Source organism: Mucilaginibacter sp. RCC_168 (genome assembly GCF_041355315.1).
In the GTDB taxonomy this organism is placed as follows: Bacteria; Bacteroidota; Bacteroidia; order Sphingobacteriales; family Sphingobacteriaceae; genus Mucilaginibacter.
In genome coordinates, this window is record NZ_JBFUPN010000013.1 from 1 (window position 1) to 207887 (window position 207887).

General features: G+C 41.1%; 193 protein-coding genes and 2 riboswitches. Of the genes, 116 read left to right on the forward strand and 77 right to left on the reverse strand.

Annotated elements, in window-relative coordinates; all coding sequences use genetic code 11:
- Positions 1–118: 118 nt before the first annotated feature.
- Genes AB6735_RS13490 through AB6735_RS13510 form a run of 5 tightly spaced genes read right to left on the reverse strand, consistent with a single transcriptional unit; the run spans position 119 to position 2571 of the window.
- Complete coding sequence (locus tag AB6735_RS13490) at positions 119–535, reverse strand: hypothetical protein (RefSeq protein ID WP_370996371.1); 417 nt, start codon at positions 533–535, stop codon at positions 119–121.
- Between the two features lie 30 nt (positions 536–565).
- Entirely contained in the window at positions 566–988 is a 423-nt protein-coding gene (locus AB6735_RS13495; RefSeq protein WP_370996372.1) for a cytochrome c, read from the reverse strand.
- On the reverse strand, positions 985–1641 hold the full coding sequence (locus tag AB6735_RS13500; RefSeq protein ID WP_370996373.1) for an SCO family protein: 657 nt from the start codon (positions 1639–1641) through the stop codon (positions 985–987). Before AB6735_RS13500 ends, AB6735_RS13495 begins: the two co-directional genes overlap by 4 nt.
- Positions 1638–2048, reverse strand: coding sequence for a hypothetical protein (locus AB6735_RS13505; protein ID WP_370996374.1), 411 nt, complete (start codon positions 2046–2048; stop codon positions 1638–1640). Before AB6735_RS13505 ends, AB6735_RS13500 begins: the two co-directional genes overlap by 4 nt.
- A 52-nt stretch (positions 2049–2100) precedes the next feature.
- Complete coding sequence (locus AB6735_RS13510) at positions 2101–2571, reverse strand: DinB family protein (protein ID WP_370996375.1); 471 nt, start codon at positions 2569–2571, stop codon at positions 2101–2103.
- 430 nt (positions 2572–3001) lie between these two features.
- Between AB6735_RS13510 and AB6735_RS13515 the strand changes: the two genes are divergently transcribed.
- On the forward strand, positions 3002–4372 hold the full coding sequence (locus AB6735_RS13515; RefSeq protein ID WP_370996376.1) for a GH1 family beta-glucosidase: 1371 nt from the start codon (positions 3002–3004) through the stop codon (positions 4370–4372).
- An 88-nt stretch (positions 4373–4460) separates the two neighbouring features.
- Here AB6735_RS13515 and AB6735_RS13520 read toward each other — a convergent pair whose 3' ends face one another.
- Positions 4461–5642 (reverse strand): acyl-CoA dehydrogenase family protein, encoded by a 1182-nt coding sequence (locus AB6735_RS13520; protein WP_370996377.1) that lies wholly within the window; start codon positions 5640–5642, stop codon positions 4461–4463.
- Positions 5643–5881: 239 nt separating this feature from the next.
- On the opposite strand from AB6735_RS13520, the gene folB reads away from it, so the two are divergent.
- Together folB and AB6735_RS13530 are read left to right on the forward strand one after the other, a co-directional pair.
- Positions 5882–6241, forward strand: coding sequence for a dihydroneopterin aldolase (folB, locus tag AB6735_RS13525; RefSeq protein ID WP_370996378.1), 360 nt, complete (start codon positions 5882–5884; stop codon positions 6239–6241).
- The gene (locus AB6735_RS13530) at positions 6238–7635 is read left to right on the forward strand and encodes an FAD-binding oxidoreductase (protein ID WP_370996379.1); all 1398 of its coding nucleotides are present in this window, start codon (positions 6238–6240) and stop codon (positions 7633–7635) included. The genes folB and AB6735_RS13530 overlap by 4 nt, the downstream gene beginning before the upstream one ends.
- Positions 7636–7729: 94 nt before the next feature.
- Here AB6735_RS13530 and AB6735_RS13535 read toward each other — a convergent pair whose 3' ends face one another.
- A complete protein-coding gene (locus AB6735_RS13535) occupies positions 7730–8176 on the reverse strand; it encodes a thioesterase family protein (RefSeq protein WP_166086605.1) in 447 nt (148 codons plus the stop codon).
- A gap of 136 nt (positions 8177–8312) precedes the next feature.
- Between AB6735_RS13535 and AB6735_RS13540 the strand changes: the two genes are divergently transcribed.
- On the forward strand, positions 8313–8753 hold the full coding sequence (locus AB6735_RS13540; RefSeq protein ID WP_370996380.1) for an Hsp20/alpha crystallin family protein: 441 nt from the start codon (positions 8313–8315) through the stop codon (positions 8751–8753).
- Between the two features lie 723 nt (positions 8754–9476).
- On the opposite strand, the gene AB6735_RS13545 is transcribed toward AB6735_RS13540, so the two are convergent.
- Both AB6735_RS13545 and AB6735_RS13550 read right to left on the reverse strand, forming a co-directional pair.
- A complete protein-coding gene (locus AB6735_RS13545) occupies positions 9477–9965 on the reverse strand; it encodes a DUF1772 domain-containing protein (RefSeq protein ID WP_370996381.1) in 489 nt (162 codons plus the stop codon).
- An 18-nt stretch (positions 9966–9983) separates the two neighbouring features.
- Positions 9984–10316 carry a cytochrome c gene (locus AB6735_RS13550; RefSeq protein WP_370996382.1) on the reverse strand — a complete coding sequence of 111 codons (333 nt, stop codon included), beginning with the start codon at positions 10314–10316 and terminating at the stop codon, positions 9984–9986.
- 233 nt (positions 10317–10549) lie between these two features.
- Here AB6735_RS13550 and AB6735_RS13555 point away from each other — a divergent pair, with 233 nt between their 5' ends.
- From AB6735_RS13555 to AB6735_RS13575, 5 genes are all read left to right on the forward strand, one after another.
- Positions 10550–11902, forward strand: coding sequence for a PhoH family protein (locus AB6735_RS13555; protein ID WP_370996383.1), 1353 nt, complete (start codon positions 10550–10552; stop codon positions 11900–11902).
- Between the two features lie 109 nt (positions 11903–12011).
- Positions 12012–12671, forward strand: a complete 660-nt coding sequence (locus AB6735_RS13560) for an MBL fold metallo-hydrolase (RefSeq protein ID WP_370996384.1) — start codon at positions 12012–12014, stop codon at positions 12669–12671.
- Positions 12672–12952: 281 nt separating this feature from the next.
- Complete coding sequence (locus AB6735_RS13565) at positions 12953–13585, forward strand: HAD family hydrolase (protein WP_370996385.1); 633 nt, start codon at positions 12953–12955, stop codon at positions 13583–13585.
- Between the two features lie 48 nt (positions 13586–13633).
- Positions 13634–14413, forward strand: coding sequence for a DUF6438 domain-containing protein (locus AB6735_RS13570; RefSeq protein ID WP_370996386.1), 780 nt, complete (start codon positions 13634–13636; stop codon positions 14411–14413).
- Between the two features lie 155 nt (positions 14414–14568).
- Complete coding sequence (locus tag AB6735_RS13575; protein ID WP_370996387.1) at positions 14569–14955, forward strand: hypothetical protein; 387 nt, start codon at positions 14569–14571, stop codon at positions 14953–14955.
- 40 nt (positions 14956–14995) lie between these two features.
- Here AB6735_RS13575 and AB6735_RS13580 read toward each other — a convergent pair whose 3' ends face one another.
- Positions 14996–15469 carry a PA2169 family four-helix-bundle protein gene (locus AB6735_RS13580; RefSeq protein WP_370996388.1) on the reverse strand — a complete coding sequence of 158 codons (474 nt, stop codon included), beginning with the start codon at positions 15467–15469 and terminating at the stop codon, positions 14996–14998.
- Positions 15470–15761: 292 nt separating this feature from the next.
- Here AB6735_RS13580 and kaiC point away from each other — a divergent pair, with 292 nt between their 5' ends.
- From kaiC to AB6735_RS13605, 5 genes are all read left to right on the forward strand, one after another.
- Positions 15762–17504: a circadian clock protein KaiC gene (gene kaiC, locus AB6735_RS13585; protein WP_370996389.1), complete on the forward strand. Its 1743-nt coding sequence runs from the start codon at positions 15762–15764 to the stop codon at positions 17502–17504.
- Entirely contained in the window at positions 17504–17791 is a 288-nt protein-coding gene (locus AB6735_RS13590; protein ID WP_370996390.1) for a circadian clock KaiB family protein, read from the forward strand. The genes kaiC and AB6735_RS13590 overlap by 1 nt, the downstream gene beginning before the upstream one ends.
- 10 nt (positions 17792–17801) lie before the next feature.
- Complete coding sequence (locus tag AB6735_RS13595) at positions 17802–18137, forward strand: circadian clock KaiB family protein (protein ID WP_370996391.1); 336 nt, start codon at positions 17802–17804, stop codon at positions 18135–18137.
- Positions 18137–19801, forward strand: coding sequence for an ATP-binding protein (locus AB6735_RS13600; RefSeq protein WP_370996392.1), 1665 nt, complete (start codon positions 18137–18139; stop codon positions 19799–19801). The genes AB6735_RS13595 and AB6735_RS13600 overlap by 1 nt, the downstream gene beginning before the upstream one ends.
- Before the next feature lie 104 nt (positions 19802–19905).
- The gene (locus tag AB6735_RS13605) at positions 19906–20682 is read left to right on the forward strand and encodes an enoyl-CoA hydratase/isomerase family protein (RefSeq protein ID WP_370996393.1); all 777 of its coding nucleotides are present in this window, start codon (positions 19906–19908) and stop codon (positions 20680–20682) included.
- Between the two features lie 48 nt (positions 20683–20730).
- Here AB6735_RS13605 and AB6735_RS13610 read toward each other — a convergent pair whose 3' ends face one another.
- Positions 20731–21006 carry a hypothetical protein gene (locus tag AB6735_RS13610; protein ID WP_370996394.1) on the reverse strand — a complete coding sequence of 92 codons (276 nt, stop codon included), beginning with the start codon at positions 21004–21006 and terminating at the stop codon, positions 20731–20733.
- A gap of 92 nt (positions 21007–21098) precedes the next feature.
- Here AB6735_RS13610 and AB6735_RS13615 point away from each other — a divergent pair, with 92 nt between their 5' ends.
- Together AB6735_RS13615 and AB6735_RS13620 are read left to right on the forward strand one after the other, a co-directional pair.
- Positions 21099–22781: a hypothetical protein gene (locus AB6735_RS13615; RefSeq protein WP_370996395.1), complete on the forward strand. Its 1683-nt coding sequence runs from the start codon at positions 21099–21101 to the stop codon at positions 22779–22781.
- 69 nt (positions 22782–22850) lie between these two features.
- Complete coding sequence (locus tag AB6735_RS13620; RefSeq protein ID WP_370996396.1) at positions 22851–23111, forward strand: transposase; 261 nt, start codon at positions 22851–22853, stop codon at positions 23109–23111.
- Positions 23112–23125: 14 nt separating this feature from the next.
- Here the strand turns inward: AB6735_RS13620 and AB6735_RS13625 are convergent, their stop codons facing one another.
- Both AB6735_RS13625 and AB6735_RS13630 read right to left on the reverse strand, forming a co-directional pair.
- A complete protein-coding gene (locus AB6735_RS13625) occupies positions 23126–23419 on the reverse strand; it encodes a chaperone modulator CbpM (RefSeq protein ID WP_370996397.1) in 294 nt (97 codons plus the stop codon).
- A 16-nt stretch (positions 23420–23435) separates the two neighbouring features.
- Positions 23436–24329, reverse strand: coding sequence for a DnaJ C-terminal domain-containing protein (locus tag AB6735_RS13630; RefSeq protein ID WP_370996398.1), 894 nt, complete (start codon positions 24327–24329; stop codon positions 23436–23438).
- A gap of 177 nt (positions 24330–24506) precedes the next feature.
- On the opposite strand from AB6735_RS13630, the gene AB6735_RS13635 reads away from it, so the two are divergent.
- Both AB6735_RS13635 and AB6735_RS13640 read left to right on the forward strand, forming a co-directional pair.
- Positions 24507–24839 carry a cupin domain-containing protein gene (locus AB6735_RS13635; protein WP_370996399.1) on the forward strand — a complete coding sequence of 111 codons (333 nt, stop codon included), beginning with the start codon at positions 24507–24509 and terminating at the stop codon, positions 24837–24839.
- An 18-nt stretch (positions 24840–24857) separates the two neighbouring features.
- The gene (locus AB6735_RS13640) at positions 24858–25373 is read left to right on the forward strand and encodes a GNAT family N-acetyltransferase (RefSeq protein ID WP_370996400.1); all 516 of its coding nucleotides are present in this window, start codon (positions 24858–24860) and stop codon (positions 25371–25373) included.
- Here AB6735_RS13640 and AB6735_RS13645 read toward each other — a convergent pair.
- The gene (locus tag AB6735_RS13645; RefSeq protein ID WP_370996401.1) at positions 25370–25999 is read right to left on the reverse strand and encodes a CatA-like O-acetyltransferase; all 630 of its coding nucleotides are present in this window, start codon (positions 25997–25999) and stop codon (positions 25370–25372) included. The genes AB6735_RS13640 and AB6735_RS13645 overlap by 4 nt on opposite strands.
- Positions 25996–26685: an HAD family hydrolase gene (locus AB6735_RS13650; RefSeq protein ID WP_370996402.1), complete on the reverse strand. Its 690-nt coding sequence runs from the start codon at positions 26683–26685 to the stop codon at positions 25996–25998. The genes AB6735_RS13645 and AB6735_RS13650 overlap by 4 nt, the downstream gene beginning before the upstream one ends.
- Positions 26686–26841: 156 nt before the next feature.
- Between AB6735_RS13650 and AB6735_RS13655 the strand changes: the two genes are divergently transcribed.
- Positions 26842–27201 carry a DUF1493 family protein gene (locus AB6735_RS13655; RefSeq protein WP_370996403.1) on the forward strand — a complete coding sequence of 120 codons (360 nt, stop codon included), beginning with the start codon at positions 26842–26844 and terminating at the stop codon, positions 27199–27201.
- A gap of 128 nt (positions 27202–27329) precedes the next feature.
- Here the strand turns inward: AB6735_RS13655 and AB6735_RS13660 are convergent, their stop codons facing one another.
- Complete coding sequence (locus AB6735_RS13660) at positions 27330–27551, reverse strand: PspC domain-containing protein (protein WP_076373079.1); 222 nt, start codon at positions 27549–27551, stop codon at positions 27330–27332.
- Between the two features lies 1 nt (position 27552).
- Complete coding sequence (locus AB6735_RS13665) at positions 27553–28839, reverse strand: DUF2851 family protein (RefSeq protein ID WP_370996404.1); 1287 nt, start codon at positions 28837–28839, stop codon at positions 27553–27555.
- A gap of 117 nt (positions 28840–28956) precedes the next feature.
- Between AB6735_RS13665 and AB6735_RS13670 the strand changes: the two genes are divergently transcribed.
- Together AB6735_RS13670 and AB6735_RS13675 are read left to right on the forward strand one after the other, a co-directional pair.
- Positions 28957–30261 (forward strand): MFS transporter, encoded by a 1305-nt coding sequence (locus AB6735_RS13670; RefSeq protein WP_370996405.1) that lies wholly within the window; start codon positions 28957–28959, stop codon positions 30259–30261.
- Positions 30262–30409: 148 nt separating this feature from the next.
- Positions 30410–31474, forward strand: coding sequence for a M20 family metallo-hydrolase (locus AB6735_RS13675; protein ID WP_370996406.1), 1065 nt, complete (start codon positions 30410–30412; stop codon positions 31472–31474).
- Between the two features lie 157 nt (positions 31475–31631).
- On the opposite strand, the gene AB6735_RS13680 is transcribed toward AB6735_RS13675, so the two are convergent.
- Both AB6735_RS13680 and AB6735_RS13685 read right to left on the reverse strand, forming a co-directional pair.
- On the reverse strand, positions 31632–32348 hold the full coding sequence (locus AB6735_RS13680) for a ZIP family metal transporter (protein WP_370996407.1): 717 nt from the start codon (positions 32346–32348) through the stop codon (positions 31632–31634).
- Entirely contained in the window at positions 32348–32911 is a 564-nt protein-coding gene (locus tag AB6735_RS13685) for a phosphatase PAP2 family protein (protein ID WP_370996408.1), read from the reverse strand. The genes AB6735_RS13680 and AB6735_RS13685 overlap by 1 nt, the downstream gene beginning before the upstream one ends.
- A 306-nt stretch (positions 32912–33217) precedes the next feature.
- On the opposite strand from AB6735_RS13685, the gene glmM reads away from it, so the two are divergent.
- The 4 genes from glmM (at position 33218) to AB6735_RS13705 (ending at position 37096) form a co-directional block, all read left to right on the forward strand.
- The gene (gene glmM, locus AB6735_RS13690) at positions 33218–34600 is read left to right on the forward strand and encodes a phosphoglucosamine mutase (RefSeq protein WP_370996409.1); all 1383 of its coding nucleotides are present in this window, start codon (positions 33218–33220) and stop codon (positions 34598–34600) included.
- 171 nt (positions 34601–34771) lie between these two features.
- Positions 34772–35908, forward strand: coding sequence for a cysteine desulfurase family protein (locus AB6735_RS13695; RefSeq protein WP_370996410.1), 1137 nt, complete (start codon positions 34772–34774; stop codon positions 35906–35908).
- Positions 35909–36334: 426 nt separating this feature from the next.
- A complete protein-coding gene (locus tag AB6735_RS13700) occupies positions 36335–36823 on the forward strand; it encodes a hypothetical protein (protein WP_370996411.1) in 489 nt (162 codons plus the stop codon).
- A 45-nt stretch (positions 36824–36868) separates the two neighbouring features.
- Entirely contained in the window at positions 36869–37096 is a 228-nt protein-coding gene (locus AB6735_RS13705; RefSeq protein WP_370996412.1) for a hypothetical protein, read from the forward strand.
- A 75-nt stretch (positions 37097–37171) separates the two neighbouring features.
- Here the strand turns inward: AB6735_RS13705 and accD are convergent, their stop codons facing one another.
- Positions 37172–38017, reverse strand: coding sequence for an acetyl-CoA carboxylase, carboxyltransferase subunit beta (gene accD, locus AB6735_RS13710; RefSeq protein WP_370996413.1), 846 nt, complete (start codon positions 38015–38017; stop codon positions 37172–37174).
- Positions 38018–38295: 278 nt separating this feature from the next.
- On the opposite strand from accD, the gene fbaA reads away from it, so the two are divergent.
- The 4 genes from fbaA (at position 38296) to AB6735_RS13730 (ending at position 41039) form a co-directional block, all read left to right on the forward strand.
- Positions 38296–39375: a class II fructose-bisphosphate aldolase gene (gene fbaA, locus AB6735_RS13715; RefSeq protein ID WP_370996414.1), complete on the forward strand. Its 1080-nt coding sequence runs from the start codon at positions 38296–38298 to the stop codon at positions 39373–39375.
- A gap of 90 nt (positions 39376–39465) precedes the next feature.
- On the forward strand, positions 39466–39978 hold the full coding sequence (locus AB6735_RS13720; protein WP_370996415.1) for a low affinity iron permease family protein: 513 nt from the start codon (positions 39466–39468) through the stop codon (positions 39976–39978).
- Positions 39938–40369, forward strand: coding sequence for a GNAT family N-acetyltransferase (locus AB6735_RS13725; protein ID WP_370996416.1), 432 nt, complete (start codon positions 39938–39940; stop codon positions 40367–40369). The genes AB6735_RS13720 and AB6735_RS13725 overlap by 41 nt, the downstream gene beginning before the upstream one ends.
- A 73-nt stretch (positions 40370–40442) precedes the next feature.
- Entirely contained in the window at positions 40443–41039 is a 597-nt protein-coding gene (locus AB6735_RS13730; protein ID WP_370996417.1) for a hypothetical protein, read from the forward strand.
- Between the two features lie 112 nt (positions 41040–41151).
- Here AB6735_RS13730 and AB6735_RS13735 read toward each other — a convergent pair whose 3' ends face one another.
- From AB6735_RS13735 to AB6735_RS13760, 6 genes are all read right to left on the reverse strand, one after another.
- Entirely contained in the window at positions 41152–41928 is a 777-nt protein-coding gene (locus tag AB6735_RS13735; protein ID WP_370996418.1) for a DNA-formamidopyrimidine glycosylase family protein, read from the reverse strand.
- 46 nt (positions 41929–41974) lie between these two features.
- Positions 41975–42451: a helix-turn-helix domain-containing protein gene (locus AB6735_RS13740; protein ID WP_370996419.1), complete on the reverse strand. Its 477-nt coding sequence runs from the start codon at positions 42449–42451 to the stop codon at positions 41975–41977.
- A 47-nt stretch (positions 42452–42498) separates the two neighbouring features.
- Positions 42499–42858, reverse strand: a complete 360-nt coding sequence (locus AB6735_RS13745) for a hypothetical protein (protein WP_370996420.1) — start codon at positions 42856–42858, stop codon at positions 42499–42501.
- The gene (locus AB6735_RS13750) at positions 42855–43481 is read right to left on the reverse strand and encodes a pyridoxamine 5'-phosphate oxidase family protein (protein ID WP_370996421.1); all 627 of its coding nucleotides are present in this window, start codon (positions 43479–43481) and stop codon (positions 42855–42857) included. The genes AB6735_RS13745 and AB6735_RS13750 overlap by 4 nt, the downstream gene beginning before the upstream one ends.
- Positions 43482–43564: 83 nt before the next feature.
- The gene (locus tag AB6735_RS13755) at positions 43565–44119 is read right to left on the reverse strand and encodes a carboxymuconolactone decarboxylase family protein (protein ID WP_370996422.1); all 555 of its coding nucleotides are present in this window, start codon (positions 44117–44119) and stop codon (positions 43565–43567) included.
- A gap of 115 nt (positions 44120–44234) precedes the next feature.
- The gene (locus AB6735_RS13760; protein ID WP_370996423.1) at positions 44235–45362 is read right to left on the reverse strand and encodes a winged helix DNA-binding domain-containing protein; all 1128 of its coding nucleotides are present in this window, start codon (positions 45360–45362) and stop codon (positions 44235–44237) included.
- A gap of 256 nt (positions 45363–45618) precedes the next feature.
- Between AB6735_RS13760 and AB6735_RS13765 the strand changes: the two genes are divergently transcribed.
- The 29 genes from AB6735_RS13765 to AB6735_RS13905 all read left to right on the forward strand — a co-directional run bounded on the left by AB6735_RS13765 (position 45619) and on the right by AB6735_RS13905 (position 91700).
- A complete protein-coding gene (locus AB6735_RS13765; RefSeq protein WP_370996424.1) occupies positions 45619–46455 on the forward strand; it encodes a hypothetical protein in 837 nt (278 codons plus the stop codon).
- 17 nt (positions 46456–46472) lie between these two features.
- Positions 46473–48926 (forward strand): alkaline phosphatase family protein, encoded by a 2454-nt coding sequence (locus AB6735_RS13770; protein WP_370996425.1) that lies wholly within the window; start codon positions 46473–46475, stop codon positions 48924–48926.
- Between the two features lie 51 nt (positions 48927–48977).
- Positions 48978–50222: a YdcF family protein gene (locus AB6735_RS13775; RefSeq protein WP_370996426.1), complete on the forward strand. Its 1245-nt coding sequence runs from the start codon at positions 48978–48980 to the stop codon at positions 50220–50222.
- A gap of 50 nt (positions 50223–50272) precedes the next feature.
- Complete coding sequence (locus AB6735_RS13780) at positions 50273–51151, forward strand: hypothetical protein (protein ID WP_370996427.1); 879 nt, start codon at positions 50273–50275, stop codon at positions 51149–51151.
- A 422-nt stretch (positions 51152–51573) separates the two neighbouring features.
- Positions 51574–54906, forward strand: coding sequence for a SusC/RagA family TonB-linked outer membrane protein (locus AB6735_RS13785; protein ID WP_370996428.1), 3333 nt, complete (start codon positions 51574–51576; stop codon positions 54904–54906).
- A gap of 20 nt (positions 54907–54926) precedes the next feature.
- The gene (locus AB6735_RS13790; RefSeq protein ID WP_370996429.1) at positions 54927–56459 is read left to right on the forward strand and encodes a RagB/SusD family nutrient uptake outer membrane protein; all 1533 of its coding nucleotides are present in this window, start codon (positions 54927–54929) and stop codon (positions 56457–56459) included.
- A 433-nt stretch (positions 56460–56892) separates the two neighbouring features.
- A complete protein-coding gene (locus AB6735_RS13795) occupies positions 56893–57489 on the forward strand; it encodes a DUF4255 domain-containing protein (protein WP_370996430.1) in 597 nt (198 codons plus the stop codon).
- Positions 57486–58658, forward strand: a complete 1173-nt coding sequence (locus tag AB6735_RS13800; protein ID WP_370996431.1) for a hypothetical protein — start codon at positions 57486–57488, stop codon at positions 58656–58658. Before AB6735_RS13795 ends, AB6735_RS13800 begins: the two co-directional genes overlap by 4 nt.
- 15 nt (positions 58659–58673) lie before the next feature.
- Entirely contained in the window at positions 58674–60692 is a 2019-nt protein-coding gene (locus AB6735_RS13805) for a phage tail sheath C-terminal domain-containing protein (RefSeq protein WP_370996432.1), read from the forward strand.
- Positions 60693–60743: 51 nt separating this feature from the next.
- On the forward strand, positions 60744–61175 hold the full coding sequence (locus tag AB6735_RS13810) for a phage tail protein (protein WP_076373029.1): 432 nt from the start codon (positions 60744–60746) through the stop codon (positions 61173–61175).
- 2 nt (positions 61176–61177) lie between these two features.
- A complete protein-coding gene (locus tag AB6735_RS13815) occupies positions 61178–61702 on the forward strand; it encodes a phage tail protein (protein ID WP_090470883.1) in 525 nt (174 codons plus the stop codon).
- 36 nt (positions 61703–61738) lie between these two features.
- Positions 61739–61909, forward strand: coding sequence for a DUF5908 family protein (locus tag AB6735_RS13820; RefSeq protein ID WP_370996433.1), 171 nt, complete (start codon positions 61739–61741; stop codon positions 61907–61909).
- Positions 61909–62628: a hypothetical protein gene (locus AB6735_RS13825; RefSeq protein ID WP_370996434.1), complete on the forward strand. Its 720-nt coding sequence runs from the start codon at positions 61909–61911 to the stop codon at positions 62626–62628. The genes AB6735_RS13820 and AB6735_RS13825 overlap by 1 nt, the downstream gene beginning before the upstream one ends.
- 3 nt (positions 62629–62631) lie before the next feature.
- Positions 62632–64428, forward strand: a complete 1797-nt coding sequence (gene vgrG, locus AB6735_RS13830; protein ID WP_370996435.1) for a type VI secretion system tip protein VgrG — start codon at positions 62632–62634, stop codon at positions 64426–64428.
- 14 nt (positions 64429–64442) lie between these two features.
- Positions 64443–64733 (forward strand): PAAR domain-containing protein, encoded by a 291-nt coding sequence (locus AB6735_RS13835; RefSeq protein ID WP_370996436.1) that lies wholly within the window; start codon positions 64443–64445, stop codon positions 64731–64733.
- A gap of 1 nt (position 64734) precedes the next feature.
- Complete coding sequence (locus AB6735_RS13840) at positions 64735–65142, forward strand: GPW/gp25 family protein (RefSeq protein ID WP_370996437.1); 408 nt, start codon at positions 64735–64737, stop codon at positions 65140–65142.
- A complete protein-coding gene (locus AB6735_RS13845) occupies positions 65142–69008 on the forward strand; it encodes a hypothetical protein (protein WP_370996438.1) in 3867 nt (1288 codons plus the stop codon). Before AB6735_RS13840 ends, AB6735_RS13845 begins: the two co-directional genes overlap by 1 nt.
- Positions 69001–72063: a hypothetical protein gene (locus tag AB6735_RS13850; protein WP_370996439.1), complete on the forward strand. Its 3063-nt coding sequence runs from the start codon at positions 69001–69003 to the stop codon at positions 72061–72063. Before AB6735_RS13845 ends, AB6735_RS13850 begins: the two co-directional genes overlap by 8 nt.
- A 3-nt stretch (positions 72064–72066) precedes the next feature.
- Positions 72067–75465, forward strand: a complete 3399-nt coding sequence (locus AB6735_RS13855) for a hypothetical protein (RefSeq protein WP_370996440.1) — start codon at positions 72067–72069, stop codon at positions 75463–75465.
- Positions 75466–75475: 10 nt separating this feature from the next.
- Positions 75476–77398 carry a contractile injection system tape measure protein gene (locus AB6735_RS13860; RefSeq protein ID WP_370996441.1) on the forward strand — a complete coding sequence of 641 codons (1923 nt, stop codon included), beginning with the start codon at positions 75476–75478 and terminating at the stop codon, positions 77396–77398.
- Positions 77399–77407: 9 nt separating this feature from the next.
- The gene (locus tag AB6735_RS13865; RefSeq protein ID WP_370996442.1) at positions 77408–78850 is read left to right on the forward strand and encodes a DUF4157 domain-containing protein; all 1443 of its coding nucleotides are present in this window, start codon (positions 77408–77410) and stop codon (positions 78848–78850) included.
- Entirely contained in the window at positions 78825–79985 is a 1161-nt protein-coding gene (locus AB6735_RS13870; RefSeq protein ID WP_370996443.1) for a DUF4157 domain-containing protein, read from the forward strand. Before AB6735_RS13865 ends, AB6735_RS13870 begins: the two co-directional genes overlap by 26 nt.
- A 276-nt stretch (positions 79986–80261) precedes the next feature.
- Positions 80262–81869 carry a DUF4157 domain-containing protein gene (locus AB6735_RS13875; RefSeq protein ID WP_370996444.1) on the forward strand — a complete coding sequence of 536 codons (1608 nt, stop codon included), beginning with the start codon at positions 80262–80264 and terminating at the stop codon, positions 81867–81869.
- Between the two features lie 10 nt (positions 81870–81879).
- Positions 81880–86730: a DUF4157 domain-containing protein gene (locus tag AB6735_RS13880; protein WP_370996445.1), complete on the forward strand. Its 4851-nt coding sequence runs from the start codon at positions 81880–81882 to the stop codon at positions 86728–86730.
- A 30-nt stretch (positions 86731–86760) separates the two neighbouring features.
- Positions 86761–88062 (forward strand): ATP-binding protein, encoded by a 1302-nt coding sequence (locus tag AB6735_RS13885; protein ID WP_370996446.1) that lies wholly within the window; start codon positions 86761–86763, stop codon positions 88060–88062.
- 27 nt (positions 88063–88089) lie between these two features.
- Positions 88090–88902 (forward strand): SH3 domain-containing protein, encoded by an 813-nt coding sequence (locus AB6735_RS13890; protein WP_370996447.1) that lies wholly within the window; start codon positions 88090–88092, stop codon positions 88900–88902.
- 30 nt (positions 88903–88932) lie between these two features.
- Positions 88933–90078 carry a hypothetical protein gene (locus AB6735_RS13895; RefSeq protein WP_370996448.1) on the forward strand — a complete coding sequence of 382 codons (1146 nt, stop codon included), beginning with the start codon at positions 88933–88935 and terminating at the stop codon, positions 90076–90078.
- Positions 90079–90236: 158 nt separating this feature from the next.
- Positions 90237–91199, forward strand: a complete 963-nt coding sequence (locus tag AB6735_RS13900; protein WP_370996449.1) for a heme-binding domain-containing protein — start codon at positions 90237–90239, stop codon at positions 91197–91199.
- 18 nt (positions 91200–91217) lie between these two features.
- Positions 91218–91700, forward strand: coding sequence for a hypothetical protein (locus tag AB6735_RS13905; RefSeq protein ID WP_370996450.1), 483 nt, complete (start codon positions 91218–91220; stop codon positions 91698–91700).
- 14 nt (positions 91701–91714) lie between these two features.
- On the opposite strand, the gene AB6735_RS13910 is transcribed toward AB6735_RS13905, so the two are convergent.
- Together AB6735_RS13910 and AB6735_RS13915 are read right to left on the reverse strand one after the other, a co-directional pair.
- The gene (locus tag AB6735_RS13910; RefSeq protein WP_370996451.1) at positions 91715–92692 is read right to left on the reverse strand and encodes a GlxA family transcriptional regulator; all 978 of its coding nucleotides are present in this window, start codon (positions 92690–92692) and stop codon (positions 91715–91717) included.
- A gap of 257 nt (positions 92693–92949) precedes the next feature.
- A complete protein-coding gene (locus tag AB6735_RS13915; RefSeq protein ID WP_370996452.1) occupies positions 92950–94347 on the reverse strand; it encodes an aspartate aminotransferase family protein in 1398 nt (465 codons plus the stop codon).
- Between the two features lie 588 nt (positions 94348–94935).
- Between AB6735_RS13915 and AB6735_RS13920 the strand changes: the two genes are divergently transcribed.
- From AB6735_RS13920 to AB6735_RS13930, 3 genes are all read left to right on the forward strand, one after another.
- A complete protein-coding gene (locus tag AB6735_RS13920) occupies positions 94936–95469 on the forward strand; it encodes an OmpA family protein (protein WP_370996453.1) in 534 nt (177 codons plus the stop codon).
- A gap of 255 nt (positions 95470–95724) precedes the next feature.
- Complete coding sequence (locus AB6735_RS13925) at positions 95725–97449, forward strand: ATP-binding cassette domain-containing protein (protein WP_370996454.1); 1725 nt, start codon at positions 95725–95727, stop codon at positions 97447–97449.
- Positions 97446–98501, forward strand: coding sequence for a glycosyltransferase family 1 protein (locus AB6735_RS13930; protein WP_370996455.1), 1056 nt, complete (start codon positions 97446–97448; stop codon positions 98499–98501). Before AB6735_RS13925 ends, AB6735_RS13930 begins: the two co-directional genes overlap by 4 nt.
- Positions 98502–98572: 71 nt before the next feature.
- Here the strand turns inward: AB6735_RS13930 and AB6735_RS13935 are convergent, their stop codons facing one another.
- Genes AB6735_RS13935 through AB6735_RS13945 form a run of 3 tightly spaced genes read right to left on the reverse strand, consistent with a single transcriptional unit; the run spans position 98573 to position 101607 of the window.
- On the reverse strand, positions 98573–99694 hold the full coding sequence (locus tag AB6735_RS13935; RefSeq protein WP_370996456.1) for a glycosyltransferase family 4 protein: 1122 nt from the start codon (positions 99692–99694) through the stop codon (positions 98573–98575).
- Positions 99695–100867 carry an amidohydrolase family protein gene (locus tag AB6735_RS13940; RefSeq protein WP_370996457.1) on the reverse strand — a complete coding sequence of 391 codons (1173 nt, stop codon included), beginning with the start codon at positions 100865–100867 and terminating at the stop codon, positions 99695–99697.
- Entirely contained in the window at positions 100867–101607 is a 741-nt protein-coding gene (locus AB6735_RS13945; protein WP_370996458.1) for a class I SAM-dependent methyltransferase, read from the reverse strand. The genes AB6735_RS13940 and AB6735_RS13945 overlap by 1 nt, the downstream gene beginning before the upstream one ends.
- A 226-nt stretch (positions 101608–101833) precedes the next feature.
- Here AB6735_RS13945 and AB6735_RS13950 point away from each other — a divergent pair, with 226 nt between their 5' ends.
- The 7 genes from AB6735_RS13950 to AB6735_RS13980 all read left to right on the forward strand — a co-directional run bounded on the left by AB6735_RS13950 (position 101834) and on the right by AB6735_RS13980 (position 108595).
- Positions 101834–103342, forward strand: a complete 1509-nt coding sequence (locus AB6735_RS13950) for a radical SAM protein (RefSeq protein ID WP_370996459.1) — start codon at positions 101834–101836, stop codon at positions 103340–103342.
- 16 nt (positions 103343–103358) lie between these two features.
- Positions 103359–104408 (forward strand): radical SAM protein, encoded by a 1050-nt coding sequence (locus AB6735_RS13955; protein ID WP_370996460.1) that lies wholly within the window; start codon positions 103359–103361, stop codon positions 104406–104408.
- Between the two features lie 3 nt (positions 104409–104411).
- On the forward strand, positions 104412–105881 hold the full coding sequence (locus AB6735_RS13960) for a radical SAM protein (RefSeq protein ID WP_370996461.1): 1470 nt from the start codon (positions 104412–104414) through the stop codon (positions 105879–105881).
- 17 nt (positions 105882–105898) lie between these two features.
- The gene (locus AB6735_RS13965; RefSeq protein WP_370996462.1) at positions 105899–106699 is read left to right on the forward strand and encodes a class I SAM-dependent methyltransferase; all 801 of its coding nucleotides are present in this window, start codon (positions 105899–105901) and stop codon (positions 106697–106699) included.
- Positions 106700–106991: 292 nt separating this feature from the next.
- The gene (locus tag AB6735_RS13970) at positions 106992–107255 is read left to right on the forward strand and encodes a transposase (protein ID WP_370996463.1); all 264 of its coding nucleotides are present in this window, start codon (positions 106992–106994) and stop codon (positions 107253–107255) included.
- Between the two features lie 143 nt (positions 107256–107398).
- Positions 107399–107554 (forward strand): hypothetical protein, encoded by a 156-nt coding sequence (locus AB6735_RS13975; protein ID WP_370996464.1) that lies wholly within the window; start codon positions 107399–107401, stop codon positions 107552–107554.
- A gap of 99 nt (positions 107555–107653) precedes the next feature.
- The gene (locus AB6735_RS13980; protein WP_370996465.1) at positions 107654–108595 is read left to right on the forward strand and encodes a hypothetical protein; all 942 of its coding nucleotides are present in this window, start codon (positions 107654–107656) and stop codon (positions 108593–108595) included.
- A gap of 79 nt (positions 108596–108674) precedes the next feature.
- On the opposite strand, the gene AB6735_RS13985 is transcribed toward AB6735_RS13980, so the two are convergent.
- From AB6735_RS13985 to AB6735_RS14020, 8 genes are all read right to left on the reverse strand, one after another.
- On the reverse strand, positions 108675–109595 hold the full coding sequence (locus AB6735_RS13985) for a hypothetical protein (RefSeq protein WP_370996466.1): 921 nt from the start codon (positions 109593–109595) through the stop codon (positions 108675–108677).
- Positions 109596–109622: 27 nt separating this feature from the next.
- Positions 109623–110942 (reverse strand): O-antigen ligase family protein, encoded by a 1320-nt coding sequence (locus tag AB6735_RS13990; RefSeq protein ID WP_370996467.1) that lies wholly within the window; start codon positions 110940–110942, stop codon positions 109623–109625.
- Positions 110920–112047, reverse strand: coding sequence for a DUF1972 domain-containing protein (locus AB6735_RS13995; RefSeq protein WP_370996468.1), 1128 nt, complete (start codon positions 112045–112047; stop codon positions 110920–110922). The genes AB6735_RS13990 and AB6735_RS13995 overlap by 23 nt, the downstream gene beginning before the upstream one ends.
- 2 nt (positions 112048–112049) lie before the next feature.
- On the reverse strand, positions 112050–113123 hold the full coding sequence (locus AB6735_RS14000; protein ID WP_370996469.1) for a glycosyltransferase family 4 protein: 1074 nt from the start codon (positions 113121–113123) through the stop codon (positions 112050–112052).
- A complete protein-coding gene (locus tag AB6735_RS14005) occupies positions 113120–114088 on the reverse strand; it encodes a glycosyltransferase family 2 protein (protein WP_370996470.1) in 969 nt (322 codons plus the stop codon). The genes AB6735_RS14000 and AB6735_RS14005 overlap by 4 nt, the downstream gene beginning before the upstream one ends.
- Positions 114088–115752 (reverse strand): hypothetical protein, encoded by a 1665-nt coding sequence (locus AB6735_RS14010; protein WP_370996471.1) that lies wholly within the window; start codon positions 115750–115752, stop codon positions 114088–114090. Before AB6735_RS14010 ends, AB6735_RS14005 begins: the two co-directional genes overlap by 1 nt.
- Before the next feature lie 323 nt (positions 115753–116075).
- Positions 116076–117503, reverse strand: a complete 1428-nt coding sequence (locus AB6735_RS14015) for an oligosaccharide flippase family protein (RefSeq protein ID WP_370996472.1) — start codon at positions 117501–117503, stop codon at positions 116076–116078.
- A gap of 15 nt (positions 117504–117518) precedes the next feature.
- On the reverse strand, positions 117519–118343 hold the full coding sequence (locus tag AB6735_RS14020; RefSeq protein WP_370996473.1) for a glycosyltransferase family 2 protein: 825 nt from the start codon (positions 118341–118343) through the stop codon (positions 117519–117521).
- 381 nt (positions 118344–118724) lie between these two features.
- Here AB6735_RS14020 and AB6735_RS14025 point away from each other — a divergent pair, with 381 nt between their 5' ends.
- Complete coding sequence (locus AB6735_RS14025; protein ID WP_370996474.1) at positions 118725–119144, forward strand: TetR-like C-terminal domain-containing protein; 420 nt, start codon at positions 118725–118727, stop codon at positions 119142–119144.
- 1 nt (position 119145) lies between these two features.
- A complete protein-coding gene (locus AB6735_RS14030; RefSeq protein ID WP_370996475.1) occupies positions 119146–119814 on the forward strand; it encodes an NAD-dependent epimerase/dehydratase family protein in 669 nt (222 codons plus the stop codon).
- Between the two features lie 84 nt (positions 119815–119898).
- Here AB6735_RS14030 and AB6735_RS14035 read toward each other — a convergent pair whose 3' ends face one another.
- From AB6735_RS14035 to AB6735_RS14055, 5 genes are all read right to left on the reverse strand, one after another.
- The gene (locus AB6735_RS14035; RefSeq protein ID WP_370996476.1) at positions 119899–121236 is read right to left on the reverse strand and encodes a hypothetical protein; all 1338 of its coding nucleotides are present in this window, start codon (positions 121234–121236) and stop codon (positions 119899–119901) included.
- On the reverse strand, positions 121233–121865 hold the full coding sequence (locus AB6735_RS14040; RefSeq protein ID WP_370996477.1) for an RNA polymerase sigma factor: 633 nt from the start codon (positions 121863–121865) through the stop codon (positions 121233–121235). Before AB6735_RS14040 ends, AB6735_RS14035 begins: the two co-directional genes overlap by 4 nt.
- Positions 121866–122095: 230 nt before the next feature.
- The gene (locus tag AB6735_RS14045) at positions 122096–123133 is read right to left on the reverse strand and encodes a PorP/SprF family type IX secretion system membrane protein (protein ID WP_370996478.1); all 1038 of its coding nucleotides are present in this window, start codon (positions 123131–123133) and stop codon (positions 122096–122098) included.
- A 3-nt stretch (positions 123134–123136) separates the two neighbouring features.
- The gene (locus AB6735_RS14050) at positions 123137–127291 is read right to left on the reverse strand and encodes a PKD domain-containing protein (RefSeq protein WP_370996479.1); all 4155 of its coding nucleotides are present in this window, start codon (positions 127289–127291) and stop codon (positions 123137–123139) included.
- 229 nt (positions 127292–127520) lie between these two features.
- Positions 127521–128759 carry a nucleoside recognition domain-containing protein gene (locus AB6735_RS14055; RefSeq protein ID WP_370996480.1) on the reverse strand — a complete coding sequence of 413 codons (1239 nt, stop codon included), beginning with the start codon at positions 128757–128759 and terminating at the stop codon, positions 127521–127523.
- A 204-nt stretch (positions 128760–128963) separates the two neighbouring features.
- Between AB6735_RS14055 and AB6735_RS14060 the strand changes: the two genes are divergently transcribed.
- The 9 genes from AB6735_RS14060 (at position 128964) to AB6735_RS14100 (ending at position 136585) form a co-directional block, all read left to right on the forward strand.
- Complete coding sequence (locus tag AB6735_RS14060) at positions 128964–129485, forward strand: hypothetical protein (RefSeq protein WP_370996481.1); 522 nt, start codon at positions 128964–128966, stop codon at positions 129483–129485.
- 526 nt (positions 129486–130011) lie between these two features.
- Positions 130012–130533, forward strand: coding sequence for a hypothetical protein (locus tag AB6735_RS14065; RefSeq protein ID WP_370996482.1), 522 nt, complete (start codon positions 130012–130014; stop codon positions 130531–130533).
- 9 nt (positions 130534–130542) lie between these two features.
- A complete protein-coding gene (locus AB6735_RS14070) occupies positions 130543–131073 on the forward strand; it encodes a hypothetical protein (RefSeq protein ID WP_370996483.1) in 531 nt (176 codons plus the stop codon).
- 171 nt (positions 131074–131244) lie between these two features.
- Positions 131245–131982, forward strand: coding sequence for a TlpA family protein disulfide reductase (locus AB6735_RS14075; protein ID WP_370996484.1), 738 nt, complete (start codon positions 131245–131247; stop codon positions 131980–131982).
- A 126-nt stretch (positions 131983–132108) separates the two neighbouring features.
- Entirely contained in the window at positions 132109–132546 is a 438-nt protein-coding gene (locus tag AB6735_RS14080) for a DinB family protein (RefSeq protein ID WP_370996485.1), read from the forward strand.
- Positions 132547–132893: 347 nt separating this feature from the next.
- Positions 132894–133310, forward strand: a complete 417-nt coding sequence (locus AB6735_RS14085; protein ID WP_370996486.1) for a DUF3052 family protein — start codon at positions 132894–132896, stop codon at positions 133308–133310.
- Between the two features lie 90 nt (positions 133311–133400).
- On the forward strand, positions 133401–133835 hold the full coding sequence (locus AB6735_RS14090; protein WP_370996487.1) for an OsmC family protein: 435 nt from the start codon (positions 133401–133403) through the stop codon (positions 133833–133835).
- A gap of 75 nt (positions 133836–133910) precedes the next feature.
- The gene (locus AB6735_RS14095) at positions 133911–134741 is read left to right on the forward strand and encodes a maleylpyruvate isomerase N-terminal domain-containing protein (RefSeq protein WP_370996488.1); all 831 of its coding nucleotides are present in this window, start codon (positions 133911–133913) and stop codon (positions 134739–134741) included.
- Positions 134742–135208: 467 nt separating this feature from the next.
- Positions 135209–136585, forward strand: a complete 1377-nt coding sequence (locus AB6735_RS14100; protein ID WP_370996489.1) for an OmpA family protein — start codon at positions 135209–135211, stop codon at positions 136583–136585.
- Positions 136586–136666: 81 nt separating this feature from the next.
- On the opposite strand, the gene AB6735_RS14105 is transcribed toward AB6735_RS14100, so the two are convergent.
- Entirely contained in the window at positions 136667–137050 is a 384-nt protein-coding gene (locus tag AB6735_RS14105; RefSeq protein WP_370996490.1) for an SRPBCC domain-containing protein, read from the reverse strand.
- 36 nt (positions 137051–137086) lie between these two features.
- A complete protein-coding gene (locus AB6735_RS14110) occupies positions 137087–137677 on the reverse strand; it encodes an acetate uptake transporter (RefSeq protein WP_370996491.1) in 591 nt (196 codons plus the stop codon).
- Positions 137678–137779: 102 nt separating this feature from the next.
- Here AB6735_RS14110 and gpmA point away from each other — a divergent pair, with 102 nt between their 5' ends.
- Together gpmA and AB6735_RS14120 are read left to right on the forward strand one after the other, a co-directional pair.
- A complete protein-coding gene (gene gpmA / locus AB6735_RS14115) occupies positions 137780–138469 on the forward strand; it encodes a 2,3-diphosphoglycerate-dependent phosphoglycerate mutase (RefSeq protein ID WP_370996492.1) in 690 nt (229 codons plus the stop codon).
- A gap of 83 nt (positions 138470–138552) precedes the next feature.
- Positions 138553–139041 (forward strand): hypothetical protein, encoded by a 489-nt coding sequence (locus tag AB6735_RS14120; protein ID WP_370996493.1) that lies wholly within the window; start codon positions 138553–138555, stop codon positions 139039–139041.
- Positions 139042–139091: 50 nt separating this feature from the next.
- Here the strand turns inward: AB6735_RS14120 and AB6735_RS14125 are convergent, their stop codons facing one another.
- The 4 genes from AB6735_RS14125 to AB6735_RS14140 form a co-directional block, all read right to left on the reverse strand.
- A complete protein-coding gene (locus AB6735_RS14125; protein WP_370996494.1) occupies positions 139092–140327 on the reverse strand; it encodes a homoserine dehydrogenase in 1236 nt (411 codons plus the stop codon).
- On the reverse strand, positions 140327–141382 hold the full coding sequence (gene metX, locus AB6735_RS14130; protein WP_370996495.1) for a homoserine O-acetyltransferase: 1056 nt from the start codon (positions 141380–141382) through the stop codon (positions 140327–140329). The genes AB6735_RS14125 and metX overlap by 1 nt, the downstream gene beginning before the upstream one ends.
- A gap of 70 nt (positions 141383–141452) precedes the next feature.
- Positions 141453–142778, reverse strand: coding sequence for an O-acetylhomoserine aminocarboxypropyltransferase/cysteine synthase family protein (locus tag AB6735_RS14135; protein ID WP_370996496.1), 1326 nt, complete (start codon positions 142776–142778; stop codon positions 141453–141455).
- A 253-nt stretch (positions 142779–143031) separates the two neighbouring features.
- Positions 143032–143142: riboswitch (SAM riboswitch) on the reverse strand.
- Positions 143143–143331: 189 nt separating this feature from the next.
- Entirely contained in the window at positions 143332–144447 is a 1116-nt protein-coding gene (locus AB6735_RS14140) for a PLP-dependent aspartate aminotransferase family protein (protein ID WP_370996497.1), read from the reverse strand.
- Positions 144448–144527: 80 nt separating this feature from the next.
- On the opposite strand from AB6735_RS14140, the gene AB6735_RS14145 reads away from it, so the two are divergent.
- The 7 genes from AB6735_RS14145 to AB6735_RS14175 all read left to right on the forward strand — a co-directional run bounded on the left by AB6735_RS14145 (position 144528) and on the right by AB6735_RS14175 (position 151820).
- Positions 144528–145055 (forward strand): hypothetical protein, encoded by a 528-nt coding sequence (locus AB6735_RS14145; protein ID WP_370996498.1) that lies wholly within the window; start codon positions 144528–144530, stop codon positions 145053–145055.
- 87 nt (positions 145056–145142) lie between these two features.
- Positions 145143–146339, forward strand: a complete 1197-nt coding sequence (mqnE, locus tag AB6735_RS14150; protein ID WP_370996499.1) for an aminofutalosine synthase MqnE — start codon at positions 145143–145145, stop codon at positions 146337–146339.
- 98 nt (positions 146340–146437) lie between these two features.
- Positions 146438–147058 carry a histidine phosphatase family protein gene (locus tag AB6735_RS14155; protein WP_370996500.1) on the forward strand — a complete coding sequence of 207 codons (621 nt, stop codon included), beginning with the start codon at positions 146438–146440 and terminating at the stop codon, positions 147056–147058.
- 14 nt (positions 147059–147072) lie between these two features.
- Positions 147073–147816, forward strand: a complete 744-nt coding sequence (locus AB6735_RS14160) for a menaquinone biosynthetic enzyme MqnA/MqnD family protein (protein WP_370996501.1) — start codon at positions 147073–147075, stop codon at positions 147814–147816.
- Positions 147817–147950: 134 nt separating this feature from the next.
- Positions 147951–148754, forward strand: coding sequence for an SDR family oxidoreductase (locus AB6735_RS14165; RefSeq protein ID WP_370996502.1), 804 nt, complete (start codon positions 147951–147953; stop codon positions 148752–148754).
- Between the two features lie 226 nt (positions 148755–148980).
- Entirely contained in the window at positions 148981–149463 is a 483-nt protein-coding gene (locus AB6735_RS14170; protein ID WP_370996503.1) for a hypothetical protein, read from the forward strand.
- Positions 149464–149621: 158 nt separating this feature from the next.
- Positions 149622–151820: a bifunctional alpha,alpha-trehalose-phosphate synthase (UDP-forming)/trehalose-phosphatase gene (locus AB6735_RS14175; RefSeq protein WP_370996504.1), complete on the forward strand. Its 2199-nt coding sequence runs from the start codon at positions 149622–149624 to the stop codon at positions 151818–151820.
- Positions 151821–151975: 155 nt separating this feature from the next.
- Here the strand turns inward: AB6735_RS14175 and AB6735_RS14180 are convergent, their stop codons facing one another.
- From AB6735_RS14180 to AB6735_RS14190, 3 genes are all read right to left on the reverse strand, one after another.
- A complete protein-coding gene (locus AB6735_RS14180; protein WP_370996505.1) occupies positions 151976–153760 on the reverse strand; it encodes a glycoside hydrolase family 15 protein in 1785 nt (594 codons plus the stop codon).
- 488 nt (positions 153761–154248) lie between these two features.
- Positions 154249–154383 carry a hypothetical protein gene (locus tag AB6735_RS14185; protein WP_370996506.1) on the reverse strand — a complete coding sequence of 45 codons (135 nt, stop codon included), beginning with the start codon at positions 154381–154383 and terminating at the stop codon, positions 154249–154251.
- Complete coding sequence (locus AB6735_RS14190) at positions 154358–155473, reverse strand: WD40/YVTN/BNR-like repeat-containing protein (protein ID WP_370996507.1); 1116 nt, start codon at positions 155471–155473, stop codon at positions 154358–154360. Before AB6735_RS14190 ends, AB6735_RS14185 begins: the two co-directional genes overlap by 26 nt.
- Positions 155474–155659: 186 nt before the next feature.
- Here AB6735_RS14190 and AB6735_RS14195 point away from each other — a divergent pair, with 186 nt between their 5' ends.
- The 11 genes from AB6735_RS14195 (at position 155660) to AB6735_RS14245 (ending at position 167154) form a co-directional block, all read left to right on the forward strand.
- Entirely contained in the window at positions 155660–156469 is an 810-nt protein-coding gene (locus AB6735_RS14195) for a winged helix-turn-helix domain-containing protein (protein ID WP_370996508.1), read from the forward strand.
- Between the two features lie 178 nt (positions 156470–156647).
- On the forward strand, positions 156648–157283 hold the full coding sequence (locus AB6735_RS14200) for a peroxiredoxin (RefSeq protein WP_076372900.1): 636 nt from the start codon (positions 156648–156650) through the stop codon (positions 157281–157283).
- Positions 157284–157428: 145 nt separating this feature from the next.
- Positions 157429–157626, forward strand: a complete 198-nt coding sequence (locus tag AB6735_RS14205; RefSeq protein WP_076372898.1) for a cold-shock protein — start codon at positions 157429–157431, stop codon at positions 157624–157626.
- Positions 157627–157740: 114 nt separating this feature from the next.
- A complete protein-coding gene (locus tag AB6735_RS14210; RefSeq protein WP_370996509.1) occupies positions 157741–158979 on the forward strand; it encodes an MFS transporter in 1239 nt (412 codons plus the stop codon).
- Between the two features lie 345 nt (positions 158980–159324).
- Positions 159325–160239, forward strand: coding sequence for an oxygen-dependent coproporphyrinogen oxidase (hemF, locus tag AB6735_RS14215; protein WP_370996510.1), 915 nt, complete (start codon positions 159325–159327; stop codon positions 160237–160239).
- 130 nt (positions 160240–160369) lie between these two features.
- Complete coding sequence (locus AB6735_RS14220) at positions 160370–160768, forward strand: hypothetical protein (RefSeq protein ID WP_370996511.1); 399 nt, start codon at positions 160370–160372, stop codon at positions 160766–160768.
- Between the two features lie 124 nt (positions 160769–160892).
- Positions 160893–161513 (forward strand): class I SAM-dependent methyltransferase, encoded by a 621-nt coding sequence (locus AB6735_RS14225; protein WP_370996512.1) that lies wholly within the window; start codon positions 160893–160895, stop codon positions 161511–161513.
- A 187-nt stretch (positions 161514–161700) separates the two neighbouring features.
- Complete coding sequence (gene gyrA / locus AB6735_RS14230) at positions 161701–164271, forward strand: DNA gyrase subunit A (protein WP_370996513.1); 2571 nt, start codon at positions 161701–161703, stop codon at positions 164269–164271.
- Between the two features lie 5 nt (positions 164272–164276).
- Positions 164277–165392 (forward strand): tetratricopeptide repeat protein, encoded by a 1116-nt coding sequence (locus tag AB6735_RS14235; RefSeq protein WP_370996514.1) that lies wholly within the window; start codon positions 164277–164279, stop codon positions 165390–165392.
- A gap of 7 nt (positions 165393–165399) precedes the next feature.
- Positions 165400–166659 (forward strand): tetratricopeptide repeat protein, encoded by a 1260-nt coding sequence (locus tag AB6735_RS14240; RefSeq protein WP_370996515.1) that lies wholly within the window; start codon positions 165400–165402, stop codon positions 166657–166659.
- 147 nt (positions 166660–166806) lie between these two features.
- The gene (locus AB6735_RS14245) at positions 166807–167154 is read left to right on the forward strand and encodes a hypothetical protein (RefSeq protein WP_370996516.1); all 348 of its coding nucleotides are present in this window, start codon (positions 166807–166809) and stop codon (positions 167152–167154) included.
- A gap of 31 nt (positions 167155–167185) precedes the next feature.
- Here AB6735_RS14245 and AB6735_RS14250 read toward each other — a convergent pair whose 3' ends face one another.
- The 3 genes from AB6735_RS14250 to AB6735_RS14260 form a co-directional block, all read right to left on the reverse strand.
- Positions 167186–167365 carry a hypothetical protein gene (locus tag AB6735_RS14250; RefSeq protein ID WP_370996517.1) on the reverse strand — a complete coding sequence of 60 codons (180 nt, stop codon included), beginning with the start codon at positions 167363–167365 and terminating at the stop codon, positions 167186–167188.
- Positions 167366–167428: 63 nt separating this feature from the next.
- Positions 167429–168103, reverse strand: a complete 675-nt coding sequence (locus AB6735_RS14255; protein ID WP_370996518.1) for a Type 1 glutamine amidotransferase-like domain-containing protein — start codon at positions 168101–168103, stop codon at positions 167429–167431.
- A 72-nt stretch (positions 168104–168175) separates the two neighbouring features.
- Entirely contained in the window at positions 168176–168958 is a 783-nt protein-coding gene (locus AB6735_RS14260) for a phosphatase PAP2 family protein (RefSeq protein WP_370996519.1), read from the reverse strand.
- A 173-nt stretch (positions 168959–169131) separates the two neighbouring features.
- Between AB6735_RS14260 and AB6735_RS14265 the strand changes: the two genes are divergently transcribed.
- From AB6735_RS14265 to AB6735_RS14285, 5 genes are all read left to right on the forward strand, one after another.
- On the forward strand, positions 169132–169809 hold the full coding sequence (locus AB6735_RS14265) for a response regulator transcription factor (protein ID WP_370996520.1): 678 nt from the start codon (positions 169132–169134) through the stop codon (positions 169807–169809).
- The gene (locus AB6735_RS14270; RefSeq protein WP_370996521.1) at positions 169806–171053 is read left to right on the forward strand and encodes a sensor histidine kinase; all 1248 of its coding nucleotides are present in this window, start codon (positions 169806–169808) and stop codon (positions 171051–171053) included. Before AB6735_RS14265 ends, AB6735_RS14270 begins: the two co-directional genes overlap by 4 nt.
- A 93-nt stretch (positions 171054–171146) precedes the next feature.
- The gene (locus tag AB6735_RS14275; RefSeq protein WP_370996522.1) at positions 171147–172073 is read left to right on the forward strand and encodes an aldo/keto reductase; all 927 of its coding nucleotides are present in this window, start codon (positions 171147–171149) and stop codon (positions 172071–172073) included.
- Between the two features lie 12 nt (positions 172074–172085).
- Positions 172086–172469: a hypothetical protein gene (locus tag AB6735_RS14280; protein ID WP_370996523.1), complete on the forward strand. Its 384-nt coding sequence runs from the start codon at positions 172086–172088 to the stop codon at positions 172467–172469.
- Positions 172470–172644: 175 nt separating this feature from the next.
- Entirely contained in the window at positions 172645–175014 is a 2370-nt protein-coding gene (locus tag AB6735_RS14285; protein ID WP_370996524.1) for an ABC transporter permease, read from the forward strand.
- Positions 175015–175212: 198 nt separating this feature from the next.
- Here AB6735_RS14285 and AB6735_RS14290 read toward each other — a convergent pair whose 3' ends face one another.
- Positions 175213–176205, reverse strand: a complete 993-nt coding sequence (locus tag AB6735_RS14290) for a zinc-binding alcohol dehydrogenase family protein (RefSeq protein ID WP_370996525.1) — start codon at positions 176203–176205, stop codon at positions 175213–175215.
- Between the two features lie 190 nt (positions 176206–176395).
- Between AB6735_RS14290 and AB6735_RS14295 the strand changes: the two genes are divergently transcribed.
- Positions 176396–177190 carry an SDR family NAD(P)-dependent oxidoreductase gene (locus AB6735_RS14295; protein WP_370996526.1) on the forward strand — a complete coding sequence of 265 codons (795 nt, stop codon included), beginning with the start codon at positions 176396–176398 and terminating at the stop codon, positions 177188–177190.
- Between the two features lie 56 nt (positions 177191–177246).
- Here the strand turns inward: AB6735_RS14295 and AB6735_RS14300 are convergent, their stop codons facing one another.
- Positions 177247–177447, reverse strand: a complete 201-nt coding sequence (locus AB6735_RS14300; RefSeq protein ID WP_370996527.1) for a hypothetical protein — start codon at positions 177445–177447, stop codon at positions 177247–177249.
- 205 nt (positions 177448–177652) lie between these two features.
- Here AB6735_RS14300 and AB6735_RS14305 point away from each other — a divergent pair, with 205 nt between their 5' ends.
- From AB6735_RS14305 to AB6735_RS14320, 4 genes are all read left to right on the forward strand, one after another.
- Complete coding sequence (locus tag AB6735_RS14305; RefSeq protein ID WP_370996528.1) at positions 177653–178096, forward strand: PaaI family thioesterase; 444 nt, start codon at positions 177653–177655, stop codon at positions 178094–178096.
- Between the two features lie 22 nt (positions 178097–178118).
- Positions 178119–178565, forward strand: a complete 447-nt coding sequence (locus AB6735_RS14310) for a GNAT family N-acetyltransferase (protein WP_370996529.1) — start codon at positions 178119–178121, stop codon at positions 178563–178565.
- Positions 178566–178596: 31 nt separating this feature from the next.
- Positions 178597–179232, forward strand: a complete 636-nt coding sequence (locus AB6735_RS14315) for an RNA-binding domain-containing protein (protein ID WP_370996530.1) — start codon at positions 178597–178599, stop codon at positions 179230–179232.
- 90 nt (positions 179233–179322) lie between these two features.
- Positions 179323–180705 (forward strand): MATE family efflux transporter, encoded by a 1383-nt coding sequence (locus tag AB6735_RS14320; RefSeq protein ID WP_370996531.1) that lies wholly within the window; start codon positions 179323–179325, stop codon positions 180703–180705.
- Between the two features lie 231 nt (positions 180706–180936).
- Here the strand turns inward: AB6735_RS14320 and AB6735_RS14325 are convergent, their stop codons facing one another.
- From AB6735_RS14325 to AB6735_RS14350, 6 genes are all read right to left on the reverse strand, one after another.
- Positions 180937–181839 carry a histone deacetylase gene (locus AB6735_RS14325; RefSeq protein ID WP_370996532.1) on the reverse strand — a complete coding sequence of 301 codons (903 nt, stop codon included), beginning with the start codon at positions 181837–181839 and terminating at the stop codon, positions 180937–180939.
- A gap of 6 nt (positions 181840–181845) precedes the next feature.
- A complete protein-coding gene (locus tag AB6735_RS14330) occupies positions 181846–182700 on the reverse strand; it encodes a bestrophin family protein (protein ID WP_370996533.1) in 855 nt (284 codons plus the stop codon).
- A 162-nt stretch (positions 182701–182862) separates the two neighbouring features.
- A complete protein-coding gene (gene kynU / locus AB6735_RS14335; RefSeq protein WP_370996534.1) occupies positions 182863–184140 on the reverse strand; it encodes a kynureninase in 1278 nt (425 codons plus the stop codon).
- 230 nt (positions 184141–184370) lie between these two features.
- A complete protein-coding gene (locus tag AB6735_RS14340; protein WP_370996535.1) occupies positions 184371–184973 on the reverse strand; it encodes a DNA-3-methyladenine glycosylase in 603 nt (200 codons plus the stop codon).
- Positions 184970–185617, reverse strand: a complete 648-nt coding sequence (locus AB6735_RS14345) for an alpha/beta hydrolase (RefSeq protein ID WP_370996536.1) — start codon at positions 185615–185617, stop codon at positions 184970–184972. Before AB6735_RS14345 ends, AB6735_RS14340 begins: the two co-directional genes overlap by 4 nt.
- Positions 185614–186093, reverse strand: a complete 480-nt coding sequence (locus tag AB6735_RS14350) for a GAF domain-containing protein (protein ID WP_076369170.1) — start codon at positions 186091–186093, stop codon at positions 185614–185616. The genes AB6735_RS14345 and AB6735_RS14350 overlap by 4 nt, the downstream gene beginning before the upstream one ends.
- Positions 186094–186432: 339 nt before the next feature.
- On the opposite strand from AB6735_RS14350, the gene AB6735_RS14355 reads away from it, so the two are divergent.
- Together AB6735_RS14355 and AB6735_RS14360 are read left to right on the forward strand one after the other, a co-directional pair.
- On the forward strand, positions 186433–187188 hold the full coding sequence (locus AB6735_RS14355; protein ID WP_370996537.1) for a DUF3291 domain-containing protein: 756 nt from the start codon (positions 186433–186435) through the stop codon (positions 187186–187188).
- 119 nt (positions 187189–187307) lie between these two features.
- Positions 187308–187556: a hypothetical protein gene (locus tag AB6735_RS14360; RefSeq protein ID WP_370996538.1), complete on the forward strand. Its 249-nt coding sequence runs from the start codon at positions 187308–187310 to the stop codon at positions 187554–187556.
- Positions 187557–187780: 224 nt separating this feature from the next.
- Here the strand turns inward: AB6735_RS14360 and AB6735_RS14365 are convergent, their stop codons facing one another.
- The 5 genes from AB6735_RS14365 to AB6735_RS14385 form a co-directional block, all read right to left on the reverse strand.
- The gene (locus AB6735_RS14365) at positions 187781–188497 is read right to left on the reverse strand and encodes a diphthine--ammonia ligase (protein ID WP_370996539.1); all 717 of its coding nucleotides are present in this window, start codon (positions 188495–188497) and stop codon (positions 187781–187783) included.
- Between the two features lie 264 nt (positions 188498–188761).
- On the reverse strand, positions 188762–189451 hold the full coding sequence (locus tag AB6735_RS14370) for an NAD-dependent deacetylase (RefSeq protein ID WP_370996540.1): 690 nt from the start codon (positions 189449–189451) through the stop codon (positions 188762–188764).
- A gap of 77 nt (positions 189452–189528) precedes the next feature.
- Complete coding sequence (locus AB6735_RS14375; RefSeq protein ID WP_370996541.1) at positions 189529–190092, reverse strand: DUF6580 family putative transport protein; 564 nt, start codon at positions 190090–190092, stop codon at positions 189529–189531.
- 52 nt (positions 190093–190144) lie between these two features.
- Entirely contained in the window at positions 190145–191260 is a 1116-nt protein-coding gene (locus AB6735_RS14380) for a DUF5074 domain-containing protein (RefSeq protein ID WP_370996542.1), read from the reverse strand.
- A 9-nt stretch (positions 191261–191269) separates the two neighbouring features.
- On the reverse strand, positions 191270–193270 hold the full coding sequence (locus AB6735_RS14385; RefSeq protein ID WP_370996543.1) for a TonB-dependent receptor plug domain-containing protein: 2001 nt from the start codon (positions 193268–193270) through the stop codon (positions 191270–191272).
- 119 nt (positions 193271–193389) lie between these two features.
- Positions 193390–193585, reverse strand: a riboswitch (cobalamin riboswitch).
- 47 nt (positions 193586–193632) lie between these two features.
- On the opposite strand from AB6735_RS14385, the gene AB6735_RS14390 reads away from it, so the two are divergent.
- Both AB6735_RS14390 and AB6735_RS14395 read left to right on the forward strand, forming a co-directional pair.
- The gene (locus tag AB6735_RS14390) at positions 193633–194892 is read left to right on the forward strand and encodes a serine hydrolase (RefSeq protein WP_370996544.1); all 1260 of its coding nucleotides are present in this window, start codon (positions 193633–193635) and stop codon (positions 194890–194892) included.
- Positions 194893–194957: 65 nt separating this feature from the next.
- Positions 194958–195692 carry an SRPBCC family protein gene (locus AB6735_RS14395; protein WP_370996545.1) on the forward strand — a complete coding sequence of 245 codons (735 nt, stop codon included), beginning with the start codon at positions 194958–194960 and terminating at the stop codon, positions 195690–195692.
- A 75-nt stretch (positions 195693–195767) separates the two neighbouring features.
- On the opposite strand, the gene rplT is transcribed toward AB6735_RS14395, so the two are convergent.
- From rplT to AB6735_RS14420, 5 genes are all read right to left on the reverse strand, one after another.
- Positions 195768–196112, reverse strand: coding sequence for a 50S ribosomal protein L20 (gene rplT, locus AB6735_RS14400; RefSeq protein WP_076369188.1), 345 nt, complete (start codon positions 196110–196112; stop codon positions 195768–195770).
- A gap of 78 nt (positions 196113–196190) precedes the next feature.
- Complete coding sequence (rpmI, locus tag AB6735_RS14405) at positions 196191–196391, reverse strand: 50S ribosomal protein L35 (protein ID WP_022829872.1); 201 nt, start codon at positions 196389–196391, stop codon at positions 196191–196193.
- A 92-nt stretch (positions 196392–196483) separates the two neighbouring features.
- Positions 196484–197050 (reverse strand): translation initiation factor IF-3, encoded by a 567-nt coding sequence (infC, locus tag AB6735_RS14410; RefSeq protein WP_090470682.1) that lies wholly within the window; start codon positions 197048–197050, stop codon positions 196484–196486.
- A 1-nt stretch (position 197051) separates the two neighbouring features.
- The gene (gene thrS, locus AB6735_RS14415) at positions 197052–198977 is read right to left on the reverse strand and encodes a threonine--tRNA ligase (protein ID WP_370996546.1); all 1926 of its coding nucleotides are present in this window, start codon (positions 198975–198977) and stop codon (positions 197052–197054) included.
- Between the two features lie 451 nt (positions 198978–199428).
- Positions 199429–201792, reverse strand: a complete 2364-nt coding sequence (locus tag AB6735_RS14420; RefSeq protein WP_370996547.1) for a hypothetical protein — start codon at positions 201790–201792, stop codon at positions 199429–199431.
- Positions 201793–202018: 226 nt separating this feature from the next.
- Here AB6735_RS14420 and AB6735_RS14425 point away from each other — a divergent pair, with 226 nt between their 5' ends.
- Positions 202019–202312: a hypothetical protein gene (locus tag AB6735_RS14425; RefSeq protein WP_370996548.1), complete on the forward strand. Its 294-nt coding sequence runs from the start codon at positions 202019–202021 to the stop codon at positions 202310–202312.
- A gap of 264 nt (positions 202313–202576) precedes the next feature.
- Complete coding sequence (locus AB6735_RS14430; protein ID WP_370996549.1) at positions 202577–203245, forward strand: hypothetical protein; 669 nt, start codon at positions 202577–202579, stop codon at positions 203243–203245.
- A gap of 43 nt (positions 203246–203288) precedes the next feature.
- On the opposite strand, the gene AB6735_RS14435 is transcribed toward AB6735_RS14430, so the two are convergent.
- The 3 genes from AB6735_RS14435 to AB6735_RS14445 all read right to left on the reverse strand — a co-directional run bounded on the left by AB6735_RS14435 (position 203289) and on the right by AB6735_RS14445 (position 206244).
- Entirely contained in the window at positions 203289–203825 is a 537-nt protein-coding gene (locus tag AB6735_RS14435) for a DinB family protein (protein WP_370996550.1), read from the reverse strand.
- A 239-nt stretch (positions 203826–204064) separates the two neighbouring features.
- Positions 204065–204793 carry a (Fe-S)-binding protein gene (locus tag AB6735_RS14440; RefSeq protein WP_370996551.1) on the reverse strand — a complete coding sequence of 243 codons (729 nt, stop codon included), beginning with the start codon at positions 204791–204793 and terminating at the stop codon, positions 204065–204067.
- A gap of 125 nt (positions 204794–204918) precedes the next feature.
- Positions 204919–206244 carry an MFS transporter gene (locus AB6735_RS14445; protein WP_370996552.1) on the reverse strand — a complete coding sequence of 442 codons (1326 nt, stop codon included), beginning with the start codon at positions 206242–206244 and terminating at the stop codon, positions 204919–204921.
- Between the two features lie 134 nt (positions 206245–206378).
- On the opposite strand from AB6735_RS14445, the gene AB6735_RS14450 reads away from it, so the two are divergent.
- Positions 206379–207773: a hypothetical protein gene (locus tag AB6735_RS14450; protein ID WP_370996553.1), complete on the forward strand. Its 1395-nt coding sequence runs from the start codon at positions 206379–206381 to the stop codon at positions 207771–207773.
- Positions 207774–207887: the final 114 nt, after the last annotated feature.

The window sequence follows — 207887 nt, forward strand, 5'->3', positions numbered from 1 at the left end:
CAACTTCAACAAGTCGGGTACTCGCATATACCCCTAAAGTTAAGGTTATCCATTCGTCTTCCCAACACCTGTGGGCTGGAGCCGAGCGACTGCGGAATAACGATTATTATTTTATCTATTATTTTATAGCACTTAAATATGCTTCAACTTTTGAGCGTAACCTATTTTCCTGGAACCGGTAAAGGAACCAGGTCCAGATTAAAAATACAGGAAATATTACGTTTACCCACCAAGGCATAGTATCGCTTCCTGGCAATACTTTGGATGCTACAATTAACCAGAGCAATATGATAATGAATAACTCCATTCTTGGTCTGGCTTCCAACATTACTGATGTTGTTCTTTCGCCCGGTTTAAAGGTTCCAAATACTTTTATCCCTTCAACCATAGATGGTGCGCCTTTCATAATCAGGGTTCCAAATGAATAATCGGCCAGGAACTTATACTCATAGTCACTGATCTTAACAATCGAAAATCCGGCCGGTTGCGCACCCAGGTGTCTTTCAATCATTTCGAAAGAGACGGGTATATTCATATCTTTAGCTAAAAAGAAGAACATCTTTGTCTATTTACACTCTTTCAGATCAGCCTGAACCTGCTGCAGATTGATCAAACCCTGCTTATTGCCAAATGAGTTGGTAACGTAGGTTAATACTTTGGCAACCTCAATAGGCGACAGATCCGCTGCGGCAGGCATTTCACCTTCAAACTCACGACCGGCTATGGTTATTTTTCCTTTTAATCCGTTTTTAAGATAACAGGCCAGTGACAACCGGTTCTGTTTCAAAAAAACAGAATCGGTAAGCGGCGGAATCAGCGACTGAAGGCCTTCGCCTTTTTCGCCATGACAATTTTGGCAGTGGGCCAGGTATAAGACACTACCCCCAGAATAATAACGATTAAACTCCACCTGTTCATCGCTCTGGCACGAGGCCACCACAGCTACGATAAATAATAAGACTGTACCTGTAACAAATGCTAATTTCATTTAGCTGCAACCTGGTCGGGTTCGGTTTTTAAGGTTTTAATATCGGCAATGAGTTTTGTTACCTGCGCCGGATCGGTGCCATCATAGGTGCCACGGAGCCTTTTTTGCTTGTCGACTAAAATAAAGTAACCGTCATGTATGTATTCTCCCTGCGGATTTTTTTCCTGTACCGATACCAGGTAGTTTTTGGCTATCTGATAAGTTTCTTCTTTGGTACCATGTAAAAGCCACCAGGTATTGCCGCTGATGCCCAGTTTGTCGGCATATTTTTTCAATACCGGAACGGTATCATATTTAGGGTCGATGGTATGGGATATGATCTTGAAGTTATCATCAGCCTTAAATTCTTTATACACATTAAGCATATTACGGTGCATTACCGGACAGATGGAAGGGCAGGTGGTGAAAAAGAAATCGGCCACATATATTTTGCCATCTAAACTTTTACCCGTTATGGTATCGGCGTACTGGTTCACAAATTTAAATGCCGGTATGGTGGAGTAAACCGTATCGGTAACCTGTTTGCCATCAACTGTTTTGGTAACCGGTTCCCGATTGCCCAAAATAGGCAGGGTTGCTGTAGTATTATTGCCCCCTTGCTTACAGGCGCTATAAAATGCGATTATAATAAATGCACAGACGATATTTTTCATTTTTTAGGGGTTGTATTGAGATATTTATTAGAAATGGTAACTGCTTTGTTGATCTGCGAATCAATAACCGCTATTTTCTTTTTCTGATCGGTTAAATAATCGATGATCTCCTGGTGCGATTTACCTTTATTTTCCGCATCAAATTTATGCATCCAATCGCTCATAGCGTCATCGGCATTGTCAACTATTTTTAAATAGGCTTTGGCCGAATCTATGTTTACGGTAGTTGGTGCATTTTTGATGATGCTATCCAGAATCATTTTATTTTTCATCAACTGCTCGTCACTGGCCATTACCTTATCATGAACAGCAATAACACTGTCCAAAAGCAATTTTTCCTGCTTTTTACTATCTCCACAGCCCAACAGAACAATAGCTGTTAAAATGGCTAAACTAAATTTTTTCATAGGTCTCTTTCTCAATAGAAGTATGTACTGGCAAATATGGCAAATAAACAGGTTAAATGTCGCTTCTTAGTAATCTTAAATAGTAGCTATAGTCAGTAATTGGTAAACTTTCTGCACCAGCTAATTTTAATTGCTGACCGATTTGCGCCCTGGTGTGCGTACCATGATTAATTACATGGGTTAATATATCTGCCAGTGTGTCTTGTAAATGGTCACCTCTGAAATTCTGATATTTAATTATTTTATCAAAATCAGCGTCAGTTAGTTCATTTAAATAGCTCATCCATAGACCATGACCTTCGGTAACCAGCTGCACACACTCTTCAATGGTATGATCAAACCAGGGACTTGTGAACCTGTTTGGCAAGCCATGACAACGGTCGTACCAAACCTGCTCGGCTGTTAACAGATGCGCAAACAGCTGTAACGGTTTAGGGGGCACATTAGCGTTTATTATAGCTTTCAGGAGCAGATCATTGGCAAAACGGTTATAGTTGAACAGTTTGGTCAGGTGTGTTTTCATGGGGTAAATATATAGACGAAACAAGTATCCGGCTTAAATTGCAAAACTCAAAATCAGGACCTTGTCTGTTTTTTCTGTTTAGGCTATAACATAAAGCATAAAAAACTAATTCATTAAAATAAGTACTTGTATCACAATAAATTACTAACTTTAAATAAAACATACCTGTTCGTTTAAACCGTAATATATTGCGGTTTAATAATATGATAATATAACTGTTACAATTAGGTTATACCTGCATCTTACCTTTGGGTTATATATTAAAAAGCATAGTTATGAAATTCATCACGGTTTTTTCAAGATTGATCAGCAGTGTTCGTGAATGGATGATTCTTAGAAGTATGAGATCATCTTTCATACACTAAATTGTCCGTTAAGTTTTTCTTTCATAAATATAATCGCAATTTTGGGCTTTGCGTAGCTCAATTGAATGGAACTAACTGATCTGGATACAACACTCCGCCAACAACTCTTTAGCCCCGATTTTATTTGGGGCGTTTCAACTGCCGCATTTCAGATAGAAGGCTCACCTGATGCCGATGGCAAAGGTGAATCGGTATGGGATGCTTTTACAGCCAAAAAAGGCAAAATACTCAATGCTGACCATGCCCGCATTGCCTGCGATTTTTATAACCGGTACGAGGAAGATATCGACCTCATCAAACAACTCCACATTCCCAATTTCCGGTTTTCCATATCCTGGTCGCGCCTTTTACCAAACGGTATAGGCGAGGTAAACCAAGCAGGTATTGATTATTATAACCGGGTTATAAACTATTGCATTGAAAAAGGTGTGGAACCCTGGGTTACCGTTTATCACTGGGATTTGCCCCAGGTGCTGGAACAAAAAGGAGGATGGACAAACCGGGATGTAGTTAGCTGGTTCAGCGAATTTGTTACCCTGTGCGCACAAAGCTTCGGCGACCGTGTAAAACACTGGATGGTAATGAACGAACCTGTTGTTTTTACAGGTGCGGGTTATTTTTTTGGAATCCATGCCCCCGGCAGGAGCGGCATCCGGAACTTTATTCCGGCCATACACCATGTGGTGCTCAGCATAACAGCCGGTGCTAAAATATTGCGAAAATTATTACCTGAAGCACAAATAGGCACTACGTTTTCCTGCTCACAAATTACCCCTGCTACCAATAAACCTCGTGATGTTGCCGCAGCTGTAAGGGCCGACGCCCTCATAAACCGCTTGTTTATTGAACCTATTTTAGGCTTGGGCTATCCGGTAAAAGAGTTACCTGTCCTCAAGACCATGCAAAAATATATGCTGCCTGGCGACGAAGACAATATGCGTTTTGATTTTGATTTTATAGGGATCCAGAACTATACCCGCGAGATTGTTAAATATTCCTTTTTTACCCCTTACATCAACGCCAAAATGGTAAAGGCGGAGGATAGAAAGGTTGACGAGCTGACGGCAATGCGCTGGGAGGTTTATCCGCCCTCTATCTATCATATGATCAAAAAGTTTGACGCTTATCCGGGTATAAAAAGCATTATTATTACCGAAAATGGTGCTGCTTTTCCGGATGTGGTGGAGGAGGGTAAAGTAAATGATCCACAGCGACTGCGTTATCTGCAAAACTATATACGCCAGGTTTTAAAGGCAAAAAATGAAGGCTGTAAAGTAAACGGCTATTTTGTTTGGACGCTCACAGACAACTTTGAGTGGGCAGAAGGTTATCATCCCCGTTTTGGGCTCATTTATGTTGACCATACCACACAACAGCGTATTGTTAAGGAGTCCGGAAAATGGTATGCTAAATTTTTATCGGAAAAAGTTGTCTGAATCAGAATTTAAGGATTTTCAGAATTAATCAGTTGGAATTCTGGTAATTCAATAATTCTGAAAATTCTGATTCAGACAATCTGCATATTTATTTAAAAGCGTCTTCCCCGGTGATATCCATACCGGTTATCAACAGATGAATATCATGAGTACCCTCATAAGTGATCACTGATTCCAGGTTCATCATATGCCTCATAATTGAATATTCGCCGGTTATACCCATACCGCCCAGTATCTGACGAGCTTCACGGGCAATGTTTATGGCGGTTTCTACGCTGTTACGCTTGGCCATAGATATTTGAGCGGCGGTTGCCCGGTTCTCATTTTTAAGTACCCCTAAACGCCAAACTAATAATTGGGCCTTGGTGATCTCAGTGATCATTTCGGCCAGTTTCTTTTGCTGTAACTGGAAACCGGCAATAGGGCGGCCAAACTGAACACGTTCTTTAGAATAACGCAAGGCGGTATCATAACAATCCATGGCTGCACCCAGCGCTCCCCAGGCAATACCATAACGCGCCTGGTTAAGGCAACCCAATGGCCCCTTTAAGCCGGCGACATTAGGCAATAGGTTTTCCTTAGGAATTTTTACATGGTCAAAAACCAGCTCGCCGGTGGCCGATGCCCGCAACGACCATTTATTATGCGTAGTAGGGGTAGTAAAACCATCCATGCCACGTTCAACGATCAAGCCACGAATCTTGCCGCTCTCGTCTTTAGCCCAAACAACGGCTATATCGGCAAATGGAGCATTGGATATCCACATTTTGGCGCCATTTAAAACATAGTGGTCGCCGGCATCTTTCATATTAGTGGTCATGCCGCCCGGGTTTGATCCATGATCTGGCTCGGTAAGACCAAAGCAGCCGATCATTTCCCCGGATGCTAATTTGGGCAGATATTTTTTACGTTGTTCCTCAGAACCATAGGCGTAAATAGGATACATCACCAATGATCCCTGAACAGATGAGGTAGACCGGATACCCGAATCACCACGCTCAATTTCCTGCATAATAATGCCATAAGCCATATAATCCAGGCCGGCTCCACCATATTCAACAGGTATGGTTGGGCCAAAGGCGCCTATCTCGGCAAGGCCTTTTATGAGTTGACTGGGGAACTCGGCCTTTTGCGCATAATCCTCAATAATGGGGCTTAATTCTCTTTTCACCCAGTCGCGTACGGATGACCGAATGAGCTTATGTTCTTCGGTTAGCAGTTCATCTAATTGATAATAATCAGGCGATTCATACAGATCTGTTTTAGCCATAATGTTATAGTTGGTGGGCAAATATAGATGATTTAGGATGGAGTTGAGGAAGCCTAAATAGCGGTTTTTGAATACCAGGAGCCACTTTATTTCAAAAACTATGTTTAGATTGTTTAAACCTGCTTTTTGCAAATTATATTTTTTTAAAAAAAATCTCCGGTAGGTCATTTCTGTTAAATTTTAAAGATTCAGGGACATAAACGGGCCTGCTAAATCAAAAAATCAATTACTTTTGGAGTATGATAAACATAGCCTTGCAGGGTGCAGAGTTTTTTGCGTATCACGGATTTTATCCGGAGGAACAAAAAATAGGGTGCCGTTTTCTGGTAGACATAGCGGTAGGTTTCGAGCCGGCAGCAGACTTAAAAGACGGTTTGCATAACACGGTGGACTATGAAAAAATATATATCATAGCCTGCGAAGAAATGAAGATTCCCAGCAAACTGATAGAAACGGTTGGTCAGGCCATTACCAATCGTATTCAAAGCAAGTATCCGTTTGTAAAAACTATTGAAGTAACTGTAAAAAAATTAAATCCCCCATTAACAGGACGTGTAGCCCAATCAAGCGTTACTATTAATTATCCACCAACAACATGAATTATAATATTATAACACTACCTGTAATTGAAGCCATTATGGCCATTGTTGGTGCCGACGCGGTTATTGTGCAGCATGACGATCTTGAAAAGTACAGTCACGATGAAACCGAGGATCTGGTTTATTACCCCGAAGTTGTTGCCAAACCCCAAACTCCTGAAGAAGTTGCCGCCTTATTAAAGCTATGCAATAAGCACCGCATCCCGGTTACACCCCGCGGGGCCGGCACAGGGTTAAGTGGAGGGGCTTTACCCGTTAAAGGAGGTTTGCTGATAGCCATGGAGCGCTTTAATAAAGTATTAGAGATTGATGAGCAAAATCTGCAGGCAACAGTAGAGCCAGGCGTGATCACCGAGGAATTTATGAACCAGGCTGCTGCCAAAGGCTTGCTTTACCCGGTTGACCCGGCCAGCAAAGGTAGTTGCTTTATTGGGGGCAATGTGTCGCATGGTTCAGGTGGGCCACGGGTGGTTAAGTACGGCACCATACGCGAGTATGTATTGAATTTACAGGTAGTTCTGGCTTCGGGCGAGATCATCTGGACGGGCGCAAACACGCTTAAATATGCAGCGGGTTATAATTTAACCCAACTGATAATAGGCTCAGAAGGTACTTTGGGCATTATTACCAAAATTGTAGTTAAACTGATCCCGTTACCAACAATTGATGCTTTGATGCTGGCTTCATTTCCAACCAACGAAGCGGCCTGTGCTGCGGTATCAGCCATATTCAGGGCAGGAATTGTACCGTCGGCTCTGGAGTTTATGGAGCGCAGGGGAGTGGAGTGGGTAAAAGAGCATGACGATATTGCATTTGATCTGAAAGATGATGTTCAGGCCTTTTTACTGATTGAGGTTGACGGCAACAACCAGGATGTGATATTTGCCGATTGTGAAAAGATCAATGCCGTTTTAGAGAACTACAATTGCAGCGATGTGCTGTTTGCCGATTCATCAGCACAAAAAGAAGAAATTTGGCGTTTGCGCCGTACCATGGCAGTATCGGTAAAATCAAACTCAATTTATAAAGAGGAAGATACGGTGGTGCCCCGCGCTGCATTGCCACAACTCATCAAAGGCATCAAAGAAGTGGGCGCCAAATATGGCTTTGAATCAGTTTGTTATGGACACGCCGGTGATGGCAACCTGCATGTAAATATCATCAAGGCCAAAATGAGTGATAGCGACTGGAATAACAAACTCAAATTCGGCATCCGTGAAATTTTTGAACTAACCGTATCATTAGGCGGTACACTTTCCGGCGAACACGGAATAGGCCTGGTTCAAAAAGAATTTATGCCGATAAAATACTCCGATGTTCATTTTGCCCTGTGGAAAGGCATCAAAAAAGTATTTGACCCTAATGGGATCTTAAATCCGGGGAAGATATTTTGATGTGCAGATTACAGATGTGCGGATGTGCAGATGATAAAACGGATATGATCCGGCATCTGCACATCCGCACATTTGCATATCTGCACATCTGATTTTAATTCGTATTCAAAATCAACCTTGGCTCATCATACTCGATCATATTGCGGCGCTCATTGGCTGGTATAGCTACCGATTTATTGGCGCTGTAATCATAACTAATGCAAATCGTTTTGCCGGTAGTTACAATTTCTTCACCTTGTTCGGTTATCTTAACCAGCACATGCATTACATCAAAGCTGCTGTTGCCAATGCGTACGGTGCGTACGTAACAAGCTATCTGGTCATTAATAGTAATGGGTTTCAGGTAATTGATCTCTGACCGGCCCAGGATAATACCAGCATGGTTCCAATCCCAGTTGATGATCTCTTTCCAGTAATTGCTTCTGGCTATTTCAAAATAGGTTAGGTACACGGCATTGTTTACATGTCCGAAGGCATCTATATCTGAAAAACGGATGGGGATGGCCGTTTTGTACTTGTAATCTGTTAGTTTTTCGCTCATTTAGGTCATTTTGTCTGCATGAAATCAAATTAAAGTGACAAACTGTCGCTTATTTATTGATTTTATCGCTTGGTACAACACTTGATTAATAGCTTACGAAGTTAACAAAAACAAAAACTTAAAGGAGATATTAAAAATGACACTTGTAAAATTCAACAACGGATTAAAAAATAACGCGGTAAACCCATTTTTCAATGATGTATTAGATTCTTTATTGAACGACTCATATATCGGTAATAAATTAGTTGCCCGTGTACCTGCAGTAAACATTGCCGAAACTGAAAACGAATTTCAGATTGAATTGGCTGCACCTGGTTTAAAGAAAGAAGATTTTAAGATCAATTTGGATAAGAATGTATTAACCGTTTCGTCCGAAAAGAAAAGCGAAAGCGTAGAAGAAGCTAAAAAATTCAGCAAACGCGAATACAGCTACAACTCTTTCAGCCGGTCATTCACTTTACCAGAAAGCGCCGATCATTCAAAAATTGAAGCTGATTACACTGATGGCGTATTGAGGCTTACTATAACCAAAAAAGAAGAAGCTAAATTTCAATCAAGAGAAATAGCTATCAAATAATTAAAGATTGTTTTCATAGAGTAGTTAGTTTGGTTTTTTAGAGAGGTTGCTCCGTTTGGAGCGGCCTTTTTTGTGCGATTAATCGGACATTACGAGTGCTCTTTTATCAAATAAATCCAATCATTTATTCATTTTAGGCATTTTTAAAAGTTCGATAATTGCTAATTTTTTCATTTGGTGTGAATAATTACATTGTTTGTAACCATTGCTGTTTTTCAACGATAGATAAATAATTGTCTGTAAATCAGCATTTAGAAAATGTTTATAAGTTAATTTCAAATGTTAATAAAGTGTTAATAAAAAATAAATAAAACTCTTGCAGAATTACCAATATGTCCCGATATTGAAATCATCAAGAACGACGTACATTGACAGCCTTTCAGGATTACAGAAATTGAATCGGGTGAACCTTCGGGGGAACTAAAGATCAAGGAAGTGCCTGAGTCACATGAAAAAATGATAAAACGAAAGTCTTTGAAAAAAGATTGTGATTAAAAGAGGTATTGGGGAAATGCAGGAACTTCACGGAGAACCGCAACTGAACCAATGACATTGAAGGAGTCGACAGTTCGAGAGAACGACGGACGAGATCATGTCGGTGATGATACACAAAACTTGATGCTACTGGGATGCTACGGCAGAACAGTGGTTGGGAAACGGGAGCTCAATTCGAAAGAAAAGACTCCCGTTTTCGTATTTATAAGGTTTTGGGATCCATCCAGCTTACTTACTTTCGCAACAGCAGCTCACAATAACTAATATCAGGCTTATTACATTGGCCAGGGTCCTGATGTTGTGCAGAAAATTCCAGGGTCCCTCAAACATTGTCCGGTATGCCGAAAGGTCCTTAGCTGATGCGGTTTCTGCATTGAGCCGGGCTAAAGCATCATTTAAAGGGACATTTCCAAACATGGTTACGCCAAATACACCAATAACGTAAACCAGAGCTGCGCTGACCAGCAGTATAAAGCGCGTATTCATCCCCGGAGTATAATTTAAGTATGCGCTTAGTGGTAGCAACAATAGCGTCCCCATAAAACTGGCAAAAAACAGCGGGTTTAAAATCTGCACGTTGATGGAGTTCATGGCGGCAATGTATTCGCGGTCGGTCAGTTTACCCAATCCTAAATTTACAGAGCAGGTATATCCGTAAAACAAGCCAGCAATTAAGGCGGTGGCTGTTGCTGTGATTATTAAAATCAGAGTTGTCATATTCATCTTGATCATGGTTTACTTTCTTAATGTTTTAATGTATTCAATTACTGAGCTTATCTGGCTGATTGATAGTTTTTTGCCCCAATTGGGCATAATGCCACGGCCATTACTAATGGTGTTAAGCAATTCATTATTATCTAATTTACTGAGTTGTAAATTCTTGGCTCCCCAACGACCTCTCGTGCCATCGTTCCCATGGCAGGTAGCGCATTTCTTTTCGAACAGGGCCTTACCGGTCAAAGGTGGGTTTTGAGCGTAAGCCGCATGATGATAAACCAGGATTGCAATGGTTATAAGAGGAATAAGCCATCGCCGTATTTTGCTATTGTTAAAAATTGATGATGTCATGGCGTTTATTTTTTGATAAAATTGCTACGATATCAAAAAATAAAATAGAACAAAACCGACAGGGAGGTAAAATCTAAATCCTAAGTTCTAAAATCTAAATCCGAAATATTAAGCTCTAAATCTTAACATTAAATTCTAAATCAAAATAAATCCGAAATCGAACATCCGAATTTTAAAATCCAAGATCATCTTTGTGCTTGAAACTAAAAACAGATTCCTTAAATTAGTCGGATATGAATAAAGATGGTAAGAACGGGACTATTGGAAGTAATAAAATATTTGTTTTAGATACCTCAGTGATCCTTTACGATCACAACGCATTTCAGAATTTCCAGGAACATGACGTGGCCATACCCATACAGGTGCTGGAAGAACTGGACAATAAAAAAAATGGTAACGATACTCGCAATTTTGAAGCCCGCAGTTTTATCCGCCTCATGGATGATCTGTCGCGCAATAGCCTGGTAAATGAATGGATCCCATTAAACGGCAAAAGTAAAGGCAGCTTCAAAGTAGCGATGGACGTTAAAACCACCGCGGTTGATGCTGAGGAAGTATTTGGTTCTGATAAAACCGATCACCGCATCCTAAACGCGGCCTTAGGTTTACAGGAAGAGAACCCTGAAAAAAAAGTAGTGCTGGTATCTAAAGATATATGCCTGCGACTTAAGGCCAAGGCGCTTAACCTGCACGCGGAAGATTATGAAACCGGCAAGATCAAAAATCTGGATGAATTATATACCGGCCAAACGGATGTAAATAAGGTAACCGAAAAGCTGATCAACCAGCTCAACAAGCATGAAAACCTACCCGCCGAAAGTTTGCATATCACATCATATACCAATAATCACTTCTACATATTAAAAGGTAAAAACAGCGATGTGCCTGGTTTTTATAACACCCAAACCCGCCAGCTCGAAAAAGTTATTGAACAACCGGTATTTAACATATTACCCAAAAATATTGAGCAGGCTTTTGCTATTCATGCCTTATTACATCCCGATATTAAACTGGTAACTATACAGGGCAACGCTGGCACAGGTAAAACCTTGCTGGCCCTGGCCAGTGCGTTGGAGCAGAGAAAATATTATCGTCAAATTTTTGTTACACGCCCTATTGTACCTTTAAGTAATAAGGATATCGGTTTTTTACCTGGTGATATCAAATCTAAAATTGATCCATATATGGCACCGATATGGGATAACCTGAAGTTTATAAAAGACCAGTTTATGGACGATGAAAAAATGCAGGCCAAAATTGATGAACTGGTAACTAATGATAAAATATCGATAGCCCCGCTTGCCTTTATCCGAGGTCGTACGCTGAGCAAGATATTTTTTATTGTAGACGAGGCCCAGAATTTGACTCCACATGAGGTAAAAACCATTATATCGCGTGCCGGCGAAAACAGCAAATTTGTTTTTACCGGCGATATTTACCAGATAGATACACCATACTTGGATGCAGAAAGCAACGGTTTATCCTACCTGATAGACAAAGCCAAGGGACACCCATTATATGCACACATCACCCTGCAAAAGGGGGAGCGGAGCGAACTGGCCAATTTGGCAAATGAATTGTTGTGAGATTAGTATCAAGTAGTTAGTATCAAGTATCACGACAGCTACATTTGCTTCACGAGGTATTCAAAAATCTTGATACTTGATACTAACTACTTGATAATAAAACAGTTATATGAAAATATCAAAATACCTGCATTCGTGTCTCGTTTTTGAGCTTGATGGCTATAAGATTTTATTTGATCCCGGTGATATTTCTTTTATCGAGGGGCTGGTAAACCCAGAAATGTTTGCCGATGTTGATATTGTAGTGATTACCCACATCCATCCGGATCATTTTGTAATAGATATTTTACAAAAAATTATTGCGATTAGTGGCGCACAGGTGGTCACAAATAGTCAAGTTGGTGAGCAGTTAGATAACGCCGGAATAAAATATTTACTCCTGGAAGAAGGGGTGGAGCACTTCGGCCCCTTTAAATTGGAGGCTTTTCCGGTACAGCACGCACTGATCATGGATAACCCTTTACCTCAAATGACGGGCTTTGTGATCAACGATAGGGTGCTGCACCCGGTCGACTCAATGGAAGATAAATTATTGAAATTCAAAGGAATAGAGTTATTGATTATGATAACCATGGCCCCGTTTGCCAGCGAAGTAATGATATCCGCCTTTGCCGACAAGCTGCATCCCCGCCAGATATTACCCGTTCATGATGGCTATGCCAAAACGTTCTTCATTCAGAAAAGATATGGTGCTTACGTGAAACATTTTGACAAACTGGGCATAAAGTTTCATGAAGTATACCAAATAGGCGATAGTATCAGCATCTGATTTGGGGTTTAGGATGTTTGATTTCGAAATAATGAGACATTAGCTACAATTTAATTGTCTTATTATCAGATTATTACTATAAATTCAAAGTGCTAAAATTGGGGCATAAAAAAAGCCCCTACCTTTTACGGTAGAGGCCCTATGGAACCAACCTCCTGCTAAGCTGGCCCACATTAACCTTATCACACTGCTAAGGTGAAGATTAATAATGAAGAAAACATGAACTTCTGTTTTATGCTTGGTGTAAATTTTACATCTTAGCAAAAAACAATATTCCTTGTATGCAGAAACCCGATAGTCTGATATTCGACATGGACGGAACCCTTTGGGATGCCGTTGATACCTACGCCAATTCCTGGAATCTCGTATTCGAAAAAATGAGTATACAACGTGTCATCGATCGTAATGATCTGATGCAGCTGATGGGCATGGAGGGTAAAAAACTAACCAAAGTACTCATGCCCGATTTTGATGACGACAGGGCACAGGGTATTTATATGGATGTAAATGAAACACGCCGGCAGATACTCCCCACCAGCGGCGGCGTCATGTACGAGGGGGTGACTGAAGGTATCAAACAATTGGCAACTAAATACAAACTCTTTATACTCAGTAATTGTGCCATAGGTATTATCCCTTTATTTATAAGTTGGGCTAAAATTGAAGATGATATTACCGACTCCATGGCTTATGGACAAAACAATATGCCCAAACATCATAACATGCAACTGCTGATTGACAAGCACCAGCTAAAGCATCCGGTTTATATTGGTGATACCAATGGTGACGCTGAGCAGACACGTATGGCAGGGATACCGTTTATATTTGTGACCTATGGTTTTGGCAAAACAGACGATTACGCATTGAAGTTTGATGATTTCGGATCATTAACAAAATATTATATGAGTTTGTAAGTTTTTAAAACGTTAGCCAAATTTCATCTACCCCTAAAATATGCCCCAATGGTAAAACGTGAACTCTACCTGCTGTTATTTCTGCTGACTTCAGCCTCATCATTCGCCCAAAAAGTACAGATTGATGCCGAACGCTGGATAACCAAAGACCTGGGCCACCTTTACTTCGCCGACAAAAAAGTATATTATAATTTTGTGGGAAACGCTGGTATTAAAGACCATTATGTCATTGTGAATGATACGCTGATCTTATCTGATATCTTTAGGAGCAGTGCCGATAATTTTAAGCAACAACACCGCGATGATTTCAAGTTTTTAATAAGACACGCCGACTATAATCGCATGTATTTAAAAGCTGTTGAACCCAATGCCATCAAATTAGCGGGTACTATTACTTACGAGTTCCTGAACTTCAAAAACAGCTACGATAAAAACATCAAATTCTCCAAGCTCTATTTTTTATCATCCACCTGCTTTGGTGACTGCCCACAGCTGGGTATCGAAATATGGCCGAATGGTGATTATCATCTAAAAGCAGGCGAACACGCTGCACCATACAAAGGCGATTATACCGGAAAATTAAGTCAGAGTCAGCTGGATACTTTAAACTATTGGCTAAAGCATAGCGAGCTAAAAAAAATGAACGACTGGCAGCAAGGCAACCAGGTGGTTGACGCGCCAAACTACTACTTTGCTATTGATTTTGTTGACAGCAAAAAGAAACTGAGCATCAACACCAACGAGCCCCCGTTAAATATTATCGACCTGATAAATTTCATGCTTTCATCATACAAAAATGTAAAACTCACTCCTGTTGGTAATAATTGATGAGAATCAAGAGATAAGAGTCAGGAGTCAAGACAAGAAACTGCTTTTCTTATATTTAACAATAGTATGATCTTACTATGCTGTTTTTCCTGATTCTTAACTCTTGATTCCTGACTCTTAGTTTTATTTTGTAGTTTAGATAAAAATATATCTATATGAAAGGCCGCACCAAAGCAATTATTTTAGTCGTAATATTAGTATTGATCGCCGGGTTTTCCTACCAGCGTTATTTCTTTGTTTTTGGCGAAGGCGCAAAGGCTGGCACCATGAACTACTTTGTAAAAAAAGGATATCTCTTTAAAACCTACGAAGGCCGGCTAATACAAAGCGGTATAAAAACACCACAGGGAGGCGGTAATATCTCCTCAAACGAATTTATATTTTCTGTTACCGACGAGAAAGTTGCCCAAAAATTAAGCAGCAGTGCCGGTTCCTATCTGGAATTACACTATAAACAATATCTGCATGCCTTACCATGGCGCGGCGTAAGTGTATTTGTTGTAGACAGCATTATTTCGGAAAAACCGGCTATTAGTCAATAATCCATCGGATTAGTTCTCTTAATTGTATCAGTGCAAAATATTATGCACTGACCTCTGCATCGCGTAAGGCTTTAATGGTATCATGGGCAACCCTTAAACTTTCCAGCTGCTTTTTAAGAATAAATACAACCTGCTGATCTTCCCATATCAGCTCTTTATCGTCCAGTGCTGCCCTGTAGGCTTTTTTGGCAACATCCTCAGCGCGTTCACAATCAGCCAAAATGCTTTGTCGGTCTTTACTTCCGAAAGCAGCTTTAACATCTATCCAGGTATTATTCAATTTTCCGGATAAGGTAGTACCATCGGTAGGGTCACCACCCAACACGTGGATGTACTCTCTTAGTTCCGAAACATTGCTTTTACTTTGATCAATATATTCCTTAAAAAGCAAATTCAAGCCTGTTTCTTTGGTGTTTTCATTAGCTTTTGTATAACCTGCTATACGGTCGTTATTTATTTTAATCAGATCGTTAAGTGCCGATATCTGGTGTTGTATATGTTGTAAAGTTCCCATGATTATATTTTTATAACTAATAAACATAACAAATGAGTTAATGTTTTTTAATTAAAATAAATCAACCCTAAGCCTTAGTAGCATAATTCTATTTATTATTGAAGTTTTGGAATGTACTTTTCCCGTACCCTACAAAACCAATATTATCAATTTCTGTTAAAGATGCTATTATAAATTACCGGGGCTTAAAACAATTTAAGCCCGATAAGCATTTATTAACCATTTAGCATGAAAATAACCTTCAGTCCCCGGATTAACATGATTAGGGGGATTGAAAAAAACACTTGTTACAATGACTAAATCTCATAAAAAACAACAACAAACCGATATAAAATCGCTGCCTAAAACACCTACAGGCATCAACGGACTTGATGAAATAACCGGTGGGGGATTACCTCAGGGCCGGCCTACGCTTATTTGCGGGGAAGCCGGTTGCGGTAAAACCCTCATGTCACTTGAGTTTATAGTTCGTGGGGCGCTCATGTTTAATGAACCGGGTGTTTTTATGGCTTTTGAAGAAAAAACCGACGAATTAGCGCTGAACGTAGCTTCGCTTGGTTTTGATCTTTATGAATTACAGGATAAGAAAAAAGTAAAATTAGATCATGTACACATTGACCGGAGTGAGATAGAAGAGACCGGTGAATACGATCTGGAAGGATTGTTTATCAGATTAGGTCATGCCATTGATAGCATTGGAGCCAAAAGAGTAGTGCTCGATACCATCGAAAACCTGTTTTCGGGTTTAAGCAATCAAACTATTTTACGGGCAGAATTGCGCAGGCTTTTCGCATTTCTTAAAAATAAAGGCGTAACAGCCATTATAACCGGCGAAAAAGGAGATGGTGGTGCTTTAACACGACAAGGATTAGAGGAGTATGTATCAGATTGTGTGATCCTGCTTGACCACCGGGTTATCAATCAGATCTCAACCCGCCGCCTCCGTGTTGTAAAATACAGGGGTTCACAGCATGGCACCAATGAGTACCCGTTTTTAATTGACGAGGATGGTATTTCTGTATTACCTGTGACTTCATTAGTGCTCGAAAAAGCGGTTTCTTCCAAAAGAGTATCCTCTGGCATCCCTGCATTGGATTATATGCTTGGCGGGCAGGGTTTTTTTCATGGAAGCAGTATATTAGTTTCGGGAACTGCCGGAACCGGCAAAACCAGTATCGGGGCTTATTTTGCGGCCGAAACTTGCAAACAGAAAAAGAAATGTCTCTATTTTGCCTTTGAAGAATCGCCTAACCAGATTATCCGCAACATGAAATCGATTAATATCGATCTGCAGCCTTATGTTAATAGCGGGCTATTACGATTTCACGCTTCGCGCCCCACCTTGTATGGGCTGGAAATGCACCTGGTAGCTATTTATAAACTAATCAAGCAATTTAAACCAGCAACGGTAATATTAGACCCGATAACCAACCTAATTACCGTAGGCTCGGTAAGTGAAGTGAAATCGATGCTGGTACGATTGATAGACTTTTTACAGAACGAGCAGATCACGGTGATGTTCACCGCATTATCGCTCAATACCGTGGTAAATGAACAAACCGACGAGGGCGTATCATCATTGGTTGATACCTGGATGCTGGTACGCGATATTGAACACAACGGCGAGCGTAACCGTGGTTTATACATCATGAAATCGCGCGGGATGAAACATTCAAACCAGGTACGTGAATTTATTATAACCGACAAAGGGCTGGATTTAGTGGATGTTTACCTGGGTCCCGAAGGCGTTTTAACAGGATCGGCCCGGGAAGCGCAACAGCTTAAAGAAAGAACCGGAGTAGCGCTACGCGATTTTGCCGTATTACGAAAAGACAAAGAGATTAACCGTAAACGTAAAGTACTGGAAGCTAAAATCTCCAATTTACAGGCTGAGTTTGAATCTGTAGAGGAGGAGCTGAACAGAATATATTACGAAGACGAGCTAAAACAACAAATAATGGATAAAAACCGGGATGAGATAACGAAAATGAGAAGGGGGATAAAAGAGGAAAGTCCTACAAAGAAGAAGAAATAATGGAAACAGAAGAAATAAATTATGAGTTAAGATTATATGTTGCTGGCAAAACAGCAAAATCCGCCACCGCGTTATCTAATCTTAAAAAATATTGCGAAGAACATTTAAAGGGGCAGTACACTATTGAAGTAATTGACCTTTTAGTAAAACCACAATTGGCCGAAGGCGACCAGATATTTGCCATCCCTACGTTGGTGCGCAAAGTTCCGGAGCCTATCCGTAAAATAATCGGAGATCTGTCAAATGAAGAAAAAGTATTGGTAGGCTTAGATATACGCCCACGTTAAACCATAAAAAATGGCCAAAAAGGATCAGTCATCTTTATCTGAAGATAATTATTTAAATGAGCAGGAACAACAGGTGTACCATTTACGCCTGTTTATAACAGGTGCATCGCCCAATTCATCGCGGGCTATTACCAATCTCAAGGATATTTGCGAAACGCATTTAAAAGGTAATTATAACCTGGAGATAATAGATGTTTATCAGCAGCCATTAATTGTTGAGCGGGAGCAGATCATCGCTTTACCTATGCTCATCAAAAAGACACCGGGTGTGGAGCGGCGGCTTATTGGAGATATGTCAAACACGGTTAAAGTATTAAAAGGTCTTGGTTTACAAACAGAAAATTAATGGAACCGGTTAAATATACATATGAAGAGTTACTGCAGCAGAATGAAGAACTTCGGATACAGCTGGAGGAAGCTAATGATACCATTGACGCTATTCGTACCGGCCAGATTGACGCGCTTATTGTAAACGGAGCCGACGGACATCAGTTATACACTCTAAAAACAGCCGATCAAACTTACCGTGTTTTTATTGAAAAGATGAACGAAGGAGCGGTCACACTCAACCGTGAAGGCACTATCCTTTACAGTAATTCGCGGTTTGCAGCTATGATGAACTTACCTCTTCAAAAGGTGATTGGGCTAAATTTTACCTCTTTTATTCCGGAGATATCCGTCGAAAAATTTAACGATCTGATGCAAAAAGGTTGGGTAGAAGATTGTAAGGGTGAAATATTACTGGCCGATAAACAAGGAAAGTTAACACCTTGTTTGCTTTCCTGTACTACACTTGATCTGGATGAAGGCATTGCCTTAAGTTTGATCCTGACCGATCTTACCAGTCAAAAAGAAACGGAATGGGAACTAAAAATAAAAAACGAACAGCTGTTGGCGGCCCAAAATGCTGCCGAAAAACTCAATAATGAGTTGGAAGATACCGTTAAGGCGCGCACTAATGACCTGCTGATAAGCCGTGAGCATTTTAAACTGCTGGCAAACAATATCCCTCAAATGACCTGGACAAACCTGCCTGCCGGCGAGGTGGATTTTTATAACCAGCAATGGTACAACTACACCGGGACCCGTTACGGTGAAACTGTTGGCTGGGGCTGGCAGCATGTAGTTCACCCTGATGATCTGCCAAATACCCTGGATAAGTATATTGAAGCGTTAAAAACCGGTCATATATTTGAGGTGGAGAACCGTTACAAACGCTGGGATAATACCTATCGCTGGCACCTGAACCGGGCAGTTCCTTTGAGGGATGATAAGGGTGCCATCATTTTTTGGGTAGGTACGGCTACCGATATTGAAGATCAGAAAAGAGAGATGGATAGAAAGGACGAATTTATTGGCATTGCCAGCCATGAACTCCGCACGCCCTTAACCAGTTTAAAAGGTTATCTGCAACTTATTACTTCGTATAAAAAGGAAGAGATACCGCCTGTAGTAAAGCAGTACATCGAAAAAGCAAGCGTGGCCATTAACAAATTGCAGCGCCTCATTAATGATCTGCTTGATGTAAGTAAAATACAGGCCGGAAGACTTGAATATGCCCTGGATAAGATCAATTTATCTGACCTGATGGTGCAGGTTACCGAAAACTCAAAACACATTTATCCTTTGTATGAATTTGATAGTCAGCTACAGCCTGGCATCCGCGTAATGGGTAATGCCGAGCGATTGGAGCAGGTTTTGATGAATTTCATAAATAATGCCGTAAAATACTCATTGGCTGATAAGAGGATCATTCTGAAAACCATTGTTAAGGATAATTTGGTACGCGTATCGGTAACCGATTTTGGTATAGGTTTATCAGCAGAGCAGATAGGTCGTATATTTGAGCGTTTTTACAGGGTTGAGGATAAAAGACATATCACCGGCGGTTTGGGTATGGGACTTTATATCAGTGACGAGATCATTAACAACCACCATGGCAAAATAGGCGTAGAGAGTGAATTAGGTAAAGGAGCCACTTTTTACTTTGAACTACCTCTGATTGTTTGACAAACTATTTTAAACGAAAATTGCAGGTAAGCCAAATACTTCTGATATTGGGCTGACAGGCGGTGATTAAATCGTCGCATTTTCTTTAAATAAACCTTAAAATTATGCCCGCTACTGATAATGGGAACGTATCTTTTACAAAAAGCCCGAATGGTATTGCGACTATTAGTTTTTATCATCCTGCACAAAATTCATTGCCAACCGGTCTTTTAAATGACCTTACCGAATATATAATACAAGCGGGGAATGATCCGGAAGTACGGGTTATCATTTTAAAAAGCGGCGGCGACCGTACTTTTTGTGCTGGTGCCAGTTTTGATGAGCTGCTGCAAATAAAAGATAAAGAAACTGGGGCTTTGTTCTTTTCGGGCTTTGCCAAAGTTATCAATGCCTGCCGTAAATCGTCTAAGATAATTGTTGCCCGTGTTCAGGGAAAAGCGGTTGGCGGAGGAGTAGGCCTTGCTGCCGCCGCCGATTATTGCCTGGCCTCGGGCTTTGCATCTATTAAATTAAGTGAACTGGCCATTGGCATCGGGCCCTTTGTTATATCGCCAGCCGTGACCCGCAAAGTTGGCTTGCCCGCTTTTTCGCAGTTAACTATCCGGGCATCCGATTTTCAAACTGCTCAATGGGCCCAGGATCATGGCCTGTATAATGAAGTATATGAAGATATCGCTTCGCTTGATTCTGCAATAGTTGAACTTACCGAAAAATTAGCATCCTATCATCCTGACGCGCTCATCGGGCTAAAACAGATATTATGGGAGGGTACAGATGATTGGGATGAATTATTAACCCAGCGTGCAGCCATTAGTGGCCAACTGGTACTCTCTGACTTTACCCAGCAAGCATTGCAACGCTTTTTGAGCGGCAACAGATAGTATATAAAATACAAAGAGCCCGAATTAATAATTCGGGCTCTTTGTATTTTACCAGCACCTGTAATGACGATGCACCCTGTAATAAACTGGGCGGGCATAGTAGCGGCCCGGATAATAATATGGACGGTCATAGTAAACCCTGCGTGCATAACCATAATATACAGGGCGGTCATAGTAACCATATGCCGGATAATTAGCGGCAACAACCACTCGCGAACGTGGATAATGACCAAATGAAGCACCTATAGATATACTTTGAGCTTTTACAAACTGAACTGAAAATAGTAATGCAAAAACTATGACCGAAAATTTGATAACTTTCATAAATCAAAAATTAAGTTAACACTGTAGTTATTTTATATTTATAGACTATAAATATCACTTGGGGTTTATTTTATTTTATTTATTTTTAAGGCATGTATTACTTTTTATTTACACTGCTATTTTTGGCTATTGTTTTGGGGTTTTCATTGATAAGCTCTTACTATGGTAAATTACGTGCCGAAGAAAAAAAACTTGATAAAATAAAAAGCAAATGGGGTAAACCTGTAAATACCAGGCGTAATTTCGATTTGATTAAAACCTACTTAAATGCCGATAAAGGCTGGGACAGGTTACCAGATGTTACCGCTGAAGACATTGACCTGAAAAGTGTTTTTAATTATATAGACAGAACGAGTTCAAAACCCGGCAAACAATACTTGTATAAAAAGCTGCATTTTCCGGAAACAAATCGTGAAAAGCTACTGGAGCTTGATGCCAAGGTTGAAGCCATTAATAAGGATAGGCCTAACAGGGAATTGATTGAGCTGCAATTATCAAAACTCAACAATACCTACGCTTATTATATTGCCGATCTGTTTTTAAAAACGCATGAATCGATGTTTGTGCCGATCATGAACTTTTATATCAGGTTTGTACCTTTGGTAATCGTGGCACTCGTTGTATCGCTGGTTGTTTACCCAAATCCCATTAGTATTTTATTGTTATTGTTTTTTGTAGGTTATAATGTGGTTTTACATTACGCTAACAAGAAAAAAATAAGCGCCTATACCAACTCGCTACCCCAATTGCTTATTATGCACAACGTAGCAGTATGGCTGGTAAAACATTCTGGCCTGGATGATAATGAGCCTGTTAAAAATAGTTTGAAAAATCTGTTAGGACTAAAACGTTCCTTAAGCATCATCAATTTAGAAAGTAAACTGATCAATGGGGCTGGGGATTTGAGTTATGCTGTTTTTCAACTCATTAAAACATTATTTTTATTAGAGCCCCGAATTTATGCCAGCTCTATAAAACACATTGAAAAATACCGGGAAGATATTGAACTGGTTTATCAATATATAGCTGAAATTGATATGCTGGTAGCCATCCAATCAGTAAGGGAGGGTTTACCTTATTATAGTAAGCCCCAGTTTATCGCTACCGACGCCCAAATGAATATTACCGACCTTTATCATCCCCTGATTGATAAATGCGTTACCAATTCATTATATACCCGTGCAGATAAAGGTGCCTTGATAACCGGTTCAAACATGTCGGGCAAAACAACTTTTATTAAAGCCATCGCCGTTAACACGCTGCTGGCTCAAACCCTGTTTACCAGCTGCACCAGGGAATATAAAGCACCTTTTTTAAAGATACAAACCAGTATTAAAACCAGCGATAGTATTGAGGAGCAAAAAAGCTATTTCCAGGCGCAGGCACAATCCATATTAACTATTATGAGCCGAAGCAACGAGGTGGAACAGGTAAAAAGTTTGGTTATTATTGATGAGATCTTTAGAGGCACCAATACTATTGAACGCATCGCTGCTGCAAAATCGGTATTATCTTATATCACGGCCAACCAAAACTTTGTCTTTGTATCAACCCACGATCTTGAATTGGCCGAATTACTCGATGAGGATTTTGCCATCTATTCTTTTGAAGATTCCAAATCGGGGGCAGTCCTGGTGTTTGATTACAAGCTGAAAGAGGGACTGCTTAAAAGCCGCAACGGTATTGCCATATTAGAGTCCATGGGCTATCCGGATTCGGTAATAGAAGACGCAAATATTGTAAGCGAACGGATGATGCTGAAATATATGGAGTAAGCCACCATGCTTTAGTTTCGTACCTACGGCACGAATTCCCATATTAATAATCGTTGTTCTACCGACATTTTGCTCCTATCGGAGCATTTTCGTCAAGGCGATTCATCCGAATGGATAAATAAAGAAAATTTTAATCCGTCAACTTTTCGATGGCAGGAAGGTTACGGCGCCTTCTCATATTCACGCTCACACATAAAAGATGTTACAGAATATATAGAAAACCAAGAAGAGCATCATCGAAAGAAATCTTTCCTGGAAGAATACAAATTATTCCTTGAACACTTTGAGATAGATTATAATGAACAATATATCTTTACGCCTTTACAATAGAGGTTTGTTTCCGTTTATTCACCCTCATACAATCTTAATTTATTTCTCAGGCTTTGCATATCATCCTGCATTTTTTCCATACGGTGCAATAAATGACTGATGGCTTCTATACCCGCCACATTAATATCCAGTTGATAAAGATTGATCAGTTTCTCCAGCTTCCGAAGTTCTTCTCCAGGTATATAAGTGGTTTCATTAATTAAGGTAACTTTTACTAAATCAGCCTCATATAACGATTCTATAAAGGTGTACTCCACGTTGTGATACAAACAAAAATCATTTACTGATATTAAATCTCGTGTTTTCATTATCTTTAAACTTATATCATGATTTTGAAAGCTCTTTAAATAACTGCTTCTGCTGCTCGGTAAGGTTAACCGGTATCTGGATATCATAAGTAAGGTACAAATCCCCAAACTCATTTTCTTTTTTATAAACGGGCATGCCTTTACCTTTTAGTTTTACTTTGGTACCGTTTTGAGTTTCGGGCTTTACTTTTACTTTAACCTTGCCAGTCAACGTTTCTGCGGTAATTTCGCCGCCAAGTACCGCTGTGTAAAGGTCAAGTTTTACAGTGGCGTATAAATTGCGTCCGTCACGTTTAAAGCGGGCATCATCAAGTATCGAAAACTTGATATAAAGGTCTCCGGCCGGGCCATTATTTACACCAGGCCCGCCATGACCGGCTATTTTAATGGTCTGCCCATTTTCGATACCTGCAGGTATGGTAATACGTATGTTTTTACCATTAACAGTCAATGTCCGTTTATGGGTTTCTGCAATATCCTGAAGCGTTAATTGTAACTCCGCATTAAAATCTTTCCCGCGGTATTTGGTTTGCCTGCTGCCGCCACCGCCAAACATCGATTTAAAAAAGTCGGAAAAATCGCCACCACCAAAGCTTTCATCATCAGTAAAGCCACCGAAACTACCACCGCCATAACCACCTTGCCGGTTTTGCTGTTGCCTGGCTTGTTGTTCATAAGCTTCGCCATGCTGCCAGTTCTCACCATACTTATCATATTTTTTACGTTTCTCAGGATCGCTCAGCACTTCATTGGCCTCATTAAGTTCCTGGAATTTTTTGTGCGCTTCCGCGTCATTCGGATTAAGATCGGGATGGTGTTTACGGGCCAGCTTGCGATAGGCGTTTTTAATATCCTTATCGGTAGCGGTTTTAGTAAGACCCAGTGTTTTATAGTAATCAATAAAAGCCATATCAAGCGTAGAATGTGGTATATGTTATTAACCCTTAAATATACGGCTTAGTTTTAGATGCTTCATTTTTTGCCTGCTATTCTGACTGTAACCTGATCAAAACAAAACGAACACACTTACTATGTTCAGGGTAATTTTTATACTTTTACTCTCGACCTACTAAAGGTCATAACTATCATGGACACCAAAGTATTTAACCAATTTGCAGACATCGAGACCAGGGAAATGACACCTGGTTATTTCTCTAAGATCATTCATACTCCTGGCAATACCATCAACTTTTTAGAGGTAAAAGCCGGAGCAGTATCACCAATGCACCAGCATATTAATCATCAATGCGCTTTTGTTGTAGAGGGACAATTTGAGCTAACAGTTGATGGTGTATCGCAAATATTGGATACCGGCACCTATGCCATTATTCCTCCAAATGTAATACATGGCGGCAGGGCCATTACCGATTGTAAACTGATTGATATATTTGATCCCGTACGCGAAGATTTTAAATTTTAGTAAGATGTCCTTTAAATTATGCCCATTATTACCAAAGCCATACTTGCCGACGTTCCGGAATTAAACATATTAGTTAACAGCGCCTATCGCGGAGAAGAGTCAAAAAAAGGCTGGACATCGGAAGCCGATATGTTAGATGGCCTTAGGATCGATGAAACTATGCTGAAAGAATATTTCGGCAATGAGGCCATCACCATATTGAAACATACCGACAACAACGGTCAGATCACTGGCTGTGTTTACCTGGAAGTTAAAGGGCCGAAACTATACCTGGGTATGTTCAGCGTGTTACCCGTGCTACAGGGCAAAGGAGTGGGGCGGGCCCTGTTGGAAGCTGCTGAGGAATTGGCCAAACAGTTTAACTGCGATACCATCACCATGACCGTAATCAGTACCCGTGCAGAGCTCATTAGCTGGTATGAGCGCAGGGGGTATGCATTTACAGGTGAGATACAACCCTTTCATGACCATGGTCGTTTCGGGAGCCCTAAACAGTTGATAGAGCTCATTGTAATGGAAAAAGCAGTAGTTTAATTACTGCTGTTCATCAGCTCCTGGAAAAGATCATAGTATTGTCCCACATGCAGGCCATCAACCAGGGCATGATGTACGTGGAGAGAAACAGGCATGCTTTTTTTGCCGTTTTCTTCTGTCATTTTTCCGAATGATATCTTCGGGCAGCTATCCGGAAACGAAAAGCTGCGGGCATGTGATAAACTGGTAAAATTGATCCAGGGCATGGCCGAGTAATGTACAATATCATCATCGAGCTTTGGCGCGAAAAGGGTAGTGGTACTTTGCACCCGTTCAATCTCTTTTTTGGAGCCTGCTATAAATGTATCCAGGGAAGGGTGAAAATCGATGTAGCCAAAACCAAAAGTACCATTGGCACGACCGATAGTTGGCCCGGCGTTTATACGATCATAAATATACACCTCATCTCCATAAATACGGCATTTGAATGGTTCCAGCTCATTAATAGCCGTTAATGATTTGTGCAGATAATACAGGAAAAATGATATGCCGTTATCTTTAGCATAAGCGTATGCCCGCGTACAGTCGATGTTGACCACAACACCATAAAAAGGTTCTTCAAAGTTTTTGAAAAAGTTAAAATGCTCCTTGCGTACCCAGGTATCGATGTTTAATTTATGCTTCATGCCAATATATACGGCAGAATTTCCCGAAGTGTATCAGCCTGTTTAAAGTTTTCGTGAGTCAAATTAGTTTCTACATGTTCATGCGCCCAGGTGGTATGGAAAGGTACATGAATGGCATGACCACCAATATTAAGCACCGGCATCACATCAGATTTTAAGGAATTACCTACCATCATAAATTCCGCGGGCTTTATATCCAGGTGTTTGATGAGCTTGATATAATCATCATCCTGCTTATCAGACATGATCTCGATATGGTGAAAATAATGCGACAATCCCGATTTTTTGAGCTTGCGTTCCTGGTCAAGCAGGTCGCCTTTGGTGGCTACTACGAGCCGGTAATGTTTTTTTAAGGTTGCCAGCACATCTTCTACACCATCCAATAGTTCAATGGGTTCATTAAGCATTTCCTTGCCGTACTGCATGATGAGCTCAATAGCATCAAGCCCGATCTTTTTGTCGGATATTTTTAGCGCGGCCTCTATCATACTCAAAATATATCCTTTTATGCCATAACCATACAAGGCCAGATTGGCTATCTCGATCTTAAAAAGTTCGCTTGATATGGTATGCTGGGGTAAGAAGTTCTCCAGTAAACTGCAAAATTTTTCCTCGGTTTTTAAAAAATAGGGCTCGTTTACCCAAAGGGTGTCATCGGCGTCAAAAGCTATAACCTTTAGTTTCATGTGCTTTTATTAACAAGACTGCAATAATAATCATACGACTTTTATTTACTGCCGATTTATGGTAACCTTTTTTTGAAAATAATGTCTCCACAGATGCAACCTAATTTTAAAAACGACGTCCTATACAACACATGGTCAAAGCTATATTCGATTAAAATGGAAGAAGTACTGCCACCCTTAAAAGAATTTATTGTTGATTATTGCAACCGCTATAAACTGAATCATGTTGACCCGGGCAGCCTGAACCTGGATACCAGCATTGATCTGGACCTGGATATATTTGATATCGAGATAGATCTTTTCCTGGCAGATTTTGCCGATCAGTTTAAGGTTGACCCATCCAAATTTACCTGGTACAAATATGGCTATCCTAAGGGCTCAACGCGAGTACGCATGATTAAGCTGATGTTTGGCTATAACAGCACCTGGGCCAAACAACTTGCGCAATATTGTTATAAACCTAAATTCATGGTACGTAACCTGCAGGATGCCGTAAAAACAGGAAGACTATTGTAAAATTTCGGAATTCGGATTTTCGATTTCGGATTTTAAGATCATGGCATTAATAATGAGAATCCCTTAATCCTATAGATCAGGGTTCAGAAAAAAATCAACGGCATCAACGCGATCAAAAAAATCAACGGTCACAGATCCGTAACCCCGGTATGACGGCGCTTTACAAAATTGCGGATATCCAGTACGATACCGGCAAAAAAATAAAATATCAGCGGGAAACCTACAGCCAGGAATGAAGAGTAAATAAAAAACAAACGGATCTTTGAGATAGAAACGTTAAACTTTTCGCCAAGATAGGTGCATACACCAAAGGAGTATCGTTCAAAAAACGTAAGGATTCTCTGTATCATGTCAGGCAAGTTTTAATATTTTATTACCAACGCCACATTGCAGGCATTTCTTATAATTACAATAATTATTTTTTAACTCCAGCAGCGCCTGCGACTCAAAAGCATTGTTAATTTTCAGCCCTAAGTTAATAAAATCTTCGGTAATATTATTTTGTTCGGCCGGTAAATTTTCCAATAACTTTAAACTCCTGCTAATATAATACTGCTGCTGATGCTGTTTTCCGTAGCTGAACAAAAATAAAGCCAAAGTGTTTATTAATAATACATCGATAGAAGCCGCACCCAAAGTTTTTGATACCGGTTTTGATTGTACGTCAAAACGATAATGATCTTCCCAGTAATCGCTCACTTTAATATCGGTAAACAAGGCACGCAAAGCGTTGATATCTTTTATCTCCAGGATCTTAGAGAACAGGTGGTTCGATTGCACGATCAGCGCCGCAAACTGTGCCAGCCTAATCGTCGGAAAGTTTTGTGGCCGCAGACGCATGAACTTCCATAAATGGTTTTCGATAGGTTGAAGGTTATATTTCTTTCGCAGAAAATCATACTCCTTTTTTAATTTCAATGGGTACTCGTCTTTAAGCTCTGCTTCCAGGAACCCGGCCTGCCCAAATATCAGGGCCTCTATTTGCATTGGGTTGTTTTTATGCTTAGCCAGCGTGAGTTGCGGTAATGATTTGGCCAGCAATTCAAAAGGCAGGGCATTGGTTTTAAAGCCAAAGTTGGCAGCCAGGAACTGGTAAAAAGTTTCTTCCCAATCGTTGTGGTTTAAATTCAGTGAATTCGTTACCGCTATGGATCGTTTCTCCAGTCGTTCTACCAGCACACGGGTAAGCCAGTTGCTCATGATGAGTCCGTCAATACCGGCTATGCTTTTTTCGCAGGGAATGATCTGTTGCTCGCCGAAGATCATTTGATGATAGCGGTTGTACAATTCATCAGGTACGCGATTTTGGAGTTGCAGGGTGGGTACTTTACGACCGTTGGCTAAAATAAGTGGCACATCATTGCGGTAAACTACATGCAGTATAACATTGTCATAGGCATTGTCGGTAGTATGACCATGCTTTTGCCAGTCGGACGAAGAAAGATGCACCTCCACATTTCCAGCCCAAACCGTTTCACCTATCCGCACACGGGCGTTATGAAAATCGGGGCCCGAATCAGTATTGGCCATGCCGGCCGAAAGGATCTCCAGTTCTTCGCCGTCATCCGTTTTCAGATCGGTGCGATCAAATAGCCTGAATTTCCATACATAGTGCAAAAAGTCTTCGGTAAAAAGCATCAAACAAGGTAGGAATTTTTGACCGTTGATTTATTTTGATTTGTATGATTTCGCTGATTTTTACCGGAAGGATAAAATTATCTCTTACATTTATCTTTACATCACCCATACTACATTATGACCGAATTAACCAAACCCATACCCAAAACCACAACCGGGCGCATCAAATCCATCATTGGCGGCTCATTAGGTAACCTGGTAGAATGGTATGACTGGTATGTATACACTGCTTTCTCTCTTTATTTTTCCGACGCGTTTTTTCCTTCAGATAATCAAACCGTACAACTCTTAAATACGGCCGGTATTTTTGCCATCGGCTTTTTGATGCGGCCCATAGGCGGCTGGCTCATGGGTACTTTTGCAGACAGGTATGGCCGTAAAAAAGCGCTAACCACATCGGTATTATTAATGAGTGTGGGCTCGTTGATCATCACCATAACGCCAGGTTTTCGCTCTATTGGCGTAGCTGCTCCCTTGTTGCTGGTGCTCGCCCGCATTATACAGGGCATAAGTGTTGGCGGCGAATATGGTACCAGCGCCACCTACCTGAGCGAAATGGCGGGTAAAAAACACCGGGGCTTTTATTCAAGCTTTCAGTATGTAACATTGATTATGGGGCAGTTGATGGCGCTGGGAGTACTGGTACTACTGCAACGTGTTTTTTTAAGCGAACAACAACTGCACGACTGGGGCTGGCGCATTCCATTTGGTATCGGCGCATTTCTGGCCGTAATCACCATGTACCTAAGGCGTAGCTTGCAGGAATCATCCTCATTTACCAATGAAAGCAGCAAGTCAAAGTCGGCTCAGGGTACCCTAAAAGCTTTGGCTAAACATCCTAAAGCGGTATTTACGGTAATTGGTTTAACGGCAGGGGGCACACTCGCTTTTTATACGTTTACTACCTATATGCAAAAGTTCCTGGTGAATACATCGGGGTTCAGCAAAAGCAGCGCTACTATGGTATCAACCCTTACCCTGGCCGTGTTTATGTTACTGCAGCCTGTGTTTGGCCTGCTGTCTGACAAAATAGGCCGTAAACCCTTGCTCATCGGTTTTGGTGTATTAGGCACGCTCTGTACCTTACCCATCATGACGCTTTTGAGCGAAACCAAAGATGTTTGGGTGGCTTTCGCGCTAATATTAGCAGCCCTGATCATCGTTAGCGGTTATACCTCCATCAATGCGGTAGTGAAGGCTGAGCTGTTCCCGGCCAACGTACGCGCCCTGGGAGTAGGCTTTCCCTATGCCATTGCCGTGTCCATATTTGGCGGCTCGGCCGAGTATATTGCGTTGCTATTTAAAAACGAGCACCACCAGCAATGGTTTTACTGGTATGTTACCGTATGCATCGCGCTATCGCTCATTTTATATGCCACCATGAATGATACGCGTAAACACTCTAAAATGGAAGATGAATAATTTAGTATCAAGTAGTTAGTTTCAAGTATCAAGATTTTGAAAATCATATTTAACAAAAAAAGGCGTCTTGATACTTGATACTAACTACTTGATACTGGCCAAAAAGTATTAATTTTGCCCGCTTACCATCATAGGATTGCCTACATATATGGCCGATAACAATAATCTATTTCAACAGGCAGTATCTTTACTGCAACAACTGATATCCATACAATCGTTTAGTAAAGAGGAAGATCGCACTGCCGATCTGATTAACGAGTTTCTACAGCAACGCGGTGTGCAAACGCATCGCAAAATGAATAACATCTGGGCCTGGAATAAGCATTTTGATGCCCGCAAGCCGACTATTTTGCTCAACTCACATCACGATACCGTAAAACCCAACTCTGGCTATACCCGCGATCCATACGACGCTAAAATTGAGGACGGGAAGCTTTACGGCCTGGGCAGTAATGATGCCGGGGGCTGCCTGGTATCGCTGATAGCGGTATTTCTTTATTTTCATGACCAGGAAAATTTAAAGTACAACTTTTGCCTGGCCACCACAGCCGAAGAAGAGATTTCTGGTGTGAACGGTTTGGAACTCATCATTCCCGAATTAGGCAAACTGGATTTCGGCATAGTAGGCGAGCCCACTTTGATGCAGCTGGCCATTGCCGAACGTGGCTTAATGGTGCTGGATTGTGTAGCCCACGGTCGCGCAGGACATGCCGCCCGCGAAGAAGGTGATAATGCCATTTATAAAGCTTTAACGGATATTGAGTGGTTCCGCAGTTTCACATTTCCAAAAGAATCGGAAGTATTTGGGCCGATAAAAATGTCGGTTACTATCATCAACGCTGGTTCGCAGCATAATGTAGTACCTGCCAGTTGCACCTTTACCGTTGACGTAAGGGTGACTGACGCATATCGAAATGAGGAAGTATTGGAGATCATCCGTCAGCACGTTAGCTGCGATGTTAACCCGCGTTCTATTCGTTTAAAACCATCGTCTATACCAAAAGAACACGCGATTGTGCAGGCTGGTATCGCTTTAGGTCGTACCACTTATGGTTCACCAACCACGTCAGATCAGTCGCTCCTGGATATCCCATCAATCAAAGTAGGTCCCGGCGATTCAGCGCGTTCACATACAGCCGATGAGTTTGTTTATGTAGACGAGATCAGGGAAGGTATCGATCTGTATATTAAAATGCTGGAAAGTATTAATTAATTGATGTGCGGATGTTTCACCATATCCGCATAATACCAGCTCGTCATTGCGAGGTACGAAGCAATCTCTACACAGACGGGTTAACCGTGCTTGTTTGCTCTGTACAGCATAGAGATTGCTTCGTGCCTCGCAATGACGCGTGAAGAAAGAATTGGGGCTATAACTCTCCCACAAATCCCGCCAGCGCTATAGCAACACCCAGCAACACCGCGATCATTTTACGCAGGTTAAATTTATGATCGTTACTCGATTCAAACAATATAGTGGTTGAGATATGCAAAAATATACCGATAACCACACCCATAATGCGATTAAAATAATGCTGTAAATTACCGATATCCCCATTGCTAAGCGCGGTACTAAAAAAATAACCCGCAGGCGCCATCACTGCAAACAAAGCCACAAAAAGTATCGTATTCTGTTTGCTCTGTTTATTGGTTAACAAAACCGTAGCCAGCGCAAAGGCGGCTGGTATATGATGCAGCGCGATACCATAAACCAACTGATCCTGGTTGCCCTGAGCCAGCGGCATTCCTTCCAGAAAAGCATGCAAGCAAAGACTGATCATGATCCCCACCGGAAAAATAGCCAGGTCATGTTTAGGTTTATGCATATGACCATGCTCAATGCCATCAGAAAATTGCTCCAGAATGATCTGGAATAAGAAACCGGCAAGTATAAAAACACCCACCCAATTATCATTACCATGGTAAGCATCCGGTATTAAATGCAGCACCGTAATACCAAACAGATAAGCGCCGCTGAATGATAACACCAGTTTAAGGGTTTTATGGTTATCACCCTTAAAGAAAAACACAGAGGTGCCGCCAAAGAAGGCACAAAAGAATAGTAAACAAATTTTCCAGACAGCCATTAAAAAGCAGGTTGTAATTTTTTAAACAGTAAAGCGAATAAGCCACCCACCAATGCACCATAAATGGCGCCGCAAGCAACATCAACCGGAAAGTGTACGCCCACATACACCTGGGCAAAACTGATAATACCAGCCCATAGTATAGCCCAAAGCCAGATCCAGCGCCATTTTCTGAAAAATACCAGGCTCAAAAAAATAGCCATTGCAAAATGATCGGTAGCATGGGTAGAGGGGAAGCTGTAGCCCGTTCCGCAAGGCACCCGACTGATATCGGTTTGCGAAACTATAGGGTCGCGGCAGGGGCGCAGGCGTTTTACATTATACTTAATGATACTGGCGCTGGTAAAATCGGCAAAGCCGGCTGTGATAGCCAGCAATACGATGATGATAACGCCCGTTTTTTTATAACGGTAGATACAAAAGCCAACAATAAACAGGTACAACGGGATCCAGAATTTGGGATTACGCAGCAAAGGCATGATCCAGTCAAAAAACGGGTTCGACAGATCGTGATTTATAAGATAGAATAAATGCCGGTCGAGTTGTAATAGATGTTCAGGCATTGCCGTTTGTATGTAATGGATAAAAGCCGCGCTGATATGAAGCCGCGATTAGTTGGCAAAGTTATCAATTACTTTAAAACAACATTGATGCGGTATGGTTAATGCTGGTAAATAAATGGATAATTTACAATCAAAGTACATAATGTAGCTTTGTTGCATTTACAACAACAATTAAAAAGCCGTTTATCACAAACGTTTGCGTGAAAAAAGTGGCTTATAAATCAAGTTCAGCCTGTAAATTGTACCTGTTTATACACCGCTTATCAGTTAAATATTTATACTTTTGCCTCTCAAAACCAAATAATTTTGACACTCATAAAATCTATTTCAGGGATCCGCGGCACCATAGGCGGTGCTGTTGGCGACGGTTTAACACCATTGGATATTGTTAAATTCACATCGGCTTATGGTGCATGGGCCGTAAAAAAATCGGGCATCAAAAAAATTGTTGTCGGTCGCGATGCGCGCCTGTCGGGCACTATGGTCAATAATCTGGTTATCGGTACGCTGCAAGGTTTGGGTATTGATGTGATCGATCTGGGCTTGTCCACAACACCTACGGTAGAAGTTGCCGTTACCGGCGAGCAAGCAGCGGGAGGCATTATCCTTACCGCAAGCCATAACCCTAAACAATGGAACGCCCTTAAACTATTAAATGCAAAAGGCGAGTTTATAAGTGATGCCGATGGTAAAGAGGTACTGGAAATAGCCGAGAACAGCGATTTTAATTATGCCGATGTGAACGATTTGGGTAAAGTTACCCAGGATGACAGCTGGATGCAAAAACATATCGACCTGATACTGGCATTACCGCTGGTTGATGTGGCTGCTATTAAAAAAGCACAGTTTAATGTAGTGATCGACTGTGTGAACTCTACTGGTGGTATTTATGTGCCAGCTCTGCTTAAAGCTCTGGGTGTTGACACCGTTCACGAATTATATTGCGAACCGGATGGTAATTTTCCGCATAACCCTGAGCCATTGCCCGAAAACCTGGTAGCATTATCCAAAGAAGTAACCGTCAAAAGGGCTCATTTAGGTATAGCTGTTGATCCGGATGTTGATCGTCTTTGCTTTGTTTGCGAAGATGGCAATATGTTTGGCGAAGAATATACCCTGGTAGCCGTAGCCGATTATGTATTGCAAAACAATAAAGGCAATACCGTATCAAACCTGTCATCAACCCGCGCCCTGCGCGATGTTACCGAAAAAGAAGGCGGCGAATACCACGCGGCAGCGGTAGGCGAGGTGAACGTGGTTAACAAAATGAAAGAAGTAAATGCTGTTATAGGCGGCGAAGGTAATGGCGGGGTAATTTATCCCGAATTGCATTATGGTCGCGACGCTTTAGTAGGCATCGCGCTGTTTTTAACCCATTTGGCTAAGTATGGTAAATCTATTTCTCAGCTTCGTATGTCATATCCAGGTTATTTTATTTCTAAAAACAAAATAACCCTGACACCTGAAATGGATATAGATGCCCTTTTAACTAAGGTAGAGCAGAAATATAGCAAACAGCCGCACAGCACCATTGATGGCCTGAAGATAGAATTTGACAAAGAATGGGTACATTTGCGCCGGTCAAACACCGAACCTATTATCAGGATATACTCTGAAGGTAATTCAGAAACGGTAGCAAACGGCCTGGCAAACAAAATAATTGCCGATATAAAAGAAATATTAAATTAAGTAGTGAGTGGTGAATTGAGAGTGGTGAGTAGTTTTTGGAAGAAATCCTCTACTTTTTCAATCACTAATTCAATAATTACGAAATTGAAGTAAGGATTTTTGAAGAAGGATTAAAGACTTTTTCAAAAATCACTAATTCACTAATTCAATAAATCAATAATTGTAAGAGAGATGCGTGTATACTTTGATAACGCGGCCACCACACCGCTTGATCCGGAGGTTTTAAAAGAAATGTACAAAGTGATGGAGAACCATTATGGTAACCCTTCATCTATCCATGCCCACGGTCGCGAAGCACGCACACTGATCGAGCGGGCGCGCAAAACCATAGCCGGCTTACTGCACACTTCACCTGCCGAGATATTTTTTACCTCAAGCGGTACGGAGGCCGATAATACAGCCATTCGCTGCGGTATTGTTGATCATAACATTACCCACGCTATTACCAGTCATATAGAGCACCATGCGGTGCTGCATACGCTGGAAGCGATGGAAAAATCGGGCATTATTAAGCTGAGCTTTGTTGACGTAGATAGCAAGGGCAATGTTGATTATGATCACCTGGAAACATTATTGAAAAATAATGAGCGCAGCTTTGTATCGATCATGCATGCCAATAACGAAATTGGCACCCTGTCTGATATGATCCGTATCGGTGATCTTTGTGAGGCTTACAACGCCATTTATCATTGCGATACCGTACAAACCATGGGTCATTACCAGCACGACCTGAGTAAGTTAAAAGCACACTTTTTAGTTTGCGCCGGGCATAAACTGCATGGGCCAAAGGGAGTTGGTTTCTTACACGTAAATCATCGTATTAAAATAAAACCCTTTATTTATGGCGGTGCTCAAGAACGTAATATGCGCGGCGGCACCGAGAATATTTATGGTATAGTAGGCCTGGCTAAGGCGCTTGAACTGGCTTATGCCGAAATGGAGCAGCACCGCAACCACATTCAGGACCTAAAAACCTATATGATGGGTAAACTGACAGACCAGATCCCCGGCATTAGCTTTAATGGCGAAACAGATCCGGAGAAAAGTTTGTACACTGTATTGAACGTAGCTTTCCCGGAAATGGAAATGGGGGATATGCTGTTGTTTAACCTGGATATAGCAGGTGTTTCGGCATCTGGTGGCAGTGCCTGCAGCTCAGGTACCGACATTGGCTCCCATGTGCTTACCGCTATTGGAGCAAGCTCATCAAAGCCATCGGTAAGATTCTCGTTCTCCAAATACAGCACCAAGGAAGAAGTTGATTACGTTGTGTCAAAAGTTCGTGAGCTTTGCCCGGTGAACGCTTAATTTTCTGAAACTATATTAAAAGATCTCCCAGAAATTTTAGTACATTTCTATAACTCGCAGCCCGGTTATCTTTTTAAGGTAACCGGGCTGTTTAATTAAGGGCAAAACAAGGTAAAAACTAACCGCTTGGCATGTAGTTATTTGATAATCTATAATTACTTTTTAAAGTTTTGAAAATTGCGCAAAACCATGTTGAAATTTGTTAAAAAGTGTTAAAATGGATGTTTTTTAAATGATTTTGAATGGTTTTTGCCTCTTTTTTCAGCCGAAAAGTGTTAAAATTAGGGGTTTAAAAAGTTTTAGGAAGGCAGAAATTCCTGATGATAACAATTTCTTTAATAGAAATAAATTATCCTATTTATATAATATAAAAAACAATATCCCTTCCCGATTGGTTTATCAATTAACTATTAAATTGAAAAACCTATGATACTGAATAATGAAGAAGCCTGGGATTCCCAGGATAATAATCGTAATGATTTCGACAATAATACCAACTCTTTCGCCGGCCAGAATGAGGACGACTTTAACAGTAGTGAACTTGATAATGACGAATTGAAAGAGGACGAAGGCAATTACAGCGACGAGCTGGAGCCTACTTTTGATCAGGAAGACCTAAACGACGAGGACGAGGAATATGACGTTCCTGAGGAAGTGCCAGAGGAAGACGACGGCAATGAGATACCGGAAGAGGGTGAAACAAATAATGAAGGTTCGGGATATCAACGCCAGCAGGAGGTTGATCAGCCAACCCGTGGAGCCGATACCTCATATAGCGAGAATATAGATGTAAATCCGCCTAACAAAAAAGAGTTCCCATCTGAAGGGCCTGCTAAAACTGACTTCGAGAGCCGCCCGCAGGGTCGTACCACCGGCCGGATGCTGGGTCATGAACCAGGTACAGAAGGGATATAATGGTCTCTAATATTATACTGAAAACGTTAGATGGAGGATAAGAAGATGAATAATTATAAAAATCCTGGCAAAAACCAGCAAAATAACAATAAGGAAACAAGAGAAAGCACCCGGAATATAGACACCAGTACTACTCAAAGTAAAAACAATCTTGAAAAACAAGGTCCTGATAAAAAGAACCTTAATGTTTTGAATGAAGATGGTAGCCTTGCTGATCTTCCCGATCAAGAAGTTGAAGGCCGTGGCGCTTTAGACGGTACTATAGGAAAGTAACCGGCAACGGCTATCGATAACAAGAAAGGCCATCCAAAATGAATGACCTTTCTTGTTGTTTAGCTGAACAATATTTTAGTTAGCCATCATTTTAATAAATGATGCCAGTTTTTCTTTCATTTCCCGGCGATCGACAATAAAGTCAAGGAAGCCGTGTTCCTGTACAAACTCGGCGGTTTGGAATCCTTTCGGCAGATCTTTTTTAATGGTTTCTTTAATAACCCTCGGGCCGGCAAAACCTATCAATGCACCAGGTTCGGCAATGTTGATATCGCCCAGCATCGCATATGATGCGGTAACACCACCTGTAGTAGGATCAGTGAGTAAAGAAATATAAGGAATTTTAGCCTGCGACAGTAAGGCCAGCTTAGCCGATGTTTTAGCCATCTGCATTAATGAAAAGGCTGCTTCCATCATTCTGGCACCGCCCGATTTGGATATCATCAGGAACGGAACCTTGTTAGCGATACAGTAATCAATGGAGCGAGCTATTTTTTCGCCAACTACCGATCCCATGGAACCACCGATGAAGTTAAAATCCATACAAGCAATAACCAGGTCTTGCCCGTCAATTTTACCGGCTCCTGCGCGTATAGCGTCTTTTAATCCTGTTTTCTTTTGTGTTTCTGTTAGACGGTCGGTGTATTTTTTAGTATCCTCAAAATGCAGCGGGTCGCCCGAAGTTAAATCCGGGAATAACTCTGTAAATTCGTTATTATCAAACAATACTGCAAAATATTCTTTCGAACCTATACGCAGGTGGTAGCCACAATAGTGGCAAACGTATTGATTCTCAACCTGCTCAGAATAATGCAAGGGTTTCTTACAATTAGGGCATTTATTCCAGATCCCATCGGGGGCTTCTTTCTTTTCCTCAGTAGTTGTAATTATCCCTTTCAACTCTCGTTTAAACCATGCCATATCTATGTCGAGCTCTTTCAATTGACTACAAAGAAACGAAAAAATATTTTAGATATGAGATATAAGGTTGGAGATATGAGACCAATTTATTCATTTTATACTCAAGTGTCTTATTTACACTAAAATCAAAAATATAGATTTGAGACACGAGATTTGAGATATGAGATAAGTTTTTAGTCTCCATTAGATGCTAAAACCCAAAAAAGAATTAAAAATCTTAAATCTAATATCTCAAATATCACATCTAAATGATAACTTCGAGGCCCAAATAAAAGCTCATGGATTTAAAAAATTATAAAGGTGTTCTGCACGGCGATCAGGTGCAGGAACTATTTGAGGTTGCTAAAAAGCATCAGTTTGCTTTACCTGCGGTAAACGTTATTGGTACCAACACCATTAACGCGGTTATGGAAACCGCCAAACAGGTAAACTCTCCGGTAATTATTCAACTATCAAATGGCGGTGCACAATTTTACGCCGGTAAATCATTAGATAATTCAAAACTTCAGGCCTGTATTTTAGGTGCTGTATCAGCTGCAAAGCATGTGCATTTATTGGCCGAACATTATGGCGTGGCCGTAATTTTACATACAGACCACGCTGCTATGAAGTTTTTACCATGGATTGATGGCTTGTTGGATCATGGCGAAAAATTCTTTGCCGAAACCGGTAAACCACTTTTCTCATCACACATGCTTGATCTTTCTGAAGAGCCTATCGAAGAAAATATTGAGATCTCTGCAAAATACCTGGCCCGTATGGCTAAATTAGGGATGACCCTGGAAATTGAGTTGGGTGTAACCGGTGGTGAAGAAGATGGTGTTGACAACTCCGATGTTGACAGCTCACGTTTATATACCCAACCAGAAGATGTTGCTTACTCTTACGAACACCTCTTAAAAGTGAGCCCTCGTTTTACCGTAGCTGCTGCTTTTGGTAACGTGCACGGCGTTTACAAACCAGGTAATGTTAAATTACAACCGGTTATTTTACACAACTCACAAGAGTATGTGAAAAAAACTTTTGGTTTAACTGCCGAAAAGCCTATCAACTTTGTATTCCACGGTGGTTCTGGTTCAAGCCAGGAAGAGATCCGCGAGGCTATCTCTTACGGAGCTATTAAAATGAATATCGATACCGATATGCAATGGGCATACTGGGAAGGTATTAAAGATTACTACAAATCAAAAGAAGCTTACCTGCAGCACCAAATAGGTAACCCAGAAGGTGAAGACTCTCCAAACAAAAAATATTACGACCCGCGCGTATGGTTACGCAAAGGCGAAGAAACTTTTGTAAAACGTTTAGCCGCTGCTTTTGAAGACCTTAATTGCGTTGATGTAAACAGCAAACTATAATATTCATCAAAAACTAACAAAGCGCTGTTACATTTGTTGTAATGGCGTTTTGTTTTTACAAGCGTTTTCCAAACCTGATAATTTACCTGTATGGCAGAGATCGCTAAAAAAAAGAAGAATTTATTTGAACGTTTTGCCAACTGGGCAACCATTGCCACAGGTAGTTCCGGGGCCTTTTTAACTGCTGTAAGCATTATTGTTGTATGGGGTATCACGGGGCCTATATTTCATTACTCTGATACCTGGCAGCTTATTATCAATACAGGTACTACCATTGTTACTTTTTTAATGGTTTTCCTGATCCAAAAATCGCAAAACAAGGATTCAAAGGCAGTACACTTAAAATTAAATGAATTGTTGGCCTCTCATCAGGGTGCCAGCAACCGGATGGTGGATATTGAGGAGATGAACGAACAAGAGCTTGACCAACTGCATAAATTTTATGTACAGTTATCGATACTTGCCGAGCAGGAAGATGATCTCACCTGCACCCACTCTATTGATGCTGCAGAAGAGAATCATAACGCGAAACTAACTATACTTAAAACCAAACCGCATTATAATGCCCATAAACTCAAGCTTAGAAGTAAGAAAAGTAACTGAGCAAACCGACCTCGATAAAGTTTTTGCCGTAAGGCGCGAAGTTTTTGTAGTTGAACAAAATTGTCCTCCCGAATTAGAATGGGAGTTTGAAGATGAATCGACCCATTTTTTAGCTACTATTGATGGCGAACCCGCAGGTGCCTGTCGCTGGCGAAAAACAGACAAAGGTTATAAACTGGAACGTTTTGCCGTATTAAAAAAATTCCGTGGTCATGGAATAGGGCAGGCTCTGGTTCAAACTGTTCTGGATGATCTGCCTGCCGAAGCTACTTATGTTTACATGCATGCGCAAACACAGGCCGTATCCTTGTATGAGCGATTTAATTTTGAAAAAACAGGTCCAGAGTTTGAGGAGGCCGGTATCTGGCATTATAAAATGATTAGGAAATAAAAGGAGGGAAGCATGCAACCAATTTGCACATGGTTTCGTCTTGCTTTTAATTAACATCATTTTAAACTGCTTTATGATCAATCATTGCCTGCCGCTATCCAAAATATTTAAATTATTGTTTATCTGTTTTATTTGTTTTGCAGCTTTTAACAGTCTGGCGCAGGACAAAACAAAAACAATAGGCAATAAATTACGATCGGGAACCACCAATAACTCATTCAATGTTGTAAAGGGTGCACAGGTAGGTATCAGAATGAATGCAGGTCATAAACCAGTTGAATTGCTGAAGTTGAGCTTTCATGTTGATAACCTGGGCAAGGATACTATCCCGTTTAAAGTAAATGTATATGCCATGGGCGATAAATTACCGGAAGGCAATAACCTGGTTAAAGAAGAAATAAAGGGGGCAATAATAAGAGAAAAAGGCCCTAATGAGCCATTAATGAATAACCAACTGATCACTGTTGATCTGGCACCGTACAAGGTGGAGGTAAAAGGCGATATATTGGTTGCCGTAGAATTCTTAAAAACACAACCTCGTAAAGAACTCGGTTTTTCATGCGGAGTGCTCAATGGTGGCACCTATTATAAAAAAGACATGGATGCTATTTGGAAAAAGATACCCGTTGTTGGGGCTGATTTTAATGTGCTGGTAAAGAAATTGAAGTAGGACATTTCAAATCTTACAATTTTGTCATTCCGAGCGCAGCGAAGAATCTATTATCACCATACATGTACGAATAGATCCTTCGCTGCACTCAGGATGACAAACAAAGGCATAATTAACTATACAACTCCTGCTCTTCGGTATAATACGTTTTCCTTGTACCTTCCTTCACAATTATCTTTTCGCCTTTGGGGCTATGAGTCTTTTTTGAATTGTGGATATGCATAAAGTCCCTTACTTCGCCGTTGATAATATCCGGGTTGGCTTTCAGGATAGCCTTTTCGGCATCAGTAAGTACGATATGGATGGATTTAACAAGTTCCTTTATCTTATGCTCCGGAATCTTATTGCTGATGGACATCGGCGATATGCCTGCATGCCACAAGATCTCATCTGCATAAGCATTGCCTATACCGCGAATGATCTTTTGATCGAGCAATATGGTTTTGATATTGGTTTTGGTTTTTTGCAGACGGGTGGTTAAATAGTCAACACCGGCGTCTTTTGATAAAGCATCGGGCACTTCCTTTTCTTCAGGGTTTAAGGTGGGGGTAGCAATCCCTTGAAAGTCTGTCAGCACTAAACCTGTACCATCAGTAAAGTGCAATTCAATGATGGGGTATTTATTTTCGCTTTTACCTTCAAACAAAAATAGCTTACCATGTAGCATCAAATGCAAACCCAGGATATCACCCTTTGAAAATTTAAGGTGAAGCTCCTTGCCCTCCCGGTACACCTTAACCAGTTTCTGACCTTCGAGCGTTTGCTGGAGCTCCTGATGGCTCACATTTAATTTTTTAGCGTTGATAACGGCAATATGTTTAACCGTTTTTCCGGCTAATTTTTTATCCAGGTTGTGACTAAATGCTTGCAGATCGGGTAATTCAGGCATGATTAAAGTTTATGTAAAAACCAAATATACCGGGATAAGTTTTAATTTAAGCGCTCGCACGACCATAACCAACTGTATCCCGGTATAATTGCGGCGATACATCGGCATTGGTCTTAAAAAATCTACTGAAATAGTATTCGTCATCATAACCTAATTCGTAGGCAATTTCCTTTATCGGTTTATTGGTTAAATACAATTCGCGTTTCGCTTCAATAATAATGCGTTCGGCAATCAGGTTACTGATGGTTTTATTAAAATGGGTTTTAGTGATACGAGCCAGGGCCTTCGCCGAAATATTCAACATATCGGCATAGTGGCTGGCACTGTGTTTGGTTTTAAAATGCGTTTCAATGGCATCCTTCAGATCCTGCAGTATATAAGGCCCTTTGAAGTCCTTATCTGGCTGGTGTAAAATAGCCTGTTGCTCTGTTTTTAAACGGGATGCTGTTATCAGGAATATTTTAAGATAGGAGATCAGTATCTCATACTGTGCCAGAGCTTTATTGAGCATTTCGGCTTTCATTTGTTCCAATAGTAAATTTAAGAGCGATTCGTTTACAGCATCAACCATTACATAAGGGGGCGGTATATATTATCAAATAGGATACCACTGCATGATACTTCTTTATGATGTTTAAGAATACAAAAAAAATCAGGGTGAAACTGAATGGCCACGCCCTTTATCGGCTCTTTAGCCGACAACATGAACGGCTGATAAAGCGAAAAAGCCAACATTCGGCCGGCTTCAAAGCCGTATTCAGAAAAATCTGATTTCAATATTCCCGATCCTTCTTTGATCCAAATGAGCGAGAAGTAGTTATGGCGTTGTAAATGATCAAAATGGCTGTTATCATCAAACCAAAATAATTTAAAGGCGAGATTCCCCTTTGGCTCGTCTGTCAATGTAAACGTATTTTGAGTACCGGTCATTTGTTATTAGTAGTATTAGCTAATTGTGCCTTTAAATCAGCGTTTTCTTTTCTTAACTTATTTATATATTCATGTTGTGCGGCAAATTCTTCCTGAATCTCTTCCAAAGTATATCTCGGCGTTATATGTTGCGGACAGTTCCAGTCGTATGCTTTTACTTTAAACAGTATTATTCTTTCAGCTTTAAATTTATAATCTTCAAGATTAAGCTTGTCATATAGATATAAGTTATCTTCAATCGGAAGTACACTGGCTTCGGCAAATATTTTCAACCTTGTCCTGGCCGCCTGGTCAAGAAGGAATAGCGCTACTTTATTATTGGTAGCTAAATTACCTGTTGAAATATATTGTTTATTACCGCCAAAATCAATAAAGCCAAGTGTTTCCTGATCAATTACTTTCAAAAAGCCTTTTGGCCCACCACGAAACTGAACGTAAGGATAGCCATTTTCACTTATGGTCGACATATAAAAATTATCCTGCCAGGCGATAAATTCCTCTTCGCTTTCCGTTAATCCATCAGTGTAACGATGTTCTTCCATCCGGCCATAACTCGCACGGCTACCATAACGCTCCTGAAAATCTTTTACGGCATTGGTAAAAGCCATTTTTGGATAATTCATAACAATAGTTTTAATAAAGTTAAATAATACAGCAAAAGCCAAAGCATTTGCTGTTGACTTTTACTGTTAGCTAAATATGATCATTAAGCTTCAATATCCTGTAGTGGTTTTGCGACCGGGAAATCAATTACGGTATCAGCGGTATTGTTAAAATAGTTGGTCAATATATTCAACGCAACGTGGCCAACAATTTCGCCAATTTCACCTTCTGACAGACCGGCAGCTCTTACAGTTTCAACGTCACTGTCATTAACCAGGCCATTTTTAGTAATTAGTACATTAGCGAATTTGAGAACCGCATCTATTTTTGCATCAGCAGAATTTGCATGACGAGCTTTAATAATGCTGCTGGTATCAATATGAACCAGTTTTTCGCTGATATAAGAGTGTGCTGATAAACAATAATCACAAGCGTTTTTCTCGGCTATTGATAGCGCCAATAGCTCACCGGTTTTTGCACCCAGTAAGCCATGGGATAAAGTATTGTTCAGATCAAGGTAACCTTGCAGCAATGCTGGGGAACTACCCATTGTGCGCATCATGTTAGGTACTACACCTAATTTGCTTTGTATAGCATTAAATAATTCTTTTGTTTTGCCTGTTGCTTCGTCAGGATTTATTGCTTTTAAACGTGCCATTGTTATGTCTTTTTAGTTTGTCGTTATTGACAATACAAAATTGCATACAAGAGCTTCGCTGTAACATGGATGAATTTCGTTAGTACATGGACAATTTTCCCGGTAGCGCCCTTACTTAGGTGAAAAGAAACTTCCTGTAACTGGATACGGCTTTTTCCACAGCTTTTTCCTGTGCTTTATTTAATGGGCCAAACAGATTTAAATGCACATCAACAGATTTAGCTTTGAGCGTTCGTTTCCAGGTACCCACCACCTGATTGTCAACCACTATCGCCGGATCAAAAATTACGTGTCGTGTCTGTTTAAGATATTTTGGATTTACCAAAGCGTCACGATCTTTATAGGCGATGGCAAACTCATCAAATGCCGGCAATAAATAGGCTTTTGTTTTTGGCGATGGCATTTCCTTCGTATTATTCGGCATCCAATACGTGCGGCCATCAATCACTTCACTAATCAATTGCGACTTAACATGCTCAAGCCCTATACCCGCATCGGTCACTGTTAAACCACACCAGTTTGCAAAATCGTGCAGGGTAGCAGGTCCCCGGCTGTTGAAATAACCGAGGGCCAGTTTGTTTAGTGCCTCTTCCCGGGTTAAGGTTGGTGTTAGCGGTGCCCGGTCATCAAGCAAGGCATAGGTAAATTGTTTGCCAACTCTTCCGCCGTTGCATATTACCTGGTCTAACTCGGCTCTCATTAATAATATCGTAAACCTGAGTTCGTCGGTAGCAATCCCTGCTTGCTCAAACACATTCACCAACTCTGGCCGCGTAAGTTGCTTATTTCCGGCCATAGCTTTCTCTAACACTGCATTACTTTTGGCAAAAATGTGGTTGGTGAGTTCAAATTTTTTGCTCATAGCTGCATTAATAGCGTTAATACGTGGTGCAGTGAGAGCCAGTATCCACCGGATATCCTGTGGCGAAACAAAATGCCAGGTGGGCCGCAGCAAATGGGTACGCAATATTTTGCCATCTGTTATAGCTTGTTCTATTACCTCTTCGCTGGTGTTAGGCATCCGCAAAGCTACAGCCCATTTAGCTCCGGCGTAATCTTGCGCCTGCATAGCTACCATGTGTTTAACAACATCTTCGGGATTACTAAATTGAGGGTTATAAATATGTTGATTATAAACCCGTTGAGCAGCCAGATAATTACCCTTCATAATGATTCTTTGATCTATAAAGTTAAAATTAATGTTCAGGAATGACAGCTGTTTGTCAGTAGCAAAAGATATCATAATTTTGTTAAATTGGGTTTACATGACAACCATAAAACAAGTATTCATGACATTAAATAAGGGTTTATAAAGTATTCAATATTGGGCGGTAGGAGTAACAATTGGATTTTTAATTACATTTAAAAAAAGCCATGGAATAAAACATATTACTTTCTCCATGGTAGTATTTGTAACAAAGTCATAGTCAAAAGCCTGCTAAACATTATGTTTACTTTGACTTAATTATGGGTTAATATAAAGGGGGTTATTTCACATCATGAAAAGAGAACTTTATCTTATTCTGCTTTTATTGACATTAAGCCTTGCTGGCAGGGCACAAAATGATCATTCTATAAACCCTACCGGGAATTTCATAACTGCAGCTCCGCAACCATTCCTGTTTTCTGTTAATACGTTAACCGGCAACTCTCCATATTGGAGTTTAAATTATTCCGGAAGTTATGGTGAACGTACCCTAACACCATTTGGTTATGACGGCGTTGATCAACAATTAGCTGTTAAAGGCTACCTGGGTAACAGGTTTACATTATATGCCAATGCCGCTGTTGGGTTTGCACGCGATGGCGGCACAACCAGCGCGCAACAAGCAGAATTAATGCATGATTTTATTGGCGGCAAACAGCCATTTGGCCCACGCATAGGGCTTAGCTTAGGTGGTAGTCGCGACTGGACAAATGTTAAGTCAATATTCAGCCGGGTTACTGCTTCGTTTGATGCTGCATCATGGCGATTTGCGGGGAACTTCCGCTTTGAAAAAGCTTTTGATAAATCACGGGACGGAATTGATCTGGTAACCAGTTTCGGTTTCCATCACCGTATTACAGGCAACTTTTTTGGTGGTGTAGAAGCTGTAGGTGAGGATCTGGAAGGTTTTTGGGAAGCAGATGAGGCAGAAGGAGGGGCCAAGTTATTAGTCGGACCTTCCATTAACTACGTTCCTTCGGGTTCAAGATTTGGCTTCTCTGTTTGTGGTGGCCCTATTATTTATGCTACGCATAGTAATGTTATACCATCTGAAGCGGTGAGGGATTTGTCAACATTATCACAAAACGGATACACGATAAGGGCTCAAATATCATTTAACTTGCATTAATACTTACTTAAACTACTATGTTTAGTTCAATTAAAAAAATAAGCTTTGTTACAGCATTAAGCGTATTCATCGGCGCATCTGTAATTGCACAGATACCTGGGAAAGTTAAAGGCACAGGGCAGGTATTACTTCCTAATGGCTGGAAATTAAGTCCGGCCGGGCGGTCTTTAACATTGGGCGATCTGCCTTTAAATATGCAGCTAAGCACATCCGGCAAATTGCTTGCAGTAACCAATAATGGCCAGAGTACACAATCGTTGCAGCTCATAGATCCTAAAACCGAAAAATTGCTGGACGAACGGGTGTTGGCTAAATCATGGTACGGATTAGCCTTTAGCCGCGACGAAAAACATCTGTACGCGTCAGGGGGTAATGATAACTGGATATTGGATTTTCACCTAAAGGATAATAAATTAAACCAGGCGGATACCATAAAGCTGGGTACGCCATGGCCTAAAGGTAAAATATGCCCTACAGGTATCGCCGTAAATAAGAATAACACCAAATTATACACAGTAACTAAGGAAGACAGCACGCTTTATATCATTGATCCGCAGGCAAAACAGATCCTTCATAAGGTTCAGCTGCCGGCTATAGCTTACAGCTGTGCATTATCTCCTGATGAAACAAAACTATATGTTTCACTTTGGGGTGGCCGGGCTGTTACTGTGGTGAATACCACAACTCAAACCATTGAAAACAGAATAACTACCGGCGACCATCCTAATGAATTGCTTTTGAATAAAAAAGGCAACTACCTGTTTGTAGCTAACGCTAATGATAATACGGTTTCTATCATCAATACCATTAGTAATAAGGTAATTGAAACCGTTGCCACTACATTATATCCAACAAAACTTACAGGTTCAACCACCAATGGACTGGCCTTGAGTGTTAATGAAAAAACACTATACATTGCTAATGCCGATAATAATTGCCTGGCTGTTTTTGATGTATCAAAGCCAGGTTATAGTAAAAGCCAGGGTTTTATCCCCGTGGGCTGGTATCCTACCAATGTAAAAACATTGGGCAATAAAATATTGGTAACTAACGGAAAGGGGCTAAGTTCTATGGCCAATCCACAAGGCCCTCAACCCATTTCAAAAGCAGATAATAGTGGATACCAAACAGGAAGTACGGCTAACAACCGGTTACAATATATCGCGGGTTTATTTAAAGGCTCGCTATCTTTTATTGATGCGCCGAAACCAGAGCAGTTGAAACAATACACTCACCAGGTTTATGCCAACACACCATTTACAAACAAAAGAACCATAACTGCAGATGGTGAGGCCGGAAATCCCATCCCACGTAAACTGGGCGAAAAATCACCCATTAAACATATCTTTTATATCATTAAGGAAAACCGCACTTATGACCAGGTTTTAGGAGATATGCCAGGCGGCAATGGGGATACCTCTTTAACCTTATTTGGGAAACATGTAACGCCTAACCATCATGCTTTAGCCAGTGAGTTTGTATTGCTTGACAATTTTTATGTTGATGCTGAAGTAAGTGCTGATGGGCATAACTGGAGCATGGCAGCATACGCTACTGATGTAATTGAAAAAACCTGGCCAACCAGCTACGGCAGTCGTGGCGGCAGCACCAGCTTTGAAGGTGGCCGGCCGGCTACTTATCCACGCGACGGCTTTATATGGGATTATTGTAAACGGGCCGGTATTACTTATCGTAGTTACGGTGAATTTAGTGATGATGGCAAGGCAAATATTAAAACACTGCAAGGGCATATTTGTGCGCAATCACCTGGCTTTAATCTGGATATAAAAGACCAGGTTAGGGTTGATGCCTGGCAACACGATTTTGATTCACTGCTTACTATTAACGCGGTACCTCAGTTTAATACCATTCGTATTTCAAATGACCATACCAGCGGACAAAAAAAAGGTAAGATATCACCGGTTGCTGCGGTTGCGGATAATGACCTGGCTATAGGCCGTTTTATTGAACATCTGTCTAAAAGTCCAATCTGGAAAGAATCTGTTGTATTTATACTGGAAGATGACGCTCAAAACGGTCCAGATCATATCGACGCCCACAGGTCACCTGCATTCGTAGTAGGCCCTTATGTAAAACGTAACGCTGTTGTACATACCATGTATTCAACTTCGGGCTTTTTGAGAACCATGGAACTTATATTGGGCTTGCCGCCAATGAGCCAATATGATGCCGGAGCAATGCCTTTATATGAATGTTTTACCAGTAAGGCTGATGTAACCCCTTATCAATTAAAACCGGCAGAGGTTGATCTGGAAAGACGGAATATTGCCAACAACGAAAGCAGCAGACGTTCTGAATCCTTCAACTTTGCTAAAGAAGATGCGGTACCAGATCTTGATCTGAACGAGGTAGTTTGGAAATCAGTAAAAGGCGAACATTCCACAATGCCGGCACCTAAAAGAAGTGCTTTTGTATTATTAGAGCAGAAAAAGAAAGACGATGATGATTGATTTAACCAATTGACATTAGCCACTATTTATTAAGCATCAACATTTCTTTTTATGAATTTTAAGAAATACTTATTCCTATTATTAGGTTTTACCGTTTTTTACGCTTACGGGCAATCGGCAAATCAGAGCTATAAACTAATAGGCGATAATTTTATACAGACCAAAAACTACTACCTGCTTACTTTATTTCAAAATAATGTAGCAGTAAAACAACTATTGGCGAACGATCCTGAATTGGCCAAACTGACGCAATCCAGGTTAGATAATATTAAATCGTCGCTTACTACTTGCAAAGATCCATTGTGTTTAACTCAAAGCCTAAAATTTAGCTCGGATGAGATCAAAGCGGTTAGCGACAGGCTTACAATTTTGTATAAAACAGATAATGCTTTAGGCAATTTGGTAAAACAGCATTTAATACCTTCGGGCACTTATCAGCAATTTAACAGCTTGTCGCCCGTTGAAATATTGATTAGCACATGGGAACAGGATGCTAAAGCAATTAACTATGCCATTGAAGTTTATGCCGAAGGCCGCAAACCAAACTATCCTGCTATTGATTCCATCAGCTTCAACGTAAAAGCTCGAGGATATCTGAACCTGGGGTATGATGCCTCAGCGACCATATGGGATGAGAGCAAAAAGGAAAAACTATTCTTTGTCCCCTCCATGAATTACGCACTGCATTGCCTCGAAATAAACGAAAGAGACGATGCCGCCAATGACGAGCCAATGACCCTGGGGATCAATAAAAACGCTTACAACCGGATAAAAACTATCAATTGGGCCAAATATAAATACACCATGATCCTAATACCAGGAGCTGGCCCAGACGTTGCTGGAGTAGCTTTAAGCGCCGAAGGGATGCTGCGCTGCCGTGTAGCCGCATTAAGATACTTTGAAGGATTAGCCCCTTTTATCATGACATCGGGTGGTAAAGTGCATCCTTATAAAACAAAATACATTGAAGCTGATGAAATGAAAAAATACATGGTAGAAAAACTGCATGTACCAGAAAATGCCATATTTGTTGATCCGCATGCACGGCACACTACTACTAATATGCGTAATTGCGCGCGTATCATATTCCGTTACGGAATGCCATTCAATAAGCCATGTATCACTTCAACAGATAAATCACAAAGTTATTTTATAGCCAATATGGCTGCGCGCTGTGAAAAGGAGCTGGGCTATGTGCCGTATAAGCTGGGTAAACGCCTGTCAGATACCGAACAGGAATTTTATCCAACTATTGAATCACTGCGGATTGATAATGATGAACCACTTGATCCATAGCAGATCGATTTATCAGACGGGTTATTTTTCAAACACATAAAAAGATGATCATGAAGAAATTATTTTTTACTTCATCGACTATACTATGCTTAGGGCTCGTTGCATTCTTAAATAAAACAGTTGATATGGTTGTTACCCGTACCCTGACTATCGATTCATTAGGTGCCTGCCAGGGTATTTCTTATCAGCACGGCAAGATATTTTTATATGGCGACCGTGAAGTTGGGATGATACGGGAATTTAAGTTAGTAGGGGACAGCCTTACCTATATTAACAAAGAATATAAATTGACTACAAACGGGCAGGATGTGATCAATCATCCCACAGGCATTGCCTATAATGGAAGCGGGCCAACTTTTATGGGTAATTCCATTCGCTTAAATAAGGAGGGTACAAAATGGAAAGCTGTAATTTATTGTATTGATTGGAAAGGCTTGCTGAAAACCGGTACCCTTGATGGCAATCTAACCAATACAATTGATGATGATGCCTGTATTCAAGGTACAAGACCCGAATATGTAAAGTACAACAATAAGTGGTATGTAGCTACGGCTGATTATGGTAATAATGGTAACGAAGTTAGGTTGTATGATCCGAAAGCCCTCAAATTAGCTTCTAAAACAAGCGAAAAGGGTGTATTGTACAAAAAATTCACCTGCACTGCATGGGTTCAAAATTTGCATTGGATAGCCTCAAAAAATATACTTGTCCTTATTCAAAATCAAAAAGAGGGCAGGATGTGGCGCTTTACTTGTATAGATCTTAAAAAATCAATTGAAAGCGGTACACAACAAGTGATTAGGGAAATAAATATTGATGGAAAACAAGATGAATTGGAAGGTTTTTCATTCTTAGGAGATGCCGGTAAAGGCATAGCAGTATCCTCTTCACGAAAAAACAATGTAACCTTCACCAATACATCCTGGTAGTTTCTTTTATCTATCTATCTTGATTTTCGGATGGTAGTAAACTTTGTATAGTTAATATAAACTTAACCTAAGGGCATCATTGACTTAAGGTTATAGCGTTAAATTTGGCTTTCCTTTATCATATTTTCAATTTTATTATTATTTCGTTATGAAATAATAAATATTATTACTTAGTAAATCGATTTATTAATAATATTTAAAAAATTGCCTATGTAAAAATGTTCTATAAAAAATGAAACCGGCTAAGATGAACCAGAGAATACCCTCATATTCTACCGGTCTGGAATTAATTGTCAAATAACTGGAAAAGCGATTCCAATGCTTTCAGGAGTTACCATTAACAATCAATATTTAAATATATGTATAAAAAGATTACATGCGATCTTTTAAAAAGAAATCTTATAAAGATAAACGCTATTATAATGATAGTGTTTGCATTTTTACAACCCGTACATGCAAACTACAGCAAAGCAAGAATATTGCGTAACAGGATCATTGAAACACCTGTAAAAATATCAGGTACTGTAGTTGACGAAAATGGCTTACCCTTGCCTGGGGTAAGCGTTTATGAAAAAAAATCACATAAAGGAACGTCTACCGACATCAATGGTAGATTTACCATTACCGCAGAACCAGGCGAGACGCTGATCTTTACCTTTGTTGGTTACACCAACCAAGAAATGGTTATTGGTAGTAAAACCGAAATAAATGTTAAGTTACAACCATCTGCCAATATCTTGAACGAGGTTGTTGCTGTAGGTTATCAAACCGTGCGCAAAAGCGATTTTACAGGCGCGGTTGCTAACGTTAGATCTGAGGAACTGAATTTAACCGCTCCGACCATAGGACAAGCCTTGGTTGGTAAAGTAGCCGGCGTACAGGTATCGCAAATTACAGGTGCCCCTTACGGAACCACCAAAATTGCAGTACGTGGCGTGGGCTCGATCAATGCCAGTTCTGATCCGCTATATGTAATTGATGGCTATGCGGCTGGTAATGACCTGTTCATTAACCCTTATGATATTGAATCTGTAAGTATATTGAAAGATGCGGCATCTGCGGCCATTTATGGTTCGAGAGCGGCGGGTGGTGTAGTATTGATCACTACCAAGCATGGTTCAAAAACCGATAGTAAAGGTAAGTTTGAGTATGACTCTCAGGTTGGAATTAGTCAAATGGCTAAAAAAGTTAACCTGTTAAATTCCGATCAGTTTGCCCAATTAGTAATTGATGGTCGTAATAACTCTTATCATGATTTATGGATAACTACCGGCCATACATGGAATGATGCTATGTATTCAGACGACAACGCCACACGTATAGCCAATGTAGGTAACGCTGGTTCTGTAAGTGTTCCACCATATCTTTATAATTTCCAGACCCAGTCACTTATCCATCAAACGGTTAATACCGACTGGCAGGATGAATTATATCGTAATGCTGTAACACAAACCCACAACCTGTCGTTCACTGGTAGCTCCAATGGCACCCGTTACTATTTCAGCACAGGGTACCAGGATCAGCCGGGTATTATGTTGGGTACAGGGCAAAAAAAAATAAACCTGCGCGCCAATGTGGATGGGCAAATAGGTAAAAGGCTTCAGGTTGGCGCTAATATATCCTTTACCCAAAACACCAACCAGGAAACACAAGATGGCAGATGGGATCATAGTCCGGCCTTTGGTGCACTGATCTATATGCCTTTTTTCCCAGCTTACAATGCCGATGGTAGCATAGCGACAAACGTAGCTGCAGCACAATCAACAGCTTATGCTTATCAGTCCATTGAAAATCCAATTGCTACAGCTACGCTGATTAAAATAAGCCGTGTTGGAGACCGTGCAACCTATAACGCGCATGCCAACTATACCATTTTAGATGGTTTGACATTCAACGCCAACTTAGGCATGCAAACCTATGCCGAAAACTACAATTATTATCTCCCAACCAATATCAGTAACGGCGCTAATCCACCTTACTCGTCTCAATCAATTCAGGCGGCAAAAGCGGTAAGGCAAACCATTGATTACCGGGATCAATTAGGCGAGTTTACCCTAAATTATACCAAACAATTAGGTAAAAATCACTTTGATGGATTGGTAGGCTATACTGCTCAAAAGACAGTAAATAATGTACTTACAGTACAAGGTACAGGTTTCCAGAATGATAATATACCCAATATAACCGGTGCAGCACCAAACCAAATAACACTGATAACACCTAATAGTACTGCAATTGAAGGTGTACAACCAACCGGCGATGATACCTACACGCTGTTATCATATCTTGCAAGGGTAAATTACAACTATGATAGCAAGTATTTCTTGTCTGCTTCATTCCGTACAGATGGATCTTCACGCTTTGGTGTGAGTAACCGTTATGCATCTTTCCCTTCCGTATCTGCAGGCTGGAATCTATCGGATGAATCATTCTACCATGGTTGGCTCGGTGAACAGTCTACCGTTAAATTGCGGGCAAGCTGGGGTTTAAGTGGTAACAACAACGTAGGTAATTATAACCTGCAACGTGTATATAATTCACCATCAAACGTAGTATTTGGTACAGGTGCCTTATCTCCTTCACTTGTTGCCGATAATATCAAAGACCCAAATTTGGGTTGGGAAACAACTTCGCAGTATAATTTTGGCGCCGACCTTGGTTTACTTAAGGGGCGACTTTTTCTGATTGCCAATTATTATTTAAGTCATTCCTACAACTTGTTATTTAAAGCGCCAATATCTGCAATCTCGGGCAGTCCAACTATCCTTACTAATATAGACGGAGCAAGAGTAGGTAACAAAGGATTTGATTTCCAGATAGATGGAAAAGTGATAGCTCATAAAGATTTCACCTTAAACTTAAGTGGCAATATTTCCATCAATCGCAATAAGGTATCAGGCTTAAGCGCTAACAATACGATCATCAGCGCAGGCGCCGAGCGTTCTTATCTGACCAGCATTACACAATCCGGACAGCCTATAGGTATGTTTTATGGTTATAAAGTGGGTGGTATGGTTACGCAGGCAGATCTTGCTAATATTGCCGCTGATAAAGCCAACTATAATCCGGCAACGCAATCTTATCCGGCGGGTTATAAAATTAAGGGGCCACCAATCTCTACCTTTTCAACCACGCCATTACAAGCAGGCGATCTTTATTTTAAAGATGTTAATGGCGATGGTGTAGTGAATAGCAAGGATGCCGGTATTATTGGTAGTCCATATCCAAAGTTCACTTATGGTTTTGCGATCAATGCAACATACAAAGGTTTCTTTTTTAGTTCGGCATTTGCCGGCTCATACGGCAACCAGGTACTTGATGGGCAGGATTATTACCTGTACAATATGGAAGGTTCAGGTAACCAGTATGAAGACGTTGCAAATCGCTACCGTAATGCCGCAGATCCAGGCGATGGTACTGTTTACAGAGCATCTCGCGGCAGCACCCAAAGTAATAGTACCAGGTTATCAACTTTTTATTTACAGAGTGGCTCTTTTCTGAGAAACACCAATACAACAATCGGTTATACCATTAAATCCGATTACATAACACGTAATTTGGGATTAAGCGGACTTAAAATATATGGTGCTGTTAATAACGGTTTTACCATTACCAAATACAAAGGATATAATCCTGAGGTTAACTATAATTACACTTTTAGTGGTTCACAAGGTGCAAACCTTTCGCCGGGTATTGATTATGGTGTTTATCCTTTGGTGCGTTCGTATAACCTGGGTGTTAAAGCCACTTTTTAATTACAATAATTCTTAAGCAAATGAAGAATATAAATTTCAAGTTATTATGCCTTGTGGCTGTATTAGCCCTTGGCTCATGCAAGAAAGATTTTTTGCAGCAAACCAATCCTGATGCCAATACTATAGCTAACTCCTTCAAAACAGAAAATGACGTATTATTGGCTGTTAACGGATGCTATGCACTGTTAAGAAGCGGTAACACGGTAGGTGAGGGCAGTGACCTTTGGACAGATCAACGTTCTGATGACACTGGTACCAACGATAACCAATCAAATGCCGGCGAGCCTTTCGGGTTCAATAATTTCTCATTAACACCTACTAATAGTTACTTGTACACGCATTGGTTGGCCATGTATAATATTATTTCAAATTGCAACATACTCTTATCCAATATGGATAAAGTAACCTTTGCGAAGCCCGAAACCAAACAGCGGTACAAAGCCGAGGCTGAATTTATACGTGCTTATGTTTATTTTAACCTTGTGCGGAAATGGGGCGATATTCCATTGGTTACTAAACAACTAATTACCAAGGAAGAAGTTGCTGCTAATACTTTCCGTACGCCTCAGGCCGCGGTATACACGCAAATATTAACCGACTTAAAAGATGCCTTGAGCAGCCCTTTGCCAAATACACAGGCCACAGGTACTATTGGCCGGATATCATTGGCAGCAGTAAATACCTTATTGGGTCAGGTATATTTAACAATGGCTACTACTCAGGACCCTGCCAATAAAACGGCTAATTTAAATAATGCCTTAACTAACCTTACAGCAGCATATAACGCCAAAACCTTTGCTAATTTAAAGGACATTCCGTATACTGATGTATTTGATGTAACTAAAAAATCCACCTGCCCTGAATTGATCTGGCAGATTGTAAACATACAAGGTGATCCTGTTTATAGTTCAAGTATAGCTGCTAACAATCAGGCTAAAGGCGAAACTATTAACTCTCTTAAATCATCAAGCGGAGTGGGAAACAATGTAACTCATGACCTGGTAAATGATTACGAAAGCAATGATCTGAGAGGAGCTTTCTCAATTAAATACGCAAGTGACCCTACGGTTAAGGACTGGTTTGTGACTAAATTCAGGGATGTAACTCCAGCGATAGCTAAAACCGGCTATGGCGGAAATGATTGGATCCTAATGCGTTATGCAGATGTGATCCTGATGCTCGCCGAAGTGAATATGTACCTGGATAATAATGCTGTAGCAATCCAATACCTTGATATGGTACGCGCCAGGGCCGGTATGCCAACCTATGAGGTTTCTTCTCAGGATCCAACTTACAGTTCAAAATATTCAACACTTAAATTGGCTATATTACATGAAAGGCGTGTTGAGCTTGCTTTTGAACATCACCGTTTATTTGATCTATTACGTACCTTCACTACCGATGAATTAGTTGCATATTTTCACAGTAAAAAACAGGCAGACTTCGGTTCTGCTCTTTTATCAAACTTTACAACTAAAGACAGGTATTATCCTATACCATTTAATGAAACAAAATTAGATCCGGTGAAAATGTATCAAAATCCGGGATATTAGTAGTGTACATCTCTTTATAACAAAAAAGGAGGACCTTAAGGTTCTCCTTTTTTGTTATAAGCAATTTTGAATTCCATAAATGGAATATTTTTGCGTATTGTTTAAAATATCAGGTAACCTTTTCTTTTCCGAAAAAGGGGAATCTATATCTAATTCGATACCCTAATAATACGAACTGATTCATATAAATCTGGGGTTATCAACATTAGTTAACTATCTCATCTTCAGAAACAAATACTCCACAAAAACAACACAATAAAGTCGCGTAAAAATACGCGAGCATTTAAAGTATTTTTCGTAAAAGTACGCGTATTAATTAATAATTAAGCCCTTAGTTTTACATCATAATAATTCTCCCTGAAATTATTAGCCACTGTTTTATATATCCCTTTTATAAAGCAGAATTTTCAACCGGTATAAACTTTATAACACAATGATAGATCAGGTTTTAACATTCTTGAACACGCGATTGGACCAGTACCTGCGGTTAAAGTTGGATCCATCCAACAGTAACTCCTTTATACAGGTAGCCAATATTGCCTGGAATGATAGTGAGGCCTCTGGTTCTAACGGAACGAACAGTCCCGCAAATGCATTCATAACCTTAGTAAATATTGAAGAGGATAGGATTAGTAAATCACCTGAAAACTATGTTAGGCAGGGGAGTGAAACTATCTATAAAAACCCTAAAATATACCTCAACCTCTATGTGCTTTTTGCTGTTAACCTGTCATCTTATACCGAATCGTTAAAGCGGCTTTCTTTTATCATCCAGTTTTTCCAGTATCAAAATGTATTTACACCACTTAGTTCACCCGATTTACCTGCAGGGGTCGAAAAACTGATCCTTGATCTCAATACACTGTCGTTCCAGGATATGAACAATTTATGGGGTATTCTGGGTTCAAAGTACCTGCCATCTGTCATGTACAAAATGCGCATGATCAGTATAAGCGAAGAATTTACTCAGGGAAGTGCCCCGTTATTGCATGAAATTATTATTAACGATAAAACGCTGCAAACGTTATGATAGATATCAATTTTGGAAGTCTGTTCACGATTGAACTATTGCATAGTTACTATAAAGACCAACTATGTCCAGACTTTAGCATTTCCCCCTCAAACCAAACGGCAAGAACTTTAGGTGGTCATCAAATAATTGCAAGACAGTATTTTAACCAATTAATTACCGGGGTAAATAGTACTGGCAAAGTAAGCCCCCCCAAACCATTTACGGCAATTGAAACAGGTGCACAATTCACTTTTTTTATGCAGCTTAATAACCCTGTATTTTTCAACTATACCAATTTATCATCAGCCGCACCTGGTAAAATTTACTATTTCACTAATAGAAATAATAACATCAGCAACGGGAAAACTTTTCTGTCGGGCAAAATAGCGGCATATAACGCAGCCAATACTTATGCTCCGGGTGATCTGGCTTCAAATGATACAGGTACAATATACCGGGCTATTGGCAGTAGTAAACCCGGAAACAGCTTCAATCTCACAAATGCCAACCATTGGATGGCGGTGGATAAAAATCAGTACTTGTCTGAAACAGATGCTCTCCAATGGATGCCATCTATATCGGTATATCAGCTGGGTTCTCCACAACCATCGGTCAACATATCTGTATTGAGTTATAATAGTATTACAACTACTTACACCCAATCCGTATTTTCAAAAACAATAGCTTTTGCAAACCCAGCCTCTTCGTTTACACTTGACTTGGGTTTTTTACAACCAGGTAAATATTCATTGACAATTAACGGAACCCAGCAATGGATCTATATTAACGATGAACTTAATGATGGTAAAACCTTTGCAGTAATTGACATTTTCAATGACGCATCACCAGCATCCTGTAATTTGCTTGATGGGAACGGGGCTCTTCTTAATCCTGCGCCGCATTATAGTATTTACTTCTTAAGCCGTGCAACTATCTGGAAATATATTCTTGCCAGTAAGCAATCTGGAAATATTAATGACACAGCAAATTTATATCACTTCGCCAATCCGGCAAGTATCATTACTTCACTTACACCTATTCCATTAAGCAACAAGGCTTTGAATTTAAAACTAACATTAAATAACCATGACTATTCTCCAATTGCTTGTGCAGATCCTCAGAGGCTCGTCACAATTACAAAGGGTACCGATACTTATCCATGTTCAGAGATCTTTTTAAACTTTTAATAAAAACCGATAAATATGTCACAAATAAACGAAAGCACAATTAAAACTCCAGGGGTTTATGTGAATGAAATTCCATCCTTTCCGCCATCAATTGCCCAGGTGGCCACCGCGGTTCCGGTATTCATTGGATATTCGCAGGATGCAACAAGAAATGGAAAAAGTGTAGTTAACCAGGCCGTACGTATTTCCTCACTTGTTCAGTATGTGCAGTATTTTGGGGCCGATTTTCCGAATCTTACCGCTAATGTGGCACTTAAGCCAGACAATAGCGTAGATACGGTGAATATATCGCCAAGATACCAGTTGTATAACGCTGTAAGAATGTTTTACAGTAATGGCGGTGTCAATTGTTACATCATTTCTGTAGGCAAATACAAAAATGATGGTTCCGTTCTCATCTCCGACTTTATTGACGCTGGTAAGATCAGAGCGTTTGAAGTTTTACGTAAAGAGGATGAACCAACGCTGATAGTTATTCCTGATGCCATTTTATTTGGCGCCAGTGACTTTAATAACCTGGCCACAACATCATTAAAAACATGTGCCGATCTGCAGGACAGGTTTACGATACTGGATGTACTTAATGGCGACAAGGAAAGGACTTACGATAATTCGGATGTTATAACCGTTTTCAGAAATGGAATAGGTTCGGCCAACCTGAATTACGGCGCTGCTTATTATCCGTGGCTTCGTTCAAGTTTGTCATACTCTTTTTCTTACCGAAATATTCAACTGCAAAAACCTGCCGGCACCAACGTGCCTACAAAAAATATTATAACTAATAATGTTTTTGTTACACAAATTGATAGGGCCGTAACCGATCTGAACATGCATATCAACACGTTTGTTAATACACCGGCTTTTGGTGCCCCTTTCAATGTGGCTCAATACGCAGGGGCAATAACAGATGCTTATGGCGTAATACCCGCAACCAGTGACAAGCCGGAAATGATACTGCGACTATCTTACATTAAGGATATCATATTAGGTTTTGTGGCTTTAAACAGTACGTTAACTGATGCTGACCCAAGTCACATTTACGGTGGCCGGACAACCAAGGATATTCACACCACCTATACCCGGGCAGGAGCAACCGCAGCTGATATTTCACCGATGGATCAGCTGATCCGTGAACTCCTTCTTTTGGATGAAAGTTTTCCGGGTGGAGCTGTTGGTGCAGCGCTCCCTGCTAATTTCTCAACGACACCGTTATTTCCAAATGCTGCAACCGTTGTAGCAGACCCAACCATATATGGCACACCAGCACCTGTCGATGCCGCTGCTGCAGTAAAATACATCCGGTCAAGGGTTAATAACCTGTATTCAGCAGTTGTAAATTCTGTGATGGCATTCATTAATGAAGTGAACCTGCGTTTGCAAAATCTGGAAATTCAACTGAATGATTCAAGCTCGGTATACAACAACATCACAGTAGCTATTAAAAACCAGGGCATTGTAGTACCACCAAGTGGCGCTTTGGCTGGTATTTATGCATCGGTTGACGGTACAAGAGGTGTTTGGAAAGCTCCGGCCAATGTAAGTGTCAATACTATAGTAGAACCATTGGTAAATATCGATGATAATACACAAGAAAACCTGAACATTGATACCGATTCCGGCAAATCAGTTAATGCGGTGCGTGCTTTTACAGGCAAAGGTATCCTGGTTTGGGGAGCCCGTACACTTGATGGCAACAGTAACGACTTCAGATATATATCTGTACGCCGGTTTTATATCATGGTTGAAGAATCAGTTAAAAAAGCAGCCATGCAATTTGTATTTGAACCCAATGATGGAAACACCTGGGTACGTGTACGCGCTATGATCGAAAACTATCTCACCAATCTGTGGCGTCTGGGCGCATTGGCCGGGCCAAAACCCGAACAAGCGTTTTATGTAAAAGTAGGCCTGGGTCAAACCATGACTTTTGATGACATCCTTAATGGAAAAATGATCATTGAAATAGGCATGGCTCCAGTACGCCCAGCTGAGTTTATCATCTTGCGTTTCTCACAAATCCAGCAGCAAGCTTAACAGTAGAGTTTATTAAAAATTAATTATCAATCAATCTAAAACTTAAATATTATGGCTAATTACCCACTTCCGAAATTCCATTTTAGTGTTGACTGGGGCGGCACACGCATCGGCTTCACTGACGTAAGCGGACTTGATATAACAAACGATATAATTGAATACCGCGACGGCGCGAGCCCTGAGTATCACAAAATAAAGATGCCCGGACAGCGTAAGTTCAGTAACATCACCCTTAAACGTGGTGTGTTTAAATCAGACAATGAGTTTTATAACTGGCACAACTCTATCAACATGAATACAGTTGAGCGCCGCGACATCACCATCAGTCTGCTTGACGAAACATTAGCACCTGTAGTGGTATGGAAAGTTAAAAACGCCTGGCCAACCAAAGTTACATCTACCGACTTAAAGGCCGATGGTAATGAAGTTGCTATCGAAACACTTGAACTGGCACATGAAGGCTTAACCATGCAAAACGAATAGCCATGTTTGATTATCCTTTTACCGGCTTCCATTTCCTGGTAGTATTTGAAATATTTCCGCAGGTGCCAAATGATTTCCGTTTTCAGGATGTTACCGGCTTAACTGTTGATGTGGGTCTGGATACTTACAAAGAGGGTGGCGAGAACCGTTTTGTTCACCGGTTACCTGGGCGTAATACGTATTCTGATCTCGTTTTAAAACGGGGGATGACACTGGTATCAGGAGTAACAGCCTGGTGTCTTGATTCGATAGAGAATTTCAATTATCAGCCTACTAATATGTTGATATCGCTTTTAAACGCAGATCATTTACCGGTATCGTCATGGTACATAGCTAATGCTATACCGATCAAATACAGTCTTTCGTCATTTAACGCGGAAACAAATTCGATAGTTATTGAATCAATGACCCTTCGCTATGAGTACTATAAAACACTAAATCTATCAGCAGCAGTTGGTGCGGCAGTAGGGGCCGTGGCCGATCTGTTTGGTGGAGCCAGTGCAAGTGCGAGTATTTCCGTTGGATAATCAACATGTTTTAATAAACAGCTTAATAATAAACCAATGCCGGTAGAAATACGAGAATTGCAGATTACCACAACCATAACCGAGAGTGGGAGTGCGGGCGGTAATACATCGTCAACAGCACCCGTTGCTGCTACAGGTAGTGAAGATATTATTGCCAAATGTGTTGAACAGGTATTGGAAATTTTAAAAGAAAAAACTGACCGCTAATGAGCCTGGGTGAATTAAAAAAGATGAAGCTGGTTGCCTATACGGATATCAGTTTTAGCACAAAAGCCGACGGATTGGATTACGATGTACTGATCAATCCGGAATCATATGCGCTTACTTACGGAACTGAGGTGAATCAAAAAAGCGCCCAGGGCTCGAGTGAAAGTATTACTTCTTTTAGTAAAAGATCTGCGCAATCCCTCACCTTCAAGTTCTTGTTTGATGGTACCGGTGTGATAAAAAGGGGAGGTGGGGGCTTGTTATCAGGTTTAGCCGTACCGGGATTGCCGGCAGATAAACCTGATGTGGTTCAGGATTTTGAAAAGTTTAAAAGCGTGGTTTACGATTACGATGGTACAACCCATCAACCACGCTATGTTCAGTTACAATGGGGGCCATTACTTTACAATTGCCAGATGACCCGCATGACGTTGACTTTTAAACTGTTCAACCCCGACGGCACACCTTTGCGGGCAGAAGCTGATTGCACTTTCCAGGGAGTAATTGATGAAACCAAACTGGCAGCTATCGAAAACCGCCAATCGCCTGACCTAACACATATCCGAACGGTAATTAAGGGTGATACGCTCCCCTTAATGTGCTACAAGGAGTATGGGGATAGTAAATATTACTACCAGGTAGCACAATACAACGGCCTAACCGATTTTAAAAAATTAACCGCAGGAACTAAAATTATTTTTCCACCAATTGCAAAATAAACCATGTCACTAAGCCAAACATTACCAGGAACACAAAATACAGATCTGGTTACCTTCACTATAAAGGTAAACGGAACCATATTGGGTGCATCCTATCAGGTGGCTTCCATGAATTTTAGTAAAGAAATAAATCGTATCCCGATAGCTAAGCTGTTGATATATGATGGCGATGCTTCGGCACAGGATTTTGCAATAAGTAACGAACCAACATTAGTTCCTGGTGCTGAAATTGAAATAGCTGCCGGTTATCATGCAGACGAAACAACGCTTTTTAATGGCATTATTTTAAGACATAGTTTAAAAATAAGGGGGAATGGCTCACCTATGTTAATACTTGACTGTCGCGACAAGGCTGTTAAAATGACCGTGGCTCGCAAGAATAAATATTTTTATGATACCAAAGACAGTGATGCCGTTACCGAAATCATAGGTAATTACGGCTTAGATACCGACATAGAGGACACCAGTACTACGCTAAAAGCCCTTGTTCAGTATGACTGTACCGACTGGGATTTTATGATATCGCGTATGGAAGCTAACGGAAAGCTTTGTACGGTTGATAACGGCAAAATAACCATAAAGAAACCTAATTTCAGTTCGGCAACAGCACTCGACGCTTTATTTGGGGCAACCATACTGGAGTTTGATGCTGATCTGGATGCGCGTAATCAATATCAAAGCCTCACAGCTAAAACCTGGGACTATACTACTCAGGAAATAACCACAGCAAGCGCCGCTGAACCTGGATTTGAAGAAAATGGAAATATTTCAGGCAGTGATCTGGGAGCGGTGTTGGGTGTATCAGAATATGACCTGTACTCTGGCGAAGATCTGACAACTGACGAATTGCAGAGTTTGGCCGATGGGCGACTCCAAAAAGCACGTATGTCACGCTGCAGAGGTAGAGTTCGTTTTCGTGGCTATGGCGGTCAGTTAAATCCAGGCGACCTGATCAATATAGGTGGTGTAGGTGACCGCTTTAACGGAAAAGTATTTGTGTCAGGTGTGCGCCATGAAATAGTAAATGGCAGTTGGACAACCGACGTGCAATTTGGTTTATCTAACGAGTTGTTTACACGCCAACCTGATGTAAATTCTGCACCGGCTGTAGACATGTTGCCGGCCATACAAGGCTTGCAGATAGGGATAGTAACCGATCTGGAAAATGATCCTGATACACAGGACCGGATCCGCGTGAGATTACCCATTATTGATCCCGCCGAAGATGGTGTATGGACTCGTATAGCTTGCCTGGATGCAGGTAATAACCGGGGTACTTTTTTTCGTCCGGAAATTGGAGATGAGGTAGTGGTTGGTTTTTTAAATAATGATCCAAGGCACCCGGTAGTATTAGGTATGCTGAACAGTAGTACCAAACCTGCTCCATTGAAAGCCGCTAATAAAAACGATGAAAAGGGGTATACCTCTCGCAGTGGAATGAAAATGATCTTTAACGACGACGAAAAGTCGCTAAAAATTGAAACACCGGCGGGTAAAAAGGTAACCATCAGCGAAAAAGAAGGCTACATACAAATGGAGGACGAGAATAACAATAAAGTAACCATGGATTCATCGGCCATAAGCCTGGAAAGCGGGGCGGATATCAAAATAAAGGCAACCGGCGATCTATCCATTGAAGCAACCAATGTTTCTATAAAACCATCTTCCAGCTTTGAGATGAGTGCGGGTGGAGCTTCAATAAAAGCCGATAGCGGTAGTGCCGCCGTGTCAGCCCCATCTGTAAAAGTGGAAGGTTCAGGCACTGCCACCATAAAAGGCGGTGTAGTAATGATCAACTAAATAAGAAAAGAATTATGCCACTCGCAGCAAGAGTTTCAGATATGCACGTTTGCCCCATGTTTACAGGGCCGGTTCCACATGTAGGTGGGCCGATATTACCACCGGGAAGCCCTACAGTATTAATAGGTGGGCTACCAGCGGCATGTGTAGGGGATATGTGCACTTGTGCGGGTCCACCGGATGTAATAGCAATGGGTTCTGCAACAGTATTAATAGGAGGTAAACCGGCAGCCCGCATGGGCGATCCAACGGCTCATGGTGGTTCAATTATAATAGGATGTCCAACAGTAATTATAGGAGGTTAACATGGCAGATTCATTTTTAGGAACAGGGTGGAGTTTTCCGCCAACATTTGATACTACCGCAAACTCGGTGATCATGACCAGCGATGAGGCCGACATACAACTTAGTCTGCAGATATTACTGGCAACACGCAAGGGCGAAAGGGTAATGGTACCTGATTATGGCTGTAATCTGGACGAGATGCTCTTTGAGCCCATGACCACCACCTTTAAAACCTATATCCGCGAGATGATCAAAACGGCTATACTTTATTATGAGCCCCGGATTGATCTGAGCTCGATACAGGTTGATGACAGCCGCGAGACAGAAGGAGTGATCCTGATCATTCTTAATTATACTGTCCGCACCACAAATTCAAGGTTCAATTTTGTATATCCTTACTATAAAAACGAAGGAACAGAAATACACTAATGGCAAATAATTGTTTCGATACCAAACTCTTATCCTATAACGGCACCAGCCAGGCGCAGCGTGCGTTGGATGCCTTATTAACCAAATGTGCGCTTGTAGATGAACGGACAGATGCAGATCTTATCCTGCTTACCAAAAAATACAGTGCCTGGTTAAACTATTACGATAATACCAATACCATTAATGGCGACTGGCAACAACTCATGGGTAAAGATATTGCCGTAGTAATTGCAGCAATTGCCGAATGGAGAATAAATGATTATGCATCATTCATCAAATATTTAAATAACACTATTGTCAATGCACCTACTGATGCCGATGCAAAAAATAACTTTAAAATTCTTTTTGATTTTGTTTTTTCGATAACTGCTGCGCTTGATGACGCGTATAAGCATTTGGCAGACGATCTGAGCTATAAAACTTTTTTATCTGTTTCTATCGTTTCAAAAATAGCGGCGCCATTAAGCATACTGTTTCAATATTATAAGGCATTTGTAGCCGGTTCTCTTATTGATCCTGCTTCAACTTATATAGATGCTGTAACCCCTGTTGATGATATTATTTATTCGCAAAATTTCGCTTTTGATCCTCTGGAGAGTGTCTTTGTTATTTCTTCACAGAAACGATTGGAAAGTGTTTTTACGGTTGATCCACCAGTTACCGCATTCCCCATCACCTTAACAGGAACAGTACACGAAGACATTGACCATATCCTTACACATAATTTATTTACCGGGGCCTTACAATCATTTATTTCGGGCATTGTCAATATAGTAAGCCGTACACCGGCTTACCTATCCGAAGCAATGGATAATTATCCTACTCATGCACCCCACTATGCCCTTTATCTGGCTTTCATAAAACTATTTGGCTTTGCCCAGCAACATCTGAATCAGTATACTAAAAAGCATCTTGACTTTTACTATAAACAGGTTTTACAACTAAGTAATAATGTGGCCGAAGCCGATTTTGTACACCTGGTTTTTGAGCTGCAAAAAAATACAGATCAGCACTTATTACCTAAAGGTACTTCATTTAAAGCTGGGAAGGATGCTAATAATAAAGATCTGTTCTATTCTCTAACAGACGATCTTGTTGTTCAAACAGCCAGTATTCAGGCACTAAAATCTATCTATTTAAATAAAGATAATACACCCGTAATGCTGTATGCTTCATCTGTTGCTAATTCAGAAGATGGACAGGGAGGCAAATTACTAAGTGCAGATAACTCCTGGTTTCCGTTTGGTAACCCCAGGAATATTCAACAAGCCTCCATTGGCTTTACTGTAGCATCAAACGTATTGTATTTAAATGAAGGGAAACGAACTATAACATTAACCTTTATATGTGATAGTTTAGCCAGTATCGCAACTGCTGACCTTTCTGGAATATTCAATATACAGTTAACAGGCAAAAAGAGCTGGTATACAGCATCTGTCTATACAGCCTCGGTAATTAATAATACTACATTCACATTAACAGTAGTTTTGGAGGGTGATGCACCTGCTATAGTTTCCTATTCCTCAAAAATACATGGCGGAAACTTTGATGTTTCGCTTCCGATGGTTCAGGTGTCGCTTAACAGCTATACATCCTATCAAAAAATTAAAATCCCCCGGATAAATGCAGTGACTATATCGGTAGTTGTTGATGCCATAAAAAACTTAATACTGCAAAACGATGATGGCAAAGTAAACCCGGCAAAACCATTTAAGCCATTTGGCGATTTTCCTGAAAATGGAGCTTCATTTATCATTGGCAGCAAGGAGATATTTCAAAAACAATTGACCAAATTAACCATAGATTTCGACTGGCAGGAGGCGCCGTTATCTAAAACAACAGTAAATATATCCTCTTTGGCTAAGGGTAATTGGTTGTCCGTTGCAAGTGGAGCGAGTTTATATGCATCCAGTATTGTTATCACAGATCTGCAACAAAGAATACTAAGCCCGCGAACATTGAATGATTTCAATGCACGTAACACTTTAACTGCTGATATTACTTCTGTAGTAAATAAAGGTTTAGCATTTGAAGCTAATAACGCTCTTTCTATGAATATGAGCAGCTTGACACAAAATGATCAGCCTTTTAATGCTAAAAATATAATTAACAGAGGCTTGTCGCTTGACCGGAATAATACCGTCAAAAGTGACGTTCCTAACATGATCACAACTGCTCCAATTGAACGCCTGGGCGCAACAGGACCAAAAGAGATTGATATTACAGGCTTAGAACGCGTAGTACAATCGCCCGAAGATTTCACTCCTAATGAGGATTACAGCATAACCTCTGTTGATGGTTATTTAAAACTGGAAATGATTGGTGATGATTATAGTTTGAACACGTTTCAAAAAAATATACCCCATCCGTCAGTTAAAGTAGTTTATGATACTACAGACACCAATAAAATTGTTGGCTATACTGTTGATACAAGTGCGGTTCCGGTACCTAACCATCCGGTTTTAAAATCAATTAATGTAAAATATACCGCAGAAGATAGTGTTGTTTTCAGTAAGGTAGATTTTACTAACCGTAGCAATTTCTTTTATCATCTTGAGCCCTTTGGGTTCCGTGAAATGCATCCGGCTATCACAACAGACACACTTACGTTACTACCTGTTTTTAACGTTGAAGACGGGATACCTACAAACGACGGTGGTGAATTATGGATTGGTTTAAATAATGCCAAAGCCGATGAAACATTCTCTATCCTGTTCCAGGTATCTGATGGCAGTGCTAATCCATTAAAAAATATGACCCAGGTTAACTGGTATTATCTGAGTAACAACAACTGGCTGCCATTTAACAAACAATCAGTTACAGATCAAACCAATAATTTAACCAGTTCAGGTTTGGTAATATTTAATATCCCTGCGGGTGCTACTCTTGTCAATAGCCGTGCCGACAGCGGACTGATCTGGATAAAAGCAGGGGTGCAGCATGATGCAGATGCGATCTGTAACTTAATCGCTGTTAACGTAAATTCAGCAAAAGCTCAGTTTGTTCAGGATACTAACAATAACATAGTATTTACTAAGATATTACCTCCCAATATCATTAGTAAGCCTGCAATAGCCGATGCCGGGTTAAAGAAAACACAACAACCCTATACCTCATTTGGAGGCCGCGTACAGGAAACAGATGATCAGTTTTATCAAAGGGTAAGTGAACGCTTGCGTCATAAAAACAGGGCTATTACCACCTGGGATTATGAGCGTTTGATATTACAGTATTTTCCACAGATTTTTAAGGTAAAATGTATTGATCATACCGGGTTTCTTCCTGATATCAACACCAATCAGCAAAAGTACAGTGAAATGCTGGCTGGGCATGTAACCATTATAACCATCCCCGATCTTACGCACTTAAACAATGCTAATCCGCTACGGCCATATACCAGCATAGGTTTATTAACCGAAATAGAGAAATACATTAAAACATTAACATCACCATTTGTAAAATTACATCTCAGCAATCCATCATTTGAAGAGGTGCAGTTTGAATTTAGTGTTACGTTTCGAGACGGTATTGATCCCGTTTATTTCTCCAATCAATTAAACAATGAAATTGAACAATTTTTAACTCCATGGGCCTTTGGCAACCCACAGGCCATTCAATTTGGTAACAGTATTGAAAAATCGGTGGTGCTCAATTTTATTGAAGAAAGACCTTATGTAGACTTTGTTACCTGTTTTAAAATGAACCACATTATACTTCGCGAAGGTCGGGTAGTCATACAAGCGTTATATGATATAGATGAAGCGATAGCAAGCACCTCCAGATCCATTTTGGTATCATACTATAATGAAGAAACCAAAGTAAAACATTTAATTAATTCACCAACTAACTGTGATTGTAATGGATAAGCAAAAAGTAATCATCAAAGATCCTGATTTAACCACAGATCAAAATTATGCTTTTCTCAGAGAGGCCGGTTTGAGTTATATTGAAAAGCTTAGCGGTAAAATCTGGACAGATTATAATGAGCATGACCCTGGTATCACGATTTTAGAGGCCCTTTGTTATGCTATAACCGAATTAGGTTACAGAACGGGGATGCCGATGGAAGATCTGCTCACCGGGGCAGATGGTCAAATAGCGTCTTCACAAACTTTATATACCGCCAAGAACGTACTAACTCAATCGCCGCTTACGGTTAATGATTACCGCAAACTATTGATAGATATTGTAGGGGTACATAATGCCTGGTTTTTGTATGACAACTACTATGTCAATAACGATCAAAACGTTCCGGCCGGTGAAATAGCGCTTTATGCTGATTGTAAGGCCGATTCATTATCGTACCAGGAAACACCTCATCCGGTTTACTTATCAGGTTTATATAAAGTATTATTGGACCTTGACTCTGATCAGCAGTTTGGCGATATGAACAATGGGGAGTTACAGATCTTAAATCCCGCAAGTGGCAAATTTAAAGGAGGTGACGTTGGGCTTACCATCGTTTTCCCTATATGGGATGATCCAGGCGTTGCCTCATTATTAACCATTGATCCGGCAACTGTTTCTGGCACTACTGCCAGTTTTACAACCGGTAGTAGTATTATTATTCAAATTGATTTTAATTACACCATTGAAAGTTCAAACTTTTCAGCAGTAATCGCAGGTATAGTTGATATTGATCTGAAACCTTCGGGCCAGCCTGTACAAATGGGTGATATCCAGGCCTTTTTTAGTGCTGATTATACTGCGCAGGTACTTAATCTTTACCTGTTAAAAATTCAACAGGCAAAACGTATCGTTCAATCGGCCATCCGAACCTTAAATGGAAACAGAAATCTATGTGAAGATTTTGTTAGTGTCACCACAATAAGAGATGAAGAAATAGCCATTTGCTGTGACATAGAAGTTTCGCCATCTGCAGATATGGAACAGATACAGGCCCAAGTATTTTATGCTATTGAGGAATATCTTAACCCCTCGGTGAACTTTTACCTGTTAAGTGAATTGCAGGATAAGGGTTATACTACCGATGCCATATTTGAAGGCCCCGTACTACAGCATGGATTTATTGATACTACTGAACTGGAGCAAACCCAGTTGCGTGGGGAAATATATGCATCAGATATCATCAGCCTGATCATGGATATTGACGGCGTATTGGGTGCCCGAAATTTTATGATGACCAAATATGGAGCCGACGACAAACCTGTTACTGGTTTAAGGAGCCAAAACTGGTGCATGCCTATTACAACAGGTTGTAAACCGGTATTTTCTGAAACAAAATCAAAACTCCTTTTCTATAAAAACCAATTCCCTTATTTACCATCTTTGACTGAGGTGCGCGATACGCTCAAATGGCTGCGTGCAGTAAAAGCCCGGAATAAACTTTCCGGTCACACCGATGATCTGGCTGTTCCTTCCGGCAACTATTACCCTTTGAATAATTACACTTCTGTTGAATATCTTTTACCACAAACCTATGGCATTGGCTCCGCAGGACTTTCAACAAATATAAGTGATGAAAGAAAAGGACAAGCTAAACAGTTACAAGCCTATCTGTTACTATTTGATCAGTTACTGGCTGATTTCTTTTCACAACTAAACGGCGCGAAAAAATTATTTTCCACTGAGAATATCGTGCAGACTTATTACGCACAGTTCCTGGGTGATATAAAAAATATTAGGCCGGTATATAAACAAGATGGAGCAGCCCATACGATTGAACAACGGGTAATGCAAAACCAGAACTCAACCACTGTACCGGCAAACGATTGGCAGAACTTGTATGAATCAAATGAGGTTTTCACCGACCGTCGCAGCCGTTTCCTTGATCACCTGATGAGTCGTTTTGGTGAATCATTTAATGATTATGTTTTACTGAATTATTCACTTGATTATGCAACTCAAAAAGAATCTAATTTAACACCTGCGGATATCATCGATAGCAAGATCTCTTTTTTAAAGGACTATCCGGCTATAGGTTATCAAAGAGGCAGAGCGTTTAACTATTTTCCACAAAACTACTTTCCACCCCAACCAGATTTTTCTGTTGATACCACTAAATTATGGGATACGGATAATATATCAGGTTTAGAAAAAAAACTGTGCCACTTAGGCGGTATCAAAAAAAATTATCGCAGGTTTTTGTACTGTATTGGTAACGTTGCTATTATCACTACTAATGATGCACCAGCTAAATATCAGTTTTCATTCAGCAATCAAAACGGAGGAATCTTAACATCAGTAGCAATTTATGATACCCAGGAGGAATTGAATAATGCCTTACCTGCATTTATGGATCTTGTTTTAACTGATGAACACTATGATATTAAACAAACCGGTAGCAATTGGAATATTTACGTAATAGACAATGAAGATCACAACCTTGCTATAAGTAATGATTTTACATCCCTGGTAAATGCAAATGCGGCATTGGCTCAGTTTGTAACGGAGTTTAATAAGGAGTGTGATGCCGACGGGCTTCATCTGATTGAGCATTTACTTTTGAGACCACGGAGTGACCAATTTAAAAAATTCGCGCCGGTATGCCTGGATCAGAATTGTGATTTCTGCGGTGAGCAAGACCCTTATTCCTTCAAAATGTCAGTCGTACTGCCTTACTGGCCACTGCACTTCCGAAATTTAGCCTTTCGAAACTACTTTGAAAATATCATAAGGCAGGAAACACCCGCGCATACCATGGTAAAAATCTGCTGGATAAATGACCAGTCGATTTATGATTTCGAAATTGCTTATAAGGCGTGGATAACAGCTTTAGCCGATTATTCATCTGATAATACCAAAATAGATGACCTGCAACAAGCCAATGATACGTTAACACAACTGCTGTTTAATTTACATAGTGAATACCCGGTAGCCACATTGCACGATTGTGCTGAAAGTAAGGATACCAACCCGGTAATGCTGGGCAAAACCATTTTAGGATCTTTAAAAAATTGATATATGGCAAATCCAATAGAATACATCGTGTTTGAACCAGATCAGGTACTTACTAACGATCACCTCAATGAAACTTTTAACTACCTTGATCAGCAAAACCGCTGGACACGCAACAAACTGATAGGTATTGGTATTGTTTGCGGACTGGATATAGTGTTCAATCCGGGTGTTATTGAAATTAACAAGGGCTGCGGAGTTACTTCGCAAGGGTATTTAATCACCCAGGACACCAACCAGTATACCTATTATATGCCGTATACACCTGTTGAGGTTCCTGATGACCTCCCTTTTGTTTATGACAAGCAAGGAGGCTTGCCTTTTTATAAACCTTTCTGTACTGGTAAAACTGTCTGGCTATTACTTACAGATGATCAGTTTAATGCATTGGAAAGCGCACAACAACTCAATGCGAAAACCCTTTCATCAGCAGCGGCTACCTTTTTAAGTGACTATGTGGTTGCTTTGTTTTTGGAAGCTAAAGAAACAGATCTCAAAAACTGCGACACTCAGGATTGCAATAACAAAGGCGAAAAAATGGTTTTACAGATAAGGCCTTTACTTGTTGCAAAAAATGATCTGTACAGTAATAACGCTAACAAAGTAAGCAATATTGATAGGATAGGTAATATAAATAAAATATCCCCCATATCATCAAGGTTAAATATTCCGTCTAAAGCCTTTCAACTGAGCTTAAACTCCAAAGTACAGCTAAAAAGATTTAACGTACCTTTTACAGATCTTGAAACTGCGGATGACATACTGAATGCTTTTGTCAGTTTGGTTGATGATACTACATTAAGTCAGCTAACCGATGCTTATAACTCCTGCTATCAGCAATACGGGTCAGTTTTAAACATTACGTCAAACCCTTTTTCTGATATGTTGGCCGTACTGAAAAATTATCTTGACCAGTTATTAAAACAAAATCCGTTGGCTATTGAATACTTTTATGATTTCATTGATGATTTGATCAAGGCCTATGAAGAGTTTTCTGCTAAAGTATCCCATATCATCACTACCTGCTGCCCGGATGAAAATTTATTTCCATTGCATCTGGTTTTAGGTGATGCATCACTGGCAACAAATGACTATGTAAAAGATAGCTATCGTAACTACTTTATTTATTCACCTTTATTTTCAAAAATGGGTGTTGAATCGGCCGAGGTACTCTTGCTATTTAGCCGGATGGTATTGATGATTAAAGATTTTACCATTCCAGACACTACTCAGTCAGATAAATTTACGGTAAAGATCACCCCAAGTCAATATATGCATCTCCCGCTTTCCGAACGGGCTATCCCATACTATTACACGGTAAATGAAAGTGGTGCCGAGTTATATAAATCATGGAATTATGCCAAAACCAACAGTGGGAAAGCTACATTAAATCTGGGTTATAATTCGGGTTTATATAACACAAGTACCGAAGTAGCACAACCACTTTTATATGATATTGAAAAGTATAACTTTTTTAGGGTTGAGGGCCACATCGGTCAAAACTATCAGGATGTTTTATCCAATATCCTTATTCAGCGTTTAACCTATAATCTTCCATTTGATGTGGTAGCCATTGCAGATCAGCAGTTTGATTTTTCAAATGTGACTTTGCCCGATGCTGAAATTCGGGATCTGGAAACTGATTACAACCTGATAGTAACAGAAGCCACAACTAAGATATTGACCCCATTTGCTTTTGTTGCAAATTTACCCTATGTCGCTAAAGCTACTACGGGAACTAATATACCCGGTAAACTAACAGATAGTCCAATTAAAAGGTTCTCAGAGGTTAAAACAAACGCTATTCGGGGTATTGAACCGATACGATCAGCAAGTACCCCTTATATTTACCCCAAAGGCACTTTTATACGTAACAATTGCGCGGTACTACCCAGCACAATAGCAAGCGCTTACCTAAATGCATTAAGTGATACCGGAGTATTTACCAATCCAATAATCAATTATCAACCGGGTAGTGTAGACGAGCTTTATTTCTATTTTTTCTATTTTATTGATGCTATTGAAACGGTGATGGTGTATTTAATGAATGCCCCATCCGTTATTGACGTCGACGTAAGAGGTCAGTATGATACTTTTAATAATTATCTTGATTCCATAAACAAAGTTATTGCCACCCTAAAAGGCCCGGTGGCAAGAACTCAGGTATCCCGGGATGCCTCTATGATATCATTAATTGAAGGTTATGGAGTAGATCTTTTAATTGAAGATTTTGAAACGGTATTAAATGCTGCTCTTGACGAACTATTAGATTCATTAAGTAATGAAGTAAACCAGAGATACTCCCGCTACGCCGATAAACATACATTTTTAAATTACTATAAAAACCACCCCGGACTTGAACATAAAGCAGGTGTACCCAAGGGCGGCACATTGGTATTAGTTTATAAAAATTATATCGCCAATTTTAATAAAAACATTATTACCCCGCTTTCTAAGGCTGGTGATGCGGCATCAATGAAAGCCCGGTCGGCAAGTATGGAAGCTGCTCCAACCGAAGGGCAACAGGTTTTTGCATCCCCAAATCTTGATGAAAATACCTTAAATCTTGTCAAGAAAATGGTGGCCGACAGTAAAGGGGTATCTGATACTGAAAAGCTGAGGTTGATTGATATCCTGGCAGGCAGGGGAGTGACTGAGAATGAGCCAAATTATGATATTATTAATAAAATTATTGTTGCTGATTTCTACGTTCCTTATATAGGTTCGCCGATAGAACGCAGTTCGGCTGAAATTACACCTCCACCACCTCCGGCACCTGTTATTTCGATGAGTAATACTGCTTTCTGTGATAATGATACCAATCCTGCACAAATAGCAGTATCAATACCCGGTGGTACTTTTAACGCGGTACCCGGTCTTGATGGCGTCAAACAAACCTTTACGCCGGCAATCGCCAAAGCCGGAACATACCGGTTAATTTATACTGTAAATAATGTAAGTTCTGCACCGTTTAATATTACAGTTCTTTCTGTACCGGGCAGTAGTGTTTTCAGCTTTATAAACGATTGGTCTGGTAGTGGTGTTAAAACTGCTGCCGTAGCTGCCAGAACAGGTATTGTATCTGCAACATTTACTCCAGCTATCAGGGACAGCAGATTTACCTATGATTGGGAAGTCTTTGGAGATAATATATCGAAGGGAGCGATGACTACCGATGGGGTTATTCGAATATCAGGTGATAGTAGTGTAGTAAATGTCAAAGCATCAACTGTTACTGTTTCGTTAACCATATCAAACGGTACCTGTCATTCATCAACTACATCAATGCAATTAGAGATTACCCCAGCTGGCTTCAGTGCTGCTATTTCAGACGGGCCGCCGGCTTCCCTTAAAAAATCTGGGGCAATAGAAAAACTTTTCACCAAGAGGAAGAAAGATCAATAAGTAATAAATCATGGCATCGCATATTGTTCATAGGCAGCAAGTAACTTTAAATCTTCCCAAACGGGAAGAGGCTCTCGTTTTTCAAAATCGAGTAAGTGGCTTGCTGCGTAATGAACTATCCGCCAGTATGGAGGCCATATTTGATGAACTATTTCCAACTACTGATATTATACGCATCGATTCATTGCATCTTGATTTAGGTAAAATTGAAGCACACAATTTTGAACAGGAATTTAAAACACACTTTATCGAAGAGCTCAGGAAGATCTTACCCTCGAAAAAAAATGAATTGGCGGAGGAAGATAAGGAACAAGCATTAAGTCCAGAACAATCATCAATAAAGGCTTTCATTTATTTTCTGGAGAATGGCTATTTACCCTGGTATAGTCCTGTTAAAAACATGACTGACTGGGGTAACGAGATCATAACTACTTTTTCAGATTCGGAGAAAAAAGCCTCTCATTTCTTTAACTGGTTCTGCGATAATTATGTTGATAATCCGGTCATACTGCAAAGATTGATCTTGCAGTTTAGTAATGCTTTCCTTGAAAAATTATTGTCAATTATCGCTCGCGCAATTAATGAATCCTGGAGCCTTATTTACAGCGACCTAGAGATCTTTATAACTCATTGCACAAAGAAAGATTTACATGTTTATAACGAAATATGGGCCTGTGTCTTTCATGCTTTACTAAGTCCTGAAACTTTAGAAAATAATAAAGCATCATCAAATACAAAGAACAGTAAACAGATAGTAAAGACATTAAATCTTTTAATAGATCGCTTCAACATATCAAGCCAGGAGATAACAATAGTATTGGAGAATAAATTAAAAAAGTTACTCCAAACGGATGTCGTAAAGAATGCGCTTAAGGATCTAAAATTGTTTTTAAAATCAAGGGAGAACTTTAGAAATGATACAGAAGATAAGACGGTAATAGATAGGCGTAAAGAAACCGAAGTAAATAATGATTACGAAAATACCGAAGAGATAAGGAGAGGTAAGCAAACAGATGCCAATAGAACAAATCAGGCTAAAAATTCAGATGCTACAGGTAGTAATAAAGATAAAAAGACAAACGAGACTAAAACCGATGATGCTACGAATGATCTCAATAATATCGATATACAAAAAAGCCCCTACGACGTAAAACAAAAAGATATAAGGCCCGAAAAAATCAAAGAAGAACAGGAAAATAATAAAGTACACCATTCTAATGATCTGGACGAAGCACGATTAAAACAGCAAACAAAAATCGAAGAAAAGCAGGAAAATCAGAAAATCGGTCATCCTGATAATCAAGATAAAGTATCGTTAAGACGACAAGAAAAGATTGAGACTGAGGAAGAAAAATCTGAGAAAAACAAGCAGGGAGATAATACAAAACGGCTTTTACCTCAGAACAAAAGGTATACAGGTATTAAAGAATCCGAAACGTTATACATAAAGAGCAGTGGAATAGTAATCCTTCATTATTTTTTATCCCCCTACTTTAATGATCTGGGCTTGCTAACCGATGGGGAATTTAAAGACCAAATGGCTCACCAACGAGCCATATTATTGCTTTATTACCTGGCAACAGGGAAGAGCGAAGTTGCTGAATTTGATTTGACACTTTCTAAAATTTTATGCGGTTATCCCATTGCGAAAACTCTGCCCTCGGCCATTATTTTAACAAAAAAAGAAAAGGCAGAATCAAAAAGATTACTGGAAGCCATTATAGATCATTGGTCGCCATTAAAAAACGCATCAATTAAAGGTTTGCGCGATGGTTTTTTTGAGCGGGATGGAAAATTAACCAAAAAAGAAAATGGATGGTTATTAACAGTTGAACAACGAACCATTGATGTATTGTTAGGAAAATTACCCTGGGGGTATTCAACCATACGCCTACCATGGATGCAAGAAATATTAAATGTAGATTGGTATTAAAATAAAGTTATGTTAGCAACCAAGCAATCACAATCTGAAAATACTGGAGGGGCACAAAATAGTAAGCCTTTTTTTCCGGGACATGTGGTACAGCCTAAATTACAGGTGAATGAGCCTGGTGACAGGTATGAACAGGAGGCAGACTCCATGGCCGATAAGGTCATGCGTATGACCACAGGCGAGTCCACATTTTTTAAGCCTGCCCAGGCGGTTGTGCAGCGTAAGTGCCAGCATTGCGAAGAGGAAGAGAAAATACATCGTAAGGAAACCTCCGGTGGTGAAGTGCAAGGTAGTTACCAACTGGATAATTACGTAGGTTCATTAGGTTCATCAGGCCAGGCTATGCCCGACAGCAGCCGACAGTTTTTTGAACCTCGTTTTGGACGCGATTTTTCAAATGTACGCATTCATACAGATACAGTAGCTGCAAAGTCGGCTCAATCCATCAATGCGCTGGCTTACACAACGGGTAATAATATTGTTTTTGATAGTGGGCAGTTTGCGCCGGAAAGCGACAGCGGCAGGCGATTAATGGCACACGAACTTACGCACGTGATCCAGCAAAGTGACAGTAATGTTGTCAGGAGAACCGCTAATTGCTCGGCTGCAAGAAGTTGTTGCGCGACTGATCAATGCAGCAATCCTGACATCACAGTAACTGGCCCCCCGGCTGCAAGCACCTGGTGGGCTATGGATGTCAATATCGACATTGAAGAAAGCGGCTGGAAAAAAGCGCTTATTAGTCGAAATTTTGGTCACACTTTTGTGAGGTTCTATGAAAGCAATGGTACACAATACACTTACGGATTTTATCCAAGATCGACCATACCAACAGAGAAAAACCCCGCCGTACTTGGTTGTGTAAATCATCCGGATACTTCCCATGATGCCTGCACCGACCGTACCGAAACCATGGCACTAACAGCTGCAGAATATGCTGCCGGGCTTGCTTATACACAAAATATTTGTAAGACGGGTCATTTCTACGGATATATAAAAGGAACCGGTAGTTATACATGTACCACATTCGCGTCAGAGGTAGTTACGGCCGCAGGGCATCATTTACCAAGTTCAGCAAGCGCACCAATCACTGTGTTTTATACCGATATACCCGCGATAGATAATCCTAATACCCTGAATGAAAACATGGAAACAGCTAATAAAGGCGTTGGGTCTACAGAAATAGAAATATTATCAAACGCAGAAATGTTGGAGCCAAAAATGTTAGAGCGTACTTCGTGGGAAGAAAAAGTAAGATGGATGAGGGTATTGCTTAATGAAACCTGGATCACCGATCGCGACGTTGCCGCAATGGTCAGAATATGCTGTGTTGGCACCACAAGTACTGATTTATCAAACATACGAGCAAAAATCACCCCGTTGTTAAGTGTTATGAATAGCCCATCGCAACGGACAACCGTAACTAATGCTTTATCCGGCAGCTGCCCTTAAAAACAATACTGTGGATCGATATGTAACTAAAACAACAGACACACCGGGCAAAAAAAAAACCTGTTCAAATCATGTTTTTTTTCAGCCAAAGCTAACCGTAAACCAACCCCACGACGTTTACGAGCAGGAGGCGGATACGATGGCTGATCGGGTTATGCGCATGGCTATACCAGATCATAATGAAAATGCTTTTTTTAAACCGGTTGGTGATAACATCCAACGTAAGTGCCAGCATTGTGAGGAAGAAGAAAAAGTGCATCGTAAAGAGAGGTCAGGTGCCGAAGCACAAGGTAGTCACGAACTGGATAGCTACGTTGGATCATTAGGTTCCTCAGGTCAGGCGCTACCTGAAAGTAGCCGCCAGTTTTTTGAACCTCGTTTTGGTCGGGATTTTTCAAATGTTCGTATCCATACCGATTCTGTAGCGGCAAAATCTGCACAATCCATCAATGCCCTGGCCTATACTACGGGCAATAATATTGTATTTAACAATGGGCAGTTCTCGCCGGAAAGTGATAGCGGCAAAAAGTTAATGGCGCATGAATTAACGCATGTGGTGCAACAGGGAGAGGGTGTGGTTAGGAGATACGGTCACGATAATTTTTGCAAAGACGACCTGCACCTTAAGCCGTTTATTTGGTCGGGGCATCCCGCGGCAGTACAGATGCTTGCAAATGTATTAGCTGCCTTTACAGCAAATGATCCCAGGCTAACTGCATTGATCCCTAAATATTTTGGCACAGAGGGGTTGGCTCATAGAAGTGAAATTGAAGCTAACTTTAAGAAAATAAACACCAAACTCAATGAAAATTACATGTACCACTGTAACGACGGGGCCAACGCAAATTCAAGTATTGGAAAATGTAATCATGCAGTTAGGGCTGAAACCGATATAAATGGCTTTTTTCCAACTAATGACATTATGCTGTGCTTTGATATTATAAATTCAAGTTGGAGTGCAACAGATGTGGGGGCACTGATAGTTCATGAAAATTATCACCGGGCAATGGGGGGGAGTGTCCATGCGTGGGGGCTTGGTGGAAATCCACCAGACTGTGGTAGTGGTAGCCCACCAACCATGAAATTATTGTTAGATAATCCAGATTCCTATAGCTGTTTGGCAAGGCTTTTTTAAATAAATATTTGATATATAAGTGTGATGAGTAAAGAAAACGAAAGTAAAGTTCAATATCCCGCCGAAGTTAATTCCTTAAAAAAATGGGATGATAAATCGTCGTTTTTTCAGCCCAAGCTTACCGTAAATCAGCCAAACGATGTTTACGAGCAGGAAGCTGATGCAGTAGCCAACCAGGTGATGCGCATGGCCGGTCCAGTTCAAAATGAAACCTCTTTTTTTAAACCTGCCGAAAACATACAGCGCAAATGTGGGCATTGCGACGAGGAACAAAACGTGCATCGCAAAGAACGTTCGGGTTCGGAAACACTCGGCGGCAATAACCTGAATAATTATATAGGGTCATTAGGTTCATCGGGGCAGGCCCTGCCCGATAGCAGCCGGAGTTTTTTCGAACCACGTTTCGGTCAGGATTTTTCAAATGTGCGTATCCATGCTGATTCGGTTGCTGCAAAATCTGCAGAATCGATCAACGCATTAGCTTATACTACAGGCAATGATATTGTATTTAACAACGGGCAGTATTCGCCCGAAAGTGACGGCGGCAAAAAATTAATGGCACATGAATTAACCCATGTGCTGCAACAAACGCAAAACGGTCAGCAAATTCAAAGAAAGCCACTTACTAAACCTCAGCTTATTGCAAAAATAAAAACCTATGGCATCACTGCCGTACTGGATGATACCTCCACTTTTTCTGATGTAGAACTTGATCTGGTTGATCAAGCCCTCGCTGGTTTGCCAGCAGATGATAAAGCTGCCATTAAAGGAGCTAAAATTGTCAGGGTCAATACACTCGGTGGCACAACAGCTGGTGAATATAGCAAGGAGCAGGGCTATAACGATACAAGTGTAACTGATGAACAAAAAATAGAGCTAAGCGATCTTGCATTTGGTACAAACACAGCCGATGAATCTATTCGTCTTATTACCCATGAAGTTGGACATGCTGTTGCGGCAATGCCTCATCGGGTTGCGACAAACAGCCTGGATACCGAGGGCTTAAAATTCAATAAGCTGAACACTGAAGCAAATGATGCGCGTGGTGTATTCAAGACAGCAAATGACGCTACTAATGCGGCAATTAAAGAGCAAGAAAAAGCCCTAAAGGAATTTAATAAGATAAATGGCAGTCCTAATAAAGTCGCAGTTGAGGCCGCTAAAGATGATTTTACGGCGAAAAAGGCAGAAGTAGATAGATTAAAAGCGGTGAGTGATCCAAAAAATGCCGACTTTAATACTAAAAAAAGCGCTGCGGAAGCACAAAACACTATTGTAGCAACAAAACAAGCAGCTGCGGATGCCAAGCTTGCGAATGTAGATGATCTTAAAAAAGATGCAGCGGCCAAACTGCCAGTTATGGAAGCTGCATTGAAAGCTGCCAAACCAGTAATTAATTCAAAAGATGCAGCGAGCGTTGATTACAGAACATCATTAACAAATTGCGAAAACGCTATAAAAAAATTCTATAATGATAATGCTGTTGTAAGTGTTGAAACAGCAGTAGCAGATAGTGCAAAAGCTATTGCGGATGCTGCCATTAGTGATAGGAATACAAAACGTGACGATCTTAACAAAGCGAATCCTAAAAATAAGGTTGTTAGCGCAACAACAGCGCTTGAAGCGGCACAGGATAGTTTTTATAAGGCCGCATTAGTAATGGCCTTTAATAAAAGTATGAGTTTATCTGTTAAAGCATTTTATGATTTGGTGGTAAAAAACAACATATCACCGGCCCTTACAGCGTATGCTGCAGAGAACTGGCCGGCTAAACCAGAAGAATTTTATGCCGAAGCATATTCCTTTTTCGTTAAAAAACCGGCAGATTTAGAAACACACTCAAAAGTTTTATTTGACTGGTTCAAAGCAGGGAGCTATAAATAATAATTTAACAGTGAATTCGCATAAACATATCAACCCGGTCAGTAAGCCAGAAAAATCTATGGCTTCAAAATCGCTATTTTTTCAGCCAAAGCTCACGGTAAATCAACCCAATGATATTTATGAGCAGGAAGCTGATACGATGGCCGAACTGGTGATGAGCAAAAATGATCAATCCGATAATACGCTTTTTTTTAAACCGGCACCCAGGCAGGTTATTCAACCAAAATGTTCGGCGTGCGAGGCAAAAGAAGAACCTCATATGGAAGAGGAGGAGGCAAAAGAAGAAACCTCTCCTGAGCCAATGCAACCAATTGCCGATTTACCCATCCAGAGAAAATGTGCTCATTGTGATGAGGAAGAAGAAAATAAAAAGATCGACAGAAAAGAAATTTCAGATAATTCGCCGGTTGTTACCGCTAATGTTGAACAAACAATACAGTCATCGGGCCAACAGCTGGATGGACAAACCCGGGGATTTATGGAAAATCGCTTTGGTCATGATTTTGGTGATGTACAGATCCATAATGATTCACAAGCTCATCAGTCGTCAAAAGATATTAACGCCCTGGCATATACTCATCAGAATCATATTGCATTTGCGGCCGGGCAATATCAGCCGGATACCGATACAGGGAAACGCTTATTAGCACATGAACTTACCCATGTATTACAGCAGGATAAAAATATAAGCCGCAAAATTATACAGAGAGACCCGGGCCCATCAGATGGGAAAAGTAAAATTACCCTTTTAGAAACTAAAGGAAACATATCTGAGGATGTTAAAATATTGAAAGGATTGGAACCGGGACTTAGCAGAACGCTCATTATACAGGGCAACATATTAATGCTATATAAGATCGACGGCGCCACACCTATACAGTTAAAGTCTTTTCATATTAGTAATGATACTGTTCTGCCGCCATTTTATAATAAGCGGATTAACGGGTTGTTTTATGCAGGCGCACATGACAATGTAGCCAATAAGGATGGTTTTATCGGCAAAAAAGATAACCTGTCTGCCGAAGAGCAAAAAAAATTGGAAGATCTGGATAATGCGTACACTATTTCAAATTGGTTTAACTCTGATACTGATTATGATAATTTTAAAAAGTCGGTAAGTGACGGTGAGGTAATTGGCCTTATTGTAATGCCTTACGGAGGGGCGTCTCCAAGTAAAGGGGCTAAAGGCGGAGATGATCAGGAGGAAATTCCACCTAAACCAAAATGGGCGAATGCTTTTGAAAAAAGCATGGCCGATATTATTGAATCAACACGCAATGCCGAACCCACATCAGAAGATATTCCGGCTTCATTTAACTTCTATTATTCAAAAAGTAAATCAAAATGGCGAGGTTATGCCGCTCAAAAAGATGCCGCAGATAAAGCTGTTAATAAGGTTTATACTGATGTTAACGAAAGTGATAAACCCGCAGATTTATTAACCAATATCCGTGAGCTTATCCGTATCGAAAAATTAAAAAGTGTACTTGATGTAAAACCCTCAAAAGATGCAACTGCTTTATCCGCTTCAATGCAATGGTCATATGAATTAAAGTTAAAGATCGAAAAGTTAATGGCAGATGAGCGTAAGATGTATAATAATCTTTACGATCTGCCAGACAAAATATCCCTTGCAACCAATGAAGGGGATGAAGCCAATATTTATTTGCGAATTGATGTATTTGTTACTTCCTTAAACGAAAAAGGTGCCGATGAGGCGCACATGAAATCTGGAGTATTGCCTGATCCTTTACGCAAAGAAATGAAGGCCGAGGATGTGTTGAAGGTGATCAAAGTTGCCACAAAGGTATTGAGGGGTGGTGATATAAAAATGGAAGGCCGCGAAACCAAAAGCTTTGATCACGTAAAAAAAGCATATCCATCAAACATCATTGCTAAGGATGTAAGACCCGATGCAAAAACAGTTACCGGAGCACATCACTCATTTAAAATGAATGTGCAGCTTGAAAAATTGGAAGGCACCGATACGCTTAACTTGATGACATTAAATATGCGTACGGTTTATTACTACTGGGATATTTACCGGGTAGATGATCAATTGTCTGCTGAAGAAAAAGCCGATCTGTCATCAAGCTGGAAAGAAAGACGTGAAAGCCTGGTGGCACATTTCAGAGAGTCGGGCCAGCTTAAAACCAAGCCGCTTGTTAATACAGAAAAGCTGGAGTTGTATAACCGGCAAATGGATGAAATGGGCCTGCCAGATGAAAAGGTTAATGTAGATGCCGACCTTTCCAGACAGAAGATCGAGGAACTAAAATCAGCAGACATCTTTTACGGATCAAGATTAAATATTACACCAGATGCCGATTTTACTTTTCCTAAAGATGAAGGCGAATATATCATTTACTGCCGCGCACAAGTGGAGCCTACCGATGATAAGGTTATCATCCGTCCGAGTGAGGCTTTCTTTCCGATAAAAGTAGAGAATGGGAATGCCTTGGCCAAGGAATCTGTTAATAAACCTTTTAATGAAATTGAAGACGTTAAAAAACAGCTTGCCGAAGCCACTGCGGATGAAGATAAAAAACGACTGGAAACTAAGCTAAAAAGTTTAACCGACAGGCAGGCGATGTCACTGGCCGACAGATTAACGGCAGATGTGGCCAGTAAAGAAAACAGTATCCGTTTAGCTAAAAAGCTGAAGGAAATATCTATTAACAACAAGGGTACCGGTAAACCAATTTCCCTGGCAATCGCAGCAGATAAGGCTGATGCCGCAGGTATGGCTGACATATGGGTTCTACTATCAATGAATGATCCGGCAAAATCCCTGGAAGACAAAATAGAAGAACTGATAGCAAATCTCACATCGCAGGAAAAAGGCCTGGCTGATGTACAAAAGAACTTACAATCCTTCAGCGGCGATTATGATCATTCAAAACCTACATACACACCAGTTGTAAGTCTTATTTCGCAGGAAACCGGTCAGGAATATCAGTTGATAACCATGATTGGTGAAGCCAAGGACAGCACCGATGCAGAAACCAAAATAGTTCTCATTGATGTAACTACCCATAAAACGCAACGAAAATATTCGGGTAGCAGTACCAATGCTGATAAAACCGTTGCCCTTCAGGAAGCAATACAGGATGCTTTTACTGAATTTGGAAAAGAGTGTGAATACGGTAAAGGTTCTGTACAATATCGGATACCAGTTATTAATGCCGAAGGAAGTGTAACCAGCAAACCCGGTATAAAAAAGACCATATTAGGCATATTAGAGGCTGTAGCCGCAGTAGCAGGTATTGCCGCGCTGGTGGTGGGAACCGTGGCAACCGGTGGCGCACTTGCCATAGCGCTGGGTGTTGGGAGCGCCGTTGTTGGGGCCAGTGTTGCCGGTTATCATATATATGACCGTTATGAGAATCATAAACTGGAGCCCGATGTGGAGTTGGCTATGGATATCCTGAATATCCTTGGGCCACTGCTGGTAGCTGTAAATACTGCTGTTAAAGGAGCTAAACTGGCATCATTCGCCTTAAAAACAGCCGAAGGTTTTTCTGCAGCCAACACCTTCTTAAAGATCGAAAAGGGTATTGCATTAGTTCAAAAAGCAGAGTTAGCGACCAACTTTTTTGCTATAAACTATAAAACGGTAAAAGACTTAAATGAAATAGAAAACTCTAATTTATCGCCGGAGCAAAAAGATGCCCTTGAAAAACAAGTGATGGTTAACGCAGTTTTTGCAAACGTAATGATTGCAGTAGCGGTACGTAACGAAGTAAAAGCAAAAGCTTCGCCAAGTGAACAAGCGTTAAATGAGGCCATTGGTAATGCTGCCAATGAGCAAAAATACAAGCTGTTAATGGAGCGAGCCGGCCTAATTGATGCCGAGGGTAAGTGGACCGTTCCTGAATTAAATGAAGCTGCCGCTAAAAGCCCAGCGGTTGATCCTAATGATCCTGCGCAAAAAGAAAGCACGGGTACAGCAGCACCTCCTGTAACAACTGATAAATCCGCATCTTCGGGAAGTGGGTCAAGCGAAAATAAAATGTTGGAAGCTGAAATATTTAAAAATATCACGCCGGAAACTAAAGAAATGTTAACCCGAAAGCCTGCTTTGGCCAAGGCCTTGTTAGAAAACCCATTGGCAGCAAAGGCTTTAAAACTATGTAATTCGCCTTGTTTCCCTGAATTTGCAACCGGCGCTCAAATAGCAGAAATTGAAGCTATATTAAATTCTGCAGGGTTACGTACAAAAGGAGAGGTGGATCTTGGAGCTTTGAAAGAATTTCTGCATGAAGCTAAAACACCGGGTGATCTGAATGAAAAGATCGACATTCTGCGCGATGCGGGTAATACACTATCCCGTGATCTGGATATGGGTAAATCGCCATTTGAAATAGACCGGCTCAATACTACCGAGAAAATGAGGAGCACACCTGGGGAAGTATCGGGAGGAGAGAAGCTACCGGTTGTTACGGAGGAAAACGTGGGCAAATGGTATGGTGAGCCTGATCCAAAAAATCCGAACCAAGTGAGTGAGGGTAATATTATGCAGCTGCCTAAACAGGTGGTTGATAAACTAAAAGCTCAATTTAAAGGTAAATTAGTATCATTCAGAACATTGAGGGAAGCTTTCTGGACAGAAATGTTCAATGACCCCGTTATCAATAAATTCTTTAAAGACCGTGGTGCTACCCGGAGTTTGACCGAAATGCAAAACGGCCGCGCCCCATTTGCATTGAAAGATGGCCGAACCGGCGGTGGCGCTAATGCCAAACTTCAGCTTAATCATACACAAGCCTTAGAGCATTTAGGTGAGAATTCTGATGAGGTAGTAAATTTCGACAACCTGGAAATAGTATCGCCTAAATTCCATGAGGATATGAAACAATAAATTATTTACAGTTAACCGGTAAAAATACTCATGATCAATAACATACAAAATTACATTCAGTCATTTGCAGATTGCTGTCAGACTATAATCCGCAAGGAGAGTAGTGATGACTCAACTTTATTGGATTTAGGCGTTTTGATCAGCAATGAGTTTAAAAAACATGCTGTTGTGCTTCCGGCTACTGAATGTATCCTGTTCCTGATAGCCTATATTCCCCATATTCACCCCAATTTTTATGACGAGATCATTAAAGAAGCCTTACCGCAGGGTGGGGATTTTCCGGAATTTGGTGGTGTTAGGGGAAGCAATCACCGGGGGCTTTTGCCTACAGGCGAAACTGCTCAGTTTATATTAGCAGGCAATGATGTAGAAAAACGAATTGCCATTCAATATCTGCTTATTGATGGTATATTGGCCAAACAAGGGATACTATCCATAGAAGCTGTAAAAGAAGGAGAACCTTTAATGAGCGGACGCCTGGTACTCAATCAGGAATGGATAGACCTTTTGTTAACCGGGCATGAAACCACACCAAAATTCAGTCCTGATTTTCCGGCCAAAAACATCACTACAGCCATGACCTGGGATGATCTGGTACTGAATAATTATACGCAAAACCAACTTAATGAGATCCTGATATGGGTAAAGCATAATGATACCCTGATGCAGGATGAAGTATTGAAACGGAAAATAAAACCAGGTTACCGGGCTTTGTTTCATGGCCCGTCTGGTACAGGTAAAACATTAACAGCAACTTTATTAGGCAAGCATTTTAATAAGGATGTGTATCGCATCGACCTGTCGCAGGTAGTGAGTAAATATATCGGCGAAACAGAAAAAAACCTGGAAAAGGTGTTTCAGAAAGCCGAAAACAAAAACTGGATACTGTTTTTTGACGAAGCTGACGCCTTATTTGGTAAACGTACTAATGTACAAAACTCGCACGACAGATATGCCAACCAGGAAGTGAGTTATTTATTGCAACGCATAGAAGACTTTCCGGGTTTGCTCATACTGGCATCTAACTTAAAAAGTAATATGGACGATGCCTTTTTAAGACGTTTTCATACGATTATACATTTTTCTATACCCAATGCCCAGGAGCGGTTAAAATTATGGGAGAAAGCATTCCCTGCATCATGCGGGTCGGAACCATCAATACAATTACAGGATCTTGCCAATAAGTATGAACTCACTGGTGCAGCCATACTCAATATCATCCATTACGCCGCGCTGCAGTCCATTTCCAAAAATGATCAGCATATACGTAATGCCGACCTGATAGAAGCGATACGAAAAGAGTATCGCAAAGAAGAACGTACCATGAGTTAACTAAACTATATAACCGGAGGAAAAAACATGGCCTTAGCACAATTTCATATTTACACACCCCAGGATTTTCAACAATATCTGGTAAATACCATTTTTTCCAGAAGTATCAAAATAATACAGAACCACCATACCTGGGAGCCTAATTATAGCTCACTAAACCCAAGCCAGGGCGAAATGTACTGGCTGGAGTCCATGAGGAGTTATCATATCCATAATAATGGATGGAGTGACATCGCTCAAAATCTAACCACTTTTCCTTCTGGCAATATTGGCTTATGCAGACCGATAAATATTACACCGGCAGGCATTTTTGGAGCAAATTCCGCGGCGATCTGCATTGAAAACTTAGGTAATTTTGATGCAGGGCACGACCAGATGACACTGCCGCATAAGGATACTATTGTGTTTTTAAACGCTATACTTTGTATGAAGTTTAATCTGAAACCGGTAAAGGAACAGGTGGTTTACCACCATTGGTTTGACCGCACAGGTAAAAGATTTCCGGAAAGTGTGGTTAATAACAACCAGGTAGGCAATCAGCAGAAAACATGTCCGGGTACTGCTTTTTTCGGCACCAATACCATTACATCGGCCGAAGCCAATTTCTTCCCCCTGATTGATAACAAAATAAAACAGCTCAGTAGTGCTGATATACCTCAAACTACTTCTCTGATCGTAAACACAAGTGCATTAAACGTGCGCTCGGGGCCGGGCACATCATTCCCGGTGCTCCGCACTATTACACAAGGCACACAGGTATCAGTTTATACCACTACCAGTCAATGGAGTAAAATAAGTAATACGGCGGATGAGTGGGTATTCAGCAGCTACTTGTCTTAAATAGTTTTTAAACATAAATATAAAAAGATCATGTTATCATTTTTTAAAGCAAAAACCTGGAGCGGTGCCGGTTGGTTACTGACTCTTTGCATGTTACTTGTTTTTATAGCGATGATTTATACCGGGCTTCATCTTTGTTATAAAGGCACCGATCATAAAAAACTGGATAATACGCAGCTATTAAATATTGATAATGTGCTTGCTGTATATCCAGATCCTGATTCGGCTCAGTTGGCATCAAAAGACCCCGCTGTTAAAAAAACAGTATTGGCAAAGCGCGAAGAACGTGATCATGCACTGTTTAACTTTTTAAGAAACGAATATGACGGCCGCATAGATGAATATCGCCTCAAGCGTATGGATGACTTATTGATCAATCTGAATAATAAAGATACCAAAGCATATCTTAATAGCTCGGAGATCATTGTAAATGATTTTTTCTGGTTTGTTGGGACAGGCACTTATGCCGAGGTTTTGTTTTGGGCCCTTATAGGCGTTCTGGTGAGTTTAATTTATTATGTGAGCATCGCTAACCGGCAAGCACTAAAAGTAGCAGGAGACGCCGATACAGGACCATTTGACCCTGCAGAAATATCCGGACAGGTATCAAAAATGTTTTATGCCCCTGTATGTGCCCTTGTTTTAGTACTTGGATACAATTTGCTGAGTGGTAGCAATACCAAAATGACAGATATTACCATAGGCAAAGGGCTTTTATTATTTTCATTCATTTCAGGGTTCTTTTCTGGCCGGGTTATGAAGTTTATTGACGGATTAAAAGATTTGGTATTACCCTTAAGCGCAACAAACAATACAACAGCAGATAGTGATAAAACCAATACGAAAACAGCGGATATAACCATAAGCCTGCAATTAGCCCAGGCCATGTTGTCGGCACCAGAGGCCGCTGATATTATCGATGGAGGATTTAATTCGGCAATTGTTACCCTAAAACCCGAAACCGGCGATATCATTACCCTGGACAAACCAACTGACGATCAAAGTTCAGAATTTACAGCAACGCAGATGCCTTTTGGCAAATATACCCTCCATGCAACTATGGCTTTCAAAAATAATGATACCATTATTAACCTGGCGGCAGATAAGGATATTGAAATAAATGACGCCAATAAAGCATTTCAATTAGATCTAGATAAAGCAACAGAAGCTGGTTAAAAATAATCTTCCGGATGCTTTTTCAGATCTGATTTGCGGGAATCGATATAATTCGACCATTAAAATGTCTGGTTCACCTGTGCAATTGTCTACCTAAGGGTTACTTATGCATATAAATGGGTATTTATTAAGCAACTTTACTGTATAATCATTGAACCATGAATGCCCAGCCTTCCAATTTATTTAAAAGAAAACCGATCATCATAGCAGCTATTTTACTGATTGGTTTTGTGTCTATACAATTCATCCGCCCGCAGATTACGAATTCACCGGCAAAAGCGGAGATTGAAGCTCCGGCCCAGGTAAAAAGTATACTGGTGCGGGCATGTTATGACTGCCACTCCAACGAAACTAACCTTCGCTGGTATGATCAGGTTTCACCTGTTTACTGGAAAGTGGCCAACCACGTAAATATCGGCCGTAAACATTTAAATTTTTCTAACTGGAAAAACTTGGCACCGGCCGATCAAAAAGCCATGCTTTGGGAAGCCGTGAACCAGATAGCTGCCGGCGCTATGCCTATAAAGGATTATGAACTGGTACATTCATCGGCCACTGTTTCCAAAAGTGATCTGGAGGTATTGAAAAAGTATGTTTCATCCATGTCACCCAAGCAAATACCGGACGATACCGCCAAAATAAACGCGGTCAATAAACAATATACGCATTGGCAAAAGGCAACAACCCCTTCAGCTAAACTCCCCGCAACCTTAAACGGTATTACTTATATTCCCGATTATAAAAACTGGGAAACCATCAGCAGTACCGAACGTTTTGATAACGGTACCATGCGGGTCATATTCGGTAACCCGGTAGCCATTAAAGCCATTCGAGAGCATCACATTAATCCATGGCCCAACGGAACAACGTTTGCCAAAGTAGCCTGGGACCAAGTGACCGACAAAGATGGCAATGTGCGTACAGGTGCATTTAAGCAGGTGGAGTATATGATCAAGGATGATAAAAAGTATGCCTCCACAGCTGGTTGGGGCTGGGCCCGCTTTAAAACCGATAAGCTTGTGCCATACGGCAAAACAGCTATGTTTACCAACGAATGTGTTAGCTGCCATAAGCCATTAAGCAACACCGATTTTGTTTTTACCTCACCAATTGAACACTAATAGATCAGAAATCCAATCATGAAAATTACCCATATATTATTCGCGGTCTCTGTTTTGATATTATCGGCCTGTAACAATCGCAAACCAGTTGAGGAACTTTTGAATAAAAAAGCCGCTATACCTGCTTCGTTTAATTTTAGTAAAGCCGGTTTAAAAGTAATTTCTTCGTCTATCAATAAAAAGGAGCAAACCATGTCTACGCTTTATGGTAACGACCTGGCTTTAAAAACTGCTGTTTCGGGTTCAACCAACTATCCTGCGGGCGAAAACCTTACGCTGGTTACCTGGAAACAACAGAATGATGATCGCTGGTTTGGCGCCAAGATTCCGGGGGATCTTTTATCTGTTGAAGTGGTTAAAACTATCAATTCAAATACCAAAGGCATAATAACTAATTATCAAAGATTTATAGGAAAAGAATTAATTGCAGATACCGACACAACGCACCAGCAGGAGCGTATGAGTTATATGTTTTCTCAGAAACCTTCTGTAATGCCCTGATATCCGTTTAGATACTATATCGCGTATTCCCGTTGATATTTATTGCGGTAATCAATAGGCGAGAGGCCTGTAATGCGTTTAAATGTGGTACGGAAGGCCTTGGTATCGGTATAACCTACATTATACATCACTTCGTTCACATTTTCGCGCGAAGTTTCCAGGCTTACTTTTGCTGCCTCTATCTTTACGCGCTGTATATATTCAGCTACGGTATTGGCTGTTGCCTTTTTAAACCGGCGTTCCAGGTTTCTGCGGCCCAGAGCAAACATGGAGGCCAGTTGCTCTACGGTGATCTTTTCCTGGTAATTCTTTTCAATAAATTCCTGCGCTTTTTTGATCGGATCATCGGTGTGATCTTTTTGTCCCTGGAAGATAATGAATGAGGATTGGCTATTCCGCTCCATTTCAATAGCAAACACCTTGGCGCTTAAAATAGCGATATCACGACCGGCATATTTTTCGATCAGGTATAAGATCAGGTTCAAATAAGAGAAGGCACCGCCGCTGGAGTAAATACCTTGTTCATCGGTAATGATCTTTTCGGTAACCAGGTTAACATCCGGAAACATCCGTCTGAACTCATTAGCAAACATCCAATGGGTTGCGCATTTTTTGCCGGCCAATAAACCAGTTGAGGCCAGTAAAAAAGCTCCCATACACAAGCTGGCAATCTCAGCACCATTATTATATTGCTGGGTTAACCAGGGTAAAAATTCCTTATTATTCTCTACTTCCTCGCTTATATTGCCATCAATAGCCGGGATAATGATCAGGTCGGTTTTTTGCACTTCCCCAATTACCTTATGGGCATTAACGGTAAATAAGCCACCGCTAACGGGAGTTTCCATGGCAAGGCCAACCAGCTCAACTTTAAAAATCGGATCTTTTCCAGCGGCCATAAAAAATTGGTTCACTTGGGTAAGCAATTGACGCGACCCTTCCAGGCTTCCGAGTATGGCCCGTTTAGGGACAAGTATCGATATATGTTTCATACAGTAAATAGATTTATAATGTAGTTTAATACTTCTCCAAATTGACGTGTACTCAACTTATGGGTATTGCAATATAACGTTAATTTTTTTCAGATGTAATAAGCAAAAATCACCTATCTGTTTATAAATGTTAGCAGATCAATATATAGTAACCCTTTAACTAAAATACATAACAATCTAATATACTGTTTATTTTAAAAACAAACTAAACAAACGGGTCAACTTGAATATTTAAAATAAACTGCATAATTTCCCGGTCAGGAAGCCTTGATCAATTCATCAATAGCAATTAAAATATCCTCTTCTGTAGTTCGCCAATTTACAAACGCAGCCCGCAAACAGGGTGTTCCTTTATAGGATGTTGGCGAGATGAACAGCTTACCCGATGCTTTTAATTTTTCCAGTACAGAGGCCAATTTGCTCTTGTTCTCTTCACCCTCAACTGTAAAACAAACTACATTTAATCTTGTGGGTGCAGTTAATTTAAATATGGTTTTTTGTTCCAGTAATTGGGAAAACTGATTAGCCAGAGTGACATTATTTTCCACTATCCACCTAAATCCGTTGCGGCCGTAAGCTTGCAGTGCAAACCAGGCAGGCAATGCCCTTAAACGCCTCGAGTTCTCCGGTCCAAAGTTCAGGAAACTAAAGTCGGTTGTAGGATCGCCAAGGTAAGGTGCATTACTGTTTTGAAACGTTTGCAGCTGCAATGCCGTGTGTTTTTCATGAACCAGGTATATGGCGCTGTCATAAGGTACATTAAGCCATTTATGACAGTCTATCGTAATACTATCGGCAAATTGCCAGCCGTTTAACAGGTGGCTATATTTTTCGGAACAGGCCGCAAAAGCGCCAAAGGCAGCGTCGATATGCCAGTAAAAAGGATATCGTTTTTGCAAGTCGGCTATGGCTTGCATATCGTCAAAATCAACGGTATTAACCGTACCGCCACTGCTGATCACTATAACCGGGACATCTTTATTCTCCCGTAGTTTAGCTTCCAGATCGGCTGTATCCATAGCCTCCCGGTTGCCTTGCACGGTTTTTATAGTAATGATATTGTTGCTACCCAAGCCCAACATAGCCAATGATTTTATGGCTGATGAGTGCGGGGTGGCTGTCAATATTTTAATCTCTGTTTTAATACCTTCCCGGGCAATATCAATATCTTTTTGCTTGCCTGCCCATTGCCGCGCTACAGCCAAACAGGTAAAGTTTGACATGGTAGCGCCAGTTACAAAGCAGCCTTTAAAGTAAGATGGCAAACCAAATAACTGGATAAGCCAGCTAATAGTTTGCAACTCAATATTGGCAGATACATCTCCCGCACCATTGATTCCCTGCGGGTTTTGATCAAATACGGCGCTTAACCAATCACCGGCGATAGCAGCTGGAGTGGTTCCGCCGGTTACAAATCCCCAGTAACGCGGACCAGATGATGCTACTATTTTATCCTGGTGTTGCTCATAAAAAGCCTTTATAGTATCCTCCAAGCCAATTCCGTTTTCAGGGAGGTTGATGGGAATAGTTACCTGGACATTGTTAATGCTTACAGGCTTCTCATTTATTTCGGTAAGATAGGCAGCGGCTTTATCTTTAGTTAAGGATAATAAATAGTCCAAGTTATCCAGGTCGTTTTGTAATGTGTTGTGCATAGGTTTATCAATTCGATATGGCAAATAAATGCATATTTAAACGGGATAAAACGTCGGTCATAAAATTTGACACAGACTGTACAAAAACTTTTTAAACCTTAATTTTTAACACTTTTCTGATCAAAAACAAGACAAAACCAGCTCAAAATCAATCTAAAAACCTTCATTTTAACACTTTTTAACAAATTTTAACGCGATTTTGATACGTTTTAAAAACTTTAAAAAGTATTGATTTATTGATTGTCAAATAACTACAAACTAAACAGTTGTTTTTTGGGCTATATTTTCCCTTAACAAAACAGCCCGGTTTTTCCTTTTTGATGGAAAAAACCGGGCCGGTGTATTTACAAATATAAGCAATATCTAAAGGCTAACAGCATCGATCCAGTAATTTGGTAATCTACTTTTCGTCACCTAATTGAACTTTCTGAATACTTATGCCTCAAAATTCCCGTTCAATCAAAGTTCAGATATAACAACTATGCCCTCATTTAATAGGAATATTCGCTTTATTTCGCCACGGATCATACTCAGCTGAGCTTGAAATCACGAATATTTTTTATGTTTACAAAAAAACAAAATTTAGCTATGAAAGCTTTAAAAACACCCTTATTTACTTTAATCTTTGCGTTAGGCGCCATCACCGTAATTTCATGTAAATCAAAAAAACTGGTTCAAAAACCTGTACCGGTTGAAAACGAACAAACCTACGCGCCAAAACCACAACCGGCTCCGGCACCAAAACCTGCACCAAAAGAAACACCTCCGCCACCACCAGCAAAACCAAACTATAACTTTAACAATATCCAGTTTGAATTTAACTCAGCTGTGTTAAGAACTTCATCGTACCAAACGCTTGACCAGGCGGCTGCAGAGATGAAGAAAGACCCAACCGTAAAGTTTGTACTAAACGGAAACGCTTCTGCAGAAGGTACTCCTGAACATAATATGGAACTATCTATTGAAAGGGCCAATTCGGTAAAATTATATCTGGTAAACAGTGGTATTAATGGCGATAACCTAACTGTAAAAGGTTATGGCGAAACCAAACCAATTGCAGATAACAGCACAGAAGACGGCAGGATCCTGAACCGTCGTGTAGAGATCAAACTTAATAATTAATCTTCTTCAACCTGATATTAAAGCCGGTAATAACAATTACCTGGCTTTTTTGCTTTCCAAGGGGCAACCATTAGCCTTTTTAGCCCGTAATGAGAAGGGAGCAAGGACTTGTGGAGCAAGGAATAAGGAACTAAAGAGTAGGAATAAAAGGAACAAAGAGTAAGGACAAAGGAAACTTTACTGTATTTGTTTTATATCCTGGCTCCTTCAATCTTTGTTCTTTGCTCCACAAGTCCTTACTCCATAAATCCTAAAATGAAGCATATTATAAAAGGCATTTTAACGCTGCTGAACAGGCGGGAGAAAACGCAATTGGGCAAGCTCATCCTGCTCGATCTGTTGATCAGCGCGCTTGATATCGCTTTCCTGGGGATGTTGTTGCTGGTGATCGGTATTTATACTTCCACTAAAACCATATCCGGATTTGCTTTTTTACCCACAGGCTGGTTTAATAAAGACTCCATGATGCTTATCAGTGGGTTCCTGGTTCTTTTTTGCTTTAAAAACTGGGTAGGCTACCTCATTATGCGTTTTCAGCATCATTTTTTTTACGGCGTAGCTTCGCGCTTGTCAAAAAAGAATATTATCCATTACCTTAAAAGCGATTACCTGAACTTTGTTAATGTCGATTCTTCTATCCATATCCGGCAGATCAGTCAGCAGCCAATTGAATTTAGTCATTACATCCTCACCAACGTTCAGCAGGTTATTTCGCAGGGAATCCTTATTTTGTTTACGGTTTGTGCCATACTCATCTATCAACCTGTATTGTTTTTATTGCTGCTGCTATTGCTGTTACCCCCGGTAATTATATTAGCCTGGTTTATCCGGAGACGGTCGAAACAGATCAGGATAAACACCAAACAAGCCAGCGAAAAAACCATTCAGCACTTACAGGAATCATTGGCTGGCTTTGTGGAGAGCAATATTTATGATAAAACCGACTTTTTCACTAATCGTTACCACAGCTATCAGCAGCAGCTGAATGATAACCTTGCCGGACAACAGACCTTGCAGGCTTTGCCATCGCGCCTGGTAGAGATATTCGCGGTATTGGGCTTTTTTATATTGGTGCTCATCAACAAATCCCGGACAGATAAGCCGGTAATCGATCTGCTCACCATAGGTGTATTTATGGCAGCCGCCTATAAGATCATTCCCGGTATCATCAAAATACTAAACAGCACCGGGCAAATAAAAACGTATGAGTTTACGCTGAATGATTTGACCTCACGCCAGCCCTCTCCTTTGGAGAGGGAGCCTGAAGAGTTGCTTTGTGAAGTCCTCTCCTTTGGAGAAGATTTAGGTGAGGCTTCCTTTGGAGAGGATTTAGGTGAGGCTATCAACTCTATCAGATTCAACGATATCAGTTTCCAATATAAAGATCATCAGATCTTAAAAAACTTCAGTTTTAATATCAACAAGGGCGATCTGGCGGGAATATCGGCCGTATCAGGCAGGGGTAAAACAACGCTCATCAACCTGTTGTTAGGGTTTCTGGTGCCGGATACCGGCGATATCCGGATCAATGACCAAACAACAGATGTTATTGCCTTAAAACAGTACTGGAGCAGCATAGCTTATGTAAAACAACAGGGCTATTTTATTCATGATACTATCCTCAAAAATATTACGCTGAGCGATAAAGAAAGCGATCCGGAAAAGTTGGCCAAAGCCATCGCAATATGTGGACTTAGCCCATTATTGAATGGCAATACCGAAGGATTGTACCAGACGATCAGGGAAAACGGCAAAAACCTCAGCGGCGGTCAGCGCCAGCGAATACTACTGGCCCGGGCCCTTTACCATGATTTTGATGTATTGATATTAGATGAGCCATTCGGCGAAATGGATCAAGGAGCCGAGGAAGCTATTTTGGTACAACTGCAACGATTGGCTGCTTCGGGCAAGATCATTTTCTTTATAACCCATAACACCGCGAGCCTGAGCTATTGCAACAAACTGATAACGCTGGAATGACCAAACAAAAAACCATAGTGATACTGAGTCCCGGTTTCCCGGCTGATGAAAACGATACTACCTGCATACCGTCTATGCAGATCTTTGTAAAGGGGTTAAAACAAAACAAACCCGAATTGCATGTGGTGGTAGTCAGTTTTCAATATCCTTTTAAAGCTTCCCGGTATAACTGGCATGGAGTGGAGGTGATTGCACTGGCGGGTAAAGGCAAAGGGCAATTGTTCCGGCTAATTACCTGGCGACGCGTATGGCAAACGCTTAAACAGCTGCATAGCCGGTATGAACTGATGGGCCTGTTGAGCTTTTGGATGGGAGAGGCTGCCTATATGGGAAAACGCTTTGCCAAAAAGCATAACTTACCGCATTATACCTGGCTGCTTGGCCAGGATGCTAAAGCAGGTAATCACTATGTAAAACAGGTAAAACCACAGGCCAGCGAACTAATAGCCATATCTGATTTTTTGGCCAGGGAATTCAGCATCAATTATCATATACATCCCGAATATACCATCCCAACAGGTATAGATATTACACGCTTTGGAGAGCAGTCCATTAACCGGCCGATTGATATCATTGGAGTGGGTTCGCTTATCCCGTTGAAGCAGTACAATCTGTTTATCCAGGTAGTTAAAAGCCTGACAACGCAATTTCCGAAATTAAAAGCGGTGATCTGTGGTAAAGGTCCCGAAATGGAGAACCTTCAAAAACAGATCAACAAGTTAAAACTGGAAGATCATATCGAACTCAAAGGCGAATTGTCGCATCCCGAAGTTTTGGCACTGATGCAACGCTCCAAAATACTGTTGCATACCTCGGCTTACGAAGGCTACAGCACAGTTTTAAGTGAGGGTTTGTATGCAGGCTGCCATGTGGTAAGCCTGGTAAAAGGTATGGATTCGCGCCCGCCACAGCATCATGTACCTGGAAATGTTGAAAACATGCCCGGGATAATTAAAGACTTATTGCAAGATGCTAATCTACTGCATGAGCCGGTACTGGCTTATCCAGTAGAAGCCATTGCCACCCGGGTTGCCGCTTTATTTGGCTGTTGAATAAGAATCACTTATTTAAAACCGAATGTCATTTCTCCTCATTCGAAAATGGCATGGCTTATTATTGAGTATCAAACAGATACACCCATTACCCGCTTACAGATATCCACCAGGTCATCGGCAATGTTCTTAAAAGTGAGGTTTTGCTGAAAGTAACTCAACACATCTTCAGAAAGCTTTTTTTGATCCGCGTTATTTACCGTATAAAGCAACCTTGCCAACGCGTTTGCATCGCCCGGCGGATATAGAAAACCACAGCTCCCGTTTCCGGTTATTTTTTGATAGGGTGGAATATTGGTAACCAACGGAATACAACCGCAGGCCATAGCTTCTAGCAGGGCATAACCACTGCCTTCTTTATGGCTGCCCGAGACATAGAAATCAGCCGCGCTGTACCAGTAGGATAATTCGTGGTTATCAACCCGACCCACCATTACTACCGCGTTTGCCAGCAGCTTACTGGAAGCAAACAAAGCCATTACCTCATTGATCATATCCTCGCTTTGATAGATCATATATAATTTGGCCGATGGTTTTATCTTCAGATACTGCATAAAGCCCAATAAAACAGCGATAGGATCTTTATTAAGGTTTAACCTGCCGACCCATAAAATATTGGTTTCACCGGTCATTTGGGTACGTGCCTTACTTATTTCCCTGTCCTGTTGTTTGAAATGGGTAGACGCCTCCAACAATTCAAATACAGGGGCATCCTGCTCAATGATGTTTCTCTTTTTCCAGATCCCGGCATTACCTGCCGCGGTAAAAATAAAAGCATCGGCAAAACTACAGGCTATTTTTTGCAGCCATCCTTTGATCCCGGTAAAGGGCAACCCGCCATGATGCTGGATCATAATTTTAAAACCGCTGCCACAAAACAATCGCAGGAAAATGACCTGTAACGGAAAAATAAATCCCTGCACCAATACAATGTCAGGCTTTAGTTTTTTGATGTATTGATGCGTTTTTAACGTGATGGACCAAAAACGATTATGGCCTTTAAAAAAATGATAGGGCACACCATCCATAACAACATGATCTTCAAAAGCGGCGTGTTTAATAAAACAAAAATCGATCTTATTGATCAAGTACGGCGCAAAGGCCAGGGCAGGGGAATGGTTCTCCTTAACCTGGGCGGCATGGGTATAGTTGCGATGCGCGTAATAAGTAAGATCAACCAGCTTTATCACCATTTAAAATATTTGATGATCTATAAATTCAAACGGGAAAATAAATTCGGGCAGATAGGCATGAATTTGTTCTATCAGTTCCCCCAGATTACCTTCTACGTATTTATAAGTTTTTTCTACCCTGATCAAACTAAAACCGCGTTCCTTTAACGATGGCGCCAACTGCGGTAACAATTCCTGATCAAACAGGCGGATATTACCCTTATGCATCACCAGGAGTAAATCAGAATGACTAAGGTCATAAAAAGAATCAAGCCCGGTTATTTCATTTTTTTGGCGTGCTATCACCAGGTCGGCATCCTTTCCTTCGCTGATGCAGCCCGTGTTTATTTGCCATACTTTTGCCGCGTCGCTGTTTAGGGACCTGTATAGCTCCCTATCGGTGAGCACACCTGTTTTACGGGCCATGGCTATATGATCCCAAATGTTCCAGTTACCCGTAAGCGTAGAATCGGTGCCAAATATAATGGTGGTATGTTGTTTTAACTGGTGAACAGGGGCTGTTTTACTCAACAAATAATAGTTTGACTCTGGGCACCATACAATCCCTTTAAAATTAGCGGCCTGTCTGCCGGTCATGGCCACCGCATGGATCCCAATTAAGGGCCGACGCCATTTATTCCAGCGGATAAGGCTGTCGATTTCTGCCGAAGCGGTCTCATCGGTGCCTTCGCCGGTATGGATCACTACAGGCAAATGCCGTTTCAGGGGATTATTTAATTTAAGTTTCCACAGTTTTTCAAACCCAACGGAATGCAGATCATGTGTTTCTTCAAAAATGTTGATCAACTCGTCATCAAGGGTTAACCGCTCGCCATGATTAACAACGGTGGTGACCCCACAGAGCAGGTTTTTATACACACCCCAGCGAATACGCAATTGAACGGGCACCCGCAATATGTGGTTTATTTCGGGTTTATAATGTTGATGAATATACGCCCCCCATTCGGTATAATTTTTATAGATGCGGTTACCCAATTGGGGGAAAAGATTAAAATCAAGATGGTCATGCGAATTGATCAATCCCGGAAATATCAGGGCGTTATCAAAACGGAGTTGTAAACCATCAGCGTTCCCGGCAATCGGCCCAGGGCTCACCTCGTCAATTTTGCCCTTGCTGATCATGACGTTTATTGTTTGCCCGCTATCGGCCGGTCGCGCACCCTGGAGTATCATTATCCCTTTTTTAAATGAATACCGTAGATCACCGGAAAACCTTTATATTTTTCATACACATGCAGGGCATTTTGTTTAGCATAAAAAGGCTTCATGCTTTCGTCTATTTTGATCTCTTCCTGTATAAGTAATCGGAAATTATTCCGGAGCAAAGCATCTTTTATGGTATAAATGGGATGTACATAGTTCTGAACGGCCATTACCGAGTTATTATGCTTAAACGTCCGTTTACCGCCTGATGCCAGTATATGCGGATGAAAATCGGTAATAATGAGCTCGCCGCCACTTTTTAATAAACGGCTCCAGGCCTGCATGGCTTCGTCAATATCTTCAATATGGGCCACGGTAAGGGTGGATATGATCACATCGTAGGTTTCATCCGGAATTACGGAAAATAAATTATTAGTGATCATGTGGGTATGGGCCTGCGGATATTTTTCGTTGAGTTTTTTGAGCATTCCGCCGGATACATCAAAACCGGTTAATGTGCCAGGCTCTTTGCCGAATAGCAGGGCCCAGTGCCGGCCGGTACCACAACCAATATCAGCTACTTGTTTCCCGTTGATATCAACGTTACTAATGAGCTGTTTAAAAAGTTTACCGTCCAGGTGCAGCATGAGGTTATCGGGTTGGCTGTCATAGCTCCCGGCCCAGATATCATAAGCGTCCACAGCGTTTTTTTCGGTTACGGCCGATAATGACCTCTTTTTCTGCAAGTAGTTTTTTATGGTTGCCAGCATAGTAATGATCTTTTATAACAATACGGTACAAAACAGCCGGAGGTTGCCTGCATTTTTTTATTGCTTGCTCCAGGCAACCACCACCCAATGCCAAGCGTAATGTATAATGAACGGTTTATAATTTTTATGATTTAGGGTTGTGTAAACGATAGGGGTAAAACCCTATCGTTTATTATAAAAATTAAACAACCGGTTTTAAGTATTTATAAGTCAAGAATAAATCTGTATGGCAAAAATTAATAAGGTAATACTGTTTAACCCCAGAAGCGCTGTAGCCAAATACCGTATACCCAATTCAATTTTAAATATCGCGGCCTCTATAGAAGGAAAATATGAATGGGCCATTGTTGATGGCAATTGTGAGGCCAACCCCATGGAGAAAATAGAAAGCTATTTACGAACCGGCGAATATAGTTACCTCGGTTTCACGGTAATGCCTGGCCCGCAGTTAAAACAAGCCATTGAAATAGCCAGAGCCATCAAAATAAAATATCCATATACCACCATGATCTGGGGAGGATATTTCCCTTCTAACCAACCAAAAGTAGTATTGGATTCCAAATATGTTGATTTTATTATCAACGGCCCCGGTGATAATGCTTTTCCGCTGCTGATAGATGCATTAGAGAACAGTAAACCATACGAGTTTATCAAAAACCTCATCTACAAGGCCGATGGTAAGATAACCAAAACCATCAAAGAGGACCTGCTCGATCAGGACTCGCTGCCGCCATTACCTTATGATAAGCTGAACAATTTTTATCCCATTGGTAAATTCCTGGGTAAAACCTACCTGGGCGAACATACGCTGGCTTATCATTCCAGCATTGGCTGCCCTTTTACCTGTTCATTTTGCGCTGTGGTACCTATTTATGAAGCCCGCTGGAAAGCGAAATCGGCACAAACGGTTTATAAGGATGTAAAATACATTAAGGATAAATGGGGAGCCGATGCTATTGAATTTCACGACAATAATTTTTTTGTATCTGAAAAACGTGCGGTCGATTTTTCCAGGCTCATTATGCCTGAGCGCATGACCTGGTGGGGTATGGCACGTATCGACACCATGGATAAGTTTAAGGATTCGTCGCTGGAGATCATTCGCGAATCGGGCTGCAAATGTATTTTTTTTGGTGCAGAAAGTGGTAACAACGAGATCCTGGAACAGATGGATAAAGGCGGCACTCAAACAGGCGAGCAGATCATCCGTTTTGCGGAACGGTTAAAGAAATTTGACATCATCCCCGAATATTCTTTTGTATTGGGCACACCGGCAGCAACATCGGAACAGGTACAGAAACAGATAGATTTTGAGATCAATTTTATAAAGCAGGTAAAGGCGGTTAACCCTAAAACGGAGATTGTTATTTACACCTATACACCAGTGCCAACAGAGGGATCTGAACTGTACAAGCAGGTTTTGGAGCAAGGCTTCGCCTATCCTCAAATGCTGGAAGACTGGATAAGCCCGGCCTGGGAAAGTTTTGACCTGCGCAAAAATCCGCTTACACCATGGATAAAACCGGAAATGATTGATAAGATCCGAAATTTCGAAACTGTATTAAACGGCGTTTATCCCACAGTTACAGATATCAGGATGAATGATTTGAAGAGGAGATTGATCAAACTGATATCAAGCCTGCGTTATAAAGCTAACTTATATAAATACCCATACGAGATAAAGCTATTACAAAGAGTTTGGAAATACCGCCAACCGGAGATCCAGGGATTTTAATTGTTAAACTATAATTATGTCAGGCCAGTCGTTATATCATACTTTTAAGCGTTACCGCACATTGCAAACGCACAGGATATCAGCATTACCTATTGTAATATTAATGCCCCACAGTGCCTGTAATTGCCGTTGTGTAATGTGTGACATCTGGAAGGATAATAAAAACCTGAAGCAATTAACTGAGGCGGATATCAGCGGTTTGTTGGCCTCCCTTAAAGATCTGGGTACCAAACAAGTGCTCATGTCAGGCGGCGAAGCTTTATTGAATACCAATTTTTTTGCATTGTGCCGCATCCTTAAAAATGCAGGTATCAAAGTAACGTTATTGACTACAGGCTTATCTATTAAAACCAATGCCGAACAACTATTAACCTGGGTTGATGATCTCATTGTATCCTTAGATGGTGATGAGCCACTGCATGATGCTATCCGCAACATACCGAATGCCTTCCGTAAACTTAAGGAAGGAGTGGAGCATATTAAAAAACTAAACCCGGCCTATCGCATCACAGGTCGTACGGTGATACATAGGCTCAATTACCGAAACTGGCCGGCTATTATTGCCGAATCAAAAAAAATGAGGCTTAACCAGGTGAGTTTTTTGCCAGCCGATGTTAGCAGTCATGCTTTTAACCGTCAGCAGGCCTGGGAAGAGCCCCGCCAGGACGAAATACGGATAGCAGAGCGCGAACTACCCGAATTAAATGAGGTGATCAATTACCTAATGACCGAATATGCCGTTGAATTTGATAATGGCTTTATTGCTGAAAGCCGCGATAAGATCAGGGATATCTATCATTATTACGCTGCTTTTTACGGCCTGAACGCCTTTCCCTATAAAAAATGCAACGCCCCATGGGTGTCCACAGTAGTAGAAGCCGACGGCGCTGTAAGGCCCTGCTTTTTTATGGAAACTATGGGCAACATCCGGGATACCCCGCTCAAACAGATCATCAACAGCGACGAAGCCATCGCTTTTCGCAAGGCATTGGATACCTCGGGACATCCAACCTGTGTAAAATGCGTTTGCTCGCTTAACCTGTCGCCATTAACCCGTGTCGCTTAACCTATGGAACAGTTAAATCATATACTTTTTACGCATTCCTATTTTTTGCGCTTCGATCCCAAACAATGGGCGCAGGGACAGCCATATCCACCATTGGGTACTATGTATGCCGCCGCGCTGATGAGGCAGAATAATTATAGCGTATCTCTTTTTGATACCATGTTTAGTCATACGCCCCAGGAGATCACAGATCTGCTGGATAAAACCCGTCCCGGTTTTTTTGTGATTTACGATGATGGTTTTAATTATCTCACCAAAATGTGCCTCACCAACATGCGCGAGGCCGCTTTTGCCATGTGTAAACTGGCCAAAGAGCGTGGCTGCATCGTAATTGTTGCCAGTTCCGATTCAACCGATCGTTTTAAAGAATACCTGGCCGAAGGCGCCGACTTTGTGATTATTGGCGAAGCGGAACATACTTTACTGGAACTGGTTACTACCATAAAAAATGGCGGTGATTTTTGGGATATACAGGGGCTTGCTTATCTTAAAGCCGGAGTACCGGTTAAAACACATGGTCGCCCGGTGCTTAAAGACCTCGATAGTTTGCCTTTACCAGCCTGGGATTTGGTTAACATAGCTCCATACCGCGAATGCTGGTTGCAGCACAAGGGGTATTTTTCGCTTAATGTGGGTACCACCCGCGGCTGCCCCTTTAAATGTAACTGGTGCGCTAAACCTATTTATGGCAACCGCTACAACTCGCGCAGTCCCCAAAATGTGATCACGGAATTGAAACTGATGAAGGAGATGTTCAACATGGATCACATCTGGTTTTGTGATGACATCTTTGGATTGAAACCCGGGTGGGTAGTTGAATTTGCCAGACTGGTAAAACAGGAGGGCCTGCAATTTAAATACAAGCTCCAATCACGGGCCGATCTGTTACTGGAAGATGAGACCATAGCCGCTTTAGCAGCATCCGGCTGTGATAACGTTTGGATAGGCGCAGAGAGTGGTTCGCAAAAAATACTGGATGCCATGGATAAGGGCACTACCATACAACAGATATACACCGCCACGCAAATGATGAAGAAGCATGGCATAAAACCATCCTTTTTTATACAGTTTGGTTACCCAGGCGAAACCAAGGAGGATATCAAGCGAACCATCCGCATGATCAATAATCTGTTACCTCATGAAATTGGCATCTCGGTTTCGTACCCGCTGCCAGGTACCTTGTTTTATGAAAAGGTAAAGGCCGATCTGCAGCAAAAAACCAACTGGACCGACTCCGACGAGATGGCGCTGATGTTTAGCAATACCTTTAAACCGGCATACTACAAACAGTTGCATAAATATGTACATCAGAACTATCACGCACACCTGGCTAAACATAACCTGGTAGAGCTGTTGAGCAATCCCTTTAAACCAAGTGTAAAGCGCATCCGCAAAGCGGCATCAGTTTTATACCATGCACCTGCAATGCTGATTGAGCGTTTTAAATTAAATCAATTGGAAAAGGCATCATGACAAGCGGGGTCAGTATAATGAGCAATAACGAAACCGATGCCTCGACGGCTTTTAGCCGCCAGTCGGGCATTTTTGATGAGATCTATTCCCCCAATACCATTGTTAACTATAAACGGGCAAGGGTGAGGCAGCATGTTTTGCAATACCTGGCACCCAACAGCAGTATACTGGAGCTTAACAGCGGCACCGGCGAAGACGCGTTATTCTTTGCCAAAAATGGTCACCGGGTACACGCCACAGATATATCAACCGGAATGCAGCAGGTATTGCGCCAAAAAACAGAAGCCTATCGCGACAAGATCAGTCAGGAAATCTGTTCTTTTACCCAACTGGAGGAATTGCAAAACCAGGGGCCATTTGACCATATATTCTCCAACTTTGGCGGCCTTAACTGTACAGGAGAATTGGACAAAGTTCTTTTATCCTTTGATCAGCTTTTAAAACCCGGCGGCAAGGTAACACTCGTGGTTATTCCCGATTTTTGCCTGTGGGAAACCCTGCTGATTTTTAAAGGGAAATTTAAAACGGCTTTCCGCAGATTTTTTAGCAGCAAGGGGCGTACCGCACATATTGAGGGTACTTATTTCAAATGCTGGTATTACAATTCATCGTTCATTATCAATACCTTACATAAGTCATATAAAGTATTGGGTATGGAGGGACTCTGCACCATTGTACCGCCATCATACATCGAAGGTTTTGCCGAAAAACACCCCAAAGCTTATCAATTTCTGAAAGCCAAAGAGGATAAATTAAAAAGCCAATGGCCCTGGAAATACATGGGCGACTATTTTATTATTTCGTTGGAGAAGAAATAGCAAATACTCAAGAGGGCGTACACTTACACTCTTCTGCTTGCGCTCGTTTGCAACGAGTGCTTAATATGGTTAAGCGATTGCATCGCTTCTAAAAGTATTTCCTGTTGGATCCGTGAATTTCGCGTTATAAACGCTAACCCAGGTTAAGCGCTCGTTGCAAACGAGCGCAAGTTGATAGGCCTCTGCGCGCGCGATCCTTTGCTTGCGCTCGTTTGCAACGAGTGCTTAATATGGTTAAGCGATTGCATCGCTTCTAAAAAATATTCTTTATTTTAGTTGAAACCTTATCCCCATGTTGCACCAATACCGTGTAAGAAACCCAGAGGAAGTTTATTTCGTCACTTTCACCATTGTTGATTGGGTTGATATCTTCACCAGACCTGCGTACAAGCAACTTATAATTGAATCACTAAACTACTGTCAACAGCATAAAGGATTGGAGGTTTATGGTTATTGTTTGATGACAAATCATTTGCACTTGCTTATTTCTGCCAAGCATCCCGCTACATTGCCAGACATTATTCGCGATTTTAAAAAACACACCAGTAAGGAATAATTAAGCTTATACAGAACGAGCACGAAAGTCGTCAGGATCGGATACTTTATCGCTTTCAATATCATGCAAAATACAGTAACCGTGTTCAGAACTACAAAGTATGGCAAGATGGCTATCATGGAATAGCATGTGATAATACAAATATGCTTTCGCAGAAGTTGGATTATATTCATAACAATCCTGTAAAGACTGGTATTGTCACCATGCCAGAACATTATCTATATAGTTTGGCTGTAAATTATGCGGGTGAAGATGGATTAATGGAAGTGATATTGTTAGACTTTGATTTCGCGTTATAAACGCTAACCCACGTTAAGCACTCGTTGCAAACGAGCGCAAGCGAAATATTATACAGCAAAGGATAATATTGATTATCTTTAGTATATACAACTGAGACTATGAAAAGGAAATCTGCAAATCGGGGGATGATATGTTTTTTAATCATTGCCTTGATATACACAGGCTGCAAACCTGCACCGGTAATTAAACACAATGGCGAAAAGGACCTGATATCTTTTAAATCCGTTGAGGGCGTCAGTTATACCGAGATCAGCCGCCGACAAAAAAATGGCCTCTCCTTTACTGAAGATGGTTTTCAATTAGAACCTCAGTGGAAGCTGAAATTTGTTTCTGACGACTCTGTTAGTATTTACAGTTTTGATAAAAAAGCCTTTTTGAACTTTCCACTCACCCGTGGTTATGATTCTGTTTTTAATACGGCCAGAACATGGTTAAAATTAAGAAAGATGAGTAAGGATAGCCTGGTGTTTGAGGTCCTGAAATCACAGGCCGATTCAATAGATACAAGGGGAGCAGAAGTGTATATGACCTTTTACGCTAATAATTATATTCATAACGTATTACATAGTGATATTACAACAGTCCGACAATCAAGTCGTAAAGATAGTCTGTTTATCAGTTCGTTAGTAAGCCGGGCCAATAGCGATTACAAAAAGGCTTTTGCTGCGCGGCAACCCGTAGTTTTAGTAAGTAAAAGCCCGTCAGTAAAAGTAAACAAATGGAAAGCAGAGGGGGATATCTTGAATAATTTTGACACTTCCGATGATTATTTTAATCCAAGTTATAGCATTACGGTCAACAAAGCAGATGCAAATTTTTCCTACTCATTTAGTGTATACGTTGATGACAAGGGGCAAATGTATTATGGAAAACCATTGGTTGCCTTTACCGAACAAGGGTACGAGGATGACTATATACATCATTCTAAGGCTGTAATGGACAAGTATCTCATATCCAACCTACAGGCAACGCCAGGTAAAACTTTAAATATGACGCATACAAGCCTTATTAATATTCATGTAGAAGGCAAGAAAAGTTAGCCCGGTTAAAATTAAATTCACTTGCACTTGTTGCAAATTAGAAACGAGCGCAAGCAGGCCTTTTCATGTCCATTATTTATTAATTCGCTACACTATGCTGATTTTCTACCAGTAATTGCGCTATTCGTGCTTCGTAGCGACTGATAAGGTTGATCTGGAAATTCTTTGGATCGGGTTTAGCATAATGCTTGCCGGTTGCCATGGCCAGCAGCACGCCATGATCGTTTAATCTTTTTTCACGTGTTTTTTGATTCCAGCGACTGGCCGTGATCCTCATTAATTTATTATCCAGCAACTCGCCCAGGCGGTTGTTCAATAACCATTCGATACTGCTTTTAAACGGCAGCCGGCTTAAAGGTTTGGCCGTTGATACCCGCATAATGTGGTTCGGCAGATAATCGCGCGTCCAGGCGTTGGCGGTAAAGAAATCGGCAAAAGTGGTATCGCCTTGTATCGGGATCAGGGTAACCACTTCAGTGGCTGTGTAGATATTCTTTTCGGCAATTTCCAGTTGCTGCTCATCTATATAATAATTCATACAGAAGTAATGTTCCCGGTTAACCAAAAAGGTCAATTTCTTTAAAAAGTGCATCAGCGTACGGGCCACCCACATGCGGTTGGGAGCGGTAACAATAAACAGATCGATATCTGATTCGGCATCGGCATAATTTTTTGATAACGAGCCCGAAATAGCAATACCACGTACATAGGGAAAACGGATGAGAATATTACCGACCTTGCGGGCCGTTTTAATCATCTCGGCCGCCCTGCGGTTTCCGTCGTTCCTTCTTTTGATCAGGTATGGGTCGTTCTTTAGCGTATAGAATCTGTCGAAACGGTAAATGAGTCTACAGCCCACCAGGCAGGTCATGGCCAGATCAAAATCTATAGGGTCACACTTAACGGGCAGAAACAAACCTATTTCTTCGCGCGTAAGCGGGTAATTGAACACATCGAAATAGGCCAGTGTTGCTAATATGTTTTTTTTGATCTCTGCCACAGTGCTGTATATTTAGTAGTTATACTATTATGACGTAGCAGCCAATACGTTGGTTGCCAGTGGTATTAAATATTCATCAGGTTTTTGCTGCTCTTTGATAACTGTTTCATTATCAGGAGCCGAGAACAGGAAAAAAGAAAAGAAAAAGCTGTAAAACATCACACCTTTATCTACATCGAGTATGTTTTCACTTACAGATACAATGACTATGATCAGCATAAAACTGATGAACAGCACATCTTTTCTTTTGAAGGCCATTTTAAATCCATAAACCAGGGTGAGCATATAAATGGCTAATCCCCATATGCCTGATTTCAATACAAAACTGATATACTGATTATGCGAATTTAGACCTTTGAGATAGGAGCTATACATTTTGGCATTATAAAAATCGTCTTTCAACAAGCTCACCTCCGAACCCGAGCCATACCCCAATAATGGTTTATCTTTTATCCGTGCGGCAGCAACCCGCCAGCGTTCAAAACGTGAATCGGAGTTCCGGGGAATGGTTTTATCTATTGAAATGTCGTCTTTCAGAAGGGTTACGTAGCGATCCCTGAAGGTTGATATGCTCAAAATACCCCCAATCGCGGTTACGGTGACTAACAGGCCGGTGAGTATATAGCGCTGGCGTTGCCTGCCCTTTAACAAAAACCAGGGTAGCACCACATTTACAGCCACAAACAGGATAAACAGTATCGATTTGGAACTCAGCTGCACCATGCCGCATATCAGGATAAGGCAACTGATGATATACACGTTTCTTAACGACCTGGATGTTACTCCCCTGATTATAACAGATAGGAGGTAAACCAGCGCGATAACCAGCTGAAATGAAAAAAAAGTGGCATGGATCTTTAACGGGCCGGCAAAATTATGATTGGTAAAACCTTCACCAAAAATGGCCCTTAATGGCATATGATAAAACCTGATGGTGACCAAAACCACCGCGAACAGGTAAAAAACCGTCAACGCGCAAACCAGCGAAAAGCCCATTAATAAGCTTTCCCGGTACTTTTTCAAATCAAGCCCATTGAGCAGGAACACAACCGGGAATAGTAAAAGTGGTATCCTTAGCGTCCATTCATTAAAAGCAGCCTTTGGGTTGATGGAATAAATGGTGGCGATGATGGTAATAAATAAAACAGAAGGCAGTATCAGCAGCTTAAAAGTACGTAATGATTTTAGCTTGCTTTTATCCAGATGAATGAGCGTGTGCAGCGTAAAACTGATGAGGATGATATGGCTGTAAAACATATCAAAAGGCAGGCTTGCCATGAGCAAGAGCACATGGTAATAGCTTATCCTATTAGCCGGTGTATCATTAATGAGCAATAATTGCTTCATGATTGGCGTGTTTATAGCTTTCAACAATAAATTCCTCATACTGATCAATCACCCGTTCCCAATTAAACTGGTCCTGGATCTTATGCAGGTTATTCATCACCATGCTTTTTTCTGTGTCTTGGCGCTGTACGTTTTCCACCAGTTCCTGTACTTCGCCGGCATTGGAGAAATAAAAAGCATCGGTATTCAGCACCGATTTATTGAAGGGATTGTTATGCGCAGCGATAAGTGCCTCGCTGGCCATGGCTTCCAGTAGTGATGGATTGGTACCGCCTACGCTATGCCCATGAAAATACAGGTAAGAGTTATTTTGCAGCGATCTAACTTTGGGATTATCAAAAATAGATCCTTTAAATTCTATACGCTCATCGTTATTAAACTTGTTGGTGATATACTTACCAAAGCGGTTGCCGGTATCGCCCAAAACTTTGAATTTTCTGGAAGAGTTGCTTTTGTTAAACCCATCCAAAATAGTTTCAATATTGTTCTCGGGCTCCATACGTGCCATCAGCAGAAAATAATCTTCTTTTAAGGCTTCGTTAAAGTCGTACTGTTCACGTTCAAGATCTGAGTAAACATCGGCACCATAAGGAATGTATTCGCTGTTGATATTATATTTATCAGCCAGGTATGATTTGATCACCCTGGAGTCGGCTACATAATAATGACTGTATTTTACAGCCAGCTTTTCGGCATATTTTAAAAACTGCTGTACCGGTTTAGAGTACTTGGAACGTTTCCACTCCATACCATCCATATTGGTGATGATGGTACTGTTTTTTGGATAAAGTTTACCCCAAACCGAGCTGCTGGTATAGCCCATAATGAGTACCACATCAAACTTATTTTTGCGGGCATCCAACAGGCAATTCATATCATAAACAAACTGTCCGGCGGTACCTATCAGGTATTCCGGGTCGTAACAGTGTTTTATTTCTACGCCGTTCCAGCTATCCTGAGTATACGGATGGTTGTGCGAGTTATAAACGGTTACCGAATGACCGCGTTTTACCAAACCGGCCGATACATATTCAGATATATGCTCAAATCCACCGTAATAATTGGGGATGCCCCGGGTTCCTAATATGGCTATACGTAATTTCATGGCTATAATACTGATTGATATGCTTTTAATGTTTGTGAAGCCGCCTGTTTCCAGGTGTATTGTTTTAATATGCGATGTCTTAAGGTTTCGTTATAAGGTGTAGTGCTGGCTTTTTCAACAGCAGCCAGGATACTTTCAGGTGATGAGGGGTCGCAATAAAAGGCGTCGTCGGCAAAATACTCACGTACATCACCCTTATCACTGGTTACGATATTGCAGCCCATCAGTGCAGCCTCGATCGAGCTTAGGCCGGTGGTTTCAAACCAACTGGGCAGGATATGCACTTTTGCCCTGCGATAATATTTCACCAGCTCCTGTTGAGGGATGTGGTCAATAAAAACCACGTTATCGGCGGCTATCTCCCGGCATTCCTGGTAATAGGCCAACTGGTTGGGAGCATGTGTACCGATCAACAATAAACGGTAGGAGGTATTGTTGAGCGCGCGTATCAGGTTCAGCTGATTTTTGATCCCCTCTATGCGGGCGGCGCAGATCACCAGTTTCTCGTCTTTTTTAATTTCCGGATCATATTGAAACATATTCTGATCGGCACCGTTAGGTACCACCAGGTGTTTTACCTTGCGTTCGTACGATTGGATCACCCGCCGATATTCCGACTCTGAATTGGGCAGTATCATGGCCGCCCGGCTCAATATATTCTTGATGCTCTTACGCTGGCCAAGCCAGGTATAAGATAAACTGGCCAAACTATCGCGCCCCAGCAGGTAACGGGCTATGGACTTAATATACTCGATGGTATCGGTCGACAGGTAACGAAGCAGTCTGCCCATGCCTTTGCGATGGTATTTATCATACTCGCCGTAATTGCACAAAATGGTAGATACCACGTAAGGTTTACCGGCCTTTTGGCTATGATACAATATATCGGCCGGGCGGGTAAGGTTAAAAAAATGCAGCAGATCGTAATGACCATAGGATATACTTTCGTTAGCCAATCTGATATCGGCAGTGATGCCCATTTCTGTGAGGTGCCGTGCCGTTTGTACAGCCTGAATGGTATCGCCGCCGGGTACGGTGTATATGGTAGACCGGGTTATAAATGCTACTTTGATCATTGTGCCTGCCTCCCGGTGCTTATTTTATACAGCCACATCACCAGTTTTTCTGGCAGGTAGCTAACTGTGTATAATAAATAATTATCCAATCGTAAGGGTGATATGCTGATGGCCTTAGCTACATGCAAGCGAGCCTTTTGCGGATGGTAATTGTTGATCAGTAATTTTTTGGCGCATAAGGCGTAATAAGAGCCATGTTTAACCTGATGCGAGTATTGTTTTTCGCCCATTTGAGTTAGCTGGCTGCCCTCATCCGATGTAATGTTCCTGCTTTTAAGCGTGGCATATTTTATTTGGAGGAATTTTCGCGGACGCCACTTTTCGTCGATGGTGATGGATTCTGGGTTTAACCTCAGTTTTATCAGTGGTTGCGAAAAATTATAAGCCTTTTGATCTTTAAGGATGTTTACCCATAAAAAATGATCCTCATAGGTATAAGCATATTCGTTGTAGCCGCCCGCTTTTATGATCACCTCTTTTTTATAGCATACGGTGGAGTGTATAAACGGACAAACAGATGATGCCAGTTGTTGAATATCTTCATTATTGACAGCCGGCGGGGTGGAGGTAAAAAGATAAGTACCCTCCATATCCATGTAGTCGGCCGCGGAGCCTATAATACTGTAATCGGGATGATTTATCATAAAATCATATTGTAGCTGTAAGCGCCTGGGATGGCAAACATCATCAGCATCAAACCGGGCGATGTAAGGCGCACGGGCGTATTTTAACCCGGTATTCAAGGCCAGCGACACACCTTTGTTGTCCTGGTGTATCATCACTATGCGGGGGTCGGTAAATGAGTTGATCACATCAACGGTATCATCTGTTGATCCATCATTAATGATCAGCAGCTCAAAATCGGTAAACGATTGCTCCAAAACCGACCCAATAGCATCCGCGATGTATTTACCCGCATTATAGGCGGGCATTAAAACCGTTATTTTGGGTGTATCAAAATTCATTATTGAATAGATTTAACGGTTTGATTTTCTTTGATATTGAGCAATAGCAGCAGCTCAAAAAAAACCATGACCGATAGTTGCTCAAACCAGTAATCGGTAAACAGCACTGCCAGCATTAAAAACAGTATGGGTAAGCCGTAGGTGAGCTTTTTATAATGTTTGGCAAAAAAGCCTAGGTAATAGATTATAAACAGGATAAGACCAAGCAGACCATATTCTGCCAACAATTGATCATAAACCGAGAATGGGCTATTTATTAGGGAATGATAACCTGATCGTTTGCTAAAGAAATTCAGGTACAGATCGAGGTGATTGACCAGGAAATCATGATTGATATAAATATCACTGGACGGATAGCCCCCCGCAAAAGCAAACCCTGCCGCCCGGTAAGCGATCTTTGATGAAAAATTACCCATGCCGGCCCCGGTTAAAGTCTTGCTCAAATGCCCGCGAAAAAGAGCCGTGGTTTGCAAAAGTCCCATGGCCTTTCCGGGTAAAGGAGCGATATAATTATTATTCCCGGATATAGGCAGAGCGGCCTTGTGCTCCCTTATAAAATCCAGTAGTTGTAATTGTTCAACCGGTGTTTCCTTTTTGCTTTGGTAATAATCGCTATTAATATCATCCTCTTTAATCGCTATACGCCCGCCTTCGGCCAGGTAAACGTTTTTTGCATACCTGGGGCGTTTGCTCGCCCGTATCGAATCCAATATTTTGCCGACGCTGTCCAGGTATAAAGTAGCTATCTTCTGTTTACGCTCTTCGGGTGTCAGTGTGTTGTCGGGGCGGTCTGTAATGCGCAGGTTTGCCTGTATGTTTTTGTGTTTGGTGTCGGTATTTACAGGTATATGTTTCTTAAATAGATGAACCAGCGTTAGCGTGGCGTATTTATTATTCTGCGGCGATATTTTCGCCATAAAAACAATCAAAAAAACAAGACAAACAACAACAAGGCTTTTTTGGTAACGGTTGGTTTTAAAAGCAAACAGCAACAGTAATATGGGTAATAAAGCCAGGTTAATGAAGTTACTGCCGGTAAGCAGCAACGAAGCCATACAAACTAAAAGCATTACCGCGTTTTTCCTGATCAAAAAGTAAACTACACCAAAGGCGTTCAAAGTGGCATTGGTGATGGAAGTATCAAAGGTTATACCTTTAATGTAATCGCCGGTATTGATAAAGTATTTCTGATATTGCCCCTGGTAAGTATAGGGGTTGATAGCATGCGTTTTTAGGACGATAATTGCCAGCGTCAATATTGATATTAAGGTATTGATAATAAAGAAGGCGGTTATGGTTTGATGTACGATCTGGGTTGGGGCATTATCAACAGCCAGTTTAACCTTGTGTATGGCCAATATGCACAGCAGCCAGAAACTCATTCCTGTAACTAACAGGATGTTATAATGACTATCTGCATAGCCTTTATAAATGAGCCAATCAACTAAAGCAATAACGATGATCAGCGGATAAAAAAGCGGCAGGCGCGAGCCTTTAAATGTAAACCCGAACTTGAAATTGCATGGCCAAAGGCTAAACAAAATAATAACCGGAATTTTTATGGCCAGCTTTACGTTTAAAAACAGCAGCAAAAAGGCGAGCAATCTCCAATCCACCTTATCCTTTATTCTATGCTTATAAAAAGCCACTGCTCTGGTCAACATGCTCCGGTTTCTTTATAATCATTACGACCTGAAAATGGGATTGGTTGCCTGAGTTTATTTTAAAAAAGAACCAGGGGATTAGTATCAAGTAGCGAGTATCAAGTATCAAGACTTTTTGTAGGAATGCGCCAGTTCAAGCGTCCACGCTTGAACTAACTTCCGATGAGCGTCCACGCTCAATTTCGTCATCTGCATAAACGTCAACGGAATATTTACCCATACAAATGCAGGAATCGTGAGCGCGGACGCTCACCAGTTTTGCATTCAAGCGTGGACGCTTGAATGGGCGTTGCTTTTTTTTAAATCGTGATACTCGATACTAACTACTTGATACGCTCACCTAACAGTATTTTGCTGAGATCTTTATAATCGGCGGGTTTGATTTGGCGGGTAATTATTATGATCAAAAAGTAAAAAACTATTGAAGCGGGTATAGCCATACAGAAACTTTGGAAAAGTAGTTTGGCTGCTGCACCACTGACAAGCGCACAGGCAGTGCACTTTAGTAAAATAAGTAAGGTTCCGTTCAATTCGCTTATTTTATTTTTCGAATTAAATAAAACAGCCTGTACAACACATGCTGCCAAAAAAGCAATGGCGGCGCCTTCATTTTTAAAAAAAGGGATCAACAACAGATCGCCGGCAACATTTATGGCAAACGTTACCAGAAAAACCTGCAGGATCATTTTGAGCCGGTTTTGTACAAAATATATCGTCCAGAAAAAATTCATGACATATATGAAGGGAAGGCATAACGACAGGATGAAAATGGTATAGCTATTTACAACGCCATACTTCCCCCCGGTAACGTAATCAATCAAAGGGTTCCAGCACATGTTTAATAGTAAACCGGTAAACGCGGCGATAACCATCTCCGCCCTGATAATCAGTTGGAGATAGCTTCTGTTATAGCTTTCATTTTTAAACAAGCGGGTAAATCTGGGTACCAATAAGGGGGCAATGGCCAGCAGGGGCAGGGTAGATATTTCGAATACTTTATAGGCAAAGCTATATTCGGCCAGTTTTACTGCCGATACCATGAAACCGATAAACAGCCAGTCAAACCGGGCCAGCGCCGAGGTGATCAGTACAACACCTATTTGTGGTAACGATTGTATGATCAACAAACCGTATTCCGTTTTATTCCATCGCGGCGCAATGGAAATGTGGATGTATTTTTTGAACAGGTAAACAGAACATAACAATTCCAACGTATCACCTGCTATAAATACCCACATGATATGATCAATGCTGAGCAAATGCGTTACCGCCAGCACAACCAAGGCACTGCCCCGCACTATGTTTGATACTACCAGCATATAGGCCTGCAGCTTAAACCGCTCCATCCCGCCGGATACCTGTTTCAGTGGGGTAGAGAAAAAGATCATGAGCTTGCCTGCTCCTACAAATAAAATAAGCCGGTAAAGCAGGGCGTCGCCGGCGAAAACCATTTTGCCTAATATCAGGATCGCATAAAACAAGATCCCCGTAAAAACTACATGAAATATATAGATGGATAAAACGCTGCGGGCATCATCACCATGGGCTACTTTTTTAACTACTGTTTGATCAATACCAAAAGAAAGAATGTTGAATGCGGTAAATACTACCGTAAGTGCAAGATTGATAAGACCAAAGCTATCTTTACTTAAATTTACCGAGAGTACATAAAACATTAGCACACCAAACAATTGATTGATCACCAATTGCAGTGTATTGGCAGACAGATTTTGGATCAGCCTTTTTTTCATGGGCGGCGCCCTGCTTTATTCGGTATGAGCATTGGCTTTAAATTCATACGCAATAATGGGTACTTCATATAAGTTTTTCTTTTGTACAGGATTATGTCTGGCTTTATCCAGGTAATAATATTTTAACCAGGTATTTTTAAAGGCCATACGGGCTATGTTCCAACCTTCTTTGCCATCCAAAAAACCAAATAAAAATACATAAGCTTTTACAAAATGAAACAAAGGAGCAAGGTATAATTTCACCAGACTCGCTTTTTTACCGCTTTGCAGATATTTTAAAGCGCTCAATTGAGCATAATGAGTAATTTTGGCTTCATGCTCCTGCACATTTTTAACCGAATAGTGATGCAAGTGGCCACTCAATTTTTCAACACGCATATTTTGCGGCATCATCAAGGTTTCATGCACGGGTGTTTCAGACCATTTAACGCGGGTACGATTAAATAACCGGATGTGATGATCGCGGCCCCAGTTGCCAAAGTTGATGGGTTTGTTGCCGTAATAAGCTTTGAAAGGTATATCGTAAACGGTATTGCAATCATCCAGTTTGAGCTGTTTGATGGATGTAAGCAGGGCCGAATCAGGAATTTCGTCGGCATCGATACTTAATATCCAGTTGTACCGGGCAAGTTCAATGCCTTTATTTTTGTTTGCTCCGTAACCATCCCAGCTTTTCTGATAAACCCGGCACCCGTTTTCTATCGAAATGTCCATAGTATGGTCGGTACTATCGTTATCAACCACAACAATATCATCGGTTAACTGCCTCAGCATTGTGATGCTACGGCCTATCATTTCGGCTTCGTTTTTAGTAATGATCACAACTGAAACAGGTACCATGGCAGATAATTAAAATTTATCAAGCTTTTTACACCATACCCCCAGGATACACCTGCAGGCTCTAATATGGACGTCTATTAATATATCGTTGCTTTGTAGCAAAGGGTTGCCCGGCAGATAAAGAATTGTCTTTTTATTTTAATATTTTATGATTTAAATCCTGATTAACAGCTAAATAATTTTTTGATCCCGAATTTTATTTACATTTATAGAGTGATTAGTCAATTTATATATGGATAAGCCAGCATCAATTCTTTCAACAGCCTTAAAACTGTTTGTACAATATGGTTTTCACGGAACACCTACCAGCAAAATAGCCGTTGAGCCGGTGTTTCAAACGGTACGCTTTTTCATTATTTTAAAACCAAGGACGAGTTGGTAGTGGCCCTGTACAACCAAACAAAAGAGGAGCTGAACACGTACCTGTTTGAAAAGATCAACCAGGGCGAAGTCTTTAAAGACAAGTTCAGGAATATGTTTGTGTACGCATTAAAATGGGCAGTTGCACATCCGGAAGAGTTCTTTTTTCTTCAACAGTTCCATTTTTCGCCGCATCTGGCCCTGGTTCCTGCCGAGGATATGGCCAAACATTCCCGCCAACATACGCAACTTTTAGAGGGTGCTGTACAGGCCGGTATATTTAAAAATTTGCCCATCGAACTGATCACTACGCTTGCCTGGAGCCAGATTAACGGGATGTATGAGTTCCTGATGAAATGCGACCTGTGTGCCGACAAACAAGAACAGATCATTAACGAAGCATTTGACCTTACCTGGTTAATGTTAGTCAACCCTGCATAATATGAAAACAAAAATAAGAGTCATTATAACCGGCGCCACCGGCATGGTAGGCGAGGGGGTGATGCATGAATGTTTACAGCACACCGATGTTGAAGCCGTTTTGGTGGTCAACAGAAAAAGCGTGGGCATTGCACACCCAAAACTTAAAGAGGTCATCCACGATAACTTTTTTGATCTTTCGGCCATTGAAAGCGAATTATCGGGTTATAACGCCTGTTATTTCTGTTTAGGTGTATCTTCGGTAGGAATGAAAGCTGAGGAATACTTCCGGTTAACCTACACGCTAACCATGCATGTAGCCAGAACACTGAGCAAACTCAATCCCGACATGATCTTTTGTTATATCTCGGGAGCCGGAACCGACAGTAATGAAAAGGGTAAAGGCTGGGCAGCTGTAAAAGGAAAAACGGAGAACGATTTAATGCAACTACCTTTTAAACGGGCATTTGCTTTTCGTCCGGGTTTCATCAAACCAATAAAAGGTTTATCAAATACGCATAGTTTTTATAAGTATATCAACTGGCTGTTTCCTATTGGCAGGGCACTGTACCCTGGTGGCTTTGTGACCTTGCAGGAATTAGCCCATGCGATGATCAACATTACCAAAGATGATTATAACAAGCAGATTATAGAAGGAAAAGACATTATTTTACTGGCTAAAAACGAGTGAAAAATTTGACAATTTAAAAGGTCTGTAATAAAAGAGTCCCGCCATTTTAAAGATAGCGGGACTCTTTTATTTTTTTATCCTGTTTTATTTAGGTTTGAACGGATTGATATTCCAGCTTACACCAACGGCCACGCCTGTTGATCTGAGGTCAACACGCCCAACACCAATACCGGTAACTGGTAGCTTCATGTAAGGTTGTATAATGGTACTGAATTTGGAGTTGATCCGGCGCTCATAAGTAGCGTTTAAATTCAGTACACCTAACCAATGCTGGTTACGGCCAGCAACCTGGATATCATATGCTGGTTTCATGCCATCGGCAAATTCAAAATGGTAGTTTTCGCGCAGCATAATATAGGATGATAAGCCACTGCCTATAGCAAACTTGTTTCTCCCCCTGGCATAGAATTGATAGTTCAGATTCAATGGTATATCCAGAACCTTGCAATTGGCTGTTACATAATCCGGAAGATTTGCAGCTGGTACACCTTGCCAATTGGCAGAATTATACTGACTGCCACTGGCCTGGTAAGGTTTAACCGCATAAGAGGCACCGGTTGTTATACTGAATTTTTTAGACAGATGTATACCCAACTGCAAGCCAAAGTTTGTACCTACCTGGTTACGGCTGAATGAATTTACCGCGTTCAGATCTGGCGCGGCCAGTATAGCCAGGGTAAAGCGCGGCCCTGTTCTTAATATTGGTTTAAGGGAAGGCTTATCTTTTTTAGTCTGTTGCACAGGCACGGTTACCTTACCAGCAGTATCCGGTTGGTTGGCATTAGTTGGATTGACAGCCAGATCATTTTGTTTTTGATCCTTGGTTGAAGCAATTTTTGTTGGATCAATTACCTTGTTTTGATCATTTACCGGGCTAACCTTATTCTGGTCAGAACTATCTTTTGTGGTTTTATTACCTGGCACATTCGAATTTACTGTATTTACCGGGTTTTGACCTACCGGTACATTATTCTGCTGATTATGCTTACCCGGATTAACACCCAAAGCAGATCCTGTTTCGTTCTTGCCACCATTCGCATTATTTTTAACCAGATTTTCATTATCCGGGTTAACATTTTTAATCGAGTCTTTTGCAACAGGCAGATTATTTTGGCCATTATCTTTTTGGACAGGTATCTGCGTATCTGTTTTGATCTTTGGTTTAATAGCCAGCTCATCTTTCGGTTTTTCTGCTTTATCATTCCTGTTAAAGAAGAATAAACCTGCTGCCAATAGTAAAATAGCCGCTATCGCCGCTGAGTAATAAATTATCTTCCTGATGACCGCCTTCTTGCTGGGTTTATTATCCAGCAGGCGCTCCATAGAAGCCCAATCCTCCTCACGAAAAGCAATATGATCCTCAGAGCCGGATAACCCGTCTTTGAATAGCTGATCTAATTTATTTTCGTTTTTCCCTTTCATCGCATTATTAATTCAATCAATTGTGATAGTCCGACGCTAAACGCACCTATGGCAATAATTTTGTGCCGGATATCCTCAGAACCACTGTCCGGCAAACGGCCGGAGTTGAGTACCATAATTTTTAGTTTTTCTCTCGCTTTAAATAAGTTTGATTTTGATGTACCCGTGCTGATACCTAACTGGTTTGCTATTTCTTCGTGCGAGAATCCTTCAATAGCAAACAAGTTAAATACGGTACGGTAAGCATTTGGCAACTGCTGTATCATGCTCAGCAGATCATCATAATTCAATTTCTGATCGGGTAACTCATCATGACCTATATCTTCAGCAGCATCCAGATCATCATTAAGCGACAGTTTCAGGTTACTCCTGTAATAATCAACCGAAGTATTCATCATAATACGGCCAACCCAGGCAATGAACGGACGTCCCGTATCATATTTATGCAAATTAGTGAATACTTTTAAAAAACCCTGATTCATGATCTCAGCAGCTTCATAGCGGTTACCGGCATATCGCAAACATATGCTCATAGCAAAGCCATAAAATGCCTTGTAAAGCATTTTCTGATCCTTTCGGCTTTGCTGCAAACAGCCCGCAATAAGTTGTTGTAGTTCCGCTTCTCCCATATAAGGGGTTCAAATGGGGTTAAATTGTACTATTCTTTATCGTTTTTTCAGTTACCACGTAGCCGGATAATAAAAGGTTGCCTGCACAATTAATTTTTTTTAAAAAATATATGATCAGTTAAAACCACTAAACCCGGGTAGAAGAATCAGGGAGTAAAGATACTAAAACTCAGTATAACGATTTGCCCCATTGTTTTTAAATACCATACTTGATCAAAATCAACTAACCGCTAATAAAAATCATAGCAACGCCGTGAACCCTCAAATTTACGGTAAGTATCGGAGCGGGACGGGAGTGTAGTTTCATAACCGATACTTCCCTCTGATGAACCACTGGTATTACTATAATTTAAACCCCCGAAAGGAGCATCATGGCTAACCCCCAAACGCAGCTTTTCGCCGCCATCATGGTGAACGAATATGTCGAATATCAGCGAGAGCACTACAGCGCTCGGCCCTGCCGATCCCCCAGTGCGGTACCACAGGCCCGCGTTGATACTTCTCCTTTTAAATTGCATCCCGGCATTGATTGATTGTGCACTGGCCTGTTTGTATAAAATAACTGATGGGATCAGAAATGATTTCTCATCCTCGTCAAGGTTGGCATAAGGGTTCAGGTCAAGCCGGTAACTCGCGTGGGCTGTAATCCGCATGGGCAGTTTGGCCGGGATACCCGTAAACGATTCATTGGGCCGGTTAATATGTTGTAAGGCACCGCCAATATTAAAATCACTGATGACCAGGTTAATGCCAGCGCCCGCATCAAAATAATAACGGTTATCAAAAAGCGGTGGTTCCGCGGCAGTTGGGGTACCCGGCACATAACCAAATTGCGGGTCGATCTGATCGCTGAATACCAGTTTACCATAATTAACCGAACGATTGGTAATGCCCGCCTGTAAACCAAATGATAATACAAAATCTTCGGAACCTACACTGTAGGAATAAACACCCGCTATGTTATTTTTAACAAGTCCGGCGGCCCCTTCGCTGCCACGGGTAAACAATAAGCCCACACCGCCGCCAAACCGGGGAATATTATAATCAACCGAAGCGGTGATATAATTAAAGCCTCCCGGCACCGATGTATACTGGTTTCGGTAAATAAGGTTCATCCGCAGATCGCCGGGGAACTGACCGTTCAATGCAGGGTTTAAGTATACCGGCGAATTAAAGAATTGCGAATACATATGATCCTGGGCAAAAGTGGCTATGCCGGTCAGCAGGGCTGCAAAAAACAAAATACCTTTTTTTAATGAGTTGCGCATCTGCTATCGTATTAAATTGATGGTACCTGTTCGTTTGGGTAAGGAGTTGTTATAGCTCATTCCTTTCCATTCTGTTCCGTTGATAAATGTTGCAGAGGCCTGCCATATATAAACACCCTGCTGTACCGGCGATCCTCTGAAGGTGCCATCCCAGCCATCACCATTTACAGGAGTACCTTTGAAATCATCGAGTTTATCGGTTTCCCACATCAGCTGCCCGTAATTATTGTATACCTGCAAATGCCATTTTTTAATGCCGGAGCCTTTGGCTATAAATTTCTGAAGCTCTGTTGAGCCACTTGTCGGCATAAACGCGTTGGGCAGATAAAGCTGACCGGGGATACCTGTAATATGAACTTTGTGCGAGATCACGCTGTCGCAGCTACCTCGGTAAGCGGTTAAGGTTACTTTATAGGTGCCTGTATCAATATAACTATGCGCAGGGTTTTGATTGTTGGAGGTTTGCCCGTCGCCAAAGTCCCAATGCCATTGTGTAGGGCCGTTGGTGGTTTGATCAACAAAAGTAAACCGGTAATTAGGGATACTGATAACCGTATCTGGTTTTACCCCGAATGCCGTGAACGGCGGAGGGTTAACTGTGATATAACTGTTTTTAACCAGCGTTGCTGTACATCCGGTTACCGGGTTGGTGGCCACCAGCGTAACCGTAAAGGGTGTGTTACTAAACTGGTAAGTGTGCGGAGCCGGGTTTTGCTCAAACACGTGCGGACTGCCATCGCCAAAATCCCAGTCGTACTGGTACGAGCTTGCGCTGGAATTACCGTCCGGCGCTTGCGTGCTGTTAGTAAAATTTACCACCAGCGTCTTACAACCCGTAGTAACATCGGCAGAGAAAGCAGGCAATGGTAACGGGTTTACCGTAACCGTTACTTTATCCGATTCAATAGACGAACAGCCATTTGCCGCCGTTATAGAAACATTGTAAACACCTGCCTGGTTAAACGTATAATTAAGCGTGCTGCCTAAACCGCCTGCAGTTATATGAGTAACATTACCATCAGGGGCATATATGTTATAGGTAAATATATCGCCTCCGGTTGAGGCATTCACAAAGCTGGTTGGGAAAGGAGCACAGCCTGTATTATTATTATCCGTCACAAACGTTTTTGCAACAAAATCGGGTGGCGATACCGAGATAGGCCATTCTATACTTTTTGTAGTATTACCGCAAAGATCTTCGGCTACCATATACAATTTGTACAATTTGGCCAATGTAGAAACTACATGGAAAACAGCCGCACTTTTATCTGTAAGCGTTATCGATGGTAGGACATCCTGTTGTGTGGCCGGATCATATAAGTGATACGTATAGCTTTTATTATTGCCCGGCGAGGCATTTTGGACGGTCACATCAAACGGCGAACAGCCACTAAGCGGACCTGGAAGAATAAGCGCGACAGGCGCTGCCGGGTGTACAGTGATGGTAGCAGACTTGATGGGTATATTACCACAGGAGCTAACCAATTGCAAAGTCACCGTATAAGTTTTGTCCTTACCATCAGTGCCGGGTTCAAAAGTATGTGATGGATTAACTGCTGATGAAGTGGGTGTGTTATCGCCAAAATTCCATACAAAACTGCTGTTGAGTGGCGCCGAGGTATTAGTGAATTGAACGGTTAACTCTCCGCAGCCCTCGGTTACACTGGGCGTAAAATCGGCCGTAATGTTTGTAGGCAAAACATGAACCGTTAAGGTAAAAGGATCACCGTTACAGTTGCCGCCGGTAGCCTGTATAATATAGGTCACTATCGCAAGATTTGATGGATCGTTGTTGGTAAGCACATCATTGATAGCAGAACCGCTTCCGTTGGTATAACCTGTAACCGATGGCGATGTTTTAGTGGGATCCACCGTCCAGCTATAAGCGCTGCCGGGTGTTGAGGTGATGTGATAATTAAGGGCCGTGCCCGAACACTGGTTATTTACTTCCGGAGCGCTGGTAATAACCGTTTGCGGTTGAATTGTAACCGTGACCGTGCTTACCACCTTATCACAGGGCGGGGCTAACGACGTTGTACCGGTTAAGGAGAAGATTACTTTACCCGCAGCAATATCGGCAGCGGATGGGGTATAGGTAGTAACCAATGCGTTAGCGTTGCTAAAAGTTCCCGTGCCACCTTTCCATACCTGACCGGTTATTGTGCCGCTGGGTACTGTACCTGTAAGGCTGATATCCGACCCGGCGCAAACAGAAGCAGGGCCATTTGCGCTGATGGTTGGCGACACCTGGAAGGTAAGATGCTGGATAGCTGTAGCTGGTTGCCCGCAATTGTTTTTTACCGCTACACTAACCGTATAAGTTGCCGCGTCATGAAATAATATCTGCGGATATTGGGAATTGGCCGTTGTACCTCCCGTAAACTCAGCCGCTCCTCCGCTTATTATCCAGGTGTAAGAATCGGGTTTAAGTTCGCCTATGCCACCTAAAACAGTGTGGGTAATACTGGCATCAGTATTGAATTTAAGGGTTTGGTTAATACCACATACCGATGCATCCGCCGATAACTGGGCTGTTGGCGTATCATCAACCGTTATGGTTTGTTCGGTACCCAAAACCGGGCCGCAGCTTTTGGTATTGATGATGAGGTTAACATGGTAAACACCCGCCTTAGAAAAAACCATGTGGGGTTGTTGGCTATTAGCATTGGTATTATCTGCATAAGTAAGGTTTCCGGCTGGCGCATCTGTTACCCATTGATATACATTGGTATTGTTGCAATTGGCATCAATAACCGAAGTATTATCGGGTATTAAAGTTAAAGGGCTGCAGCCTGCTTTCACAGGGAAATTAAATATTGGTTTTGGCGGATTTTGGATACAGATAGGATTTTCCACATCCGCGGCACCACAAACGCCTGCTGTATTTTGCAGAACTAACCTTACGTTGTGTATACCTGTTGTGGTAAAAGTGTAAACAAAAGGTTGGGTAGCGCCGTAATTTTGCACTTTCAGTACACCGTCAACGTACCATGAGTATTTGGCATCGGTGTTAATACAACTTGCAGACGTGTTGGTGGTGCTGGTTGATTGACCCGGATAGGAGGTATTAGCAAAGGTAACAGGTGTGTTTATACACCCCACATCTACAGGCGAAATTTTATTTACCGGCGGCGTAAGTACCTGTGCATATTGGGTTGCCGGGGTACCAATATCACCGCAGTAAGTACTGGTAAGTTGCAGATCGACCCCAAAAACATTCTTGATATTATTAAAAACATTGCCGCACGATGATACAGTGTAAGTATGCACCAGTTTACCGCCTTGTGCTATGATCTCACAAAGCGTATATGTACTGGTTGATCCATCGCCCCAGGTTACCTTATAAATATGGCCGGGATAGTTATTCTGCAAACCGGTTTCGGGCGAGGTGATATCGGCATTAAAAGTCAGGTCGCCTTTACCTGCCGATAAGCATACGGAGGTAATACCTGTAGCACCCAAACCACGATTGGCTACGTTATTCATGAGTAAATAGGATTTTGTACCTACAATGCCACCATTTACCGCTTTAACAGTTACCGTGTAGTTGGCCGCCTGGGCATCAAAAACAGCATTGGGCGAAACATTAACGGTGCCGCCTTCGGCGGCTTGTGCCAGGTCATTAAAAAAAGTGGCTGTAACCGATGCTCCGGATGCGGATTGATTTAAAAAAGTATACTTTGTAGTGACATTGGGTTTGCCGTTACATGTTCCGAATACTTCGGGGTATTGCGGATTGATGATCTGGGAGCTTACCGCGGCAACAACCCCAGTCGAATTGTTAATAGTAAAAGCCGATGAGGCGCCGCTGGTAATAACAGGCGCTGTAGATGCCACCCGTAATTTATACCCGGTTCCGGATGGCGTTCCGGCAGGAATAATACCATTTACAAACGTGGCATAAAAACCGGTGATACTGCCTATTTTTTGCTGCGCGCCAAAATTGCCGTTAGCATCCGACAGATAAAGGTCAAATTCATTAGTCACGGCAAAACAACCGGAACCATTGTTAAGCTTTATTGGAATACTGATACTTGAGCCCGAACCATACGGTCCCGCATCAACATTACCAACATTGATGGTTTGCGCCCGTGCAAATAGTGCAGATAGTAGGGAAATGACTAAAAAAAATGTTTTTTTAGCGTATTTTATCTTCATTAAAAATTGGTTTCATGATGATCAAATGCTTCTTAACTCACCCGCCGATAAGGTGAATTTGGGGGTAAAACAGTTGTTAACCATTAAAGCGATCATGAGTAGGTTATCACATGAAGGCGAATTAGTACTCTTATACGGAATATTTTTCCTGCTGGTTACAAAAAAAGAGAAGAATATACGAGGAAATTAACTTGTTGGAAAGTATCGTAAATCGCTAAAGACAACTTTGTTAACCAAAAAACAAGTATGCCACCAGGATAGCGGCAATAATGCCTGCAAAATCAGCTATTAAGCCTGCCGGGATAGCATAACGTGATTTTTTAATACCCACCGAGCCAAAGTATAAAGCTACGATATAAAAAGTGGTATCTGCTGAACCATTGAATATACAACCCAGGCGACCGGCAAAGCTATCCACACCAAAGGTTTGCATGGTATTAATCATCATGGCTTTTGAGCCAGATCCACTCAGAGGTTTCATGTAGGCTACCGGCATAGCATCCACAAAACGGGTATTGAAGTTAAATTGTGTGCATACCCAGCGTAAACCGTCGTTCATATAATCCAAAGCTCCGCAACTTCTAAAAACGCTGATGCCTACCAGCATGGCCACTAAATAAGGTATTATTTTAACCGAAGTTTCAAACCCGGCTTTAGCACCATCAATAAAGGCATCAAACACATTGACCTTTTTAATCAGGCCCCCCAGAATAAATAATACGGGTACAGTGAACAACAAAAAGTTACTACCTACATTTGATACCGCGCTGATTTGCCCCTTGGTGAGGTAATGAGTAAAGCACCAGATGAGCAGGGTTATAAAGGCGGTTAAACCGCCCAGCCAGGCAATGATCACCCTGTCAAACAAGTTTATTTTCTGCTTAATGGCCACGGCCAGCAAGCCTACTACAGTAGCTACGTAGGTGGCAATAATACAGGGAATAAATACATCGGTAGGGTTAGCGGCGTTTAATATGGCCCGCTGCGCTATGATGGTAACCGGTATAAGCTGTAAACCAGAAGTATGCAGCACCAGGAACATAATCTGGGCGTTTGAGGCCGATTCTTTATCGGGATTAAGCTCCTGCAAGCTCCCCATGGCTTTTAAACCCAACGGGGTAGCAGCATTATCAAGCCCTAATAAGTTGGCCGAAAAATTCATGAGCATTTGCCCGGTAGCAGGGTGGTCGTGGGGAACTTCCGGAAAAAGCCTCTTGAAAAAAGGTCCTACAATACGCGAAAGAAAATTAATGGCGCCCGCTTTTTCGCCAATATTCAATATACCCAGCCAAAATGCCATATTGCCAATCAGTGGCAAAGCTATATCCATTACCGACGATTTGGATGAACTGAATATACCATCAACCAATAACTTAAATGCTTCTGTATCGCCCAAAAAGACGAGCTTGATAAAGGCTACTACAAAAGCGATCAAGAAAAAGGCTACCCAGATATAGTTAAGAACCATTAGTAATGTTTAAGGCTTTGAAGTTATAAATTTGATTTGAGACTTTAGATATGCTCGTCAAATTCACCGCCTGGCTTACATGATCATCAGCAATAAAAACAGATCATATTTGCTTTATATTTTAGAATACGGTGTTTTCACCTATTGCAGTCATAATAGGGGAATGATATTTTAGCAGCAATAAATTACTTCATCATCTAAACCATGTTAAAAAAATCACACTTGCTCCTGCTGGTCTTTTTCAGCTCCATAGCTCTTATCATCAACAGCTGTAAAAAAGACTCACATACGGCACAACAAAATACGATCACCAATCCGGTAGTTGCCGAGGCTAAAAGCTGGTATGAAAGTACTTACCCCTCAGGAACCGGCAAGCTGAACATCCAATCTACAGCAACCCATTTCGATTTTAGCCTGGCGACCAAGCCTGATTGGAATCATGCGGCTACTTATACCCGATTTGATGATAATGTTTTTGAAATGCCTTTTGATGCAGCTGCATCGGCCAAAATTGCTTTAGGCTTAAAAAACGAAAAGGGCGATCAGGCCTATGATCCCAATTTAAGTCGCAGTTCGTTTTTGTTAATAAAGCAATTAGGTAAGTACAATGCATACATCATGACTATTATAGCCGACGCGGCTTATTTAAAGGGCGATCTGCATAAGTTAGATGGCAACAAATACAATAAACGCGACAGCGATTTTAGCGGTGTAGTTTTATTATAGTACTCCAAAAGGTGCTTTTGTAAGTGGCTGGACTTACAAAAATGGTTTTATTACAGGAAAAATTTCTGCCGGAGGAAATCCAACCGGTATCAACCAAGGCGGCGGACAGACAACACAGGGACTCAAATCCGATAACTTCGCTCAAAAAATAACAGTCTGTACGGAATGGTATCAAACAGTTAGCTTTAATGGTGTTACCTATCCGGACACTTATTTAGGAGAAACATGTGTTACTTTTACAACAGGAGGAGGTGGCGGTGACGGCTCGGGAGGCGGTACCGGTTCTGGTGGAGGAGGTGTTGGCGGCGGTAGCAATGGAAATCAATCATCTCCGCCCACTACCCCCTGTGTCCCTGTCGGTCTAAACAATGTCGGGAGTCAGGGAAAACTGTCTGTAAATAGTCTTCAAACACAAACAGCAGTAACACCCATAGGGGGTTTCCCTCCTCCAACCGGTAACCCTTGCCCAACAACACCGGTAGTAGTAAAGGTTACCAACAATGTAAATGATCCCTGTTTAAAAAAAATGGTTGATGCAACAATCTCTGCGGGAGTAACTAATCAAATTAATACACTCGTACAAAGTATATTTGGGAACTCTGATAAATTAAATTTAACCTTTGAGGATGTTACAACACTTAGTAACCAGGTAGATGGTTCAACACAACCCAATGGATATTTTGATGCCAATGGTAATCTTAATATAACTATACAACTAAATAAAAATACGATGCCATCTTATTCGCAGCAATACATTTCAAGGGTTATCATGCACGAGGCATTACATGCTTACATGATAGCTAAAAATATGCCCGCCATAGAGCAACACGAAGAAATGGCTATAAACTATGTTACCAAAATAGCATCTTCCCTACAACAATTATTTCCAGGACTTACTGATTCTGACGCTAAAAGTCTGGCTTTAGGTGGACTATTCCAAACAAATACCTTTAAAGATACAATCGCAAGCGATATGGGGTTATTGGGCAGTTTTGATGCTACGCAAGCAGCATATTCAATTGGTTCTTTAGGTAACAGATGTAATTAAAATCTGAACATGAAAAATATTGCAAAAACCATTATTACCCTCACCTCATGCTTTTTATTGATCAGTAACTTAAAAGCCCAGGAAAAGGGGAGAGATTTGGAAAAATATAAGCCGACTGCCTTGGACAGTCTTTACACAGAAATTTCAAATACTATTTATAGTAGCTTTTATCATTCACCTTACATGTCTACAACTACCCCAACTTTTGCAATACTCAAAATTGATTTTGATAAAAATGGTAAAGTAACAGATATGAGATTTTCAGATAGCGCCGACTCTGCTTTCGTTAAAGCTTTTGAAAACAGGGAAAAGTGGCATGATGATAACGCCACTTTGGAAAGATATGCTAAAATAAAATCGTATAAAAATCTTTCTTTATTATTCCCGGTAAGTTTTGAACCTCAGTTACCTAATTCGAATAAATATTATACTAATGATTATTTAGAGTCGTATTTTAAATTTAACAAAAAAGATTTTACGGGCAAAGCGGTTATGCAATCACCAATTTTTATAAAGATTAGTGCGAAAGGAGAAATGTGACGCTGCTTTACTGTAGTTAGACCTCGCGTGTGTTAGCAATAATGAAGCATTAAATGCACGCAAAGTTAAGATGATAAATAAAGTAGCCGTTAATTAATAAAGCAAGGGTTTTATTTTCAAATAAAAATACAACATATTCCCAATCAAAAAACATAGCTTCTTATTATAGTTATGAACAGACTTCTAATGTTACTTTTATGCTTTGCGGCCTGGCATTTAAACAGCAATGCGCAAACCAATCAAAAGACAAAGGCATTTAATCACCCAAATGAAATCTCATTGGTTACAGATTCATCGGGTAAGGCATTGCCTTATGAAAACTGGAAAAAGCTACTCATGACAGGGGAGTACTTAATTAAACAAATACAGGTTGGAACAGATAGCTTATACTATGTGTTAAATAAACTATCAAAAGAAGAGATAGCCGAGTCTATAGCTAACATGCCTCAACCTGATCAGGGGCCTTATTTTACTAATGGTGAACCCATAAAACCATTCGCAATTAAGGGTATAAATAAATTTAAATTTTTACCGGAAGATTGGGCTGGGAAAATTGTAGTTATTAATTTTTGGTTTATCAATTGTTTGCCATGTCGGGTGGAAATCCCAGAATTAAACAATATAGTAACCAAATATCTTAGCGATAAGGAAGTGGTTTTTATTGCCATATGCCTGGATCCTCAAAACGATGTAGAGAAATTCATAAAAGACACGCCCTTTACTTATCAACAAGTTGTGGATGGAAAATCTTACGCGGATAGCTTTGGTATACAGCAATTTCCAGTCAACGTTATTATTGATAAACAAGGAATAGTAAGATATAATACAATTGGCTATGGACCTCATTGGGTAAAATTTATTGATAAAGTAATTACTGAATGCCAAAAGCCGGCTGCTTTAAAACAATAAATCCCCAATAAATAAAGCACATATGGCATGTTTGTGCAGACAAAGAAACCATTAACTAACTATAGTTAATGGTTTTGTTATTTAATATGAAATAACAATCTTTAAATACTATTTGATTAAAGCAAAATGAACCACATTGTACAAGAATTAACCGATATTATTAATGAATTTCAGGAAATCCGGTCGCGGGCAATTGACTGGGAAACTAAACCGGCAATCGACAAATGGTCAAAGAAAGAGATCCTCGGGCATTTGATAGATAGCGCGCATATCAACCTGCAAAGGTTTATACGCTGTACCTACGAAGAAAACTTCAGGCTCACCTATGAACAAGACGCCTGGGTAACAGCACAGCGTTATCAGGAAGCTGATATCAATGATCTCATTGACCTTTGGACCTTGCTGAACAAACAGATCATCAGCGTATTAAAAAATTATCCTTTGGATAGGGTAGATGCCCGTTGCGACAACAGCAAACTGGAACCTAACCTACAAACAGTAGCCTGGTTAGCTAACGATTACGTGGAGCATTCAAAGCACCACCTGCGGCAGATTGGGTTATGACCGGATATTTAGAAATTCTGGTAAGTTTTTCGTATCTTTATATTCATAAAGCAGCCCGATTTTTCTCATCAAAAAGGAAAACCGGGCTGTTTTGTTAAGGAGAAAAAATAAAAATTGACCGTTTTAGCATTTAGCTATTTGACTATCAATACTTTATTACTTTTTAAAGTTTTAAAAACTCATCAAAACCGCGTTAAAATTTGTTAAAAAGTGTTAAAATCGATGTTTTTCGAGTGATTTTTGATCAATTTTCAACTGTTTTTGAGCAGAAAAGTGTTAAAATTAGAGGTTTAAAAAGTTTTCCACCGTACTAAACGTTAAAAACAGTACCTAAACCATATCGTATCATGGCCGGATATTCAGGAACACCGCTCGCCAAAAAACTGGGCATCAAACCCGGGTTCAGGATCAAACTGATCAATGCACCCAACCATTATATGGACTTATTTACCGATCTGCCCCCGGAGTTGTACTTTGATGATACAGCAGACACACCAAAAGATTTTATCCACTTTTTTACCCTGAACAAGGATGAGCTGCTAATCAGGCTGCCGCTATTAAAAGGGCAAATTAAGCAGAACGGCATGATATGGGTTTCCTGGCCAAAAAAAGCCTCCAAAGTAATAACCGACGTAACGGAGGACCTGGTTAGGGATACTGCCCTTAAAAACGGGTTGGTTGATATAAAAGTTTGCGCGGTAGATGAAACATGGTCGGGCTTAAAATTAGTGATACCAGTAAAGGACAGGAAACCATCAGTTTAAGATCATTTTTATTAAAAACAATACAAAGCATTCCAGTATACTTTACGAAGCGGGTGTAAATACGTAACTTAGCCATACAATATATTCAATATGCCTAACAGAATAGAACTTAAACGTGTACACGGTGATTTCGGGTTTGAAGCGGTTGATGCCAACGGGCACACTGTAAAAATGGACAGCAGTCCCGAAAGTGGCGGCGATAATTTTGGTGTTCGCCCAATGCAGATACTTTTAATGGGTCTTGCTGGCTGCTCGGCCATCGACGTGATCAGCATCCTGAAAAAACAACGCCAGGATGTAACCGATTATAAAATGGTGGTTAATGGCGAGCGCGAAGCAGGTAAGGAACCTTCATTATGGGAAGATATTGAAATTGAATTTCATTTATACGGTGATATTGATGAAGATAAAGCCGCCCGCGCGGTTGAACTATCATTATCCAAATATTGCTCGGTGGCCGCTACATTAGGTAAGGCCGGCGCTGATATTAAATCAAAAGTTTTTGTACACCCAGCTGTATTATAGCTCATAGTCGATGGTTCATGGTTCATGGACACATTTTATCAACATGGGGCTGCTATGAACTATGAACCATCAACTATGAACCCTATCCCTATACAAACGACACACCTTTTTCCGGTTCTGGATCAATTGCTTATTGAATTGCTCAGGTCCCTGTCGCCTAATGACTGGAACAAACCTACCGTAGCTAAATTATGGACGGTTAAGGATATCGCAGCTCATCTTTTGCATGGCAACGTGCGTATTATATCCTCCAAACAATCGTTTACCGTGGATACGCCGCCGGTGATCCACAGCTATCAGGACCTGGTTAATTTCCTTAATGAGGAGAACAGGGTTTGGGTAAAAGCCATGAAACAGGTAAGCCCCGATCTGCTGATACAACTGCTTGAAACAACAGGCCAACAGTTTGCCGATGAATTAGCCTCTTTAGATCCTTATGCCAGCGCCAGGTTTTCAGTTGCCTGGGCAGGAGAGGAGCAATCAGCCAATTGGTTTCATATAGCCAGGGAGTACACCGAAAAGTGGCATCATCAGCAACAGATACGTGATGCCGTAAACAAACCAGGTATCATGCACAGGGAGCTCTTTTATCCCTGCTTAGCCACTTTTATGTATGCTTTGCCACATAGCTATCGCAATGTGCCGGCTCCGGAAACCACCTTAATTGAAATAATTATCCAAAGTGAGATTGGTGGTAACTGGTACCTTCAAAAAGGTGCTGAGGGTTGGAATTTTGTCGCTGAAAGTGATAAACCTGCAGATTGCAAAGTAAGCATCACCCCCGATATAGCCTGGAAGCTTTTCACCAGAGCCGTCACACCTGAAACAGGTATACAAAATTCCATATTGGTGGGTGATACCAAATTGGGACAAAAAATATTTAATACCCTCGCGGTAATGGCCTGATCTTATGTATTTATTATTTTATTTATAATATCATATTATATTCCCTCATAAAGGGTAGGAAATAATAAACAAGAATCCTCCCAAAATTCAAATTTCATCCAAATTTCATCTTCGAGGTTTTCGTTTTTTATTAAAAATATACTTATAGTTAATTATTGTATAGGTTAATATATACAAAAATAAGGTTTTTAATACATACTGTACTGTTTTTAACTCATTAATTATTTGATCCCAAAAATCGGTAGGTTGCCATTGTTACCCGTTAAAACACGGGTTTCTTTCTTATCCGATCAGATTGCTTAAAACAGGTTCTATCAGCTATTTATACCTGAATTTTAACGCTAAAATTTAAAAACATAGCTGGATTTTATCCTGAACATGCGTTGTAGAAAAAAACCACTGGCATCAATGTTGCCTAAGGGGGGTATGGTTTATTGAACAGTAAACCACTAATTAAACACAACGATATGAAATCAAATTTAAAAAAAACCACATTGCTGCTAACAGGACTTATGGTAGGTGGTAAACTATTTGCCCAATCCCCTGACTCAACAGCGTCAGGCTACGATTATGTAAAACCTTTCTCAGGCGGCGATAAGCTGCGCACGTGGTCTGTAGGTGTACATGGAGGTATGTTAACCCCGTTTACCATTTTCGGTACCAATGGCAGACAAGACTTTAAGAACCCGACTGAACAGTTAGGCTATGGTGCTTACATTAAAAATCAAATTCTACCATCATTAGGCATACAAGCTGATTTCCTGCGTGGTAAAGTGAAGGGTAATAATAGCGCCCAGGTAGATGCATCGGGTAATTCTATTTACAGTTCATATACTACCGATATTAACTGGTCTGCTGCATTAAGTGCCAACATTACATTGGCAAACATTAACTGGCGCCATGACAAACCGTTTATTCAGCCTTATTTAACAGTAGGTGGTGGATACATGAGTTATAAGCAAAAAATAACCGCTGCAGGTGGCCAGGAAACTAATTTCAGAGCTGACGGAAAATCAACCAAAGAAGTTTTTATCCCGGTTGGATTGGGTTTGAAATTTGACATTGCTCCGGGTGTAAACCTTGATTTGGGTTACCAGGTTAACTTTGTACAATCTGACAATTTTGATGCTAATAACTACGGATCAACTAACGATAGGTTCTCTTATGCGCACATCGGTTTGGAATTTGCTTTAGGCAGTCGCAAAAAACCACAAATGGCAACACACAATCCTGTATCATCTATGCGTAAAGAATACTTATGGGAAAATCAACAAACCAAGACCGCATTACAAAAAGAAATTGATGCAGAAAGAGCTAAAAATGACCAGTTAAGAAATGATTTGAACACTACTAATGCTAACCTTGCCAAATTAACAACTGATAGTGATGGCGATGGAGTTCTGGATATTAATGATAAATGTCCAAACACACCTTCTGGTACCAAAGTAGATGGTTCTGGCTGTCCATTAGCTAAACCGGTTATTATGGTAACTGAGGAAGACAAGAAAGTTGTTAAAGACGCGATCAAAAACCTGGAGTTTGATTTGGGTAAATCAACTATCCGCGCTCACTCATTACCAAGTTTAGATAGGGTTGCCAACTTATTGATCGACAAAAATTTTAGCTTAAAATTAGCAGGCCATACTGATAACACAGGTTCTAAAGATCTGAACATGAGGTTATCAAAAGATCGTGCAGAGTCAATCAAATCTTACTTAGTAAGCAAAGGTGCCAATGCATCACGTATTGAAGCTACAGGTTATGGTCAAACACAACCAATTGCATCTAACAAAACAGCTGCAGGCCGTCAGGCAAACCGCAGGGTTGAGTTCACATTATACTAATAGTTGGATTTCAGTTTAGATACAATCTATAAAAAACAGGAAAGCCGCTCAAATGAGCGGCTTTCCTGTTTTATTTTATCATTATTCTCCTTCAAAAAAGTCTATCAAGCCGCCAAAATAGCTATTGTTCCAGCCATCAACCATATCATCAAAATCGTTATCTGGAATATTAGTGTGCCTGAGTTCCACAGACGATCCTTTTTTATCCGGATGTAGTTTAATAGTTACAATGGAGTTATCGGATTCACCCTCAAAATACCATTGCTGTACTATTCTTTTATTTAGCTCAAACTCCAGGTTTTTGCCGGTAATGCTACCATCCCACATGGAAAACTCAGAACCTGGTTCGGTCGACATTTCAGCCGTTTCTCCAGTCCATAATTCCATAGTAATAGGATTGGTGAGGGCCATATAGATCTCCTCGGGCGCGGCTGGTATACTATAATATTTTTTAAAATCTTTCACCTGCGCAATTTAGCAGAATTAATTTTAGCTTTTAAATTAAACATTAACCGGACCTACAGGTAATACCGTCCTGCCGTAAATCTCATTTAACACATTGGCGATACCTGTATATATAGCTGATGCACCGCAAATAATACCCTCGTACCCGGCCAGATGTTTTATGCTGACGTTGCCTGTAGCATCGCCAGCTACCAGCAAAAAGAACAATATAGTTAAGGATGCAAATACAAACTGTAATGCACGATTAAGTTTCAACGTTCCAAAAAACAACAGTAAAGTAAATACACCCCATACACTTAAATAAGCACACATAGCGCCCTCTGAAGGTGCAGCGCCCCAGCCCAGCTTTGGCATCACAATTAAACCTACTAATGACAGCCAGAAGAAACCATAAGATGTAAAAGCGGTTAAGCCGAAGGTATTATTCTTTTTGGCTTCAATAACACCGGCTATTACTTGGGCCAGTCCGCCGTAAAATATACCCATGGCCAATATCATGGTGTTCATTTCAAAAAAACCGGCATTGTGAATGTTCAACAATACAGTGGTCATGCCGAAGGCACAAAGTCCAAGAGGAGCAGGATTGGCGATGCCATCTTTAACTGCTACAGGCGTTGTAGGGATCATAATAGGTTAGATTTTTTATAGGTTCGCCGCAATCTAACTGATTTATAAATATTAAGCAAATTTTTACAACTCCAGGAGTACTTTTACGTTAAGTATTTATCTATGCAGAAATTAGTATTGATACGCCACGGCGAAAGCGCCTGGAACCTGGAAAACCGCTTTACCGGCTGGGAAGACGTTGATCTGTCTGAAAATGGTTATGAGCAGGCCAAAAACGCTGGTCGCATCCTTAAAAAGAACGATTACAATTTTGATGTAGGTTTTACATCGTACCTTAAACGATCTATCAAAACCCTGCATTTTATTTTGGAGGAGTTGGATCACCTCTGGATACCGGTTGAAAAATCATGGCGCTTAAATGAACGTTTTTATGGCGCATTACAGGGCATGAATAAAGATGAAGCCATTGCACAATACGGGGCAGAACAGGTGCATAAATGGCGACGCGACCCTAATGAGCACCCGCCGGCTATCACCACAAGTGATCCGCGTTATCCCGGCCATGATCTGCGGTATAAGGGCTTGACCGACCGCGAGCTGCCGTTGACTGAAAACCTAAGCGAAACCATGGATCGTGTTTTACCTTTCTGGAATGAGCGTATCGTAAAAGCTATGCGCCGTAACCAAAAGGTGGTGATTGTTGCTCACGGAAATAGTCTTCGTGCTTTAGTAAAATATATTGATCATTTGAGCGATGAAGAAGTAAGTGAGCTCGAAATACCCACCGCTATACCCTGGGTATACGAACTTGATGAGGGATTAAACCAGATAAGGCATTATTATCTGGATTAATCAGCAAACACAACGGTTTCATTTTTATATGTGTGGTATTTGTTTATATTCGTTGCATTATAAATCTTATCTCCACTCAAAAAATGAAAAAATCTGATGTTTATGAAATTGCCATAAAAATTCTTGGTATTTATCTTTTGGTGGCGGATATCTCCAAACTACCTGGCTTACTTACTTTTTTAAGTGCGCACGGTGGTAATATGAATGCAGCGCAAGGGGCAGAGCAGATCAACGATTTATGGATAAACAGTTTGCAATTTGCCTTATTATTCATCCTGGCTATTTTTCTTATAGCTAAAACAAAGTTTATTACCCGCTTGGTTACCAATTCGGCAGATTACCAGGAAAATGCAAAATTGTTTGCAGACAGGAAGGTGATCTATGAAATGGCGCTCCTGATCATTGGTGGCTTGCTGATCGTAAATACCCTGCCCGATCTGATCTACAGAATATATAACTTGACCAACGTCGCTGATCAGCAAAGTGTAATATCTTCCTGCTCAAGATTATTCATAGGCATTATCACGGTAGCTTTTGGTAAACGCATAGCGGCTTACTTTGCCAAGGTTTAAATAAAAAGGCCCCGTTTCCAGAGCCTTTTATATCATTCTACAAATAAAGTTTATACAGCCTCAACTGCTAATTCTTTTTCTGATGCTAAACTCACTCCGGTAAGTTGATCAGCAAAAGCGATAAAGGCTTTGCTCTCAGAAATCAAATCCTGATTATCAATCAGATTTTGAAGATTGACTTTCCCAATAACAAACTTATAGCTGCCCGAGTAATAGCGCTCTTGTATGTGTTTGAAGTTTAAGGCTTCAACCAGGCTTTCATCATCATATCTCAGGTAAATATTCAGTTCAATATTATTAGTAAAGTTAAGGTCGGTTTTTTCCTTAGCTTTTTTATACTCATACTGATAGTTATAACGCAAAGCCGCGATGTCAGATAACACAGCCGATCCGGTAGGATGGCCACCTGCGCCTTTACCAAAAAAGAATTGCTGATCCGCAAATGCAGCCTGCACGGTTACGCCGTTATATTCATACTCCACATTGTATAAAAACTCCGTTTCGTTCACAAACTTAGGCAGTACAAATAAGGCTACGTTGCGTTCATCCAGTTCTTTAGCTACAGGAACCAGTTTTATTTTCAGATTTTTTTCGCGGGCGTATTGTAAGTCTTGCGCGCCCAGGTTTTGTATACCGAAGTTAAATACTTCATCAGGCTGTACAATTACACCATAGGCATGAGCAGCAGCTATCACCAGTTTATATTTGGCGTCAAAACCACCCACATCACTGGTCGGGTCGGTTTCTGCAAAGCCAAGATCCTGAGCTTGTTTCAGGGCGCTATCATAATCCAACCCTTCAATAAAGCCTTTTGAAAGGATGTAATTTGATGAACCGTTAAAAATACCGCTGATAGAATGCAGCAATTCATTATCATAATACTCTTCCAGGTTACGGATGATCGGGATACTGCCGCAAACCGCACCCTCATATAATAAAGATGTACCGTATTTATGTTGTAACTCAATTAATTCCTCCAGATGAAGGGCGATCATTTTTTTACTGGCTGACACCACATTTTTACCAGATTTTAACGCTCTTGACACAATTTCAAAAGCCGCTTCGGTATCATTGATCAGCTCAACAATGGTATTGATCTCCGGGTTATCAAGTAGTTCATCCCGGTCGGTAGTAAATAAATGTGCCGGCAGGGAACGCTCTTTATGCGGATCCTTTATGGCAAATTTTACAATTTCAATGTTTAAATTTTTGGTTTTAACGATATCATAAAGCCCTTGTCCAACAACTCCAAATCCAAATAATCCGATATTTAACTTTTTACTCATTACGCTGTACGTTGTAGTTCTATAATTTTTCCTTTTACATCTGTTTTAAAAAACGATGTGATGATATTTGTTAATGCTTCTGTCTCAATTAAAAACCCATCATGACCATAAAATGAATCGAGCTCGGCAAAGGCTGATTTTGGGATATGATTAAATAAATACTTCTGTTCTTCAAGCGGGAACAACACATCCGAATGAATGCCGATCACCAAAGTACGTGCTTTGATCAAACTCAATGCTTTTTCAACTCCATTACGGCCACGCCCCACATTATGTGAATCCATGGTTTTGGTTAAGTACCAGTAACTGTAGGCGTTAAACCGGTTCACCAGTTTCTGTCCCTGGTAGCTTTGATAGGTCGACGCACGATAATCATCTACTTTATCATCACTTTCTTCCTGCTGGGTTATGGAATAAGTTTTATATCCACGATAGGAGAGCAGGGCGATACTTCTCGCCGCTTTAAGCCCTTTTTGGCCACCATCTGGTGTATTGGCATAAAAAGTACGGTCGGTAGTAATAGCGAGGCGCTGAGACTCATTAAACGCGATACCCCAGGGTGAATGACGGGCGTTGGTAGCAATAAGGATCAGGTTTTTGATCCGTTCAGGTTCTATAATAGCCCACTCTACCGCTTGTTGGCCACCAAGTGAACCACCTATAAGGATATGAATATTTTCGATCTGTAAATGATCTGCCAATAACTGATGTGCTTTTATAATATCCCTGATGGTAAACTGCGGAAATGCCTGAAAATAAGGTTGCCCGCTTACCGGATTGATGCTCAAAGGATTACTTGTACCATAAGGTGAACCTAGAATATTCGCGCACACAATAAAATGTTCTTCAGGGTTAAAAAGGAACCCGGTACCTACCAGGCCTTTCCACCAGTCAAACACATCGGCATTGGCTGTAAGTGCATGACAGATCCAGATCACATTGTCCTTCGCTTTATTTAACCTGCCATAAGTATGAAAACCAATTTCCAGATCCTGTATCTGCTGACCCGATTCAAATTCAAATGCTTCTGTGTACTTAAATATTTCTGTATTCATTATTTTATTATTCGAGTTTTAAGCTTGAGTTTAAGTTGCCAACTCACCACTCACAGCTCACCACTCACTATTATACTAACTCTGCAGCAAGCTGCTTTACTTTGGCAAATGCCTGTTCAAAATCGGCTTTGATATCATCAATGTGTTCGATGCCTACCGATACTCTTAATGATGTTGGCGTAACCCCGGCTGATAACTGTTCTTCGTCAGACAGTTGCTGATGCGTTGTGGCCGATGGCTGAATGATCAGCGTTTTGGCATCACCCAGGTTAGCCAGATGGCTTACCAGTTGTAAACTGTCGATAAAATGACTTGCTTGTTGTTTATCACCTTTGATTTCAAATGACAACACCGCTCCAAAACCGTTTTTTAAATATTTTTTTGCCAGCGCATGATATGGTGATGACTGTAGTCCCGGATAGCTCACCTTCGCTACTTGCGGATGCTGCTCCAGCCATTTGGCCAGTTCCAATGCATTATCTACATGGCGTTGTACACGCAAAGACAAGGTTTCCAAACCCTGGATGTTCAACCATGAATTAAATGGCGATTGTGAAGGGCCAAAGTCACGTAAACCTTCAACACGGGCGCGTATAATAAACTGAATGTTACCAAACGGGCCATTGATACCAAATACATCAGCAAATACCAAACCGTGATAGCCTTCGGATGGTTCTGTAAACTGAGGGAATTTTCCGTTACCCCAGTTATAATTACCACCGTCAACAATAACACCACCAATACTGGTACCATGACCGCCTATCCATTTGGTAGTTGATTGCACCACAATGTGAGCTCCGTGCTCCAGCGGTCGAAAAAGATATCCGGCTGCGCCAAATGTATTATCAACAATAAGCGGCAGGTCATGCTTTTTGGCTAACGCGGCTACCTTTTCAAAGTCAGCTATCGCATATCCAGGATTACCAATGGTTTCCAGGTAAATAGCTTTGGTTTTATTATCAATTAAAGCCTCAAGGTTTTCGGCTGTATCATCTTTTGCAAAACGTACGTCGATGCCCAAACGCTTAAAAGCTACTTTGAATTGATTGTAAGTACCGCCGTAAAGAAAAGGTGAGGTAACAAAATTATCACCGGCCTGCAATATATTATTTAAGGCTAAAAACTGCGCAGCCTGGCCCGATGCTGTAGCCAAAGCCGCAACACCACCCTCTAAAGCCGCCACACGTTTTTCAAACACATCTGTAGTAGGATTCATTAAACGGGTGTAAATATTACCAAACTCTTTCAGCGCGAAAAGATTAGCCCCATGCTCCGCATTTTTAAATACGTATGACGTGGTTTGGTAAAGCGGCACAGCACGTGAACCAGTGGTCGGGTCGACTTCCTGACCTGCATGTAATTGTAGGGTTTCGAATTTTAAATTGTTGGCAGACATGGTTGTAAGATTGAAATGTGTTTAATTAATTTTTTGACGATTTGATGGATTTTTAACCTGCCGGTAAATAATCTTTACCAGTTGTTGCAACACGTGTGTTTTTCGGGATCAGAAAAAGAAGACGTGTTAAGTCGATCAGCAGCAGCAACACATACAAATACCGCTAATATTTAAGCAAATAGGTTGTATGTTACCGTTTGAGGTATTAAAAATGTTGTACTGATTAAATTTAATTAAACTTTTCATGGTTATAAATTTATATTCCCCGGGGTTATTTTCCGGGACAGGAATTGGCACCTTCTCCAATTTTGGAGGGTTGCCAGCGGGTCATTGAGCCTGATCTCTCGCCGCTTCTTTATAAATCAAAACCCGAACTATCGCGGGGAATTGATCAATGGTATCGCTACCAAATATTGTTGCAAATATAGGGTGATATATATTGAAATTCCAAATTAAATTTTTCTTTAAGGTAAAAGGCGAAAGGTTAAGGGCGAAAGATCTCGTTTTAATATTCGTAAAAATGACCTTTTGCCTTTCACTTTTTACCTTTATCCTAATTCAATGCTTGCTCTAAATCCGCTATCAGATCATCTATATGTTCTAAGCCTACAGATACCCTCAATAGGTTCCGTGGTGTTTTAGTATCCGGCCCCTCAACAGTTGCACGGTGTTCCATCAAGCTTTCAACACCTCCCAGACTGGTGGCACGGGTAAATAAGTTGAGTTTGTTGATGATATTATGCGTATCATTTTCATCGCCCTTAATAATAAAAGACAGCATGCCACCAAAAGCCAGCATTTGTTCTTTAGCTATGGTGTGTTGCGGATGCGATGGCAGGCCCGGATACATTACTCGCTCAACCATGGGATGCTGTTCTAAAAACTCAGCCAACAGCTGCGCGTTCTGTACGTGACCTTTAACGCGATAAGGTAATGTTTTAATACTGCGGGCCAGGTAATAGCAATCGGTTGGGGAGGGGATGGCACCACCCATTTCCTGTACCTGGCGTATTTTTTGCCACCATTCGTTTTTTTCGGCAGTAATTAAAGCGCCACCCATCAGGTCGCTGTGGCCGCCAAAATATTTGGTTGCTGAGTGCATCACCAGATCGGCACCCAAAGCAAGTGGTTGCTGGCATATCGGAGTAGCGAAAGTGTTATCGCAAACCACTTTAATCCCCCTGGCTTTAGCAATAGCCACAACCTTTTTAATATCAGTTATCTTGAGCAATGGGTTCGACGGCGTTTCCAACCATATTAAACCGGTTTCGGGTTTAATATGCTGTAGCAACAGCTCCGCATCGTTTACATCAATAAAATCAAAAGTTAAAATACCAGCAAATAGGTTTTTGAGTTGATTGCGCAAACCATGATACATATCATCAGGCGCTATAATATGCGTCCCTGCAGGCAACGATTGAAATACTGACATACCTGCCGCGTTTCCCGATGAAAATGAGGCAGCGTCAACGCCGTTCTCTAACTGAGCTAATACATTCTCCAAAGATGCCCTGTTAGGGTTTGATGAACGGCTGTAGATATGCCCGCCAGGGAAATCACCATCGATACCGCGTTCAAAAGTGGTAGACAATATAATAGGTTGTATCACGGCTTTTGATGATTCGTCCTTTTTATTCCCGGCGTGTATAGCTATAGTTTCTATTTTCATTTGGCCAAATTAAATAAGATTATTTTTATAAAATGTAGCGGAGGAAATATTTTTTGCGTAATAGTTTAAAAACCTATATCATGAAAGCGCTATACTTATCCGTTATCATTATTTTAATTTCAATAACCGGCTGCAAAAAAGATAATATCGCCAATGAAAATGAGTTTAACAAAAGCTATAATGCCTGGTTGAGCTTCAAGAAAGGCTCTAATAATTCCTACGTTTATACTACAAACTTTGGATCATGGACAGGTTATGGTTCAGAGACCAAAATTGGGGTAATTAACGGCAAAATTACTTCTCGGGATTTTACCGCTGTTCGGTTACGAAGGGATGGTACCAATAAGCAGGATACCGTTTCGCAATGGCATGAAGATGCCGATCATATCAATACTCATCCTAATGATGCTGGTGAATCACTTACTTTAGATGGTGTTTATCAAAAGGCCAAAACGGTTTGGCTTAAAGCCGATAAGAAAAATAACGATATTTATTTCGAAACCAAAAACAATGGCATGATATCCAGTTGTGGTTTTGTTAAGAAAGGATGTCAGGACGATTGTTTTAATGGTATAACTATTGACTTAATTAGCCCTGTGCAATTTTAGTGTCATTTACTTCTGTCAACTTTGCAATGAATTATCTCATAAAGCATAATTTTATGCTTTTTAGTACATTTGCGCAAAGTTTTTTCCATGGAAGCTGAAGGTAATTTACAGTTATTATTACAAAATCCGGATCTATCCGCTGATTTAAAGCACATTGCCGAAAAAGTTCTGAACAACGAACGCATCACCTTTGATGAAGGTGTGATACTATACGAGCAGGGCGACCTGGGTTATCTGGGCGTTTTGGCCAACTACATCCGCGAAAAACGGCATGGGCATAAAACTTATTTCAACCGTAATTTTCATATCGAGCCTACTAATTTGTGTGTTTACGACTGCAAATTTTGCTCCTATTCACGCCTGCTGAAACAAAAATCAGAAGGCTGGGAGTACACCATGGACGAGATGTTTAACATGGTAACCAAATATGATGGCGAACCGGTAACTGAAGTACATATAGTAGGTGGTGTTTTGCCACAATATGATGTACCTTTTTACCAGGAGCTTTTTAGCCGCATCCGTGCGCATCGTCCGGAACTACATATTAAGGCGTTAACACCGGTTGAATATCATTACATATTTAAAAAAGCCAAAATTGACTATGCTACCGGCATGCGCCTGATGCAGGAAGCTGGTTTACAGTCGATCCCTGGCGGTGGTGCCGAGATTTTCCATCCGGAAGTACGCGACCTGATATCCAAAGATAAATGTACTGGCGATCAGTGGCTGGCTATACACGAAGAATGGCATAAACTGGGTGGCCGCTCCAACGCTACCATGTTATATGGGCATATCGAAAAATTTTGGCACAGGGTTGATCATATGGAACGCTTACGCCAACTTCAAGACAAAACAGGAGGCTTCCAAACGTTTATTCCGCTAAAATTCCGTAACCAGGATAACCAGATGTCGCATGTACCGGAGTCAACGGTAGTTGAAGATTTGCGTAATTATGCAGTAGCACGTATTTATTTGGATAATTTTGATCATATTAAAGCTTACTGGGCTATGATCAGTCGTACCACAGCGCAATTGTCATTGAACTTTGGGGTTGATGATATTGATGGTACACTGGATGATACTACCAAAATATATTCTATGGCTGGTGCCGAAGAACAGCACCCGGGCATGAGTACAAAGCAACTGGTGGAACTAATAAAAAATGTAGGCCGGCAGCCAATTGAGCGCGATACTTTATATAATGTAGTAACCGACTTTACTAATTTTGAATTCCCGGAAACTGAGCCAAAACCTCAGTATTATAAGTTACCCGTAATTAACTAAAAAGCTTAAAGCGGAAGGCTCAAAGCCTAAAGCTATAAACTCAGCACAAATCAAGCAAAGAAAGCCTTAAGCTTTGGGGCTTTCTGCTTAAAAAATGAATGATACAAAAAACCTTATATATAGTTCGCCACGGCCAAACAGAATTGAACAGGTTAGGGGTTGTACAAGGGCGGGGAATGGATACCGATTTAAATGATGAAGGGCGTAAGCAGGCTTCGCAATTTTATGATGCTTATAAAAGCATCCCTTTTGATAAAATATACATATCAGCGTTAAAACGTACCCAGCAAAGCATACAGCCTTTTATTGATCTGGATATTCCATATCAAAAATTATCAGGTTTGGATGAACTGGCCTGGGGAATACATGAGGGGCAACCTGCTACTGCCCAAAACAAAGCCGCCTTTTTACAGATCATGCGCGACTGGCTCGATGGCCGTTTAGATAGTAAATTTGAAGGCGGTGAAAGCCCTAACGAGGTAGAGATCCGCGAACGTGAAGCGCTTGATGTGATCATGAGCCATCCCGAAGAAAAAACCGTACTGATATGTATGCACGGCCGGGCCATGCGCCTATTGCTTTGTATCCTGAGCGGAAAACCCCTTACCGAAATGGATACTTTTCCGCACCAGAACCTGGTTTTATATAAGGTAATATATGACGGCGAAAAATTTGAGATCGTCGATTTTAACAACTCCGAACATTTAAAACAATCCTGAAAGAGAGCATTTCTGTGAATAAAATAAGAATATCAGCTGTAAGCTACACTAACACCAAACCCTTTATATACGGCATCCAGCATAGTGGAATATTAGATAAAATTGAATTGAGCTTGGATATGCCGTCAGATTGTGCTCAAAAACTGATTGACGATGTGGTGGATATAGGTCTCATCCCTGTAGCCGCCACCCTGAATTTACCACATTGGGAAATCGTATCTGAATATTGCATTGGAGCAGTAGGCGCTGTAAATTCGGTATTTATTTTTAGCAACTGCGATGTAAAAGATATCAAATATCTTCAGCTCGACCCGCAATCGCGTTCATCGAACAACCTGGCGCGAGTTTTACTAAAAAACTACTGGAATATAAGTCCGGAATTGATCAAAGACGCTACTGATTACAGCGAATCTCAGGAAACCAATACCGCCTTTGTGCAAATTGGCGATCGCACTTTTGGCAAAAAAGAGAAGTATAAATATGCATATGACCTCGCCGAGGAATGGCAAAACTTCACCGGTTTACCATTTATGTTTGCAGGCTGGATAGCTAACAAACCCATTCCTCAGGATTTTATGGACGAATTTAACGCTGCCCTGAAATATGGCCTCGAACATAGACAGGAGCTTTTCAAAGAATTACCGATGCGGGATGATTTTGATATACAGGATTACCTGATGCACAAAATTGATTTCGATCTTACCGATGAGAAAAAGAAAGCGCTTTATATGTTTTTAAATTATATAAAGGCATTGTAAGGGCTTACTGACTTATTTTTTTATTCAAAGAGACGCGTAATTGCGTCTCTTTTTGTTTACACATTTTTAATATTGTAAAACCTTCCGGGTTAAAATACATTGATTATATTAAAACAATTAAAATCTGTGAATCAATGAACACATCATTAAAAGGACAAACGGCGCTGGTTACCGGTGCTGATAGCGGTATTGGTAAAGGTGTAGCCCTGGCATTGGCTGGAGCAGGCGCAAAGCTGGTTATCAACTATGCTCACAATCACGATGCTGCCGAGGCTACTGTTGCTGAAATAAAGGCTGCTGGCGGCGAAGCATTTGCGGTACAGGCCGATGTAAGCCATGAAGACCAGGTAAAAGCAATGTTTGCCCAGATGTACGCACAATACGGTACCGTTGATATATTGGTGAACAATGCCGGCTTACAAAAGGATTCCAGGTTTGTAGATATGACCCTGGATGACTGGAACACCGTGATCAGTATTAACCTCACCGGTCAGTTTTTATGCTCACGCGAAGCGGCAAGGGAATTTATACGCAGGGGAGTAGTTGAAGAGCGAAGCCGGGCTGCCGGCAAGATCATTTGTATGAGCAGTGTGCATGAAGTTATTCCCTGGGCGGGGCATGTTAATTATGCCGCAAGTAAAGGAGGCATCAGCATGTTTATGAAAAGCATAGCCCAGGAATTGGCGCCGCATAAAATAAGGGTTGTAGGCATTGGGCCCGGAGCTATCCAAACGCCTATTAATAAAGCTGCCTGGGACACACCCGATGCATTAGATAAACTACTCACACTCATACCTTATAACCGGATTGGCAAACCCAATGATATCGGTAAACTGGCAACCTGGCTGGCATCAGACGAGGCCGATTATATAACCGGCACTACTATTTTTATGGATGGTGGCATGACTTTGTATCCAGGTTTCGCCGATAATGGTTAAATTGAGGTTGAAAAAATGTGAAAAATCGGTTTAGCTAATCCTAAACCGATTTTTTTATGCTTTTTTAAATTTACATATTGTAAATTATACACTAAGTACATTGTCAAAATTTAAATTTTTTATCATAAAAGTCATATAATTATAAAATATTCATAAAAATTAAATTTTATTTGTGACATTGATAATATTAGCATACTTTTGTTATGGATTTAAAATTTAAATGAACATGAAAAAGATATTTATAACTACCGCAATTGCCGCTTTATTAAGTGTTAATGTATTTGCTGCCGATGGCGCTAAAAAAGTAACTGATGGTGGAACAAACGTTTCTTACGTCGCTTTACATGGTTTTACAGTTGATTTTGCTGATGCAAAAGACGTAAACTGGACAGTAACCAAAAATTGCCAAAAAGCTACCTTCACTATTGATGGTGTTAAAAAAACTGCTTTCTACAATCTTAATGGTGAGTTTTTAGGCGTAACTCAAAGAGTTGACGCTAAAGCTATCCCGGCAAAAACTTTAAAACAAATTGCTAAAGATTACAAAGGTTACGAAATAGGTGAGGTGATCGTTTACCAGGCTAATACCGACCTGAACGACAACATCGACCCAACTTCATACTTTGTTGACCTTAAAAACGATGCTCATGAAGTATTGGTAAGGATCACTCAACAAGCTAACCTTGAGTTTTTTCAACAAGTAAAATAATTTAAAAAGGTTTTCATAAAAAGCCATCCTGATGTTTCAGGATGGCTTTTTTTATGTCACAAGCTTGTTATTTTGCCATCCATTGTAACTATTAAGCAAACAAATCGGGGCTTTCTGTCTTTATTAATAAGTATAATTTATTAATATAATTCGCAGATATGCCCAAGACCATCATTGTATCTAACCGGTTACCTATCAAAATTTCAAAAGCAGATGACGACTATATTTTATCGCCCAGTGAAGGAGGTTTAGCAACCGGTTTAGGTTCAATATATAAACAAGACGATAACGTGTGGATAGGCTGGCCAGGTATCGAGATCACCGAGCAACAAGATAAAGATCACGTTTCTCATCAATTAAAAGAACTAAGCTTAATACCCGTTTTTCTTGACCAGGAGGAGATCAACCAATATTATGAAGGATTTTCCAACGAAGTATTGTGGCCTGTTTTTCATTATTACGCTTCTACCTACGCCAATTACAAACAATCAAACTGGGACTATTATCAGGCTGTAAATCAAAAATTTAGAGACATTATTTTAAGCATTGCCGAACCTGGTGATATTATATGGATACATGATTACCAGCTGTTGCTTTTACCGGCCTTGGTAAGGAGCGAATTGCCTGATGTTTCTATCGGCTTTTTCCTGCACATTCCTTTTCCATCGCACGAGATGTTCCGGTTGATCCCATGGAGATCTGAATTGCTGGAAGGCATGCTGGGTGCCGATCTGATCGGTTTCCACACCTTTGATGATGTACGACATTTTTTAGGCGCCACCTCCCGTATTTTGCCCGTAAATACTTCATCAAACATCATTACCATGGATGAACGCTCCATTGTGGTGGAATCATTTCCGATGGGAATAGATGAGCAAAAGTATGCCACTTTACCGCTACAGGATGATGTCAAAGAACAGATTGAACTGATAAAAAATAATTTTAAAAACACCAAGCTTATCCTTTCAATTGATCGTCTGGATTATAGCAAAGGCATATTACAGCGCCTGCAGGCTTTTGAACTGATGCTGGAACTTTGCCCGGAGTGTATTGAAAAAATAACGTTCTACATGATCGTTGTGCCTTCAAGGGATACCGTTCCGCAATATGCTCATCTACGTGAAGAAATAGACAAAAGGGTAGGCAATATCAATTCTATATACCGTACCATGGATTGGACGCCCATTCATTATTATTACCGGTCTTTTCCCATTGAAACACTATCTGCCTTATATCATACTGCCGACGTTTGCCTGGTAACCCCCATGCGCGATGGTATGAACCTGGTAAGTAAGGAATATGTTGCCAGCAGAACAAATAACGATGGTGTATTGATATTAAGTGAGATGGCAGGCTCATCTAAAGAATTAATTGATGCCATAATTGTCAATCCTAATAATACCGGCGAGGTATGCAGGGCTATATTAGAAGCCCTTAACATGCCGCTGCAAGAGCAGCAAAAGCGCATGATACCCATGCGGCAGTTGGTTTCTAAATTTAATATTTCCCATTGGGTCAAAATTTTCTTTGATCGCTTAAAGGAGGTTAAGCTCATGCAACGCTCAATGCAGGCCCGGCATGTAAGTTTCGCTACAGAGCAATCCATTATTAACCGCTACATTAAAACGAAAAAGAGGATCATCTTTTTGGATTATGATGGCACCCTGGTAAACTTCAAATCCAATATAGAACAGGCCAGTCCGGACGAAGAGTTATATAGCATCATTAATAAACTATCTGAAGATCCGGCCAACCAGGTGGTACTGATCAGCGGCCGCAAGCATGAAAACCTCGACGAATGGTTTAAACATACTGATATATACCTGATTGCCGAGCATGGTTCCTGGTTTAAAAGACCAGAGACCCAATGGCATAAAATATCGGGCCTGAGCGATCAGTGGAAGCATGATATTTATCCGATCCTGGAAACCTATGTAGACCGCACTCCGGGTTCCTTTATCGAAGAAAAAACATATTCGCTGGTTTGGCACTACCGCAAGGCACAAAATGGCTTAGGAGAGCTTAGAGCAAGCGAACTGATGAACAACCTGAAATACCTGGCCAGCGATAAAGGCTTACAACTGCTGGCAGGGGATAAGGTACTGGAAGTAAAGAACATGGATATTAACAAAGGTAAAGCAGCTTTAACACTCACCGAGGGTAAAGACTATGATTTTATTATTGCCTTTGGCGACGATTATACCGACGAAGATATATTTAAAGCCCTGCCAGAAACAGCTATTACCATCAAAGTAGGCAGCAATTTATCCGCAGCCAAGTTTTATCTCCGCAATCCCACAGAAGTGCGTAAACTGCTTACCAGCTTCACTCAGCATACCACGGTTGAAGTTAATTAGTGAGTGGTGAATAGTGAGTGGTGAGTTTTTGTATGAATCAGAACCGGCAGAATTTGATTGAATTGCTTATCATTTTTCCAAACTCACCACTCACCACTCACCACTCACCACTCACCACTCACCACTCACCAATTCACCACTCACCAATTCACTAATTATAGAAATATCGGTCTATCCAGCTTTATAGCTATACGATAAGCGGCATTCATTAAGCCCACATGGCTATATGCCTGCGGAAAGTTACCCCATTGGCTGCCATCCTGTTCGTCAACATCCTCGCTGAATAACAGCAGGTGATTGGAGTATTGCAGCAGATTGGCAAACTCACGTTGCGCATCATCCAGCCTGCCAACACTGGCCAATGCTTCTACATACCAAAAGGCGCATATCAGGAAAGTGGTTTTGGGCTTGCCAAAGTCGTCAGTATATAAATACCTGTAAAATAAACCATTAGGCGTCCTTAGCTCTTTTTCTAATGCAAGTAAATGATCTTTTGCTTTTTGCGATTCGGGATCAAGATAATTCATCATGATCAACTGCAGCGTACTGGCATCCAGGTTAGAGCTGCCTGCCGAATTGGTATAAACTTTTCTGACTGGGTCATAACAGCTCTCGATATGTGCGGCAGCGCGTTCTTTCAATTCAATGGCTTTATCAATGAGCTCTTTGTTGTCAATAGTACGCGCCATTTTCTCCGCAGCTGAGGCACCTGCCCATTGAAACAGGTTACTGTAACAGTGGATGTTAGCCATATTCCTGAATTCCCAGATCCCGGCGTCCTTTTCGTCAATGGTACGGTCTATTTTATCGAGTAGGGATTCAATCCAGCGTACTGAATCCTTACGTTCGGAAAAAACAAAACGATGATCGGTATACAGCGGGAGCAGGGATATCATTACCTGGCCATAAATATCATTCTGTATATGCTCATAAGCCTGGTTACCAATACGTACCGGTTGATTACCCATGTAACCTTCCAGATCGGTCAAAATCTCTTCAACCAGCTTTCTTTTACCGGTTATACCATACAGAGGCTGATAACGGTCGTCTTCAGAAAAAGAAATATCCGTAACATAGCTAAAATATTTCTCCATTTCCTCAAAGTGCCCGATGTGATTCAACGCCGTGATCACATAATAGGTATCACGCAGCCAGCAATAGCGGTAATCCCAATTACGGCCGCTTCCTGGTGATTCCGGCAAACTGGTGGTGCTTGCTGCAATAATGGCACCCGTATCCTCAAACTGGTGTATCTTTAAAGCCAGTCCAGAGCGGATCACAAAAGGCTGGTAATACGTAGCGATAGAAGAGTGCTTGATCCAGGTGCGCCAGTATTGCACAGTTTCGGCCAAAAAGCGGTCGGCTGTGGATATTAATGCGGCTTCCAATGGTTCCCCATAAGTTAGGGCCAGGTATTTGGTTTCATTGAGTACAAAAGCTTGTTCATCAAATACATAACTGATAGGAATATTGGTTGTGAGCCTGATATTTTCTTCACCGCCCAGGTATTGGATGTGGTTACTTCCACGGTTAACGGTTAATTTTACCGCGCCATATTCAGATACCGGTTCACATTTCACTATAACCCTTGGTGAGCCTTCAATAGCCTCAATTTTCCTGATCAGCATCAAGGGTTTATAATACCGTTGATGCTGGTAAAATCTCGGTGCAAAGTCGGTTATCCGGTATTTGCCGCCACTTTTGGGGCTTATCTCAGTTATAAGCACATTGGTATTTTCCAGATAGTGCTGTACCGAAGTAAACTCTCCCTCCGGGCGAATGGAAAACTCGCCGCCTTTGGCTTTATCCAATAGGCCGCCAAAAATAAAGGTGCTGTCAAATTTGGGCCAGCACAGCCAATCCACGTTGGTATTTTTATTAATGTGGGCCAAAAAGGCACAATTTCCAATTATTCCGGTTTCATAGGTATGTCTGCTCATTCAATTTTGTGCTTAGTTCATAGGTTGAACAATATTTGCCGCGGAATGTTGAGGTAAAATTTCAGAGCCCAAATTCAGTCCGATTAGTAATTGATTTTAGATCTCAGGCATTATTATAAAATTCAAACAACGAAGTAGGGGCAGGGGACTTTTTAAACCTCTATTTTAACACTTTTCTGCTCAAAAATGGAGCAAAAACAAGTCAAAAGCTTCGGAAAATTGATTCAAAACCATCTATTTTAACACTTTTTAACAAATTTTTGATGAGCTTTGAAAACTTTAAAAAGTATTAAATATTTGACGGCTAAATAACTACATACAAAACAATTGATTTTTAGCCGTTTTGTCTCTTTAACCAGACGGCCCTGCTTACGTTTTTCAAAGTAAGCAGGGCCGTTGTTTGTTATATATAAATATACAAAATATTTATGGGCTTTGCAATTATCGGGGGCATTTTTAGCTTATCTAACGATGTGAACAGCAACACATTATTTCTGACCTTCGTTACCCTTAAAATCTTTTAATGGTTTTTCCATCAAACGATACACATCATCGTCAGCGCCAAGCCAAATATTTCCTTTATCATCTTGGAGCTTTTCAACATCCTTTATTGGGTATGGCATAAATTACGTTGCCTGAAACAGATAAATTGAAGCCATAATTTTCTATAGCAGGAAGTAACAGTTTTTCCCATGTTTTGCCCATGTCTGATGACCGGAATATACCATCTGCGCGACCACATATTAAATACTTACCCATTTGTTTGATGGATAAAATATCCAATGAAGATTGAAGTATGCCTGCTTTTTTCATTAACAAACTACTCCAGGAAGGCTGAAGTTCTTCGCCTATGGCATTCCAGGTTTTTCCGCTATCCAGTGAAATGTGTATGCTGTTTGTTTGGGTTATTGTGTTATAGACTATAGCAGCAAACCCTCCATCTATACGTTCCACAGCGATGCCAGCCCCCCCTTCACTAATCACACGATCCCAGTTTTCGCCATCATCGGTCGATCTTAATATTCCATCTTTGCTGGTAGTCAGGAGTACACCATTTGACTCTGCCAATGTCATTCTACCGTCTCCAACATGCACTTGTTTCCAGGTTTTCCCACTGTTAGTGGATCTAAAAAGCATGTTGTTGGAGCCAATGAAAACTGTGCCTCCGGCAGTTTCAAAAACGGTGCGTACTTCCCGCTCTTTATAATTCTTGTACATCCAATCAACCATTCTGTCTATGCGTACGGCTTGCTCTTGAAAATTCGTATATATGGGCGACCAATTATTCGTTCCGTTTATTTTTTGTAAAAATTGACCCCTGAAATTATATGCAAGTATTCTATTCTTGCCAGGGGCAATGTTACGTTGGTTACCAGGGAAAATTTCTTTTGTCCAAAAAGGAGTTGTGGAATTTGATTCACTGTGATAAACCCCATTCCCGGCACGTAAATATAGCCCACGGTCATTTGCAAATAAACCATCTCTCCACACACCTTCTCTCTGCAAATTTTCAGGCAGTCCTTCGCTAATGTTCTGCCATGTTTGTCCGCCATCAGCAGACCTAAAAACGATGGTTGCAGGCGCTGATTTAGTCCTTTCTGTTGTTTTCTCCCCCGCTTTCTTTTCTTTTAGTACAAAAGAATTTAGTAGAAATAATACCAGGAGGATAGCCGGAACAGATACAAATAATCTTTTCATTTTTTTATTTTTCATATCCTTTTAATTTGATTCAGCGAAACTACTTTGATATTTTTTGGCTTGAAGAACTTGAATTGTAAATAAAAATGTAAACTTTGTAAATAAAATATTGACACTATGCATCTTAGCCGAAATCTCCTCTCCGGGAAACGCAAGTACCTGTATGGATTGATATTACTCTCGTTTGTCTCTGCAATCTGCGTGGCTTTCAGTATGACCGGCAATGACGACTTTGATATCGCCAGGAGAGAGGTTTTGCTCCGCAGGATCGGGCATGAACTACTCTTACAGTCGGGCGACAGTACATCAAGGGTTCTTCCTGTAAAAAAGATCGCAGAAAATGAATATCAGATCAGGTTTGAGAATGATCTTACTTTTCAACCAGAATTCCTGGTGAATACTACCCAGCGCGTGCTAACCAAAGACCCGCTCGCAGGTGATTATATTGTGAACGTTCTGAACTGTGGCAACTCCAGTGTAGCCTATGGGTATGCTATATCCCAAAATAAAAAAGATGATATTGTACCATGCAAAGGAAGAAAGCAACCCAAAGCATGTTACATAATCAACGTTAAATTCAAACCGACGGGGATAAATATCGCAAAGAATGGATATCTTCTGGGTAGCCTCCCATTTTTAGCATTTGTTGGTTTTATTTTTTTGAGAGCTGTTAAGCCGCGAAGATCTTTACCAGAGGATGACCAGAATACGAGCATGTTCACTTTGGGCTCGGTGTTGTTTGACGCGAAGAACCGGAAACTGATCATACATGGCGAGACAATAGACCTGACCGGAACTGAAACGCGTGTACTGCGCATTTTCGCGTTGTCTCCGAACCAGACTATAGAGAGGGGCAGGCTTCAAAAAGAGATATGGGAAGACGAAGGCGTTATTGTAGGGCGTAGTCTGGATATGTTCATATCAAAACTCAGAAAAAAACTGGAACTTGACCCTAATATCAATATTGTTGTTATACGCGGCAAAGGATATAAGCTTGAAGTCGGCTCTTAATAACAGTACGGGTGCCGAGGGTGAGTAGCCCATACCGGAAATATCCTATTTCCAATCTGTAAATCGACACATTTCATCATTCTGTAATTTTTAACAGGATGTTATTTTACATTTTGATTTATCAATTAATGTATAGTAACTTAGTAGTCATTTATTATATATTATAAACAACACAGTCATGAGTTTACGATTAGGCGATAAAGCCCCAAATTTTCAGGCAAAAACATCAGCAGGTGATATTGATTTTTACGAATATCTTGGCGACAGCTGGGGCGTACTTTTTTCGCACCCAGGCGATTATACCCCGGTTTGTACCACCGAGTTGGGTAAAACAGCCGCTTTAAAAGACGAGTTTGCCAAACGCAATGTAAAAGTACTGGCACTGAGTGTTGATTCGGTTGAATCGCACCATGGCTGGATAGGGGACATCAACGAAACACAAGGGGTAGAGGTAAACTTCCCGATCATTGCAGACGAGGATCGTAAAATTTCTGAAGCATATGACATGATCCATCCAAATGCTTCTGTTAATGCTACTGTAAGGTCATTATTCATCATCGGTCCGGATAAGGCGGTTAAACTTATCATCACTTACCCGGCATCAACAGGTCGTAATTTCCAGGAGATCTTAAGAGTGATCGACTCTTTACAATTAACAGCCAATTATGGCGTAGCCACACCTGCCGATTGGAAGGATGGAGAAGACGTGGTAGTTGTGCCCGCTATAAAAACAGAAGATATCCCGGCCAAATTTCCAAAGGGTTATAAAGCTATAAAACCCTATTTAAGGATAACCCCACAACCAAATAAATAATTTTATTTGGTTTATTAATAATTTTATATATTTGGGAAAGATGGGTTTATCTATTCCTTCTGATTATTAAAACCATTTTATTTTCAGTTTGGCATTAGTTATTAATCTTATATACGAATTTTTTTTTAATACGATAATTATAATTATGAAAACTGGAAAAGTAAAATGGTTTAACACACAAAAAGGTTATGGCTTCATCGTTACCGAGGATGGTAAAGATCTTTTTGTCCACTTTAAAGATGTACAAGGCGGCGTAAACGCTATTAAAGATAATGACGATGTAACTTACGAAGTGGAAGAAGGCAGAAAAGGCTTGCAAGCTGTAAACGTAAAAAAAGCATAGTTAACCAAACACTCAAGCAAAAGGCCCCTGCATACACAGGGGCTTTTTTATGTTTAAATTTTTGATTTTGTATAATTCTGCTACTTTAGCCGTTCAAATGCCTATAAAAAACTTATGACAACTACTACAGCTACCTCTGCCAAGGCTACCCGGAATATGATATTTCTGGTTCTTGTTGCTTCGCTTGGCTATTTCGTTGATATTTATGATCTGGTTATCTTTTCGATCGTGAGGATCGAAAGTTTACATGGTATTGGTATTGCTGAAGCTAATATACGGGAGCAGGGAGTGTACATCATCAATATGCAAATGTTTGGCTTGCTCCTGGGTGGCATTATCTGGGGAGTTATTGGTGATAAATTTGGGCGGATAAAAGTATTATTCGGGTCGATACTCTTATACTCTGTTGCCAATTTTGCTAATGGACTGGTACATGATATCAATACCTATGCTATTGTCCGTTTAATAGCAGGCATCGGTCTGGCCGGCGAATTGGGTGCAGGTATTACCCTGGTAACCGAAACATTAAGTAAAGAAAAACGTGGTTATGGAACCATGATAGTTGCAGTAATTGGCCTTTTTGGGGCCGTTGCAGCAGCCTTTGCCGCCAAATTTGGCTGGCGCAACGCCTATTTTGTTGGCGGTGGCTTAGGTATTGTATTGCTGTTATTACGATTAGGTACTTTTGAATCGGGCATGTACAAAAACGTAGCCGATAGCAAGGTATCCAAAGGAAATTTATTGATGCTGTTTAATGATGGTAAACGGTTCAGAAAATATTTGTATTGCATTTTGATCGGCGCGCCACTTTGGTATGTGGTGGGTATATTGATAACCCAGGCCAAAGAGTTTGGAGTAGCATTGGGTTCAAAAGAGGTATTAACCGCAGGCTCTGGCATTTTATATAGCTATGTGGGCATAGCCGTTGGCGATTTGTTTGCCGGCTTGCTGGCTCAAATTACCAAATCCAGAAAGCTAACAATGGCTGTGTTTCTTTTACTGTCATTAGTGAGCGTTACCGCATATCTGAGTTGCAAAGGAATTACATCTTCACAATTTGTTTGGCTAAGCTTTTTTATGGGATGCACCGTTGGCTATTGGGCAACATTTGTTACCATAGCGGCCGAGCAGTTTGGCACCAATATACGGTCCACAGTTACTACAACCGTTCCCAACTTTGTACGGGGTTCGCTAATCCCGATCAACTGGGCTTTTGATGCCTTTGTAAAACATAAAGGTATGATCACCAGCGGTTATATTATGATGGGCATATTAACCGCAATTGCCTTACTTGCCTTAAGCCAGCTAAAAGAAACTTTTGGCAAGGATCTGGATTATGTAGAGATAAGTTAGGGAAGGATAGCATCAAGTAGCGAGTATCATGACTTTTAAACGAGCGCTTACAAGAAATCTTGATACTTGATACTCGCTATCTGCGCTGTCCGAAGTCTCTGACTTCGGACTACTATGCCTGTAGTTTGCAACTACAGATATAATTCAACTATCCAAATATCATGTAGTCTGAAGACTACCAACATAATCGTTCGAAGTCAGAGACCTCGAACAGCGCGGGTTATTTCAATTCAATAATTCACTAAATCACTAATTCAATAATTAATCATAACCAATAGTTTATTAATTTTACCATTATTGCAATTCAATAATTCACTAAATCACTAATTCACTAATTAACCATCCGTGATCAGTAAAGAACAAATAGCCACCGATTACCAGCAAATACAGGACGAGATATGTGCGGCACTGGAACTAACCGACGGCAAAGCCAGGTTTGAGGAAGAAGTATGGGAACGTGATGGTGGGGGTGGCGGTCGTACCCGTATAATTCAAAACGGTAATATATTTGAAAAGGGCGGTGTAAATTTCTCTGCCGTTCACGGGCAGCTGCCCGAAAACATGAAAAAGGCCCTGCAGGTAGAGTCTGACGACTTTTTTGCTACCGGCGTATCCATCGTGATCCACCCTAACCATCCTTTGGTGCCTATCATCCACATGAATATCCGGTATTTTGAAATGCCATCGCCCGAGGGCAGCGATCAGCAGCCTAAAAGGTGGTTTGGCGGCGGCATCGACCTTACACCCCATTATATTATTGATGCTGATGCCCAATATTTTCACAGCCATATCAAAGCGGTGTGCGACGCTTATTATCATGATTTTTATCACCGGTTTAAGCTTTGGGCCGATGATTATTTCTATATCAAACACCGTAACGAAACCCGGGGCATAGGCGGTATATTTTATGATCGCTTAACCGCCAATGAGGAACTATCCTGGGATAGCATCTTTGAGTTTTCAAAAGCCCTGGGACGGTCGTTCATACCCATTTATACCGAACTGGTAGAACGTAACCGCCATAACGCGTTTACAGAAGAACAGCAGCTTTGGCAATACCAGCGCCGCAGCCGCTATACCGAGTTTAACCTGGTATATGACGCCGGCACTAAATTTGGCCTGGAAACCAATGGCCGTATCGAATCTATACTCATGAGTTTGCCTCCAACAGCCAAATGGCTCTATAACTATCAGCCAGTGGCGGGCAGCGAAGAGGAAAGAACCCTGTCTTTACTCAAAAAAGGTATTAACTGGGCGTAGAAATTAGTATCAAGCCGAATGGTGAGTTGTGAATAGACAGTTGTGAATTCAAATAGCAGCACTAATATTAACACACACCATTCACCGCTCACTACTCACCATTCGGCTTGATACTGTAAAAACAGTAACCATGAAAAAAACGATCTTCCCTTTGTTATTGATAGTCTTTTTATGTGCGTTTACTACTGGTAGAAGTCCCTTAAGGGGCGTGTGGGAGTATAGAGGCGGTTTGATCAACGGCAAGCATGACAGTGTATCAACCAGTTATAAACTGCAGCGTACTTATGATGATCAGCACTATCAGGCCAAAGTAATTGAAAAAGGACAGAAGACTTTTATTTATGAAAAAGGCGATTATAAACTGCAAGCAGATACCTGTTTTGAAACCCAAACCTATTGTGATCAACCATCAAAATTATTGGGCAAAACTGTAAGATACATTTATACGCTGAGTAATGATACACTTAAATTACTGGCCACATTACCCAATGGTAACAAGATAGAGGATCATTGGGTAAAGGTCCATTAATACTGATTCATTAGTTCATTGGTGAATATTTTATCAAGGACTATCAGAAAAACCCAATGAACAAATTATCCGACGCAAACCAATGAACCAATGACACTAATGAACCAGTGAACCAATAGAATTTATGATTAAAAATTGGATAAAAGGCCGTGTCCTGAAATATATTAGCGGTTTTAAGGACCTGGATGGCTGGCTTACAGAGCGGGAAGCTATGGGCTTGTTTCTTTTAGCTTTTAAAGCACCGCGTAATGCAACCATAGTTGAAATAGGCAGCTGGCAGGGCAAAAGCACCTATTGTTTATCCAAAGGGCTCCGGTCAGGAAAGGTTTATGCGATTGATCCTTTTAATGCTGATGGCGGATTGGATAAGGATAGCGAAAAAATATATGCTGAAAAAAAAGGCACGGATGACCTTTATGCTAAGTTCGTCAGTAACATGACCAAACTTAACGTACTGTCAAAAATAGTTACCAAACGTGGGTACTCATACCAATTTCCTGATGAATTTAACAAAATAGATGTGCTTTTTATTGACGGGGATCATTCAATAGCAGGTTGCAAGTTGGATTTTGAGTTATTTTCACCCAAAGTCGTTGTCGGCGGCTATATCGCTTTCCATGATTACGATAAATCACGCAATGAACTGGGGCCTACTTATGTCATACAAAATATGGTGCTGAATTCTTCGGCCTATGTATATTACCGGCAATATGATTCTTTGTGGGTGGCTAAAAAGATTGGGTAAAGGTTCATTAGTTCATTGGCTCAATAGTTCATTGGTCTTATCTATTTATCAAGTAATGAACCATTAAACTAATGAACAATTGAACCAAAAAAATGGCACAATAATCAACTATTTTCTTAACTTCGCAGGTCGCTTAAAAAACACTTTTAACGCGCAATTATAGAGAAGATTCCACAAATTAATAAAAATGGCCGAAGGAACAGAAAACGACAATTCAAGCAAGGAAGACAGAATAATTTCGATAAATATTGACGAGGAAATGCGATCGGCTTACATTGATTATTCAATGTCGGTGATCGTTTCCAGGGCACTACCCGATGTCCGCGACGGATTAAAACCTGTACACAGACGTGTTTTATACGGCATGTTTGATATGGGCTTAAATAACAACAAGCCTTATAAAAAATCAGCCCGTATTGTGGGTGACGTCATGGGTAAATACCACCCGCATGGTGATAAATCTGTTTATGATACCATGGTTCGTATGGCCCAGGAATGGAACCTGCGTTACCTGCTGGTTGACGGGCAGGGTAATTATGGCTCCATGGATGGTGACGAACCCGCGGCAATGCGTTATACAGAAGCCCGTTTGAAAAAATTGGCCGAAGAGATGGTAGCCGATATTAACAAGGATACTATCGATTTTCAGCCAAACTTTGACGAGTCGGAGCAGGAGCCAACCGTATTACCATGTAAATTCCCTAACCTGTTGGTTAACGGTGCATCTGGTATCGCGGTAGGTATGGCTACCAATATGGCGCCACATAACCTATCTGAAGTAATTGATGCAACCATAGCGTTGATCGATAACCGTCAGATAGAGATCGCCGAACTGATGAAGTTTGTAAAAGGCCCCGATTTCCCTACAGGTGGTATCATCTATGGTTTTGAAGGTCCCCGCGAAGCGCTGGAAACAGGTCGTGGCAGGGTAGTGATCAGGGCCCGTGCCGAAATTGAAACACATGGCAGCGACCGCGAGCGTATCATCGTGACCGAAGTACCTTACCAGGTTAACAAGGCCCTCATGATTGAACGTACTGCCGACCTGGTGAACGATAAAAAGCTGGAAGGCATATCCGCCATCCGCGACGAATCAAGCCGCGAAGGTATCCGTATAGTTTATGAAATTAAACGGGAAGCCAATGCAGCCATTGTATTGAACAATCTGTTCAAATATACCGCGCTGCAAACATCGTTCAGTGTAAACAACATCGCGCTGGTTAATGGCCGCCCAATGATGCTGAACCTGAGGGATCTGATCCACCATTTTGTGGAACACAGACACGAGGTTGTTGTACGCCGTACCAAGTTTGAGCTTTCCGAAGCAGAAAAACGTGCCCATATATTAGAAGGTTTATTGATCGCGCTTGATCACCTGGACGAAGTAATTCGCTTGATACGTGCATCACAAACACCTGATGAAGCCCGCGAAGGTTTGATAAGCCAGTTTGGTTTAACCGATATACAGGCTCGTGCTATACTGGATATGACGCTTCGCCGGTTAACCGGACTTGAGCGTGATAAGATCAAAGATGAATATGCGGAGTTAATGAAGCTGATCGAGTATTTAAATTCCATTTTAAATGACGAAGGCTTGCGGATGCAGATCATTAAGGACGAACTGATAGAAATAAAAGATAAATACGGCGATGAACGCAGAACAGAAATAGTTCACTCATCGGCCGAAATGCAAACTGAAGACTTTATTGAGGATGAAGATGTGGTAATTACCATATCGCGCGAAGGTTATATCAAACGTACACCTTTAACCGAATATCGTCGTCAGGGCAGGGGGGGTAAAGGTTCTATCGGCAGCAATAGCCGTGATGCCGACTTTATTGAACACCTGTTGGTGGCATCGAACCACAACTATATGTTGTTCTTTACCGAATCAGGCCAATGTTACTGGCTCAGAGTATTTGAAATTCCCGAAGGTACACGTACCTCAAAGGGACGCGCCATTCAGAACATCATCAATATCCCTAAGGAAGACAACATTAAGGCTTATATCAAACTCATCAGCCTTAAAGACCAGAACTACCTGGAGAATAACTTCATTATCATGTGTACCAAAAAAGGTACCATCAAAAAAACATCGCTGGAGGCGTATTCGCGCCCGCGTGCCAATGGTATCAACGCCATTAATATCAACGAAGGCGATTCGTTACTGGAAGCAACCTTAACCACAGGCAGCAGCGAAATCGTGATGGCATTAAAATCGGGTAGGGCTATCCGCTTTAATGAGTCGACTGTCAGACCGATGGGACGTACTGCAACCGGTGTTCGTGGTATATCATTAGATAGTGACAATGATGAAGTTGTGGGAATGATCAGTATTGACGATGCCGAAACAACCGTTCTTGTGGTATCTGAAAAAGGCTATGGTAAACGTACCGATATTGACGACTACAGGGTAACCAACCGTGGTGGTAAAGGTGTAAAAACTTTAAACATTACCGAAAAAACCGGAAACCTTGTGGCCATAAAAGGTGTTACAGATAAAGAAGACCTGATGATCATCAACAAATCGGGCATTATTATACGTATTGCGGTTAGCGAGCTGAGAACCATGGGTCGTGCCACACAGGGCGTTAGATTAATTACTTTAAAGGGTAATGACGAGATAGCTTCTGTAGCTAAAATTGAGCATGACGAGGATGAAGTAGCGGAACTGGATGAAAATGCCGTGAATGATGCCGGTGATAGTGATGAAGCAGCTAATGACAGCGACGAATCAGCAACAGAAACTACTGAATAAATAATATGGGTTACCGTAAAATTATCCTGGCGGTTATAATATCATCAATGACTACAACCTTTGCCTTTGCTCAAAGCGAAGCGCTAAAGGTTGTGGTTAATAATCTGGCTTATTACAAGCAGAAAAATGATCTGAAATACCTGGCAGCAGCCAAAAAATCGGCAGATAGCCTCATTATTACCAAATCTGATACGGCCGACCTGGAAAAGAACACCTATCGGGCTCTGGTTAATTCGAGCATTTTGTACGTCGATTCGCTCAACAAACTCGGCCAGCCTGAGAAATTATTACCCGAAACCTCGGCTTTGGTTGACAGACTATCGGCGAATAAAAAGGTATATAAATTTCAGTCGGAAATTGATTACAGCAAACGTTGCCTGGCCAATGTTTACATCCGCAAGGGCTTTGAGTTTACCAATAATTCAGATTTCACCAAAGCAAGGGAAGCCTTTGACAATGCGCGCAAATACGCCCCGAACTTTAAACAGATCAATGATTATATAGCCTACTCTAATAATAAAGCCGGTAATTTAGTAGATGCAGCCAAATACTACAGCAGGTTATTAGCCGTTGATAGCGGAAGGGCCGAATATATTGAAACCGCTTCCAGTATTTATAAATCATTAGGCGATACGGCCAAAGCTTTAGAGATACTACAGAAGGGGAGGAAGGTATTGCCCAACGACCGCTTTTTACTGCTCGACGAAGCCAACATTTACAACAACCAGAAAAATTATAAGGCCCTGGAGCCATTAATAGGCCCATTACTTGATATTAATGCAAATAACGCCGATATTGCATTTGTAGCGGCAAATTGTTATGACCATTTAAACAAATTTGATAAAGCGGAATCACTTTACCTTCGTACTATTGAATTAAACAGTTCTGCTTATGAGCCCGCTTTTAATTTGGGTTTGCTTTATTTAAAACGAAGCGCCAATACAAAGGAGGGAAGCGAGGATCAGGACGTTGGCCGTGCTGTACAATGGCTTGAAAAAGCTAACGAAATATCCCCTAATAATGTACAGGGCTTAAAAGCGCTGCAACTGGTTTATGCTAAAACCGGCAATAAAGATCAATTAGACAAAATAAACAGTAAACTAAAACAGTTAACAAACTAAATAAACTATGAAAATCAAACTTTTGATGGCGGGCCTGTTAGGCTTAGTTTCAGCAACAACGTTTGCACAAAAAGGTGAATTAAGCACTGCTAAAAGTGAATATGACAACTACGAAGGATTAAGAGGATCAAAAGCTACCTTAGCCGTTGCTACTAAAAGCCTTGGAACCGCCAAAACCTCCATTGACAAAGCGGCTGCCAATGAAAAAACAGCTGCCTTGCCGCAAACCTTTGCTTTAAAAGGAGCCATTTATGCAGCTTTGGCTGTTCAGGATACGGTTGCGGCTACCTCATTGCCTTTGTTTACAACTGCCGATGAGTCATTAAAAAAAGCTAAAGAACTGGATACCAAAGGTGAGAACAAACAAATAATTGATAACGCTTATTTAAACCTGGCTCAATACCAGCTAACCAAAGGTGTTGCCGAATATTCAGCTCAAAAATACGATCAGGCTTATCGTTCATTTGATTATTACCGTACCGTTTTGCCTGAGGATACCAACGCTATTTATTATACAGGCTTAGCTGCGGCCAATGCCAAAAACTATCCGGCGGCTATAACCAATTATAACAAGCTGGTTACCACCAAATACTCCAAAAACGCGGGCGTTTATATGGACCTGTCATCGCTTTATTTAGCTAATAAGGATACCACCAACGCGCTTAAATCAGTTAGCGAAGGCATAACCAAATATCCTACAAATAGCGATCTGCGTAAAAGAGAGATCGAAATAAGCCTGCAAACAGGAAAAGAAAAAGAAGTAATTCAAAAAATACAATCTGCCTTAGCTGCCGATCCAAAAAATAAAACCTTGTATTATTATGCAGGTTTAACTTACTCACAAGCCGCAGAATCAATCATCAAGGAACAGGCTAAAGCAAAAGACCCTGCAGCCAAAGCCACGTTACAACAGCAAAAAGTTGACAATTACACTAAGGCGGCCGATATGTACAAAAAAGCGCTGGAAATAGATCCAAACTATTTTGAGGCTAACCTTAACTTAGGCTATGTGGTCCTTAACCCGGCTATTGATGCTTACAATGCAGCAAATAAATTGCCTGCCAACAAACAAAAAGAATATGACGCTGCAATAGCCAAAGCTAACGCGCAATTTGATCTGGCAAAACCATATCTGGTAAAAGCTGTCGATCTGAATCCAAAATCTATTGATGCTTTAACAAACCTTAGAACCTATTACTTAGGTAAAAAAGACAATGTTAATGCAGAAGCAACCAAGAAGAAAATTGACGCGTTAAACGGTCAATAAGAGATAAACAAAAGAGGGGCTTTTTAATAGAGCCTCTCTTTTTAATTCTATTACTTAACATAATGTTAATTATGTGAATTTTATAAAAAGGGATTTCAGCCTGCACATAGTAAGTTTTTATTACATTTATAATCTAATCTAGATCAGATGTCTTTATTCCATGGTATTATTGTTTTTGAAATTTTAGATAACGGCAACGTGTTAATATTGAACGGTATTTATGCAACTTCGGATGATTTTAAAATCAGCAATGAGATTGCAAAAAGAGAAATTATCGAGGGAGATAAAAAGGACATTGTAGGAAATTATGAATCAAGATATATTGAAACACTTGGAGAACCTGACAAAGTAATAAATTGTCTTTTAAAAATTGACAAAACTCCAGGTAAGGAAGTATATGAATTTGAATGGACAAATAATGAAGAACTGCATCAAATTGGGATCGGAATAAAAATTAATAGTAATCGGATTGCCGTTTCTTATATTAATGCCTAGCAAGTCATGCTCCTGTAACTAAAATATTAATTTACCATATTCCACCACTAAAGGCATAAGGTTCTACAGCAACTAGGTAAATATCATGTTCTCTATTGTTGGCGTCAACACATTTTACTTTATCGCCAATAATTTGGATGACAATGTAAACTTTTGAATTGTCAATTTTTGACATAATTTTGTCTCCGGGCTGGAATGTTTGCTCTGCCATAATTTAGTGATTAGGTGTTTGAATACTTAACTAAAGTAAATATACACCAATTAAAACGCTTAATTAATTACTTAAAATATTAAACAACTTCCAATGTCCTTCGGAGATGACTTCTATAGTGCCGTCGGTCACTTTAATGGCGGTCTGATCGTCAATCGCATATGAGGGTACTGGTATCGTAGCTGCCAACTTTTCCAGGTTGGCCAGGGAATTTTCCGGAAACAACTCATAATCCAGATGCGGATGCAGCGCAAAATCAACCAGTCCCAGTGCCTTGTCGCTTTCGACTGGCAGTATATGGTTACCGTAGGTGGTTCCAAAGCGGGTCATTATCATACTCCCGGCGCTCAAGCCTACATAAACCGTCTTGCGCAATAGCGATGGCAACAGGTCTGCCAGTCCAGACTGCTGCATCCAGTAGCACAAATACTGGCAGTCGCCGCCTCCAACTAACAAGGCGTCAGTCTCCTGGAGCATGGGAACCCAAAGCTCTTGTTTGATGCTGGGCAGAGCTGTTAATTCCAGCACTCCCAGCGACTTCCATCCCAAATCACAAAAAGGGTCACCTAATGATCCGCAGATCACTTTTCGTGATATCTCCGCACCACCAGCTATGCCGTATATTGCGGTTGGGACAAAAAGGGCGCTGGCCTCAGCAATCGGTTTGCCCAGGAGTTCAACCAGCGCATTCCGGATACTTGAGTTGCTGATGCCGGCGGAAGTAAGAAGAAGCTTCATAATTTCTTTCCTTTCAAAGGTTGAAATTAAATCATAGATCTCAAATTCCTATCGGCCCTATTAAATTTAATTTTAAAGTGTTTTTACAAAAGAAAAACCAAACATCTGGTTTTGATAAGTGGGTACAATCACGGTACCAGTATTTTTATCTCCTTTACCACCCGAAAACTGCTTTTTAATATAAGGATAAACCAAATAGGCTATCTTTGTTGAAAGTATGCCTACACCCGCCCCTGCCACCACATCACTAAACCAGTGGGCATTATTGTAAACCCTCAATATTCCGGTTGACGCTGCGATGGAGTATCCTGCAATGCCATACCAGGGCGAAATATCGCCATATTCCTGGTTTAAAAATTCGGCAGCAGCAAATGCGTTACCGGTATGCCCTGATGGAAATGAATATTTATCAGCATCGCTCGGGCGGGTACGCTTACTTAAATTTTTTACTGTAAAGGTTGTACCTGCAAAAATACCTTCAGACAAAACGTAAAGCGCCGTACGGTCGGCAAAGTTATGCTTGCCATGTACGCCGGCCAGGTTTAAACCATACACAATTGCTGCCGGAGCATACTGAAGATAATTATCGGCATGGGTTTTAAAACCAGGATGATCTTTCTGCATATCATTATATACATTGTAATCAATTTGCCGGATACCTTTAACGTGAAAAGAAAGTATGCCCCAGGTAACAAATGCCGCCGGTGGAATATAAGTTACAATGGAATGGTTTGCTTCTTCAACCGTTTTGTCCTTGTGGGTGATTTTTAAAGAATCAGTAATTTCTGATTGTTGTGCAGAAGTGATAACAGGAAGAATTATTAGCAGAAAAAAAATATATTTTTTAAAAAACATGACTACATTAAGCTAAAGTAAGGCAACTATGAAGCCAATATTAAACAATAATTCTGAATTTATTCTGTATCATTTAAACCCGACATTTGACCAGATCCAATGATGGTTTAAAATAAAGTCGGTTAAATCCAAAATGTATACAAATTACTCATGTACTTTTACTAAAAAAAGAAGTGAAAATACTCATCATTGAAGACGAAAAAGGGTTACGTGAAAGTATTGAAGCATACTTTCAGGAAGCTGGTGACATCTGTGAAACAGCAGACAGTTACCAGGCTGCTATGGTGAAAATCAATCTTTACAGTTACGACTGTATTTTGCTGGATATTACCTTACCGGGCGGAAGTGGTATCGATATACTTAAAACGCTCAAAGCAAGTAATAACAAGGATGGGGTTTTGATTATATCGGCCAAAAACTCACTTGATGACAGGTTGCAAGGGCTGGATCTTGGCGCGGATGATTACCTGGTTAAGCCCTTTCATTTATCTGAACTTAAAGCCAGGGTTTCTGCCATTACCAGGCGTAAAATGTATAATGGCAATAATATACTGCAATTTAATGAGATCAGTATTGATCTGTCGGCTAAAACTGTTACCGTTTTAGACACTCCTCTAAAGTTAACCCGTAAAGAACTCGCGTTGTTAATTTACTTTATAGCTAATAAAGGCAAAGTAGTCTCCAAAAATGCAATCGCGGAGCATCTTTGGGGAGATGGTATAGATTTGGCCGACAATTTTGATTTTATTTACTCCCATATTAAAAATATTCGCAAAAAGCTGGTAGAAGCCGGGGCCAATGATTATATACAGGCTGCTTATGGCATGGGTTATAAGTTTAATGATAAATGAAACTTTTAGATAAATATAACCGTGTAAATTTAATTGCCGCTATTATTATCATGCTGATAACCGGTGGGATCTACTACCTGGCCATCAGCTCAATTCTTATTAATGAAAAAGATAAATCGCTGGAAGTTGAGGAACAGGAAATTTTTGATTATGTAAAACTGAACCATAACCTGCCCCAGGTATTTGAATCACCAGACCAGCAGATCAGCTTTAAACAAGTTCCTAAAAACTCGGTCACCCGTAAGTTTATTAATACAACTTATTACAAAAATGCTAACGAACCAGAATCAGGAAGAGGCTTGATTAGTTTTGTTGATATGGGGCATACCTACTATAAAATTTTGATAGTGGAGTCGAAAGTTGAAACCGAAGACCTTATACAGATCATATTTGGTATTACCATAGGCGTTATTCTGCTCCTGCTTTTGGCGCTCGTTATTACTAACCGGCTTATTCTTAACCGGCTATGGCAACCCTTTTATAATATACTTGACGAACTTAAGCTGTTTCATATATCCGATACCCGGAATATCCCACAACTGGATAACTCCATAGATGAGTTTAATGAATTACACCAGGAGGTTTCGGCAATGGCTACACGGGTAAAGCATGAGTATCAAAACCTTAAAAATTTTACAGAAAACGCGTCGCATGAGCTCCTCACTCCTATAGCTATTATCACCTCTAAACTGGATACGCTGATACAAAGTGAAAATCTGAGCGAGGGACAAGGTAAATTATTAACTGACCTTTATGGTGCAGTAAACCGATTAAACCGTTTAAATCAATCTATGCTGTTACTTGTAAAGGTAGAGAACAGATTATTGAAAGATGAGAACCTGATAGACCTGAAAGCTTTAACCGAAGAAATGATCTTTCAATTTGAAGAAATATTTCTGAGTAAAAATCTTCATGTTTCCTATAATCTCGACGAAAAGCAGGTATATGCTAACCGACATCTGATGGAAATTTTACTGAGCAATTTAATGAGTAACGCGATCAGGCATAATTACAATGGTGGCGAGATTAAAATAAACCTAAACGCCGAAAGCTTAATTATAGAAAATACAGGTGATGAACTACCTTTAAGAGACGATCAGATCTTTACACGTTTTCATAAATCATCTTATTCTGAAGGTAGTGGTCTTGGGCTCACGATATCCAAACAGATCTGCGAGAATTTTAATTTTTCCCTTCTTTACAGCTTTCAGAAACCTTACCATAAATTCAGCATAGGCTATTAGCAATTCACCTCGGTTTAAATGTGATGTAGGTCACGCAGATTCTTGAAGTTTTCTGCCGTCCTTTGATATGTAATTCAGTAAAACATATCAAAAATGAAGACCACAGATAACATCCTCCATATGCCTTTGCTCGGGTTTGGTACCCTGATCCCTGATAAGGCTTTGACTATAAGTGCTACCAGAGACGCGCTGGAAGCCGGATTTCGACACTTCGATGCTGCAGAACGCTATCGAAACGAAAGTGAGGTTGGCGAAGCGCTGCAAGCCGGGCTCGCTGCCGGTGGTATTGCCCGCGAAGACATCTTTGTTACCACGAAGTTGTGGAATATCAATCATCGGCCCGAGCGTGTTGAACCGGCATTCGAAGCGAGTTTAAAAAGGCTCAAACTCAACTACCTGGATCTGTATCTCATTCATACGCCGTATGCGTTTCAACCGGGTGATGACCAGGATCCGCGGGATCAAAACGGTAATGTTATTTACGATAAGGGCGTGACTTTAATTGATACATGGAGAGCCATGGAGCAACTTGTGGATGGTGGTAAATGCCGGGCTATAGGACTGTCCGACATCACTTTGAAAGACCTGGTGCCTCTATACAAAGCGGCGAGAATCAAGCCAGCCGTGGTTCAGGTCGAATCACATCCATATTTGCCGGAAACAGAACTTCTGGAATTCTGCAAGGAGAAAGGCATTGTATTTTTAGCTTTTGCACCTTTGGGTCATGGAATAAGACCGGGGCTGCTCGAAGATCCTGTTATTGTGGACATTGCCGAACGAATTGGAAAAACACCGGCGCAGGTGCTGTTGGCCTGGGCCATCCAGCGGGGCACGGCTTTGCTTACTACACCTAAAACCGCAGACCGGGCCAGGGAGAATTTTGACATCTCTCCCCTGCCGCAAGACGCGTTTGATGAGATCAACCGTATTGAGACCAGGCAGAGACTCAATCAAGTAGTGAGCACCGGTGTTCCCGGTTTCATCCCACAACGTGATTCGAACGAAAAAGCTAAACGTTAAAAAGCAACTATCATGAAAGACGAACAAATACGTGAAGCCCTGAATGCGCACTGGCACGCATCGGCAATTGGCGATGTGAACGCAGAACATGATATTTACGATGATGATGCCATCTGTGATTATCCGCAATCTGGCGAAAGAATACACGGAAGAATTAACTTACAAGCCTTGCGAAGCCATCACCCAGGCAAACCGTCTGGCTTTAAGGTGAAGCGGATTCTTGGGCAAGGCAGCCTCTGGATCACAGAATATACCATCATTTACCAGGGGCAATCGGCTTACACGGTAAGTATTATGGAGTTCCGGAACGGTAAAGTGATACATGAAACACAGTATTTCGCAGAGGCCTTTGAAGCGCCTGCCTGGCGAAGTCAATGGGTGCAGCAGGTCTCGTGAAGTTTTATAATAGTTTGTATGAAACCCTCTGTTCGGCAACGTACGCCAACTGTAACATTTCCGAACAACTGACCTTGTTTAAATATTACAAATTATTAATAATCAATATCTTACAATAAAGGCACGTAATTGGTACACTTAAAGCAGAATCGACACATTTAAAACCGGCCGCGCCATGCTCAAAACATATTTTAAACTTGCTTACAGGAATATCATTAAGGATAAAGCCTATTCCATTTTGAATATAACAGGTTTAGCCATAGGCCTGGCATCAAGTATCCTGATTTTGCTTTGGGTACAGAATGAATTAAATTATGATAAATTCCATAAAAACGCAGGCCAGATCTATCGGATAAACAGTGATTTTGCTGATTCAAAAACGGCGGCAAATTCGGCAGGTATGCCCGCCGGATTGAAAGCGGAAATGCCGGTTATTAAAAATACCGTTCGTTTACAACCCGCGTATCCTTCTGTTTTACTTGAAACAGGTAACAAAAAGTTCCAGGAAGAGCGTGTATTTTACGCCGATCCAAGTTTTATGGATGTATTTTCCTTCCCCCTGGTAAAGGGCGATCGTACGACAGCGTTAAATCAGGTAGATGGTGTTTTAATAACACAGGAAATGGCCACAAAATACTTCGGAAAGGAAGATCCTATTGGCAAGGTAATACGAAAAGACAATAAAGAAAATGTGGTAGTAACAGGTGTTTTGGCCAGTATCCCTGCTAACTCCGATCTGCAATTTGATTTCATTCTACCAATGGCCTCTATAGCCAAAACGAATAATGACCTGAAAAACAACATATGGGACAATTTTAATTTTTACGACTATATTCAGTTAGATAAAAGTTTTGATCCTTCTGATGGCAATTTATCAAGACTGGAAAAACAAATTGACCAGATCTTTCAGAAGCATAGCCCCGGAACCAAGGCCTTGTTTCAATTGCAGACCTTAACCAAAATTCACCTGGCACCTGAAAGATTGGGAGATTTGCCAGGACACGGTAATACTCAATATGTAAACATCTTTTTTATTATCGCTGTTTTGGTATTGGTAGTAGCATGTATTAATTTTATGAACCTGGCTACCTCGCGTTCGGCCCGGAGAGCTAAGGAAATTGGCTTACGCAAAGTAGCAGGCGCTGTGCGGGGGCAGTTGATCTTCCAGTTTTTAAGCGAGTCGGTATTTATTTCTTTTCTATCATTAATGCTCGCGGTCGGCATTGTTATTTTATTCCTGCCGGTATTCAATGAACTGGCCAACAGGAAACTCGCTATCGATGTATCGGATGCGAAGTTATGGTTAAGCCTTTTGGGTATTGCCATGTTAACCGGCCTCATCTCCGGCAGCTATCCTGCCCTATTCCTTTCAAGCTTTAACCCGGTTAAAGTGCTTAAAGGCAATGTAAAATCAATGGGTGGCAATTTACTGTTCCGCAATGCTTTGGTGGTAATTCAATTCATGGTCTCCATTGTATTGCTGGTAGGCACAGTGGTGATCTACAATCAGCTTAAATTTATTAGAGACAGGAACCCCGGCTTTGATAAGGCTAATCTCTTGTACATGCCGATGACAGGGGATATGTGGGGCAAACAGCAGGCTTTAAAAAATGAGTTAAAAGGAAACCCACTTACCAGCGATTTTTCCATAATTACCGACCTGCCTACCAACCTGGGGGGCTGGACTTTTAATGTTCAGTGGGATGGCAAAGATCCCCGCTCGCAAACAACAATCCCGGTAATGGCTGTCGATGAGGATTTTACGCACGCATTCAGAATGAAGTTGGTAGCGGGCCGAAGTTTTTCAAGAACATTTAAAGCGGATTCAAATAATTACATGGTTAACGAAAAAATGCTGAGCGTTATGGGTTTAAAGGCCAACACGGCAGTAGGTAAAACCATAGCGGTTTGGGGTAACAAGGGGACTATTATTGGTGTAGTGAAGGACTTTAATTTTAAACCGGTTCAGCAAGCCATAGAACCATTGGTAATGCCCTTTAATAAGATAGGTGGTTTTGTAATGGTAAGAACATTACCCGGTAAAACCAAAGCCACTATACAGGCACTATCAACCATAAGCCAGGAGCTCAACCCGGCCTACCCCTTCAAATTTGATTTTCTTGACCAGGATCTGGCTAATCTTTATAAAGGAGAACAACAGATGGGCAAAATTTTTAACCTTTTTGCCGTGCTCGGTATTTTTATCTCCTGCCTGGGTTTATATGGCTTATCTGCCTTTATGGCCGAGCAGCGTACCAAGGAAATTGGTGTGCGCAAAGTGCTGGGTGCATCGGTATCGAGCCTTGTTTATTTATTAGCCTCTGGAATTACTCGGCTCATCCTTATTGCTATTGTTATAGCCATACCGCTTTCCTGGTACGCTGTGAACACCTGGCTTGCCGGCTTTGCCTATCATATCCATGTGGGCTGGCTCATATTCGTAATAGCGTCAGTATCGGCGCTGGTCATTGCCTGGCTTACGGTTAGCTATGAATCGATAAAAGCAGCTGTCGTTAACCCTATAAAGAGTTTAAGGACGGAATGATCATAAAGGAATGAGAAAGGGCTAAGGCCTATATCAATGAATACCTGGAGGCGATGCCCGAATCGGATTCAGTCTGAAGCCGGCTCCCGAAATACGGTCTTTAGCAGAAGTTCGAATAATAAAGGGGAGCAGCTCTACATCAATAAAGCTCTCCCCTCCTCTATCAAAACACCTTGTTATTTGACTAACAAGTTCTTCTTAAAACTTCAGCAATACTTTACCAAAAGGTCTGTCTTCTATTAAATAACGCTGTGCTTCGGCCACATCGGCGACATCAAATACTTTGGCTACGATGGGTTCTATTTTCTCACCGGCCAGCAATGGCAGCAATTGATCCCATATTTGCTTCTGCTCTTCGGCGTTGAACCATCCGGAAAGACTTTGCCCCCGCATTTGTAAACCCTTCCATACAAAATCAGTTACGTTGGCTGTAAATTGTGTACCAGCTGAGTAGCCGATGGTAACCAATATGCCATTGCGGGCCAGGGAATGAAGTGCCTCCCCGGTTAAATTGCCGCCGATACTGTCAATCACCAGGTCAACCCCTTTTCCTTCTGTTATTCTTAATACTCCTTCGCCGATGGTTTCTTTGGACAGATCCATAACATTTTCAATACCTGCAGCCCTGGCAGCTTCAGCTTTTTGGGTTGAGCCTGCTGTGGTGATCACTAAAGGCGAGCCATAAGCTAATGCCAATTGAATAGCGGCATTACCAACAGCGCCACCCGCTCCTAATGCCAATACACTTTTGCTGTTGGTAAAATCGCCTTTATTTAAGCTGGCCTGCGCCGAGAAAAATGCTACAGGGAATGCGGCGGCTTCCTCGTCAGATACATTATCCGGCGTTTTAAGTACTTCCTGCGGGTATAAGGCCAGGTATTCCTGCCAGGTTCCGTCGTTGTTGATACCCCTGATAGAACCATCGGGTGAAAAGGGCGAAATTATAACTCTTGCGCCCTCCGGAAATTCGCTGTCACCTTTTACAATCACACCGGCAGCTTCATTTCCCAAAATCATGGGTAGCTTTTTAGCCTGTGGTATTAACCCTTTCCTAATGGTATTATCAACCGGGTTCACCGCGGCTACATTTATTTTAACCAGTAACTGTCCTTCTTTTAATTCCGGGATATCAAGGTTAACTATTTTCAGGGTTTCATATGCTCCGTATTCTTTAAATTGAATTGCTTTCATGTTAGTTTTATTTTTATAGATCAACAGGTGATCGTTAAGACAAAAATATACCGATTGGTATTATTTATTATAATCGCATTGTCACAGTTTAAAATTCCATTTTGTCAGCACCATTCCATCTTTTGTTTGTAATGATATATGCTGACAAAACATTGGGTATTTTTAAACATCAATTTAACTATATAAAAACATGGATCTTCAACTGAAAAATAAAGTGGCCTTGGTAACCGGCTCAACTGCAGGCATTGGTTATGCCATAGCTAAATCATTAGCCGCCGAAAGCGTAAAAGTATATGTAAATGGTCGCACCGATGAGCGTGTTAAAGCCGCTGTAGACCAGATTAAAAAAGACACCGGTAACAATGATATTTACGGACTGACCGGCGATATGGCCAACAAGGGCGATATCGATCAAATCATTAGCAAATTACCCGAAGTTGATATCCTGATCAACAACGTAGCCATTTTTGAGCCCAAAGCATTTAAAGATATTACCGACGAAGACTGGCTCAAATTTTACGAAGTGAACGTATTGAGCGGCGTTCGGTTTTCCAGGGCTTATTTTGACAAGATGCTGCAAAAAAACTGGGGACGTATTATTTTCATCTCCAGTGAATCGGCCATACAGATTCCCGAAGAAATGATCCATTATGGCATGACCAAAACGGCACAGGTAGCCATAGCGCGAGGTTTGGCCGAGCTGACCAAAGGCAGCCATGTAACCGTAAATTCTATTTTACCGGGCCCTACCCGTTCTGAAGGCGTTGGCGGTTTTATTGATAAGCTTGCGGCTGAGAAAAAACTGACGGCAGGTGAAATGGAAAAGGAATTTTTCCAAAGCATGCGCGGTACATCCATCATTCAACGCTTTACATCAACTGATGAGATAGCCAACCTGGTTACTTATATAGCAAGTCCGCTATCATCAGCAACTAACGGGGCCTTGTTAAGGGCCGACGGTGGTGTTATTAAAAGCGCCTTTTAAAAAGACACGGCCTCCGGATGAATAATTCATCCGGAGGCCGTGTCTTTCACTCTAAATTAATGAACAGGTTTTGTTGTGGTATCCTTTTTTGTGGTATCAGTTTTAGCCGTATCAGTTGTTGAGGCCGGTGTTGCCATTTTTGAGGTATCGGTACTGGTGCTATCTGATCCACTGGTTGTTTTTGAAGAACTGCAGCCCGCTGCTATTGCACCTATCAATGTGGCGACAAGCGCTATACTTAAAATCTGTTTTTTCATAGTTGTCTGTATTTGAATGAATTGTCAATTTTATTTTGATTATATTATTAACCATACAGCAACGATATTGTTTAAGTTAAAAATTTATCTGGCAACCAAAAGGTTAAGCACCTGCCTGATTTTTACATAACAAATGCTTTAATTTCTTATAAATTTCAGATATTTAAGGGCTATGGTAGTATCTGAACGAATGTTAAAGTGGGCGATGCGTTTCTACCCTCCCCTTTTATTTCAGCGTATCTGGGTGGTTAAATTTGATAAAGGCTTTAAAGGTGTTCAGGTAAAGATCATCAAGAGCATTCTGAATAAAAATTACAACAACGCCATTTTCGGTGGCACCATTTTTTCGGCCGCCGATCCGTTTTACCCGGTATTGTTTCACCAGCTGCTTATTCAAAAGGGGTATAAATTAAAGGTATGGTCAAAATCATCAACTATACATTACTTAAAACCGGGTTCATCAGATCTTTATTTTACGATCACTTTAACTGACGCGGAGATCGAACATGCAGAAATGCTGTTAAACACCGAGGGCAAATATATGGTACACCATCCCATTGATATTTATAATAAAGATGGTGAAATGTGCGTATCTGTAACGATAGAGGTGTATTTACGCAATTTAAATTTTATAAGTACTAATTCATAATTCTATCCTAATGACTACATATATGAACGATGAGGTCTTTATTAAAAAAGGCTTCCAGATATCTACCGATAAAAGCTTACTTAACGTTGATGTGATCTATAATTACCTGAACGACGACTCCTATTGGGCACAAGGCATCCGTCGCGATGTGTTAGAAAAGGGTATTGCCAATTCTATGTGCTTTGGTGTTTATCAGCAAGACGTTCAGGCTGGGTTTGCACGCGTAGTTACCGACAATGCTACCTTTGCTTACCTGTGCGATGTATTTATTTTACCCGACTTCCGTCAAAAAGGGCTATCCAAATGGCTGGTGCAAACCATTGTTAAACACCCCGATCTGCAAGGACTGAGAAGATGGTCATTAGCCACCGCCGATGCACATGGCCTATACAGCCAGTTTGGATTTACAGAAATAACCCGTCCGGAAAGATGGATGGAAATATTTACCCCCTATATTAAACCTCAGTAATCAGTTTAACAGACAGGATAACAACGCTAACATGAACCATATCAAAAAATTGATATTTGAGGGTGAAGGTGTAACACTCGACTTTAAAAAAACAATAACCAGCTGCGAAAAAATTGCCCGTACCATGGTAGCCTTTGCCAACAACAAAGGCGGCAAACTATTAATAGGCGTTGCCGATGACGGAACTATTAAAGGTGTAAAATCTGAAGACGAAGAACGTTATATGATCACCAAAGCCGCTCATATGTTTGCACGCCCGGCTTTGGAGCCCATATTTGATGAAGTTTACGTAGACGATAAACTGGTATTGGTTGTGGATACCCCCGCAAGCGATCTGAAACCACACTATGCCCTGGCCGAAGATGGTAAATGGTGGGCCTACGTAAGGGTAAAGGACAAAAGCGTATTAGCCAGTAAAATTGTGCTGGAAGTGCTTAAACGGTCATCAAGTGACGAAGGCGTGTTGATTGAATACTCTGAAAATGAAAAATCGCTTTTACAATACCTGGAGCAGCATACCCGCATCACTATTAAAGAGTGTGCCGAACTGTTAAAGATAGGCCGACGACGGGCGCAACGCATCCTGGTCGACTTAATATTATCGGGACTTATCCGTATTAATACCACCGAAAAAGAAGAGTTTTATACTGTAGTATCAAGTAGTTAGTATCAAGTATCACGACTACTATTGCATTCTGAAATAGATGCGGAAATCTTGATACTTGATACTAACTACTTGATACTAATATTCCTGTAAATGAAAAGCATTTTCCTGAAATACAAACCTTATTATGGCGAAAGCCTTAAACTGGCTATCCCTGTAGTGATATCACAGTTGGGGCATACACTGGTTCAAATGTCCGATTCTATTATTGTGGGCCATTTTGCAGGTACGGTTTCTTTGGCCGCGGTATCGCTGGTGAACAGTCTTTTCATGACTCCGCTGGTTATCGGTATGGGTATCTCTTATGGTTTAACACCACTCATCGCGCAAAATAATGGTCGCGGAAATTTCAAAGAATGTGGTCTGCTGCTTTCCAACAGTTTGTTTTTAAATATGCTGAGCGGTATCCTGTTGTTCGCCGGTATCTACTTTGGTACCATGCTGCTCATCGGTCATTTGGATCAATCGCCGCAGGTGGTAACTGAGGCTAAGCCTTATTTACTGCTGCTTAGTTTATCACTCATCCCATTGCTGATATTCAACACCTTTAAGCAATTTGCCGAGGGCCTGGGTTTTACCAAACAGGCCATGCTCATTTCTATATGGGGCAATTTGCTCAATATTTGCCTTGGGGTGATTTTTGTAAAAGGCTTATTCGGTGTTCACCCTATGGGGATCAAAGGTGTTGGTTACAGTACTTTGATAGACCGTTGTGTGATGGCTATTGTGATGGCCATATACGTTTTAAGGTCGCCTATATTTAAGCAGTACCTGAAAAGTTTTGCTATTAAAAATATAGATCGCTTGCGGGGAATCCAGATCATGAAGATAGGTGCGCCGGTGGCCTTGCAATATACCTTTGAAGTAAGCGCTTTTGGCGGTGCCGCTATTTTGGTAGGCGTTATAGGGCTCGATCAGCAGGCCGCGCACCAGGTTGCTATCAGTCTGGCGGCTATGACCTACATGATGGCCAGCGGCATATCTGCCGGGGCGGCCATTAAATCGGGTAACTATTTTGGCGCCGGGCATTATCAAAATCTCCGATTATCTGCCATATCCAACTATCACATTGTGCTGGCCTTTATGTCGGTCACCGCCCTCATATTTACCTTTGGCAGGCATCTGTTACCATGGATAATCACTTCTGATCAGGCTGTTATTGATATTGCAGCACAATTACTTATCATAGCAGCATTCTTTCAATTATTTGATGGCGCGCAGGTGGTTGGCCTCGGTATATTACGTGGCATGGGCGATGTAAACATCCCTACCATTTTTACTTTTCTGGCCTACTGGGTAGTAGGTTTACCGATGGGCTATTTATTGGGGATCAGGCTTAACCTGGGGGTTAATGGCGTGTGGTATGGTTTAACTTTGGGATTGGCAACAGCCTCGGTATTGCTGTTTATCCGTTTTAACATCATCAGTAAAAAGCATCGCCGGGACAATACCATACCGATACTGGCGAAGGATTAAATGAAGTAATAGCTACTTTGTCATCCTTAGGAACGAAGGATCTTCTTCGAGATCCTTGAAGAAGAAGATGCTTCACTTCGTTCAGCATGACAACCTTCTTTTTGGAAATCAAACGATAAAACAAAATTGTCATCTCGAACGAGGCACGAGGAGAGATCTTCTGCTTCGAACCTATCGCGCGCAAAAGATTTCTCCCTCCGGTCGAAATGACAATCTCATAATTTTTGTCTATCAGAAATACAGATCAGCTGCTATTTTAAAAGTATTGCAATGCGCTTCCACAATATCTTTGATCTGGGGCGAATAACCACCACCCATGCTTACCTGCACCGGCAGGTTATTGGCAATACATTGTTCAAACACAAATTTATCGCGGTCTTTGCAGGCTTCTTTGCTCAGGGCCAGCTTACCCAGTTTGTCGGTTGCCAGGATATCCACACCCGACAGGTAAAATATAAAATCGGGCTTTTGATGCTGGATCAAGCCGGGTAGGGTATTGTACAAAATATCCAAATATTCATCACCCTCAATCCCATCTCCCAGCGGGATATCCAAATTAGATGTTTCCTTACGATACGGGAAATTATTGGCGCCATGCATCGAGAAAGTAAATACCCGGGGTTCCTTTTCAAAAATCTGGGCGGTGCCGTTTCCCTGATGTACATCTAAATCAATAATTAAGATAGATCGAGCTAAATTATTATTCAATAACCAGTTAGCTGCAATAGCCTGATCGTTTAACAGGCAAAAACCCTCGCCCCAATTACTGCCTGCATGATGTGTGCCACCGGCCACATTAAAAGCGATGCGATCATCAAAAGCAAACCTGCATCCATCAATAGTCCCCTTAGCTATCCTGATCTCACGCTCTACTAACCGGGCGGATAATGGAAAACCAATGCGGCGCTGCTCTTTTAGCGGCAAGGTCAGGTCGCGTAGTTGGTGCCAGTAATCCTGATCATGGGTTTGCAGGATGATATCCTCCGTCAGCATATCAGGCGAAAACAGGTTTTCACGGCTGATCACGCCTTCATGCAGCAATTGCGCCGGGATCAGCTCGTACTTCAGCATCGGGAAACGGTGCCCTTCCGGAAGTGGATGGGCATATATCGGGTCGTAAGCCACCTTGAACATACCCAGTTAAGTCAATATCTCCCCCACATGCTTCTCAATATTCTCGCAGATATTGTCGAGCGGCAGGTCGTTCGCGTCATAGCCAAAGGGGTCTTCAATCTCTTCGGCCAATAGTTCAATACTGGCAAAAACAAACAATACAAAAGCAATCACGGGTATAATAAAATACTTTAGATCAAAGGCCCAGGTAAAGGGCAAAGTCATGATATAGGTAAAGATGAACTTCTTGATAAACACATTATAAGAAAAAGGAATAGGTGTTTTTTTGATCCGTTCACAACCACCACAAATATCTGTAAATGAAGTTATTTCTGCCGTAATGCTAAACAATTGCTCCGGGTTAATTACACCGCTTTTATTAAGCTTGTACACGTTTTCGATAATAGCAGAGGCTACCTGGTTAGGCACATGTTTTTGCGGATCGATGGCAATAAATTCAGATTCCTCGGGTACGTATTTATCCCTTAAATGATCCCGGAGCGAACGTGCGTAAAGCGGTATGGTATAGTTAAAAAACGCCGCGTCATGTTCGCCAACCAGGTGTTTCAGTTTAATGGCCAGGTTGCGGCTATTGTTGGTGAGGCTCCCCCAGATCTTGCGGCCTTCCCACCAGCGGTCATACGCCGAGTTGATGCGAAAAGCCAGCAATAACGAAAACACAAAGCCAATGGTTTGGTGAATAAAGTTTACCTTCCGGAGCAGACTGGTATCGGGTAAATGCCAGAAATCTATCAAAAAGTAGGTCACCACACCCGCATACGCTCCTACCGCAATCATCAGCGGAAATAATTCCCGCATGGTATCGGCCTTATTGATCTTGAAAATAAAAGAGAACCACTCTTTGGGATTATAGTAAACCATGTTTTGTTATTTTTTTAATATCGTCAACCTGTCATTTCGAACGAGGAACAAGGAGAAATCTTCTGCGATTATCCATGCGAACTTTACAGGGCGTAAAAGATTTCTCCTCACCCTCTTTCACTACCCATCACCGTTCGTTCGAAATGACATTTTTTATTTTTATTATTTTATCGCAGCGGCCATTTGCTGTACAGCCTGGTAAACATCCTGAAAACTATTGTAAAGTGGCACCGGACTCAGCCTGATCACATCGGGTTCGCGCCAGTCGCCTATTACGCCGTTATCTGCCAGGTATTGAAATACAGCCTTAGCATCCCGCTTACAAACTACTGATAGCTGGCAACCCCGTTGCTGCGGATTAGCAGGCGTAATGATCTTAAATACCTCCTCGCCCTGCGCCTTATTCAACCCATTTATCAAAAACTCCATATAGCCCGTTAAAGCCACGCTTTTCTCTCGAAGAATACCAACACCGCCCGCATCATCGAAAATAACCATAGAAGCCTTAAATAAAGCCAGGAGCAATATAGGACTCGTGCTTACCTGCCAGCCATCGGCACCTTTAGCCGCATCGAAGCCCGGCGCCATCAAAAAGCGCTTATCTTCCCGGTAACCCCACCAGCCTGCAAAGCGGTCTAATTCCTGGTTATCAAAATGCTTTTCGTGCACAAATACACCACTAATGCCACCAGGACCTGAGTTCATGTATTTATACGAACACCAGCAGGCAAAATCAGCGCCCCAGTCGTGCAATTTTAATGGAACGTTACCAGCAGCATGTGCCAGATCAAAACCGACGTAGGCGCCAGCTTTATGAGCCGCAGCAGCAATAGCTTCCATATCAAACAGCTGTCCGGTATAATAATTAATACCGGCAAACATCACCAGCGCCAGTTCATCCGCATGTTCATTAATGGTTTGGATGATATCTTCGGTGCGTAAAGTAAGCTCGCCTTCCCGTGGAAAGATCTCGATGATTGCCTCCTTTGGATCAAAGCCATGGAAACGCGCCTGGCTTTCCATCGCGTACTGATCTGAAGGGAAAGCCCCTCCTTCCATGATAATTTTAAATCGTTTATGATTTGGTTTATAGAAACTTACCATCAGTAAGTGAAGATTTACTGTAAGTGAGTTCATCACTGTTACTTCATTTTCCTGCGCGCCAACAATGCGGGCTATGGATGGCAAAAGCTGTTTGTGATAGCTAAGCCAGGGATCATCACCCTGGAACCAACCCTCTACCGCGAGATTTTGCCATGTACTCAACTGATCGGCTATATATTTCCCTGCCGAAGCCGGCTGCAGACCTAAAGAATTGCCACATAAATAAACTGCGTCGGCACCCTGATGCTGCGGAATTAGAAAACGGCTCCTGAAATTCTTTAGCGGATCAAGCCCATCCCGCTCCAAAGCAAATGTTAAACTGTTCTGATAGTTCATCGGCCAAAGATAATTAATTAGTGAGTGGTGAGTAGTGATTAGTGAGTGAAAATATGAACCAATTTAGCAAAAAACGCGCTGTTCGAAGTCTCCGACTTCGAATCATTATGCCGGTAGTTTTCAACTACCGGCCGCTTTCTGTAGTCTGAAGACTACAGGCATAGTCGTCTGAAGTCAGAGACTTCAGACAGCGCTGTTTCACTCACTACTCACTACTCACCACTCATCACTCACTTATTTGGCTTACTCACATAAATATCGCCCTTCACATAAAAACGATAAGGCAGTAATGCATCTTCGCCGGCATAAGCTACCCCTATCCGCGGACCTATGGTTATTTGTTCGTCAGTAAAATTTAGTCCACGGTCCTCCAGCCAGAGGGTATCGCTTTGCAAACTGATGGCATTGATATTTCGGGATATACCCAGGGCTTTGGCTACGGAACCTGGGCCGGCAGTGATGGCTGGTTTAAGTACCACCATATTGCGCCGTACCTGCATGGCTTCAATCCCTTCAGTTGGGTGAATGGCCCTGATCAGAATAGCCTGGGCATGCCCTTCTGTTGAGGTCACGATATTGAACATTTCGTGGATGCCATAACACAGGTACACGTAAGCGATACCACCCTGCATAAACATGGTTTTGGTACGTGGGGTTATGCGGTTACCATAAGAGTGCGCCGCCTTATCCATAGCGCCATTATAAGCTTCTGTTTCAACAATATAACCACCGGTAGTTACACCATCTATACAGGTAAACAAATACTTGCCTAATAAACTTTTGCTGATAGCTACCACATCGGTACCCAGATAAAACGTTTCGGGTAACTTCATTTTTTCAAGATGTTTTTTAATAGTTTATTGATCTCCTTCGCCTTATCAAATATCATGATGTGGGTACCGCCTTTAACTATTGTAGCATCAGGAATGCGCTTAAAAGAGAACACCAGATCCTTATCGCCGGTGATATGAAAAAGATTGGGCGGAATAATATCGTTTTTCCAGTGCAATACCGCACCCATGGCCCATTTCACAAAAGTAGGTGATGAGTTTTTCAGCATATCACTAAACAACCAGGCATCTTCGGCACTCATGTGTCCAAATAAAGGCTTGATCATGAAACCCAGGGAGGTGAACCACTTTCCGGGGATCATCTTATAAACAGGCAAGGCTCGAAAGAAGTTAAAATACCAGGGAGCTTCACTGCTGATTTTAATACTTGATATCAGGATTACTTTTTTTACGGGGATCTGTTTAGCCATTTCTACGGCGATCATGCCACCTAAGGAATTGCCCATGATGACAGAATTCGATTGTATATTATATTGATGAATAAGCTTTTGTGCATAGATACTTAAAGTATCTGCTTCATGTGGCTCTATCCAGCCGACAGGTATTACCTCGTGATCATGCAGGTCGATATTGTTATAAACCCGGGTATCAGCACCCAGGCCGGCTATCAGATAGATCCTGCTCATGCAAAGTTCAGCAGCTTTACAATTTGCTCCAGGTACTGTGCGTCGGTTTCGTCAAACTGATCCAGCAATTCGCTGTCTACATCCAAAACAGCAACCACTTCTCCATTATGAAATACCGGCACTACAATTTCCGATTGAGAAAGTGAGCTACAGGCGATATGTCCGGGAAAAGCTTCCACATCGGGCACTACCAACGTTTTGGCCTGCTGCCATGCCGCGCCGCAAACACCTTTGCCCAAACCTATGCGGGTACAGGCAACAGGCCCCTGGAACGGACCTAAAACCAGCTCATTATTTTTAACCAGGTAAAATCCTACCCAAAACCATTTAAACTGCTCCTTTAAAGCCGCGGCCACATTAGCCAGGTTAGCCACCAGGTCGGGCTCTCCATAAAGCAAGGCCTCTATCTGCGGAATAAGCGTAGTGTATTGTTCGGTTTTGTCGGTTGATGTGGTGATGTTTAAATCCTCTGCCATGATACAAAAATAGCAATGTGTGGCAGAAAGTGCATCAAGCTGGTATCATATTTAGGCAGGATTGGATAAAGGCGTGATCTGCATGGCATTGACTCACCCCGCCTAAGCTTCGCTGGGCGACCCTCTCCCGCTTTGCGGCAAAGAGGGTGGAGAATACTTTTTAAACTTTTCAAAACACACTAAAACCACGTTAGAATTTGTTAAAAAGTGTTAAAACCGGTAGTTATGAATGAATTCCGACCCATTTTTATTCTGTTTTTGATCAGAAAAGTGTTAAAATTTAAGGTTTAAAAAGTTTTTTGGCCTGGGTTTTACAATTAATGTTTTATTTCGCAAAACATGATCGTTAGCCTTACCATTGTTCGATACCGGAAACTTTTTGTCCCTTTTGCATTGTTGGCCATGGCCATACACCGCCTGCCTATGTGGCTGCAAAAAGGCTGCAGTTATTATAAACTGCTGGGCTCTGGTCATAACGGCACTTTTGATCTTCAACCCGACTGGCAACAATGGGGCCTGTTGGCCTGCTGGGATAGCCGGGAAGATTTCGACCGTTTCCAGACCGGTTCTTTTGTTGCCAACTGGTGGAAGATATTGGGCCATCAAGGCTGGACAGTGCTCTGTGAGCCTTTGCAAAGCCATGGTAAATGGGATGGCAAGGAACCTTTTGGTAACCCGGAAGTAAAAGACCATACCGGCCCAATAGCTGTGCTTACCCGAGCCACGATCAGGATAAGCAGGTTGAAAAACTTTTGGTCGCATGTGGATGAGGTAGCCAATCTGATGGCCAATGCGCCGGGTTATATTACGTCATTTGGTATAGGCGAGGCACCGGTTTACCGGCAGGCCACCTTTTCGGTTTGGCAAAGCCTGGATGATGTAAAAGCTTTTGCTTACAAAAGCCGTGAACATGCCGAAGTGATCAAACTAACCCGGAGCGAGAACTGGTACAGCGAAGAACTTTTTGCCCGGTTTAAAATACTGGAAAGTTTCGGATCACTCCATGGAAAAGATCCTTTGGGAGATTTTGGAGCAAAGAACAAGGACTTTAGGAATAAGGATCTTGAGAACAAGGAGCAAGGATTTAAAGAGTAGCAATAAAGAGCAAATATCGAAAACATTTCAATCCAAGATCTTTGTGCTCCTTGCTCAAATGATCTTTGCTCATTATAATTCATTAATTCAATAAATCACTAATTCACTAATTAAATACCATGAGGATTATCGCCGAACTACCGCACCCAGATTTTAAAATATCCATCCTGAACATGAACCAAAAGTTTATTGTGAAGATAGAGCAGGGAGCTCTGGAGCAGAGTTTCAAGATTCCCGAAATGGATCTGACCGATGGGGTGAACAGCGTTTTTGAATTGCTTGATGAAGAGTTTTTAAAAACGGTGGGTGCCCGCTTCACCGAAATGCGAAAAGATTTCAAAGAGTCTTATTACCGATATAACTACTAATCAAATAACACATAAGAACCTAAATTACAGATACTTAATTTAAAATTAGTTTAAATACAGAATTTTATTCTGCAAAATAGACCAATTCAGGGCAAAAACAACTCATTATTTCTATCTAATTGGATAATTACTTTATATTTTATAAATAAGTAACTGTTGTATAATTAGTTATATATATTAAAAAAATTATATTTTGTGAGCTATTTTGCCAAATAAATGAGAAGTTATGCCAAAATAAGGTCGCAATACCAAAATCCGGAACGCTTTTGATCTGCTGGCGAAACACAGGAATCATTGGCATTTTGAGGTGCTTTGTATTCCTTAAAAATCTTCACTCCTGTTTTGTAAGGTATAGGATCTTTAAAAATTGGACCTTTAAAAGTGAAAGTATGGAACTCGCCGTTCTCGCCGCAAACATCTACATCATCGGGTAGTGCATCTGTCAGTTCCCTACTGATCTCCTTCCCTACTATACGTTCCAGACGTTCCTGGGTACAGGCGATCACAGTGCCAAAACCAAGAGTTAAAAATTCATTGATCAATTCACTGGTATCGCGTTTCCATAAGGGGTATATTCCCTCTATCCCTACCTCGCTCAGGCGGGCGTCGCGGTAAGCTTTCAGGTCCTCCAAAAATATATCACCAAAAATGGCATGGGTGATACCTTCGTTCTTAAAGTGCGTCAAGTGGCGATGCATTACTTCGTCATACTCCTGCATACCCGACATTTCAGGCAAGCGAATCTGGTAGAGTGGAATGCCGATACTTCCGGCCTGTTTGATCAATAGCTCTGTACGCACACCGTGCATAGATATCCTGTCGGCGGCGTCATTGATGGTGGTAACCAGGTATTTGATCTGCAGATCGGGATTTTGCAGGCAATGGTATAGTGCTAAGGCGCTGTCTTTGCCCCCGCTCCAATTAAATATGCATTTTTTCATTAATTAGCGAGTTAGTGATTTATTGAATTAGTGATTTTAAAAAAGACCCGCGAGTTTAAACTATTATTTCAAAATTTTACAGTTCACACCAGCAATGTCATTAAAGGTTTACTACTCCGTAGGAGTAAAAGCTTTGTAGCAAACAAAGAATAAGTATTTCGCATGCCGTAGGTATGCAACCCGTGTGCAGTACTTACGGCACTGATATTAAAATTGATCTTCTTCTACAAAGCTTTAACCCCGATGGTTTGCAAAACTTCTTAATTACTGTTTTTTCAGAAGCTGATCAACCAAAGCAGGTACACCAACAGTAGCCTTCTCTTGTATTTTTATCAGCTGACCGCGGACATTAACATCCGGTATCTTAGGGTCAATAATATATCTTGGGATCTCTGGTCTAACATAACTGATCAGTCCGGCCGCGGGGTATACCGCCAAAGATGAACCTACAAGCATAAAAATGTCAGCATCGGCACAAATACGCGCCGCAGGACCTATCATAGGTACATCTTCACCAAACCAAACCACATGAGCTCTTAGTGGCGAGCCTAATTCACAAACCTCCTCCATCCTGATCTCCCAGCCATCAATGGGGTAAGTAAGCTCAGGATCGATACTTGACTGTGAGCGGGTAATTATACCATGCAGGTGCATTACATTACTTGAACCGGCCCGTTCGTGCAGATCATCAATATTTTGGGTGATGACGGTGACCTGATATTTTTCTTCGAGCTGTGCCAGGGCATAATGAGCAGCATTGGGTTTGGCTTCCAGTACCGATTTGCGGCGCTCGTTATAGAACTGCTGTACCCTAGCCGGGTTACGCTGCCAGGCCCCGGGCGTTGCCACGTCTTCTATATTGTAACCTTCCCACAGCCCGTCGCTGTCTCTGAAGGTCTTTAAACCGCTCTCAGCGCTGATGCCAGCCCCTGTTAGCACTACCAGTTTCTTCATAGGTATTTAAAATTAATATCCACAAAAAAAAGCGACCTGCCCGGTGGCAAATCGCTTTTCTGTATTAGTTATTAAGCTTAAAGTGCCAGTTGTTTTTTTGTGCGTAAAAAGGTGTACTTGGTTTTAGCCAGCTCAAAGCCACCAAATAAAATAAAGCCAAATACTAAATTACCAAGTACCATGTTCTTTTCAAACGGAATAGCGTTAACCAGTGATGTTCCATAACCGGCTAAAGTGTGCGGATATAATGTACCTGGTAAATCAGTCAGCAACCAATGGATCAATACCGAAGCTATCGAAGCTAAAACCACGTTCAATACATTTACTTTTTTGATCAGGCTACCAACAAGGATCATTAAAATAAAAGCTAAATAAGTCCACTGTGCACCACTATACCATAAAGTTAATTTATTAAAGTACAAGTAATTTAAGATAATATCTGTAGCAAATAAGGCAAGCATTACAGTAACGTAGCTTTTCCATTTGTCAGCAAAATATACACCTCCAAATATGGCGATAGCCCCTACCGGGTTAAAATTACTCAGTTCCTTATATTTAAAAGCCAGCAGTCTGAAGGTGGCTGTAACCACAATCATCAGTATCAATACGATATTGCGGGTTGTATTATCTTTTGAGTTCATGATTCAAATTTATGCCGTAAAAATAGTTAATATTCTGTATAAATATAAATACTTACTTGTTAACAAACGCAACTTTACCCGGACTAATACCTGTGGTTATGGAATATTCCTTTTTGCCGTTTTTATCAAAGGCGTATAAAGTACCGTTAGACGAATAATCTTTAGCATCTGTAACAAATACTTCGCCTGTAAGGGAATCCGTAGCAATTGCGAAAGGGCTGGTGATCACGGTACCATCCGTAATAAAATTAGCCTGCGCAGCTGATTGCGTTTTAGCATTATATACGGCAATTTTATTATCAGCAGTAACATAATATACAAAATCGCCAAGTACAGCCATAGGGATATTATAACCCAAACTTAAATTAGTTTGCGAAATAGCTACATCTGTTTTGTTATCAATAATTGTCATTCCCGGAGGCGCAACAATCGTTGGTGGCGTACCGCTGTAATCAGTGATACCTAATGAAAGCACATAAACGTGTCCGTAGTCATCGGCAGCAATACTTACCGGGTTTGGCAAAACTGTTATTTTTTTGGTTTCTGTTAAGGTATTCAGGTCTATCACGGATACCGTTTTATCCGGATTACCAAAGCTTAGGCCGCCACTATTCGCCACATAAAGTTTACCATTGCTCACTACCAGTTGTTCAGGGTTGTGGCCAACCGTAATGTACTTGCTGATGGTTAGTGTTGCTGTGTCCATTACAGCAACCGTACCATCATAAGAAGTGATGAAAGCATTGTTTTTATAGAAGGCTACACTCCTGGGCTGACGTCCGTTGTTTGGAGCAGGCAAACTGGCATTAACCATGCTAATTTGCTTAATAAGCTTACTGGTTTTGGCATTTACAATATCAACTACGTTAGAATAGTTAACAACGATGTACATTTTTGAACCGTATATTTCTATATCGTTACCCGTATCGCCTAATGGGCTTCCATTAACACTGCTGTAAATATCCGGCACCAATTGCTTTGTGGTGTAATCATAATAAGTTAAAGTACTGTTGTTTGCCTGAAAGATCCCCTGGTTTAAGACATATAAGCCGGCCCTGCTTGCGGTTGGCGTATCAGATTTTGGATTGATCTTATCTTTATGACATGCCGATAGGAATACAGCAAGTGCAATGGTCATTAAAAAGGGACTGAGTTTAATTTGTTTCATAATGATGAATTAAATAGTTATTTGAAGGGAAAATCGGAATGAGCGCCCCGGCATGGGGTAGCTTTGTACAACAAAATAGTTTTTATTAAAAAGATTGTTAGCCTCGAAAGAGCTTACCAGTGGCTTACCTTTTATTAAAAAACGATAAACAACAGAGGCATCACTGGTAGAGTAGCCTGGGATATAATCAGACGGAAGATTATCATTGGTATAATATCTTGATGCAGAAATTATCTGGTTATAATATACTCCAAAATGATTGTGATCGATCCCGGCATTGAGCGAAACCGTATTTTTAGGTGTATATGGTAACTGGTTAAGATATATTGATGATGTTGGATCTGTAACATTTAAAGCCTGCTGATAAGAGTAATTAACACTTAATGAACCCTTCCATTCTTTTGCGAGTTTAGCCTGTGTTTTTAAACCAACGTCAAGACCTTTTATATCAACCGTGCCCAAATTTTGTATAGAGCCATTATAAGCGTCCTTAGGTATAAACACGATCTTATTGGTTACATGATTGTAATAGGCATCTGCGGTAAGGGTTATATAGCTTAAAAAGCCATTCAAAGCTTTACCGTACGTTGCACCCGCATCAAACTGTTTGGTAAATTCAGGTTTTAAATTGGGATTCCCGACCCCACCATAGTACAGGTCATTAAAGGTTGGGTTACGAAATATAGATTTATAATAAGCCCGCAATTGAAAATTAGGGCTCTGAAAAGGTCGCAAAGTAGCCATTAGCGTAGGCGAATAAATATTTCGTTTAGGTGCCGGGCGACCGTTTTTCACTGTTTCGGAGATATTACTATTCAACAAACTTCCCTGTAAACTCAATTTTCCTAAGGTAATGTTAGAGGCTAATACATTCAGGAAAGTAAGTCTTGTAGGGTACGAAAAACCTGGAAGATCGGCATTGATATTATTAACCGCGAAATCCAAAGCATAAGAAATCTCCCAGTTAGATGTAAGATGATAAGCCAGCGCAGCAGATTGGTAAAACTCCCGTTGTCTGAAGTGCTGATCCAATTTTCCTGCTTCATTTAAAAAATCAGGATCAAGATAGTGGAGCTGGCCTTGAGATACTTTAGTATTTAACAATAAATGAAAGCCATCGCTCCAAATATGCTCATAACCAGCCTGTGTAAAAAAATCACGGTTCCAGAGCCGGCTTCTTGAAATTGATGCATTATAGAGGATCACCGCACCTGGAAGTCCGCGGTCGGAATTATAATAATTAATATGCAAATTGAATTTATTACTATCGCTTTTGGCCCAATACAAAGCTCCGTCTACTTGCTGAGCGCTAATATCTCCATTGTTACGTGTACGCACGGAATCGCCGCCGCCCCCCCCGGCATTATATTTATAACGTCCGTTAGCATTTTCAAGATAACCGTTCATAATAAACGACCAACGCTCACTGATCCGCTGCTGCCATTGTAAATACGGGTTTACCAAGCCGAAAGAACCTGTTTTTATACCAGCAGTAAACTGATACGTTTTATTTGCACTTAAAGAAGGTTGTACTGTTTTTACCGCAAGGATACTTGCGGAGGCAAATGAACGCGCCGGCATACAAATAATAGTTGGCTGACCATTGTATAATATAATTTGCTGCACATTGTTCAGGTTTAACTTACTCAGGTCAATCTGGCCATTTTCAGCATCGTTGATCTGGATCCCATCATATAAAACTGCTGTATGATTGGCGCTCAACCCTCGTACAGAAACTGTTTTTAAACCGCCGATGCCACCATAATCTTTCAAAATAACACCACTAAAGTTCCGGATGGCATCGGCGATATTAAATGCACTGTAACGCACAAAATCATTTGATGATATCTGCTGAGATGGTGTAATGGTTTGTATTTGAGGTATGATAAAACTGTTTACATTCACCTCTTTCAGTTTTTTGGAAGTATCAGCCTGGGCTAATACCCTATTAGGTAAAGCCAATAAAAAACCAGACAGTACAACTAATAAAAGTTGAAAGCTAATTTTCAAATCACATGTATTTCTTGGCATTTTTCCTTCGCAACAACTTTGCAATAGGGCGACATAAAGTTTGAACAGAAACCACGACAAAGGGATTTCACATTCAAGCTTCAATCCCCGAAAGCTATGAATAATATAAGTGCCTGGGCAGGTATTCTGACTTACTCCCCAAGTTGCCCTGCCTTCCCGTCCTTTTCATTTAAAGGACAGTGACAATAAGAATGGGCAATGGTTAAAGAGCTTACAGCTGCGGGACAGTTACGGATTCATCACCGTATTCCCTTTTAATTCTTTTATTAAGAAACCTAAAGCGCAACAAAAGTAGGATAAGTATTAACAACTACAAAGTAACAATCTGTATATTTATAATAATGAAATTGTACGCTACGCTTCTGTTATTCATAATCACTGTTACACCTTGCCTTGCCCAGCAACCTGATACCATTTTTTTAAAAGGGCTTTTACAGGGTCACCCGGAGCTATTTAGTGGAATACTGAACCATCCTACCCAAAATGAGGTGCAAATATTGTATACACAGATCGATCGGGACAAAAACAACATACCCCATTTTAAATCATATAGTTACCGCCTGAATGACAAACATTATTTTTATCCTGCAAGCACAGTTAAACTGCCAACGGCCATTTTCGCGCTCGAAAAACTGCATGAATTGCACATTAAAGGTTTAACCCTGAGATCAGTCATGATCACCGACAGCGCCTTTACCAAACAAACCAGGGTAAAAATCGATACTTCATCAGCAAATGGATTGCCCAGCATAGAGAATTATATCAAAAAAATATTACTGGTGAGTGATAATGACGCTTTCAATCGCCTATATGAATTTGTTGGCCGCGAAGAGATCAATCGTAAATTAAAAAAATACCAATTGTATCATACCCGTATTGTAGGCCGCCTTTCTGTAGGCGATGCAGGCGAAACTACCCGGCACACTAACCCTATCACTTTTTACAACGGTAACAAAGTAGTTTATCATAAAAATGCGCTATATGATAGCTTGAATTACCCTATGCACCTGGATAATATGATTATGGGTAAGGCCTATCTCGACAGTAGTGACCGCCTGGTTAATAAGCCTTTTAATTTGAGTGAAAAGAATATATACTCCATTGCCGACCAGCAACAGGTTTTAAAAAGATTGCTTTTCCCATTGACATTTCCAGCAGATCAGCGGTACAACCTTACTCCTGCCGATTATGCTTTTATATATCGTTACATGAGTACATTCCCTACCGAAAATACAAAACCAACCTACAATCGGCCAGAATATTTCCCGGCATACTGCAAGTTTTTATATTATGGTGGCGACAGTACCGCTGTAATTGAGCCTAACATCAGGATATTTAATAAGGTAGGTGATAGCTATGGGTATGATATTGATAACGCCTACATTGTTGATTTTAAAAATAATATAGAGTTTTTACTCACCGCGGTGGTACAATCAAATGAGGATGGGGTTTACAACGATAATAAATATGAATACACTACGGTTTGCCTGCCATTTTTAAAAAACCTGGGTCGTGTTATATATCAGTATGAATTGAAAAGGCCCAAAAAGTATCAACCTGATTTAACTCAATTTAAATTTAATTACGCTCCGGTAAAATAACTTCATTTAAAAAAAACTTAGCTTGGGGTATACTGTTTAAATTCTACAATCATTTAAACAATACTATGGCAACTACAATTGTAAAATATACCGATAATTTCCCTGTGCTTTATGGAGATGACCGTGTAAACCTGAAATGGCCTGAAAGATACACATCTATCATCGGCGGTGTAAAATTGGGTTTATCTGGCTTTAAAAATCTATTCTCCAGTCCGTTAAGCAGTATTGTTAAATTGGGAGCTGGTGGTTATTTGCTAAGTCGTGGCATTACCGGTCATTGCGAATTGTATAAACGCATAGGCAAGCTTTCAACCAACCCGGTTAATATTAATATCAGGTCGTCATTTACAGTTGATAAACCCAGGCACAAGGTATACGACTTTTGGCGTAAGCTGGACAACTTACCCCTGTTCATGAAACACCTGGAAAGTGTAGAAACAATAGACTCCACCTACTCCTATTGGGTTTTAAAACTCCCAGCCGGTGTGGCAACGGTAAGCTGGCATGCCGAAATTGTAAAGGATGAACCCAATGAGATGATCGGCTGGAGCTCTCTGCCTGATTCGATGATCAATAACGCGGGCAAAGTACGTTTTCAGGATACGCCGGATGGTACTGGTACTATTGTCGACATCGTGATCAGCTACCAGCCTCCTGCCGGGGGTTTGGGTACAGGTGTGGCTAAGTTACTAAATTCGGTATTTAAAAAGATGGTTGATAAAGATGTACAAAACTTTAAACAGTATATGGATATTGACAACGACAGTGAAGAGTTTACACCAACGGTGATCATTCTTTAATTGCCAGCAAAACAAAAGAGGCCGCGATTTGCGGCCTCTTTTGTTTTGTAAAATTCTAATAATCAGTATCTTATATTATTTTACTGCATCAATTACGGCTTTGAAAGCATCAGGATGATTCATCGCTAAATCAGCTAATACTTTACGGTTTAAACCGATTTCTTTTGCTGCTAATTTACCTATTAATTGAGAGTAAGAAATTCCGTGCTGACGGGCACCTGCGTTAATACGCTGTATCCATAAAGCTCTGAACTCTCTTTTTTTGGTTTTACGGTCACGATAAGCGTACTGTAAACCTTTTTCAACTGTGTTTTTTGCAACGGTATAAACCTTGCTACGTGAACCCCAATAACCTTTGGCGAGGTTCATGATCCTTTTCCTGCGTCTTCTCGACGCTACTGCGTTAACTGAACGTGGCATCTTGTTTGATTTTGGTAGTGAGTGCCTGCCTTTACAACAGAACTTAAAACTCTAATACCTGGTTAAAAAATTTGTGAATTACTTTCCGATACAAAGCATACGTTTTACGTTACCCATGTCAGCATCAGACACTAAGCTGGTGTGACCAAGGGCACGCTTACGTTTTGTCGACATCTTGGTTAAGATGTGGCTTTTGTATGCATTTTTTCTTGCGATTTTACCGGTTCCAGTAAGCTTAAAACGCTTTTTTGCACTGGAATTGGTTTTCATTTTTGGCATAACTCTATTTATTTGTTTTTAGATATTAACGTTTCTCAACGTTTTCCTTTTGTTGCTTCCGTGCATTTAACTTTACACATCAGCTGTTTTACTTATTTCTTTACTGCTTTAGGAGCCAGGGTTAAAAACATCCTTTTTCCTTCGAGCTTTGGTAATTGTTCTACTTTACCATTATCTTCCAACGCCTGTGCAAAACGTAATAACAAGATTTCACCCTGCTCTTTATACACAATGGCACGACCTTTAAAGTGTACGTAGGCTCTCACCTTTTCGCCGGCTTCCAAAAACTTCATGGCATGCTTTAATTTAAACTCAAAGTCATGATCATCGGTATTCGGTCCGAAACGGATCTCTTTAATAACCGTTTGCTTGGCATTGTTTTTTATCTCTTTCAGCTTTTTCTTTTGTTCGTAAATAAACTTGTTATAGTCCGTTACTTTACAAACTGGTGGAACAGCGTTTGGAGATATTTCAACCAGGTCAAGCTCCTGCTCCTGGGCAATTGCCAGCGCGTCTCTTAAAGAGTAAACTCCCTGCTCAACGTTGTCGCCTACAAGACGAACTTCCTGAGCCCTGATGAATTGATTAATGTTGTGTTCAGCTTCTTTTTTCTTAAAAGGAAGCCTTGGTCCTCTATTGAAGGGTTTGTTTAATGCCAAGTTATACTTTTATTTCTTTAGTTATTTGTTCTTTAAAATCTTCTATGCTCATACTTCCCAAATCACCCTGACCGTGTTTCCGTACAGAAACCAGACCTTCGGCAGCTTCTTTTTCACCCACAATCAACATATAAGGGATCTTTTTGACTTCAGCATCACGTATCTTACGCCCTATTTTCTCGTCTCTAAAATCAATCAGCCCGCAAATATCGGAATCTTTTAACACATCAGAAAGTTTTTTTGCATATTCCTCAAATTTTTCTGATATGGGCAAAATAATAAACTGCTCTGGTGATAGCCAAAGCGGGAAATTACCCGCGCAATGCTCTATCAGTACCGCTATAAAACGCTCCAATGAACCAAATGGCGCCCTGTGGATCATTACCGGGCGGTGTTTTTGATTATCGCTGCCTGTATACTCCAATTCAAAGCGTTCCGGAAGGTTATAATCAACCTGTATGGTACCCAATTGCCATTTGCGACCGAGGGCGTCTTTTACCATAAAATCAAGCTTAGGGCCATAAAAAGCCGCTTCTCCTAATTCTTGAACGGTGATCAAACCTTTTTCATCAGCAGCTTCAATGATAGCCGACTCAGCCAAAGCCCAATTTTCATCAGTACCGATGTACTTGGCCTTATTTTCCGGATCACGTAAGGACACCTGCGCAGTATAGTTCTCAAAACCAAGGGCCTTGAACACGTATAATACCAGATCGATCACTTTTTTAAACTCCTCTTTTACCTGGTCGGGGCGGCAAAACAAGTGCGCGTCATCCTGTGTAAAGCCACGTACACGGGTTAAGCCATGCAGCTCGCCGCTTTGCTCGTAGCGGTAAACAGTACCAAACTCCGCCAAACGTACCGGCAAATCCTTGTATGAGCGTGGTTTGCTTTTGTATATTTCACAGTGGTGCGGGCAGTTCATTGGCTTTAAAAAGAACTCTTCTCCTTCCTGCGGTGTTTTTATCGGCTGAAATGAATCGGCACCATATTTTTCGTAATGGCCTGACGTTACATACAGATTTTTATGCCCGATGTGTGGTGTAATTACCTGCTCATACCCCGCCCTAACCTGCGCTTTTTGCAAAAAGTTGGTCAGGCGTTCGCGTAAAGCAGTACCTTTTGGTAACCATAATGGCAAGCCCATACCCACTTTTTCTGAAAAAGTGAACAGTTCCAGTTCTTTACCCAACTTGCGGTGATCACGCTTTTTAGCTTCTTCGATCATGTGCAGGTAATCAGTTAACTCGCTGGCTTTAGGGAATGTAACCGCGTAAATGCGTGTAAGCTGTTTACGTGTTTCATCACCGCGCCAGTAGGCACCGGCAACGCTCATCAGTTTAACAGCCTTAATAAAGCCTGTATTAGGAATATGCGGGCCGCGGCACAAGTCTGTAAAGTTGCCTTGTGTATAAAAAGTGATGGAACCATCGGCCAGATCCTTGATCAGGTCAAGCTTGTATTCGTCACTCTTTTCGGTAAAATATTCAATCGCATCGGCTTTGCTAACCGGTTTTCGGATATATTCTTCTTTGGTTTTGGCCAGCTCAATGATCTTATCTTCAATCAGTTTAAACTCGTCTGATGAAAATTCACGGTCGCCAAAGTCAACGTCATAATAGAAACCGGTTTCGATAGCCGGACCGATGCCAAATTTGGTACCCGGATACAACGCTTCCAGGGCTTCGGCCATTAAGTGGGCCGACGAATGCCAGAAGGTCGATTTACCCGAAGCATCGTTCCAGGTTAATAATTTAACGTGCGCGTCCTGTTCAATGGGGCGGCTGGCATCCCAAACCTGGCCATCAACTTCGGCGGCTAATACGTTACGTGCTAATCCTTCGGAGATCGACTGGGCGATCTGCATGGAAGTAATTCCTTTGTCATACTGACGAACGGATCCGTCAGGGAGTGTAATACTAATCATCTACAACTATGATTTAAATTTTTATAAAATTACGTTTGCCGATCACCTACAAAGTGATCTTATTTTTGTGGCGCTAAATTAATATTTTATTTTGATTTAGATTTTCAAAATCCCCTCACCCGTTTTAAAAACTTTTTAAACCTTAAATTTTAACACTTTTCGAGGTAAAAACAGGGTAAAAACGCTTGAAATTTGATTCAAAACCATCGATTTTAACACTTTTTAACAAATTTCAGCACGATTTTGAGGTGTTTTGAAAAGTTTAAAAAGTATTAAATAATTAATTGTCAAATAACTACATACCAAACGATCGTTTTTTGGCCTTGATCTGGTCTTAACTAAACGGCCCGCTACTCTGATAATAGAGCAGCGGGCCGTTATTTACATAAAGATACGAAATCCGGAGCAGACCGGCAAATTTCAGCTACCCCCGATTGCCTAAAGCCGAAAACTATCTGATCAATTCAAAGGTCTCAAAATAGATCTGAACAATTGGCAACTGACTGGAATCTGTAGCTGTTAATGTGCCTGCAGATACTCCCGCCCAGTAAAACCTAAAAGTTGGCATATATGCGGGGTCAACATCCACCAGTACATCAGCGCCTACCCCACCAGCATGCCTTCCTATCTCTGTAATGCGGGTTCCGGTAGTTTTAAGATCAATAGTTTGTGTAAATGTCCCGGTAGTGTATGATACCAGTTTCAATAAAGCATTAGTATCCGTTCCAGTGTAAGCTTTAATTACATTTACAATCAACCGGCACGGGTAGCCAAACGCGCTTCTGACGTTGGCTGAGTTACCCTGAGTAATGTCCTGATCTGTAAGCAGGATCCGTTTCAGGTCATGCGCCGGTGTATTTTCCCTGTATTGAATTTGCGGAAACAGGTCTTCAGTCAAAAACAATTGATAATTATTAGCATTAGCACCTATTTTATGCTGTCTGCCTTCTATAGATATTCGTCTTACATAAATAAATTTAAATACGTCACCAACTACCGGTACTTGTGAAAAATCACCAACTATGCCCACATTATTAGCATCATAGGCATAGACCCTTTTTACGATAAATCTTTTATTTGTACTGGTATAACCTATGCTGCCAGGCAAAACCTGCCTGCCATTTGTAGCTGTAATCCAATGGGCATTAGTTACTAATACCAATGTATTATTAATCACCGTATCTACAGTTAGTATGGTGTTATTTGAATTGGCGATCAAAGCTGAGCGCCCGGGTAAACTGCAATTCCAAACATTGGTTCCTAACCTCACATGCTCTACACCTTTATTCTGCCCAAAAAAGGCTAATGCTGATGATGAACCAAATGATGTTGAAGCAAAGGTGCAATTATCAATATCCAGATAGCGTGGACTAATATTAAACTGTCCGGAGAATGTACAATTAAACATCTGCAAAAAATTCACTCCGCCACCATTTACCACATCAACGAAAGAGGTGTGCTTAAATATCAATTGGTCAATAAGTTTATCCGGTTCACATGCTTTGGAAAACTGGCAAGTATCAAAAAGCAGGTTTTTACCTTGCCCCGGGTATACCGACCCACAATTTACATTATAAAACCTTGCGTTAATATATCCATAAACAGACAGTCTTGCAGTTCTAAGCGCCGCATTCGGGCTTACCCATCCATTGAATGGAACCAAACTCAGATCCCTGATAACGAGGTCCTCTATTGTTTGAAAATTTGATCTTGTACAACTGATAATACGCGGCGCACCTCCTACACCTCCACCAGGAAGATTATCCGGCCATCCAGCATCATATTCGTAATTCAAAGCACGATCAAATGTAATTATACCTGTTGTCGCATCAGCTGTAACCACTTTTACATAATCATAATATCTTGCATCGGGTGGAAACCCCGGAATATTCTCGTGTTCAAAGCCATATATCAATGCCCAGGTACCGGGCGTATAATTAGCCGCATCAGTTGCGGTAAGCGTAGTTACAGATTGGGCAGAAGAAGCAGATGTACTTACCGTTGATGCGATCAGGTCGCCATAAACATAGGGAGTAGCACTCCCGTTATAAAAAGTATTATCGAAGGTGTCAAAAACGGATGGCATGTTAAGCGCCTGTTGATTAAATGCATAACCATTAGGATCGGCAGCACCATGGGTACACATAATATTTGCTCCATTGCCAATCACCTCGACCGATCTTATCCCGGCAAGCCAGTTATTAAAATTAGTCATATAAGTACCCGACTGAAGAATTATCTGTAATGATTTACCAACGAGCGATCTTCCGTAATTATTTATGTTTGTGAAGGCATTAGTACTATCGGTACCATAAGTTGCCGGCGTATTGCTGGCTGTGGTTGAAGCAGCTACGGATAAAGTTACTTGTGTAGCCGAGGTATAGGCAGTAATGGTCGCGGTTAATGTTAAAGGGGCAGCATTTGGTGGGGAAGTGGGAGTAACACCCGCTCCTGCTACATAAATAGTTTTACCAATATCTTTTACAGTAAAACCGGCTGACGCAGATGTCAATGCAGTCAAACCTGCGGTTATGTTTGCATCATTAATCACTTTAACATCGGCTTTCCCTCCCCAAAAGCGGATGTCAGCAAATTCAAATTGCCTTTCCCACCAGCCTGTTGCATCGGCAGTACTGTAAACAATGATACCCCCATCAAGAGCTGGCCGGGGGCCATATACCGCTATAGTTTTCCAGATAAAATTACCACCTCCCCCGTCCCCAACTACGTTAAAGCCGGAAGTTACCGAAACGGTGTCAACTGCTACGCCGGATGTTGTTGTTAAATCCTGTACGGTGTTGTTTGATTGAATCATGATGTTATATAGATTTATGGTTTATACATCAATCAACGTGTTTAACTATCAAAAGATTATGCGGTAAATTATATTTAATATAAAAGTATATTTAACATAATTTAAAATACATATTAAGGCTTAAACAGTAAATGGGTTAAGCAAACGATAATAGAATTATTTTTTAAATTTACTTTGAAATTCAAAGTACTTTACAATATATTTGTATTACTATTTAAAATCAAACATGATGATCACCAAAAACAAACGGCTTCTTGGCATTATACTCACAGTTGTGCTTATATTGATGATACCATTGATAGCTATGCAATTTACAAACGAAGTGAAATGGTCATTTCCTGACTTTATTGTGGCCGCGGTATTACTGTTCGGCACGGGATTGACGTGCGAGCTTGTGATAAGGAAGGTAAAAAAGACAGGGTACCGGATAGCTGCCTGCGCAATGGTTCTGACAACACTCGTCCTTGTTTGGCTGGAACTTGCTGTTGGCATCTTCGGTACACCATTCGCCGGAAACTGAACAAGGAGTATCCATCCACTCGTTCAGCGGCCTTTCGCTTGAACTTATAACGGTTATAAGCGTACAGGTGCTGTATCAAAAAAGCAATCGTGGGGGCCTACCTAAAACATCATTCAAGCGTAGACCTATGAATGGGCAAAGAATGAATTTCTTTTACAGCTGCGCACGCGTTGCCCGGCAACAAGTCACAAGACTCAGTGACTGTCCAATAATTTTCACTTATTTTGTGTTGGCTTATCCTATGACCAATAACCGATCAAAAAAATGGAGAATTCCCATATGTATGATGACCTTAAAAAAAGTATTAAGCTCCATTTTAGCTTTTTAAAAGAGTTTGGATTTCCTGATTTTGAAGAACATCAACTGGCTCATGAATACCACTTTGAATCTGGTAATGAATCGGTTAGAATATATATTAGCTTCGAAGCTATTTTTTCGACACCGATTTGGGCAAAAATAAACGGATATGATATTGACGAGCTGGAGCCTCAAAATGCGATTGTTAAACAATATAACCACCGGATCATAAAAACACATGATGAACTGTTAGGCCTGTTTTTAAAAACAGGAAAAGATGGATATCAGCAAAAATCAACTGAATATCCTATTAATGATCAGGAGGTTAATAACAGCTATCTATTTGAATTAAGCGAAATCATAAAAAGACATCCCTCCGTACTTTATGGCGATATGGAATTGATCAAGTCTAATATCGAAATACGAAAAAAAGAACAGGAGCAACGGGCCGCGGCCATCAGGATCGAAAAGCAAATTTACACGCTTGAGTATTGCTTTCATTGCGATGGCCTGGATGGAAAATATGATTCTGATGAAGAGTTTGCAACACTGTACGAATTAAAGCAATATCTCGCCCAAAGAGATCATATTAAAGTATACCGCATATTGGACTGGAATATGAATCTGGTAAGCTAATAAATCCGCCCCGTTAACCTTTGAATGGGCCTGTTATATTTTATTATCTGGTCTTGAGATATTGCACCTTGATAATGTTGAGATGATGCAGCTCGTGCCCGGCAATGTGATAAGCAAGCGCCCTTACCGTGGCGTCATTGGCGGTACCGGTGCCATGCCCCATCCTGTCGAAAGCATTATCGGGCAAGCCATTGAATAAGGCTATGGTTGCCCGCCTTACCGCCTCATACTCTTCAAAAATATTATCAAGCGACCGGCTATCGGCTTCCGAATAAACAGCATAGGCATCCTGGTCAAAACCGATGAGGTTGTTTTTTTCGTTACGGGCGAAGCGCAGGGCACGATAAGCAAAAATGCGTTCGTCGTCAATTATATGTACCAATGTTTCTTTTATACTCCATTTACCAGGGGCATAGCGATGATATAGAACGTCTTCGGGCAATGAATAGACCAGCTGCTTCACCATATCAAAATTATCCTGCAAGTGCTTTAATATCAGTCCATCTGTAGGCAACAATTTCATGTACATGATGGCGTAGGGCGGATATTCGCCCGGTTGGGGTGGTGGTATTATTCTCATTAGATGTTTATTTATGTTTCCTCAAGCTTTGAAGAGCACACTCTGCATCATTGCGAGGCACGAAGACAACCGACCGGAGGGAGCTCATTAATACTAATAAAAACAAACACAACATTAATAATCTCTACTCAGGCAGATCAGTTATGCAATTCTATTTGCTCTGTACAGTATAGAGATTGCTTCGTGCCTCGCAATGACGTGATTTTTATATAGCTCTCTCCCAATTCCCAAATCGAAAATCAAACATTCCCCCAGCCCAGCGTCAGTACATCGGCCAGGTGCATGGTTTTAATGGGCAAACTATTCTTGTCGATATAGCTTTGCAGGTGCAGAAGGCAGGAGGCATCGGTGGAGATAATATACTCCGCTCCTACAGCAAGGGCGTTGTCAACCTTTTGCTGAGCCATAGCGGTAGAGATACCATCAAATTTAACGGCGAAGGTGCCTCCAAAGCCGCAGCAGGTTTCGTTATCCTTCAGGTCAAGCAGTTCAAGACCTAATACTTTGGAGAGCAGTTGACGGGGCTCGTCCTTGATCTTGCATTCGCGCAGGCCGGCACAGCTGTCGTGGTAAACGGCTTTACCATCAAGCTCGGCGCCGAAATAGTCGAACTGGAGGATGTTAACCAGGAAGTCCGAAAGTTCGTAGATATTACCTTGTACGGCTCTGCATTTATTATGTACAGCGGTATTGGTAAATAGATCATTATAATAGTTTTTAACCATGCCTGTACAAGATGCCGATGGCGTAACGATCACGCTGTCATCCGAAAAATCATTCAGGAATTTGCTGCCAACTGCTTTGGCTTCATCCCAGAAACCGGCATTAAAGGCTGGCTGCCCGCAGCAGGTTTGATTGGGATTAAAACTCACGTTACATCCGGCCTTTTCCAATACCTTTACGGTATTAAAAGCGGTATCCGGGAATAACTGATCAATAAAACAGGGTACAAATAACTCAATCTTCATCTCTTACACCAAATTACACGGCGCTAAGCTCCGCATTTTGCTTAATCTTTTTTAGCCTCACCTAAACGGCGAAGCCCCTCATGTAATAATCCTCTCCAAAGGAGAGTACTTCAACTCACCTCTTTTTAAACCCTCTCCTTTGGAGAGGGCAGGGTGAGGCTCTTAATCTTTTTTTCTGCCGCTAACAAAGAAAACAATAATATTAAACCTATTATAAAAAAGATGGCCAATACCAGTACCGAATTACGCGGACTGCCCGTCAGCTCTTCAAAAAAACCAAAGCTGAACACACCGCCTACTATCGCCAGTTTTTCAGTAACGTCGTAAAAACTGAAGAAAGATGCAGTATCGGTAATGTTTTCGGGCAGATATTTTGAATAGGTGGAGCGCGACATGGACTGGATCCCTCCCATCACTAAACCCACCACTGCTGCTACCACATAAAACTCTGTTGCTGTTTTGGTTAAGTAAGCAGCGGCGCATACCCCTATCCAGATGATCACCACGGCAATAAGCACCCTTACGTTGCCGAACCTGCCCGATAATCGCGACATTAACGTTGCCCCGCCAATAGCTACCAGTTGGATAATTAAAATAGTGGTGATCAATGCCGAAGTAGGCATGTGTAGCTCTTTAGCAGCAAAACCCGTTGCTACCAGCATTATGGTTTGTACACCCATGGAGTAAAAGAAAAAAGCCGGCAGATATCTTTTGAGCAAAGGCATGGTCTTCACCTTCTTCCAAACTTTCCCCAATTCTATAAAGCCCCCTTTAATAATATTATGATCGTGACTAACAGCGTTAGGGCTTCCTTTGGATAATACAATGAACGGAATAAGGGCGAACCCCATCCACCAGAGGCCTACCAGCAAAAATGATAAACGGGCCGGGAATGTCTCATCAACTATGCCAAACAATTCTGGTTTCATTACAAACACAAAACAAATGAGCTGCAGCAATACGCTGCCGATATAGCCGTAGGTAAAACCTTTGGCGCTCACTTTGTCCTGCATATCAACCGTAGCAATTTCGGGCAGGTAGGAGTTATAAAACACAAAGCCACCACTGTAGCCAATAGCGGCCAGCGCGAAGGCTATAATGCCCAGTTCGATATGATTGGCATCGAAAAAATACAGCACACCGCAAGCCACAGCACCTATAGCTGTAAAAAATTGCATGAAAATCTTTTTATTTCCCTTATAATCGGCAATAGATGACAATATAGGCAACAATAAAACAATGATCAGGTAAGCGGCCGACAAGGCATAATCAGAAAGCGCCGTATTAACAAAGCTTTTGCCGAAGAAGGTTACCTTGCCCCCATTGGCCTTGGTAATAGCCACATAATAAGCCGGAAAAATGGTGGAGGTGATGACCAAGTTATAGGCAGAATTGGCCCAGTCAAAAAAGGCCCAGGCCCTGATGGTTTTTTTATTGTTTTTGGTTTCCATTAAACAATAAAAGTATACAAATTTTAGTATTTGCAAAACGGAGATATTTTAAGCCGGGCTTAATTACATGTTAACTTATTTATTTGCGAAAACAAGATGATAATCAAGCGGTTTTAGTAAAAAAATACAGCTTTATGAAAAAAGCCGCCTGGCTGTTATCGCTCAGCCTCCTTATCATTTATAACCTTGCCGCCCAAACGCATACGCTTAACGGTGTATACGGGGGTATACAATTTTCTGTAAGTCCGCTTGTTGGCGGCGGTATGACCAGGAACGATATTGTGATATTGTTCAGACCGGATGGCACGTTTAATAGCGAAATGGATAAGCCCGACTGGAAAACAAGGGTAAGCGGCCGATACCAGGTAAGCGGATCAAAAGTAACAGTGAATTATATCCGTGGCCATGACCAGTTTAGCATAGAAAAAAATGGCAATCTGAAAGGAAGCGGCTATATATTATTTAAGCTCAACGGACTTACTATTCCTCCCGGATACTATGAAATGAAACGCGCGACGAGTTTCGGCGGAATGGGCACCGGCATGGTTGCTGTTGGCTCAACCAGCAATAGTGGTTTAATTTTTGATGGAAAAGGACATTTTAGTAATTCCAGATCGGCCGCGACCATTGTTTCGGGCGATAATGTAGGTGGCGGAAGCACAAAGAACAGCAGCGGCAGCGGTGATTATAAACTTGATCATGGCACGCTTACGCTTACCTACACCGATGGAAAAACTGAAGTACATAACTTTTTTTGTGAAACGGGCGATAAAAAGCCTATGGCAGCCATTGACGGAGGAATATATTTTATGAAGAACGATAACGCCGGAGCTGCCAAAACTACCAATACGATGAGTCAACCCGGTAAAACAAGTACTACAACAACTGCTGCTACGGATGTAACAGGCAATACCGACGCAAAATCGCTGCTTTTAAAAGCGAACAGCATACATGGCGGTAGTAAGCTCGACATGATCAAAACCCTGCAGTATTCGGCCATAATTATGGGGATAAAAGCGGTATCATACCTTGATATACCGAACAACAAGATACGGATAGAGCTTTGGGAAAACGGCAAAATGGTTTCTGTTGAGCAGGAAGAAAACGGCGACGGATGGCAATGGCTCAACGGGCGAAAAGCAATTATGCCTGCCGCGCGGATAGCGGAAATGAGAAGTACTTTTTATTCGGGCCTGCTTGGCTTGCGTAAGCCAGCCATCAACCAGATGCAGGTACTGAATATGCAAAAGCTTAAGAACAATACCTACTCGGTTTTATGCAAATTGGATGGTAACGATTACATTTTTGCCATCAACGATCAAAACCAACTGGTAGCCGAGGCTAATAAAACATTCGGCCGAACATCTGTATCAGCTTTGTCAGATCTGCGCCAGGTGCAGGGTATCATGATCCCTTTTCATGAGGTAGTGACATCGGGGATAAAAAAACTCGTTATCCAGTATGATAGCTTCGAAATTAACCCGGTGTTTAATGCCGATACATGGGGAGTACCTGCTGGGGATAGGTAGGAAATTTAGACCAGAATCAAAAAGCGTCATTGCGAGTACGAAGCAATCTTCTATGTTGAAAAACAAGTTTTGGATGAAATTTTATTCATATTCTTTAAAAAAAGGCAATAGTTG

Excerpts from the sequence above, each read along its gene's own strand:
- AB6735_RS13490 (WP_370996371.1), bottom strand. The coding sequence starts at position 535 with ATGAATATACCCGTCTCTTTCGAAATGATTGAAAGACACCTGGGTGCG.
- AB6735_RS13495 (WP_370996372.1), bottom strand. The coding sequence starts at position 988 with ATGAAATTAGCATTTGTTACAGGTACAGTCTTATTATTTATCGTAGCT.
- AB6735_RS13500 (WP_370996373.1), bottom strand. The coding sequence starts at position 1,641 with ATGAAAAATATCGTCTGTGCATTTATTATAATCGCATTTTATAGCGCC.
- AB6735_RS13505 (WP_370996374.1), bottom strand. The coding sequence starts at position 2,048 with ATGAAAAAATTTAGTTTAGCCATTTTAACAGCTATTGTTCTGTTGGGC.
- AB6735_RS13510 (WP_370996375.1), bottom strand. The coding sequence starts at position 2,571 with ATGAAAACACACCTGACCAAACTGTTCAACTATAACCGTTTTGCCAAT.
- AB6735_RS13515 (WP_370996376.1), top strand. The coding sequence starts at position 3,002 with ATGGAACTAACTGATCTGGATACAACACTCCGCCAACAACTCTTTAGC.
- AB6735_RS13520 (WP_370996377.1), bottom strand. The coding sequence starts at position 5,642 with ATGGCTAAAACAGATCTGTATGAATCGCCTGATTATTATCAATTAGAT.
- folB (WP_370996378.1), top strand. The coding sequence starts at position 5,882 with ATGATAAACATAGCCTTGCAGGGTGCAGAGTTTTTTGCGTATCACGGA.
- AB6735_RS13530 (WP_370996379.1), top strand. The coding sequence starts at position 6,238 with ATGAATTATAATATTATAACACTACCTGTAATTGAAGCCATTATGGCC.
- AB6735_RS13535 (WP_166086605.1), bottom strand. The coding sequence starts at position 8,176 with ATGAGCGAAAAACTAACAGATTACAAGTACAAAACGGCCATCCCCATC.
- AB6735_RS13540 (WP_370996380.1), top strand. The coding sequence starts at position 8,313 with ATGACACTTGTAAAATTCAACAACGGATTAAAAAATAACGCGGTAAAC.
- AB6735_RS13545 (WP_370996381.1), bottom strand. The coding sequence starts at position 9,965 with ATGACAACTCTGATTTTAATAATCACAGCAACAGCCACCGCCTTAATT.
- AB6735_RS13550 (WP_370996382.1), bottom strand. The coding sequence starts at position 10,316 with ATGACATCATCAATTTTTAACAATAGCAAAATACGGCGATGGCTTATT.
- AB6735_RS13555 (WP_370996383.1), top strand. The coding sequence starts at position 10,550 with ATGAATAAAGATGGTAAGAACGGGACTATTGGAAGTAATAAAATATTT.
- AB6735_RS13560 (WP_370996384.1), top strand. The coding sequence starts at position 12,012 with ATGAAAATATCAAAATACCTGCATTCGTGTCTCGTTTTTGAGCTTGAT.
- AB6735_RS13565 (WP_370996385.1), top strand. The coding sequence starts at position 12,953 with ATGCAGAAACCCGATAGTCTGATATTCGACATGGACGGAACCCTTTGG.
- AB6735_RS13570 (WP_370996386.1), top strand. The coding sequence starts at position 13,634 with ATGGTAAAACGTGAACTCTACCTGCTGTTATTTCTGCTGACTTCAGCC.
- AB6735_RS13575 (WP_370996387.1), top strand. The coding sequence starts at position 14,569 with ATGAAAGGCCGCACCAAAGCAATTATTTTAGTCGTAATATTAGTATTG.
- AB6735_RS13580 (WP_370996388.1), bottom strand. The coding sequence starts at position 15,469 with ATGGGAACTTTACAACATATACAACACCAGATATCGGCACTTAACGAT.
- kaiC (WP_370996389.1), top strand. The coding sequence starts at position 15,762 with ATGACTAAATCTCATAAAAAACAACAACAAACCGATATAAAATCGCTG.
- AB6735_RS13590 (WP_370996390.1), top strand. The coding sequence starts at position 17,504 with ATGGAAACAGAAGAAATAAATTATGAGTTAAGATTATATGTTGCTGGC.
- AB6735_RS13595 (WP_370996391.1), top strand. The coding sequence starts at position 17,802 with ATGGCCAAAAAGGATCAGTCATCTTTATCTGAAGATAATTATTTAAAT.
- AB6735_RS13600 (WP_370996392.1), top strand. The coding sequence starts at position 18,137 with ATGGAACCGGTTAAATATACATATGAAGAGTTACTGCAGCAGAATGAA.
- AB6735_RS13605 (WP_370996393.1), top strand. The coding sequence starts at position 19,906 with ATGCCCGCTACTGATAATGGGAACGTATCTTTTACAAAAAGCCCGAAT.
- AB6735_RS13610 (WP_370996394.1), bottom strand. The coding sequence starts at position 21,006 with ATGAAAGTTATCAAATTTTCGGTCATAGTTTTTGCATTACTATTTTCA.
- AB6735_RS13615 (WP_370996395.1), top strand. The coding sequence starts at position 21,099 with ATGTATTACTTTTTATTTACACTGCTATTTTTGGCTATTGTTTTGGGG.
- AB6735_RS13625 (WP_370996397.1), bottom strand. The coding sequence starts at position 23,419 with ATGAAAACACGAGATTTAATATCAGTAAATGATTTTTGTTTGTATCAC.
- AB6735_RS13630 (WP_370996398.1), bottom strand. The coding sequence starts at position 24,329 with ATGGCTTTTATTGATTACTATAAAACACTGGGTCTTACTAAAACCGCT.
- AB6735_RS13635 (WP_370996399.1), top strand. The coding sequence starts at position 24,507 with ATGGACACCAAAGTATTTAACCAATTTGCAGACATCGAGACCAGGGAA.
- AB6735_RS13640 (WP_370996400.1), top strand. The coding sequence starts at position 24,858 with ATGCCCATTATTACCAAAGCCATACTTGCCGACGTTCCGGAATTAAAC.
- AB6735_RS13645 (WP_370996401.1), bottom strand. The coding sequence starts at position 25,999 with ATGAAGCATAAATTAAACATCGATACCTGGGTACGCAAGGAGCATTTT.
- AB6735_RS13650 (WP_370996402.1), bottom strand. The coding sequence starts at position 26,685 with ATGAAACTAAAGGTTATAGCTTTTGACGCCGATGACACCCTTTGGGTA.
- AB6735_RS13655 (WP_370996403.1), top strand. The coding sequence starts at position 26,842 with ATGGAAGAAGTACTGCCACCCTTAAAAGAATTTATTGTTGATTATTGC.
- AB6735_RS13660 (WP_076373079.1), bottom strand. The coding sequence starts at position 27,551 with ATGATACAGAGAATCCTTACGTTTTTTGAACGATACTCCTTTGGTGTA.
- AB6735_RS13665 (WP_370996404.1), bottom strand. The coding sequence starts at position 28,839 with ATGCTTTTTACCGAAGACTTTTTGCACTATGTATGGAAATTCAGGCTA.
- AB6735_RS13670 (WP_370996405.1), top strand. The coding sequence starts at position 28,957 with ATGACCGAATTAACCAAACCCATACCCAAAACCACAACCGGGCGCATC.
- AB6735_RS13675 (WP_370996406.1), top strand. The coding sequence starts at position 30,410 with ATGGCCGATAACAATAATCTATTTCAACAGGCAGTATCTTTACTGCAA.
- AB6735_RS13680 (WP_370996407.1), bottom strand. The coding sequence starts at position 32,348 with ATGGCTGTCTGGAAAATTTGTTTACTATTCTTTTGTGCCTTCTTTGGC.
- AB6735_RS13685 (WP_370996408.1), bottom strand. The coding sequence starts at position 32,911 with ATGCCTGAACATCTATTACAACTCGACCGGCATTTATTCTATCTTATA.
- AB6735_RS13695 (WP_370996410.1), top strand. The coding sequence starts at position 34,772 with ATGCGTGTATACTTTGATAACGCGGCCACCACACCGCTTGATCCGGAG.
- AB6735_RS13700 (WP_370996411.1), top strand. The coding sequence starts at position 36,335 with ATGATACTGAATAATGAAGAAGCCTGGGATTCCCAGGATAATAATCGT.
- AB6735_RS13705 (WP_370996412.1), top strand. The coding sequence starts at position 36,869 with ATGAATAATTATAAAAATCCTGGCAAAAACCAGCAAAATAACAATAAG.
- accD (WP_370996413.1), bottom strand. The coding sequence starts at position 38,017 with ATGGCATGGTTTAAACGAGAGTTGAAAGGGATAATTACAACTACTGAG.
- fbaA (WP_370996414.1), top strand. The coding sequence starts at position 38,296 with ATGGATTTAAAAAATTATAAAGGTGTTCTGCACGGCGATCAGGTGCAG.
- AB6735_RS13720 (WP_370996415.1), top strand. The coding sequence starts at position 39,466 with ATGGCAGAGATCGCTAAAAAAAAGAAGAATTTATTTGAACGTTTTGCC.
- AB6735_RS13725 (WP_370996416.1), top strand. The coding sequence starts at position 39,938 with ATGCCCATAAACTCAAGCTTAGAAGTAAGAAAAGTAACTGAGCAAACC.
- AB6735_RS13730 (WP_370996417.1), top strand. The coding sequence starts at position 40,443 with ATGATCAATCATTGCCTGCCGCTATCCAAAATATTTAAATTATTGTTT.
- AB6735_RS13735 (WP_370996418.1), bottom strand. The coding sequence starts at position 41,928 with ATGCCTGAATTACCCGATCTGCAAGCATTTAGTCACAACCTGGATAAA.
- AB6735_RS13740 (WP_370996419.1), bottom strand. The coding sequence starts at position 42,451 with ATGAAAGCCGAAATGCTCAATAAAGCTCTGGCACAGTATGAGATACTG.
- AB6735_RS13745 (WP_370996420.1), bottom strand. The coding sequence starts at position 42,858 with ATGACCGGTACTCAAAATACGTTTACATTGACAGACGAGCCAAAGGGG.
- AB6735_RS13750 (WP_370996421.1), bottom strand. The coding sequence starts at position 43,481 with ATGAATTATCCAAAAATGGCTTTTACCAATGCCGTAAAAGATTTTCAG.
- AB6735_RS13755 (WP_370996422.1), bottom strand. The coding sequence starts at position 44,119 with ATGGCACGTTTAAAAGCAATAAATCCTGACGAAGCAACAGGCAAAACA.
- AB6735_RS13760 (WP_370996423.1), bottom strand. The coding sequence starts at position 45,362 with ATGATATCTTTTGCTACTGACAAACAGCTGTCATTCCTGAACATTAAT.
- AB6735_RS13765 (WP_370996424.1), top strand. The coding sequence starts at position 45,619 with ATGAAAAGAGAACTTTATCTTATTCTGCTTTTATTGACATTAAGCCTT.
- AB6735_RS13770 (WP_370996425.1), top strand. The coding sequence starts at position 46,473 with ATGTTTAGTTCAATTAAAAAAATAAGCTTTGTTACAGCATTAAGCGTA.
- AB6735_RS13775 (WP_370996426.1), top strand. The coding sequence starts at position 48,978 with ATGAATTTTAAGAAATACTTATTCCTATTATTAGGTTTTACCGTTTTT.
- AB6735_RS13780 (WP_370996427.1), top strand. The coding sequence starts at position 50,273 with ATGAAGAAATTATTTTTTACTTCATCGACTATACTATGCTTAGGGCTC.
- AB6735_RS13785 (WP_370996428.1), top strand. The coding sequence starts at position 51,574 with ATGATAGTGTTTGCATTTTTACAACCCGTACATGCAAACTACAGCAAA.
- AB6735_RS13790 (WP_370996429.1), top strand. The coding sequence starts at position 54,927 with ATGAAGAATATAAATTTCAAGTTATTATGCCTTGTGGCTGTATTAGCC.
- AB6735_RS13795 (WP_370996430.1), top strand. The coding sequence starts at position 56,893 with ATGATAGATCAGGTTTTAACATTCTTGAACACGCGATTGGACCAGTAC.
- AB6735_RS13800 (WP_370996431.1), top strand. The coding sequence starts at position 57,486 with ATGATAGATATCAATTTTGGAAGTCTGTTCACGATTGAACTATTGCAT.
- AB6735_RS13805 (WP_370996432.1), top strand. The coding sequence starts at position 58,674 with ATGTCACAAATAAACGAAAGCACAATTAAAACTCCAGGGGTTTATGTG.
- AB6735_RS13810 (WP_076373029.1), top strand. The coding sequence starts at position 60,744 with ATGGCTAATTACCCACTTCCGAAATTCCATTTTAGTGTTGACTGGGGC.
- AB6735_RS13815 (WP_090470883.1), top strand. The coding sequence starts at position 61,178 with ATGTTTGATTATCCTTTTACCGGCTTCCATTTCCTGGTAGTATTTGAA.
- AB6735_RS13820 (WP_370996433.1), top strand. The coding sequence starts at position 61,739 with ATGCCGGTAGAAATACGAGAATTGCAGATTACCACAACCATAACCGAG.
- AB6735_RS13825 (WP_370996434.1), top strand. The coding sequence starts at position 61,909 with ATGAGCCTGGGTGAATTAAAAAAGATGAAGCTGGTTGCCTATACGGAT.
- vgrG (WP_370996435.1), top strand. The coding sequence starts at position 62,632 with ATGTCACTAAGCCAAACATTACCAGGAACACAAAATACAGATCTGGTT.
- AB6735_RS13835 (WP_370996436.1), top strand. The coding sequence starts at position 64,443 with ATGCCACTCGCAGCAAGAGTTTCAGATATGCACGTTTGCCCCATGTTT.
- AB6735_RS13840 (WP_370996437.1), top strand. The coding sequence starts at position 64,735 with ATGGCAGATTCATTTTTAGGAACAGGGTGGAGTTTTCCGCCAACATTT.
- AB6735_RS13845 (WP_370996438.1), top strand. The coding sequence starts at position 65,142 with ATGGCAAATAATTGTTTCGATACCAAACTCTTATCCTATAACGGCACC.
- AB6735_RS13850 (WP_370996439.1), top strand. The coding sequence starts at position 69,001 with ATGGATAAGCAAAAAGTAATCATCAAAGATCCTGATTTAACCACAGAT.
- AB6735_RS13855 (WP_370996440.1), top strand. The coding sequence starts at position 72,067 with ATGGCAAATCCAATAGAATACATCGTGTTTGAACCAGATCAGGTACTT.
- AB6735_RS13860 (WP_370996441.1), top strand. The coding sequence starts at position 75,476 with ATGGCATCGCATATTGTTCATAGGCAGCAAGTAACTTTAAATCTTCCC.
- AB6735_RS13865 (WP_370996442.1), top strand. The coding sequence starts at position 77,408 with ATGTTAGCAACCAAGCAATCACAATCTGAAAATACTGGAGGGGCACAA.
- AB6735_RS13870 (WP_370996443.1), top strand. The coding sequence starts at position 78,825 with ATGCTTTATCCGGCAGCTGCCCTTAAAAACAATACTGTGGATCGATAT.
- AB6735_RS13885 (WP_370996446.1), top strand. The coding sequence starts at position 86,761 with ATGATCAATAACATACAAAATTACATTCAGTCATTTGCAGATTGCTGT.
- AB6735_RS13890 (WP_370996447.1), top strand. The coding sequence starts at position 88,090 with ATGGCCTTAGCACAATTTCATATTTACACACCCCAGGATTTTCAACAA.
- AB6735_RS13895 (WP_370996448.1), top strand. The coding sequence starts at position 88,933 with ATGTTATCATTTTTTAAAGCAAAAACCTGGAGCGGTGCCGGTTGGTTA.
- AB6735_RS13900 (WP_370996449.1), top strand. The coding sequence starts at position 90,237 with ATGAATGCCCAGCCTTCCAATTTATTTAAAAGAAAACCGATCATCATA.
- AB6735_RS13905 (WP_370996450.1), top strand. The coding sequence starts at position 91,218 with ATGAAAATTACCCATATATTATTCGCGGTCTCTGTTTTGATATTATCG.
- AB6735_RS13910 (WP_370996451.1), bottom strand. The coding sequence starts at position 92,692 with ATGAAACATATATCGATACTTGTCCCTAAACGGGCCATACTCGGAAGC.
- AB6735_RS13915 (WP_370996452.1), bottom strand. The coding sequence starts at position 94,347 with ATGCACAACACATTACAAAACGACCTGGATAACTTGGACTATTTATTA.
- AB6735_RS13920 (WP_370996453.1), top strand. The coding sequence starts at position 94,936 with ATGAAAGCTTTAAAAACACCCTTATTTACTTTAATCTTTGCGTTAGGC.
- AB6735_RS13925 (WP_370996454.1), top strand. The coding sequence starts at position 95,725 with ATGAAGCATATTATAAAAGGCATTTTAACGCTGCTGAACAGGCGGGAG.
- AB6735_RS13930 (WP_370996455.1), top strand. The coding sequence starts at position 97,446 with ATGACCAAACAAAAAACCATAGTGATACTGAGTCCCGGTTTCCCGGCT.
- AB6735_RS13935 (WP_370996456.1), bottom strand. The coding sequence starts at position 99,694 with ATGGTGATAAAGCTGGTTGATCTTACTTATTACGCGCATCGCAACTAT.
- AB6735_RS13940 (WP_370996457.1), bottom strand. The coding sequence starts at position 100,867 with ATGATACTCCAGGGTGCGCGACCGGCCGATAGCGGGCAAACAATAAAC.
- AB6735_RS13945 (WP_370996458.1), bottom strand. The coding sequence starts at position 101,607 with ATGCTGGCAACCATAAAAAACTACTTGCAGAAAAAGAGGTCATTATCG.
- AB6735_RS13950 (WP_370996459.1), top strand. The coding sequence starts at position 101,834 with ATGGCAAAAATTAATAAGGTAATACTGTTTAACCCCAGAAGCGCTGTA.
- AB6735_RS13955 (WP_370996460.1), top strand. The coding sequence starts at position 103,359 with ATGTCAGGCCAGTCGTTATATCATACTTTTAAGCGTTACCGCACATTG.
- AB6735_RS13960 (WP_370996461.1), top strand. The coding sequence starts at position 104,412 with ATGGAACAGTTAAATCATATACTTTTTACGCATTCCTATTTTTTGCGC.
- AB6735_RS13965 (WP_370996462.1), top strand. The coding sequence starts at position 105,899 with ATGAGCAATAACGAAACCGATGCCTCGACGGCTTTTAGCCGCCAGTCG.
- AB6735_RS13970 (WP_370996463.1), top strand. The coding sequence starts at position 106,992 with ATGTTGCACCAATACCGTGTAAGAAACCCAGAGGAAGTTTATTTCGTC.
- AB6735_RS13975 (WP_370996464.1), top strand. The coding sequence starts at position 107,399 with ATGCTTTCGCAGAAGTTGGATTATATTCATAACAATCCTGTAAAGACT.
- AB6735_RS13980 (WP_370996465.1), top strand. The coding sequence starts at position 107,654 with ATGAAAAGGAAATCTGCAAATCGGGGGATGATATGTTTTTTAATCATT.
- AB6735_RS13990 (WP_370996467.1), bottom strand. The coding sequence starts at position 110,942 with ATGAAGCAATTATTGCTCATTAATGATACACCGGCTAATAGGATAAGC.
- AB6735_RS13995 (WP_370996468.1), bottom strand. The coding sequence starts at position 112,047 with ATGAAATTACGTATAGCCATATTAGGAACCCGGGGCATCCCCAATTAT.
- AB6735_RS14000 (WP_370996469.1), bottom strand. The coding sequence starts at position 113,123 with ATGATCAAAGTAGCATTTATAACCCGGTCTACCATATACACCGTACCC.
- AB6735_RS14005 (WP_370996470.1), bottom strand. The coding sequence starts at position 114,088 with ATGAATTTTGATACACCCAAAATAACGGTTTTAATGCCCGCCTATAAT.
- AB6735_RS14010 (WP_370996471.1), bottom strand. The coding sequence starts at position 115,752 with ATGTTGACCAGAGCAGTGGCTTTTTATAAGCATAGAATAAAGGATAAG.
- AB6735_RS14015 (WP_370996472.1), bottom strand. The coding sequence starts at position 117,503 with ATGAAAAAAAGGCTGATCCAAAATCTGTCTGCCAATACACTGCAATTG.
- AB6735_RS14020 (WP_370996473.1), bottom strand. The coding sequence starts at position 118,343 with ATGGTACCTGTTTCAGTTGTGATCATTACTAAAAACGAAGCCGAAATG.
- AB6735_RS14030 (WP_370996475.1), top strand. The coding sequence starts at position 119,146 with ATGAAAACAAAAATAAGAGTCATTATAACCGGCGCCACCGGCATGGTA.
- AB6735_RS14035 (WP_370996476.1), bottom strand. The coding sequence starts at position 121,236 with ATGAAAGGGAAAAACGAAAATAAATTAGATCAGCTATTCAAAGACGGG.
- AB6735_RS14040 (WP_370996477.1), bottom strand. The coding sequence starts at position 121,865 with ATGGGAGAAGCGGAACTACAACAACTTATTGCGGGCTGTTTGCAGCAA.
- AB6735_RS14045 (WP_370996478.1), bottom strand. The coding sequence starts at position 123,133 with ATGCGCAACTCATTAAAAAAAGGTATTTTGTTTTTTGCAGCCCTGCTG.
- AB6735_RS14050 (WP_370996479.1), bottom strand. The coding sequence starts at position 127,291 with ATGAAGATAAAATACGCTAAAAAAACATTTTTTTTAGTCATTTCCCTA.
- AB6735_RS14055 (WP_370996480.1), bottom strand. The coding sequence starts at position 128,759 with ATGGTTCTTAACTATATCTGGGTAGCCTTTTTCTTGATCGCTTTTGTA.
- AB6735_RS14060 (WP_370996481.1), top strand. The coding sequence starts at position 128,964 with ATGTTAAAAAAATCACACTTGCTCCTGCTGGTCTTTTTCAGCTCCATA.
- AB6735_RS14065 (WP_370996482.1), top strand. The coding sequence starts at position 130,012 with ATGGTTGATGCAACAATCTCTGCGGGAGTAACTAATCAAATTAATACA.
- AB6735_RS14070 (WP_370996483.1), top strand. The coding sequence starts at position 130,543 with ATGAAAAATATTGCAAAAACCATTATTACCCTCACCTCATGCTTTTTA.
- AB6735_RS14075 (WP_370996484.1), top strand. The coding sequence starts at position 131,245 with ATGAACAGACTTCTAATGTTACTTTTATGCTTTGCGGCCTGGCATTTA.
- AB6735_RS14080 (WP_370996485.1), top strand. The coding sequence starts at position 132,109 with ATGAACCACATTGTACAAGAATTAACCGATATTATTAATGAATTTCAG.
- AB6735_RS14085 (WP_370996486.1), top strand. The coding sequence starts at position 132,894 with ATGGCCGGATATTCAGGAACACCGCTCGCCAAAAAACTGGGCATCAAA.
- AB6735_RS14090 (WP_370996487.1), top strand. The coding sequence starts at position 133,401 with ATGCCTAACAGAATAGAACTTAAACGTGTACACGGTGATTTCGGGTTT.
- AB6735_RS14095 (WP_370996488.1), top strand. The coding sequence starts at position 133,911 with ATGAACCCTATCCCTATACAAACGACACACCTTTTTCCGGTTCTGGAT.
- AB6735_RS14100 (WP_370996489.1), top strand. The coding sequence starts at position 135,209 with ATGAAATCAAATTTAAAAAAAACCACATTGCTGCTAACAGGACTTATG.
- AB6735_RS14110 (WP_370996491.1), bottom strand. The coding sequence starts at position 137,677 with ATGATCCCTACAACGCCTGTAGCAGTTAAAGATGGCATCGCCAATCCT.
- gpmA (WP_370996492.1), top strand. The coding sequence starts at position 137,780 with ATGCAGAAATTAGTATTGATACGCCACGGCGAAAGCGCCTGGAACCTG.
- AB6735_RS14120 (WP_370996493.1), top strand. The coding sequence starts at position 138,553 with ATGAAAAAATCTGATGTTTATGAAATTGCCATAAAAATTCTTGGTATT.
- AB6735_RS14125 (WP_370996494.1), bottom strand. The coding sequence starts at position 140,327 with ATGAGTAAAAAGTTAAATATCGGATTATTTGGATTTGGAGTTGTTGGA.
- metX (WP_370996495.1), bottom strand. The coding sequence starts at position 141,382 with ATGAATACAGAAATATTTAAGTACACAGAAGCATTTGAATTTGAATCG.
- AB6735_RS14135 (WP_370996496.1), bottom strand. The coding sequence starts at position 142,778 with ATGTCTGCCAACAATTTAAAATTCGAAACCCTACAATTACATGCAGGT.
- AB6735_RS14140 (WP_370996497.1), bottom strand. The coding sequence starts at position 144,447 with ATGAAAATAGAAACTATAGCTATACACGCCGGGAATAAAAAGGACGAA.
- AB6735_RS14145 (WP_370996498.1), top strand. The coding sequence starts at position 144,528 with ATGAAAGCGCTATACTTATCCGTTATCATTATTTTAATTTCAATAACC.
- mqnE (WP_370996499.1), top strand. The coding sequence starts at position 145,143 with ATGGAAGCTGAAGGTAATTTACAGTTATTATTACAAAATCCGGATCTA.
- AB6735_RS14155 (WP_370996500.1), top strand. The coding sequence starts at position 146,438 with ATGATACAAAAAACCTTATATATAGTTCGCCACGGCCAAACAGAATTG.
- AB6735_RS14165 (WP_370996502.1), top strand. The coding sequence starts at position 147,951 with ATGAACACATCATTAAAAGGACAAACGGCGCTGGTTACCGGTGCTGAT.
- AB6735_RS14170 (WP_370996503.1), top strand. The coding sequence starts at position 148,981 with ATGAAAAAGATATTTATAACTACCGCAATTGCCGCTTTATTAAGTGTT.
- AB6735_RS14175 (WP_370996504.1), top strand. The coding sequence starts at position 149,622 with ATGCCCAAGACCATCATTGTATCTAACCGGTTACCTATCAAAATTTCA.
- AB6735_RS14180 (WP_370996505.1), bottom strand. The coding sequence starts at position 153,760 with ATGAGCAGACATACCTATGAAACCGGAATAATTGGAAATTGTGCCTTT.
- AB6735_RS14185 (WP_370996506.1), bottom strand. The coding sequence starts at position 154,383 with ATGCCATACCCAATAAAGGATGTTGAAAAGCTCCAAGATGATAAAGGA.
- AB6735_RS14190 (WP_370996507.1), bottom strand. The coding sequence starts at position 155,473 with ATGAAAAATAAAAAAATGAAAAGATTATTTGTATCTGTTCCGGCTATC.
- AB6735_RS14200 (WP_076372900.1), top strand. The coding sequence starts at position 156,648 with ATGAGTTTACGATTAGGCGATAAAGCCCCAAATTTTCAGGCAAAAACA.
- AB6735_RS14205 (WP_076372898.1), top strand. The coding sequence starts at position 157,429 with ATGAAAACTGGAAAAGTAAAATGGTTTAACACACAAAAAGGTTATGGC.
- AB6735_RS14210 (WP_370996509.1), top strand. The coding sequence starts at position 157,741 with ATGACAACTACTACAGCTACCTCTGCCAAGGCTACCCGGAATATGATA.
- AB6735_RS14220 (WP_370996511.1), top strand. The coding sequence starts at position 160,370 with ATGAAAAAAACGATCTTCCCTTTGTTATTGATAGTCTTTTTATGTGCG.
- AB6735_RS14225 (WP_370996512.1), top strand. The coding sequence starts at position 160,893 with ATGATTAAAAATTGGATAAAAGGCCGTGTCCTGAAATATATTAGCGGT.
- gyrA (WP_370996513.1), top strand. The coding sequence starts at position 161,701 with ATGGCCGAAGGAACAGAAAACGACAATTCAAGCAAGGAAGACAGAATA.
- AB6735_RS14235 (WP_370996514.1), top strand. The coding sequence starts at position 164,277 with ATGGGTTACCGTAAAATTATCCTGGCGGTTATAATATCATCAATGACT.
- AB6735_RS14240 (WP_370996515.1), top strand. The coding sequence starts at position 165,400 with ATGAAAATCAAACTTTTGATGGCGGGCCTGTTAGGCTTAGTTTCAGCA.
- AB6735_RS14245 (WP_370996516.1), top strand. The coding sequence starts at position 166,807 with ATGTCTTTATTCCATGGTATTATTGTTTTTGAAATTTTAGATAACGGC.
- AB6735_RS14250 (WP_370996517.1), bottom strand. The coding sequence starts at position 167,365 with ATGGCAGAGCAAACATTCCAGCCCGGAGACAAAATTATGTCAAAAATT.
- AB6735_RS14255 (WP_370996518.1), bottom strand. The coding sequence starts at position 168,103 with ATGAAGCTTCTTCTTACTTCCGCCGGCATCAGCAACTCAAGTATCCGG.
- AB6735_RS14260 (WP_370996519.1), bottom strand. The coding sequence starts at position 168,958 with ATGTTTTTTAAAAAATATATTTTTTTTCTGCTAATAATTCTTCCTGTT.
- AB6735_RS14270 (WP_370996521.1), top strand. The coding sequence starts at position 169,806 with ATGAAACTTTTAGATAAATATAACCGTGTAAATTTAATTGCCGCTATT.
- AB6735_RS14275 (WP_370996522.1), top strand. The coding sequence starts at position 171,147 with ATGAAGACCACAGATAACATCCTCCATATGCCTTTGCTCGGGTTTGGT.
- AB6735_RS14280 (WP_370996523.1), top strand. The coding sequence starts at position 172,086 with ATGAAAGACGAACAAATACGTGAAGCCCTGAATGCGCACTGGCACGCA.
- AB6735_RS14285 (WP_370996524.1), top strand. The coding sequence starts at position 172,645 with ATGCTCAAAACATATTTTAAACTTGCTTACAGGAATATCATTAAGGAT.
- AB6735_RS14290 (WP_370996525.1), bottom strand. The coding sequence starts at position 176,205 with ATGAAAGCAATTCAATTTAAAGAATACGGAGCATATGAAACCCTGAAA.
- AB6735_RS14295 (WP_370996526.1), top strand. The coding sequence starts at position 176,396 with ATGGATCTTCAACTGAAAAATAAAGTGGCCTTGGTAACCGGCTCAACT.
- AB6735_RS14300 (WP_370996527.1), bottom strand. The coding sequence starts at position 177,447 with ATGAAAAAACAGATTTTAAGTATAGCGCTTGTCGCCACATTGATAGGT.
- AB6735_RS14305 (WP_370996528.1), top strand. The coding sequence starts at position 177,653 with ATGCGTTTCTACCCTCCCCTTTTATTTCAGCGTATCTGGGTGGTTAAA.
- AB6735_RS14310 (WP_370996529.1), top strand. The coding sequence starts at position 178,119 with ATGAACGATGAGGTCTTTATTAAAAAAGGCTTCCAGATATCTACCGAT.
- AB6735_RS14315 (WP_370996530.1), top strand. The coding sequence starts at position 178,597 with ATGAACCATATCAAAAAATTGATATTTGAGGGTGAAGGTGTAACACTC.
- AB6735_RS14320 (WP_370996531.1), top strand. The coding sequence starts at position 179,323 with ATGAAAAGCATTTTCCTGAAATACAAACCTTATTATGGCGAAAGCCTT.
- AB6735_RS14325 (WP_370996532.1), bottom strand. The coding sequence starts at position 181,839 with ATGTTCAAGGTGGCTTACGACCCGATATATGCCCATCCACTTCCGGAA.
- AB6735_RS14330 (WP_370996533.1), bottom strand. The coding sequence starts at position 182,700 with ATGGTTTACTATAATCCCAAAGAGTGGTTCTCTTTTATTTTCAAGATC.
- kynU (WP_370996534.1), bottom strand. The coding sequence starts at position 184,140 with ATGAACTATCAGAACAGTTTAACATTTGCTTTGGAGCGGGATGGGCTT.
- AB6735_RS14340 (WP_370996535.1), bottom strand. The coding sequence starts at position 184,973 with ATGAAGTTACCCGAAACGTTTTATCTGGGTACCGATGTGGTAGCTATC.
- AB6735_RS14345 (WP_370996536.1), bottom strand. The coding sequence starts at position 185,617 with ATGAGCAGGATCTATCTGATAGCCGGCCTGGGTGCTGATACCCGGGTT.
- AB6735_RS14350 (WP_076369170.1), bottom strand. The coding sequence starts at position 186,093 with ATGGCAGAGGATTTAAACATCACCACATCAACCGACAAAACCGAACAA.
- AB6735_RS14355 (WP_370996537.1), top strand. The coding sequence starts at position 186,433 with ATGATCGTTAGCCTTACCATTGTTCGATACCGGAAACTTTTTGTCCCT.
- AB6735_RS14360 (WP_370996538.1), top strand. The coding sequence starts at position 187,308 with ATGAGGATTATCGCCGAACTACCGCACCCAGATTTTAAAATATCCATC.
- AB6735_RS14365 (WP_370996539.1), bottom strand. The coding sequence starts at position 188,497 with ATGAAAAAATGCATATTTAATTGGAGCGGGGGCAAAGACAGCGCCTTA.
- AB6735_RS14370 (WP_370996540.1), bottom strand. The coding sequence starts at position 189,451 with ATGAAGAAACTGGTAGTGCTAACAGGGGCTGGCATCAGCGCTGAGAGC.
- AB6735_RS14375 (WP_370996541.1), bottom strand. The coding sequence starts at position 190,092 with ATGAACTCAAAAGATAATACAACCCGCAATATCGTATTGATACTGATG.
- AB6735_RS14380 (WP_370996542.1), bottom strand. The coding sequence starts at position 191,260 with ATGAAACAAATTAAACTCAGTCCCTTTTTAATGACCATTGCACTTGCT.
- AB6735_RS14390 (WP_370996544.1), top strand. The coding sequence starts at position 193,633 with ATGAAATTGTACGCTACGCTTCTGTTATTCATAATCACTGTTACACCT.
- AB6735_RS14395 (WP_370996545.1), top strand. The coding sequence starts at position 194,958 with ATGGCAACTACAATTGTAAAATATACCGATAATTTCCCTGTGCTTTAT.
- rplT (WP_076369188.1), bottom strand. The coding sequence starts at position 196,112 with ATGCCACGTTCAGTTAACGCAGTAGCGTCGAGAAGACGCAGGAAAAGG.
- rpmI (WP_022829872.1), bottom strand. The coding sequence starts at position 196,391 with ATGCCAAAAATGAAAACCAATTCCAGTGCAAAAAAGCGTTTTAAGCTT.
- thrS (WP_370996546.1), bottom strand. The coding sequence starts at position 198,977 with ATGATTAGTATTACACTCCCTGACGGATCCGTTCGTCAGTATGACAAA.
- AB6735_RS14420 (WP_370996547.1), bottom strand. The coding sequence starts at position 201,792 with ATGATTCAATCAAACAACACCGTACAGGATTTAACAACAACATCCGGC.
- AB6735_RS14425 (WP_370996548.1), top strand. The coding sequence starts at position 202,019 with ATGATGATCACCAAAAACAAACGGCTTCTTGGCATTATACTCACAGTT.
- AB6735_RS14430 (WP_370996549.1), top strand. The coding sequence starts at position 202,577 with ATGGAGAATTCCCATATGTATGATGACCTTAAAAAAAGTATTAAGCTC.
- AB6735_RS14435 (WP_370996550.1), bottom strand. The coding sequence starts at position 203,825 with ATGAGAATAATACCACCACCCCAACCGGGCGAATATCCGCCCTACGCC.
- AB6735_RS14440 (WP_370996551.1), bottom strand. The coding sequence starts at position 204,793 with ATGAAGATTGAGTTATTTGTACCCTGTTTTATTGATCAGTTATTCCCG.
- AB6735_RS14445 (WP_370996552.1), bottom strand. The coding sequence starts at position 206,244 with ATGGAAACCAAAAACAATAAAAAAACCATCAGGGCCTGGGCCTTTTTT.
- AB6735_RS14450 (WP_370996553.1), top strand. The coding sequence starts at position 206,379 with ATGAAAAAAGCCGCCTGGCTGTTATCGCTCAGCCTCCTTATCATTTAT.